239 protein-coding genes, 1 tRNA gene, 1 pseudogene, 1 riboswitch and 1 other annotated feature (1 of these 243 cut by a window edge) are annotated in these 222,009 nt (G+C 40.6%); of the genes and pseudogenes, 73 read left to right on the top strand and 168 right to left on the bottom strand.

The window, feature by feature from the left end:
• Nucleotides 1–135: 135 nt before the first annotated feature.
• The 32 genes from PBF_RS26395 to PBF_RS04310 form a co-directional block, all read right to left on the bottom strand.
• The gene (locus PBF_RS26395) at nucleotides 136–309 is read right to left on the bottom strand and encodes a hypothetical protein (RefSeq protein WP_035327572.1); all 174 of its coding nucleotides are present in this window, start codon (nucleotides 307–309) and stop codon (nucleotides 136–138) included.
• A gap of 142 nt (nucleotides 310–451) precedes the next feature.
• A complete protein-coding gene (locus PBF_RS04460) occupies nucleotides 452–631 on the bottom strand; it encodes a hypothetical protein (RefSeq protein WP_035327570.1) in 180 nt (59 codons plus the stop codon).
• A 179-nt stretch (nucleotides 632–810) separates the two neighbouring features.
• Entirely contained in the window at nucleotides 811–1,005 is a 195-nt protein-coding gene (locus PBF_RS04455) for a hypothetical protein (protein ID WP_035327568.1), read from the bottom strand.
• Entirely contained in the window at nucleotides 1,002–1,649 is a 648-nt protein-coding gene (locus tag PBF_RS04450; protein WP_035327566.1) for a hypothetical protein, read from the bottom strand. The genes PBF_RS04455 and PBF_RS04450 overlap by 4 nt, the downstream gene beginning before the upstream one ends.
• Nucleotides 1,649–1,984, bottom strand: a complete 336-nt coding sequence (locus PBF_RS04445) for a hypothetical protein (RefSeq protein WP_035327561.1) — start codon at nucleotides 1,982–1,984, stop codon at nucleotides 1,649–1,651. Before PBF_RS04445 ends, PBF_RS04450 begins: the two co-directional genes overlap by 1 nt.
• 11 nt (nucleotides 1,985–1,995) lie before the next feature.
• The gene (locus PBF_RS04440; protein WP_035327560.1) at nucleotides 1,996–2,637 is read right to left on the bottom strand and encodes a hypothetical protein; all 642 of its coding nucleotides are present in this window, start codon (nucleotides 2,635–2,637) and stop codon (nucleotides 1,996–1,998) included.
• Complete coding sequence (locus tag PBF_RS04435; RefSeq protein WP_035327558.1) at nucleotides 2,630–3,811, bottom strand: baseplate J/gp47 family protein; 1,182 nt, start codon at nucleotides 3,809–3,811, stop codon at nucleotides 2,630–2,632. Before PBF_RS04435 ends, PBF_RS04440 begins: the two co-directional genes overlap by 8 nt.
• Nucleotides 3,804–4,157, bottom strand: a complete 354-nt coding sequence (locus PBF_RS04430) for a hypothetical protein (RefSeq protein ID WP_035327556.1) — start codon at nucleotides 4,155–4,157, stop codon at nucleotides 3,804–3,806. The genes PBF_RS04435 and PBF_RS04430 overlap by 8 nt, the downstream gene beginning before the upstream one ends.
• Nucleotides 4,154–4,534, bottom strand: a complete 381-nt coding sequence (locus tag PBF_RS04425; protein WP_035327554.1) for a Gp138 family membrane-puncturing spike protein — start codon at nucleotides 4,532–4,534, stop codon at nucleotides 4,154–4,156. The genes PBF_RS04430 and PBF_RS04425 overlap by 4 nt, the downstream gene beginning before the upstream one ends.
• Entirely contained in the window at nucleotides 4,531–5,331 is an 801-nt protein-coding gene (locus PBF_RS04420) for a phage protein (protein WP_035327552.1), read from the bottom strand. The genes PBF_RS04425 and PBF_RS04420 overlap by 4 nt, the downstream gene beginning before the upstream one ends.
• Nucleotides 5,328–5,642: a phage baseplate plug family protein gene (locus PBF_RS04415; protein WP_035327550.1), complete on the bottom strand. Its 315-nt coding sequence runs from the start codon at nucleotides 5,640–5,642 to the stop codon at nucleotides 5,328–5,330. The genes PBF_RS04420 and PBF_RS04415 overlap by 4 nt, the downstream gene beginning before the upstream one ends.
• Nucleotides 5,643–5,646: 4 nt before the next feature.
• Nucleotides 5,647–6,240 (bottom strand): LysM peptidoglycan-binding domain-containing protein, encoded by a 594-nt coding sequence (locus tag PBF_RS04410; protein ID WP_051488801.1) that lies wholly within the window; start codon nucleotides 6,238–6,240, stop codon nucleotides 5,647–5,649.
• A gap of 2 nt (nucleotides 6,241–6,242) precedes the next feature.
• Nucleotides 6,243–8,285 (bottom strand): phage tail protein, encoded by a 2,043-nt coding sequence (locus PBF_RS04405; RefSeq protein ID WP_051488800.1) that lies wholly within the window; start codon nucleotides 8,283–8,285, stop codon nucleotides 6,243–6,245.
• 178 nt (nucleotides 8,286–8,463) lie between these two features.
• Nucleotides 8,464–8,736 carry a hypothetical protein gene (locus tag PBF_RS04400; protein ID WP_035327548.1) on the bottom strand — a complete coding sequence of 91 codons (273 nt, stop codon included), beginning with the start codon at nucleotides 8,734–8,736 and terminating at the stop codon, nucleotides 8,464–8,466.
• Nucleotides 8,737–8,832: 96 nt separating this feature from the next.
• Nucleotides 8,833–9,234, bottom strand: coding sequence for a phage structural protein (locus tag PBF_RS04395; RefSeq protein WP_035327546.1), 402 nt, complete (start codon nucleotides 9,232–9,234; stop codon nucleotides 8,833–8,835).
• Between the two features lie 16 nt (nucleotides 9,235–9,250).
• Nucleotides 9,251–10,261: a DUF3383 family protein gene (locus PBF_RS04390; RefSeq protein ID WP_035327544.1), complete on the bottom strand. Its 1,011-nt coding sequence runs from the start codon at nucleotides 10,259–10,261 to the stop codon at nucleotides 9,251–9,253.
• Between the two features lie 11 nt (nucleotides 10,262–10,272).
• Nucleotides 10,273–10,743 carry a phage neck terminator protein gene (locus PBF_RS24845; RefSeq protein WP_051488799.1) on the bottom strand — a complete coding sequence of 157 codons (471 nt, stop codon included), beginning with the start codon at nucleotides 10,741–10,743 and terminating at the stop codon, nucleotides 10,273–10,275.
• On the bottom strand, nucleotides 10,736–11,083 hold the full coding sequence (locus PBF_RS04380; RefSeq protein ID WP_035327542.1) for a hypothetical protein: 348 nt from the start codon (nucleotides 11,081–11,083) through the stop codon (nucleotides 10,736–10,738). Before PBF_RS04380 ends, PBF_RS24845 begins: the two co-directional genes overlap by 8 nt.
• On the bottom strand, nucleotides 11,080–11,583 hold the full coding sequence (locus PBF_RS04375) for a hypothetical protein (protein WP_035327541.1): 504 nt from the start codon (nucleotides 11,581–11,583) through the stop codon (nucleotides 11,080–11,082). The genes PBF_RS04380 and PBF_RS04375 overlap by 4 nt, the downstream gene beginning before the upstream one ends.
• A gap of 4 nt (nucleotides 11,584–11,587) precedes the next feature.
• Nucleotides 11,588–11,923, bottom strand: coding sequence for a phage head-tail connector protein (locus PBF_RS04370; protein WP_051488798.1), 336 nt, complete (start codon nucleotides 11,921–11,923; stop codon nucleotides 11,588–11,590).
• A complete protein-coding gene (locus tag PBF_RS26070; protein WP_160169242.1) occupies nucleotides 11,913–12,050 on the bottom strand; it encodes a hypothetical protein in 138 nt (45 codons plus the stop codon). The genes PBF_RS04370 and PBF_RS26070 overlap by 11 nt, the downstream gene beginning before the upstream one ends.
• A 56-nt stretch (nucleotides 12,051–12,106) precedes the next feature.
• Nucleotides 12,107–13,060, bottom strand: coding sequence for a phage major capsid protein (locus tag PBF_RS04365; protein WP_051488797.1), 954 nt, complete (start codon nucleotides 13,058–13,060; stop codon nucleotides 12,107–12,109).
• A 13-nt stretch (nucleotides 13,061–13,073) separates the two neighbouring features.
• Nucleotides 13,074–13,706: a DUF4355 domain-containing protein gene (locus PBF_RS04360; protein WP_081757224.1), complete on the bottom strand. Its 633-nt coding sequence runs from the start codon at nucleotides 13,704–13,706 to the stop codon at nucleotides 13,074–13,076.
• A 73-nt stretch (nucleotides 13,707–13,779) separates the two neighbouring features.
• Nucleotides 13,780–13,968, bottom strand: coding sequence for a ribosomal-processing cysteine protease Prp (locus PBF_RS04355; RefSeq protein WP_035327539.1), 189 nt, complete (start codon nucleotides 13,966–13,968; stop codon nucleotides 13,780–13,782).
• Nucleotides 13,969–14,080: 112 nt separating this feature from the next.
• The gene (locus PBF_RS24840; protein ID WP_051488796.1) at nucleotides 14,081–14,992 is read right to left on the bottom strand and encodes a phage minor head protein; all 912 of its coding nucleotides are present in this window, start codon (nucleotides 14,990–14,992) and stop codon (nucleotides 14,081–14,083) included.
• Nucleotides 14,982–16,352 carry a phage portal protein gene (locus PBF_RS04340; protein ID WP_035327536.1) on the bottom strand — a complete coding sequence of 457 codons (1,371 nt, stop codon included), beginning with the start codon at nucleotides 16,350–16,352 and terminating at the stop codon, nucleotides 14,982–14,984. Before PBF_RS04340 ends, PBF_RS24840 begins: the two co-directional genes overlap by 11 nt.
• Before the next feature lie 4 nt (nucleotides 16,353–16,356).
• Nucleotides 16,357–17,559 carry a PBSX family phage terminase large subunit gene (locus PBF_RS04335; protein WP_035327534.1) on the bottom strand — a complete coding sequence of 401 codons (1,203 nt, stop codon included), beginning with the start codon at nucleotides 17,557–17,559 and terminating at the stop codon, nucleotides 16,357–16,359.
• Nucleotides 17,559–18,368, bottom strand: coding sequence for a terminase small subunit (locus tag PBF_RS04330; RefSeq protein WP_035327532.1), 810 nt, complete (start codon nucleotides 18,366–18,368; stop codon nucleotides 17,559–17,561). The genes PBF_RS04335 and PBF_RS04330 overlap by 1 nt, the downstream gene beginning before the upstream one ends.
• A 62-nt stretch (nucleotides 18,369–18,430) precedes the next feature.
• The gene (locus tag PBF_RS04325) at nucleotides 18,431–18,667 is read right to left on the bottom strand and encodes a hypothetical protein (protein WP_035327530.1); all 237 of its coding nucleotides are present in this window, start codon (nucleotides 18,665–18,667) and stop codon (nucleotides 18,431–18,433) included.
• A 33-nt stretch (nucleotides 18,668–18,700) separates the two neighbouring features.
• The gene (locus PBF_RS04320; protein ID WP_035327528.1) at nucleotides 18,701–19,165 is read right to left on the bottom strand and encodes a helix-turn-helix transcriptional regulator; all 465 of its coding nucleotides are present in this window, start codon (nucleotides 19,163–19,165) and stop codon (nucleotides 18,701–18,703) included.
• Nucleotides 19,166–19,247: 82 nt separating this feature from the next.
• Entirely contained in the window at nucleotides 19,248–20,000 is a 753-nt protein-coding gene (locus PBF_RS04315; protein WP_035327526.1) for a hypothetical protein, read from the bottom strand.
• A 2-nt stretch (nucleotides 20,001–20,002) separates the two neighbouring features.
• Nucleotides 20,003–20,215 (bottom strand): XtrA/YqaO family protein, encoded by a 213-nt coding sequence (locus PBF_RS04310; RefSeq protein WP_035327524.1) that lies wholly within the window; start codon nucleotides 20,213–20,215, stop codon nucleotides 20,003–20,005.
• A 137-nt stretch (nucleotides 20,216–20,352) separates the two neighbouring features.
• Here PBF_RS04310 and PBF_RS04305 point away from each other — a divergent pair, with 137 nt between their 5' ends.
• On the top strand, nucleotides 20,353–21,000 hold the full coding sequence (locus PBF_RS04305) for a hypothetical protein (protein WP_035327522.1): 648 nt from the start codon (nucleotides 20,353–20,355) through the stop codon (nucleotides 20,998–21,000).
• A gap of 95 nt (nucleotides 21,001–21,095) precedes the next feature.
• Here the strand turns inward: PBF_RS04305 and PBF_RS04300 are convergent, their stop codons facing one another.
• The 17 genes from PBF_RS04300 to PBF_RS04240 all read right to left on the bottom strand — a co-directional run bounded on the left by PBF_RS04300 (nucleotide 21,096) and on the right by PBF_RS04240 (nucleotide 29,246).
• Nucleotides 21,096–21,365 (bottom strand): hypothetical protein, encoded by a 270-nt coding sequence (locus PBF_RS04300; RefSeq protein WP_035327520.1) that lies wholly within the window; start codon nucleotides 21,363–21,365, stop codon nucleotides 21,096–21,098.
• 3 nt (nucleotides 21,366–21,368) lie between these two features.
• Complete coding sequence (locus PBF_RS04295; protein WP_035327518.1) at nucleotides 21,369–21,560, bottom strand: hypothetical protein; 192 nt, start codon at nucleotides 21,558–21,560, stop codon at nucleotides 21,369–21,371.
• A 17-nt stretch (nucleotides 21,561–21,577) separates the two neighbouring features.
• Complete coding sequence (locus PBF_RS04290; protein ID WP_035327516.1) at nucleotides 21,578–21,886, bottom strand: IDEAL domain-containing protein; 309 nt, start codon at nucleotides 21,884–21,886, stop codon at nucleotides 21,578–21,580.
• A gap of 12 nt (nucleotides 21,887–21,898) precedes the next feature.
• Nucleotides 21,899–22,405 carry a hypothetical protein gene (locus tag PBF_RS04285; protein ID WP_051488795.1) on the bottom strand — a complete coding sequence of 169 codons (507 nt, stop codon included), beginning with the start codon at nucleotides 22,403–22,405 and terminating at the stop codon, nucleotides 21,899–21,901.
• 120 nt (nucleotides 22,406–22,525) lie between these two features.
• Entirely contained in the window at nucleotides 22,526–22,978 is a 453-nt protein-coding gene (locus PBF_RS04280; RefSeq protein WP_035327514.1) for a DUF1064 domain-containing protein, read from the bottom strand.
• Nucleotides 22,975–23,139 carry a DUF6011 domain-containing protein gene (locus PBF_RS26065; RefSeq protein ID WP_235192198.1) on the bottom strand — a complete coding sequence of 55 codons (165 nt, stop codon included), beginning with the start codon at nucleotides 23,137–23,139 and terminating at the stop codon, nucleotides 22,975–22,977. The genes PBF_RS04280 and PBF_RS26065 overlap by 4 nt, the downstream gene beginning before the upstream one ends.
• Nucleotides 23,140–23,477: 338 nt before the next feature.
• Nucleotides 23,478–23,672, bottom strand: a complete 195-nt coding sequence (locus tag PBF_RS04275; RefSeq protein WP_035327512.1) for a hypothetical protein — start codon at nucleotides 23,670–23,672, stop codon at nucleotides 23,478–23,480.
• Nucleotides 23,673–23,676: 4 nt separating this feature from the next.
• Nucleotides 23,677–24,669, bottom strand: a complete 993-nt coding sequence (locus tag PBF_RS04270; protein ID WP_035327510.1) for a DnaD domain protein — start codon at nucleotides 24,667–24,669, stop codon at nucleotides 23,677–23,679.
• A gap of 175 nt (nucleotides 24,670–24,844) precedes the next feature.
• Entirely contained in the window at nucleotides 24,845–25,768 is a 924-nt protein-coding gene (locus tag PBF_RS04265; protein ID WP_035327507.1) for a recombinase RecT, read from the bottom strand.
• Complete coding sequence (locus PBF_RS04260) at nucleotides 25,768–26,679, bottom strand: lambda-exonuclease family protein (RefSeq protein WP_200870015.1); 912 nt, start codon at nucleotides 26,677–26,679, stop codon at nucleotides 25,768–25,770. The genes PBF_RS04265 and PBF_RS04260 overlap by 1 nt, the downstream gene beginning before the upstream one ends.
• 127 nt (nucleotides 26,680–26,806) lie before the next feature.
• Nucleotides 26,807–26,950, bottom strand: a complete 144-nt coding sequence (locus tag PBF_RS26060) for a hypothetical protein (RefSeq protein ID WP_160169240.1) — start codon at nucleotides 26,948–26,950, stop codon at nucleotides 26,807–26,809.
• Between the two features lie 190 nt (nucleotides 26,951–27,140).
• On the bottom strand, nucleotides 27,141–27,308 hold the full coding sequence (locus PBF_RS26055) for a hypothetical protein (protein WP_160169239.1): 168 nt from the start codon (nucleotides 27,306–27,308) through the stop codon (nucleotides 27,141–27,143).
• Between the two features lie 204 nt (nucleotides 27,309–27,512).
• Nucleotides 27,513–27,776 (bottom strand): helix-turn-helix domain-containing protein, encoded by a 264-nt coding sequence (locus tag PBF_RS04255; RefSeq protein WP_035327504.1) that lies wholly within the window; start codon nucleotides 27,774–27,776, stop codon nucleotides 27,513–27,515.
• 142 nt (nucleotides 27,777–27,918) lie between these two features.
• A complete protein-coding gene (locus PBF_RS04250; protein ID WP_035327502.1) occupies nucleotides 27,919–28,620 on the bottom strand; it encodes an ORF6N domain-containing protein in 702 nt (233 codons plus the stop codon).
• Nucleotides 28,620–28,808 (bottom strand): helix-turn-helix domain-containing protein, encoded by a 189-nt coding sequence (locus PBF_RS04245; protein ID WP_035327598.1) that lies wholly within the window; start codon nucleotides 28,806–28,808, stop codon nucleotides 28,620–28,622. The genes PBF_RS04250 and PBF_RS04245 overlap by 1 nt, the downstream gene beginning before the upstream one ends.
• Before the next feature lie 51 nt (nucleotides 28,809–28,859).
• The gene (locus tag PBF_RS26050; protein ID WP_160169238.1) at nucleotides 28,860–29,006 is read right to left on the bottom strand and encodes a hypothetical protein; all 147 of its coding nucleotides are present in this window, start codon (nucleotides 29,004–29,006) and stop codon (nucleotides 28,860–28,862) included.
• A 12-nt stretch (nucleotides 29,007–29,018) separates the two neighbouring features.
• Complete coding sequence (locus tag PBF_RS04240; RefSeq protein ID WP_035327500.1) at nucleotides 29,019–29,246, bottom strand: helix-turn-helix domain-containing protein; 228 nt, start codon at nucleotides 29,244–29,246, stop codon at nucleotides 29,019–29,021.
• A gap of 193 nt (nucleotides 29,247–29,439) precedes the next feature.
• Between PBF_RS04240 and PBF_RS04235 the strand changes: the two genes are divergently transcribed.
• The 8 genes from PBF_RS04235 (at nucleotide 29,440) to PBF_RS04200 (ending at nucleotide 34,457) form a co-directional block, all read left to right on the top strand.
• Nucleotides 29,440–29,865, top strand: a complete 426-nt coding sequence (locus PBF_RS04235) for a helix-turn-helix domain-containing protein (protein WP_035327498.1) — start codon at nucleotides 29,440–29,442, stop codon at nucleotides 29,863–29,865.
• An 18-nt stretch (nucleotides 29,866–29,883) separates the two neighbouring features.
• The gene (locus tag PBF_RS04230) at nucleotides 29,884–30,312 is read left to right on the top strand and encodes an ImmA/IrrE family metallo-endopeptidase (RefSeq protein WP_035327496.1); all 429 of its coding nucleotides are present in this window, start codon (nucleotides 29,884–29,886) and stop codon (nucleotides 30,310–30,312) included.
• Between the two features lie 124 nt (nucleotides 30,313–30,436).
• Nucleotides 30,437–30,784 carry a DUF898 family protein gene (locus PBF_RS04225; RefSeq protein WP_035327493.1) on the top strand — a complete coding sequence of 116 codons (348 nt, stop codon included), beginning with the start codon at nucleotides 30,437–30,439 and terminating at the stop codon, nucleotides 30,782–30,784.
• A gap of 14 nt (nucleotides 30,785–30,798) precedes the next feature.
• Nucleotides 30,799–31,035 carry a hypothetical protein gene (locus tag PBF_RS04220; RefSeq protein WP_035327492.1) on the top strand — a complete coding sequence of 79 codons (237 nt, stop codon included), beginning with the start codon at nucleotides 30,799–30,801 and terminating at the stop codon, nucleotides 31,033–31,035.
• 70 nt (nucleotides 31,036–31,105) lie between these two features.
• Nucleotides 31,106–32,272, top strand: a complete 1,167-nt coding sequence (locus PBF_RS04215) for a site-specific integrase (protein ID WP_035327490.1) — start codon at nucleotides 31,106–31,108, stop codon at nucleotides 32,270–32,272.
• A gap of 386 nt (nucleotides 32,273–32,658) precedes the next feature.
• Complete coding sequence (locus PBF_RS04210) at nucleotides 32,659–33,630, top strand: hypothetical protein (protein WP_035327487.1); 972 nt, start codon at nucleotides 32,659–32,661, stop codon at nucleotides 33,628–33,630.
• An 18-nt stretch (nucleotides 33,631–33,648) separates the two neighbouring features.
• Nucleotides 33,649–34,047 (top strand): hypothetical protein, encoded by a 399-nt coding sequence (locus PBF_RS04205; RefSeq protein ID WP_035327484.1) that lies wholly within the window; start codon nucleotides 33,649–33,651, stop codon nucleotides 34,045–34,047.
• 86 nt (nucleotides 34,048–34,133) lie between these two features.
• Nucleotides 34,134–34,457: a hypothetical protein gene (locus PBF_RS04200; protein ID WP_035327482.1), complete on the top strand. Its 324-nt coding sequence runs from the start codon at nucleotides 34,134–34,136 to the stop codon at nucleotides 34,455–34,457.
• A gap of 476 nt (nucleotides 34,458–34,933) precedes the next feature.
• On the opposite strand, the gene PBF_RS04195 is transcribed toward PBF_RS04200, so the two are convergent.
• The 3 genes from PBF_RS04195 to PBF_RS04185 form a co-directional block, all read right to left on the bottom strand.
• Nucleotides 34,934–35,653 (bottom strand): LutC/YkgG family protein, encoded by a 720-nt coding sequence (locus PBF_RS04195; RefSeq protein WP_035327479.1) that lies wholly within the window; start codon nucleotides 35,651–35,653, stop codon nucleotides 34,934–34,936.
• Complete coding sequence (locus PBF_RS04190; protein ID WP_035327477.1) at nucleotides 35,650–37,080, bottom strand: LutB/LldF family L-lactate oxidation iron-sulfur protein; 1,431 nt, start codon at nucleotides 37,078–37,080, stop codon at nucleotides 35,650–35,652. Before PBF_RS04190 ends, PBF_RS04195 begins: the two co-directional genes overlap by 4 nt.
• 139 nt (nucleotides 37,081–37,219) lie before the next feature.
• Entirely contained in the window at nucleotides 37,220–37,936 is a 717-nt protein-coding gene (locus tag PBF_RS04185) for a (Fe-S)-binding protein (protein ID WP_035327474.1), read from the bottom strand.
• Nucleotides 37,937–38,140: 204 nt separating this feature from the next.
• Between PBF_RS04185 and PBF_RS04180 the strand changes: the two genes are divergently transcribed.
• Nucleotides 38,141–39,886, top strand: coding sequence for a B12-binding domain-containing radical SAM protein (locus PBF_RS04180; protein WP_035327471.1), 1,746 nt, complete (start codon nucleotides 38,141–38,143; stop codon nucleotides 39,884–39,886).
• Nucleotides 39,887–39,916: 30 nt separating this feature from the next.
• Here PBF_RS04180 and PBF_RS26390 read toward each other — a convergent pair whose 3' ends face one another.
• Together PBF_RS26390 and PBF_RS26385 are read right to left on the bottom strand one after the other, a co-directional pair.
• Nucleotides 39,917–40,072: a hypothetical protein gene (locus PBF_RS26390; protein ID WP_200870010.1), complete on the bottom strand. Its 156-nt coding sequence runs from the start codon at nucleotides 40,070–40,072 to the stop codon at nucleotides 39,917–39,919.
• Nucleotides 40,072–40,233 carry a hypothetical protein gene (locus PBF_RS26385; RefSeq protein WP_200870009.1) on the bottom strand — a complete coding sequence of 54 codons (162 nt, stop codon included), beginning with the start codon at nucleotides 40,231–40,233 and terminating at the stop codon, nucleotides 40,072–40,074. The genes PBF_RS26390 and PBF_RS26385 overlap by 1 nt, the downstream gene beginning before the upstream one ends.
• A 168-nt stretch (nucleotides 40,234–40,401) precedes the next feature.
• Here PBF_RS26385 and PBF_RS04175 point away from each other — a divergent pair, with 168 nt between their 5' ends.
• Nucleotides 40,402–40,752 carry a DUF3905 domain-containing protein gene (locus PBF_RS04175; protein WP_035327596.1) on the top strand — a complete coding sequence of 117 codons (351 nt, stop codon included), beginning with the start codon at nucleotides 40,402–40,404 and terminating at the stop codon, nucleotides 40,750–40,752.
• A 103-nt stretch (nucleotides 40,753–40,855) separates the two neighbouring features.
• On the opposite strand, the gene PBF_RS04170 is transcribed toward PBF_RS04175, so the two are convergent.
• The gene (locus PBF_RS04170; protein ID WP_035327469.1) at nucleotides 40,856–42,220 is read right to left on the bottom strand and encodes a TrkH family potassium uptake protein; all 1,365 of its coding nucleotides are present in this window, start codon (nucleotides 42,218–42,220) and stop codon (nucleotides 40,856–40,858) included.
• Between the two features lie 137 nt (nucleotides 42,221–42,357).
• Between PBF_RS04170 and PBF_RS04165 the strand changes: the two genes are divergently transcribed.
• The 4 genes from PBF_RS04165 (at nucleotide 42,358) to PBF_RS04150 (ending at nucleotide 46,628) form a co-directional block, all read left to right on the top strand.
• Nucleotides 42,358–43,476 carry a CdaR family transcriptional regulator gene (locus tag PBF_RS04165; RefSeq protein ID WP_035327467.1) on the top strand — a complete coding sequence of 373 codons (1,119 nt, stop codon included), beginning with the start codon at nucleotides 42,358–42,360 and terminating at the stop codon, nucleotides 43,474–43,476.
• A gap of 105 nt (nucleotides 43,477–43,581) precedes the next feature.
• Entirely contained in the window at nucleotides 43,582–44,994 is a 1,413-nt protein-coding gene (glcD, locus tag PBF_RS04160; RefSeq protein WP_035327465.1) for a glycolate oxidase subunit GlcD, read from the top strand.
• Nucleotides 44,991–46,316, top strand: a complete 1,326-nt coding sequence (locus PBF_RS04155) for a (Fe-S)-binding protein (protein ID WP_035327463.1) — start codon at nucleotides 44,991–44,993, stop codon at nucleotides 46,314–46,316. Before glcD ends, PBF_RS04155 begins: the two co-directional genes overlap by 4 nt.
• A gap of 111 nt (nucleotides 46,317–46,427) precedes the next feature.
• The gene (locus tag PBF_RS04150; protein WP_009331086.1) at nucleotides 46,428–46,628 is read left to right on the top strand and encodes an alpha/beta-type small acid-soluble spore protein; all 201 of its coding nucleotides are present in this window, start codon (nucleotides 46,428–46,430) and stop codon (nucleotides 46,626–46,628) included.
• Nucleotides 46,629–46,677: 49 nt separating this feature from the next.
• Here PBF_RS04150 and PBF_RS04145 read toward each other — a convergent pair whose 3' ends face one another.
• The 7 genes from PBF_RS04145 to PBF_RS04115 all read right to left on the bottom strand — a co-directional run bounded on the left by PBF_RS04145 (nucleotide 46,678) and on the right by PBF_RS04115 (nucleotide 57,648).
• Nucleotides 46,678–47,823, bottom strand: coding sequence for an anti-sigma factor domain-containing protein (locus PBF_RS04145; RefSeq protein ID WP_035327461.1), 1,146 nt, complete (start codon nucleotides 47,821–47,823; stop codon nucleotides 46,678–46,680).
• Nucleotides 47,820–48,566, bottom strand: coding sequence for an RNA polymerase sigma factor SigI (gene sigI / locus PBF_RS04140; RefSeq protein ID WP_035327459.1), 747 nt, complete (start codon nucleotides 48,564–48,566; stop codon nucleotides 47,820–47,822). Before sigI ends, PBF_RS04145 begins: the two co-directional genes overlap by 4 nt.
• Before the next feature lie 117 nt (nucleotides 48,567–48,683).
• Nucleotides 48,684–49,976 (bottom strand): DUF5667 domain-containing protein, encoded by a 1,293-nt coding sequence (locus tag PBF_RS04135; RefSeq protein WP_235192193.1) that lies wholly within the window; start codon nucleotides 49,974–49,976, stop codon nucleotides 48,684–48,686.
• Between the two features lie 197 nt (nucleotides 49,977–50,173).
• The gene (locus PBF_RS04130) at nucleotides 50,174–50,650 is read right to left on the bottom strand and encodes a hypothetical protein (protein ID WP_035327452.1); all 477 of its coding nucleotides are present in this window, start codon (nucleotides 50,648–50,650) and stop codon (nucleotides 50,174–50,176) included.
• A gap of 164 nt (nucleotides 50,651–50,814) precedes the next feature.
• A complete protein-coding gene (locus tag PBF_RS04125; RefSeq protein ID WP_035327450.1) occupies nucleotides 50,815–54,099 on the bottom strand; it encodes an efflux RND transporter permease subunit in 3,285 nt (1,094 codons plus the stop codon).
• Between the two features lie 195 nt (nucleotides 54,100–54,294).
• A complete protein-coding gene (gene nhaC, locus PBF_RS04120) occupies nucleotides 54,295–55,674 on the bottom strand; it encodes a Na+/H+ antiporter NhaC (protein ID WP_035327448.1) in 1,380 nt (459 codons plus the stop codon).
• Between the two features lie 396 nt (nucleotides 55,675–56,070).
• A complete protein-coding gene (locus tag PBF_RS04115; protein ID WP_035327446.1) occupies nucleotides 56,071–57,648 on the bottom strand; it encodes a peptide chain release factor 3 in 1,578 nt (525 codons plus the stop codon).
• 189 nt (nucleotides 57,649–57,837) lie between these two features.
• Here PBF_RS04115 and PBF_RS04110 point away from each other — a divergent pair, with 189 nt between their 5' ends.
• Nucleotides 57,838–58,713 (top strand): metal-dependent hydrolase, encoded by an 876-nt coding sequence (locus PBF_RS04110; protein WP_035327444.1) that lies wholly within the window; start codon nucleotides 57,838–57,840, stop codon nucleotides 58,711–58,713.
• A 195-nt stretch (nucleotides 58,714–58,908) separates the two neighbouring features.
• Entirely contained in the window at nucleotides 58,909–60,126 is a 1,218-nt protein-coding gene (locus PBF_RS04105) for a NupC/NupG family nucleoside CNT transporter (protein ID WP_035327442.1), read from the top strand.
• A 51-nt stretch (nucleotides 60,127–60,177) separates the two neighbouring features.
• Here PBF_RS04105 and treC read toward each other — a convergent pair whose 3' ends face one another.
• The 5 genes from treC to PBF_RS04080 form a co-directional block, all read right to left on the bottom strand.
• Nucleotides 60,178–61,863: an alpha,alpha-phosphotrehalase gene (gene treC / locus PBF_RS04100; RefSeq protein WP_035327440.1), complete on the bottom strand. Its 1,686-nt coding sequence runs from the start codon at nucleotides 61,861–61,863 to the stop codon at nucleotides 60,178–60,180.
• 43 nt (nucleotides 61,864–61,906) lie between these two features.
• Nucleotides 61,907–63,583: a glycoside hydrolase family 13 protein gene (locus PBF_RS04095; protein ID WP_035327438.1), complete on the bottom strand. Its 1,677-nt coding sequence runs from the start codon at nucleotides 63,581–63,583 to the stop codon at nucleotides 61,907–61,909.
• 90 nt (nucleotides 63,584–63,673) lie between these two features.
• Complete coding sequence (gene treP / locus PBF_RS04090) at nucleotides 63,674–65,077, bottom strand: PTS system trehalose-specific EIIBC component (protein ID WP_035327436.1); 1,404 nt, start codon at nucleotides 65,075–65,077, stop codon at nucleotides 63,674–63,676.
• 433 nt (nucleotides 65,078–65,510) lie between these two features.
• The gene (gene tatA / locus PBF_RS04085) at nucleotides 65,511–65,684 is read right to left on the bottom strand and encodes a twin-arginine translocase TatA/TatE family subunit (RefSeq protein WP_035327434.1); all 174 of its coding nucleotides are present in this window, start codon (nucleotides 65,682–65,684) and stop codon (nucleotides 65,511–65,513) included.
• Between the two features lie 102 nt (nucleotides 65,685–65,786).
• Nucleotides 65,787–66,521, bottom strand: a complete 735-nt coding sequence (locus tag PBF_RS04080; RefSeq protein ID WP_035327431.1) for an NAD-dependent deacylase — start codon at nucleotides 66,519–66,521, stop codon at nucleotides 65,787–65,789.
• 147 nt (nucleotides 66,522–66,668) lie between these two features.
• On the opposite strand from PBF_RS04080, the gene PBF_RS04075 reads away from it, so the two are divergent.
• From PBF_RS04075 to PBF_RS04045, 7 genes are all read left to right on the top strand, one after another.
• The gene (locus PBF_RS04075) at nucleotides 66,669–67,082 is read left to right on the top strand and encodes a YkvA family protein (protein WP_035327428.1); all 414 of its coding nucleotides are present in this window, start codon (nucleotides 66,669–66,671) and stop codon (nucleotides 67,080–67,082) included.
• A 78-nt stretch (nucleotides 67,083–67,160) separates the two neighbouring features.
• A riboswitch (TPP riboswitch) is annotated at nucleotides 67,161–67,269 on the top strand.
• Nucleotides 67,270–67,380: 111 nt separating this feature from the next.
• Nucleotides 67,381–68,385 carry an ABC transporter substrate-binding protein gene (locus PBF_RS04070; RefSeq protein WP_035327426.1) on the top strand — a complete coding sequence of 335 codons (1,005 nt, stop codon included), beginning with the start codon at nucleotides 67,381–67,383 and terminating at the stop codon, nucleotides 68,383–68,385.
• Between the two features lie 14 nt (nucleotides 68,386–68,399).
• Complete coding sequence (locus tag PBF_RS04065; RefSeq protein ID WP_035327424.1) at nucleotides 68,400–68,693, top strand: thiamine-binding protein; 294 nt, start codon at nucleotides 68,400–68,402, stop codon at nucleotides 68,691–68,693.
• Complete coding sequence (locus PBF_RS04060) at nucleotides 68,690–69,457, top strand: ABC transporter permease (protein WP_035327422.1); 768 nt, start codon at nucleotides 68,690–68,692, stop codon at nucleotides 69,455–69,457. The genes PBF_RS04065 and PBF_RS04060 overlap by 4 nt, the downstream gene beginning before the upstream one ends.
• Nucleotides 69,454–70,188, top strand: coding sequence for an ABC transporter ATP-binding protein (locus PBF_RS04055; RefSeq protein WP_035327420.1), 735 nt, complete (start codon nucleotides 69,454–69,456; stop codon nucleotides 70,186–70,188). Before PBF_RS04060 ends, PBF_RS04055 begins: the two co-directional genes overlap by 4 nt.
• Nucleotides 70,189–70,200: 12 nt before the next feature.
• Nucleotides 70,201–70,968, top strand: coding sequence for a TatD family hydrolase (locus tag PBF_RS04050; RefSeq protein WP_035327418.1), 768 nt, complete (start codon nucleotides 70,201–70,203; stop codon nucleotides 70,966–70,968).
• A gap of 147 nt (nucleotides 70,969–71,115) precedes the next feature.
• Nucleotides 71,116–71,856 (top strand): hypothetical protein, encoded by a 741-nt coding sequence (locus PBF_RS04045; protein WP_035327416.1) that lies wholly within the window; start codon nucleotides 71,116–71,118, stop codon nucleotides 71,854–71,856.
• A gap of 35 nt (nucleotides 71,857–71,891) precedes the next feature.
• On the opposite strand, the gene PBF_RS04040 is transcribed toward PBF_RS04045, so the two are convergent.
• From PBF_RS04040 to PBF_RS04020, 5 genes are all read right to left on the bottom strand, one after another.
• A complete protein-coding gene (locus PBF_RS04040) occupies nucleotides 71,892–72,761 on the bottom strand; it encodes a carbohydrate ABC transporter permease (protein ID WP_035327414.1) in 870 nt (289 codons plus the stop codon).
• Nucleotides 72,758–73,735: a carbohydrate ABC transporter permease gene (locus tag PBF_RS04035; protein ID WP_035327412.1), complete on the bottom strand. Its 978-nt coding sequence runs from the start codon at nucleotides 73,733–73,735 to the stop codon at nucleotides 72,758–72,760. Before PBF_RS04035 ends, PBF_RS04040 begins: the two co-directional genes overlap by 4 nt.
• Before the next feature lie 61 nt (nucleotides 73,736–73,796).
• Entirely contained in the window at nucleotides 73,797–75,089 is a 1,293-nt protein-coding gene (locus tag PBF_RS04030; protein ID WP_035327410.1) for an ABC transporter substrate-binding protein, read from the bottom strand.
• 206 nt (nucleotides 75,090–75,295) lie between these two features.
• Nucleotides 75,296–75,904, bottom strand: coding sequence for a hypothetical protein (locus PBF_RS04025; protein ID WP_035327408.1), 609 nt, complete (start codon nucleotides 75,902–75,904; stop codon nucleotides 75,296–75,298).
• Entirely contained in the window at nucleotides 75,879–76,415 is a 537-nt protein-coding gene (locus PBF_RS04020) for an RNA polymerase sigma factor (protein WP_035327406.1), read from the bottom strand. Before PBF_RS04020 ends, PBF_RS04025 begins: the two co-directional genes overlap by 26 nt.
• A gap of 689 nt (nucleotides 76,416–77,104) precedes the next feature.
• Here PBF_RS04020 and PBF_RS04015 point away from each other — a divergent pair.
• Nucleotides 77,105–81,403, top strand: coding sequence for a S8 family peptidase (locus tag PBF_RS04015; protein ID WP_200870013.1), 4,299 nt, complete (start codon nucleotides 77,105–77,107; stop codon nucleotides 81,401–81,403).
• Between the two features lie 50 nt (nucleotides 81,404–81,453).
• Here PBF_RS04015 and abc-f read toward each other — a convergent pair whose 3' ends face one another.
• The 6 genes from abc-f to PBF_RS03995 form a co-directional block, all read right to left on the bottom strand.
• Entirely contained in the window at nucleotides 81,454–83,226 is a 1,773-nt protein-coding gene (abc-f, locus tag PBF_RS04010) for a ribosomal protection-like ABC-F family protein (RefSeq protein ID WP_035327402.1), read from the bottom strand.
• A gap of 336 nt (nucleotides 83,227–83,562) precedes the next feature.
• Nucleotides 83,563–83,763 carry a hypothetical protein gene (locus tag PBF_RS04005; protein ID WP_035327400.1) on the bottom strand — a complete coding sequence of 67 codons (201 nt, stop codon included), beginning with the start codon at nucleotides 83,761–83,763 and terminating at the stop codon, nucleotides 83,563–83,565.
• Between the two features lie 271 nt (nucleotides 83,764–84,034).
• Nucleotides 84,035–84,157, bottom strand: coding sequence for a YjcZ family sporulation protein (locus PBF_RS25320; protein ID WP_076256871.1), 123 nt, complete (start codon nucleotides 84,155–84,157; stop codon nucleotides 84,035–84,037).
• Nucleotides 84,158–84,202: 45 nt separating this feature from the next.
• The gene (locus PBF_RS25315) at nucleotides 84,203–84,307 is read right to left on the bottom strand and encodes a YjcZ family sporulation protein (RefSeq protein ID WP_076256869.1); all 105 of its coding nucleotides are present in this window, start codon (nucleotides 84,305–84,307) and stop codon (nucleotides 84,203–84,205) included.
• Nucleotides 84,308–84,483: 176 nt separating this feature from the next.
• On the bottom strand, nucleotides 84,484–86,040 hold the full coding sequence (locus PBF_RS04000; protein WP_035327398.1) for a flotillin family protein: 1,557 nt from the start codon (nucleotides 86,038–86,040) through the stop codon (nucleotides 84,484–84,486).
• Nucleotides 86,041–86,055: 15 nt separating this feature from the next.
• Nucleotides 86,056–86,577, bottom strand: a complete 522-nt coding sequence (locus PBF_RS03995; RefSeq protein ID WP_035327594.1) for an NfeD family protein — start codon at nucleotides 86,575–86,577, stop codon at nucleotides 86,056–86,058.
• A gap of 292 nt (nucleotides 86,578–86,869) precedes the next feature.
• On the opposite strand from PBF_RS03995, the gene PBF_RS03990 reads away from it, so the two are divergent.
• Both PBF_RS03990 and PBF_RS03985 read left to right on the top strand, forming a co-directional pair.
• Nucleotides 86,870–87,172 (top strand): hypothetical protein, encoded by a 303-nt coding sequence (locus PBF_RS03990; protein WP_035327396.1) that lies wholly within the window; start codon nucleotides 86,870–86,872, stop codon nucleotides 87,170–87,172.
• A gap of 90 nt (nucleotides 87,173–87,262) precedes the next feature.
• On the top strand, nucleotides 87,263–88,069 hold the full coding sequence (locus PBF_RS03985) for a glycerophosphodiester phosphodiesterase (RefSeq protein ID WP_035327394.1): 807 nt from the start codon (nucleotides 87,263–87,265) through the stop codon (nucleotides 88,067–88,069).
• Nucleotides 88,070–88,110: 41 nt separating this feature from the next.
• On the opposite strand, the gene PBF_RS03980 is transcribed toward PBF_RS03985, so the two are convergent.
• Together PBF_RS03980 and PBF_RS03975 are read right to left on the bottom strand one after the other, a co-directional pair.
• Complete coding sequence (locus PBF_RS03980) at nucleotides 88,111–89,571, bottom strand: UDP-N-acetylmuramoyl-L-alanyl-D-glutamate--2,6-diaminopimelate ligase (protein ID WP_035327392.1); 1,461 nt, start codon at nucleotides 89,569–89,571, stop codon at nucleotides 88,111–88,113.
• Between the two features lie 224 nt (nucleotides 89,572–89,795).
• Entirely contained in the window at nucleotides 89,796–90,536 is a 741-nt protein-coding gene (locus tag PBF_RS03975) for a hypothetical protein (protein WP_035327390.1), read from the bottom strand.
• Between the two features lie 230 nt (nucleotides 90,537–90,766).
• Here PBF_RS03975 and PBF_RS03970 point away from each other — a divergent pair, with 230 nt between their 5' ends.
• The 3 genes from PBF_RS03970 (at nucleotide 90,767) to PBF_RS03960 (ending at nucleotide 92,793) form a co-directional block, all read left to right on the top strand.
• Nucleotides 90,767–92,203: a carbon starvation CstA family protein gene (locus tag PBF_RS03970; protein WP_035327592.1), complete on the top strand. Its 1,437-nt coding sequence runs from the start codon at nucleotides 90,767–90,769 to the stop codon at nucleotides 92,201–92,203.
• A gap of 186 nt (nucleotides 92,204–92,389) precedes the next feature.
• On the top strand, nucleotides 92,390–92,512 hold the full coding sequence (locus PBF_RS03965; protein WP_035327388.1) for a hypothetical protein: 123 nt from the start codon (nucleotides 92,390–92,392) through the stop codon (nucleotides 92,510–92,512).
• Nucleotides 92,513–92,526: 14 nt separating this feature from the next.
• Entirely contained in the window at nucleotides 92,527–92,793 is a 267-nt protein-coding gene (locus tag PBF_RS03960) for a hypothetical protein (protein ID WP_035327386.1), read from the top strand.
• A gap of 89 nt (nucleotides 92,794–92,882) precedes the next feature.
• Here PBF_RS03960 and PBF_RS03955 read toward each other — a convergent pair whose 3' ends face one another.
• A complete protein-coding gene (locus PBF_RS03955) occupies nucleotides 92,883–93,452 on the bottom strand; it encodes an HAD-IA family hydrolase (protein WP_035327383.1) in 570 nt (189 codons plus the stop codon).
• Between the two features lie 192 nt (nucleotides 93,453–93,644).
• Here PBF_RS03955 and PBF_RS03950 point away from each other — a divergent pair, with 192 nt between their 5' ends.
• Both PBF_RS03950 and PBF_RS03945 read left to right on the top strand, forming a co-directional pair.
• Nucleotides 93,645–93,878, top strand: a complete 234-nt coding sequence (locus PBF_RS03950; RefSeq protein WP_035327381.1) for a helix-turn-helix domain-containing protein — start codon at nucleotides 93,645–93,647, stop codon at nucleotides 93,876–93,878.
• Nucleotides 93,879–94,032: 154 nt separating this feature from the next.
• Nucleotides 94,033–94,365, top strand: coding sequence for a hypothetical protein (locus tag PBF_RS03945; RefSeq protein WP_035327376.1), 333 nt, complete (start codon nucleotides 94,033–94,035; stop codon nucleotides 94,363–94,365).
• A 233-nt stretch (nucleotides 94,366–94,598) separates the two neighbouring features.
• Here the strand turns inward: PBF_RS03945 and PBF_RS03940 are convergent, their stop codons facing one another.
• The 3 genes from PBF_RS03940 to PBF_RS03930 are packed head-to-tail and all read right to left on the bottom strand — an operon-like array spanning nucleotide 94,599 to nucleotide 97,613.
• The gene (locus PBF_RS03940; RefSeq protein ID WP_035327374.1) at nucleotides 94,599–95,327 is read right to left on the bottom strand and encodes an exonuclease domain-containing protein; all 729 of its coding nucleotides are present in this window, start codon (nucleotides 95,325–95,327) and stop codon (nucleotides 94,599–94,601) included.
• On the bottom strand, nucleotides 95,327–96,310 hold the full coding sequence (locus PBF_RS03935; protein WP_035327371.1) for a DUF294 nucleotidyltransferase-like domain-containing protein: 984 nt from the start codon (nucleotides 96,308–96,310) through the stop codon (nucleotides 95,327–95,329). Before PBF_RS03935 ends, PBF_RS03940 begins: the two co-directional genes overlap by 1 nt.
• Nucleotides 96,311–96,344: 34 nt before the next feature.
• The gene (locus tag PBF_RS03930) at nucleotides 96,345–97,613 is read right to left on the bottom strand and encodes an ammonium transporter (RefSeq protein ID WP_035327368.1); all 1,269 of its coding nucleotides are present in this window, start codon (nucleotides 97,611–97,613) and stop codon (nucleotides 96,345–96,347) included.
• A gap of 267 nt (nucleotides 97,614–97,880) precedes the next feature.
• On the opposite strand from PBF_RS03930, the gene PBF_RS03925 reads away from it, so the two are divergent.
• Both PBF_RS03925 and PBF_RS26985 read left to right on the top strand, forming a co-directional pair.
• A complete protein-coding gene (locus PBF_RS03925; RefSeq protein ID WP_035327365.1) occupies nucleotides 97,881–98,075 on the top strand; it encodes an alpha/beta-type small acid-soluble spore protein in 195 nt (64 codons plus the stop codon).
• Between the two features lie 81 nt (nucleotides 98,076–98,156).
• Complete coding sequence (locus tag PBF_RS26985) at nucleotides 98,157–98,282, top strand: hypothetical protein (RefSeq protein ID WP_268745095.1); 126 nt, start codon at nucleotides 98,157–98,159, stop codon at nucleotides 98,280–98,282.
• Nucleotides 98,283–98,329: 47 nt separating this feature from the next.
• On the opposite strand, the gene PBF_RS03920 is transcribed toward PBF_RS26985, so the two are convergent.
• From PBF_RS03920 to PBF_RS03900, 5 genes are all read right to left on the bottom strand, one after another.
• The gene (locus PBF_RS03920) at nucleotides 98,330–99,247 is read right to left on the bottom strand and encodes a COX15/CtaA family protein (RefSeq protein ID WP_430515278.1); all 918 of its coding nucleotides are present in this window, start codon (nucleotides 99,245–99,247) and stop codon (nucleotides 98,330–98,332) included.
• 305 nt (nucleotides 99,248–99,552) lie between these two features.
• On the bottom strand, nucleotides 99,553–100,662 hold the full coding sequence (menC, locus tag PBF_RS03915; RefSeq protein WP_035327361.1) for an o-succinylbenzoate synthase: 1,110 nt from the start codon (nucleotides 100,660–100,662) through the stop codon (nucleotides 99,553–99,555).
• Nucleotides 100,663–100,968: 306 nt separating this feature from the next.
• Nucleotides 100,969–101,781, bottom strand: coding sequence for a GNAT family N-acetyltransferase (locus PBF_RS03910; protein ID WP_035327359.1), 813 nt, complete (start codon nucleotides 101,779–101,781; stop codon nucleotides 100,969–100,971).
• 74 nt (nucleotides 101,782–101,855) lie between these two features.
• Nucleotides 101,856–103,238 (bottom strand): YjiH family protein, encoded by a 1,383-nt coding sequence (locus tag PBF_RS03905; protein ID WP_035327357.1) that lies wholly within the window; start codon nucleotides 103,236–103,238, stop codon nucleotides 101,856–101,858.
• 51 nt (nucleotides 103,239–103,289) lie between these two features.
• Nucleotides 103,290–104,144 carry a MurR/RpiR family transcriptional regulator gene (locus PBF_RS03900; RefSeq protein ID WP_035327355.1) on the bottom strand — a complete coding sequence of 285 codons (855 nt, stop codon included), beginning with the start codon at nucleotides 104,142–104,144 and terminating at the stop codon, nucleotides 103,290–103,292.
• 503 nt (nucleotides 104,145–104,647) lie between these two features.
• On the opposite strand from PBF_RS03900, the pseudogene PBF_RS03895 reads away from it, so the two are divergent.
• A pseudogene (locus PBF_RS03895) lies at nucleotides 104,648–104,955 on the top strand (PTS transporter subunit EIIC); the annotation flags it as partial.
• A gap of 577 nt (nucleotides 104,956–105,532) precedes the next feature.
• Here the strand turns inward: PBF_RS03895 and PBF_RS03885 are convergent.
• The 3 genes from PBF_RS03885 to PBF_RS03875 form a co-directional block, all read right to left on the bottom strand.
• Nucleotides 105,533–105,997, bottom strand: coding sequence for a GNAT family N-acetyltransferase (locus tag PBF_RS03885; RefSeq protein ID WP_035327346.1), 465 nt, complete (start codon nucleotides 105,995–105,997; stop codon nucleotides 105,533–105,535).
• A gap of 123 nt (nucleotides 105,998–106,120) precedes the next feature.
• Nucleotides 106,121–107,095 carry a proline dehydrogenase family protein gene (locus PBF_RS03880; protein WP_035327344.1) on the bottom strand — a complete coding sequence of 325 codons (975 nt, stop codon included), beginning with the start codon at nucleotides 107,093–107,095 and terminating at the stop codon, nucleotides 106,121–106,123.
• Between the two features lie 198 nt (nucleotides 107,096–107,293).
• A tRNA-Val gene (locus PBF_RS03875) sits at nucleotides 107,294–107,366 on the bottom strand.
• Nucleotides 107,367–107,613: 247 nt separating this feature from the next.
• Here PBF_RS03875 and PBF_RS03870 point away from each other — a divergent pair.
• The 4 genes from PBF_RS03870 (at nucleotide 107,614) to PBF_RS03855 (ending at nucleotide 110,196) form a co-directional block, all read left to right on the top strand.
• Nucleotides 107,614–108,378 carry a SurA N-terminal domain-containing protein gene (locus PBF_RS03870; protein ID WP_035327341.1) on the top strand — a complete coding sequence of 255 codons (765 nt, stop codon included), beginning with the start codon at nucleotides 107,614–107,616 and terminating at the stop codon, nucleotides 108,376–108,378.
• Nucleotides 108,379–108,511: 133 nt separating this feature from the next.
• On the top strand, nucleotides 108,512–109,126 hold the full coding sequence (locus PBF_RS03865) for a YczE/YyaS/YitT family protein (RefSeq protein WP_035327339.1): 615 nt from the start codon (nucleotides 108,512–108,514) through the stop codon (nucleotides 109,124–109,126).
• A gap of 109 nt (nucleotides 109,127–109,235) precedes the next feature.
• Nucleotides 109,236–109,454, top strand: a complete 219-nt coding sequence (locus tag PBF_RS03860; protein WP_035327332.1) for a hypothetical protein — start codon at nucleotides 109,236–109,238, stop codon at nucleotides 109,452–109,454.
• Between the two features lie 157 nt (nucleotides 109,455–109,611).
• Complete coding sequence (locus tag PBF_RS03855; protein WP_035327330.1) at nucleotides 109,612–110,196, top strand: hypothetical protein; 585 nt, start codon at nucleotides 109,612–109,614, stop codon at nucleotides 110,194–110,196.
• 124 nt (nucleotides 110,197–110,320) lie between these two features.
• Here the strand turns inward: PBF_RS03855 and PBF_RS03850 are convergent, their stop codons facing one another.
• The 3 genes from PBF_RS03850 to PBF_RS03840 form a co-directional block, all read right to left on the bottom strand.
• Nucleotides 110,321–112,279: a TRAP transporter permease gene (locus PBF_RS03850; protein WP_035327327.1), complete on the bottom strand. Its 1,959-nt coding sequence runs from the start codon at nucleotides 112,277–112,279 to the stop codon at nucleotides 110,321–110,323.
• Entirely contained in the window at nucleotides 112,269–112,799 is a 531-nt protein-coding gene (locus PBF_RS03845) for a DUF1850 domain-containing protein (protein ID WP_035327325.1), read from the bottom strand. Before PBF_RS03845 ends, PBF_RS03850 begins: the two co-directional genes overlap by 11 nt.
• 136 nt (nucleotides 112,800–112,935) lie before the next feature.
• Nucleotides 112,936–113,928, bottom strand: coding sequence for a TAXI family TRAP transporter solute-binding subunit (locus tag PBF_RS03840; RefSeq protein ID WP_035327323.1), 993 nt, complete (start codon nucleotides 113,926–113,928; stop codon nucleotides 112,936–112,938).
• A 228-nt stretch (nucleotides 113,929–114,156) separates the two neighbouring features.
• Here PBF_RS03840 and PBF_RS03835 point away from each other — a divergent pair, with 228 nt between their 5' ends.
• From PBF_RS03835 to PBF_RS03820, 4 genes are all read left to right on the top strand, one after another.
• A complete protein-coding gene (locus tag PBF_RS03835; RefSeq protein ID WP_200870007.1) occupies nucleotides 114,157–114,879 on the top strand; it encodes an alpha/beta hydrolase in 723 nt (240 codons plus the stop codon).
• A gap of 188 nt (nucleotides 114,880–115,067) precedes the next feature.
• Complete coding sequence (locus tag PBF_RS03830) at nucleotides 115,068–115,586, top strand: YjcG family protein (RefSeq protein WP_035327319.1); 519 nt, start codon at nucleotides 115,068–115,070, stop codon at nucleotides 115,584–115,586.
• Between the two features lie 4 nt (nucleotides 115,587–115,590).
• Complete coding sequence (locus tag PBF_RS03825) at nucleotides 115,591–116,013, top strand: GNAT family N-acetyltransferase (RefSeq protein ID WP_035327312.1); 423 nt, start codon at nucleotides 115,591–115,593, stop codon at nucleotides 116,011–116,013.
• 149 nt (nucleotides 116,014–116,162) lie between these two features.
• Nucleotides 116,163–116,837 carry a DUF421 domain-containing protein gene (locus PBF_RS03820; RefSeq protein ID WP_035327310.1) on the top strand — a complete coding sequence of 225 codons (675 nt, stop codon included), beginning with the start codon at nucleotides 116,163–116,165 and terminating at the stop codon, nucleotides 116,835–116,837.
• A 31-nt stretch (nucleotides 116,838–116,868) separates the two neighbouring features.
• Here the strand turns inward: PBF_RS03820 and PBF_RS03815 are convergent, their stop codons facing one another.
• Nucleotides 116,869–117,153, bottom strand: a complete 285-nt coding sequence (locus tag PBF_RS03815; protein WP_035327307.1) for a hypothetical protein — start codon at nucleotides 117,151–117,153, stop codon at nucleotides 116,869–116,871.
• Nucleotides 117,154–117,644: 491 nt separating this feature from the next.
• On the opposite strand from PBF_RS03815, the gene PBF_RS03810 reads away from it, so the two are divergent.
• Nucleotides 117,645–119,963, top strand: coding sequence for a competence protein CoiA family protein (locus PBF_RS03810; protein ID WP_035327305.1), 2,319 nt, complete (start codon nucleotides 117,645–117,647; stop codon nucleotides 119,961–119,963).
• 36 nt (nucleotides 119,964–119,999) lie between these two features.
• Here the strand turns inward: PBF_RS03810 and PBF_RS03805 are convergent, their stop codons facing one another.
• The 7 genes from PBF_RS03805 to PBF_RS03775 form a co-directional block, all read right to left on the bottom strand.
• Entirely contained in the window at nucleotides 120,000–120,254 is a 255-nt protein-coding gene (locus tag PBF_RS03805) for a stage VI sporulation protein F (RefSeq protein ID WP_035327590.1), read from the bottom strand.
• Nucleotides 120,255–120,550: 296 nt separating this feature from the next.
• Complete coding sequence (locus tag PBF_RS25125; RefSeq protein ID WP_019381501.1) at nucleotides 120,551–120,664, bottom strand: YjcZ family sporulation protein; 114 nt, start codon at nucleotides 120,662–120,664, stop codon at nucleotides 120,551–120,553.
• A gap of 160 nt (nucleotides 120,665–120,824) precedes the next feature.
• Nucleotides 120,825–121,181 carry a stage V sporulation protein AE gene (gene spoVAE / locus PBF_RS03795; RefSeq protein WP_035327302.1) on the bottom strand — a complete coding sequence of 119 codons (357 nt, stop codon included), beginning with the start codon at nucleotides 121,179–121,181 and terminating at the stop codon, nucleotides 120,825–120,827.
• Between the two features lie 13 nt (nucleotides 121,182–121,194).
• A complete protein-coding gene (gene spoVAD, locus PBF_RS03790; protein WP_035327300.1) occupies nucleotides 121,195–122,208 on the bottom strand; it encodes a stage V sporulation protein AD in 1,014 nt (337 codons plus the stop codon).
• The gene (gene spoVAC / locus PBF_RS03785) at nucleotides 122,208–122,681 is read right to left on the bottom strand and encodes a stage V sporulation protein AC (protein ID WP_035327298.1); all 474 of its coding nucleotides are present in this window, start codon (nucleotides 122,679–122,681) and stop codon (nucleotides 122,208–122,210) included. The genes spoVAD and spoVAC overlap by 1 nt, the downstream gene beginning before the upstream one ends.
• A 15-nt stretch (nucleotides 122,682–122,696) precedes the next feature.
• Nucleotides 122,697–123,170: a YhcN/YlaJ family sporulation lipoprotein gene (locus PBF_RS03780; RefSeq protein WP_035327295.1), complete on the bottom strand. Its 474-nt coding sequence runs from the start codon at nucleotides 123,168–123,170 to the stop codon at nucleotides 122,697–122,699.
• 336 nt (nucleotides 123,171–123,506) lie between these two features.
• Complete coding sequence (locus tag PBF_RS03775; RefSeq protein ID WP_035327291.1) at nucleotides 123,507–123,860, bottom strand: DUF1360 domain-containing protein; 354 nt, start codon at nucleotides 123,858–123,860, stop codon at nucleotides 123,507–123,509.
• A 131-nt stretch (nucleotides 123,861–123,991) separates the two neighbouring features.
• On the opposite strand from PBF_RS03775, the gene PBF_RS03770 reads away from it, so the two are divergent.
• Entirely contained in the window at nucleotides 123,992–124,495 is a 504-nt protein-coding gene (locus PBF_RS03770) for a CotY/CotZ family spore coat protein (RefSeq protein WP_035327288.1), read from the top strand.
• A 64-nt stretch (nucleotides 124,496–124,559) separates the two neighbouring features.
• Here PBF_RS03770 and PBF_RS03765 read toward each other — a convergent pair whose 3' ends face one another.
• The 4 genes from PBF_RS03765 to mgtE form a co-directional block, all read right to left on the bottom strand.
• A complete protein-coding gene (locus tag PBF_RS03765) occupies nucleotides 124,560–125,102 on the bottom strand; it encodes a CotO family spore coat protein (protein ID WP_035327286.1) in 543 nt (180 codons plus the stop codon).
• A gap of 112 nt (nucleotides 125,103–125,214) precedes the next feature.
• Complete coding sequence (gene fabI, locus PBF_RS03760) at nucleotides 125,215–125,985, bottom strand: enoyl-ACP reductase FabI (RefSeq protein ID WP_035327284.1); 771 nt, start codon at nucleotides 125,983–125,985, stop codon at nucleotides 125,215–125,217.
• A gap of 140 nt (nucleotides 125,986–126,125) precedes the next feature.
• Entirely contained in the window at nucleotides 126,126–127,985 is a 1,860-nt protein-coding gene (locus PBF_RS03755; protein WP_035327282.1) for a monovalent cation:proton antiporter family protein, read from the bottom strand.
• A gap of 12 nt (nucleotides 127,986–127,997) precedes the next feature.
• Nucleotides 127,998–129,377, bottom strand: coding sequence for a magnesium transporter (gene mgtE, locus PBF_RS03750; RefSeq protein ID WP_035327280.1), 1,380 nt, complete (start codon nucleotides 129,375–129,377; stop codon nucleotides 127,998–128,000).
• 611 nt (nucleotides 129,378–129,988) lie between these two features.
• On the opposite strand from mgtE, the gene prpE reads away from it, so the two are divergent.
• The gene (prpE, locus tag PBF_RS03745) at nucleotides 129,989–130,723 is read left to right on the top strand and encodes a bis(5'-nucleosyl)-tetraphosphatase PrpE (RefSeq protein ID WP_035327278.1); all 735 of its coding nucleotides are present in this window, start codon (nucleotides 129,989–129,991) and stop codon (nucleotides 130,721–130,723) included.
• Nucleotides 130,724–130,884: 161 nt separating this feature from the next.
• On the opposite strand, the gene PBF_RS03740 is transcribed toward prpE, so the two are convergent.
• The 4 genes from PBF_RS03740 to PBF_RS03725 form a co-directional block, all read right to left on the bottom strand.
• Nucleotides 130,885–131,796, bottom strand: a complete 912-nt coding sequence (locus PBF_RS03740) for an RluA family pseudouridine synthase (RefSeq protein WP_035327276.1) — start codon at nucleotides 131,794–131,796, stop codon at nucleotides 130,885–130,887.
• Nucleotides 131,797–131,835: 39 nt separating this feature from the next.
• Complete coding sequence (locus PBF_RS03735) at nucleotides 131,836–132,630, bottom strand: NAD kinase (protein WP_009331194.1); 795 nt, start codon at nucleotides 132,628–132,630, stop codon at nucleotides 131,836–131,838.
• Nucleotides 132,631–132,656: 26 nt separating this feature from the next.
• Nucleotides 132,657–133,295 carry a GTP pyrophosphokinase gene (locus PBF_RS03730; RefSeq protein ID WP_035327274.1) on the bottom strand — a complete coding sequence of 213 codons (639 nt, stop codon included), beginning with the start codon at nucleotides 133,293–133,295 and terminating at the stop codon, nucleotides 132,657–132,659.
• A 119-nt stretch (nucleotides 133,296–133,414) separates the two neighbouring features.
• The gene (locus tag PBF_RS03725; protein WP_035327271.1) at nucleotides 133,415–133,780 is read right to left on the bottom strand and encodes a hypothetical protein; all 366 of its coding nucleotides are present in this window, start codon (nucleotides 133,778–133,780) and stop codon (nucleotides 133,415–133,417) included.
• A 196-nt stretch (nucleotides 133,781–133,976) separates the two neighbouring features.
• Here PBF_RS03725 and PBF_RS03720 point away from each other — a divergent pair, with 196 nt between their 5' ends.
• The 4 genes from PBF_RS03720 (at nucleotide 133,977) to PBF_RS03705 (ending at nucleotide 136,766) form a co-directional block, all read left to right on the top strand.
• A complete protein-coding gene (locus PBF_RS03720) occupies nucleotides 133,977–134,567 on the top strand; it encodes a CYTH domain-containing protein (RefSeq protein ID WP_035327268.1) in 591 nt (196 codons plus the stop codon).
• 32 nt (nucleotides 134,568–134,599) lie between these two features.
• A complete protein-coding gene (locus tag PBF_RS03715) occupies nucleotides 134,600–135,241 on the top strand; it encodes a lytic transglycosylase domain-containing protein (protein ID WP_035327265.1) in 642 nt (213 codons plus the stop codon).
• Between the two features lie 248 nt (nucleotides 135,242–135,489).
• Nucleotides 135,490–135,894, top strand: a complete 405-nt coding sequence (locus PBF_RS03710; protein ID WP_035327263.1) for a globin — start codon at nucleotides 135,490–135,492, stop codon at nucleotides 135,892–135,894.
• A gap of 2 nt (nucleotides 135,895–135,896) precedes the next feature.
• A complete protein-coding gene (locus PBF_RS03705; protein WP_035327588.1) occupies nucleotides 135,897–136,766 on the top strand; it encodes a ClpXP adapter SpxH family protein in 870 nt (289 codons plus the stop codon).
• A gap of 515 nt (nucleotides 136,767–137,281) precedes the next feature.
• Here the strand turns inward: PBF_RS03705 and pepF are convergent.
• The 5 genes from pepF to PBF_RS03675 form a co-directional block, all read right to left on the bottom strand.
• Nucleotides 137,282–139,099, bottom strand: a complete 1,818-nt coding sequence (gene pepF, locus PBF_RS03695; protein WP_035327257.1) for an oligoendopeptidase F — start codon at nucleotides 139,097–139,099, stop codon at nucleotides 137,282–137,284.
• 122 nt (nucleotides 139,100–139,221) lie between these two features.
• Nucleotides 139,222–140,412, bottom strand: coding sequence for a competence protein CoiA (locus PBF_RS03690; RefSeq protein ID WP_035327254.1), 1,191 nt, complete (start codon nucleotides 140,410–140,412; stop codon nucleotides 139,222–139,224).
• A 161-nt stretch (nucleotides 140,413–140,573) separates the two neighbouring features.
• Nucleotides 140,574–141,236: an adaptor protein MecA gene (gene mecA, locus PBF_RS03685; protein ID WP_035327251.1), complete on the bottom strand. Its 663-nt coding sequence runs from the start codon at nucleotides 141,234–141,236 to the stop codon at nucleotides 140,574–140,576.
• A 352-nt stretch (nucleotides 141,237–141,588) separates the two neighbouring features.
• Nucleotides 141,589–141,984 carry a transcriptional regulator SpxA gene (gene spxA, locus PBF_RS03680; protein ID WP_009331204.1) on the bottom strand — a complete coding sequence of 132 codons (396 nt, stop codon included), beginning with the start codon at nucleotides 141,982–141,984 and terminating at the stop codon, nucleotides 141,589–141,591.
• A 473-nt stretch (nucleotides 141,985–142,457) separates the two neighbouring features.
• Nucleotides 142,458–143,033: a GNAT family N-acetyltransferase gene (locus PBF_RS03675; protein WP_035327248.1), complete on the bottom strand. Its 576-nt coding sequence runs from the start codon at nucleotides 143,031–143,033 to the stop codon at nucleotides 142,458–142,460.
• 243 nt (nucleotides 143,034–143,276) lie between these two features.
• Between PBF_RS03675 and PBF_RS03670 the strand changes: the two genes are divergently transcribed.
• Nucleotides 143,277–143,465 (top strand): hypothetical protein, encoded by a 189-nt coding sequence (locus tag PBF_RS03670; protein WP_035327246.1) that lies wholly within the window; start codon nucleotides 143,277–143,279, stop codon nucleotides 143,463–143,465.
• Between the two features lie 115 nt (nucleotides 143,466–143,580).
• On the opposite strand, the gene PBF_RS03665 is transcribed toward PBF_RS03670, so the two are convergent.
• From PBF_RS03665 to PBF_RS03640, 6 genes are all read right to left on the bottom strand, one after another.
• Nucleotides 143,581–144,753: a putative glycoside hydrolase gene (locus PBF_RS03665; protein WP_430515279.1), complete on the bottom strand. Its 1,173-nt coding sequence runs from the start codon at nucleotides 144,751–144,753 to the stop codon at nucleotides 143,581–143,583.
• A gap of 404 nt (nucleotides 144,754–145,157) precedes the next feature.
• On the bottom strand, nucleotides 145,158–146,093 hold the full coding sequence (locus PBF_RS03660) for an ABC transporter ATP-binding protein (RefSeq protein WP_035327241.1): 936 nt from the start codon (nucleotides 146,091–146,093) through the stop codon (nucleotides 145,158–145,160).
• Nucleotides 146,094–146,095: 2 nt separating this feature from the next.
• Nucleotides 146,096–147,163: an ABC transporter ATP-binding protein gene (locus tag PBF_RS03655; RefSeq protein WP_035327232.1), complete on the bottom strand. Its 1,068-nt coding sequence runs from the start codon at nucleotides 147,161–147,163 to the stop codon at nucleotides 146,096–146,098.
• Between the two features lie 11 nt (nucleotides 147,164–147,174).
• A complete protein-coding gene (locus PBF_RS03650) occupies nucleotides 147,175–148,092 on the bottom strand; it encodes an ABC transporter permease (RefSeq protein ID WP_035327230.1) in 918 nt (305 codons plus the stop codon).
• Nucleotides 148,092–149,027: an ABC transporter permease gene (locus PBF_RS03645; RefSeq protein WP_035327227.1), complete on the bottom strand. Its 936-nt coding sequence runs from the start codon at nucleotides 149,025–149,027 to the stop codon at nucleotides 148,092–148,094. Before PBF_RS03645 ends, PBF_RS03650 begins: the two co-directional genes overlap by 1 nt.
• A gap of 95 nt (nucleotides 149,028–149,122) precedes the next feature.
• A complete protein-coding gene (locus tag PBF_RS03640; RefSeq protein WP_035327225.1) occupies nucleotides 149,123–150,769 on the bottom strand; it encodes a peptide ABC transporter substrate-binding protein in 1,647 nt (548 codons plus the stop codon).
• A gap of 614 nt (nucleotides 150,770–151,383) precedes the next feature.
• Nucleotides 151,384–151,604: a binding site (T-box leader), on the top strand.
• A 111-nt stretch (nucleotides 151,605–151,715) separates the two neighbouring features.
• On the opposite strand from PBF_RS03640, the gene trpS reads away from it, so the two are divergent.
• Complete coding sequence (trpS, locus tag PBF_RS03635) at nucleotides 151,716–152,705, top strand: tryptophan--tRNA ligase (protein ID WP_035327223.1); 990 nt, start codon at nucleotides 151,716–151,718, stop codon at nucleotides 152,703–152,705.
• 27 nt (nucleotides 152,706–152,732) lie between these two features.
• Here trpS and PBF_RS03630 read toward each other — a convergent pair whose 3' ends face one another.
• The 9 genes from PBF_RS03630 to PBF_RS03590 form a co-directional block, all read right to left on the bottom strand.
• Complete coding sequence (locus tag PBF_RS03630) at nucleotides 152,733–153,479, bottom strand: YjbA family protein (RefSeq protein WP_035327221.1); 747 nt, start codon at nucleotides 153,477–153,479, stop codon at nucleotides 152,733–152,735.
• A 500-nt stretch (nucleotides 153,480–153,979) separates the two neighbouring features.
• The gene (gene opp4C / locus PBF_RS03625; RefSeq protein ID WP_035327219.1) at nucleotides 153,980–154,900 is read right to left on the bottom strand and encodes an oligopeptide ABC transporter permease; all 921 of its coding nucleotides are present in this window, start codon (nucleotides 154,898–154,900) and stop codon (nucleotides 153,980–153,982) included.
• A gap of 12 nt (nucleotides 154,901–154,912) precedes the next feature.
• Nucleotides 154,913–155,878, bottom strand: a complete 966-nt coding sequence (opp4B, locus tag PBF_RS03620; protein ID WP_035327217.1) for an oligopeptide ABC transporter permease — start codon at nucleotides 155,876–155,878, stop codon at nucleotides 154,913–154,915.
• A gap of 97 nt (nucleotides 155,879–155,975) precedes the next feature.
• Entirely contained in the window at nucleotides 155,976–157,706 is a 1,731-nt protein-coding gene (opp4A, locus tag PBF_RS03615) for an oligopeptide ABC transporter substrate-binding protein (RefSeq protein WP_035327216.1), read from the bottom strand.
• Between the two features lie 35 nt (nucleotides 157,707–157,741).
• The gene (locus PBF_RS03610) at nucleotides 157,742–158,758 is read right to left on the bottom strand and encodes an ABC transporter ATP-binding protein (RefSeq protein WP_048010965.1); all 1,017 of its coding nucleotides are present in this window, start codon (nucleotides 158,756–158,758) and stop codon (nucleotides 157,742–157,744) included.
• A complete protein-coding gene (locus PBF_RS03605; protein WP_035327212.1) occupies nucleotides 158,758–159,783 on the bottom strand; it encodes an ABC transporter ATP-binding protein in 1,026 nt (341 codons plus the stop codon). Before PBF_RS03605 ends, PBF_RS03610 begins: the two co-directional genes overlap by 1 nt.
• A 146-nt stretch (nucleotides 159,784–159,929) precedes the next feature.
• Nucleotides 159,930–160,595: a DUF2268 domain-containing putative Zn-dependent protease gene (locus tag PBF_RS03600; RefSeq protein WP_051488794.1), complete on the bottom strand. Its 666-nt coding sequence runs from the start codon at nucleotides 160,593–160,595 to the stop codon at nucleotides 159,930–159,932.
• A gap of 238 nt (nucleotides 160,596–160,833) precedes the next feature.
• Complete coding sequence (fabF, locus tag PBF_RS03595; protein ID WP_035327210.1) at nucleotides 160,834–162,072, bottom strand: beta-ketoacyl-ACP synthase II; 1,239 nt, start codon at nucleotides 162,070–162,072, stop codon at nucleotides 160,834–160,836.
• A gap of 169 nt (nucleotides 162,073–162,241) precedes the next feature.
• Nucleotides 162,242–163,174 (bottom strand): beta-ketoacyl-ACP synthase III, encoded by a 933-nt coding sequence (locus PBF_RS03590; protein ID WP_035327205.1) that lies wholly within the window; start codon nucleotides 163,172–163,174, stop codon nucleotides 162,242–162,244.
• Nucleotides 163,175–163,389: 215 nt separating this feature from the next.
• On the opposite strand from PBF_RS03590, the gene PBF_RS03585 reads away from it, so the two are divergent.
• On the top strand, nucleotides 163,390–163,776 hold the full coding sequence (locus tag PBF_RS03585) for a hypothetical protein (RefSeq protein ID WP_035327200.1): 387 nt from the start codon (nucleotides 163,390–163,392) through the stop codon (nucleotides 163,774–163,776).
• Nucleotides 163,777–163,831: 55 nt separating this feature from the next.
• Here PBF_RS03585 and PBF_RS03580 read toward each other — a convergent pair whose 3' ends face one another.
• From PBF_RS03580 to PBF_RS03565, 4 genes are all read right to left on the bottom strand, one after another.
• Nucleotides 163,832–164,020 carry a ComZ family protein gene (locus PBF_RS03580; protein ID WP_035327195.1) on the bottom strand — a complete coding sequence of 63 codons (189 nt, stop codon included), beginning with the start codon at nucleotides 164,018–164,020 and terminating at the stop codon, nucleotides 163,832–163,834.
• A gap of 29 nt (nucleotides 164,021–164,049) precedes the next feature.
• Nucleotides 164,050–165,006: a BMP family ABC transporter substrate-binding protein gene (locus PBF_RS03575; RefSeq protein WP_035327191.1), complete on the bottom strand. Its 957-nt coding sequence runs from the start codon at nucleotides 165,004–165,006 to the stop codon at nucleotides 164,050–164,052.
• Between the two features lie 109 nt (nucleotides 165,007–165,115).
• Nucleotides 165,116–165,943: a hypothetical protein gene (locus PBF_RS03570; protein WP_035327187.1), complete on the bottom strand. Its 828-nt coding sequence runs from the start codon at nucleotides 165,941–165,943 to the stop codon at nucleotides 165,116–165,118.
• An 80-nt stretch (nucleotides 165,944–166,023) separates the two neighbouring features.
• Nucleotides 166,024–166,761, bottom strand: a complete 738-nt coding sequence (locus tag PBF_RS03565) for a serine aminopeptidase domain-containing protein (protein WP_035327184.1) — start codon at nucleotides 166,759–166,761, stop codon at nucleotides 166,024–166,026.
• 181 nt (nucleotides 166,762–166,942) lie between these two features.
• Here PBF_RS03565 and PBF_RS03560 point away from each other — a divergent pair, with 181 nt between their 5' ends.
• The gene (locus PBF_RS03560) at nucleotides 166,943–167,134 is read left to right on the top strand and encodes a DUF2929 family protein (RefSeq protein WP_035327181.1); all 192 of its coding nucleotides are present in this window, start codon (nucleotides 166,943–166,945) and stop codon (nucleotides 167,132–167,134) included.
• Nucleotides 167,135–167,203: 69 nt separating this feature from the next.
• On the opposite strand, the gene clpB is transcribed toward PBF_RS03560, so the two are convergent.
• Complete coding sequence (gene clpB / locus PBF_RS03555; RefSeq protein ID WP_035327179.1) at nucleotides 167,204–169,801, bottom strand: ATP-dependent chaperone ClpB; 2,598 nt, start codon at nucleotides 169,799–169,801, stop codon at nucleotides 167,204–167,206.
• Nucleotides 169,802–169,957: 156 nt separating this feature from the next.
• A complete protein-coding gene (locus PBF_RS03550; protein ID WP_009331234.1) occupies nucleotides 169,958–170,137 on the bottom strand; it encodes a YjzC family protein in 180 nt (59 codons plus the stop codon).
• A 170-nt stretch (nucleotides 170,138–170,307) separates the two neighbouring features.
• Here PBF_RS03550 and PBF_RS03545 point away from each other — a divergent pair, with 170 nt between their 5' ends.
• A complete protein-coding gene (locus PBF_RS03545) occupies nucleotides 170,308–171,120 on the top strand; it encodes an undecaprenyl-diphosphate phosphatase (protein WP_430515277.1) in 813 nt (270 codons plus the stop codon).
• 38 nt (nucleotides 171,121–171,158) lie between these two features.
• Here PBF_RS03545 and argF read toward each other — a convergent pair whose 3' ends face one another.
• From argF to PBF_RS03495, 10 genes are all read right to left on the bottom strand, one after another.
• Nucleotides 171,159–172,112, bottom strand: a complete 954-nt coding sequence (gene argF, locus PBF_RS03540) for an ornithine carbamoyltransferase (protein ID WP_035327172.1) — start codon at nucleotides 172,110–172,112, stop codon at nucleotides 171,159–171,161.
• Nucleotides 172,109–175,234, bottom strand: a complete 3,126-nt coding sequence (locus PBF_RS03535; RefSeq protein WP_035327170.1) for a carbamoyl phosphate synthase large subunit — start codon at nucleotides 175,232–175,234, stop codon at nucleotides 172,109–172,111. The genes argF and PBF_RS03535 overlap by 4 nt, the downstream gene beginning before the upstream one ends.
• Nucleotides 175,227–176,306, bottom strand: a complete 1,080-nt coding sequence (locus PBF_RS03530) for a carbamoyl phosphate synthase small subunit (RefSeq protein WP_035327168.1) — start codon at nucleotides 176,304–176,306, stop codon at nucleotides 175,227–175,229. Before PBF_RS03530 ends, PBF_RS03535 begins: the two co-directional genes overlap by 8 nt.
• A 77-nt stretch (nucleotides 176,307–176,383) precedes the next feature.
• A complete protein-coding gene (locus PBF_RS03525; protein ID WP_035327165.1) occupies nucleotides 176,384–177,541 on the bottom strand; it encodes an acetylornithine transaminase in 1,158 nt (385 codons plus the stop codon).
• Nucleotides 177,538–178,311 (bottom strand): acetylglutamate kinase, encoded by a 774-nt coding sequence (gene argB / locus PBF_RS03520; RefSeq protein WP_035327163.1) that lies wholly within the window; start codon nucleotides 178,309–178,311, stop codon nucleotides 177,538–177,540. The genes PBF_RS03525 and argB overlap by 4 nt, the downstream gene beginning before the upstream one ends.
• Nucleotides 178,312–178,323: 12 nt before the next feature.
• Nucleotides 178,324–179,553, bottom strand: a complete 1,230-nt coding sequence (gene argJ, locus PBF_RS03515; protein ID WP_035327161.1) for a bifunctional ornithine acetyltransferase/N-acetylglutamate synthase — start codon at nucleotides 179,551–179,553, stop codon at nucleotides 178,324–178,326.
• Nucleotides 179,554–179,566: 13 nt separating this feature from the next.
• On the bottom strand, nucleotides 179,567–180,598 hold the full coding sequence (argC, locus tag PBF_RS03510; protein ID WP_035327158.1) for an N-acetyl-gamma-glutamyl-phosphate reductase: 1,032 nt from the start codon (nucleotides 180,596–180,598) through the stop codon (nucleotides 179,567–179,569).
• Between the two features lie 187 nt (nucleotides 180,599–180,785).
• Nucleotides 180,786–181,505, bottom strand: coding sequence for a YwiC-like family protein (locus PBF_RS03505; protein WP_035327155.1), 720 nt, complete (start codon nucleotides 181,503–181,505; stop codon nucleotides 180,786–180,788).
• Nucleotides 181,506–181,658: 153 nt separating this feature from the next.
• Nucleotides 181,659–182,201, bottom strand: a complete 543-nt coding sequence (gene mobB, locus PBF_RS03500) for a molybdopterin-guanine dinucleotide biosynthesis protein B (protein ID WP_035327152.1) — start codon at nucleotides 182,199–182,201, stop codon at nucleotides 181,659–181,661.
• Complete coding sequence (locus PBF_RS03495; RefSeq protein WP_035327149.1) at nucleotides 182,189–183,454, bottom strand: molybdopterin molybdotransferase MoeA; 1,266 nt, start codon at nucleotides 183,452–183,454, stop codon at nucleotides 182,189–182,191. The genes mobB and PBF_RS03495 overlap by 13 nt, the downstream gene beginning before the upstream one ends.
• 227 nt (nucleotides 183,455–183,681) lie before the next feature.
• Here PBF_RS03495 and ric point away from each other — a divergent pair, with 227 nt between their 5' ends.
• Nucleotides 183,682–184,374, top strand: coding sequence for an iron-sulfur cluster repair di-iron protein (gene ric, locus PBF_RS03490; protein WP_035327146.1), 693 nt, complete (start codon nucleotides 183,682–183,684; stop codon nucleotides 184,372–184,374).
• A gap of 112 nt (nucleotides 184,375–184,486) precedes the next feature.
• Here the strand turns inward: ric and moaA are convergent, their stop codons facing one another.
• Nucleotides 184,487–185,503 carry a GTP 3',8-cyclase MoaA gene (gene moaA, locus PBF_RS03485; protein WP_035327143.1) on the bottom strand — a complete coding sequence of 339 codons (1,017 nt, stop codon included), beginning with the start codon at nucleotides 185,501–185,503 and terminating at the stop codon, nucleotides 184,487–184,489.
• Between the two features lie 287 nt (nucleotides 185,504–185,790).
• On the opposite strand from moaA, the gene PBF_RS03480 reads away from it, so the two are divergent.
• A complete protein-coding gene (locus PBF_RS03480; protein ID WP_035327140.1) occupies nucleotides 185,791–186,492 on the top strand; it encodes a Crp/Fnr family transcriptional regulator in 702 nt (233 codons plus the stop codon).
• 32 nt (nucleotides 186,493–186,524) lie between these two features.
• Here PBF_RS03480 and PBF_RS03475 read toward each other — a convergent pair whose 3' ends face one another.
• The 3 genes from PBF_RS03475 to PBF_RS03465 all read right to left on the bottom strand — a co-directional run bounded on the left by PBF_RS03475 (nucleotide 186,525) and on the right by PBF_RS03465 (nucleotide 188,970).
• Nucleotides 186,525–187,652: a TIGR04053 family radical SAM/SPASM domain-containing protein gene (locus PBF_RS03475; RefSeq protein ID WP_035327137.1), complete on the bottom strand. Its 1,128-nt coding sequence runs from the start codon at nucleotides 187,650–187,652 to the stop codon at nucleotides 186,525–186,527.
• A gap of 170 nt (nucleotides 187,653–187,822) precedes the next feature.
• The gene (locus PBF_RS03470) at nucleotides 187,823–188,131 is read right to left on the bottom strand and encodes a metal-sulfur cluster assembly factor (RefSeq protein WP_035327135.1); all 309 of its coding nucleotides are present in this window, start codon (nucleotides 188,129–188,131) and stop codon (nucleotides 187,823–187,825) included.
• Between the two features lie 71 nt (nucleotides 188,132–188,202).
• Nucleotides 188,203–188,970 (bottom strand): alpha/beta fold hydrolase, encoded by a 768-nt coding sequence (locus PBF_RS03465; RefSeq protein ID WP_035327132.1) that lies wholly within the window; start codon nucleotides 188,968–188,970, stop codon nucleotides 188,203–188,205.
• 279 nt (nucleotides 188,971–189,249) lie between these two features.
• On the opposite strand from PBF_RS03465, the gene PBF_RS03460 reads away from it, so the two are divergent.
• The 3 genes from PBF_RS03460 (at nucleotide 189,250) to PBF_RS03455 (ending at nucleotide 190,532) form a co-directional block, all read left to right on the top strand.
• Entirely contained in the window at nucleotides 189,250–190,068 is an 819-nt protein-coding gene (locus PBF_RS03460; protein WP_035327129.1) for a Cof-type HAD-IIB family hydrolase, read from the top strand.
• Between the two features lie 123 nt (nucleotides 190,069–190,191).
• Nucleotides 190,192–190,344: a hypothetical protein gene (locus PBF_RS26380; RefSeq protein WP_174750431.1), complete on the top strand. Its 153-nt coding sequence runs from the start codon at nucleotides 190,192–190,194 to the stop codon at nucleotides 190,342–190,344.
• 2 nt (nucleotides 190,345–190,346) lie between these two features.
• Nucleotides 190,347–190,532, top strand: coding sequence for a DUF3813 domain-containing protein (locus PBF_RS03455; protein WP_035327127.1), 186 nt, complete (start codon nucleotides 190,347–190,349; stop codon nucleotides 190,530–190,532).
• 35 nt (nucleotides 190,533–190,567) lie between these two features.
• On the opposite strand, the gene PBF_RS03450 is transcribed toward PBF_RS03455, so the two are convergent.
• Together PBF_RS03450 and PBF_RS03445 are read right to left on the bottom strand one after the other, a co-directional pair.
• Nucleotides 190,568–191,317: a BsuPI-related putative proteinase inhibitor gene (locus PBF_RS03450; RefSeq protein WP_035327124.1), complete on the bottom strand. Its 750-nt coding sequence runs from the start codon at nucleotides 191,315–191,317 to the stop codon at nucleotides 190,568–190,570.
• Between the two features lie 19 nt (nucleotides 191,318–191,336).
• Complete coding sequence (locus PBF_RS03445; RefSeq protein WP_035327122.1) at nucleotides 191,337–192,167, bottom strand: YitT family protein; 831 nt, start codon at nucleotides 192,165–192,167, stop codon at nucleotides 191,337–191,339.
• Nucleotides 192,168–192,292: 125 nt separating this feature from the next.
• Here PBF_RS03445 and PBF_RS03440 point away from each other — a divergent pair, with 125 nt between their 5' ends.
• Together PBF_RS03440 and PBF_RS25305 are read left to right on the top strand one after the other, a co-directional pair.
• Nucleotides 192,293–193,147, top strand: a complete 855-nt coding sequence (locus PBF_RS03440) for a DegV family protein (protein ID WP_035327120.1) — start codon at nucleotides 192,293–192,295, stop codon at nucleotides 193,145–193,147.
• 108 nt (nucleotides 193,148–193,255) lie between these two features.
• Nucleotides 193,256–193,387, top strand: a complete 132-nt coding sequence (locus PBF_RS25305; protein ID WP_009331260.1) for a DUF3941 domain-containing protein — start codon at nucleotides 193,256–193,258, stop codon at nucleotides 193,385–193,387.
• Nucleotides 193,388–193,728: 341 nt separating this feature from the next.
• Here the strand turns inward: PBF_RS25305 and PBF_RS03435 are convergent, their stop codons facing one another.
• On the bottom strand, nucleotides 193,729–194,592 hold the full coding sequence (locus PBF_RS03435) for a CvfB family protein (RefSeq protein ID WP_035327118.1): 864 nt from the start codon (nucleotides 194,590–194,592) through the stop codon (nucleotides 193,729–193,731).
• A 157-nt stretch (nucleotides 194,593–194,749) separates the two neighbouring features.
• Between PBF_RS03435 and PBF_RS03430 the strand changes: the two genes are divergently transcribed.
• On the top strand, nucleotides 194,750–195,241 hold the full coding sequence (locus tag PBF_RS03430) for a YajQ family cyclic di-GMP-binding protein (protein ID WP_035327116.1): 492 nt from the start codon (nucleotides 194,750–194,752) through the stop codon (nucleotides 195,239–195,241).
• 62 nt (nucleotides 195,242–195,303) lie between these two features.
• Here PBF_RS03430 and PBF_RS03425 read toward each other — a convergent pair whose 3' ends face one another.
• A complete protein-coding gene (locus tag PBF_RS03425; RefSeq protein WP_035327114.1) occupies nucleotides 195,304–195,807 on the bottom strand; it encodes a GNAT family N-acetyltransferase in 504 nt (167 codons plus the stop codon).
• A gap of 119 nt (nucleotides 195,808–195,926) precedes the next feature.
• Between PBF_RS03425 and PBF_RS03420 the strand changes: the two genes are divergently transcribed.
• Nucleotides 195,927–196,796, top strand: a complete 870-nt coding sequence (locus PBF_RS03420; RefSeq protein ID WP_035327113.1) for an SDR family oxidoreductase — start codon at nucleotides 195,927–195,929, stop codon at nucleotides 196,794–196,796.
• Between the two features lie 41 nt (nucleotides 196,797–196,837).
• Here the strand turns inward: PBF_RS03420 and PBF_RS03415 are convergent, their stop codons facing one another.
• The 5 genes from PBF_RS03415 to PBF_RS03395 all read right to left on the bottom strand — a co-directional run bounded on the left by PBF_RS03415 (nucleotide 196,838) and on the right by PBF_RS03395 (nucleotide 203,317).
• Complete coding sequence (locus PBF_RS03415; protein ID WP_035327111.1) at nucleotides 196,838–197,884, bottom strand: LacI family DNA-binding transcriptional regulator; 1,047 nt, start codon at nucleotides 197,882–197,884, stop codon at nucleotides 196,838–196,840.
• A 120-nt stretch (nucleotides 197,885–198,004) separates the two neighbouring features.
• A complete protein-coding gene (locus PBF_RS03410) occupies nucleotides 198,005–199,543 on the bottom strand; it encodes an alpha-amylase family glycosyl hydrolase (protein WP_035327109.1) in 1,539 nt (512 codons plus the stop codon).
• Between the two features lie 89 nt (nucleotides 199,544–199,632).
• Nucleotides 199,633–200,475, bottom strand: coding sequence for a sugar ABC transporter permease (locus PBF_RS03405; protein WP_035327107.1), 843 nt, complete (start codon nucleotides 200,473–200,475; stop codon nucleotides 199,633–199,635).
• Between the two features lie 2 nt (nucleotides 200,476–200,477).
• Nucleotides 200,478–201,761: a carbohydrate ABC transporter permease gene (locus PBF_RS03400; protein WP_035327105.1), complete on the bottom strand. Its 1,284-nt coding sequence runs from the start codon at nucleotides 201,759–201,761 to the stop codon at nucleotides 200,478–200,480.
• A gap of 263 nt (nucleotides 201,762–202,024) precedes the next feature.
• Nucleotides 202,025–203,317 (bottom strand): extracellular solute-binding protein, encoded by a 1,293-nt coding sequence (locus tag PBF_RS03395; protein WP_035327103.1) that lies wholly within the window; start codon nucleotides 203,315–203,317, stop codon nucleotides 202,025–202,027.
• Nucleotides 203,318–203,631: 314 nt separating this feature from the next.
• Here PBF_RS03395 and PBF_RS03390 point away from each other — a divergent pair, with 314 nt between their 5' ends.
• Nucleotides 203,632–205,398 (top strand): alpha-glycosidase, encoded by a 1,767-nt coding sequence (locus tag PBF_RS03390; protein WP_035327101.1) that lies wholly within the window; start codon nucleotides 203,632–203,634, stop codon nucleotides 205,396–205,398.
• A 126-nt stretch (nucleotides 205,399–205,524) separates the two neighbouring features.
• Nucleotides 205,525–206,874 carry an MATE family efflux transporter gene (locus tag PBF_RS03385; RefSeq protein ID WP_035327095.1) on the top strand — a complete coding sequence of 450 codons (1,350 nt, stop codon included), beginning with the start codon at nucleotides 205,525–205,527 and terminating at the stop codon, nucleotides 206,872–206,874.
• A gap of 36 nt (nucleotides 206,875–206,910) precedes the next feature.
• On the opposite strand, the gene asnB is transcribed toward PBF_RS03385, so the two are convergent.
• Nucleotides 206,911–208,758, bottom strand: coding sequence for an asparagine synthase (glutamine-hydrolyzing) (gene asnB, locus PBF_RS03380; RefSeq protein ID WP_035327092.1), 1,848 nt, complete (start codon nucleotides 208,756–208,758; stop codon nucleotides 206,911–206,913).
• Between the two features lie 157 nt (nucleotides 208,759–208,915).
• On the opposite strand from asnB, the gene PBF_RS03375 reads away from it, so the two are divergent.
• Complete coding sequence (locus PBF_RS03375) at nucleotides 208,916–209,479, top strand: DUF2777 domain-containing protein (protein ID WP_035327090.1); 564 nt, start codon at nucleotides 208,916–208,918, stop codon at nucleotides 209,477–209,479.
• A gap of 113 nt (nucleotides 209,480–209,592) precedes the next feature.
• On the opposite strand, the gene PBF_RS03370 is transcribed toward PBF_RS03375, so the two are convergent.
• From PBF_RS03370 to PBF_RS03350, 5 genes are all read right to left on the bottom strand, one after another.
• Nucleotides 209,593–212,514, bottom strand: a complete 2,922-nt coding sequence (locus PBF_RS03370; protein WP_035327088.1) for an EAL domain-containing protein — start codon at nucleotides 212,512–212,514, stop codon at nucleotides 209,593–209,595.
• 330 nt (nucleotides 212,515–212,844) lie between these two features.
• Entirely contained in the window at nucleotides 212,845–213,204 is a 360-nt protein-coding gene (locus tag PBF_RS03365) for a YisL family protein (RefSeq protein ID WP_035327086.1), read from the bottom strand.
• Between the two features lie 185 nt (nucleotides 213,205–213,389).
• Nucleotides 213,390–214,307, bottom strand: coding sequence for a fumarylacetoacetate hydrolase family protein (locus PBF_RS03360; protein WP_035327084.1), 918 nt, complete (start codon nucleotides 214,305–214,307; stop codon nucleotides 213,390–213,392).
• 65 nt (nucleotides 214,308–214,372) lie between these two features.
• The gene (locus PBF_RS03355) at nucleotides 214,373–215,560 is read right to left on the bottom strand and encodes a DUF418 domain-containing protein (RefSeq protein WP_035327082.1); all 1,188 of its coding nucleotides are present in this window, start codon (nucleotides 215,558–215,560) and stop codon (nucleotides 214,373–214,375) included.
• A gap of 142 nt (nucleotides 215,561–215,702) precedes the next feature.
• The gene (locus PBF_RS03350; protein WP_035327080.1) at nucleotides 215,703–217,295 is read right to left on the bottom strand and encodes a long-chain-fatty-acid--CoA ligase; all 1,593 of its coding nucleotides are present in this window, start codon (nucleotides 217,293–217,295) and stop codon (nucleotides 215,703–215,705) included.
• Nucleotides 217,296–217,505: 210 nt separating this feature from the next.
• On the opposite strand from PBF_RS03350, the gene PBF_RS25300 reads away from it, so the two are divergent.
• Genes PBF_RS25300 through PBF_RS03325 form a run of 6 tightly spaced genes read left to right on the top strand, consistent with a single transcriptional unit; the run spans nucleotide 217,506 to nucleotide 219,425 of the window.
• A complete protein-coding gene (locus tag PBF_RS25300) occupies nucleotides 217,506–217,727 on the top strand; it encodes a spore germination protein (protein WP_009331280.1) in 222 nt (73 codons plus the stop codon).
• Nucleotides 217,728–217,740: 13 nt separating this feature from the next.
• The gene (locus PBF_RS03345) at nucleotides 217,741–217,980 is read left to right on the top strand and encodes a spore germination protein GerPB (RefSeq protein ID WP_035327584.1); all 240 of its coding nucleotides are present in this window, start codon (nucleotides 217,741–217,743) and stop codon (nucleotides 217,978–217,980) included.
• A 29-nt stretch (nucleotides 217,981–218,009) separates the two neighbouring features.
• Nucleotides 218,010–218,615: a spore germination protein GerPC gene (gene gerPC / locus PBF_RS03340; RefSeq protein WP_035327078.1), complete on the top strand. Its 606-nt coding sequence runs from the start codon at nucleotides 218,010–218,012 to the stop codon at nucleotides 218,613–218,615.
• The gene (locus tag PBF_RS03335) at nucleotides 218,612–218,788 is read left to right on the top strand and encodes a germination protein GerPD (RefSeq protein WP_009331284.1); all 177 of its coding nucleotides are present in this window, start codon (nucleotides 218,612–218,614) and stop codon (nucleotides 218,786–218,788) included. The genes gerPC and PBF_RS03335 overlap by 4 nt, the downstream gene beginning before the upstream one ends.
• Nucleotides 218,789–218,794: 6 nt before the next feature.
• Nucleotides 218,795–219,175 (top strand): spore germination protein GerPE, encoded by a 381-nt coding sequence (locus PBF_RS03330; RefSeq protein ID WP_035327076.1) that lies wholly within the window; start codon nucleotides 218,795–218,797, stop codon nucleotides 219,173–219,175.
• A gap of 31 nt (nucleotides 219,176–219,206) precedes the next feature.
• Nucleotides 219,207–219,425: a spore germination protein gene (locus PBF_RS03325; protein ID WP_035327074.1), complete on the top strand. Its 219-nt coding sequence runs from the start codon at nucleotides 219,207–219,209 to the stop codon at nucleotides 219,423–219,425.
• A 35-nt stretch (nucleotides 219,426–219,460) separates the two neighbouring features.
• Here PBF_RS03325 and PBF_RS03320 read toward each other — a convergent pair whose 3' ends face one another.
• Both PBF_RS03320 and addA read right to left on the bottom strand, forming a co-directional pair.
• Nucleotides 219,461–219,772 (bottom strand): HNH endonuclease, encoded by a 312-nt coding sequence (locus PBF_RS03320; RefSeq protein WP_035327072.1) that lies wholly within the window; start codon nucleotides 219,770–219,772, stop codon nucleotides 219,461–219,463.
• A 194-nt stretch (nucleotides 219,773–219,966) separates the two neighbouring features.
• Nucleotides 219,967–222,009 carry the 3' portion of a helicase-exonuclease AddAB subunit AddA gene (gene addA / locus PBF_RS03315; protein ID WP_035327070.1) on the bottom strand. Its footprint extends 1,716 nt past the window's final position, so only the last 2,043 of its 3,759 coding nucleotides appear in the window; the start codon falls outside the window, past its right edge — the gene reads right to left on this strand; the stop codon is at nucleotides 219,967–219,969.

Raw genomic sequence — 222,009 nt, 5'->3', positions numbered from 1 at the left:
TTTTATGATTAAAACTTTAAACCTTGCTGCGTATAATCTTCCTAACCCTTGGCATTGACACAAGTACTGGTATATAGACATTTGTTGGCACTTATTTATACTTGTAAATAATAATGCGCAATAAAAAAGCACTCATTAAGAGCGCCTTTTCTGCTGCCGATATTCTTCGATCATTTTCTCTTCCTCGATGAATTCTTCCATTTTGACCTGAACCCATGTAGAAAATTTGATTCCTTTTTTAGAAGCCAGACGATAAAATTCATCAAGCGTATCTGGATCAACTGTGATATTTACTCTTTTTACAACCAACCATATCCCCTCCAAGAAACTTGTCACTTTGGAAATAATTGTCGGTTAATCATTCATAAATATCAATACACATTAATGTACACTAATGCGTATAATCTTCCTGATAAGACATAAAAAGCACCCATTAAGGATGCTTTCTTAATTAATATTCAAATTTACGACCCACCATTTCCGCGAAATCTTTAGCTTCATCAACTGATGTTTGGCAAACTTCACAATTCGAAATATGTTCTCGTAATGGAGCCTTGTCTTCCTCTCCATATTTATGAGGGTTTGCTAATAAAGCTTCTCTCACATAAATGTTTTTCTCACAGTAGTTCATTTCTTCACCTCCATGTCTTTAGTAATTCGACAATAGGTAAGAAAAACTCCTTCGAACATTCGTTCAATTTTAATTTTTGTTTAGTTCGTATTCGACTTGCTGGCGGATAGATTCATCTTTTATACTTTCCAAAGAAATAACCCCTAATCGTACCAATCTGGCTAAATCGTTCACCATGTTTAAATCACTCCCATATTTTTATAGTAGATAAAGTTAATTTTGTCCTCTAAAGTTGGTTCTGGTTCGGATGGTTCGGGTGTTATAGGCGGGGAATTAAAAATTATTCTATCAGTATGGGAAATAGTTATCCCATCAGACGTATATTCAATTACTTCATAGTCCCCATCCTTATATTTTTGTAAAACTTTAATCATATCCCAATCCCTCCAAAGAAATAAACTGACGATCTAGCATTATTGCCATTAGGCCTGCTGGAATGCAGCTTAGCTTCAATTTTTAAAGATTCGTTGTAAAAAATAGGTTGTGACAAAAGGCTAAAGAATTCAGTGTCTAAATCTTGAATTGGTAGGTTTAATAAAGCTGTAGACATCATAATGGATGTTTTATTAGAAGGCTGATCCCCAATCAACCAAGCTCTATCACCATCATAGTTATTACCTCCTACACTAATGAAGTCTTTTGTTGCCATACCTGATGCGATATTACCGTTTACTGAACGGTACGTCATTAATACCACACCGTCAACAGTCACTCTTATGTTAAAGCTATATCCTATGCAACTAGAATATAAGGCTTTAACATAACCCTTTCCAGTTCGATTCATAAGAGTAACCCAGTTTGTATTATTATTTACGTCATATGAAATAGTTGAGAGTGTATTCATGTATTTACTCCAATCAGTCCCCCCACCCCCTGCATCAATCTTTTCTTCAAGCCGCTTCAAATAATTCATTAAGGTTGTTGTATCGGCAGTTGTAGGATTAGAAGAACCGATTAAATCGGTTTTTTCTTTTATAAAATCTTGTGTTGCCTTAGTAGGCAAATTAATCTCTGGCATTATAAGACCTCCTCATAAACAAACACCAAACCATCTTTAGCAGCGTTTGTTTTAAATCCGTACCGATATGTTTTTAAATCGGTAGCATCCGTAAATTCATGCGGCATTTCATCCGCCTGATGTTCAGCAACTAGTGCCTGTAGGGCAGCTAACTCTTGCTGGATTTCCTCTGTGCCACCATTTGTTTGAATTTCCTCAAGACATTTATAAATTCGATTAAAGAGCCAATTCATGTGCTGGGCCGAAGGCTTCATACCTGGTTGCCAGCCATCGGTTTTTAATACGGCAGGTGGCTCAACTCCAACCGAATCCCACTTTGGCAATTGTTCTTCCATTCAAATCCCTCCTAAATTGGCAATTCATTATCGGTGCCTGGTGTATAAACTGCCCCCAGATAGCCTCCGATGTTTTCGTCGTTAACATCACCAAATCCTTTGGTGTAATTAATAGAGTTTGATAAATCACCAAACTCGAATGTGCCAGATAATTCAATAGCCCCGACTTTGACACCCGCAGCTACAGTTTTTTGAACTATACGAACAAAATTCAAGGGATCCAGACCGGCCTCATTAATCTTATTTAAAGGCAATTCGATCAGTTTAATTGCAGCAGGTTCCGGTTCCAGTGGATCATCCCACTTTTCTTGAATTTTTATTTCTTTTTGAGGAACGGAAAGAGCCACCGAGAGGACACGGATAATTGTATTTATGCTCCCGTCAGACAAATTTCTGGCGATTTTAGATTTAAGCAAAATTCTATACACTTCATCAGTGGCAACACCACGAGGCTGATTAAAATTTGTCCCGATATCATCGAGCGCTGAGCCTTCTGCGTTATCGATATCTCGCCAGTCTCCAACTCTATTAACTGTCTGATGAAGAGACTGCAGCTCATCGCTAAAGATGCGCATGAGCTTGCTTATATTGCTGTCTGACTGCTTATTGAAGTAGTCGGAAAATCTATTAACAATGGACTTTAAATCAAACATTAATAACCACCTCAATATTTTCAGCGCTAATCTGGGCCACTTCAAATAAATCAATCAGCACGTTTTCTTCAAGAAAGACTTGCCCGCCATCTGTACTGAAGGATAGTTCAACATCTGTGACTCCTTCTACTGACATAATGTGTGCGATGGCTTTTGCTAAAACCACTTTCTCCCCCATATTCAAACCAGTAAATAATTGTGATGTAGTATCCGAGCCGCCAACATATCTAACAACTGCATTCTTTACTTTATCCTCTCCGTCATTAGTAAATCTGGAATCCTTAGAAATTACGACCCTCGCATGCAAATTTACTTCCGATGCTCTTGTGAAACCAACAGATTGAAGGTTTCCACTTAGGTCGGGCACTTCAATATAGGTAGTTCCATACGGTTGGATGCCTCCGGCCTTTGATTCTAAGATGGCCAGTGCAATTTCTCCGTCATCTCCACCCAGCACAAAAGCCTGCAGGGCTCTTGAAGGAGTACCATAAGAATCTGTGACATCTGAATAGTTATCAATTACATGCACGGCCCTTACATTTGGTAAATTCATTAATGCCCGTCGTATAGCCGCAGGGGTGCCGGACCCCATGCCTTCGACAGTGATTTCAGCCCGGGCACGTGCCTCAGCATCAGTTTCCTTTTCTCTGCCGCCGCTTGTCCTTTCCGGATTATTAACACTAATTACATTTGCATCTGGGTTAACGATCTGGGTAATGCTATTTGCTTCAACATTTCCAATCGAACCAATTTCGGTACATACTATTTCCACAATGCCAACACCGTTTGCATCCAAGGTGATGTCAGCAATAGTTTCGAAGGTGATATCACTTTCTGTAGAAACTAAAAAACCACTTTCAACGGTATGGTTTGCTGTACCATTGATAGTGATTTCTCCATAGGCGTATTCTTCTAGAATTCTAGTTATCCCAGCGTAAGGAAGTAATTTATCGAGTTGCACTCCTTCAGCCGACTTTCGGTATGCAGCATGGTAAACTTGTTCAATTGCCATCCAGGCAAGGGATAAAAACCACGCCATAATACGAATCAAGATGCCTAAAAATGCTTTTTCTGAGACATTAGCATCCGCGCCGAACAATTCTTTGGTTTTTGAAGACATATCATTTAGAAGTTCATCGTAAGTTTTCCTTTTAAATCCATTAGCATCAAGCACCTAATATCACCTCATCATTAAGAGTGCTGCCGTCTATTAAGGTAACAGAATATCGAATTGTTCTTATCCTGTTGGTGAAATCATTAGAGATGATAAGACTATCAATAGATGCCACTCGTTCTTCTTGAGACAAAACTCTCATAACTTCAGCCCTTGCCTCTTCATCATTGGATTTCCCCAAGATGAGTGTAAAATCAATTCCATAACGTTCATCCAAGAACCATTCTTTCAGGTTGGTTCCTAGTGTGATGCTCAAGCACTGAGCTATTTCATTTTCTCCCTCAATCATCTTGAAATCACCATTTTCAAAAACTAAATCACCATTGGCCAGCTCTAGCGCTTTCAATTTAACACCCCCACAATGACAGCATCCTGAATGCTGAACATTCGAGATGTACCCGGGAACACATTATGCCCGCTTTGGGCATCGTCAATTGCTCTTTGGCAGAACACCACTAAAACCGTATCGCCAGGACTATAAACAGGCAAATACGTCTGAACCGCACCGCCATTTACACGATATTTCTGCTTTAGTGTAGGGACATTCTCTATAGGTGGTAGTGACTGAGGCGACTGGCCGACTTCTTTGACCTTAAATAGTGGCTGAATCTTGGCTTTCCCAGATGATTCATCAAATGAAAGGATCTTTGCCGGCATAGAAGTATTGATACTCGTAAATATAGTTCTTTTTAAGTTGTCGAAAAAGACACCGGCATTGCTCAAAGAATCGCCTCCACTTCCGTATAGTAGCTGTCACCTTTAAAAATATGTTTTCCTTTTCTAATACGCACCTTGGCTTTAACCCCTACTGCCTGAAGTTCAATAATAGATCCTGTGTTCATTCGGTACTGGAGCAAAGACTTTATTTTATACCCTTTAACTGTTACACCATCCTTTTCTTCCTCAAAATACTCAGGCGAACCAATTAATCCAGTCTTGCTACTTAGAACAAAACGATGGTCATCTCCTTGCTTCAAAGAACGAATATACAGTTTAGAACGGGAGATATAACAAGCAGCACCGCAGTCCTTGGAGATATCTTGCATGGTTTTTACAATCTCTCCATCAACTGCATAACCCTTTGAATACACCTTGTTCTTTGGTAATTTCAAGACAGCTATTGATAATCCAAGAGATTTAGCTAAATCACTTAAAATTTGCTGAGCTTTTATTCCTGGCTTAAATGATTTTTGGAGGGTCTTCTTCTTGTCGAGTGGCTGGCTATCCAAGACTTTGATTACTGTTTCCCTGTCAGCTCCCGATAATTTTGAAGTAGTGTTGTCAATGTATCCGGATAAAATCAATCCTTTGTCTTCGATGTATCCTGCGTTTATTGTCAACATCTTTCCTCTTTTCAGCTGGTTACGGGTGTTTGCTGAGAGATTATAGACAGAAACAACACTTAGATTTGGATCTAAATCATCGTCAAACGGTATTTCAAATTCGATGTCCAGGTCTGTATTGTTCATTTTCACATTGGTGGTAATGACCTCAACAACTCTCTTAAAAAGCTTACTCATTCATTCATCACCACCAGGAAGACGGTAACATTTAGATTTTCATATCCAACCCGGGTTTCTTGTCCGGATTCATCAATTGAAATGATGAGTGGTCCAGGGAAACGTGTATCGAATATCTCACTAAAAAGAGGTTCACCGTACACGATTTTTTCACCGTATACAAGAACCTCTCCATCCTTTATTAAATCGATAGTAAAATAATCTCCTATCTCGTTGTACCTTATTTCCAGCTCGAAAATCTCAGCCCCCAATTCAATTTCAAAGCGATAAGGGATGAGAGGCTTTTCGATATTAATATATTCTTTATCCATTGCCTCACCCCACTCTCAACTTTACGCCGATTGGAATTTTACGAGGGTCATATTTGTTCCACGTCTGTAGTTGCTGCCATCTTAAGTTGTATTTCTTACCTAAGGCATAATAGGTATCACCTTTTTTCACAACATGGTATATCGGCGATTGCTTCTTGTTTTCAGTTTGTTTACGTCCTGCTTGAGCAACTGGAGCAGTAACTGCCTTTCTTTTAGGGGGAATATAAGAGGTTTCAGCAATGCGAACCTCTGTAAGTGTGCAGCTGAACCGATAACCATTAATCGTCTTAGAATCGGCCTGAATTGTCAGGCCGCTCATTAGCATGTTTTTGTAAATACGTCTGCCTTCATACGTGATAAGCTGTCCTTCGATTTCCATTTTCTCCAGATTAGCAACCATGATTTCCACCCGCTCAGGGGTTGGCCTTATTATTAAGCCTGAAATTTTTACAATCACAGGCTTTCTTTCCACATGATCTGAAAGATTAATGCCCTTCTCCACTTTATGTGTAGGGATATCAACATCAATATCAACATCTTCTTTTTCAACATGAACTAAATAGCCATTGATTTTTGTTGTGCCGACTAATTCCGCCAATGCTATCCCTCCCTAATCTGAGGAATGATTACATTTAAATCACTGAAAAACTCCTCCATTGCTTCCTTGATGTTAAATACAGTCTCATCCTTGGTATTGCCGCCTTGTACAAATATTTGTACAGGTGCATGTATTTTGGAAGTTGTCGTGCTTGTTGTAACTGTAGCAGCAGTGTTATATTTACCCGCATTTCCAAAGTCTAAGGATGGGTTTGTGCCATCTCCCTTTAAAATACCTGCAGATCTTAATGCGTCAGCTTCTTCTGCTGGTAGGACGGCTTCATCTTTATGCAACAACGCAGGCATGTCATCGTAAGGAACACGCCCAAGACCAACTTCAAATCCCGGCAACAAGTTTGAGACCTTTGAAACCACACCGCCAATCTTACTTCCAATATCCAAGTTTTTTAGAGCCTTTCCAACAGCTCCAAGCTTGTCTATTACCCACTCTACAGCATCAGCTATGGCATCAAAGGCAATTTTCATGCCATCTAAAATAGGCTTCATGGCAATCCAGGCAATTTTTATCGTGGTCGTTGCCAGAGGCAGCAAAGGAACTATAATTTCCTCTACTAAAAATCGGACAACAGATGAAATTCCAGAGAATAAACTGCCTACTATTCTTAGAATTGGCGATATAAAATTCATTGATGTCTCAATCACAGAACGGGCCACCGGAAATAAAGGAACAATAACTCCCTCTATTACACCCTGGACAATACTTTTTAAAGTACTGAAAATATTTATTCCAGTGGAGACGACATTTGCAATTACTCCCATTGAATTGCCTATAAATTCTTGTGCTACCGGCATAAGTGGAATAACGACATCATTCACAAATTGCATAATGACATCTTTACCATAGTTGAAACCATCAGCGACCTTTTGAGCAAAACTAGCAATTCCATCTGCAACCTCAGGAGGCACGCCTAAGTTCTGCCATATATCCGATACCTCTCCTGTATTGTAAACAAGAGACATAATCGTGTTATAAACTGCATCGATGATATCCTTAACTTTTGACAACTGATCAAACCCTGCGGAAACAAACTCCATAAATGGTCCAGGATCAACATTCGAAATAACATCACTAAGCTTGGATAATACTCCAACGGCCTGTTCTAATATTGGCGCCCCAGCTTTCGCTAAGAAATCCTGCCACGCTTGCTTAAGGTTGCCAAGTTGGTTTTCATAGGATTCCGATTCCCGAAGAGCTTGTCCAGTGGCACCGGCCGACTCCATCATCTTTTCTGCGAAGGTTAGACGGGCCAGCTGCTTATCAGCTTCACCAAGGTTCTTCCAGTCCAATCCGAGTTCTTGTGATGCAAATCCGGCCAATTGTGTTTCGTTTGCGAATAGACCAATTGCCTCCCCGCCCTCATAGTTACCTTTGATAAATGAGTTTAGGGCACTGTTTGCATCTTCAAAGGATTTATCATAGAAGGCAGCTGCATCTGCTACAGCTGACACAGCACGCTGTGAAGCATCCATCGCATCGCCCGTTTCCAAGCCCAGCCCTTTAAATAAACTTGTCATTTGGGTATAGGCAGGTTTAATCCGATTTGGGAGCATCCCGAAAGACTCTCCTAGATTCTCGACAACTCCCTGCGCTTCCCCTGCATCTGCTCCAAAAACCTGGTCAAACTGTGCCTGTAAGGCTTGGGCACCAGCTGCCGCTTCAATTGCACCCTGGGTGAAGTCTTTTACGGCAGCACCAATGCCTAATGCCATAATGGCTGCACCGAGTCCCAATACTGTCTTCTTGAATATATTCATACTGCCATCAGTATTTTGAATTTCGCGGTCAAGATTGCTCAAGTTACTGTTATCTAGATCCTCAACCTGATCAGCCGCATCTTCTATTGAGTTTTCTAAATCCTCGAATTCATCATTCAAGTCCTCAACTTCATCAACAGCATTATCTATTGAATTAAAGTTCAAGCCATTAATGGAACTGATCACATCATCAATTCGTCTATCTAATTCAGCGAGAGGGCCGTCATCGATGTCCATTCCAATTGCTACAAACACATCACGCAAGGACATTTAATTACCTCCTCTCGCATTTTTAACTCGCTCAATTTGGCTGTCTAATGCCGCATTAATGTACATAATTTCATCCAGTGTCATTGTGCAAGCCTCGGTGTAGGAAATCTTCCCTTCCATGATTGGTCTCCAAAAATACCATTCAGAATCAACCTTCTCACGATATTGATGAAGTGGCTTAGCCTTCCTGAAAGGTAAACTTCACTGCAGCCGACATGACTTCAGTGAATCCACCAACTTCTTCAAAATGTTCGAATGTTACCTTGCTGCCATCTTCCTGGAAAATTACGTGCTCCATTAGGGATTCATATAATTTCTCCCCCTGCTGAACACCGTGCTCGTTTTTTGCAGTGTCTCGCATGCGAATAGCTTCACGAAGCCCAGGGTGTTGGAAAATGTACTTGTTACCGTTTTTAGTTTCGAATTTTTGTTGTTCACCTTTTTTAGCCATTTGTTTTCGCTCCCATTCTCTTCTTTTTAATTGATTGGTAATATGTCGTTTGTTCATAGCAAATAAAAAGAGTGAGCCGAAGCCCACTCATCCTTTCTATTTCACTGTGTAATCAAAGACTTTTATAGTATAGACACGGCTCGCTACTGCTTTTCCATGTTCAATATCCGGAACCTTCGTAACCATTGCTTTTGTTCCGCCTGTAACCTCTTTAATTTCATTATTTGAGTTCACCCAAATCGGGAACATATTCCGATCATTCGCTAATGTATTTAAATAAGGAATGGACGGAGATGTTTGGCTCAATGTGATCTCAATCGTGCCAAGAGAATCACCGTTAATGGAAACAACAGCATCTCCTTGGGCTGATGAACTTGCTTCGAAATTTTCGTTATCTTTCGAGCATTTAACCATGGTACCGTCAGCATATCCAGTGACGAATACACCATTTACTGTTGTTGTAACTTTTCGAGCATCATATGTTCCAACATGACCCATGCTCAAGACCTCCTTTTTACACTAAAATTTCACCTTTAATCTTCGCTTCATGAATGGCCCCAGCAAGTTCAAAGTCAAAATAGAGTCCGCTATACCTACGTTCTGCACGATCTGATGCAGGGGATTCATTTCGTCCCTGGCTGGAAATGGTATATAAATACTTTCCAGAATCATCAACAGCGATAATGCCATTCTGGCCTGCCACTTCTAAGACTGTACGGACAGCTCCCTCGATTTGAGCGATACCACTATCGGTATAAGGGATTTTGGGATTTGATGCAAACAGAAGTTGCACTTGCTGTTCAATGTTAAGCTTCACCCAGTCCTTGCCGTGAATAACATCAATATATTCTCCACTAACAAGTTTACCTTCGCTTGTCTGATCGATCCCAGCTTTCCTCACATACGCAATACCTCCTATTAAGTGGATATCACTTAATTTAAGAGGAGTAAGGTCTTGAGGGGTAACGGACTTTAATGTTTTGAACTTCCATGTCACCGAACCAACTGGAAGGGAACCGATCCGCCCAATTAAAGCAGCATGTGGCATTTCTTCAATCTGATCATGCTGAATTGCAAATGTGCGGTCATAGTCTTCAACTTTTAACAAGGCCAAATCTTCTACACTATCAACAACATGAGCCGCCATCTTCAGCCCGTGACCTTCAACTACATCACTAATAGCTTTGTAATCATCCACAGTTCCTGAATCCAGCATGACAAAATACCAATCATTGTAGAAATATTCTTCAAGCACAGAAGCTGCTGTAACAGGATCAACTGCAGTTGTATCATAAGTGGCAATAGCTATTTTTTCAGGACGCGTATCGCCTTGATCAAATACCTTCTTTGCTATTTCATAACCTTCAGACTGTTCACCAAAGGCTACTTTGATAGCCTCTAAGTCTCTGTATTCTTTATAAGGACTTCCTCCAGCTTTATTAACCAGGATTAACGGAGTTCCTAAGCCAATGAGCGCCGATGGGTTCTTTATGTCAATCGTGACAGTAACATCTTGTAATGGCATTTCACTCACTCCTACATCTCAATATTTTCAATAACTCCAGCATCAAAAGACTCTTGGCCGCGCATCCGCAACCGGACATCAAAGCCATATCTGCGTTCATATTCAATGTTTAAAAAAACATCACGATTCGTGATTGCTAATGCATCCACTACCGTGATGTTCTGATCGGATAACTCTATATGGCCTTTTCCTAGAAAGTATGAACGGGCCTTATAAGCCAAATCATGTGCTTCTTCGATATCTGCAGCATGGCAAGTAATTGATAGAATCATTTCAGTGTCTTGTTCGATACTGGAAAGGCCAATTTCTACATCCATCGCCTCTGCGACTTGTCCGATTCCTTGCCCAGCTAGAGTAACCTTAAGCGTATAAAACGGATAGGCAGGCTGATTACCTGTTGTATCTGCCATAATGACAGGATGGGTAGTATAACTTCTCAGACCTGCTATAACTGGGCGACGAACGTTAGCAAGATTAATCAAAAGAGCTCACCCCTTTAGCAACATAGCGATAGAAATCAGCGAACGGGGTGAAATTAATCGATGTATCGATCTTGTACTTCATACCCTGATGCTCAATCTCATCTCCGTGTTTAAAAGGTGTAAGGGAATATATTTGACGGTCAGATTGAGTAACAGCTCCTCCTAATTGAGCAACCGTCTTCATATCAAACGGGATAACAGCACATTCCCTAACCTCCGGGACCACATCACCTGGTACGTATTCTCCATCTTCATTCCAGCTGCCGTCACCTTTGCTGACAATTACGTTTACATTTGAACTGTACTTGCTTATTAAGCGACGGAAGGAGTATAAATTCATTCCACTTCAACCTCTATCGATCCAATAAGGCCGCCGCTGTCCACCAAAGGATTTGAAGATCCTTTCATTTCAACCGTGAATGGATGGTTGACCGGGTTATTTAGATCAATTGCAAATTCTTGAATTTTCCCTTTCAATTCAAGTCCCAGCATTTGAAAGAATAACTCAGGCGATACATTTCCCTCAATAACTTCAGTAATAAGCTCCTGGGCTTTATTTTCGATGGCCGCTATGTTCTCATCGGTCCCAGTTCTAAGAAAAGAACGTTCAGGAATGACGATATGTGTAGTTGATTTCTTCAGGTGAAGCCCCTGTGATGCCAAGTATCTGCGCATTTTTTCAGTAACCTGGATTCTTGCTCCAAACTCATGGACGCCTGCAATCATAGCCATTTGACTGTTTTGGATATAACCCACTTTAGCCTTTTTGGACTTAGCCCTTGATAGATCTGCTAAAACCTCAGGAATTCGGTTATTATCTGTGACTCTTATCCTTGCCATCTCATCACCCGCCAAATGATTTGAATCGGATTCTCCTTAGTCCAGCGCTAGTCAATTGGGCCAGCAATGCACTATCTCTTTCTTCACCAGATTCGAAGGTTTGTGACATACCTGCAATGGATTCACTCTTAATACCCGGATTGGCAACCATTTCGTATGAGACATACAATGCAGCTATGCTTTTTGCCGCGGGTGGCAATTTCAGCTCTCCGTCAATCAAAAAGTCACGGTTGCAGGTGCGCTGAACGAAATCAATAGCATCATCCAACGCTACCTTCAAAAACTCATCCTGGGTAGTATCCGATATTCTCAATCTTGCCTTAAGTTCATCAAGATTCATCTGGAGAAGCCTTCTTATTTGTCCTTTTCACTTTTTTATATCCGATTGCCTCATAAACCACTTTAAATGCTTTTTCGGTAACTTCAATTTCTTCTCCGTTTTTTTCAACTAGGATTCTTTTATTCATTTCGGTTCCCTCCAATAATATAAAAATGGAAAAAGCGACCCTATTTGGCCGCCGAATTACGGTGTAACAACTTCTGGTGTTAATGCTGCAAAAGCATCTTCAGCAAGTGTCATAAACCCAACTTGTTGAGTAACGCGAAGAGCAAACATATCACGTTCGAAAAGATTGATAGGATCTCCGCTTGCATCCACCATAGTGGTTAAAGTTGCATCTTCTGAGATCTTATATTCCATACCTTGTGGAATGCCATATCGAGTGTAATCCCAATCAGCAGCCATAAGAAGCGCCTTGGTGTAATCAAAAGACTTGGAATCTACATATCCAATCGGTAGACCAAGAACTTGCTGTGTAGCTCCGCCTGTAGCATCATTGAAGATTGGCAGGCCGTTCTGGTCTTTTGCTCCACGTAACTTTTGACGGAACCGGCGAGTAGTAGTAAATCCATCTACATCTTTATCCGCTTCCTCAACAAGAGCCATAAGGCCATTTAATTCATCATAAAGGTTCCCAATGGAGTTAAGAGCCAAAGTATTTCCTGCAGTCTGCGCTTTTTCAAATACAGATACACCAGCGCCGAATGGAGAATCGACACCAAAAAGTGCTGCCTGGTCAAATTTAATTGCGAAAGCTTCAGAAATGGCAGGACGCATTTGAGTGAAAAAGTCAGATACAGAGTACTTTAAGAACTCCTTAGAAACAGGGATGATAACACCCATCTTTTTGGACACCATCTTAGCTTTTAACCAAGTAGCTTTAGATGTTTGGATTTTTTCACCTTCACCTACCCAGTAAGCTCCTGGACCAGATGCTAGATACGTAAATTCCTTCTCAGGCTTAGTCATCTCTTCAAACTTAGCAAGCTTGGTAACGGCAGATTGTGTCATAAACTCTTTTAATACCAGCGTCCCTTGTTCCTTTGGCACAGCACCGGTTACCGCATCCTGCAGCAACACATTTGCAGGATTAAAATCGAATTGCTTAATGTTTACTTTTAATAGATTTGTTGTCATGTAGAATTCCTCCCTAATTTCGGATACTTACTTCTGATGCTAACGATCCAATGTCAATGGAACCGCCACCTGAATTTCCTTGCCCGTGATCAATATTGCGTCCGTTTTCTTTGAACTTTGTTTCTACTGCCGCCTGAACAGCTTTAGAGTACTCCTCTTCTAACTTGGAAAGGTTAGTTAGGGTATTCTCCTCATCCTCGGCAATAAAAAAGTCAATAATCCCATCAGGCAGGCTTTTCTCTTTTGCTACCTTTAGAGCTTTATTGACTAAAGATTCCCGGTTCCGGGCTTTTTTCTCATCTTCAATTTCCTTCCGGAGCTTTTCGAGTTCCAATTGTTCCGGAGTTTTAGATGGGTTTCGCTTATTAACCTCTTCCTCGATAAGCTTTTCGAGATTGTTCTGCTTCCATGTTTCAAGCCCTTTGGTAAAGTGACTATCTAACCTTGGCTGCATCAGTTTCTTCCCCTCTTCGCTTTCCAAGAATCCTTTCACCTTATCAGCCGATACGGCAGAAAGTTCTCCTAGATAAGCTTTAACGCCTTCATCATCCTTGTTATCTGCAAGAAACTTTTTTACAGCCTCTAAATTAATGGTCCCTTTATCAAACTGCTTAATATTTACCTTTAGGAAATCATACTTTTTCATTTGAATACCTCCTACGCCCTTATAGTGCGAGCCTACAAGTGCAAAATAAATAAGCCTTTTTAACGTCTATTGCTTAAAGACAAGGTTTATCCTTAACGATTACTTGCAAGGCTTCTGGATATTGTTCTGATAATTCTTGAAGGTAGCGAACAGACGATTGCAGAAGAGTTGAAACCGAGGCACATACAACACTTTCTGTGTGCCCTTCTGCTTTAATGCTCATATATCCGTCTTCCCCTACAACAACCTCAATTTTTGTCATTGCCATCATCTCCCTTATGACCTAAGAAGGACTCTTCCCAATCGTCAATCTCATCTTCCTCTACATCAGTTCTTACCCGATCACTGAAAGGCTTTCGGATTCGCAATTAGAATCATCCTCCTATAGCTTTTTGGAAATCCTTAAAGGTTTGTTGTGAGAGGTCCTCATTTGATTTTCCCTCGATGCGATCAATTTCATAAACAAGTATGCAGCGACAATTTATATCGTGATGAGCGTAACCGGTATTACCTGGAGCAATGGCCTTTTCACCTCTTCCAAGGTCAAACATATCGTCAACTGGTATTTTCACATGCCCCATCTTTTCATGATTTGCTTTTGATGTTCGGCGGACTCGGCTATCTTTCATGTTCCGCCACTTTTTCATCATAATGACACCCTTAGAATTTGCATACCTTGCACTATCCAATGTGCCAGCTTCACGAACACGATGGGTTTCAGTCCTTGCTACGCGAATAGATTTGACGTAATCGCCTTCGAATGTGGTTGTCAGGGTACTTGCCATGTCTTTGTAGGTAGAACCCCGAACGAGGCCTTGTGTGACCTCTCGTTGGATTGTGTAAATTATCTCTTTCCGATTTTTTTCAAGAGTTTCTGATAATGTTAAGCCAGTAATGGGATTATTTAGAGCACGCTGGATCTGCTCGGCTTTCAAAGATGTATACTTCAGGCTTTTTCTTGCCTCGTTTTCTATGGCCCATCCCATCCAGGCATAAGAATAGACATAAGCTTCAGCTAAGTGAGTAGAAATGCTTTTCTGAGTCTCCAGAGATAATGTATCAACATGCTCATTCAACGAATCTATGAATTTCTTCAGTCGATTGTACTTAATCATATTTTGATAAGTTAATTGACCATCTTCTTCAAAGTCAGAATAGATTTTCCCCAGTTCACCTAAAGCCAAGGTGACTAATTGACGGTAAAACCCACGGATGGAGCGCTCGATTTTATCCAGCTGCTTATCTGACCACTCTTCAAGCTTCCTTGAGTATTCCTCAAGATCCACTATCGTCACCATCCTTTAAAGGAGGAATTTTATCCATCTCTCTTTCCCTCTGCTCGATTTCATAATCCACATCATCAACAATAGAAAGAGAAGCAAGCGCAGTCTTTTCAGAGGTGACGGCCTTTAAAGTTACTGCTGTTTGTGCTTCTTCCAGTAAGTTAACCGGGATGTTCCTCTTAAAGGATGTGAATATTTTTAAGAAGTCCTCTTTACTGCAGATCCCCTTTTTATCCCATGCACTGCAAAGGACCTTGTATTGATAACGCAACGCAGCAGTCATCTTTCTTTCCATGGTGATGCATTTGTTTTCAAGGGCCATAAGCTTATATTTCATGGCGACACCAGAAACATTGTTTCCGAACGCCTCATCGCTGAAGTTCACACTCTTTGCAAAGCGCAAGATATTTTGTTCTAGGCGATTCAAATGATTTTCAATCATCGTGTCATTGATATCTTTTGTGAGATAGCTGACACTGTCGTCTTTACCCATCAGCTCGAATACACCTGTTTTCTTCAAGGTATTAATATCTTCATCATCAAGTCCTAAGCCACGCAACACCAGATATGCCAGACGATATTGCTCGATTTCATTATTGGCATCAGATAGAGTCCGATCATAGGCATCGATTAGCTTGAAGACCTTCTCTGCATCTGCCATCAATTCTTCGTTGTTAGGTAATCCGAATAGAGGGCAATAATCAAAGGTGTGTGGCTTCTTATCAATCAACCTCAACCCAGTTGCTCCCGTTTCCAGCACATAAAAATGACTGCCGTCATAAAATTCAACGTGCATCTTATTATCTTCCAGATCAAAGAACCTGATTGAAAACTCTGGTTCAGTGAAATCTGTGCCGGATATGATGATTGTTTCCCAAGGATCCACATTTAAAATTCTTTCCTTGCCGTCTTTATCGATGTAGCATAGTCTTGCTGCATATCCACAAATTGCGGCCTTTTTACCCCATTCGGAATCTTTGTCCTCTACATTATTCCGGATGATAAAGTTTTCAAGTTCAGTTTTCAACTGCATATTTTCGTTTTCCTGCTTGCTGTCAACATCATAAGAAATGGGATGACCAAACATATAACCCACTTTGGTATCAACGATTTCAGCATCAAAGGCGTTATTAAGATGATTATTCACCTTGCTGTCGATTCGCATTACTTTCCCTGTCTCAAAGTCTTCATAATCAACAGGCTGCCGGCTCAATATGGGCACACCTTGAACAGATGCTTTATAACGCTCATAAAAGATTCTTCGCTTCTGCAAATCGCCTTTAAACTCTTCTATAACTTCCTGGATAGTCTTTGGATCAGCACCCTTTTCGCGGAAAAGACGCATAAATTTGTATGTGTTCATTGCTTCACCTCTTTCCTTTTAAGATTTGTTTTTGATAATGGGTATAAATCGCATATCGAATTGCATCCAGTACATCGTCCCACTGCTTCACGGGCTCCCCAGTATTGGCATTCCATACATACTGGAAGATTTCTTTCTTAAAGCGATCAACGTTCTCCTGGACTATAAAGAATTTATCTAACTTAAACAGCCGGGCAACTTCCTCTATGCCAGCCACAACTTTCTTCACTGCTTCAATAGCTCTTAACCCTTCTCTTCTAAAACGCTGCACATGTTCAGGGCGGGCACTGTCACAGTAGAAATTAATGTTTCCATAACGGTCTTTAATTTCTTTAGCAACACCGACCCAGTAATCGATTTCCATATGCTGCTTGGCATGCTCTTCAATTAAGAAAAGATCACCCGCGTCATCTTCTGCCAGAACACAAATGGAGCCATGATGTTCATAGCCCCAGTCCACTCCAGCAAAATATTTAACTATGTTTTTCTTTTCAAATTTCACACGAGAAATATAGTGTTTATCCCGGTTAAAGTCCTTATAGATGACTCCTTCAGCAGCTACCCACAAACCATTAATATCACGATCTGTAAACATTCCGGTTGGTGTGGCCGCAACAATAGATTGCACATACTCTTCATCCAAAAAGATGTTGTCAAACAAAGTGAAGTGAAATGCAACGATATTTAATCGGCCGTTATCCAGCCTCTGACCATCTTTATCAATGATATCTGTTTTAACTGGATGGGCTGGGTTTTCTGGGTTCGTATCAAGCAATATCTGCGCACCTGGATAGGAGCAACGGGAAATGACTTCCTTAACGAACATGTCATGTAAGGCTGTGCCTTCATTCAAAAGAGCTCCTGCAGCTGTAAAGCCCCTGGCCTTTTTCCAGGCATCTGCATTTGCTCCATCAAAGCAATATACTTTATTCCCAAAAACACTAATAGCATTTGTCTTATCAAGCTTAAGTTCTTTGCCCAGAATCGCTTCCATGTCATTTAAGATATTTCTTCGAATCGATGCTTGAGTTGAACCGCCAACAATGAACGACAGCCCCTTGCCTTCAAATCGAGCGATAAGCATTAAAAAAAGCAGTATGAGGACAAACGTCTTTCCAGCACGTTTTGCTCCACTAGCTGCTAAGATTTTAGGCTTCTCTTTTATAAAACAATCCCATACTTCGCGCTGCTTTGGCGTTAAATCCATCACTCATCACCTACCAACTTACGAAGCATTTTAGCCACCTGGCTTTCCTGGGACGTTTCATCATTGTTTTGAAGTTTGCTGATTTCCATGCGCAGCTTCTCTTCCTGCAGGCGCTTCTTATCATTCACAGAAAGGAGATCAGTGTACTTCGATAGGAACTCCAGGGCCTTCATCTTGTCAGCAAGCTTAACGGATACACCGTCTTTGCCTTTCTTGACCTCAGTGATCAGGGTGCCGTCTACCTCATCGTTATTCTTAAGATTAACGAAACTGTATGAGTAAGTGATCTCATCTCCATTTTCATCAAGCATCGGCTCACCATTATGATCAAGCTCCGGCATTTCCCTTTGACCGAAATCAACAAAGTCTGTAATGTCAGCAAAAGCAATATCGATGTACTTCTGGAGAACTGCTTGAGCATCTAACAAGACTCCATTAAACCGTTCTTGCTTGAGGCGCTCAATTTCCCTTCTGACACCATCATTCCCCATCAATCTATACGCAATTGATTCAGCTGTATTTCTATCAACTCCATAAGCTTTCTGATATGCCTTGGTAGCATTGAAATACTTGATGTAATAAAGACAGAACATCTTTTGCTTATCATTCAATTCATCGGATTCAATCACCGGTTCTAGGGTTGCAACCTTTTTCTTTTTGGTTGCATCCTTTTTGGTTGGATCCCTTGACCATCCTTCACGGCTCTTTCTGCTTTTTAAAGTCCCGATTTTGACATCATGTTTTTCAGCAAGTGCCTTTAATGTGATCTCGGAGGTCTCAAACTCTTTTCTTATTTCATCCCAGTTCATTACATGGCACCTACCTCCTGACTAATTTTTTTGAAAAAGAAAAAGCACCCCGGAAGGCGCTTCTAATGAACGGTATAAAAACTTGTTTGTTTAGTCAAAATATTTAAGAAGGGAGGAATATGATGAGGATAAGGTTTTTTCAGATCAAGATATTTTTCTTCTCTTTCACCATCATCAAGAGAGACGGTTAGGGCCGTCTTTCTCCCTTCATTGATTTTAGTATTTCTAAAATAAATTAATTTAATACTAACAAACACCCACCGATAGGTGGATTCCTCAGGATATGGCTTACCAACCATGTAAGCTATTTCCGCTCCGTCCTGCCTCCCATTCTAACAAGCCGATTTGTGTTTTAACAATTTTGTTTCTTCTGTGCCATTTGTGCCATTTGTTTCCTGTGATAATTGGTCAACGATTGAATCACGAATACGTTTAATATGAGAAAAGGATAATCCCATGTGAGCTCCAATCCATCGATAGCTCTTTCCTTCCAGTAACCAATGTAGCACTTCTATTTCTCTATTATCAGTTATGAGATGCAACCGATCCTGAATAACTGAAATTTTAGCCTCGTACTTATGAATAACAGAATATCTTTTTTCTCTGCGGAGATTTTCTCTATAAACAGGGTCGCTCGTGGTGCCTTGGGCCTTTGGCATCCCAGCTTCATCTCCATATTGTGCTGTGAGCCCTTCACCTGCATCTTTCATTGAGTCCCTGAGTATCTTTATGGAGTTCATCATCCAATGATAATCCTTAAGAATGGATTCTATTTGTTTGCTGGCAGCTTCTTTCATTAAAAACACCCCTTTGAAAATAAAAAAGAACACTCAACAACGCTAAAAGCGTCATTTAGTGTCCTCCAGTTGGCTGGTAGAACTATTTATTCTTAACTAATTTTAGTGGCTCGATAATGTTGCTATAAATTTCTTCTTTATCGATATTTTTTAATGTACTAATGTGTTTAAGAAGATGGTTAGCCATATTATTTCTATCCAAGGAAATTAAATCTCTTCCGAGATTTCTATACTTGATTTTTTTTACACCGTAAAAATTTTCAAGTGATAGGATTTGTTCAGTAGTCACCATGTCAAAGAAGTTTAAAGCCATGGCACATACTCCATAATAATATTTCAATTTTTTCAACCTATTCCTATCAGATCTACTAAATACACCAGTACATCTACTTGTCCTTATCATATCATCCAGCAGAAAATACACGAGTGAATGCTTATCAGAATCCTCGTTAATTCCCCATCCATCTTCATAATAACCATATCCAAAATACCTTTCATAAATTTGCAAACACACAGGGGAAGCATATTTAATATTTTCCTTTAAGTTATTTATTGTGATTTCCAATAAATCTTCCTCAACTACATTATGATGTACGTCATGTAACTTTCTAGGATTTGTTTTTATAGCCATGTAATTTGAAATCGGGGCAACTGTATTAGAATATAGGTCTTGATACTTTTGCATAAAATCTTTTTTTCTATCTCGCCTACCACTTAGGTAATGTGATAAAAATTGAGCAATTATAGCCGCAATCAAAGTACCTAGTATTGTATAAACTATATATATAGGTATTTCATAAGTAATTGTCGGATTCGTAACAGTTGCTAATACCATCTTTAAAACTCTTCCCCCTCATCAAACTTAACCCGCTTTACTATTCCTTGATGAGTAATAATCTTCGTCTCTCCATGTGGAGGCAAGTCCGTTAGCCGTGCCTTTCCATTACACACCACAATAGCAAAGCTTCCTTTTTGTTCCATTATATCGATTTCTAGTCTGTTTGTCCTAGGGTTAATTTCAATTGTTTTTAATCTGGCAGGCTCTTTCATCTAGGACCCCTCCCTTGACTATTTATTGTCTTTTTCATTCTCATGTCTGATAATCATTCTTTATTACTAATTTTTTCTTTTAAATATATTCTGAGTATGACATATTAAATTTATATTAATTGAAAGAAGTGAAAACCTTGGGTATTAGTGAAGCAGAATGGAAAGATAGAATTGAAAATAGATCTGATATTACAAGAATTCTTACACACCTGACTAGACCGGATAAAAGCATAGACATCTCTAAATTAGATTTCGCAGAGATAAACCTTAAGGCTGTTGATAATTTAATAAAAATATTAAAAGATGAAGTTATAAACGGAAGTGATAATACTGGGTTTATTAACGGTAAAACCAAAGCTGTTTGTTTTCAAGATGCTCCATTATATGGATTAATACAAAATATTGAATATGAACTCTCAAGACGTATTACTAATCCTCAGGAACCATTAAGATACTGTGGAGTTGGTCTTAGCTTTATGAAACAATTTATATATAAAAAGCAAGGAAGACCAGTAATTTACGATAATAGAGACACTGCAAAGCATTACCTAAAACCCAGCGAATATTGGAGAATAGTAAGTTATGACTTATCAGCGAAGGATAATTATATTGATTGGACACATGAACGAGAATGGAGAGTACCAGGCTCATTGAAATTCAAATCCACAAATGCACATGTAATCCTATACAATGCTCAATGCTACAAATATTTTCTAAATCACTGCCCTAAAAATATATTAGAAAATATCGGGGGGATTACTACATTAAGAACTCTCACCTTTTGAAAACTAAGGAGAATATCAAAATTCTCCTTATCCAAATTCTCCAGACTACTTTTTAATAAATCTCTAGTTTCATTTATTATTTATTTATTTATTTTTTACTCTTTTGTCTCATTCCAACCCCGGCCATCCAGCCACCGATCAATATTTGCTACAAAGATATCTAATCCACCGCACATACCTTCTTTATCAATGTGAAGGGCATATCCTGAGAAGCCTGGCCCCTGATAAAAGCAAACTTCCTGGTACTTCTCATGCTTCCGGATCAGCAGCCGTTCCTTACCTCTGATGAACTCTATCTCCTCGCCCTGCCTTAAATCGATGATTTGATCTTCCAGGGCGAAGGAGAATAAGTCTAATTGCTTCACTGATTAATCTTCAGACTCCTGATAGACATCGATTTCCAAATCCATGCTTGGGTTTTCAACTTCCAGCTGGTCCGCAATGATTTCTTCCACTTCGCTTTCTGGTCTTAGCTTGCCATCATAGTACAGCTCACTTTCTTCACAGCCAGCCAAACAGAATACTGCAATGACCATTAATAACACCAATACTTTTTTCATCGATTCAACCTCCCAATTTAAAATGGTAGCTCTTCAGGCAACTGCTCCGTAAGCTCTAAAAACCACTGTTTATCATTTGTTGCTAATGCCAGATCAATAAGAGTCAACAGATCGTCTTCCTCAACCCCTTCGTCAAAAGAAGCAATATCCTCTACTCCTATCCAAATGGTTGCCTCTATGCTTTTCCCGTCAGGATCACGAGTAATTTTCACTTTATATCCATCTTCCAACAGCCGATTAACAATGTATCCGGTATAACCCTTTAGGCGAGTATTCACTACCTTGATCCATTCGCCTTTTGAGAAGGTTTTTGCGTCCGTTTCCAACCTTCACACCCCCTAAAACAGAGATAATTGCTCATATCCGTTAAACTCCTGTACATCTTCTGTATAAATGTGATCGTTTTCCTCAAATTCGAGATCAATTTCCTTGCTTATCTGCTCATCCTCCATTGTGATTTCAACAAACCCTGTAAACCAATGGAGTGGGAAGCAGCCGCCGCACCGTTTAAGTTCCCGGTCATGAAAGAAATAAGCGTGTGTTTCTTTCGGCATTATGTAGTATTCTTTCAGCTCGGTAGACTGATAGCCTTTCCTCCTCCAGATGAGGGATGCCCGATATACCTTTTCCGGGTCCAGCTCGATCTTCCTTGCGGCTGGTTCCTCAGGCCAAAGCTCTTCCTCGTAGATGGCGAACATATTCGCTTGGTAGCAACCTGTATGAGCATGTTTGTTAGGGAATTTCGACACATAATAGTGATTTGAGCCGTTTGGAAAGAGAAAATAACGTTTTCCTTTAGCCAGGACTGCTGATTGGCTATCATCAACGCAAACACCCTGCAACAATTTACTCCCTCCTATCTTCTAATTTTCGGTATTTCAGCCCCGCCGAACTTCTTGCAATCCTTACCCATGCGGGAGGAGCATTTCCTGTATTGTTTACAGCGAGTAAAGCAAACCATCAATTTATCTTCTTGCCGCACCCAGGCTGGCCGATCGTCTGCGATTAGTACGCTTTGCACCCTTCTTCACAGCCTTTCTTTTCAGCTTTTTCAATTTATCCAGCTCTATGAATCCAAGATTCTCGTCATAAGCCAGGACAGACAGCCGGTATAGATAAAGCCTGTCGAACCACTTTCGCTTTAACTTGAAAGCCTCTGTCTCCACACCCTTCACATCGATAACCTCAATGGATCCATCCAAGTGCTTTACTTCAAAATCCGCAATGTACTCCACTTTCCGGTTGGTCTTTCCGTTCTTCTTGAATCCTTCCTGGAGCAAGTACCGGGGCTGGAGTTTAAAGGATTTTATTTGCTTGGCCTGCTTCAGCCATTTCAGCTGCTCGTAATATTTCGCCTCAGCCTGGCTGTCAAATTGATGGCCGTCACACATTGTTTTCTTGTTGCCATACTTGCTCATTCCTTATCCTTCAACTCCATTTTCATCTGGTCCTCATCCGGCTCATTTTTGAGATTCTCGAGCTTTCTTTCACAAACGGGACCTATCCCCTTCGCAATGCTCTTCTTGCTCCTCAGTGGCCGATTGCAACCCGGACATATAATTGTTTTCGGTTTGGTCATAGCTTTCAAATGCTATCCTCCTTTTCAGTTCTCTGTGAGCCGCTTCCTGGTCCACGTATCTTGCTACATAGAGTAATTGCCCTAAGGTTGCGGCTCTAAGATTCATATGGCGTTGTGTCTTATCGAATAGCATTTAACACATGGTCCCTCCACATAGTAATAATTTGGCTTCCCGCAATCCCGGCATGTTTTTGAGTAAGTATTCCAGCGCTGATTGCATGGCCTGCATTCCAGAACCAATATGCCTCCGCGGTGATTAATCACCGTACCTTTTGCTTGGCATCTAGGGCACCGGGTAGCCGGCTTTACATTCGTGATGCTCATTTTCATTTCTCCTTTCAGTACCAGATATTTTCTGCAGCTTCCGAATCGATTTCTCGAAAGGATGCCAGAACCAATTCATATTTCAGCTCTTCATAATCACATTCATGGATGCTTTTTCCCGACTGAGCTTTAGAAATTTTCAACTCTGCTAATCTCTTGATAAGGATATTCCTTTTTTGCTGGATAACGGACTCGTAAAGGATCCCCATGGTTTCAGCTCCCTGATTTTAATTTTCTAAGTTTCTCCTGCAATTCGGCTTTTTTCCGGACCAAGTCTTCTTGATTGTTCGGTGCCTCTTGCTCTCCCATTCGTCTTAACATTTCATCAAGTTCAGCTTTATCAGCAGCAAGTTCTGCAGATGTTTTTTTCTTCTTTAGTTGCTTAGGTTGCTCATTTTCATAAAACCACTCTGGCAGCATTTCTGTTCTAACTGGCCCTTTACGTGGGTAAGGTTTGATTTTGGCTTTATTAAACTTCTCCTGTTCATATGCCCTAACCCTGTCCAGTGAATCAAGGTTGTTATTAGCCCATTCCTTCAAGAGAAACTCAACAAAGCCGAAATAACGTTTGTTTTTGTTATCCGCTATTGTGATTGCCTCGTTAATGATCTCCATTTTCCCTCCGAAATCATCCACCCACTGATACAAGGAGTGCGACTGATTATGAGACAAACGGCAGAGCAATTTTTCAAAAAGCAGAATGGGATTCTCGACTGCTGCGGTAGTAGTAGTAGTATCTTCTTTACATTCTTTAATTCTTAAATTCTTTAATTCTTGTTCTTGTTTCGATAACGTTTCGATAACGTTTCGATTTCGTTCCGATAAAGGTTCATTAACCGTTTCGATTAGCGTTTCGTTATCATCGTCAAAGCCTTGGTATTCATGGTATTTGAGGATAGTGAACACCGTTCCGTAATCCGTTTCGCAAACGGACACCATACCTTCCTCAACTAATTTCTTAACCGAACGTAAAACTGTGCTTTTTGAGACCTTTTTATAGCCTCTTTTTTCCTTGTATTCGAGATCTTCAGCAAGCTTTGAATAGGAACGGAGGTACTGACCTCTCTTTAGTTCAATGCCCTTTACTTTTACTCCATCCTTATGGACGGCCTGCAGAAGCAGCAGTGTAAAAAGTCGAAAAGTGGTGACATCATGCCATATTTCGTTATCTAGAATCTTTCTGTGAAGCTTTATCCAGCCTTGCACCTGTGTACCTCCTTTCCTATCAAATTAGTTTCTCTCGCAGACGGCGAATCCGTTTTTAATGCCTTTTATCGTATAATCCGGATACCGTTGCATATACTGTAGAACAAGCTTTTTCAAATGTTCTTTATCTTTTGCCTCCTCCCAGATCCAAGCTGGAAGGAGGACGTTGGTTTTGTTATGCATCTTCAAAATCTATGTCCATGGATTCCTGGGCGGACATCTTTTTGTTGGTCTTTTTCTTCTTAGGATCTGGATCGATGATTTCTGGTTCCTCGTTAGCAGGCTCATCCTGCCCTTGTGAATCGAATGGGATAGGCTCCTCATATTCATTCGCCTCATCCGTAATATCCTTCAATTCGCGCTCCTGCTCGTCCTCTGTGAAGGCTTTTTGCATATCGATAGATAAGATGCCCCATTTACCTAACATGTTCCTCAGAACCGTTTTCATAGCCATAGCATCGTAATCAGAACGCCAGACATTATTGAGAGACTTCTTATCCTTTGCCTTGTTGTGCTTAATCCTATGTGCCTCTACTTCATCCCGGGTCCAATACACTGTCTTTTCAAAGCCGTTGACCAGTTTGAAGTAGCCGCAATAACCGATGACCTTATCGCTCTTCTTAGCATCCAAATCAAGATCAATTTCCTCTGTAAGGCGATTCCATTTTAGAAGCTCCCCTTCATATACCGGAATTACATTTATGGCCTTGTATTGACCGCTTCTTAATGCCAGCTGAATGTAACCTTTATATCCGAGCTGGAACTGCGCCGCCTTATATCCTTTCTTTGAATCGTAAAAGGCAACAATCCAGGCGTAACCTAAATTTTTATCAACCGGCAGGTCGAGAGACGCAGCAACCATTGCGCTTGAGACAATAGACATCGGCTCAGCCTCTCGCAGGCCGACATCACCGTTATATAAGTTAAGGACAGACGCCATGAATTGTGGCGCCTTCTTTGCTAATACCTGTTCAAATTTCTTTTGCATGGTAGGTGTATTTAGCAAGCCCTTAAGGCCAAGAGACTGGGCAGAAACTTGCTTGGCTGCCGTCTCCTGTTTATTGGCTAATTGGTTTTTCAATCCAGAGTTTGTGGCCATTATTTAATCTCCTTTACAGCAAATTTTCGGAAAGAGGATTCTTTAAGAACTTCCTTGTAGATGTCCGGAAACTTCTCTTTTAAAGCTTTGGAATCCACTCTGTTTTGAATTTGATTCTTCCAGGTGACAACATATTGATCTGTAAGGCCCGTTTCTGCATCCTTCAGCTCTGCTTTTATTTTGTTTTCAATTTCCGTCTTGGCTGTTTTAATCAGCTTTTCATCCGTTTTCACTTTCTCGTATTGAACCAGCAAGTCTTTATAATCAGACGGAAGAACAATTTCCTTATCTTTTTCAGCACGATCATATTTTTCTTTCAGATATTGTTCAGCAGCACTGGATCCATCCAGCTCCGGGGCATGTCCTTGCTGAACGTGATATTCCCAGAAGTGCTTTTCGGCGTTGAAAATCATATCGATAAGCTCCTGGTCCCGCTCTACTTCTTTCCAGATGAACTTGTTTCCACCGACAAGGACAGCGATATAACCCTTTTCCTTATCCGTTACACCAAGATAGTGTTGAACCTGCACAAGATAGCTGGCGGGAATCTCTTCGCCTTCCCATTCTTTTGCAAGGTATGCGCTGGCTGTTTTGCATTCGAGAATGGCAGATTCTCCAACAATTAATCGGTCCACATTCGCTTTTATAAATGGATGATCAGGGTGGCTGTACATGAAATTTGTCCTGCGAACCTTCTTGCCTGTACGCTTTTCAAATTCCTTGGCAACCACGTTTTCCATTTCGTTGCCCCAGTATATGGCTTCGTTATCGATTTCCTGGGGTTCAACCCGGCCTGTCTTTTCTAACCAAAGTTCAAAGGCAGTGCGATATTTATTAACTCCAAGGATGACTCCTGCATCACTTCCTCCGATTCCCTTAGCACGTTCTTGCAGCCATTCATACCGGCTCATTTCTTTTGTAGAAACTGCATTAATTGCCACTATTAAGTCCTCCCTTTACCGTCAAGAGTCCATATGCTACAATGACGGTACTATAATGTTTTATAAACCTGACTCCTGCTCCCAACAGGGGTCTTTTTCATTGCTCTTCATCCTCACAAGACGGACAAACATCTGATTCTTCAATTAGTTCTCTTCCGCAAACTTCACATTCATAGATTTCTTCACAAAACTCATATGGATAGCCTGTCCGCTGAATCCGTTCGATCATTGGATGATCCACTCTGCGTCCTCCTCTCTATGTATTTGGTGCTTTGTTCACACCGCGATAAGCCGAAACGAATGGTAGGTGGGGGATGGTAGATGTCCGCTCCGACTTATCGCGACAGGAACAAAGGTTCTTGCCGCCCTATACTATTGGTGGTAGAATAGGTTTATATCCTGGTGTTGAGTGGCAGTGAGCTGTGCGAAGCTTACTGCTTTTCTTTTTGGTCTAAATCAAATTGAAGTTCTTCATACCGATTAAATAAGCGATCAACAATTAGCTTTGGGTTGAATGTTTGCGGAGCTTCTAAGCTCAAATCCAGCAAGGCTTTAGCATGAACACCCAGCTCATATAATTTTCTTTCACTCTCAGTCACTGTTTTCTCTCCTTTCAGTAGCCGTAAAATCACCAATCATAATTCCAAGGATGAAAACAAGCCAAGTAGCTCCAATCATCGCGAATACATATCCTAAATCCACTGGTTATCCCTCCTTAGGAGCACTGAACCTTACAGCCCAACCGATTTTAATCCCCTGAGCTCTAAGTGTTTCAATTAACTTTTCCAGTCTTTCTCTCCTGGTTAAATCCATATAATCAACCCTCCTATTAATGGCATGAACTGCTGTAATATCATGACCGGATCAACACCTGTTACGATGGCACAGGCAACATCTTTAGCTGCTGTTACATCTGTCCATCTGATTAACGTGGTGACATCCAGTGTTTTTTTGTCTGATTCAAATTTTGAAATACAACTCCGTGAACGATGTAGCTTTTCTGCGATTTCCTCTTGTGTAAGGCCTGCTCGCTCCCGGCATGCTTTCAATACCGCGCCGAAAGTCACTTCACTTCCCCTCCCTCCGTGTTCCAATTTGGAACAGTTCCAGTATGGAACCGACAAATTGCTAGATTGGTAATAAAATATATTTATGAAGGAAGTGCACCGAATCTTTTGAGCCTGGCAGCTTCGTTCGGTGCCTTCGCTCTCATGAAACTTTTCTCGGTATCCAATTCTCTATGTAGCGCAGGGCTGATTGCAGCTCCTTACGCTTGACGTCTTTGTAGCTGGCGACACCGAAGCGATCTTTAATTTCACGGTGGAGTTCCCTAAAGAGCCTTGGCCGGACTTTGGGATCACTCTCAACCTCGTAAACTTTCTGAGCAATCCCTTTTTGCAATCGGCGCTGTTCGCCGCTGGTAAGGGTGATTTGCTCTTCTACCTTGTGATCAATTTCATGCATCAACTTTCTGATTTCATGCTGTTCAGCTTTTAATGTTTGGGTATCTTCTACAAGGTCGGCTGTTGTTCTTAGGACAGTGACAAGGGCCTGATCTTTAGATAAAGGAACAACATTTTCTTTAATGGTGTAATATTCATCGACAAGCATTTCGTAAGCATCCCATGCCTGGTCTGTGTTTAAAGACTTGGCATGCAGCCAAGCTCCCTTTTCTGTCCAGAGGTACAGGATTGATGTGAATTTTAGGCTGTCGTCAAATTGACGTGACCCTTTGAATTCTCTTAAGTCTTCACCAGATAAAGCAAAATAGTGCTTGCCTTGTTCGTACCTGTCAGCATTTCGTTGAAAATTGCGATTAATAATTTTTGCATCTGTACCGAAGGATTCCGCCAGCTGGATAGTGGTTAACACTCTCTGTCCTTCCTGGCTAATTGGTTGTAGTTGAATCATCACATCGCCTCCAGACTTTTTTGTTCTTGGTCGCGCATCCAGGCATTTATTGTTTCCATTGAAAAGAAAATGCGACGCCTAACCCGAAAATGAGGGATTTGTTTTTCACGAACCATGGTATAAATCGTGTCAGGATGAACGCCGATATATTCTGCGACTTCCTGGGCAGTCAAAGTTTTTCTTTGCATTTTTAAATGTTCCTTTGCAATTAACTTTTTAAGATCCAAAATGAGCACCTCCTATGGTTGTGTGTTATCCAAAATTTCAACAGCTTCCAAAAGATGAGTCACGACTTCTTCATTTGAGTAACCGTCGTTGATCATCATGGCTGATTGCAGGATTTTGAGTTTGATCTCAGCCCAAACAACTTTGTCGGTGAGATTCATTTTGCCAACTCCTTATGCAGTTGTTTTATTCAACTTTATGTTGAATTCAACCTCAAAAAAATTTGAAGGTGAAACTCCTAAAGTATTGGATATAATTTCCAATTCATTTGTGGTAATTGGTCTTTTTCCAGTTTCTTTCATGCTGTAAGACTGAACAGTAATATTTAACTTATTCGAAATTACTATTTGACTGATATTTTTAGCTTTCCTTACGGCTCTTATTTTTTCATGTAATTGCATTTCCTCACCTCCAACATTCAACGTAAGGTTTAATTTGTTGTTTTTATTATATCAACGATACGTTTAAAGTCAACACTAAAACATAAAAAAATCAACTTATTGTTTAATTTATTTAACGAAGCGTTTATTTAATATAAAATAATTTAATATAAAGGTTTGTAAATAATATGGAATTAGGAACTGGTGATTGTTCATGAGCTTAGGTAGTCGTCTAAAGAAAGAAAGAGAAAAAAGAAAATGGTCACAAAAAGAAGTTGCTGAAAAAATCGGGATTACTAACGCAGTATTGTCTAACTATGAACGAGATTACCGAGATCCAGATACTGAAACACTTAAGAGGCTGGCAGACCTATATGAAGTAGAAACCGATTACTTATTAGGAAGACCAGACAGGAAGAAAGATATTCTTAGAGATAAAGACGAAAAAGACATCGCAAAACGCATGGAGCAAATACGCGAAGACTTAACAAAAGTAGACGGCCTTAGCTTCCAGGGCGAGCCATTAAGCGAAGAAGCTGTTGAATCCTTAATGGAGGCAATGGAACATATTGTCCGTCAAACTCAAAGGATTAATAAAAAGTACATTCCTAAGAAGTATAGAGAAGATAAAGACGAGTAGGAATGTGAGGCGATATCATTGAACTGGATAAAAAGGGCTGTACAAGACATTATTTATAAATATAAAACCAACGATCCTTATGAATTAGCAACATTTAAAAATATTCATGTAGTTGAATGGGATTTACATCATGAGATCCAGGGCTTTTATAAGTATGACAAAAGAAATAAATACATAGTCATTAACAGCAACCTGGAAAGATTTCAGCAAAATTTTGTTTGTGCTCATGAATTGGGACATTCAGAATTACACCCCAGAGTAAATACTCCCTTTTTAAGGGAAAACACTCTTTACTCAACAAGCCGCATAGAGATGGAGGCAAATACTTTTGCTGTTGAGTTGCTTATCCCGGATTTCTCGTTACATGAAAACTCTCAAACTACTATATATGAAGCAGCTGCCTATTACGGTGTACCCCAAGAAATTGCGCACCTTAAAAAAATTTAGCGTTAAACTAGGCAATATTACACAAGACCGAAGAATCACGAATTTGTTTTCGTGTTTTTATTTTAGCGTCACTGGGTTCTTTGCCCATTTATACATAAATTTAACAGTTAAAGGAGGAAGCTAGATGTCTGAAACCAATGTTGTTGTAAATGTTGGTGCAGGTGAAGAAAGAAGTTCCTATTTTGATGGAGGTTTATTTGAATTCATTGGATGGTCCATTCTTGGATTTTTAGTTACCGTGTGTACATTAGGAATTTGCTACCCTTGGGCAGTTAATATTGTTTATAGATGGAAAGTTGAGCACACGGTTATTAATGGAAGAAGGTTAAAGTTTAATGGTACTGCAGTGGGGCTTTTTGGTAACTGGATTAAGTGGTGGATCCTGACTATTATCACTCTAGGAATCTATAGTTTCTGGTTGTTTATTTCTTTAGAAAAATGGAAGGCGAAACACACTTCATTTGCTAATTAAAAGGTGGAAGATAAATGAATTTTCAAGATAGGGTAAATAAGTTTTCTGATGAACTTGTCAAAGTGCAGAGTTCTCCAATGAAGATGTCATACAAGATTAGAAAAATGAACGATGAAAAAGTTTGCTCTTTATGTGCCAATCATGAAAAGAACTCAGGTGATGTATTAGAGGCTGTTATTGGAGTGAATCATCCGCCTTTTCATGAAGGGTGTAGATGTATAGCTACTTATAGCATAGAAGGCATTAGATAATTAGCCCCAACCTTGGGCTTTTCTTTTCAGCCAAATATAGAACATACATTCGAAAAAAGGAGTGAATATCGTGGCAAATGTCGAATCGCGTGGTAATGGAAGTTACCGTCTAACAGTAATACTTGGTTATGACGATAAAGGCGTCCCTATCAGGGAACGAAAAACAGTTAAAGCCAAAAATATGAAGGAGGCAAGGAAATTACTCACCCTTTTTGAAGCTGAAATTTTAACAGGTGAATTTTTCAAAGCTGAAGACAAAATGACATTAAGAGCTTTCTATCCGCAATGGCTTGAAAAACATGCCAAAGATACCCTTTCACCTGATACCCTACAAAACTACATCAGTATCTTACAAAATAGGATACTTCCGAAATATGGGCATTTTAAACTTGAAGACATCAAAACCATACACGTTGTTAATTTCATAAATGACCTTAAAAAGAATGGTCAGCGCCTTGACGGTAAAGAAGGAAAGCTATCAGCTTCTTCAGTTTTAAATTGTTACAAGGCTTTTAATAACGTCCTCTCTTGCGCTCATCGTTGGAAACTGATTAAAGAAAACCCAGCAATTGGGGCAAAACCACCAAATGGGAAATCGAAAAAATCAGAAGTCTACTCCAAGGAAGAGTTAGGCCAGTTAATGCAGCTGCTTGATGATAAACCCCTATTCTGGAAGACACTGGTCCTTCTAGCTGTTTCAACCGGGGCGCGTGAAGGTGAAATTGCTGGGCTTGAATGGAAACATGTTGATTTTGACAAAGGTACTATCCGAATTGAACAGGCTATTACAGAAATTAAGGGTGAAGGTGTAAAAATAAAAGGCACTAAAACGGGGAAAGACCGCACAGTTAGTGTTCCAGAAAAATTACTTGAGATGTTAATGAAATTAGAATTAACCAGCCGACAAGATAAGTGGAAAGTACGTGACCTTTGGGAATGGCCTGATCACTTCTTCATTTTTGGAAATGAATTCGGTAAGCCTATACGTCCAGACAGTATCGGACAGTGGTGGCGAAGATTTACCAAAAAACATGACTTTAAACATATCCGTTTTCACGATCTCCGGCATACCTCTGCTACCCTGCTAATAAATGAAGGGGTACACGCAAAAGTAATTAGCGAAAGATTAGGACATGCTGATATTTCTACCACCATGAACATTTATGGGCACGTATTGGAAGAGGCCGATAAAACAGCAGCAAGTCACTTTGACGAATTTTTCGAAAAGAAAACTTAGGATTGAAGATAAAGAGAAAGGATTATAAGCGTCAATAGAATATATATTGCCTCTTTTCTGCTTATTAAATAGCCATAAAAAATGTAGTGAGTCACTGATAAGGATTTTTTCATTTGAATCAAGTGATCAATGGATTCAGCTACGGAATGACTTACAACAAATATAAGATATGAAACTAAAAAAATAGAAAAAAACTCCCATCTGTGAAAACGGGAGTTTTCTGTAAAAATAATTTAAAAATGGAATTAATATGCTATAATAGGGCCAGAGAACTATGGGATTAGCGGCCTCCAGCCATATTATTTTATCTTTATTATACTATTAATTAGGGTAAAAAAGGAAGCACGAGGCCTGCTGAAAAATATTAACTAAAGGCAGGTTAATTCATGGAAGGATATTTGAACATTCCCTCGAAGTATATTAAGAAGCTTGCTAAAGCTAATAAAGTTCTACATTCAGGCAGGGAAATTAATGATGTTATTTCTGATTTGATAGAACAGGGACATAAGGAGAAACTGGAGTATCTTGAAAATCAATTTCGATTTACAAGTAGTAACTTATCAATATTTAAGCCTGACTCTAATTTCCCAACAAAATCTGCAACAGCAGAAAAGTTTATTGAGACGTTAATTAGTGAAAGGGTTGTTGAGCAGAATAAAATAAACACGGAATGGCAGCCGGCATTAAGTGAACATATTAAACTGTGTTCAGTTGCTGTTGATGGCTCAGATGTTTATTTGAAAATGGTAGAAAGAAAGTCATCAGTTAGAAAAACTGGGTGGAGAAAAGAGCCAGACTACTATGCATATGTGACATCAGCTGTAATTCACTTTTCAGACAAGGTAATTGAATTACGATGCGCATACTCAGATCGAAAAAAATATGCAGGTTTTATCATGAAATTAATGGGATTCCCAGAACCTTATAAGTGGACTTATACTACAATTGTCACAAAAGAAGAAGCAAAACAAATGTGTGATATATTATCCGCAGGATTGTCTTCAACACAGATTGCTATTCCTTCCACTGTAGGAAGTATGAGATTCAACGGCAAAAAGAACATAAATTTAAGAAATGATGATACATTTTCAAAGATAAAAAATGCTATTACTCAAGTGGTTGGTTTACCAACTGACGATACGATGGACGAAACATGTTTTTTTAAATTTGAAGACTCAGTCACGGAAATTGAAATTGATGTTGCTTTTGAAGTAAATTTAAAAAATGGCGGGTTTAAATTCACAAAAGAAGTAACTGAAAAGGTCTATGAGCATGTTTTAGAAGCATATATTTATGTATGTTATATTCTAAAACAACAAAACCAAGTTGCGCAGTCTGCAGCTGGGGAAGGTAACTAAAGATCAGGAGGGGTTTTAATGAAAGTTCCAACTCTATATATAAATGAGATTTTAACTGATTGGGCAAAAATGACCCCTCCAATTATGGATTTTACTGTTGAAAATGTTTTGTATGCTGCTAATCTTGGTGATGAATACTATGATATAGTTTTTAATTATCTAGTAGCTGTTGATGGGTTTATTGTTAGAGCAAAAAAGATTCTTCTATGTGAAAATAATCATAAATGTCAAGAGTTTTTGCTTGATGAGCCTATTGATGAAGAAGAAATTTATGAGTGTGATTGTTCAGAGGAAGAACTTGATCATTCTAACATTTTAATTGTGTTTGACTTTACACAGAGCTTTATTCAGGAGTCAAAAGATTCAAGTGTAAAAAAAAAAGCCAACTATCAGAACCGGCACCTACAACTAGCATAGAACAAAAATATGCTGGTGTGAGAGATGTATTTTCTTTAGTAAAAAGAGGCTTAATAAAACTTGGTCAACGAAAAGAGGTCTATATAATGATAGACAAGAGCATTAATGTTTTGGGGAATGTACAACAAAGTAATTTAAACACTGGAAAAAATGTTAAACAAACAATGATTATTAATCAAGATATTGATACAGCAGAAAAGGCTTTTTCAGAAGTAAATGAAGATATTACTAAAATCCATGATGAAGGCAAGCGTAAATTGGCTGAATACATGGCAGGACAACTAAGAGAAGCCTATAATAATAATGATTCAGAAAAGGCGAAAGAACCTTTTGGGTTTCTAAGAGGGATTCTTGGGGATGTTGGTTCCATTGCCTCCATAGCAAGCCTTTTTGGATTCAGTTTAATATAATTTATCCTATATTAATGGCAGACTTTTGACAGGATAATGGCAGAATATTTGGCTTAAGCCTGCTAATATGATATTAACCACAAAATCCTAAGTCGCCTTCAAATCTCGTTACAGAAACAACGAGAAGATGAAATGTAGGTTGGTTTGGCTTTCTGGTTTATAAAGTGAGCTTGTATAGATTTTACTTTTATCGTTAACAGGACCACATTTAATTTCGGGGCATTGGGGTCGATTTGGGGTCTAAACTCAACATTAAGCCCCAAATTCTAACCAACTTAATCAGTTTCATAGTTCAAAAAAGCCCATTTATCAAGGGTTTATCCAAGTTCTTCAAAGTTGTTCCTTATAGGTAAGACCGCCTCCTAAGCTGTAGGTCGTGAGTTCGAATCTCGCCTGGGACGCTTACAGAAAAAACGCCAACATATGTTGGCGTTTTTTTCCGTACTTACTAATACAGGATGCAAGGTGCTCACGCATTATAAATCATCAATAACAATATACGCAGCCTTTACAGGTCCATGAACTCCCACGACGAGGTTCATCTCAATATCTGCTGAATTGCTTGGTCCGGTTATGAAATTAATGCATGAAGGAGCCAGCCCCCCTCTGCTCACTCTTTCCCTGATGATTCTTGCAGCCTGTGTCATGCGCGGAACAAGAGTGCTCTTCGGAATAAGGATAATGGAAGCAGCAGGCAGAAAACTGACTGACCGCCCATGGTCTCTGCCACTGAACAGGACTGCTGTTCCGGATTCAGCCAGAGTAATTTCACTGATGGTGATGCCGATATTGGCCTTTTCTGCGTAATCAACATTAATTTCTCCAGCAGAATAATCCCATTCATGTACTTCCACATTCTCTTTTGGCCAAATTTCCTCAAAAAGCTGCGTAAGGCCAAACTGTCTATAACGGTCATCCTTCCAGGTCACAACTGGACCGCCTCCGTACTGGGCTGCAATCTCTTTAAGAGTTTCCGGCAAATTGGCGGCTTTTGTTACAAGAAGGTCAGTGTGAATTTTCGTGCACTGTGTTTTTAAAGCTTCCAGAAGCTCATCTGAATTTGCTTCTTTAAAGATGGAATCCTGTGGATTATAGCTCCACTTTGGCCTTTCAACTCCAGAAGTTCTCTTTTCCCTTCCCAGTCTGTCTGCAATTTTATTTAAAAATGCGTCCCGATTCTGAATAGTTCCGTTCACTGCTGTCCGCCTCCTTTTGGCCGGTTTTTGAACCAATCGCGAAATCTTTCTTTATTAGGAGCTGGAAAATCCCTGATTTCTGTCCATGCCTTTAAAGGTCCGGGCCCCTTTGTAATTTTGTCGCCTGCTGTAAATGGATTCATGGCTGCCGGTGCCAGCTTAGATCCCAATTTATAAAGGGAAGGTGAAGCTGCCCCCAGTCCAAAGGCCTTCATCGTCATCTTCTCCGATATTGGAGCCCTTCCTTCTTTTTCGACAATTACCTGCCGGTGTTTGTGAAGCAGCTCATGCAGAGGGATTTTGACTGGACATGCTTCTGTACAGGCCCCGCAAAGGGTTGATGCATAAGGCAATTCTTTATAATCATCATAGCCGCCTAAAAGCGGTGACAGTACCGCTCCGATCGGGCCTGAATAAATCGATCCGTAGGAATGGCCTCCAACATGCCTGTATACGGGACAAACATTCACACAAGCAGCGCAGCGGATACATTGCAGAATGGATTGAAACTCCCCTCCTAATATCGATGAGCGGCCATTGTCTACAATGACAAGGTGGAATTCCTCGGGTCCATCAACATCAAGTTCTTCTTTTGGACCAGTCAAAACAGTTATATAACTCGTTAGCTTTTGTCCAACTGCGCTCCTGGTCAGCATGCTGACTAGCACTTCCATTTCCTCGTAAGTCGGGACCAGCCTTTCCATGCCCATTACCGTAATTTGTGTCTTAGGCAAGGCAGTGACAAGATCTGCATTCCCTTCATTAGTCACTAATGTAATTGAACCTGTTTCAGCCACAGCGAAGTTGCAGCCCGTAATGCCAACATCAGCGGTTAAGTATTCGTGGCGAAGCATTTCTCTCGCATGCCATGCAAGCTCTTCCGGCTTTTCGGTGTTCTGATAGCTTAGTTTTTCTGCAAATACATCCCTAATCTGCTCTTTATTCTTATGAAGGGCAGGCGCCACTATATGTGATGGCGGGTCATGGTCGTCCACCTGAAGAATGTATTCCCCCAAATCTGTTTCAATTACCTGGCACCCCGCCTCTTCCAATGAAGCATTTAAATGAATCTCTTCGGTTACCATCGATTTTGATTTAACCACTTTTCTTGCGTTCTTCTTTTCAATTACCTCCCGTATATAAGCAGAGGCTTCTTCAGCAGTTTCAGCAAAGTAAACGTGCCCTCCCCTTTTAGCTACATTTTCGCTGAGCTGATATAAGTAGAAATCAAGATTTTCAAGTACATGCTGACGGATTTCTTCTGATAGCGAACGCCATTCTTCCCAATTTCCAAGTTCTGCTGCAGCATCAAGTCTTCTGGTCTGAAGCCTTTCCTGTGCACCTGAAACTGCCCCTCTCATAAAGGAATTGTTTATTCCGGAATCTACACGATCCTTAAAGTCGTTTTTTCCTATTTTCATAGCCATTTTTTTATTCCCCCTTAAGAAAAACGCAAGCCCCTCATCCACTCCTGACACACGAGGAGGCAGGCATCTTACACTAGACAATCGTAAACGTTCAAATCTGTCTTGCCTTGCCCTTTAGGAAAGCGTGTCCATTTAATACTCAGCGGCAATTTAATACTTCAGCAATATGCATAACCCTTATTGGCTTTCCCTGCCTGCCGATCCTGCCTCCAATATTCATCAGGCAACCTGCGTCAGCTCCAATGAGAATTTCTGCTTCAGTCTCCTCTATATGCCCAACCTTTTCATCTACCATTTGTTCCGATATTTGAGCCATTTTTACAGAGAATGTTCCGCCAAAACCGCAGCATTGCTCTTTGCCTGGAAGCTCTTGGAATTCAAGGCCCTTCACATTCTTCAATAATCTCATGGGAGCTTCTTTTACTCCAAGGAGTCTGGTCATATGGCAGGATGTATGATAAGTGGCCTTTCCTTTTAACTTTGCCCCGACATCGTCCACGTTTAGAACTTCAACGATAAATTGAGTAAGTTCGTATGTTTTTTCTGCAAGCTTTTTTGCCCTGGGCTCCCAAACAGAGTCTCCTTTAAAAACATGAGGATACTCATGAAACATATAGGCGCAGGATCCTGAAGGGGAAACAACATATTCTGCATGCTCAAATGCCGTGATCATCCTTTTCATGGCTTCCTTCGATTCATTCACATAGCCGCTGTTATAGGCTGGCTGGCCGCAGCAGACCTGTGATTCCGGAAAATCTATTTCACACCCCAGCCGCTCGAGCAGTTCAACAGCTGCTTTTCCCGCATTTCCCTGAAACATATCTACCAGACATGTTGCAAAAAGACTTACCTTCATTCATTCCCTCTCCCAGCTAAATATTTTATTTTCTACTATCTTACTATAGTTATAATGTGAATTGTTGTATTTTTATAAATATTACAATAATTAGTATAGTTCATTTGCCCAAACATATGTTAATGTTTTACTTCCTTTTTTTCAGTCAAAAATATGATACAATTATATGATGTTTAAGTTGCTAAAAAGGGAGTTCAGAAATAAATGAAAGTTATCGCCAGTACGCTTAATGCCAAATATATTCATACAAATATAGCGATCCGCTATCTAAAGGCTTACGCTCAGCCGGATTTCGATGTGGAACTAGCCGAATATACAATTAAAGATCCAGTAATGAATATCGTTACAGATCTGATCCGCAAAAAGCCTGATGTGATCGGATTCAGCTGTTATATATGGAATATCGAGGAAACCATTAAGGTCATTAAGATGATAAAAAAGATTGATCCCTCCATTCATATTGTAGTCGGAGGACCAGAAGTAACTTATGATGTTGCAGATTGGATGAACAATATACAAGAATTTGATTACATTGTGATCGGAGAAGGTGAGGAAACCTTCAAACAGCTGCTGACGGAGCTGAACAGCACCATGAATATGGAAAATGTGCATGGTCTTGCTTTCAGGGAAAACGGCCAGGTTCGCATTAATCCACAGCGGAATAAGCTGGACTTGCGCGATCTGCCTTCACCGTTCCGCTTTGAAGAAGATATTCCCCACCTTTCTAAACGTGTCACTTATATAGAAACCAGCCGGGGATGTCCATTCAGCTGCCAGTTTTGCCTTTCCTCTATTGAAGTAGGTGTGCGGTACTTTGACAGGGAAAAAATCAAGGACGATATCCGATATTTAATGAAGAATGGTGCAAAAACGCTAAAATTTGTGGACCGCACATTCAACATTAGCCGCAGTTATGCCTTGGAAATGTTCCAATTTTTGATTGATGAGCATCTGCCGGGAACTGTCTTTCAATTTGAGATCACTGCAGATATTATGAGACCTGAGGTAATTGAATTTCTGAATAAGGAAGCACCACGAGGATTGTTCCGATTCGAAATTGGCGTACAGTCGACAAATGACTATACAAATGAATTGGTCATGAGGAAGCAGAATTTTGACAAGCTTTGCCGAACAGTCACAATGGTAAAGGATGGAGGAAAAATCGATCAGCATCTCGACTTAATTGCCGGACTGCCTGAGGAAGATTATGATTCATTCAAAAAAACATTTAACGATGTATTTGCCATGCGGCCCGAAGAGCTCCAGCTCGGCTTCTTAAAAATGCTGAGAGGCACGGGGCTTCGCTTAAGAGCAGAAGATCATCAATATATTTATATGGACCATTCACCATATGAAATATTAGGAAATAATGTTTTGTCCTTTGATGATATCATTCGCATTAAACAGGTTGAAGATGTATTAGAGAAATACTGGAATGACCATAGAATGGATGCGACTGTTGAATATTTAGTTACAAAAGTTTTTCCGACTCCTTTCGATTTCTTCCAGGAATTCGGCAGTTATTGGGAGCAAAAAGGATGGTCCAGAATAGGGCATCAGCTTGAGGATCTTTTCAAACGCCTTTTTGAATTTCTGCAATCAAAAGAAATTGCTGATTTGGATATAGCAGAAGGACTAATGAAGTTCGATTATATTTCAAAACAAAAATATAAGCCCAGAAAACCATGGTGGCAGCCAAGCTTTGAAAAATCCGAAAGATCAAAGCTTTACCAGTCTCTGCTCGAAAACCCAAACCAGCTGGGAGAAAGCTTCTTAAACCTTCAGCTGAATGAAAAAGAAATATACAAACATACCTTAAGTGAAAGATTATCCTTTGATATCGAAAGGTATATTAACGAGGGATTAATTGAAAAGCAAGACTCTGTTCTTCTTGCCTATTTCGATTCAAGTTCTGAAACAGTCTCTATCTTTTCGGGTCCTTTACAATAACGAAGAAACCGGCAGAAAACTGCCGGTTTTTTAGCATTTATCCCGATCTTTCTTTTTATCTTTATCACGGTTCATAAAGGGCAGCTCATAAAATTTTCCGGCATTTATATCACCAAACTCCATGCCGAATTCTACATTGGCAGAGGCGTTTTGCCGGCCTTGTTTTCGTGATTTATTTTGATCCACTAGGCTCTTCCCTCTCTACCATGCTTGGAGTTGCGGTTAGCCATTTTCATGGGATCCTCTCCCTGGCTAAATTCTGCTGAAAACTCCGATTCCTGAAGGTTCCTCTTAGGCGTCTTGCTGTACTTTTCAACGGCATTATACTCAGCTTTTCGTTTAGCCATCCAAATCTCCTCCTGAAATATATTCCATAGTGCTAAATCCATTTTTCAGGTTTAACACAGCTTTATTTTTAGTAAAAAACACGGTTTCATTCCTAACTGAGTCTTCCTTATTTTACAATCATAAATTTTACTGCAGTGCAAAAAATAGAGTAAAAAGGAATGAGCGCTGTGACTAATAATAAGAATAAAGATAAGAAAAGCATTGGCATTGACGAGACACTTCCACATCAAATTGAAGCTCCGAGCTTTAAGGACACAGGCATGAAGCTTCAGCCGCCTTTCAAGAATTCTTTTGGCGTAACCATTGGGGATAGTCATTATTCTTCAAAGAGTTCACCGCTGGAAAACTGGAGTGATGAAACAGATCCCGCAGTTATGGCTGGAGACGAATGGATTCATCCTACAAATGATATAGGCTGGAATACAACGGAAAACAAAGAACTCCTTGAAAGCAAAAAGCCGCCCCAAGCCTACCCTTTCATGCATCCGACTAAGGATGTCAGCCGCGGAACAGATTGAAAATAGGAATCGCCTTTGGCTTCAAAAGATCGGAGCGTACTCATCTAACTGCAGGAAATTCTAAAAAAAAGCAGGCCGGAAAAAAATATTCCGGGCTGCTTTTTTAGCCAATGATAACTCGCTCTTTTGGATAATGGTAATTTGGCTGTTTTTCTTTTCCGCCTATAATAAATAAGAAAGAGGTTAATCCAATTCTTCCAATAAACATTAAGGCCATTATGATACATTTCCCAATCATTGATAAATCAGGTGTGATTCCTAACGAAAGGCCCGTAGTTCCAAAAGCTGAACAGACCTCGAAAATAATTTCAATAAGCTCCATCTGCTTTTCTGTAATGCTTAGAATGACTACAGAGAAAAAACACATTCCAATAGCAAGCAGTGTGATGGCAAGAGACTTTAGAATATCATCTTCATGAATTTCTCTTTTAAATATTTTTATATCCCTGTTTCCTTTTGCAAAGTGATAGATAAAAAGGATATTTACAGCAAAGGTAGTCGTCCTGATGCCCCCGCCGACAGAACTGGGTGACGCCCCGATGAACATTAAAATGCTCATTATGACGAGTGTAGGCATTGTAAACTCGTTAACATCCATAGTTGAAAGACCGCCGCTCCGGGTGGTAGCGGATTGGAAGAATGCATAAAAGAAGCTCTCATGCCAGTTCATGCCTTTGAAATATTGATTAAATTCCATGATGAGCAGAATAACCGTTCCAAACACAAGAAGAGCTGCATACGTAACAGTCGTCAATTTTGAAAATAAGGAGAATCGAAAAGATGGCTCCTGCTCCCATTTATTCCGAAATAAAAATTGCTTTAATTCGATAAGGACAGGAAAACCTATAGCTCCTAACGTAATCAGAATAATATTGATCAGCTGCACGAAATAATCGCCGGCATAAGGTTTAAGAGAGGCTCCCGTTATATCCATGCCACCGTTAGTTGTTGCACTGACAGATGCGAACAGCGCGTGCAGGAATGCATCATCCCATGCCGGATAATATTTAAGAAAATGAAAACCCAATATGAGGGCACCCAGCGTTTCAATCACCAATATTATTTTAATGATTTCTTTGACTAAATTGACTAGTCCTGACAAGGCATATTGATTATGATCGACCATTATGAGGCGGCGCCCTCTTAATCCAATCCTGCGGCCCAGCAGGAGCCAAAAGAAGGTGCCCAGCGCCATGATCCCTATTCCGCCAAACTGAAGGATGAACATGATGACAAAATAACCAAAAACACTGTATGTCTCTGATATATCCACCACTGTCAGACCGGTAACACTGACTGCACTTACAGCAGTGAAAACCGTATCAATAAATGCAACCTCCACTCCCGGCTTATGTACAGCCGGTATTCTTAATAAAAGTACCGATACAGATACTGCCAATAAATAATATCCGGATATTACTTGGGCAGGTGTTAGTTTATCAAGCCAGCTTCTTACGTCCTTCCACATATCATACCTGTCCCCTTCAAAATTTTTCTAACCCTTATCATAATGAATATACCCGGTTTTTAAAAGGGATATTAGAAAATTCGCAGGAAGTTTTTTATTTATATATAATAAAATCAAAAACCAAAGGGAGATTTGATATGCTGCTGCCTGATCTGGCTGAAAAAATCATAGCTGAAGTGCGTCAGTTTCTACAGGAAGATATCATAGTTGCCAATACCTGCGGAGTAATCATTGCAAGCACAGACGCCGGCAGAATAGGCAATTTTCATGAAGGAGCATTGCTTACTATAAAACATAAAGAAAAGCTGATTATTACCAGGAAAGATCAATCACGCCTTCAGGGTGTAAAAGCGGGCATTAACCTGCCTATCTTTTTTAAAGGGGAGACAGTTGGTGTTATTGGCATTACCGGAAATCCAGATGAAATTTCCCCATTCGCAGAAATCATCCGCAAACTGACAGAGTTGTTTATCAGCGAAAGTTACTTTGCAGAGCAGCTCGATTGGCAGGCCCGTGCAATGGAAGGCTTTATGTTTGACTGGCTGCAGACTAAAGAGTGGGATCCAGCATTCAAAGAACGTGCTCACCTGCTGAAAATAAATCTTTCAGTGGATAGACAGGCAACTATCGCAGAATTCAGGCAACATAGCCAATTGCTTCATCGTGATCTTTGGAACAGAATTTTATCCTGGAAAGAAGCAGGTTCCAATGATATTCTGATTCGCTGGGGCAATGATCGAATTGTCCTTTTAGCCGGGGTTTCTTCAGCAGAAAAAGATCGCAGCATAAGGGAAAAGATCACACGATTCCATCGTTTTCTGGAAAACCTGCTCGCTGCCAAAGTAAGTATCGGCACCGGAAAACCATTGCCTCCCTTCAGTTTGTCCGAATCATTTATGCAGGCAGAACGAGCTTTGAAAATCGCAAAAGACCGGGGCACCATCATATTTGATCAGGATTTGACCATTGAAATGATATTTGATGACCTTTCTCCGGAAACTAAGAAGGACTTTATAGAAAGAACCATCGGAACTTTTATGTTTGAAGAGGATCTTATGGTTACTCTTAAGGAACTATTCAGGCAAAATCACTCTTTGAAAAATACTGCTGAGGCCCTGCATATACATATAAACACCCTTCATTACAGGCTAAAGAAAATATCAGAGCTTTCAGGACTGTATCCTTCAAATTTGAATGATTTAATGAAATTATTCATAGCTGTAAAGCTTTTGGAGGAAGGCACAAAAAATAATTAAAACACATCTTAATATTTGTATATTTATCTATAGCAGGGTGCTCCCTGCTTTTTTTATACTTAAAGAATAGATATTGCCAGCCTGCTAGTAAAGGAGAGGATTTATTTGGTTGACGTTCAAATAAAAGAAAAATTTGTCGCGATTGTTGGCGCAGAAAATTATGATGACTCAAAAGCCGGGTGCCTCGTTTATTCTTATGATGCAACTCCTAATTTCCAATCCATGCCCGATGCGGTGATCAGTCCGCGAAACGCTCAGGAAATTTCCCAAATCCTCAAAATTTGCAGCAGCAGAGGAATTCCAATCGTACCAAGAGGATCAGGCACCAATTTATGTGCAGGCACCTGTCCTACAGAAGGCGGAATTGTTCTCCTGTTTAAGCATATGAATAAAATTATTGAAATCGATGAAGAAAACCTGACAGCTACAGTACAGCCGGGTGTTATCACGCTTGATATGATTAATCAGGTTGAAGCAAGAGGGCTATTTTATCCCCCTGATCCCAGTTCAATGAAGATAAGCACAATCGGCGGAAACATCAATGAAAATTCTGGCGGATTGCGCGGATTAAAATATGGTGTTACAAGGGACTATGTGATGGGGCTGGAAGCTGTACTTGCGAACGGAGACATTATCAGAACGGGAGGCAAGCTTGCTAAGGATGTGGCTGGATATGATTTTACCAGGCTGCTGGTTGGATCTGAAGGAACTTTAGGAATTATTACGGAAGCCACATTAAAGTTAATCCCGCTTCCAGAAGCAAAACAGACAATGCTTGCTCTCTTTCAGGATCTGGAACAAGCTGCGAAATCCGTCTCAAAGATCATCGCTGAAAAAATCATTCCGGCCACGCTTGAATTTTTAGATCAGCCAACACTAAAAGCAGTAGAAGATTTCGCACAAATCGGTTTGCCGACTGATGTTAAAGCTGTACTTCTTATCGAACAGGATGGGCCGGTTGACGTTGTGGAAAAGGATATGCAAAAAATGGCTGAAATCTGTCAAAAGCAAGGAGCTGTATCGGTACAGCTTGCAAAATCTGAACAAGAAGCCGAAGCCCTAAGGACAGCAAGACGTGCCGCCTTATCGGCTCTTGCACGCTTAAAGCCGACAACCATTCTTGAAGATGCTACAGTGCCAAGATCTGAAATTGCCAATATGGTAAATGCCATAAATGAAATTTCCCAAAAATACGGGCTCTCCATCTGTACCTTTGGCCATGCCGGTGATGGAAACCTTCATCCGACATGCCCTGCAGATGCCCGGGATAAAAATGAAATGGAACGGGTTGAAAAAGCTTTTGAAGAGATTTTTATCAAGGCGATAGAGCTCGGAGGAACTATAACAGGAGAACATGGAGTAGGAGTCATGAAAGCTCCTTATCTGGAGCTGAAACTCGGCCAGGCAGGAATTGATGCCATGAAGGCTGTAAAGACTGGCTTAGACCCCAATAATATTCTTAATCCCGGCAAAATTTTTGCCAAGGACAATAGAAAACGTGTGGTGGTTACACAATGACAACATTAAAAGAACAGAGTGTCATTCAGGAAGAATTTGAGAAGCGAATGGATGAAGACGAGCTCCTGAATTGCATGCGCTGTGGCTTTTGTCTCCCTTCATGCCCAACTTATGTCGAGTCAGGCTTTAAAGAAGCGCACTCTCCAAGGGGACGGATTGCATTAATGAAAGCTGTTGCTGACGGATTGATTGAACCGGATGAAGATGTTGAGAGATCTCTTGATCTTTGCCTGGGCTGCCGGGCATGCGAACCTGTATGTCCTTCTGGGGTAAAATATGGACACTTGCTGGAAGAAGCGAGGGATATTATTAACCAGAATAAGAAACACTCACTTCCGGTCAGAGCGGTTCGCAATTTGGTCTTTAACGGGCTTTTCCCCCATCAGAACAGAATGAGGGCAGCTGCAGGGCTATTGGGCTTTTATCAGCGTTCAGGCCTGCAATCGGCCGCCAGAAAAACAGGGATGCTGAATTGGCTTCCAAAAAATTTCAGTGCAATGGAAAAGGTACTTCCTCAAGTACCAAAATTAAAAGAAATGAAAAATAGACCATCCTATTTCCCAGCAGAAAAGCCAGTAAAGAAAGCCGCTTTTTTTACCGGGTGTTTAATGGACACGATGTTCCTTGAAACCAATAATGCAACAATAAAGCTTCTCCAGCTTGCCGGATGTGAAATTCATATACCTCAAAATCAGGCTTGCTGTGGTGCTCTTCACGGTCATAGCGGTGAAAAGCAGACAGCTAAAGATCTGGCAAAGCGGAACATAGAAGCTTTTGAAAAACTGAGCGCAGACTATATCATCACAAATGCAGGAGGATGCGGTGCATTCCTTATTGACTATGACCACCTGCTTAAAGATGACCGGGAATGGCATGAAAGAGCTGTAAAGTTTTCGGAAAAACTCAAAGATATCAGCCAAATTCTATTTGAACTTGAATTTCATAAAAAAGTTCACCTTGAGCTTCCGGGCCAGGTCGTAACCTATCAGGATTCCTGCCATTTGCGCAATGTCATGAAAACCTCCATAGCACCTCGTACCCTTCTGAATTCAATCAGGGGCATTGAATTCAGGGAAATGAAAGATGCGGACAGATGCTGCGGTTCTGCCGGTATTTATAATATTGTTGAATCTGAAATGTCTATGCAAATACTTGATCATAAAATGATTCAGGCCAAGTCAGCAAATGCTGCAGTGATCGTGACCTCTAATCCAGGCTGCCTTCTGCAGATGAAGCTGGGGATCGAACGGGAAGGTTTGCAGCATAAAATTAAAGCAATTCACATCGCAGACATCCTCTTAGAGGCTGCCTGTGCAAAATAACCATGCTGCTTATGCCGAAATATTACCACTTATGAAAACTTCTTTTTAATTCATACTACAAATACAGAGGCATGGTAACTCTGTAAGACCAATAAAAAGGAGTTGAATACAATGGCAAGAAGCAGCAATAAGCTTTTAGTTCCTGGTATTGAACAATACATGGACCAGGTTAAATATGAAATTGCCCAGGAATTTGGTGTTCAATTAGGCTCTGATACTGTATCCCGGGCTAACGGATCTGTAGGCGGAGAAATTACTAAGCGGCTTGTCCAGCAAGCCCAGGCCCAAATGTCCGGCCAGAACAATCAATAATAACTTAATATAAATGGAAAAAGTCCGGAGCATGCTCCGGACTTTGCTTTTATCGATTTCCTTTATCATTATGCTTCCCTTGATTGTTTCCTCTGCCTTTATTGGGAATGTCACTATTTTTCTGATTTTTCTCATGACCATTCCCGCCACTGTTTTTCCCATTATCTTTTTCTTTGGGATTTCTCTCAGGGTTATTTCTTTTTTCATTAGCTTTATTATTTTTTTTTTCGCTTGGATGATTTTGATGTTTTTGGGCTTTTATGTTATTTCCTTGATCTTTCTTTTCTTTATTATCGTGCCTTTTTCCAGGATTATTTCCTTTGTTATTACCGATGTTATTTTGCTGGTTCTCAGATTTCCTTATTTGCCCTGGAACAGCAGGTTTTTCTTTATTATCTTCTGCTTTCTCCTGCTTTTTTAATTGGCTTTGCGTATTATCTGCCGGCTTTTGCGGAGGATGGATTTCTTTATCTGTCTGTTTAACCGGATTTACAGGTTCAGGTTTTTCTTTTTTGTCAGTGTCAGCTTTTAATTTATTTTCTTTATATAATCCAGGTGAAAGCCCTTTTTCAATAGCAGCTTCTCTTTCCTCTTCACTTGCTTCGAGTAAAGTTACTTCAAGCAGCTCTTTCTGTGCAGCTTGTTTTATATCTGCTAACTCTTTCTGAATGCGCTCATCCGCTTCTTTATTCTGTTCTGTATAAACGGCAGCAATGACTACCTCTTTATTTTCCTTAAAATAGCCCTGCTTTTTTATCTGAAGGAGAATTTTGTCAGCCACTTCATGAATACTGTTCTTTTTCCAGTTTTTGATGTTCTGGATAATAAGTTTTCCTTCTTCATTATAAGGAATGAGTTCTACTACCTGATATTCCTGATTGACTCCTAATTCAATACTCGGATTAACATCTATTGACATATAAGCGTACACTTCGTCATTTTGAAGGAACGGCAGAAAAGACACGATTGCGAGCATCATCGCGAATGCTGCTGCCATTAATCCTTTTCCTCTGGACAAACTAAAAATAGATAGTGGACGCGGCAACTTTCCGTTTTTCAGTTCTATTGGGAAGAATGCAATTTCCTGGCCTATTGCATATGCCCGATCTTGTTTTCGGGCACGCAGAAATTCTCCTTCCGGGGTTAATAGTGTTAAAAAACGTTCGTTTATCTCCATGATTATACCTGTTTTCACGTTTCCAACACCCCTTTGATATAATCCTTTAAAAAGACATAATCGCCAGTTAATATGAGTGATATGGCAATTATATATTTTCTATTTCTCTCTATTGTTTTTCTGCTTAAAGATACATAATCCTCCAGCTGCTTTATCGGCAGCTTTTTCTTGTCAAAAAGAATACTTTTGAGTTCTTCATTTTCAACCAGAATTTTGGCTATAGTCATCGCATTTTTTCGTGCATCCGCATGTTTTGGGGATTGTTCGATCAAATCACTGAAGGTAAGTCCGAATTCCTGAAGGATTAGCGTAAACTGGATAATTTCTTCTTTCCTCAGCTCTTCATCCGTTTTTTTCCTGTAGTCTTCAATGGACAATTCGTCTTCTATTGCCGAGCCGGCAGTATCATCATCTTCCAGTTTAGAGACTCCATTAAAACTGAGATTCTGAAATTTGGATTGCTTGCGGATATAATCAATAACCCGCCTTTTTATCAGCACTTCAGAAAAACTGATCAATGAACTTCCCTTATCAGGACTGTACTTTTGAATTGCTTCATTAAAGGCTATGAGGCCAATGCTAAATTCATCATCAGATTCATGAATATATCTCTTGCATACTGATGATACTGTTTTAGCAATAAACGGCTTATATGACTCTATTAGCTCATTATTTAATGCTGTATCTCCCTGCTGTATTAACTCTACCGTTTTTTCGAGCGATCTTTTCCGCTTCTTAGCCATAAACAATAAGCTTAGCAATAGCCCCACCTCTTTTCAAAACACATTATACCATACGGTGTCCAGATTAATTTTTTTAGGGTGGTTTTATCGGCTATGGAAAAGAAAGCCTTGCAGTGCTTTCTTTTCCAGCTAAAATTAGTTGCCTTTATTCTCTTTCCCTTGACCTCTTGCTTGTTCAGCTCTCTTTTGTCCCTTGCTTGCCTGGCTCTTTGCCTCAGCCTGTTTTTCCTGAACTTTCTTTTCCTGCTGTTCTTTTGCTGCTTTCCCAGCTGCCTCACGGGCTTCTTTTTCAGCTTGTTTAGCTGCTTCGCGTGCTTCCTTTTCTGCTTTTCTTGCTTCTTGACGTGCAGCCTTTGCTTCGGCTCTCTTTTTGGCTTCTAATACTTTTGCTTCTTCATGAGCCTTTTTCTTTTCAGCCTTGGCTGCATCTTTTGATTCTTTAGACACCTTCACTGGAACTGCAGGTGTCACAGCTTCTTCTTCAGAAGCTGATTCATCAATCTCTTTCGCTGAGTCGTCTGCTGACTCCATGTCTGAAGAAGATTCTTCAGATTTAACTGATGCAGGCTCTCCTGCAGCTTGCCCATCCTGATCATTTCCAGCATATTCTTTTTCCAGGCCGATCAATTGGTCAGACCATTTTTCAGTGAACTTATCAATGTTCTTTTGCATCGCTAAAATAGCAGGATGGTTTTCGTCAAACCGTTCTGAAAACTTTGTCAGATTTGCCTTCAGGGCAATGATATTTTGTGCTAGTATTTCTTTCACTTCTTCTTCGGTTTCCTTGTCCCCTGAGTTATTATCTGAAGAACTTTCGCCGGCGGCATCATCATCAGCCTGAACATCCTCTTCAGATGACTCATCCTCAGCAGGTTTGTCTTCACTGATTAGATCACTGGTGTTCTCATCATCTGATTTAGATTGTTCAGAGTCTTCATTAGCATCATCAACGATGGTTTCTGCATCTTCCATCTGTTCCAATGCCTTTTCTATTGCTGTTAATGCTTCTGCTTCCTTGCCTTCAGCAAAAAGCGCTTCCGCTTCAGCCATACGCTCTGCAGCGTATTCGGCAAGCAGTTTTGCCTCTTTAACATCATCAAAAGTTAGAGCAAGCTTTACTTTTTCCAAAGCAAGCTTTGCAAAGTAGAAAAAGCTTCCAGGCAATAAAGATGGTGTTTCTGATTCGATTCCATCAAGCTTTTCTTTAGCATCGTCAATGGATTCTGCTGCAGCTTTATCTGTTTCAGCTATCGCTTCGGCTGATTGATCATTTATTAGTTCAACTGTTTCAAAATCTGCTTCTTCGCTTATTTCACTTGCAAAGGCTCCTGTTCCTGAAAATGTGAATGCTCCTGCAATCACTAATGCCAGTGTACTCTTTGCCATTTTATTCATTTCTTTGCTGGATAAAAATTTCAATGATTTCACCTCATGATTTAATCACAAGCGGCCGCTTTGTTCATTACAACTGTACGGTATCATGAAAGTGATTTTTGGGGGTTATAAAAAAGAATTTATTTAAAAAAGAAAAAAAAGCTTTAACAAACACTAATTTGAGTAGTGTGCGAAAGCTTTTTTCATTAATGATTAAAATGATTAACGTTTCTATATAAGAATGTGACGCCTTAACCTTGCACCTGGTGCTTTCTCCATTTCAAAATGAGCCATCTGATCAAAAGACCGGTTAATACACCCGGAATAACAAAGATCATAGGAAGAAAGACCGGCCCCAAAAATATTCCAAACAATTTAAGTTTTGTTGAGTACATAAGTCCTACTGTGACAAAATAGGCACTGAATACAAATGGAAGGAATGATAATTCTTCATTTTCCGGCATAGCACTGCGGTATGCATCCCACATTGCAAACATGTAAAGACAAGGGTAAAACATGAGCCACTGATAATTAAGGACATGAACAGCTTTATCAATTTCGCCCATAAAACTGAACATGATAGCCGAATTAAAATGGCTGTATACATTAATGATAAATTCAAGGACGACAAACAATGTCCCCTTCCACAGCTGCCCCGCCAATAATTGGCTAAAACCTGGCAATGCAATACTCCAAAAAACCGCTTCTAGTTTACTGAGTTTTTTCATTTCATTACCACCAGCTATAAGTCGATACTTTTATTGTGCTCTGAATATTGGTCAATTATCAATAAATTTTCCAGATATTTTCCTGAAACACCGTTAGAAAGATTCATTTTTTTAGTCTTTAACGTAAAAAAAGACTCCTTTATTAGAAGGAGCCTTCATAAGATCTAGAAATTATCATCACGTTTCTGTTTTTTCTCTGCATCGTCATCACTTTTAACAATTTTTAACAATTCTTCCAGCATGGCTGCCATATCATCTCTGCTGTAAGGTTTAGCATCAGAGGATTGAAGCTGACCTTTGTCTTCGTCATTATTGTGATTCCGGTTTTTGTCCACTCTTTCTTCAAGCAGGTAAGCTGGCACTAAGTGGCCATCCGGTGTTGCATACATTTTATTTAATCGCCGTGTATCCTTGTCAAAAAAGCTATATACAACTGGTATGACAAATAATGTCAGGAATGTACTGCTGATCAGTCCGCCAATCAGAGTAATTCCCATAGGCTGATTAATTTCTGTTCCTTCTCCAATGCCAAGTGCTAAAGGCACTAATCCAAGTATAGTAGTTAAGGCAGTCATGAATATTGGCCTTGCACGGTCCTTAACTGAAATGATTATGGCATCGTAGCTCTTAAGACCCTGCTCTTTCTTTTGGTTAATATAATCGACAATGACTATTGCATTATTAACTACAATGCCTGCAAGTACAATGATCCCGATTATGGCTGTTAAACTAATAGGTGTCTGGGTTGCAGTAAGAGCAATTGCTACGCCTATCACCATGAGAGGCACAGTAAACATGATAACTAGCGGATACTTTAGCGACTCAAATTGAGCTGCCATGACAAGATAAATAAACACGATTGCCAGTACAAATGCCAGAATCAGGTCATCAATGGATGACTCCAGCAATTCTCTGTCACCGCTAAAAACGATTTCTGTTTCATCCGGCAATTTCAGATCGGCAATTTCTTTATCCACTTCTTTTGACATGGCACCCATGTTTGTAGAAGACTTGTACTTTAAAGTAAATTGGACAGCATCCTGCTGATTAATCCGCTGAATATTTACCGGTCCTTCTCCGCGCTCTATATTGACTACATCACTCAGAGCGGCGTAATTGCCATCTGGCTTTTTAATTAGCAATTTCTTCAAATTCTCTATATCCTGTGTGACTTCCCGATCGTACTCAACAAAAACGCCATATATATTGGATTCTTCATCTATCATTTGTGTTGCACGATTGCCCCGGGTTACATCATTTACTGTCATGGCTACCTGGGCGGGAGCCAGGCCCTGCTCAAGAGCCTTTTCACGGTCCACAGTAATTTGAATTTCCTCAACGGTATCCATGAGGTCAGTCGATAATTCGGTTACATCATCAAGGTCTTTCAATGCATTATAGATTTTATCTACATTTTCCGTTAAGCGGTTTGGATCTGTATCCCTCACACTGAAGGTCAGTGTATTCGGTGATGTACCTGCTGTTGATTGAGTATTAAATGAGAGTTCTGCAGTTTCATTAACCTTTGATGCAGCACTTTCCAAATCCTTTTTTACCTCATCGACAAATTCAAACGTTGACCTTTCCCGCTGATCCAGCTCTTTCATTTTGATATACAATTCAGCGATATTGGCATTTTTAGAGCCCCGGAAGGACCCTTCCTGTGTAGTTCCAATGAGACTGACAAATGTATCTACATCTTCTTCATCTTTCAATTCTTCCTCTATAGCTGATACAGCCTTTTCTGTTTCTGAAAGTGCAGTGCCGTTCTCAAGCTCCATACGCACCGTAAAAAAGCCCTCATCTGCATTTGGCAGAAATTGCGTGCCTACTGTGGTCAATCCAAAGCTGCCCGCTGCTAATAACAGCATGGTAATAGCTATTACCGCTGCACGATTCCGCAAAGACCATTTTATTGATTTTTCAAGTGAGCGCATTAAGCCTGTTTCCTGCCTTTTTGTCTCCATGTTTGATTTTGGCGCCTTCAGCAGCCTGCTCGCAAGCATCGGCACAACTGTCAGTGCAACAGCCAGAGATGCAAATAAACTAAAGGAAATGGTCAGGGCAAACTCCTTAAACAATTCTCCGATGATTCCAGTTATAAATACTACTGGGAGGAATACTGCAACTGTCGTCAGTGTGGAAGCAGTAATTGCACTTCCTACTTCTTTTGCCCCTTCACTTGCCGCCGTTTTAGGATCTTTCCCCATCGATAAGTGGCGGTAAATATTTTCAATAACCACGATGGAATTATCCACCAGCATGCCTATTCCAAGCGCCAATCCTCCAAGAGTCATAATATTTAAAGTGAAATCGGAAAAATACATTAAAACAAACGTGAAAATAACTGAATATGGAATAGAGATGCCAATGATGAGCGGACTTTTAACATTTTTCAAAAAGAAAAACAGCACGATCATCGCAAAAATACCGCCGAGTATCAGTGAATTGGAGATATTTCCTATTGCAAGACTTATGTAATCCCCCTGGTCGAAAAGAATTTCTGATTCAATATTTTCAAACTGTTCCTTTTCAAGAAGATTATCCAATTGCTGTATAAATTGGTCTGAAACTTCAGCGGTATTAGCATCCGACTGCTGCAGGACACTCAGTAAGACAGAGGGAGCCTGGTTTGTGCGCGTAATAGTGCGATCATCCTGGCTGGCAAGCTGAACATCTGAGATGTCGTCAAGACTTACTTTATTGCCTGTTGCGGGGTCAACTGTTATCGTAAGTTTTTTCAGTGTATCCAGAGAATCAATGGAGCTGATGATTCTGGTTGTCAGCTCTTTTCCCTCAGTCAAAACAGGATCACCCGGCATTGAAATATTATTGGATTCAATTACATCCACAACATCCGCCTGGCTAAGTCTGAAATCTTTCAGCTTGGCCTGGTCAAGTTCCACTCTTACTTCCTTAATGGCTGTTCCGGAGAGATTTACGCTTGCTACTCCTTCAACTTTAGTCAGTTCGAGGTTTAGTTCTTCAGCAAGCCTTCTTAGTGCTTCAGGCTCCTCATCTGCACTAAGAGATAATTGAATAATAGGAAACTGAGCGGGATCAAACTTCATAAATCGCGGTTTTTCCGCTTCATCAGGAAGTTGTGTCTGGTCCAGTCTTTGAATGACCTCACTTTGTATTTCATCAATATCTGTAGTCCAGGAAAATTGCATTAATATAAAGTTTGCGCTTTCCTGCGAGGTTGAAGTCAAGGTCTTTATCCCCGGCAATGTTGCCAGATTTTCCTCCAGCGGCTTTGTTACTTTTTCCACCACTTCATCGGGACTTGCTCCAGGATACGAAGTGACTACTACTCCTACAGGAGGATTAAGATCTGGTATGAGTTTTAATGGAATATTTAAGAGGGAGACAACCCCTAAAATAAGAACTAAGAACATTGTAACCAATGTAAAAATTGGCCTTTTGATTGAAAAATCGCTTATTCGCACACATTCTGCTCCTTTCAATGACTGTATGAGATAATCTGTGATCAATGCAAGTTGTAGAATTTAACATATTTTAACTATATTAAAGCAGCAATTGTGTTGCAAGCAATCAGTGTGCTGTATAATTAATCAAAATAACTTTATAAATTATAGGATCTCCTTACCAACAGAAAAAGCAGCCTAAGCAGCTGCTTTTCTCTATAATTTTTCGATTTTCAAACCTGTAAATCCATAGATTAAGGTGATTACAGGACTGAGCAGACAGAATAATGCAAAGGGCATATAAGTTGTTGTTTCTACACCTAAAACACCTGTTAGAAATACTCCGCAGACACTCCACGGAACTAATGGGTTTACTACCGTGCCTGCATCTTCAAGAATTCTGGAAAGATTCTTCGGATGCAGCCCGGCTTTTTCAAAAGGCTCCCTGAAAGCATTTCCTGTTAAGAGAATAGACAGGTACTGCTCGCCAAGCAGGAAATTAATCCCGATTGCTGTTCCTGCTGCTGCCGCCACAAGAGCTGACACCCGATTCAAAAACCCTTTGACTCCTTCCAGAAGTGCTGGAAGGATGCCAAGCTTAAAGAATAAACCGCCCATAGAAAGCGCGAGCAATACCAAAGAAATAGAAAACATCATGCTTTCCATGCCGCCTCTTGATAAAAGGGCGTCAACTTCCTCTGAACCGCTATTTGAAGAATATCCCGAAAACAGCAAGGTCATAACTTTTTCCAAGCCGAGGCTGCTTTGGACGATAACGGCTAAGATTAATGCAGACACGATGCCAGCAGATAGCGTAATAATTGCTGATACTCTTTTAATGGCCATTATAGTCAAAATGGCAAATGGGATGAGGGAGTACCAATGCACCAGTCCCTCATCCAGCAAAGTTTTTTTCAGCTGGGCAATCTTTGAGAAATCAGAAGCTGCCTCCGATGGTGACAGGAAAGCAAAGATTGCGAGTGAAATGATAAATGAAGGAATTGTTGTCCAGGCCATCGTCTTGATATGCTCAAACAAATCCACTTTTACTGTCGATGATGCCAGGTTGGTTGTATCGGATAGGGGTGACATCTTATCTCCAAAAAATGCGCCGGATATAACTGCACCTGCCGTAATTGCATCCGAGAGGCCCAAAGCAGAGCTGACTCCCATAAAGGCAATTCCCAGTGTAGCAGCTGTTGTAAGTGAGCTTCCTATGCTCATGCCGATGACAGATGCTACCACAAAGACAATGGCATAAAAGAATTTTCCATTAACAGCTTCCAATGCCATGTAAATAAATGTAGGGATCGTTCCGCTCGCCATCCAGCTGCTTATCAGCATTCCGATTAAAAAGAAGATGAAAATAGCCCCTAATCCGGACTGGGCACCTTCAATAAGCCCCTTTTCCAGCTGTGTTATGGATACTTTTCTTATTAAACCGTAAGCTATTAACCCCATTATCGCGAAAACAACCGGAATATGGGGAACTGCCCCGGCAAAAATAATCGAGTAGCTGATTCCGCCTAAAATGATGAAAGTGACAATGAGTGCCTCCAGGGGCTTTAAATTTAATGCTGACTGATCATGATGCATAATGTATTCCTCCTAAATTTGCCTGTAATTTTATACAAACAAAAAGAGCCCTCTCGCCTATAGGGACGAAGGAGCTCCGCGGTACCACCCTAATTGATAAGCTGATGCTGCTTACCCACTTAAAAAGTATTGTCCATATTGGATGCAGTTGTATTTCGACCATTGCTGCCTGGATTTTCATCAGCCATCCAGTTTCTTTTTGCTGCCGGCAATTACTCTACTTATGCTGCGGACAAGATCTTTAATTGAGATTACACTTTCTGCTTTTTAACTTAAACGCTTTTTAGCGTTAAAGTGTATGTGTTAATACTATATTATTTATTGATAGATAAGTCAATAGTATTAAGAAAAGAATATATCTAAAGCTAAAACGGCCCAATAAGGGGGCCGCCAGCTTTATTCCGAGTCCATCGGATTATATAATTTTACATCAGGATTTTTTTCCTGAAACCATCTGAGTGCAAAGTCATTTTCAAATAGAAAGACATTTTTGCCGTAACGGTCTTTAACCAGAAGACTTCTTCCGCTGGAAAGGTTTTCGTTGACCTCATCGCCTTCTACCCAGCGTGCGATCTTGGAGCCTTGTCTTTCCATATATACTTCTGTGTTATACTCATTTTTCATGCGGTGTTCAAAAACTTCAAACTGTAGCTGCCCCACTGCCCCCAGGAGGTATTCTTCCATTTTGACTGTCTTAAACAGCTGGATGGCACCTTCCTGAACAAGCTGCTGAATGCCCTTATGAAAATGTTTTTGCTTCATTACATTTTTTGCTGTTACTTTAACAAAAAGCTCAGGTGTAAATTGAGGAAGACGCTCATATTGGAAGTTATTTTTTCCTGCTGTTAATGTATCGCCTATTTGATAAGTTCCCGGATCATAAATTCCGATGATATCTCCGCTGACTGCAGAATCAACTGTACTTCTGTCATCAGCCATGAATTGAGTGGACTGCGCAAGCTTAATGGACTTGCCGATTCTTGGTATGTTCACGGCCATGCCCCGCTCAAATTGGCCTGAACAAATTCTTAAGAATGCTATCCGGTCGCGATGTGCAGGATTCATATTGGCCTGAATTTTAAATATGAATCCAGAAAATTCTTCTGAAAGCGGATCAATTTCCCCTGCAGTCGAATTCCTCGGCTGCGGCGGCGGTGCAAATTGCAGATAAGACTCAAGGAAAGTCTGAACACCAAAGTTGGTCAGCGCGCTTCCAAAAAACACAGGAGTCAGTTCTCCATTTGCAATTCTATCTCTTGAAAACTCATTACCAGCTTCATTTAACAGCATAATCTCTTCAAGTGTCTGATCATATAGCCCAGAATCCTTAATAGAATGGTGCCCCTCTATTTCACCTTCCTGATTTAAGGAAATAAAGCGGTCCTCTTCCTCTACTCTGAATTGCTCAATTCGATTATTAAACCGATCATAGATCCCAAGGAATTCTTTCCCCATACCAATTGGCCAGTTCATTGGGTAAGATTCAATTCCCATAACTTCTTCTAACTCAGCAAGAAGCTCAAGAGGTGCTTTCCCCTGGCGGTCAAGCTTATTCATAAAAGTAAATATCGGAATTCCTCTCATGCGGCAGACCTTGAATAATTTAAGTGTCTGCTCCTCAATACCTTTAGCTGAGTCGATGATCATTACAGCACTGTCAACTGCTGTCAGCGTGCGGTACGTGTCTTCACTGAAATCCTGGTGACCAGGCGTATCAAGAATATTAACGCGCGCACCATCATATTCAAACTGCATCACACTGGAGGTAACAGAGATTCCGCGCTGCTTCTCAATTTCCATCCAGTCACTTGTCGCATATTTGCCTGTCTTCTTCCCTTTAACTGTACCTGCATCACGAATGGCACCACCGAATAATAAGAGTTTTTCGGTCAGCGTCGTTTTACCGGCATCCGGATGGGAAATGATCGCAAATGTGCGGCGGGATAAAACTTCTTCTTTTAAATTTTTGGGCATAGTCGTTCCTCACTTACTTATATGAAAATTTGTTGATCAAGCAATTAATGTGTCACTTAATTATTGCAATACCTTCAATTTTATCGCTCTCAAGAAAAGTTTGCAATGCATTTAAGATTGCATATTTCTTTTTATTAATCTTTTTGAGGCTTATAATAGGGAAACTAATTGTAAAAAAGGAGGTTAAAAATGGACACAATTACACATACCTTATTCGGCTTGAGCCTTTATGGTACGGTTGATAAACGGAGGATGGATAAAAACTCCAGGAGAGCGTATTTGCTTACCGCTGTAGGGGCAAGTCAAATTCCGGATATTGATGTCATCTCGCGCTTATGGGATACAGAAGGACTTTATCAGATGTGGCACAGGGGGATTACCCATTCTGTTTTTCTGACTCCGGTGTGGGCTCTGCTGTTTTTGCTGCTGTCCTTCCTGCTTTTCAGAGTCAGGGATAAGAAGCTTTTTCTGCTGGGATGGCTGGCAGTTTTCATACATAATACCAGCGATTTATTCAATGCATGGGGCACAGGTTATTTGGAGCCGTTTTCAACTATGAGGGTTACTTTTGGTACGATTCCAATTGTTGATTTAGTATTTTGGATCATAATGGGAGCAGCCTTTTTCTTTACAAAAAGGAATAAATCAAAATCCCCCTACTATTTTAAAATCGCATGGGCTTTTATGCTTCTTCACGTGGTAATCCAGAGCACACAGGGATACCTCATTTTTAAGCAGTATGATGATCACTATGAACAAGTTGCCCTATCGGCAGAGTTTATACCATGGACTTATTCCGTTATTACAAAGAAAGATGACGAAGTGAGCATATTCAATGATACTCTTTTCACCAAAAAGGAAACCCAATATGTCCTTCAATCAAAAGAAACTGCAGATTTAAACAAATTGTTTTCGCAAGTTCCTGAAGCTAAAACCCTTTATGAATGGTCTCCATTTGTCGTTCTTGTTGATGATGATGAAAGGCTTGGACTATACGATCCCCGTTTTTACAGAAACGGCCAGTCATTTTTATTCGAATATATTGAAAAAAACACTGAAAGATGAGCCCTGTGCTCATCTTTTTCCGTTCATCCTTATTATATTTTCTTCATGCATAGTATTTTCATGAATTTATTCCTTTTGCACATAATACAACTATTGAGCTTTACAAGCAGTTTCATAAGGGAATAGGATTACTGCCCAGAACTCTCCCAGCTGATTTTTGCAGGGAAAACTACTACATATTGATGAGGTGTAAACATGAATTTTATTTGGGGGATATTCGGTATTATTGTCGTTTTAGGGATAGCCTTCCTGCTTTCAAGCAATAGAAGGGCTATAAGTTTAAGAACAGTTGCTGGAGGTCTTGCCATTCAGCTGATTTTCGCCTTTCTTGTTCTAAAGTGGGAAGGCGGAAGAAAGGGATTGGAATGGCTCACAATGAAGGTAAACGATATAATCAATTACGCTAATCAGGGGATAAATTTCCTATTTGGCGGCTTTTTTACAGATGAATCGGGCATTACCTTCGTTTTCGCACTTCAGGTTTTGCCAGTTGTAATCTTTTTTTCATCACTGATTTCGGTCCTCTATTACTTAAGGATTATGCAGTTTTTCATTAAGATCCTCGGCGGAGGGCTGGCTAAGCTTCTCGGGACCAGGAAAGCTGAATCCATGTCGGCAGCGGCCAATATATTCGTGGGCCAAACGGAGGCTCCGCTGGTGGTCCGTCCATTTATCGCCAATATGACAAAATCCGAGTTATTTGCGGTCATGACCGGAGGCCTTGCTTCTGTAGCAGGATCTGTTTTGATTGGATATTCCCTTTTGGGGGTGCCTCTCGAATACCTTCTGGCAGCAAGCTTTATGGCTGCACCCGCTGGGCTGGTGCTGGCCAAAGTAATGCTTCCTGAAACGGAGGATAAAGAAGAGCCTAAAGAATTTGATATGGAAGTGGATAGCGATTCTGCCAATGTCATTGATGCTGCTGCAAAAGGAGCAAGTGTCGGACTGGAGCTCGCTTTAAATATCGGCGCGATGCTGCTGGCCTTTATTGCTTTGGTTGCTTTAATTAACGGGCTTCTTGGATGGGTTGGAGGGTTATTTGGATTAGAAGGCTTAACGCTCGAAATCATACTTGGATATGTGTTCTCTCCGCTCGCGTTTGCTATAGGAGTACCATGGTCAGAAGCCGTACAGGCAGGAAATTATATTGGCCAGAAACTAATTTTGAATGAGTTTGTTGCTTATTCTGCATTTGCCCCGGACATCCCAACTTTATCTGATAAAACGGTGGCGATCGTAAGCTTCGCCCTTTGCGGATTTGCCAATATTTCTTCATTGGGCATTCTGCTGGGAGGACTTGGCGCATTGGCCCCAAACCGCAGGCAGGACATTGCACGGCTTGGCTTGAAGGCAGTTGCTGCGGGTGCCCTGGCATCTATGCTAAGTGCTGCCATAGCTGGAATGCTGTTTTAAAAAAATCACTTGAAAAATCCTCCCGTTAACAGCGGGAGGATTTTTTCACTTTTATTTCTTTAAATAGTAGATAACGGATTCATATGGCCTTAAATTAATGGTCTGTGCTGCCGAAGGTGACTGATTGTAATTGGATAGTAAGATCTCATCTTTATATTCATCTGCTTGAATGTGTTCAGGAAGGATAAATGAAGTTTCTTTCCCATAAAAATTGTTTACAACCAAAAGCTTTTCATTATCACCATTTCGAACATAAGCAAATACTTCAGGATGATCTTCAGAAATCAGTTCATAGTCACCATATGTGATAATATCGTACTGCTTTCGAAGCTGGATCAGCTTTTTATAATGATAAAAAATAGAATTCTCGTCCTTCAATGCGTTTTCGGCGTTGATTTCCCTGTAATTGGATGCGACATGAATCCATGGGGTTCCATCAGAGAATCCTGCATTCTCAGTACTATTCCACTGAACAGGTGTCCGGGAATTATCGCGCGATTTGCTTTTGAGAATGCTAATTATTTCTTTTTCTGCCATTCCCTTTTCCTTAAGGATAGAATAAACATTCAGTGATTCTACATCTCTGTAGTCTTCAATCCTCTCAAAGCCGGGGTTTGTCATGCCAAACTCTTCACCCTGATATATATAAGGAGTTCCCTGCATCATATGAATGGCTGTCGCCAGCATTTTAGCAGATTCACGATGATAGTATTTGTCATCACCATACCTTGATACAACCCGGGGCTGGTCATGATTACACCAGAATAAAGCATTCCAGCCTCCCCCATTGTGCATTTCAGTTTGCCATTTTGATAAAATCTGCTTTAATGCCGTAAAATCAAAATCAGCGAGAGCCCATTTCTCTCCATTAGGGTAGTCCACTTTTAAATGATGAAAGTTGAAAGTCATGCTTAATTCTTCCCGCTCGGGGTTGGAATACTTTATACAATGATCAATTGTAGTGGATGACATTTCCCCGACTGTTAAACTATCGTATTTCGAGAATACTTTATCATTCATTTCATGCATAAATTCGTGTACACGGGGGCCGTCGGTATAGAATTTCCTGCCGTCGCCCGGAGGTACAGAACCGTCATCATCCGGAAAATCCTTATCTTTTGAGATCAGATTGATTACATCAAGTCTAAAGCCATCTACTCCTTTTTTAAACCAGAATTCCATCATGTCATACAATTTGCGGCGAAGGTCTTCATTTTCCCAATTTAGATCTGCCTGTGTAACATCAAAAAGATGAAGATAGTATTGGCCGGTTGCTTCATCATATTGCCATGCATTTCCGCCGAATTTGGATTCCCAGTTTGTCGGCTCGCTTCCATCTTCCTTAGGATCTTTCCAGATATAAAAATCGCGGTATGGATTGTTTTTTGCTTTTTTTGCTTCCTGGAACCAGTGATGTTCAGTGGAAGTATGGTTAACAACAATATCCATAATGAGTTTTATGTCCCGGTTATGGGCTTCTTCAAGAAGCTTATCAAAATCTTCCATTGTTCCATATTCTTCATGGATGCTGAAATAGTCGCTGATGTCATATCCGTTATCACGCTGCGGAGATTTATAAATGGGTGTCAGCCAGACGACGTCCACGCCTAATTCTTTTAAGTAATCAAGCTTGGCAATAATTCCAGGAATGTCTCCAACTCCATTTCCTGTCGTGTCGTTAAAGCTTTTCGGATAAATTTGATATACTACTGCTTTTTTCCACCACGGTTGTTTCATTTAGAATCACCCTGTTTTAGTTTTTTTAGATAATGCTTTTCTTTTAGCTGTTAAAGAGAAGCACCTGAGTTTCGTATGGACGAAGTTTAATTGTTCTGCTGATTTGTATATCTTTATAATTCCCAATCAGCGGTTCGAAATTTTTCTCCAGAATGTCTGCAGGGAGTTCTGCTTCAGTGTTATCACCATAGAAGTTGCACATGACTAAAAGAATCTGATTCCCCAGTGTTCTTGTATAGGCATACACTTCGGGATGGTGATCAAGTATAAGGTTATATTTTCCGTAAATAATAATTTCATTTTTCTTCCTGAGTTCAATAAGCTTTTTATAATAATAAAAAACAGAGTCAGGGTTTTTCATGGCCATTTCGACATTAATATCTTTATAGTTAGGATTTACTTTTATCCACGGGGTTCCTTTCGTAAATCCTCCGTGCCTGGAAGAATCCCATTGCATTGGTGTCCTTGCATTATCACGCCCTTTTGCATAGATGGCCTCCAGTGCCTTTTCCTCTGTCCAGCCATCGTTAAGAGCTTCTTTATAAAAGTTAAGTGTTTCTATATCTCTGTATTCATCAATGCTTGAGTACCGTACATTCGTCATTCCTATTTCTTCGCCCTGATAAATATATGGAGTTCCCTTCATCATATGCAGCAATGTTGCCAGCATCTTTGCTGACTTATCCCAATACTCTCCATCATTCCCGAATCTTGAAACAGAGCGCGGCTGATCATGATTATTAAAGTAAAGACTGTTCCAGCCAACCTCGTCCAGCTCATTTTGCCATTTGGTCAGATTTGTTTTTAAGTCAAATAGATCGAGGGGTTTAAGGTCCCATTTGCCATTTGGCCCGTTATCCAGGCTAACATGTTCAAACTGGAAGACCATATTCAACTCATTGCGTGATTCCCCCGTATACTGCCGAGCCCACTCAGGGTTAACACCAGGCATTTCGCCGACAGTCATCACATCATACTTTGATATGGCCTTTTCATTCATCTCCTGCAGGTATGCGTGAATTTTTGGGCCGTTTCGATAATACTTGCTTCCAGAAGCATATTTCTTCCCGGGCTTAGGTTCATCATCAGGAAGTCCCTCCACTTTGGAGATAAAGTTGACCACATCCATTCTGAATCCATCAATCCCTTTTTCGAGCCACCAGGTCATCATGTCGTATATTTCTTTTCTCAATTTAGGATTCTCCCAGTTTAGATCAGGCTGTTTTTTTGAAAACAGGTGCAAATAGTATTCTCCTGTAAGTTCGTCAAGTTCCCAGGCAGATCCGCCGAAATTGCTGCCCCAGTTATTCGGCTCTTTACCATCCTTTCCTTCACGCCAAATATAGTAGTCCCTATATGGATTATCTTTCGATTTCCTTGCTTCTGAAAACCAGATATGCTCGTCAGAACTATGGTTCACCACCAGGTCCATAATGAGTTTGATTCCTCTTTTATGCAGCTCTAAAAGAAGCTGTTCCCAATCCTTCATTGTTCCAAACTCACGCATAATATCCTGATAATCACTGATATCATAGCCATTATCATCATTTGGAGATTTATAAACCGGAGAAAGCCAGACCACATCAATTCCAAGCTCTTTCAAGTAATCAAGCCTTGAGATAATTCCCTGTAAATCTCCTATTCCATCTCCATTGCTATCCATGAAGCTCCGAGGATAGATTTGATAAACCACACTTTCTTTCCACCATTGCTTCTTCATAATGCGACCTCCGGTACAATAAAATTTTGAGTATGTCTAAAAATGGCGATACCATGGAATCATAGAATCCCATGGCATCAATCATTTTATTTAAGCTTTTTTAAATTTCGAGAAAGCTAAAGTTAATACAAACGGCACAACAAGTGCGATTCCCATTCCGATAAAGAAAGCACCCCAATTTTCCGCAAAGATGGAGAAAAATGCCGGCAAGCCTCCTACACCGATCGAAGGTGCCTTAACTCCATTAATCGTAATGAAGATTCCGGCAATTGCTGACCCAATAATCGCAGCAAAGAACGGGTACTTAAAGCGAAGGTTTACCCCAAACATAGCGGGTTCGGTTACCCCCAGCCATGCCGATACCGAAGACGTAAGCGCAAGCCCCTTCAGCTTTTCGTTCCCTTTGCTTAACAGCATCATGGCAAAAGCGGCTGAACCCTGTGCAATATTGGATAGTGCCACCATCGGCCACAAAAACGTGCCGCCAATGCTGCCGATTAGCTGAAGATCGACTGCCAGGAATGTATGATGCATGCCAGTGATAACAAGAGGTGCATATAATCCTCCGTAAATCAAACCTCCAAGGGCCGGAACAGCATCAAAGATTCCGACAACTCCATTTGTAATCCAGCTGCCGATCGTGAATGTAATTGGTCCGATGGCAATAAAAGAAAGAAATCCAGTAATAAGCAAAGCGATTGGCGCGACAGTCAGAAGCTGAAACGCATCAGGAATTCTTTTTCGCAGAAATACTTCTATCTTGGCCAATACATATGAAGCAAATAATACAGGCAACACCTGGCCCTGGTAACCTACTTTTTCAATTTCAAAACCAAATAAATTCCACTTCGGAACTTCCTCTGCTGCACCATAGCCCCATGCATTTAAAAGATCCGGATGCACTAGCATCAAACCAAGCACCATACCAAGAAGTGGACTTCCGCCAAACCTGTTCACAGCACTCCATCCAATCAAACCTGGAAGGAATACGAAAGCGGTATTGGCAATCAGGTTAATAATGCTCGCCAGATCAGCCCAGTTTGTATAAACTTCAACAAACGACTTATCATCGAAGAAAATATCCGGCGCTGTCATAATGTTGTTGATTCCCATCAGCAAACCAGCTGTTACGATAGCCGGGAGGATTGGAATAAAAATATCCGCCAGTGTTTTAATTCCGCGCTGCAAAGGATTTAAGTTTTCGGCAGCAGCACTTTTGGTTTCTTCTTTGGACGATTCACCGATTCCGGTTGCATCTGTCATTTCTTTATATACTTTATCAACGAGGCCTTGTCCGATCACAACCTGGAATTGTCCATTGGTGGAAAAGGAACCTTTCACAATATCAATATCTTCGAGTTTTTCTTTATTGACTTTTCCTTCATCTTTTAACGCAAAGCGCAGGCGTGTTACACAATGAGTGGCCGCAGCGATATTATCCCTGCCCCCGATAGCTTCTACGATTTGCTCTGCTGACTCTTTATTTGTAGCCATTCTTCGCTCTCCTCCTGTTACCGTTTTCATATTTAAGAAAAAAAACAGTTATAAGGTTCTTATTTATCGTTCTCGATTTTTATAAATCTATCCATTATACACAAACCAACTTGTATATACATGAACTGTTCACGCTTTCATTTTATCTTGTATATACATGTTAGTCAACTATTTTTTCTTTTCCTTCTTTTTTATACCCATTCACTCGGTTCGAAAGCCACAAAGTGAAACTTCAATCAGTGGGGGTTTTCCTTATCCCCCACTGATTGTTAGTTGAACCAATCGGGCCTTTACGGGCAGTTTGACCCCCACTTATCCTCCTTTGGTTCCTCTGAGTCTTGAAGTGGGAGTCTTACTGCCCGTTAGACTGCGATAAAATAGAAAAACCGGCTTCGAGACTAATCGTCTGCAAAGCCGGTTCTAAACCAGTAGACTATTTTCTTTTATCATCGTCATCGTCCTTAGTGAGATCACGGGTAGACTTCTTAAATTCCTTTAAGGTCTCCCCGAATGCCCTCCCTATTTCAGGAAGTTTCTTAGGACCAAAAATAATAAGAGCCAGAACCAGGATGAGAATTAAACCTGGAATACCGATGTTTGATAACATGCTGAACACTCCTTATATATCATATCGCTTGAAGCAGCAGTAATCATGTTCATTGTCCATTATAGGGGATTGGCTCAAAAAATCATAGTATGAGAGCTATTTTTATGATTTCTCATTTTCCCGCTGCTGGAAGGCATGATCAAGTTCTTCGAGTACTTCACCAATTTTGCGGTCATGGATCACTTCATCAGCATAAAAATCAAATTCAGTGGGTTCCATATTAATAATCACCAGTTTAGCTCCGTTTTGTTTCGCTATCAGCGGAAACTGATTTGCCGGTGTCACAGTCAAGGATGATCCCAGAACAATAAATAGTTCTGCCTTTTCAGATTCTTCTGCTGCAAAATCTAAAGGCTGCTCAGGGAGCATTTCCCCAAACAGAACTACTGAAGGACGAAGCATCCCCCCGCAATAACATTGAATGTGTCCATGCAAATACCCCTCGCTTGGGAATTCTTCTTTACATTCCTGGCAATGGAGTGTCTGCAGATTCCCATGAAGCTCTGATAAATTTTCACTCCCAGCCAGCCGATGAAATCCATCAACATTCTGGGTGATAATACTCTTTAAAATGCCTCTCTTTTCCCAATCTGCAAGAATATAGTAACCTTTATGGGGACTGCACTCCTTGAGCCCAATTACCCGATGCCGATAAAAATCTATAAACTCTTTCACATTATCATTCAATGCGTCGGTACTGGCAATTCTCCCAGGGTCTTTCGCGTTCCATAAGCCATTATTAGCTGACCGGAAATCAGGCAGCCCGCTTTCCGTTGACATTCCCGCTCCAGATAGTATTACTGTATAATTTGATTCCTTCAGCCATTTTTCAAGCATAAATACCAGCTCCCACTAAATTATTGTCACAGGTTTGAAGATGATTTCCATTTTTTTCTCCTGGTTAAATGTTTATGTCATGTCAGGTATGCGGTAAATAATAGATTATAACTGTTTATACGAATTATCAATATAGGAGTGATGGCTATGCCTGAAATAGAAACGAAAGATTATAAGGATGGCTATAAAAAATTTTCTTCCAGGGCAAAACGCTATGCGGATGATCCCGAAAAAACAAAAGGCCTGCTAAAAAAGGCCACACTTAAAGCAGATAAAAACAAATCATCACTAAGTGATATATGGGAAAAGTTTCAGCTGCTGATTGATTTGGTTAAGGCATGGTCAAAAGGCGATTACCGGCATATCTCCAAAAAATCAATTATCTTTATTATTGCTTCCATCCTATACTTTGTTTCCCCTATCGATCTGGTTCCAGACTTTTTAATTGGAATGGGGATCCTGGATGATGCAGCCGTCTTAGGCTTTGCCGTCAGCCAAATTACAGGTGAACTTGAGAAATTCAAAGCCTGGAAAGAGAGCCGGACTATTGAAATGAAATAATGATCAAATGCTGTCCATTTTAATATTGTCTGCTATAATAATGATGGAAAGTATTTATGGCCTGTTAAAATTAAATAGCAAGAAATGTAGGGGAACCGGTGTGCCGGTTGAGACTTCATCCTTAAGATGCTGACCCTTTGAACCTGATCTGGCTAATACCGGCGTAGGGAACATATTCTTAAACATAATAAAATGTTTTTTATATGCGTCCCGGTATTATGCCGTGGCGTTTTTTATTTTTCAGGGCAGACTAATATCAACTTTCCTTATTACATAAAAGCTTTTGGGAGGTTTCTCTATGAAAAAATGTATTGCAGCTATTACTGCGCTTCTGCTGCTATCCGGCTGTGCCGGCAGCGGCCAGGATGCTAAGACTGGAAAAGAAGATGCAGGCAGCAAACACGAATTGAAGGAAGTTACTGTCGTACTGGATTGGACACCCAATACCAATCATACCGGCTTATATGCCGCAAAGGAAAAAGGCTATTTTAAAGAAGAAGGACTCGATGTTGAAATCATCATGCCGGGTGAGGCAGGCGCCGATCAATTGACTGCATCAGGCAAGGCTGATTTCGGTGTCAGCTACCAGGAAAGCATCACGGAAGCCCGTGTACAGGGAGTTCCCCTTGTATCGATAGCAGCTGTAATACAGCATAATACTTCCGGTTTTGCATCCCCTGCTGAAAAAAACATTAAATCGCCAAAAGACTTTGAAGGAAAAACTTATGGCGGCTGGGGAGCTCCTGTAGAAAAATCTGTAATAGATTCCCTAATGAAGAAGGAAAACGCCAATGTTGATAATGTCTCAATTGTTAACATGGGAGATGCTGACTTTTTCACAGCTGTTAAAAGAGATATAGACTTCGCATGGATTTATTACGGATGGACAGGTGTAGAAGCTGAGCTTCGGGGGGAAAAGATTAATATGGTCTACCTTACCGACTACTCAGAAAAACTGGATTACTACACGCCTGTTCTGGCAACGAGTGAAAAAATGATTGCAGATGATCCGGATACTGTTAAAGCATTTGTAAAAGCAGCCGCCAAAGGATATGAATTTGCAATCGACCAGCCTGGCGAAGCAGCTGAAATTTTATTAAAAAATGCTCCTGACCTTGACAGCGAACTGGTCAAAAAGAGCCAGGAGTGGCTATCTCCGCGCTATCAGGATGATGCTGCCAGATGGGGAGAACAAAAGCTTGAGGTCTGGGAAAACTATGCAGACTGGATGCATGAAAATGGTCTTTTAGATAAAGAATTAGATGCCGGCAAAGCATTTACAAATGACTTCCTGCCGGAATAAGGAGAGTTTATAAAATGGCAAATACACTTGTAAGCATTCAGATCATACCGAAAACAAAAGATGGGGAAAATGTTATACCTTATGTGGATGAAGCAATTAGTGTCATTCAGCAATCCGGTGTTAAGTACGAAGTGCATCCCCTCGAAACAACGATGGAAGGCGATTTAGAACATTTATTGAAAATCATAGCTGATATGAACAGAAAAATGATTGAAAAAGGAAGCAGCAATGTTATCTCACAAGTTAAGATTCTATATCAGCCGGACGGAATTGAAATGAGTGATTTAACGGAGAAATACCGTCCATGACAAATGTGTTCAGAAAAGGATGGAGGCCGGCTGCGGTTCTCCTCCTTTTATTCATTCTTTGGGAGCTGGCGGTAAATTTTGCAGAAGTCCCTGCTTGGCTCCTGCCTCCCCCGACAGATATCATTCAGGAGGCTGTTATGGGCTGGGAGGGCTTCCGTATGCATCTTCAATCGACAGTCCTCCTTTCACTATGGGGATTTGCCATTGGCACTGCCATCGGATTGCTCACAGCTGTAATACTGCACTTATTGCCTTTTATTAGGGAGTCTATATACCCGCTTCTCATCCTTTCACAGAATGTGCCAATAATTGTTTTGGCTCCTTTACTGGTTGTATGGTTTGGATTTGGCGTACTTCCAAAGCTAATTGTTATTACGCTGGTATGCTTCTTTCCCATTACTGTTGCAGCATTGGATGGTTTTCGGCAAACTCCGGGAGAACTCAGGCATTATATGCTGATGGCAGGAGCCGGCAGAGGACAGTTGTTTTGGAAGCTGGAGCTTCCATATTCCCTTCCCTCTTTATTTTCAGGGCTAAAAATTTCCGCAACCTATAGTGTGATGGGTGCTGTAATATCCGAATGGCTCGGTGCTAAAGCAGGAATAGGTGTTTATATGACTTTGGCCTCTTCTTCATTTCGGACAGACCGTGTTTTTGTTGCCATTTTTGCGATTATGCTGTTAAGCTTGCTGTTTTTTGGGGGAATATTACTGGCTGAACGTTTGCTGATTAAATGGAAGTCCAGGGAGAGTGGCAGGAAATGATACAATTATCGGTTAATTCTCTAACGAAAAGTTTTGATTCAAATCGAGTTTTAAGCAATTTGAGTTTTCAAGTAAATGAAGGAGAGTTTGTTTCCATTTTAGGTCCATCAGGCAGCGGAAAGAGCACTATCTTCAACCTGATTGGCGGAATGCTCCTGCCTGATGAAGGGTCCATTACACTGGGGAATGTCGAGATCAGCGGCAAACGCGGTTCAATCAGCTATATGCCTCAGACACCTTCCCTGATGCCCTGGAGAACCACCCTCCAGAACGTTCTGCTTGGCCAGGAAATTATGGGGAAAGCCGATCCGGAAACAGCCAGAAAAATGCTTCAAAAAGCGGGACTCGGTGACTATGAAAATGCATATCCGCATGAATTATCAGGAGGCATGAAGCAAAGGACCGCCTTCATCCGCGCACTATTAAGCCCGCAGCCAATCATACTTCTGGATGAACCCTTTTCAGCTTTGGATGAGCTTACCCGTCTTGATATGCAAAAATGGCTTCTTGATATTTGGAATGAGCATAAGCCGACAATTCTGTTTGTAACACACAATATCGAAGAAGCCATTTACCTCTCTGATCGAATATTAATACTCGGCAGCAAGCCTGCTAAAGTAGTTCAAGAATTTAAAGTGACTTTTGGGAGGCCGCGAATGGAGGAAATTTTCCTGGATGAAAATTTCCTTGAATGCAAAAGAAGCATCCATTATGCGCTGAAAACTCATTAGGAGGCAACAGCAGTGGATAAGTATATTGATGCCCATATTCATCTTGATAAGTACAGCGATATTGATTTAGAGAAAATGTTTCATGAGCTGCCGTTTAAGCTTTCACTTGTTACAGTTTCAAGTGATTTAGCCTCCTGCAAAAGAAATCTTGCTCTTGCAGAAATCTATCCCTTTGTAAAACCTGCCTTTGGTTTTCACCCTGAACAGATTCTGCCCAGTGATCATGACATTTCAGAACTTTTCAGCTGGATAGAGATTCACACAGAGGAGATGGCTGCTGTTGGCGAGGTTGGCCTTCCATACTATTTGAGGTCTGAGGGGACCAAGCTGCATGGAGGATATATTGAACTTCTCGAAAAATTCATTAAGCTTGCTAAAAAATGGGATAAGCCCATCGCCCTCCATGCTATTTATGATGACGCACCGATTGTGTGCAATTTATTGGAAAAGCATTCGATTAAAAAAGCTCATTTTCACTGGTTTAAAGGTGACACCTCAACTGTTAGCAGGCTGATTGCCAATGATTATTACATCTCCTTTACTCCAGATATAGTGTACGAAAAAGAAATACAGGCCCTTGTACGGGATTACCCGCTGGATAAATTGATGGCAGAAACAGACGGTCCGTGGGAATTCGAAGGCCCTTTTAAAAACAAGCCTACCCATCCAGCCATGATGGCCCATTCCATCAGCACCCTTGCTGAACTAAAAGAAATATCTTTCAGCATCGCCATTAAGAAGCTATATGATAATACAAAAAGCTTCTATAATATTGATTAATCGGCCTTAAAGAATCTTTTACCATAAGGCAGTTTTTTTATTAAGATTAGATAAAATTTACTAGATAAATATAATCACTTCGCACCATTCCTAATTTTGGAAATATGAGTTAATCTTATATTGGACAATACTTTTAGGAGGTATGTGATGAAAAGGTATATTTTCTTGTTATTGACTATTTTACTAGTCTTCTCAGGTAATGTTTCTGCAGAGCCCAAAAGCCGTTCAGCTGATTTGACTGAGAAAGATTTCATGAAAGCCGTATTGAAGGCTGATGAGTTTAAAGAATTTAAATCCTCCATTTTAAAAGATGCAGCCGCTAAGCCAAGAGCGCTTGTTGATGAAAAAGGTAAACAATATGGCTGGACAGTCCAATATGAAATTGAATACAACGAAAAAAATACTATCTTGGATAAAAAGGCTCTCGTAAATTTCTCATCTCTTCTATCATTCTCATTTGAGTCCGGGAAGGAATTAAAAGTGCGGCTGGTTGATTACAGCAGGCTTATTGAGGATCAGGCTTTTTATGTAAAAGATCTGAAATCTGAGGAAGAGATCAAAATAGATATCTCAAAAGACAGCACCTTTACTGATTATTTAACAGAAGTAGAATTGAAAAAAACACAGCTGATTAAAGAAGCGGCCAAAAGCAATACAGTCTCTTCTGATAAAGCCACAGCATCTGGCCAGCTATGCTACTACTGCACAAAGTATGAATGGCGAGGCGGGTATCCCTGCTCATCCGCTAACATTGAGTCTGAAGCTTCAGTATCATCCCAGCTTGAAGAAAACGGGCTGAATCCGGATTCTGTAGTCATTGAATGCTATGTTCCCCGCCATAAGGTTTGTGTTGACGGAGAATGGAGAACCTATTGCCCTATACAATGAAAAGAACGGCTAAGCGAATGGCTTAGCCGTTTTAGTTATCCTTTCGTGCCTGTTGCGATATTCGAACCTTCTATAAAGTGCTTCTGGAAGAAGAAAAATAACAGCACTACTGGCAATAATACCATGACTGACATGGCCATCAGGTAATGCCATTGTGTCTGTACAGTTCCCTTGAAGGTTTGAAGACCGATTTGAAGGGTGTAGAGACTTTCATCATTTAAATATAATAACGGGCCAAGAAGATCATTCCATGCGCCATTAAATGAGAAAATGGCTACAGTAATAAGCGCCGGCTTCGTTAATGGCAGCATGATATGCCACCATATCTGAATATGATTAGCACCGTCCAGTACAGCTGCTTCAATAAGTTCATTCGGAATGGTCATCATAAACTGGCGAAGCAGGAAGATGAAAAAGGCACTCCCCAAAAAGGCCGGAACAATCAGCGGCAGATACGTATTTACCCAGCCAAGCTTGGAGAATAAAATGTACTGAGGCACCATGGTGACAAACCCCGGGATCAGCATGGTTGATAACACAACTATAAACAAAGCATTTCTTCCTTTAAAACGAATCTTCGCAAATGCGTAAGCAACCAGCGAGTTGACAATAACGCTTCCCGCCATTCCGCAAAAGGCAATAAAGAATGTATTCATAGCCCAGCGGGTAAACGGTGCTGTTTTCCATGCGTCAACATAATTGGAAAAATGAAATTCTTTTGGCATAAAGGTCGGCGGATATTGAGCTATCTCTGCAGGGGATTTCAGAGAAGTCGAAATCATCCACCAAAGCGGAGATATTACCAGAACACTTCCTGCTAATAAAACGATGAAAACAATCGCCTGCTTTACTTTATCTTTGAATTTTTTCGTCTCATAAAACTTCGGTGCTGCAGCAGATCTCATTTATCATCTCCTCCCTCATAATGAACCCATTTTTTACCGATTTTCATATTAATGATTGTCAGTATCATAACGACAATAAACAACAGCCAGGCCATTGCAGAGGCATAGCCCATGTCAAACACCTCAAACGCATTATTCCACATATGAAGATTATAGAACAGAAGTGAATTTCCAGGTCCGCCGCTTCCATTCTCCGTCATGACATAAGCCTCCTGGAAAATTTGAAATGAACCGATCGTACTTGTCAGCACATCAAAGAAAATGATCGGTGAAATCATCGGCAATGTAATATAAATAAATTTCTGCATTACACCTGCCCCATCCAGATCCGCTGCTTCATAAAGGGAATTTGATACCCCCTGCAGACTTGCCAGATATAGAAGCATCCCTCCGCCGACACTCCACATTTTCATCAAAAGCAAAGCTGGTTTCGTCCATTCAGGGTCAAACAGCCATGCTGGACCTTCAATCCCAAACCATGCCAGGAACGTATTAACCAGACCTGTTGACGGACTCAGCAGCTGCATCCATAAAAAGTAAACTGCTACTCCTGAGAGGATAGCAGGCAGATAATAAAGTGTGCGGAAAAATTTCATGCCTTTTACTTTCTGATTTAGAAGTACCGACAGAAAAATCGCCCCTGCAGTGGTCAGCGGGACAGAGAATAAAACGTAATACAGAGTGTTCCAAAGTGACGTTTTAAAAAGGTCATCAATTGTAAACATGCGTTTAAAATTATCAAGGCCGATAAAATTCATTCTTGAAGTGATATTATAATCTGTAAAACTGGCAAATAAGGAAAATAAAAGCGGGCCAAGTGTCAGACCCAGAAATCCGATTATCCATGGGCTGATAAAGAGATAGCCAAAGATATTTTCTCTTGTTTGGCGTGACAGCCGTCTGTGTAATGTCTTCTCTTTTTTTCCTGCAAGATCTGCTCCCCGGCGCTCAATCGGTGTCTCAAATGATTTCAACCCTTACACCTTCTTTTTATAGTATTTATAAAGAGAGAAGGATTTCCCTTCTCTCTTTGTTCTAATTTTTCTTTAATTTTTTAACATCTTCTTCCGCTTTTTCCAGCGCTTTTTCAGGCTTGGTTTTACCTAGCAGAACATTGTCTATATGAGGATTAATGCGATTCTGGTAATCAGGATACTGTGTCGGGACAGGGAATAATTGCGTCTGATCCAAGTTTTTCACAGTCGCTTCATATACATATTGATCATCGCCTTTAAGTTCCTTTACCACGGCCTCTGCAGCTTCTTTATTTGCGACATTATCATAATTTTTCATAGCCCAATATTTTTGAGCTTCTGGACCTGTAAGATACTCGATAAACTTCATAGCTTCCTCAGGGTGTTTGGCTCCTTTCGGGATTTCAGCTACGAACCCACCTCCATCACTCCAGTTACCGGAACCTTCTTCATATGCAGGAATCGGGGCAACCCCAAAATTCATATCATTGCCATAATCACGAATTTGTGTGTAAAATGTACCGATATCCACCCACATTGCCACTTTGCCGGCAATGAACGGATTTGACTGTTCACTTCCAAATTCAGCTTCAAAAGACTGAACTGTTTTCTCGCCGAGACGCTCCTTCCATCCCAGCAGCCATTGAAGCGCTTCCTGCTTCTTAGGAGTATTGATATAAAGTTTGCCATCTTGAATGAATCCTTTTCCGCCATCAGCGCTTGTCATCCAGCTTGCTGCACCGATACTGCCCCAAAGCGGGTAAAAGCCGACCCGCTCATAGCGATCTCCATTTTTCACATCCAGCTTCTCGGCATACTCCTCCAGTTCAGTCCATGTAGCAGGGGGCTTTTCCGGGTCGATGCCCGCTTCTTTGAAAGCATCTTTATTGTAAAATAGCAATCTGGTATCTGTATTAAATGGAACTGCATAAGCCTTGTCCTCGTACATTACCGTTTCCCATAAATGCGGGTAAAACTGGTCTTTAAACGAATCATCGATATACTTGCTCAAATCTTCAGATTGTCCATTTTCTGCCCGCTGGCCGACCGAATTAATATCGTTAATAATAACATCAGCAGGATTACCGGCAGCAACGGATGCCAGATTCTTTGTCCAAATATCTCCCCAGGGCAAATATGTATGCTTAACAAAAACCTCATCCTGTGATCTATTAAAATCATCTATGATTTTTTCAATAATTGGCCTTCTTGTTTCTGAACCCCAAAAACTCCAAAAATCAACAACGACCTTTCCATCCTTCGTCTTTTCTGCCTGAGCACTTTCCCCGGAACAGCCTGCTAATGTGCCCATAAGCAGGAATGCGGAAATAATAAAAAGAAGTCCTTTTTTCATGATGCTCCCCCTAATATTTATAATTTTCAGCTTTAATCTTCTGCCTATTCCCTGCCTGCAGGAATAAAAATCGCCAGCAAAAAAAGGTTTTATTAACTAAGTAAGTACTACCCTTTTAATCTGGACTAAAACATTTTTTTGAAAAAACTCTCGATATTTGTCAATTTTCAGCCCTTTCTGCCTAAAAAAAAGACCCCTTACAGGAGTCAAGGAGTGTTCTGAATGCTTTGTGCAATTGCCTCTAAATAATCAATAAATATGGCACCTTCAGCGGCAGGAACAGAATAAATTTCTTCACTGTCCATTATCTTGAAATAAACTTTGCCTTCCGCATCCCAGACTTTCATCTTTACAGGGTCTTTTCCCTTTAAAATAAATTGGATATCATAGGATGGTTTGGCATCAATGACTGTCTCTGATAGGGTGGCCGAATTTATGGCATTTCTTGCCGTGTTTTCCCACTTTGGATCTTGTACAGTCGCGGTTTCAGCCGAATACTTTCCATCGGCAGAGAAGGATTCCTCGGTCTCTGATATAGCAATAGTTGTTTGGCTTATAAAGCTGTTCCCAAGCATCTCTGAACTGCTGCTGCCTGTGGTCATGGAATCCTCAGAAAAAATAATGAAAGCGAACATGACACAAGCAGCCATTACAGCGGCAGCAGATAAAAATCCCGGGAAAATAGCTTTCCTTCTTTTAGGTTTTTCCTCAATGCCGCTCAATATTTTTTGCAGGCTCTCCTGTTTTTGCTTTTGCGACCGCGGAATGCGTCCCAATTCTCGAAAGGAATTATCGGATCCGAATGAGCTCTTCATGGATTTCCCCCCTTTTTTGCAATTCTTTTTTTAGCGCTGCGAGTGCCCTGGAAGTGGTGATTTTCACTTTATTTTCAGACCAATTCAAGATTTCGGCCGTTTCCTTGATGGAAAACTCCTTTATTTTTCTCAGTATCAGCACTTCTTGGTAGCTTAATTTCAAATGGCGGATTGCTTCATATAAGAGTGTAACTTTTTCACCCTTAATCATTATCTCTGTAGGAGTATCTTCATCTGATTGGAGCTGGAATTTTTCTATTGAGAAAAATTTGAATCTGCTTTTTTTGCGCAAATAATCAATGGCTACATTTCTGGATATCCGGACAAGCCACGTAAAGATCTGGGACTCCCCATTAAATTGATTCATATATTTGTAGGCTTTGATAAAGGTGTCTTGTGTCAGATCCTCCGCCACTTCCTTATCATTTACGAGAAGAAATATGTATCCATAAATTCGATCGCTGTACTCGCTGTATATATCTTCAAACGCTTCTGCCGTTATTCTCTCCATTGTGGCGCCCCCTCGCATATTATTAGACGAATAAAAATCAGAAAAGAAACACTTTTCCATTGTTTATGTAAAACATTTGGTAAAACCATAATCCGGAACCTGTTCATTTATCCTATATTTTAAAACATTCTGATTCCTTAGCATTAAATTTGATAAAAATTCGAGAAAGCGCCTTTTTAACCGTAACTTTTTTCAATCTCTCTTCACCTTTACAAAGATGAATAAAGTTACACCCCAGACTACCCATCTTCGATTTCATTTTTTGCAATTTCAAGTAATGGATTCCTTTAAGTTCTCAATCCTTTTTATTTATTTTATCATTCTGTGAAAATACTGCCTCCCTCCTTTTCCTTATTTTTTCCAAGATTCATTTGATTATATAGAAAAATAATACTTTTACTCTATAAATAACCGTAAAAAGTTCATTCTTTAAGCCTGTAACCCTTAATGACCTATGAAGCCTTATAGCCATTTTCATAAAAGCACTGCAAAAAACTTTATTTTTCGACAATCTCCAGCCTTTAATTTAGCTAAAGTACAGGGTAACGGAAGGGTTTTCCATTTTTGGAAGTACCCATAGGAGGTGGTTGAGTTCTACATTGCAAACTAGCAATTTAAATGAATTAACAAAACAAGGAGGGAATTTTTTGAAAAGAAAAAGAAAATCATTGAATCGCATTCTTTATGTGATGCTGACAGCTTTTCTGATTTTGCCGCTTATGTTCCCAGGAATGAGCTCGGCAGAAAGCAAGAGCTCTCCGCATATTTCAGTTAAGAAAGCTGCTCCTCAGACAGCAAAAAGTAAAATTAACAGCTCACTGCTGAAACAATTTGATAAAGAAGATAAAGTAACATTCCTGATAAAATTCAAAGAACAGGCTGATGCATCAGCAGCAGCCAAGAAGGCTGAAAAAGCGGCTGCATCACAAAAACTGACACCCTCTAAATCAAAATACATGAAACGCTCTGCAGTCCTATCCTCCCTAAGATCTACAGCTATTGAAACTCAAGGCCATGTCGCCGATTTCCTTCAAAAACAAGAAAAAGACGGCAAGGCAAAAGATGTTCAATCCTTCTACATCGTCAATGCAATTGCAGTAACAGCTACAAAAGAAGTTATGGAGCAAATCGCAGTATTCCCTGAAGTAGAAAAGATTCTTCCAAATGAAACAAGACAGCTTCATAAACCTGTTAAAGAGGCTGAAAAATCTCTTAAAACACAAGCAGAAACCAGCTCGATCGAATGGAACATTGACCGCGTCGGAGCTCCTGCTGTATGGGAAATGGGAATTGACGGATCCGGTACAGTCGTTGCATCCATTGATACAGGTGTTCAGTGGAATCACCCGGCATTAAAAGAAAAGTACCGGGGCTATAACCCTGAACAGCCTGATTCTCCAGTACATGAATTCAGCTGGTTTGATGCCACTGCAGGCCAGACAGTTCCTTACGATGATCAGGGTCACGGAACCCACGTAACTGGAACTATGGTTGGTGCAGAGCCGAATGGAGGCAATCAGATCGGTGTTGCACCTGGTGCGAAATGGATCGCAGTAAAAGCCTTTACTGCAAACGGCGGAACTGATGTAGACCTTCTTGAAGCCGGTGAATGGATCCTCGCTCCAAAGGATGCTGAAGGAAACCCTCACCCTGAGAAAGCGCCTGATGTTGTCAATAATTCATGGGGCGGCGGACCTGGCCTGGACGAATGGTATCGTCCAATGGTGCAGGCATGGCGTGCCGCTGAAATATTCCCGGAATTCTCTGCAGGAAACACTACTTTGTTTAATCCGGGCGGACCTGGTTCAGTTGCTACTCCAGCAAACTACCCGGAATCATTTGCTACTGGTGCGACTGATATTAACAATGGCTTAGCCAGCTTTTCATTGCAAGGGCCATCTCCATATCAGGAAGTTAAGCCTGATGTATCTGCACCGGGAGTCAACATACGTTCCTCAGTTCCAGGAAGCGGATATGAAGGCGGCTGGAACGGAACCTCCATGGCTGGGCCGCATGTTTCTGCGGTTGCCGCGCTGCTCCGCCAGGTTGACTCAAGTCTGACCGTTGAAGAGATGGAGGAAATTCTGCTGACTACCTCTACTCCTTTGACAAATGGTACTTATCCTGAGACACCAAATAATGGTTTTGGATACGGACTTGTAAATGCCTTCGATGCGGTTTCTTCCGTACTGACCGGTCTTGGAAAGATTAAAGGCCAGGTTGCAAAAGAAGGAGATGACTCCGAAGCTCCTGAAGCCAATCATGAAGCACCTCAGGAAACATATGCAGGAATGGATCTCGCACTTGAATTGACTGCATCAGATAATGTAAGCGTCACAAGAGTGGATCTTAAATACTTAAAAGCTGACGGCAGCTGGTCCGCCATTGAGGCCGAACGAACAGCAGGAAACTATAAAGATGGCACTTACCAGGCTGTTATTCCTGGAGAAGACATCGCAGAACCTTCTGTAACTTATAAATGGAAAGTCAATGATTTTGGTGGAAACTTAACTGAAACAGAATCCTATGAAGTGGGAGTAAGACCTGGAATCAGCATTGGCTATTCTCAGGACTTTGAATCACAGCCGGCCGGCTGGACTTCGTACGGAGCGGAAAACAGCTGGGAGTGGGGAGTCCCATCTTCAGGTCCTGGCAATGCAGCGTCCGGGGAAAAAGTATATGCAACTAAACTTGACGGCAATTATGCAAATAGAGCAAACATGAATCTGCAGATGCCTCCTATCGACCTGCCTGAAGGAAATGCCTACCTTCAGTTCAAGCAATGGCACGAGCTTGAAAACCGTTATGATTACGGCCATGTATTCGTTTCAACTGACATGGAAAACTGGGAACAGGCTCTTCGCGTAAACGGCAATACAACAGACTGGGTTAATGCAGAAGTGGATTTAAGTGCGTATGCAGGACAGAGAATTTATGTAGCCTTCAATGTGACTACAGATGGTTCAGTTCAGAAGCAAGGCTGGTATATCGATGATGTCCAGTTATCTGATACTCCAGTTGAACCTGCAGGCAAAGCACAGCTTGGCGTTACAAAGGATAAACCTTTTGCAGAATTAAAGAAGGAAAAGGTAAATCCTGATAAAATTGTTCCTAAAAAGGATACTCCTGCAAAAGATGATGAGAAACAGCAGCAGCCGGCCCCTGTTATTCTTCCGCTTACTGCCGAAGTAAGTGTGCTGGAATCAGGCAGGTCCGTATTTACTAATCCTCAAAACGGATCATTTGAAATGACGCATGCTTCAGGTGATTTTACTGTAAAAGCGGAAGCTTACGGATATCGTTCACAAACGCAAAATGTAAATATTCCGCAGGATGGAGAAGCGACTGCAAACTTTGTCCTTGAAGAAATTCCAAAAGGCACAGTTACTGGTGCTGTGACAAATGAAGCAACCGGCGAGCCTGTTGCAAATACTACTCTTCTTTTAATAGAAGATGCAGCAGTACAGCCGGTAACAACTGATGAAAACGGTGAATATACACTTACAGCCTACGAAGGCACATACACTTTAAAAGCAATGGCACCTTCCTACTACAGCAAAGAGCAGAGCATCACGATCGAAGGCGGCTCTTCTTTAGAGCAAAATATAGAGCTAAAGCCATTTATCGGATACCCGGGTGAAATCGGATATGATGATGGTACAGCTGAAAATGCACGTGCATTCTATGATGCCGGCAACGGATGGGCAGTTAAGATGTCCCTTGCATCCGGCCATGACAGCGCGATGGTTACTGGCGGTTTATTCCGCTTCTGGGATACCAGCTGGCCGACCCCGGGCGGAACAGACTTCAAAGTGGAAGTATATGATGCAAGCGGACCAGATGGAGCACCTGGCAAAAAGCTGGCAGGTCCATTTGAAGCAACAGCCTTAAGAAACGGTGAATGGACACATGTAGATCTTAGTGACGAAGGAATCGTTACAAATGGCGACTTCTATCTGGTATATATTCAATCAGCACCAAATCCTAATGCTCCTGGTCTTGGCACAGATGAGGATGGAGAGAATGCAGGACGCAGCTGGCAGCTTGTAGGCGGAGCATGGTCTCCTGCTCCTGAGGATGAAGGAAACTATATGATCCGTGCCACAGTGAACTATGAAGTTACTGCACCAGTCATCACTTCTCCAGCTGACGGAGCTTTCACAAACCAAGGGCAGGTTACAGTTGAAGGTACTTCAGCTCCTACAACTACTGTAAAAGTATTTAATAATGGAGAGGAAGTCGCATCAGCTGAAACAACTGAAGAAGGTACATTCTCTAGTGAAGTTTCACTGTCTGAAGGGGAAAATATTCTTACAGCGAAGGCAGCAACAGAGTCAGGATCTACTGATGCCTCTGAACCTGTAAAAGTAATATATGACAAAACAAAACCCGAACTGTCCATTACAAGCCCTGCAGATAAATCCAAAACAAACAAAGAAACAGTCACTGTTAAAGGAACCGTTTCTGACGATAACCTTGATTGGGTAAAAGTAAACGGCCAGGCAGCAAAAGTTGCGGATGGTGAATACTCTCTTCGCATCCTGCTGGATGAAGGTGAAAACACCATTACGGTAACAGCACAGGATAAAGCGAAAAACAGCGAAGAAAAAACCATTACAGTCGATGCTAAATATAACGCTCCAGCCATAGAAAATCTTCTTCCTGCAGAAGACATGGAACTTAAAAAGGGCGAATCGGTAAAAATCGAATTTGTAAGTGAACCAGGGTTAAAAGCGACGTTTGCCATCAGAATGCCTTTAACAAATGCTGGCAGCCAGCTGAATAACGCTACTGAGCTTCCAATGATGGAAACTTCCCCGGGCCATTATGTCGGCTACTATACTGCCACTTCAAACGTAATAGGACCTGGTGCCGAAATTGAAGTGAAAGTGACGGATGACTACGGCAATGAAACTCGCAAGACAGCAGAAGGCAAACTGTGGATTAATGCAAAAAAGAAGAACAATAACAGCACTAAAAAGAAGTAAGATCAGATGAAAAGGCAGGCCCATTATTATTGGGGCCTGCCTTTTTGCAATTATTGTTTTAATAATGTTCTTTTTTCATTTAATAAATCATTGAACTCCTTATCCAATTGGTCATATTTTCTGTCACCGGGAACAAGCTGACTGAGTTCTCCAAGTATTGCATTAATACGGTTATCAATCACCATGATCTGCTCTTTTGTGGAATCATGAACTTTTTCCTGCTTGGACCTTCCGGGTTTCATTCGAAATTCCTTTAAATTCATTTCATATCTGGTAATTTTATTTTCTTCAAATACAAGCAATCTTGTGCTTAACTTCTCCAAAAAGTATAAGTCATGCGAAATAATGATGAGTGTACCTGAAAACTCTTTGAGCGTTTTTTCAAATTTCTCCCTGCTCGGCAAATCCAGGTGATTAGTCGGTTCATCTAATATTAGGACGTCATATTCCTTTAAAAGCATGTCAGTGAGCTTAACCCTGATTCGCTCCCCCATGCTCAGCTGTCCAATCGGCTGCTTTAACTTCGCTTCCTTCATACCCAGATTTGCTAATAGAGTCCTTGCCTTGTAAATCTGCTCCCGCTCACTGAGATCAAGTGCTTCAATGGCGTTTTTGGCTAACGGTAAATCATTAATATCCTGGTTTAAATAAGCAATCTTTAAAGTGCTGCTAATCCAGAGTTCCCCATCAGAAGGTGATATCTCTTCCAGCAGCATACGGATAAAGGTGGTCTTGCCAGCCCCGTTTGATCCAAGAATTCCTATTTTTTCACCATGCTTTATATAAAACTGGCTATCCTTAAAAAGAGTCCGGTCTCCAAAGCTTTTTGAGAGGTTTTTAGCTTGGATGATCCTCTTCCCCCGTTTGCCGGAGGAATCAAATTGAAAATGCACTTTCGCCTCTTCTGCCGGCTTCTCAATTTTATTTTTATCCAGTTCCTGCTGAAGCCTTTTCATTTTTGACTTAACCTGCTGATCCATCTTTTTGGCTTTCACTCTGTGATATTCTTTAAAGCCCATCTGCCTATTCTCAGAAGGACTTCCGCCTTTAGTTGATTCCCTGTGAGCTTTTTCCGACCAATTTTTTAAATTGGCCATCTGATTTTCGATCCGATCGATCTCTCTTTGCTGAACATTAAATTGATGAAGCTGATCATCATAATTTTTCTGTTTTTGCTCCCGGTAGGCTGTGTAATTCCCGTCATACATGGTTAATATGCCTTCCTGAAGCTCAAAGATCCTGCGGACAGCCTGATCAAGGAAATGACGGTCATGGGAAATGATCATGACAGGACCGCTGAATTGGCCAATTTCCCCAACAAGCCACTCTATTCCATGTAAATCCAAATGATTGGTGGGTTCATCCAAAATCAGCATATCCGGTTTTGATGACCAAACCTTAGCTAAAGAGAGCTTCAATCTTTCTCCCCCGCTTAAAGAATCAAGCCTTTCCGGTTTCCATTCATGGAGTTTTGAGAGTCCTAATCTGCTTGCCTGATGAAGAATTTCTTCCACAGGGCTCTGGTCAGGGTCATGAATATCACTCACAGAATAGTCTGCTGACTGGTGCAGAAAGCCGATTCTATATGGCTCCTTCATCCGCTCGATTGTACCTTTATCCGCCTGAATACTGCCGAATAAAATATTGGCCAATGTAGTTTTACCTGTGCCATTTAAGCCAACAAGACCAATGCGATCCTGCTGATAAATATCAAATTCCAAATTAGAAAAAACCGATTTATCCCCAAATGACTTTTGAAGATCCCTGGCCATGATAACCGGTATACTGTTACTGTTGTGATTGCTGAATTTATTTGCACACATAAAAAAACCTCCCCATACCCGGAGAGGACAGTGCACCCATCATTAGAAATGGTGCATATACATAAAAAACGTGCGCCTAAATAAAATCTACATCTGCTTAAAGACAAATAAGCAGACATCATTTCCGATAAGGGATGATTAAAAAAGGGCACACTAATCCTATGTTCTCCGGGTTAAACTTTTTAAATATAAAAAGATACCAGAAAAAATAAGATTATAACTTCATGCCCCTAAATCATCCTTTCAACCTGTTTGATTGTAGTATATAAGTTTCTGGCTTTTATTGTCAATAGGCTTATGTTCAGCAATTGAATACATGCATCTGTCAGTAAATCATTAATCAATTCGGATATGCTTATTGGTAAGCTCCTTGAGCATATTTAATATCGCAGCTCTTTCCTCCAGATTAAAACCGCTTACCCATTCCGAAACAAGCTTGTACTCGCTTTGATGCATCTCCCGCTGAAGTCCGCCCTCCAATATGGAATAAATTTCATTCATTGTGTTTTCCCGATCCTGTGTTTTAAGTTCATCCATTTTGCAAACCTCCCTATTTCTTTTATGCTGCTTCTTTTCCCCATTTGGCAACTTTGGAAACACATGATGGAAGTTTAGTGCGCGGAAGGTTCCCTTTTGTGGGCGGTGAGAATCTCCTTTTGCCCAGTTATATATCTCTTGTCCGCGAATTTTCTTCCGGTTTGCGCGAAAGCATTCCTTTTGCGAGCAAGAATTCCTTCTGTCAGGCACACTTTAAATTATGTATGCATACAAAAGAAAAGCAGGTCCCCCTGCTTTTCTTTTTAATCTATTACCACTTAAAGCAAGAAGCACCTACAATGATCAACAGGATGAATAGAACCACAATTAGCGCAAAGCCGCCGCCATATCCAGCACCACCGTATCCACAGCCGCCATATCCGTAGCCATACATTATAAAATCCCCTCCCTTGCGAATTAAATCTGTTTGCATACTTTATTAGTAGAATCCACCGTAACCCCAAGAAGCACCGATAATAATCAGTAAAATAAACAATACAACTAAAAGGGCGAAACCGCCGCCGTATCCGCAACCGTCTGACATAGTCAATTACCTCCTTTGTTTGATTCAATATATCCTATTCAATTCACCCAGATTGTGCGATAGACGAATACACAGTTTTCTGTGCAAAAAAGAAGCCTTCCAGGTGAAGGCTTCAGGTTTTTGTTGATATAACGGCATTTTCAGGTTATCTCCCCAGATAAAAATAGGCAATTTCATTATTTCTTATGAGCGAGAGTGGCCTGGATACCTTTAGCGGGCTGGACGGGTTCTTTTTCTTTAATTTCCTCAGTCAGCTGCTCCAAACTTTGCCGGACGTTTCCTTTCCCTGAAAAGTTTTGAAGAAGCTCCTTCACGTCAATGCCGGATGAAGCTTTCAGACTTTCCTGCATCGTGGACATCAGGTTGGTGGCATAGCCGGTTACTTTATTGGCACCGCCATTATTGCTGTCACTTCCTGTATCAACCACTGTAATCTTATCAATATTCGATAACGGGCTTGCAAGCTGTTTCGCATATTCCGGTAGCATGTTAATGACCATATCCATCATAGCCGCCTGGCCATACTGTTCAAATGCCTCAGCGATTTTTCTCTTTGCCTCTGCTTCCGCCAGACCTTTGAGGCGAATAATTTCGGCTTCAGATTCACCTTGGGCGCGCTGTGAATCTGCCTTGGCCATCCCATCAGCTCTAACCCTTTCAGCTTCTGCACGGGCCTGTGATTCAATCCGATATTGGTTTGCATCCGCTTCGGCAATTTGCTTTTTCTTTTCTGCCTCTGCTGCCTGCTCAACTGCATACCTGTCTGCGTCTGCTTTTTTCTTCACTTCGGAATCATATTGGCGTTCTCTTCTTAAGATTTCTTTTTCTTCAAGCTCGATTTGCTTTTGGCGTTCTATAATCCTGATTTGCATTTCATGCTCCGTAACTTCCTGCTTTGCTCTGGCTGTCTCTAGGTCATATGCCTGGTCAGCCCGTGCTTTGGCAATATCCTGTTCCCTTCGGTAGTCAGCCATTTTCATTTGATTTTCTTTCTCGGCTTCAGCTATTTCAGTTGCCCTTTCAAGTTCTGCTTTTTGGGCATCCTTTGCTGCTTCTGCCCGTTTAATCCGGGTTTCCTTTTCAGCTTCAGCCGTGGCAATATCCGCATCCCTTTTAACCTGGGCTATTCTTGGCCTGCCCAGTGAATCAAGATATCCATTTTTGTCACGGACATCTTTGATTGTAAAAGAAACAATGATCAAACCCATTTTGGCCAGATCCTGTGACGCTACCCTTTGAACCTCCTGGGAAAATTTATCCCTGTTTTTATATATTTCTTCGACCGTCATAGATCCCAGAATTGACCGCAAATGTCCTTCAAGAACTTCTTTGGCTTCATTTTCCCGATCTTCCTTAGATTTACCAAGAAACTGTTCTGCAGCAGTAGCAATTTCCCCAATACTCCCGCCGATTTTAATAATTGCAGTTCCATCTGCCATGACAGGAACTCCCTGTTCGGTATATACTTCCGGAGTGGTAACCTCCAGTTTGCTTGACAGGAGGCTCAATGGCTCTGCCTGTTGAAAGACAGGAAGTACAAATGTTCCTCCGCCTCTGATTATTTTTATCTTATTTCCTGATTCGTCAACATGGACATTTTTACTTCCCAAGTAACTGCCAGTTACAATTAACGCTTCATCCGGCCCTGCAGTCCGATATTTTGTAATGAACACACCAAGCAAAGCAATCAGCAGAAATGCTGCGATTCCAATTACAACCCAAACCATTAACATATTGCTTCCCCCTGTCTATAATTCTTTATAATCAATCACTTTAATAACTCCATTTGCAACTTCAACAATCAGCACTTTGCTGCCTTCTGCTATGATCGTATTTTCATAGCTTACAGCAGGCTTGGAAATTCTCCCGCTTATATTTTCAATCAAAACCTCACCGAAACCATTCTCGGGTATAGGAATTAATACAGTACCTACTCTTCCTCTTAAGGACTCATCTGTGTAAACGAGAGATTCTTCAGCAGAAGATAATGGTATAAGAACAAAGATATTCAGCAATATATCCAGCAATACCGCAATAACAGCTGCTATCAAGAGAATGACCACGCTATTAAGAGAGGTTGTCATTTCAAAGATATAGCCTGCAGCTGAAAGAAAAGTGATAAATGCCAGAATCAGCACTGGATTCAGTAAGCTGCCCTCCCCAATACCGTCTGCCATATCTCCAAAAAACACATACAAAATAATTAAGATACCAGAAAAAATAAGTGTGCTGAGGTAAATTGTCTGAATAGGAAAACCAAATAGTTCCATAACATGCACCCTATCCATTTTTTATTGTCCGGCTTTTAATCCAATGCCTCCTTCCCTTTTACTATTACACCTTAATTTATATACGGACAAAGACCTTAAATTGTTTCACTTTTCTAAACATTCCCCGAATTAATACTGCTGCCTGTTCAGCTTGTCTAACTTTCACCCTGTTTTAGTCATTTTCATAACTATTCCTGCATACCATATTTAGGATTTAAAATCCCCATTTAGGATTGAATGGGGAAAAATTGTGGAATAAACAATATATCTGGTTTGCGGAGGGATAGGAATCATGACAAGATCTGAATTGCATATGGAGAAGCCTAAGAGCAAATTTATGCTGATGTCAATTGTCCTATTGGGATGTTTAGCTGCTGCCTTTACAGCATTATATTTTTATTCTCAAAGCCTCATTACTATAGAAGCCCCCAAAAAAGAACTGGGTGAGAAAATCATCATTCAGCTTCCTTCCGGAAAGAGTGTATTTACATATGAAAACCTTATTGTTGAAGAAGAAGGAAGACTTTTTTATAAAGGAGAAAGAAATACCCTGGATTTAACTGGCGGTACAATTGTTTATGAGGAATGGGAATGAACAGGTATTTAACTCGGTTTTCGAAGGAATCCTCTGCAGTTGACAAAATGTTTTCACATCCTTTAAGATGAGCAAAAATGGCGAGGAGAAATGACTTTGAAGGTAATGAAAAATGTTTTTTTTACAGCTTTGGCTACAGTTATTTCATTTTTCGGCATTAAAAAAATGGAAAATAATGCACATAAGATAAAAAGAATAGGTCATCGGGGAGTTGCGGGCTACTGTCCGGAAAATACTTTTCCTTCATATGACCGAGCTATCGAAATGGGAGCAGATTATCTGGAAATTGATGTTCAATTAAGCAAAGATGGAAGGCTTGTCGTGATTCACGATTCCCTTGTAGACCGCACAACTGACCATAAAGGAAAAGTCTCTGACTTTACCTTTGAAGAGCTCAGAAAAATGGACGCCGGCAGCTGGTTTTCCACAAAATTCAGCGGTGCCTGTATCCCTTCATTTGAAGAAGTCCTGGACAAATATGCGGATCGCGTCGGGCTTTTGATTGAATTAAAAAAACCGTCCCTATATCCAGGCATTGAAAAGATGATCGCCGAGGAATTAAAAAAAAGAAAACTTGATTCAAAAGGTAAGGACCATATTATTGTGCAATCATTTGAAACAGCTTCAATGAAATTATTTCATGAACTGATGCCGGAAATCCCTGTCGCCATCTTAATCAACTATCCTCCTGACAAAATGGAGATAAAAAATATAGCCGAATATGCAAGCTACCTGAATCCTAAGTGGACTGTGGTTAATAAGCGCGTGATCGATCTTATTCATTCTAATGGCATGAAAGCAATCTCCTGGACTGTGCGTTCAAAGAAAGAAGCAGAAAAATTAAAGCATTATCCACTGGATGGCATTGTAGCTGATTATTTAGATCTTATTGAATAGACAAAAAGGGTGCAGTCCGAGTAATGGTCTGCACCCTTTTCTTATAAAACTGCCTGTCTTCTTCCGGTTTTCAGCAGCTTTAAGGTTTCTAAATCATTTTCAGCCGGTAGTTTAAATGGCTTTTGATAAGCTTCAGGCCCCTTCCCGGTGATAAAGATCCAATCATTCTCTTTTGCTTCAGCCCAAGCTTTCTGGATAGCCAATGTCCGGTCGGGGATCACTTCACCCTTTCCATCTCCATATTTTTTATTCAGAGAATTTAATTGGCTTAACATTTCATTTTCACACTCATTGTTCAGGTCATCAGCAGTCAAATAAAATTTATGGCAGTATTTTGCTGAAATTTTAATCATATCCACACGCTTTGATTGATCTCTCCCGCCCCGGAATCCATAGATTTGAAAAATTCTTTCAGCCCCCTGCTGTCTCGCAGTGTCCAGACAATATTCGAACGCATCTACTGTATGGGCATAATCCACGACAAATTTAGCTCCTGATGGATGGATAATCATTTCAAAACGGCCCGGTATGCCAGGGAATGAAGCCAGAGCCTTAATCATATCTTCCGGGTCCAACCCCAGATCAATGCCTGTCAGAAAAGCCATTGCTGCATTATAAACATTATGATGACCCGGAAGAGGAAATTCAATTTCAAAAGACTTCCCTCTCACCTCCAGAATAAAAACTGTTTTCCCATTAATAGCAGTGTCTTTTATTGAACAGCACTTCTCATCACCCAGCATAATCAAAGGAATCTCTTCATTTTGCAGATGCTCTGCCATTTTTTCTCCCCATGAATTATAAAGATTGACGACTCCTTTACCGCCTTCTTTTAACAAGGTAAAGATTTTCTTTTTATCATAAAAATACTGATTCATATTATCATGATAATCAAGATGGTCATGAGCCAGATTAGTAAATAGCCCGTAGTCTAATTCCAGACCTTCTGTTCTTGACTGTTCCAGTGCATGAGAAGAAATCTCCATAACGACAAACTCATCATGGCTTTTACTCAGCATTTTTTGAATCTGCAGGGCATCGGGAGTCGTGTTGCTGGTCTTATATTCCTTATTATTTATAATGTTGGAGACAGTTCCCAAGAGGGAGCAGGTCCTGCCTGCAGTCTCCAAAATGTGCTTTAAAATATAGGCGGTGGTCGTTTTCCCATTAGTTCCTGTTATGCCTATTATTTTATGTTTTCTAGATGGGCGATCATAGAAGGAGCTCGCCAGTTTCCCAAGACTGGTTCTGCTATCCTTTACTGTAATGCAGGGCACATTTAATTCAATGGCTTCCTCACCCACTACGGCAGCCGCCCCATTTTCAACAGCTTGTCCAATAAAGTCATGTCCATCTGCCTGAAAGCCTTTAATTGCAACAAAAAGGCTTCCTTTCCCCACTTTGCGTGAATCCATTTCGATCCCTGTGATATCAGGATCGTTTGTAAGTACACCCATCTCCCCGCTATCCTTTAGGCAATTAATAACCTGGGATAATTTCATATTTCTGTCTCCTTTAATGTTTAAACATCAAGTAATTTGGTGTATATATCTATAATCATTATCTTTTGTTTTCCCACATTCGCAGGAAATATGCCTACTAAAGGATACAAATATCCGGGTATGAGAAAAATCGTCTTAATATACTAGAATTGAGGATAATTTTGGGTGAACGGCTTCTGAAAAATAAGCGATTCACCCTATTGAAATGTCAGCTTAATTTCATTTCACATTATAGATAATGGCCGCTTGGCAAACTGTGATAAATACTTCACGTTCAAACGGCTATGCTGTGAAATGAGATAAGCATCCCTTGTAGCACCTGGCTTTCTGAGCGTGTTAAGAGCTGTTATCATCCCTGCTTCGCTTTCCATGCCTACCCCATGCCCAAAGAACATGCCTCCGCCCAAATAAACTGAATTCTCACCTGTCCAAACTGGATGATCAAAATCAGGATTGTAAAAATAAACCACATCACCAGGTATGAAATTCCGGCCTCTTTTTGTAACAATCGACAGGTCATGATCATAATTCCAGTCCCATACAAGAAGTCCCTGAAATAGTGTATTGAAGCGGCTGACAGAGATGGAATCCAATACAGCTTTATAAAAAATCAGCACAATGGCTGTTGTACATTCAAAAGCATATTCCCAGCTGTTCGTGAACACATCCATGATCGCATCTGACGGTAAAACAGATGGATCAAGCAGGTATCCATATTTTGTCCTTCTCCATATGCGCGGATTGAAGCGTGATGTGTTAAAGGGTGCAAACTCCACACGGCTCCCATAAAGCTGCCTGGCTGCTTTAATAATATTTTCCCTTAAAAGGAGATCAAATAGCAGTTCATGCATTGAATCGTATTGATGAGTCTCGGGACTGCTCTCCAGCGCCAGGTAAATTTCACGCTGGACTCCAAAAAAACTGGAAGTTCCCGGTTTATTCTGATTATTCGAAAGGATAATCATTGTCTTCCCCCCTTCAAATGAACTTATAGTAGCTTATGGTTTCATTTGCAGGAGGGTTCCTTCATTATTTGACTTCCTTCACAGTATCCAACCCCAGTTATTTATTATCGGAAAATATCTTTTTTTCTGAAATAAGCTTGCTTTTTATTCCAGATTCCTTGTACAATATTCAACATATTCTTAAGTTTCAGATTATACTTATAATGATTTTACAACAGGGGGATTTTTTCATGGTGACTTTTTTAGGTTCGATTGTTTTGCTGATTGCAGGTTATGCCATTTATTCCAAGGTAGTAGAGCGTATATTTGGTATAAATGACAGCAGCCCTACACCCGCTTATACGAAAAAAGACGGAATGGACTTTGTTCCGATGAGCTGGTGGAAAGGCAGCTTGATTCAGCTTTTGAATATTGCAGGGTTAGGTCCTATTTTCGGTGCAATTATGGGCGCATTATACGGACCCGCAGCTTTTATCTGGATTGTGGCCGGTTCCATTTTTGCCGGGGCAGTTCATGATTATTTTTCAGGAATGCTATCTCTAAGGCATAATGGGGAACAATTTCCAAGCATTGTAGGAAGATATTTAGGAAAACCGGCTAAAACGTTCATTAATATATTTTCAATTCTCTTAATGGTTTTAGTTGCCGCTGCATTTACTGCCGGTCCGGCACAGCTGATATCAAGCATAACTCCATTAAGTTTTATGGCATCTTTGCTCATTATATTTGCTTACTTTATCCTGGCAGCTGTTTTGCCTGTAAACCGGATTATCGGAAAAATTTATCCTTTTCTTGGAGCTATTTTAATTTTTATGGCTGTATCCATCGCAGCCGCTTTGCTTTTCAGTGATAAATCCATTCCGAATGTAACACTGTCTAATCTTCATCCAGGTGAACTTCCAATCTGGCCTTTACTGATGGTTACCATTTCCTGCGGAGCGATCTCAGGTTTTCATTCAACACAAAGTCCGATTGTCTCACGCACATTAAAAAAGGAAAGCGATGGAAGAAAAGTTTTCTATGGAGCAATGATTGGAGAAGGGATAATTGCTTTAATCTGGGCTGCAGCGGGCATGACCTTTTTCGGCGGAACAGGAGGACTTCAGGAAGCATTAGCGGCTGGTGGCCCAGCGGGAGTGGTTAATGAAATTTCCGGCAGCCTCCTTGGTACGCTGGGAGGAATCCTTGCTATCCTGGGTGTAATCATCCTGCCGATTACAACCGGAGATACCGCCCTTCGTTCCTCAAGAATGATGCTTTCAGAATCACTTTCTTCTTTAATAAAAATGGATGGGAAATGGAAGGTTGTCATCACCACTTTACCTGTGGCTCTTCCTACTTTATATCTGGCAACAATCGATTACTCATTCCTTTGGAGATATGTAGGATGGACAAATCAGGTTACAGCGGCGGTCATGCTTTGGACAGCCACTATGTATCTTTTGAAAAATAACAAATTCCATTGGATTAGCGGTGTTCCTGCATTGTTTATGACCGGTGTAGTATCCACCTATATCTTCTATGCCCCTGAAGGCTTTCAAATGGATTACCAACTATCAATGATGATCGGATCAGTCATTACACTTTTTATTACAGGCTGGTATGTTTATCAAATTGTAAAACAAAGACAGCTGAGCAAGAATAATCCCAACCTAAAAGCTGCTTAAAACGTTAAAAAACGCACCTCACACAAGAGTGAAGGTGCGTTTTTTTTATGGCTGATCCTTATAGAGCATTTTTTCTTATTTCGGATTAAGCCATTGAACTCTTGCATGTCTTTGCTAATCCGTCATTTAGGTTTTGCTCTGCCTACAGCGGGTAAGGAATACTAACAGTTAAAGGAGGGTTTAACTATGGCGGATAAAACCAATTCAAAAAAAAATAATTCTATAGAACAAGAGAAAAAGAAAGAGAACGATAGAGATATCGAACCCCAAAGAGAACCTGAAAAACCTCAGGAAGAAAACCGGAACTAAGGAGGATGATAAATATGGCCGACAAAAACATTCAGGATGGAAAGATGGATAACCCCGAGCAATATAAAACCGAAAAAGAAAGTTTATTTGACAAGTTTGAAAGCGAAAAGAATGTTGATCCTATTCCAATGGAAGACTTAAAACAAGAGAAAGAAGAAGAAAAAAACGGATCAATAATAAAGAGCAGTTCATCTACAGAGGAAAAGTACAAAGCAGACTATGAAACAATAAAAAAGAAAAAGCTGTTTGGCGATAAATATGACGATGGAACAAGAACATAAGAAATGCATGATACTATTAAGGAAAAAATCAGAGTTAATAGAAATATGTAAATTAAACTCCTGGCACCCAAAAGTGCCAGGCTTTTTTTCTAATATGGCTTTATTGTCTTTTTAAAATCCCTATAGTGGTTCAGATAGTAATCTGCTCCAGGGGTTTCATTCTGAAAAAGGCAGGTCCTGATTCCAAGTTTCTTAGCCGGCAGAATGTCTATTTCCCTGTCCCCTATTGCTAAATCAACCTTATGCTTTTTATGCAGAAATTCATAAGAAGCTGTGTGAGGCTTGCGCGGATAACCATCGTCTCCTGCTACCATATCGGTAAAGTATCCATCTAATTTATGGAAGGTTAATATAGAAAGAACATCATCTCTTTCCTTGTGAGTCATGATCACATTCTTATCAGCCTGCTTTAATACATGCTCCACATCAGGAAAAGGCTTTAAATCATTTGGACGCAACTGTCTCGCTCTCATCCTGATTGTTTTTATTTGTTCTTCATTTAATTTGAAATGTTGAAAAGCATCGCTGAAAGAAACCTTTAACTGACAAAAAATTTGTTCATCGGAAACCTTTTTATCACTCATAACCTCTCTGACGATCGCTGTATAAGCTGGATATGTATCAAATAAAGTGCCATCAAAATCCCAAAGTATGTTCAACAGGCAAAGCTCCCTTCTATTATCTTTTTATCCCCTTATATTAGTTATTATACCTCCAGCCAATCTATTAAACTGCTTTTCCATTGTCATTAAATTACTTTGACAAACCTATAGCACAATGCTAATTTAATAGCTATAAGACAAAAAACATAACCCTGAGAAAATGGGTGAATTGTTAAAGGATGAATAAGAATGAACAAAGAAATTATTAAGTTAATCAGAAAGAGCTACAACATGACACAGCGAGATTTCGCAAGAGTTGTCAGCTGCAGCTTCTCTTTAATAGCTCTGGTTGAAGTGGGCAAGAGAAGAGTAACAGCTGATCTGGAAAACAAGATCAAAATGGCTTTTGACCTCGATGATCAGCAGATGCAGTCACTTGCTTCTCTTGTGTCGGAAATCAGCAAAGTCCCCCCTTTCATGTAAACAGAGGCAGCCGCTTTAAAATCTTCCCTTCTAATATAATATCGGCCACAAAGCAGCAGCCCGCCATTAAAATAGGCATTTGCCGTGTCTCTCCGCCCATTTATGCATAAATTATATGGAGTTATAGGATTTTTGCATAAAAGGAGAGTGCCCAATGTATCCATATGGCTATTATCAAGGTTATCTTCCTCAGCCAGCAGCCCACTTCACCCCTGAATATGAAATTCAGCAGTTCGAACAATATGATACTGACAGACAGCCCCAGCAGCTCGAAAGAAGGGTTACTGCTTTGGAAAGGCAAAATCAGGAACAATCCAGAGAGATTACCCGCCTTAACAGGCAACTGGTCAATTTGACTGACCAGGTTAGAATGCTAAACCAGACCGTTGACCGCCATACACGAAGGCTGAATCGGCTAAACCAAAGACTAAGAGCAGTTGAGAATAGACTTAACATCCCTTTTACTCCATTTGACGGGGAATTCTAAGGGAGAATTTGTAATGTTTGCCCCTAGCCTCAGGAATACCAAATTTGCCCCAATCTCATAGTGATTGGGGCTTAGATGTATTTAAATAGGATTGAGAATTTGGACATTATTTGGACCATCAGGGGATTGAACACCAAAGATGCTTCAGGTTCAGACTCAAACTGGCTTATTTCCTGTTTTTCTGTCCGGTCTCGGCTTGAGACTCAAACTGGCTTGAACCTAAAGTTTCTTTTTCACCTTAACCTGGCAATGCACTCGTATACTTCTTTTAAATTTGAGCACCCTATTTTATGAACTTCTTCGATTAAGCAGCACCATAGGATAGCTGTCAGCTTTGCATCTCCCAGCGCATGATGGCGGTCCTTAACAGGGATGTTATAAAATTCACAGATATCTTCTAATTTCCATAATTCTTTATTAGGATCAGTTATCCTATATAGGAAGGAAGTATCTAATACCCTGTGCTTGAATGGCGTGCGAAAAAGCTTCCAGCTGCTGTACTGCATAAAGGTTTTCTCGTGGTTTGAATGATGGGCAACCAGCGGCATTTCCTTTACAAATTCAAGGAAGCCAATCAATACCTCCGAAAGGGGAGGAGCTTTTTCTAAATCAGCCTCAGATAGACCTGTCAGCTCCTTTATTTCACTTGAAAGAGGCTTATCAAAATGAACAAGAGAATAAAAACTGTCTTCACTGACTTTACCGCTAATAATTTTAACCGCACCAATCGAAATAATTTGATCCCCTTTATCCGGATAAAATCCTGTTGTCTCAATATCAAAGACAGCCACATTCAGTTTTTTGACTGGAATAGCCATTACATCAGTATTCTCCAGTTCCCTCTGCATTTGCCTTATAAATGCGATATGCTGCGGATTTTGACCATTCATCCCACCGAACATATTAGTTTGAAGTTTTCCTTGAATACTTCTGACAAATTGGACAAAAGGATGGAATCCCATTAAACTTCACTCTTTTCAATGGCCCGAATCACAAACCGTTGAAGCTTTTTGCCATCCTTTAAGATATTCTTCAATTCATTTCTTTCTGATTTAAGTAAGGATTTCAGCTGAAGGTAATGGGTATCATCATAAATATCGCTTTGCCTGTATGACTGGAGCCTCCATTCTAACAAAGCTGCAAAATTACATTTATATTTACCCATTTCCTCCTCATAACATTTCATTTTTTGGAGCTTGCCCATTCGGTCAATCGTGGATGTTTCTGATAACCCTTCCTTGGCTGCAAGGATCCTAATCGCATTTACATAAGGAATAAATGCGGCATGTTTTAAATCCAGCTCTCCTTGATGCTCCCCCTTTTCCTCTGTCAGAAGCTGGCCAAATGGACCAACCGATTTCTTTATATGCATACTGGTCTCCAACATCCTGGTCAACAAATGAGGGCATTTTTGGATGTTCTTGTGGATACAGGTCTTCAATTCAGCAATATACTCCTCTTTCCCAACAAGCACTCTGCTGTCATAAAAAATGTGAAGATTTCTTATCGTCTCTAGACTCTCCTCCTTCATCCACGCCTGAATCTGCCTTTTCCATTTAGAAAGCGGCTTGCACCACAACGGATTTGAACTCATCACTTTCCCTTCGCAATAGGGATATCCAGCTTCATGAAGACCTCTTGAAATTTCCTCGCCCAGCTGTAGAAAATACGCTTCTGCTTCTTCCTTTCCCGGTTCAAAAACCAATCCATGATCCTGGTCACTCAGGAAGCCTTGTTCCTTTCTCCCGCTGCTTCCCATCGTAAACCAGGCAAACCTCCATGAAGGTGATCTTTCTATTTTCAATTGCTCCGAAGCAATGGTAAAAACAGCTTTCATGGTGAAGTCGTGGAATTCATTCATGGCATTGGTATCATAGCGATATTTTATTATCTGCTCCTCTTTCCACTTTTTCAGGGATTGGTAAGAATTAAATGATGATTCCATCCAGGCACTTCCTTTAAGAAAGCTCGATTCTTGCTTATGAGCTTAATCTTTTATTTTCCTCAGCCATAAAGACTTCCGGATATCCGTAGCTTCCATGTTCACTTAAATCTAATCCCATAATTTCTTCTTCTTCGGATACCCGAAGTCCTCCCAATACTTTCTTGGCTGCGGCCAAAATAATGAATGATACAGCAAAAGCATAAAGACCGGATACAGCTACACCCATGAACTGGACTCCCAGCTGTTCAAAACCTCCGCCATAAAACAATCCGGGCTTTCCGACTGTTGCCAATTCAGGTGTTGCAAAGAAACCAGTGGATAATGTTCCCCAAACCCCAGCTGCACCGTGAACAGAAAGTGCAAAGATGGGATCATCGATTTTTCTCTTTTCAAAGAAACGCACACTGTAGAATACAAGGATTCCTGCTACAAACCCTATGACAACAGCTGCCCATGTATCCACAAATGCGCAGGAAGCTGTAATAGCGACCAGGCCCGCCAGCGCACCATTAAGCATTGTCGGCACATCGGATTTCCCCATAACCACCCAGGAAATGATCAGAGCTGATACTGCACCTGCTCCGGCAGCAAGATTTGTGTTAAGAGCTACAAATCCAAAGAACCCATCTTCCACAGTCAATGTACTCCCGGCGTTAAACCCGAACCAGCCTACCCACAGGATCAGCACACCCAGAGCTGTATATACTTGGTTATGCCCATAGATATTGTTAGCCGAACCATCTTTATTAAATTTTCCAATTCGGGGCTTAAGTAATATAGTAGCAGCCAAGGCTGCCATTGCACCTGTTAAGTGAACAACTGTTGATCCGGCAAAGTCCTGCTTGCCGTGTTCTGCAAGCCAGCCTCCTCCCCAAATCCAATGAGCAACGACAGGATAAACTATTGCGGAAAATAATACGGTAAAAATGAGGTAAACGGATAGTTTTGCACGTTCAGCAAATCCGCCAAGTGCAATCGTGATGGCAATACCGGCAAATGCCAGTTGAAATACGAAGAATACCGAAGAAGATAAGCCCATCTCTTCAAGTTCAGCACCTGAGTAAAAGAAATTTGTAAGCCCAACGAGGATATTTGCATTATCACCAAATATGAAACCAAAGCCCACAGCCCAAAACACTAATGATGATAAACCAAAGGTAAAGATCGTTTTTCCTGCAATATGACCCGCATTTTTCATCCTGGTAGAACCGGCTTCCAGCATAATAAATCCGCCAAGCATAAAAATGACTAAAATTGCTCCCAGCATTACCCACAGACTGTTCATTAAAAATGTGGCATCCAATTGTAATTCCTCCCTATTTTTATTGATGTAAGCACTAATATAAAATTTATGTTATATTTCCTTACATCATTTAAATTTAATCCTTATTTTACTCTTTTTTACACTGTTGTCAATAAGTATTTTGAAGATTTATAATTTTTATGTTATAAAATCTTACATGTTAAATTATTTGAATTGGCAATTTTATAGTTGCATCTGCTGTTCTTTAATCGGTTAAGTTAAAAACGAGCATTTTTTTGCTCAATTTATCGTCGGGAGTGATGTATCATGGCAAGAAACAAACTTTTGGTACCCGGTGCAGGAAATGTATTGGATCAAATGAAACAGGAAATTGCCAATGAGTTTGGAGTTCAGCTTGGTGCTGATACAACCGCACGAGCAAACGGTTCTGTCGGCGGGGAAATGACAAAGCGTCTTGTCGCAATGGCAGAGCAGCAGCTTAAAAACCGGCAAAGTCAATAAAATGTCTGCTGGGCTACCGGCCCTTCCCTGGGGCCGGTTTTTCTAACACCTAACAAGACACTTACCAATGGAGGCAGACCTATGACCAATAGAAATGACAACCGCGAAAGAAAAAACAAATATCCAAATAATAAAAAGCAGGATGCAGAGTTCTCCATAGAGACAAATATCCGAAGCGAAATTACTAAAAAAGATCTGCAGAAATAACAAAACAAAAAAGGCATGTCACTTGACTGCCTTTTTTGGTATTACTATCATCCATAATAATGATTACTTCTCTTTTCCCCAAGCCTTTTGATCCTGCTGGAAGAGGAGGCAAATACTCCCGCCTCACAGATAATTGCAAATAATGCTGTCCCAAAAGCAAGATGGAGAACAGCCCAGGATATTTCAATGTAACTTATAATTGTCAGTATACCGATAATGATTTGACCTAAAACCAGCAGGGAGGCAGCGATAAGCCGATTCTGCAATCGAACCTCCCATCTATTCTTTAATGAAAGATATGTAAGAATAAATATGTAAAAGGCCAAAACCCCGGCCAGAAGCCTGTGTCCGGTCTGGATCATTTCCGGAAAAGATACTGGCATAAAGCCATTTGTACATTCAAACCAGCTGCAGGCCAATCCAAATGATCGGTGTTTAATATAAGCACCAAGAAATAAAGTAAGAAGCAACAATATCAACACTACTTTAAATTGGTTTTGAATACTCTGATCTATTTTTATTTTAGCCCGGGATGGCTGTTCATCAGCACGCCGCCAGATCAAGATTAGTAAAGCAAGGAAAACCATCGCTACCATAAGATGAACAGACACAATTATAGCAGGCAAGTCCAGCCAAACCACAGCCGCCCCCAGTAAAATTTGAATTATTAAAAGCAGCATCAGTACCTTAGAAGCTTTATCAAGATCCCGCACCTGATTTGATTTTTGAATATTAAAGTACAATACAGCTGTCATTATCCCAAGTATTGCACCGATAATTCTGTGCGCAAATTCAATTAAGGTATCTCCTTCCAATACCGGAATCATCAGCCCATTGCATAATGGCCACTCCGGCCCGCACCCCATGCCAGACTCCGAAGATGCCACATACCCGCCAAATACAATTAAAATATAGGTTAGGATAATGGTTAAGAACGCCAGCCGTTTTATCTTCAAACTATACACTCCTTATATTGCAAAATTCTAAATTTTAAATCAGTTTATCAAAACCTGGACAAACTTTCGGTGATATGTGTCACAATATAAGAAAAATATAGGGAGTCAGATGCAATCCACACAGTAAAACGCCAGAGTTCCCTCTGGCGCTGCATGGCTTTTTATCGCAGTCTAACGGGCAGTAAGCCCCCTACCTCATAACTCAGCGGAATCAAAGGAGAATAAGCGGGGTCAAACTGCCCATGAAGGCCCGATTGGTTCAACTAACAATCAGCGGGGATAAGGTACCCCCCACTGATTGAAGTTTCACTTTTTTAACTTGAAAAAGTCCGGCTGTAAAGAGTTACATCCTCTATTTTAGAACGATTAGGCTCAAAGCCTATTCCTGGGCCCTGTGGCACGAATATAAACCCACCTTCCATAGTGACTTCAGGTTCGATGATATCTTCTCTCCAATAATGAGAAGACGGGGCTGTATCACCAGGAAGCTTAAAATTGGACAGTGAAGTAATGGCAATATTGTGCGCACGGCCTATTCCAGCTTCAAGCATTCCGCCACACCACATCGGAATGTTATGATCTCTGCAAAGGTCGTGAATTTTTTTGGACTCTGTCAGTCCGCCAACCCGGCCGATTTTAAGATTTATGATTCTGCAGCTTCCAAGCTCAATCGCTTTTCTGGCATCCTCAAAGGTATGTATACTTTCATCAAGGCAAATTGGCGTTTTCAGATGACTTTGAAGTTTGGCATGGTCGATAATATCATCATGATCTAAAGGCTGTTCAATCATCATTAAATTAAACTCCTCCAGCCTTTGAAGGTGATCAATATCATTAAGAGTATAGGCACAATTGGCATCAGCCATAAGCTGTATTTCAGGAAATTGGGCACGGATGGATTTTAAGATATGCACATCCCAGCCAGGCTTAATTTTTACTTTGATCCGCTGATAGCCTTCATTTACATATCCTTCAATTTGCTTAAGCATTTTTATTTCTGACTCCTGAATGCCGACACTAACGCCCACTTCTATTTTTTCCTTTTCTCCGCCCAGAGCTTTTGAGAGCGGAATCCCTTTCTCCCTGGCATAAAGGTCCCAGATAGCACACTCCAGCGCTGCTTTGGCATTAAAATTTCCCCTGATTGGCCTGAAAGCCTCTGAAACATCATCAGGGTGCCGAATATCTGATGCAAAAAGGATCGGTATTAAATGATCACTCATAATATGCCAATTTGTTTTAACTGTTTCTTCATTATAGATTGGCTCCATAATGGATACCGATTCCGCCCACCCTGACTGTCCGCTTTTTGATTTAACTTCTACCAGAATAAAGTCCTTATCCACTTCTGTTCCGACACTTGTAGTAAATGGATTCAGCAGCTCCATTTTTACGTGCCTTAAAACGATGTTTTTAATTTCCATTTTCTCATTCTCCCGGCATTATCTCTTTTCCGAAGGCTCTTTTCGTATAAATTGTTGTTTTCGCCTATCAATGTTGTCCGTTGTTTTCCGCTCCAGGCTGCTCCCTTTCCGCGGGGCGGGCGGTGAGCCTCCACAACGCTCCGCGTCTGCGGGGTCTCACCTGTCCCACTACTCCCGCAGGAGATTGAATAAGCTCCCTTGAGTAAACACCGCATGAAGAAAATGCGAATGCATTATCGGGGATCTCGCACCTTCCGCTCCAATCAACTCAGCAAATTAATCTAAGTTATAAAAAAGCAACAAAATTTACGAATACAGCTTTTCCAAAAGATAAAAGTATTGATTTTCCTCAGCCTCGTCCTTAATAAGATCTGTTACAATCCAGCCTTTGCTGAGATAATGAGCAAACGCTTCTTTCGTGTTCTTTCTCCATTTAAGAGCCAATTCAAAATCCCGCTTTTTTATGTCCTGAAAATTCCCTGGGACTGGTATAAGAATTTTTTCATTTTCATAGTCTAAATTTACGTTTTCAGGGACAACCAAACCATCAGCGGTCCCTGTTTCTATTGCCCTTGGCAGAACTTCAGCAGACCATCGGCGTTCAGGACAAACATCCTGAATTCGCCACTCCACTAAAAATCGATCAGATGGTATACCGGCATTCATATGGTCTGCCATTTCACCATAAGCATTTTCTATATATTGAGTGCATACAGCCCCGAGCTTATGAAGATTGAGATTGGCATTTACAGTTTCAAGAGGGTCGTATGTCCATGAAACGAGATCATAGCCTTTCTTAAGTGCAGTCTGTTTTTGCGCATTTTTCAGCTTTTCACCAATCCCGAATGCCCGATACTTCGGGTGAATCCCAAGGCTGTGAGAACAAAGATATACCTTTGTGCCGTCAAAGCCGGGAAAGCTGTATTGAAAACCGATCAGTTTCTTTCCCAGGAACGCGCCTAACACAAACCCTCCATTTTTAACCGCAGCCACTGTATGATTAACCGGCACAGCTTCTTCCACACTCCATATTCGAGTTTCAAGTTCGTATACAGCTTCTAGATCCTTAACTGTATGAAGGTTTTTAATTTCCACTGATGTTAACGCTTCTTTCTGCATAACCTTCCCCTTTCCTGCATATCCAAAAATACGCGGCCTTTATGCTGCCCTTATTACGAAATGCTATAAAGTCCCTAAAAAATAATGTGAGCCACAGCTGCAACAATTGGCAGCGTTATAATAGTACGCAGAAGGAAAATAAGAATTAAATCCTTTATGCTGACAGGAAGATTTGATCCTAAAAGCAGGCCTCCCATTTCAGACATGTAAACGAGCTGCGTTACAGAGACACAAGCAATGACAAATCTTGTCATTTCACTTTCAATGCCGCTGCCGATGACAGCGGGAAGGAACATGTCTGCAAATCCAACCACCATTGTCTGGGCTGCTTCTGCCGCTTCAGGAATTTGCATAAGAGCCAGGATCGGTTCAAACGGCTTGCCAAGAATTGTAAAAGCAGGGGTGAATTCAGCAATCACCAGCGCAACCGTTCCAATTGCCATAACGATTGGCAAAACTCCCATCCACATGTCTAAAACATTCTCAAAACCTTCTTTTACAACTGCTGCAGCACTATTATTGGTACGCGCCTTTTTAATAGCATTATTTAATCCCCATTTTACAGATGTAGTATGAGAAGGAATGGAAGTTTCTTCCTTCATCTCTGTCCCTTCATAAGCAGTATCAGCTTTTCTGGATAATGGCGGAATCCGCGGCATTACTACAGCTGCCACCAGACCAGCAAGGACAATTGTTAAATAGTAATGTATAAAATATTGCTCTAAATTTAAATATTGAATAATAACAATCGTAAACGTAATGGAAACAACCGAGAAGGTAGTTGCTACAACTGCCGCCTCCCGCTTTGTATAATATCCTTCTTCATATTGTTTTGTCGTCAACAGGACTCCAATTGTCCCATCACCTACCCATGATGCCAGACAATCTAGAGAAGAACGTCCCGGCAGCTTAAAAACAGGTCTCATAACTTTAATCAGCAAAGCACCAAAAAATTCCAGAAGACCAAAATTCAAAAGAAGAGGAAGCAACAAACCCGCCAGAAGGAACGTAGTAAATAGGATAGGAATTAAATCATAAATTAAGAGAGCACCCGTATTCTCTGAATACACTGGCTGCAAACCAATTTCAAATAAAGTAATAATAGCAAAAATTGTTCCAAGCAAACGGGCTGCCACCCAAAATTTACTGACATTCAATAATTTGTTCAAATATAGACTATTTAAGATAAAGCCCGGTTTAAAAATTACTGCTATCAGTGAACCAATAACTGATAGAGCCATTATAGTAACAGTAATCCCAGGTATGGAAGCACCCAGCAACCCGTTAATTTGATTTGCTAAATATGCAACCGGGATGGTAATCCCATCATCTCCTTGAATCGGCACCATAAAAAGTAAAACCCCGACAAGTGAAGGTATTAAAAATTTTAAATAGTCCCCGGCTGTGTAGGATGCCGTTTCCTCCTGCTGAATCACCTTCTTTGAAAGACTGCTCATTCATTTTGCCCCCTTTTATTTTTCTTGTTTTAACTCCCCTGCTGTCCAGACTTACTCAAAAAACAGCTCTTGTTCAGCATACAAAACTTCCAGTTCCTGCTGTCTTTTTGCAATTTTTTCATAATCCCGTTCTTCGATGCCTGCAATCATTACCTCCAGTAAACTAATTACGGAAGCTATTGAATGATGTCCAGAATCCATAAGCTCATCCGTTGTAAGTGTAACTGCTGACATCTGCCCGATTGGCGACAGCTGGCGGTCTGTTATGGCAACAATCCTGGAACCTTGCCTTTCAGCAATAGAAGCAAGCTTTAACGCTTCCTTCCGGTATCGAGGAAAAGAAAAAATGATAACGGCCGATTGCTCTGTTAAATCACACACATCCTCAGGAAGAAAACCTTGAGGGTCTGAGATATAAACATTTCCCCTCATTTGTTTAAGTGTGTAATAGAACCAGTATGCAGCCGCAAATGAGCTGCCAAAACCCCCAATATAAACCCTGTCTGCCTGTATTAATGCATCAATCGCTTCCCAAACTTCCCTTTCATCAACCTGATCAAGCAATTGCCGAAGTAATTTCCTCTCTTGATCAATGACTCTCTTAAACAGGTTCTCTTTCTCAACATTTTCAATGACTGAGTCATTTTCAATGTAATCCCGCTGTTTCCCGGCAAGCCATTCTTTTCTGATTCTTTCCTGCATTTGGGAATAACCGCTGAAACCAAGTGCATACGCAAGACGAATGACTGTTGTCTCACTGACTCCTGCATTTCTCCCGACTTGAAATGCTGTTAATAAAACTGCTTCATCAGCATGCTCCATAATAAATTCAGCAGCTTTCCTCTGTCCTGGTGAGAGTGAGGAATAGATTTCTTTAATCATCTGGCTCATTGTTTTCTTATCCATGCCGGCTCCTCATGAATAGTGAAGGAAAAACTTCTTATGCAAAGTATAAAGCATGAAATGCTTCTCGAACAAGAAGAATTTTCACTATTCTAAATTATTTTTATCTATTTCCATCTAGGAATCTTTCTTCTACATGAAGGGAATCCTTCTTTAAGAGAATTTTAAAGGATGAAATACTTCTTTAGCAAGAGAAAAAATGTATTTTTAAAAATAAATATTAATTTTTATGCAGAACAACCATAGAATACACTAAGTTACTTTCTTATAGATGGATGATTTAATAACTATTTAACATTGGTAAGTACTTCGATATACTTAAACGTCTCTCAAACAATATTACGCAAACGATTGCTTCATTTTCCTGCCCATTTTAAGAAAATAATAAAACTAAATAGTATTTTCATATAAGAAATCCATGCATTCATCGAATCTTTTTTCGTCGAATATAGGGATGGTTTGTTAGCACTTTTATGAAAGACCATACAATAAGGGATAGAAGAACAATGAAAAAATTATTTTCTTTTGATTTCTGGCAAAAGTTTAGGAAGGCATTACTTGTAGCAGTGCCCGTAATGCCAGCTGCCGGTATAATGATTTCACTTGGCAAGCTTGTTGGCATGACGGATACTGACATGCATTTGCGCAATCGATCTCAAGAGTTCTGGAGGATATCGGATGGGCCATTATTACAAACCTTCATATTTTATTTGCAGTTGCAATTGGCGGTTCCTGGGCAAAGGAACATGCAGGCGGAGCGCTCGCAGCTCTTATTGCATTCATTCTAATTAATAGAATTACAGGCGGCATATTTTGACTAAAGTCTGGCATGTTAGGTAATTACGAGGCCACGGTAGTATGAAATAAAAGAGGAATTTCCCTTCTTTATTACCGAAAATAAAGACCAGGCACACTGGAAGACACAGAAAATTGTTGGTGTTAAATTAGTTTACAAAAACATTCCAATTAACTTTTATTCTTATCACCTTGGCTGGTGGGAAGATGAAGAAGAATCCTTTAAATTTCAGGCTGAATCTCTTCTTGCACATGCACCAAAAGACGAACCCGCCATCTTTATCGGTGATTTCAACAGTTCGGCGTATGTCCGCAATTAAGGTTATGACTTTCTCATAAACAAAGGGCTTATGACACTTTGGAATTAGCAGACTAGAAGGATTCAGGAAGTAACGGTTAAAGGCAAAATTGCCGGCTGGCACGAAAATAAACATGAGATGCACATCGACTTGATTTTTAACATCGTATCCGGTCCATCCCAAATATTCCCGAGTTATTTTTAATTGCACAAACAAACCTATCATTTCCGTTTATTATGGAGTGGAAATTAAAATGTAGCCATAAGAATTCCCTGACAATGGAGTCAGGGATTTTCTTTAGACCGTCAGCCTGTATACCGGTTCTGGATGAAAGGCCTGAAAAATCTCACCTGTCGGTTCAAAACCAACTTTCTCATAAACACGAATGGCCGGCTCATTCTCCTTGATGACAGATAGGTAGATTTCATTACACCTATACTTCTCTTTCATTTCCTCAATTACAAGTTTAATAGCCGGTATACCATAGCCTTTCCCCTGAAATTGATGTCCAAGCATAAGGCTGACAAGTTCATAGCGGTCATGCTCTTTATCCAGACCATGAGTCGCAAACCCAATTAATGATTCGCTATCGTATATAGCTTTACATGTCCAGCCGTTGACTGAAGCCAGAGCAATGAAAAAAGCATTGGAACCGACAAACCTTTCGAAAATTTGAAACTTCTTTTCCTGCTCTTCCTCAGATTTTAAATTAATAATCTCAAAAAAATTTTTCTCTGTAACAGGTTTCAGCTGCAAGTCCATTTCCGTTCCCTATCCTCTCATTCTAAAATATTTATTAAAATAAGATTCGCAATTCCAATCAAAAATTCCTTTTGAAATAGAAAAAGCCTCCCTGCTTACTTAACTTAGGGAGGCTCTTGCTCATTATTTTTTTCGCTTTTTTGTCAATCTGCCTAATAGGAAAGCTCCTGCTGCTACACCAATCACAGTATTCGTTTTCTTAGTAAATACCTGCTTGGCAACAAGGTTTAAGTTCTGCGGCCGTTCTGCCAGGCGCCTCATGAAGTAGCCGTACCAGTCATGTCCAAAAGGAACATATGTGCAGAAATTATAGCCTTCACCAGCAAGCTTCAGCTGCATATCCTTGCGGAAGCCATAGAGCATTTGGAATTCAAATTTATCTTTAGGGATATTGTTAGCCCTTACAAAATCTTTTACATGATTAATTACATTATGGTCATGTGTTGCAATTGACGTAAATTTGCCATTCAGCAGATGCCATTCTATTAATTTAATAAAGTTAGCGTCAATGTCATTTTTGTCCTGATAAGCAATTTCTTCAGGCTCCTTGTAAGCACCTTTTACAATCCGCAGCCGGAAATTCTGATATTTCTTCAGGTCTTCTTCAGCATCCAGGAAATAGGCCTGAATAACTGTACCGAAGTTATTGTATTCTTTGGATAATTCATCCAAAATGTCAAAGGAAGGCTGCAAACGCTTAGAGTCTTCCATATCCATATTCACAAAAATACCATAATGGCTTGCTTTCTCTACTATCTCCCTAACATTTTCAAGGCAGAAAGAGTAGTCAATATCAAGGCCTAATTGAGAAGGCTTTAAAGAGATATGTGCATCCACCTGATTTTCATGAATGGCCTCTATCACTTCTATTATTTGTTTTTTCGCTTCTGCCGCCTCTTCTTTTTTATATACAAATTCCCCGAGGTTATCAACAGTACAAGAGATGCCATGAGCATTAAGCTCTTTTATGCTCTGAATTGCTTCATCTAAATTTGTTCCCGCAACTACATTCTGCGCTCCCAATTTCAAACCATATTTCTTTGCAGCGCTATTCAGAAATTCGTTTTGGGAAAGGCCTATAAACAGATCTTTCAACATAGAAATATCCCCTAACTCTTGTAATTTCACAATAAAATTATAGCATAGATTTTCAAAAAAAATTATTTTGTGAATTTTTATATTTTAACGATTCCCTATCACTGTTTCGTTAAAACATCGCAGGAGTTCTCAGTTCAAAAGACAAATTCCCTGTGAACAAAAAAATGCCCGGCTATCGGCAGCCAGACAATTTAAGTATGATTCCGACTGGGTTCGAACCAGCGACCTCTACCCTGTCAAGGTAGCGCTCTCCCAGCTGAGCTACGGAATCGTTATGTATATTTCCCTGTATCGGGGACAATATAAAATATACTTCTTTTTAACTTAAAAGTCAATACCTATATTTTATCAATAAACTATCAGGTTAGGAACTTTATAACAAGATTACAGTCCCTTTACAAATTCGGCTTTTGTACCTTAAAGGTATCTTTTTAAGATTATATGCTTTATAATGCCCTCTATATGATTCCTTTGTTAGTTTAATCAAACTATACAGGGTTACGGAAGGAGAAATACAAATGAAGAAACTAATGTATCCCTTTTTACTAGTATTACTATCTGCCGTTTTAGCTGCTTGTGGAGCCGATGATGAAAGCAAGAGTGCAGATAAGAAAGAAGAACCGAAAACAGGGGAAACTGATCAGCAGGACCAGCAGAAGCAAATGGAAGAAATGCAAAAGAAAATGGACAAACAAAAGCTTGATGAAGAAAAGACTGTTGCAATTGTCAATGACCAGAAAATTCTTGGACGCGAGTATAACAGTGTGCTTACTTCATCACAAATGATGTATCAGCAAATGGGACAAGACCCTACTTCCAAGGATGCTGCAGAAAAAATTAAGAAACAGACACTTGACAGTTTAGTGGGCCAGACACTTCTTCTCCAGGAGGCTGATAAAAAAGGCTATAAAGCTTCGGATGATGAAGTCAAAAAGCAGCTCGAAGAAACAAAAGGACAATTCAAGGATGATAAGGAATTCGAAACAGCAATGAAACAGGCTGGCCTTAACCCCGATTCATTAGAGACGGAAATTGCCAACAATATTAAATATACGAAATACATCGATGGCGAGATTAAACCTGAGAAAGTTACAGATGCTGAAATTCAGAAATTCTATGAAGAATATGCCAGCCAGGGTGGTGCTGAAGGACAGGAGCCCCCTAAATTGGAAGAAGTAAAACCGCAGATCAAACAGCAGCTCGAACAGCAAAAACAGCAGGAAATGCTCGTTAAGCATGTAGAAGAATTGAAGAAAAATGCAAAAATTGATATTAAGGTATAAGTATCATTGAACAGCTCCCTGTATCGGGAGCTGTTTTTTAAAGATTTATTTAATCTTAATGGCACTTAATGGATGTTTTCTTCCCCTTGAGTAATTATTTAAATGCTGTAATATGTATTGGGGAGGATTCTACATGATTAAACACACTACATTCATTCAAATAATTGCAGGTTATTTAATTCTCACTCTAGGTGTTTCATTAATCATCTTATCCAATCTTGGTGCAGGTGCCTGGGACACTATTTATGTTGGGCTTTTCAATCAATTCGGTCTCACCATTGGAACATGGTCATTCCTGGTCACGGCATCCCTTATATTTTTCAATGCCCTGCTCACCTGGGAAAAACCGCAGTTTAAATCTTTCATTGGGACCATCTTAGCGAGTCTGGGGATCGATTTTTGGATGGAGCTTGTTTTTAGCGGCTTCACCGTTGCACACTTTCCCTATCAGATACTTTCCTTCTTTACTGGTATTATACTTCTGGGGTTCGGAGTATCTATCTATATCCGTCCGCAGCTATTCAGCGGTCCTATTGATGGATTAATGATCGCAACTTCCAAAAGGTTCAAGATCAGCATGAAGTCCGCTCGTATCCTTAATGAGTTTTTAGCATTGGCTATTGGCCTACTCTTAGGCGGCCCTGTCGGATTGGGCACATTATTCGTAGCCATCTTTTTAGGCTATGCCATACAATATGGGACTGTCCTTCTAAATCACTTAAAAGATAAGGGATTAAAGATTATTTAAAAGACTTCATTTGTGGAGTCTTTTTTTATACGAACAAATTCTCGCATTTCACTTGATTAAGAACACACGTTCGTTTATAATGTAAATAAAAGTAAGGGGGGATTTCTCTATGAAAGGAATTCTTTATCGAGCTATGGAAGAGAGAAAGCCTGTGGAAATTATTTATCTCTCCAAACGCAATTCATTTACACAAAGAAAAATATTAATCAAAGAACTTCGAGGCAGCACGATTTTAGCCTATTGTTTATATAGAAAACAAATGCGTATCTTTAATTTGAATCACATTATGTCCATTTTACCCGAAAAGAAGGCTCGCCAGATCAGCTAAAAGACAAGTTCACTTCATGCATTAAGGCTGTATTTCACAGAAGAAGTACGGCTTTTTATTATGCCTCCTTCCCGATTATCCTGCTCCCTTTGGGGTATATATTCTCTAACTGGGATTAGACCCTAAAATTCCACATGATTAAGAAAGGAAGGATTTTATGAGATATAACTCAATAATTACTGCATTGTTTGCAGGCAGCCTTTTACTGGCAGGCTGTAATCAGACTGAAGAGCAAATTGTAGAAGAAGAAGACAAAAATAACCCTTCTACCGAAGAACAGCGGGCAGAAACGGAGGAAGCACCCGAAGACAACAAAAGAATAACTGAAGAAGTTGGCTTAGGAGACACTCGAGACCTTTTCAGAGAGGCTTATGGTGAAAATAAAAACAACGAGGAGATTGCCCGCTTTAACGGAGACAGTATGCTGGTAGAGTTTCAAACCCATCGCGCTGTTAATGTTGAGCTGCAATTTGAGGATATGGAAAAAAAGATGAGTAATGAAGAGGTTCTTGCATTTATCGAAAAAAGGATTCCAAAAGATGCTGAGGAAGTTAACAGAGTTAGAGATGATAATAACCAGCGTGAAATCATAGAGTATAAAAGCAAACTATTAAAAGAAACCCTCAGTGAAGAAGTATATGAAGGCGATGAACCCGGTACATTCACTGTTCTATTAACCAGCAGCGAAGAAGATTACGTCAGTGCCTCTCTTTCTATCGGCCATAGCGACCAAGGTGCCTGACAGACCCACAGCAGAAGCAAAAAGGAAGGATCTCATTGAGCATCCTTCCTCTCTTATATATATTTATTTATTTTTTGTACTTCGGGAATCCCCCGGCTCCAGCGCGCAAGCTTTTTTTATCAAGTTAAGCTGTTTGCTGCTTGGGCTGATCGTCTTTTTTTATGAAAACCTGCAATGCAATTAACAGGATAAAGATAACTAATCCTACAATATCAGTAACCCCTTCAGGATAAATAAGCAGCAGGCCACCTGCAATTCCAAGCAGTCTTTCAAGAATATTCAACTTACGCAGCCAGTAGCCAATTACACCAGCGCCAATTGCCATCATACCTGCTAAAGCGGTGAATACTACCCAGATTAAGTAATACCAGGTTGTATCGATCATCAATAGCTCCGGTGACAGAACAAACATGTATGGAATAATAAAAGCACCGATGGCAAGCTTGGAAGCTGTTACTCCTGTCTTTATCGGATCTCCTCCGGATACACCAGCCGCTGCAAATGCTGCAAGAGCAACTGGAGGTGTGACATCTGCCACAATACCGAAGTAGAATACAAATAAGTGAGCAGATAAATCAGGTACGCCCAGAAGAATGATTGCTGGGGCAGCTATAGTTGATGTAATAACATAGTTTGCAGTTGTTGGTGATCCCATTCCAAGGATAATCGCTGCAACCATTGTCAGCATCAAAGTCGGGATCAACAGTCCGCCTGAAAGATCAAGGAGGCCATTCGCCATCTTTAATCCAAGACCTGTCTTTACAACTACCCCAACAATAATACCTGCCGCAGCAGTTGCTGCAGCAACGCCCAAAGCTGTTCGTGCACCATCAACTAAAGCATCGATAGCATCTCTGAATCCAATGCGCGTTTCCTTGCTAATCATACTTACTGCAATCGTTATTACAATTGACCAAAGAGCTGCACGTATTACACTCATTCCGCTCATTAGCAGGATGATAACTGCCAAAATCGGCAGCAGCAGATAAATCTTCTTCAATACTTCCTTACGGTTAGGCATCTCTTCATCTTTCAGCCCTCTAAGTCCTACACGTTTTGCTTCAAAGTGAGTCATTATCCAGACCCCGGCAAAATATAGAAGGGCTGGAATAGCAGCTGCCTTGGCAATATCCCAGTATGTAATGCCGCCGCCAATAAACTCAACCATCAGGAATGCAGCAGCACCCATGATTGGAGGCATAATCTGGCCGCCGGTTGATGCAGTCGCTTCAACTGCGCCGGCGAATTCTTTCTTGTAACCCAGCTTTTTCATCATTGGGATGGTAAAAGAGCCTGAAGTTACTACGTTAGCTACAGAACTACCGCTGATTGTTCCCTGTAGAGCACTTGAGAAAATTGCAACCTTCGCCGGTCCGCCAGTTCTCTTTCCGGCGATGGATACAGCCAAATCATTAAAATACTGCCCTACACCCGTTTTTACAAGGAATGAACCAAATAACAAGAATAGGAATATAAACGTAGCAGATACGCCTAATGGGGTACCCAGGATTCCCTCGGTCGTAAAGAACATGGTCTGCACCAATCTTTCTAAATCAAGACCGCGGTGCGCCAAAAATGCAGGCATATATGGCCCGAACATAGCATAGGCAAGAAAAATGACGGCAATAATGGTTATTGGAAGTCCAACCGCTCGCCTGGTCGCTTCCAGTACCAGAAGAACCGCAATTAGTCCTACATAAAAATCTATCTCGGTCAGACGGCCAGCCCTCATGACAATTTCATCAATAAAAAGCGGCCAATAAGCTCCTACCGCAATACCCAATATAGCTAAAATGATATCGTACCATTCAACTTTATGCTTTCGTCCCCTGTCTTTCTTCCTTGCAGGGAATAATAGAAATATTAGGGCTAATGCAAAGCCTAAATGAATCGAACGCTGCAGCTGGGCTGTAAGCATCCCGAAAACCCCTGTATATAAATGGAACAGTGAAAATGCTAAAAGCCCAAAAAAGACGATCCAGCCTAATACTCCTCCTAATTTCCTTGTACCAGCCTCTGGATCGTATTTTTCCAGCAATTTCTGCTGCTCCTCAAGAGATAAAGTTTCCCCTCTATTTTCCAAGGATATTCACTCCTTTCAACACCTCGATTAAGTTTATTTTTTTTGCCTTTATCCTTACCCATGTACCAGGCTCGATATAATCTGAAAGGACATATTTTTCGCCTTTCAGGATCAATCTGTGATTCGCTCTCACCTTACCCAGTCTTAAGTCAAATGAAGGAAAAACCCTTTTCATATTCTTAATATAATATTTGCCGTCCTTTTGTTCAAATGTTTCTCCATTTGAAGCATTCTCTGGCATGCCGATGGCAAAGTCCTCATACATGAGTTCGAACAATTTAATATTGCCATCCCCGGTTATAGTATAGCTTTCTACAACGTCAGTAAGGTGGATGGAGTGCGTATACTGCAATTTAAAAGTTCTGTCCTCTTTAATCGGGAAATAAGCAATCACCTTTCCTTTGTTTTGATACTCAAAAACCACTGCCTGCTTAATGGGTATGAAGAACATGATTGCGATGGTTAAGATTACGAGGAGTGCCAGGACCGCTTTTTTATTCCCTGGCTTATTAAAGTTCATGGAACCTCCACCTAAAAAATATTGTCATCTTTTACAATTGATTGCCATTTCTTTTAAAAATTAATTGACCGGCGCAATCACCTTAAAAGGTTTTACAGCCGGCCAAATTTCATCATTGGATTATGTTTTTGTAAAATTATTCAGCTTTAAAGCCTTTTTCGTCAAAGTACTTTTTAGCACCTGGATGCAGTTCAATGCCAGTACCTTTGACAGCATTTTCAGCCTTAATCATTTTTCCTTTGGCATGTGTAACTTTATCAAGGTTCTCAAAAATTGCTTTTGTAACATCGTAAACTACATCCTCTGAAAGGTCATTTGAAACAACAAGCATTGCCTGTACTGCTACTGTCGGTACAGCTTCTGCAAGCTTATATGTTCCAGATGGCACTTCATCCTGTACATAGTAAGGGTATTTCTCAATTAATGCATCGATTTTATCCTGCTCAATCGGAACAATCACAACATCTTCAGTTGCAGAAAGTCCTTCTACAGCACCTGTAGGAGTTCCTGCTGTAACGAATGCCGCATCAATCGTTCCATCCTGAATTCCGGCAGTTGACTCATCAAAAGAAAGGTCCTGTTTTTGAATGTCATCAAATTTGATTCCATGCACTTCAAGGATCTGTTCTGCATTCGCAGCAGTTCCTGAACCAGGAGCTCCAATTGAAACTTTCTTGCCTTTCAAGTCTTCAATAGACTTAATTCCAGATTTTGCAGTAGTAACGACCTGGATCGTTTCAGGATAGAGTGTGCCGATCGCACTTACATTGTCAACTGCTGCACCTTCAAACATTAATTTACCTTCTTGCGCATATGAAGCAATGTCAGTTTGAGAGAATGCAATCTCTGCATTGCCATCTTTCAATGTGTTCATGTTCTCTGCAGATGCACCTGAAACTTCAGCATTTGTATCAATGCCTGTAGCATCAGAAATAATCTCAGCGAATGATCCGCCAAGCGGATAGTATGTACCGCCTGTTCCACCAGTCACGATGCTCATGAACTTAGGCTTGTCTGTGCCGCCTTCTCCATCGCCGCCGCCTTCATCTTTTCCGCCGCCGCAGGCTGCAAGAACCATAGAAAGTGCTAAAAGCAGTGCTGTGGCCAGGAATATACTTCTCTTTTTCATCCTATTTCCCCCTTTTAAAGATTAGATTTTATCAATTATATACTAACATAAACCTTATTAGAATTGTCAAATGATTCCTAGCTCCATTAAGTTACGGAAATTTACTTGCTCCAATAAATTGCATGGCGGTATATGAATGAGAATGCATGTAAAAAGCAATTCCTATATATATATGGTAAAATCATTATGTAAACTCTTACATAAAGACTAAACGGAGGAACAGACATTATGAATTACCCTAGAGGATCAATACAGGATATCAGTATTCAAAGCAAAGAACTGGGTGAAGAAGTTGAACTGCTCATTTATTTGCCCGCTTCCTTTTCGCCTTTATATAAATACACTGTTGTTATAGCCCAGGACGGGAAAGATTACTTCCAGCTGGGAAGAGTCGGACGCATCGCTGATGAATTGTTAGATGGAAAAGAAATCGAAAACATCATTATTGTTGGTGTTCCTTATAAAAACGTCAAGGATAGATGGAAGAAATATCATCCGGATGGTGAACAGCATAATGCATATATCCGTTTCCTTGCACATGAACTGGTTCCATACCTTGACCGGGAATTCCCTACTTATCAAATGGGAATGGGACGAGCCCTTATGGGAGACTCCCTTGCTGCAACTGTTTCCTTAATGGCGGCCCTTCAATACCCTAATACTTTCGGGAGGTTAATACTTCAATCACCTTTTGTTAATAACTCCGTAGCTAAAGCAGTAGAGGAATTTACGCAGCCTCACCTTCTTAATATTTATCATGTTATCGGGAAAGGCGAGACATCTGTAAAAACCACAGGAGGGGAAGAGAAAGATTTTCTTACTCCAAATCAGGAGCTTTCCAATTTGTTTAAGCAAAGACAATTCCCCTACTTCTATGATGAATTCGATGGAGATCATACATGGACATACTGGCAGCCTGATTTAAAAAGAGCATTAAAGTTTATGTTTTAACTGGAATTTGAGTGAAAAGAACTATTCTTCCACTATAAAAAGGTTACCAAAGCTCACTGCTTTTTATTGGGAAAAAAGGTATAATTATATAATGAATTTAGAAAATTTGCTATAATGGTTCAACAAAGTGTTGTTAATTCAGTTTAGCCTGCTAATTATAAAAATTATTAATACATGGAGGTTGTTGTATGGAGACTAATTACGGCATCGTTATTTTCCCGTCAAAAAAGCTGCAGGATTTGGCTAATTCTTATAGAAAGCGGTATGATCCGCATTATGCTCTAATTTCTCCGCATATAACTTTACGATCGCGCTTTGAAGCAACTGAAGAAGAAATTAAGCGGCTGACAGAAACACTTTATGGAATAGCTAAGAAACACGATCCATTTCAAATAAACGCATCAAAAATCAGCTCTTTCCAGCCTGTCAACAATGTTATTTATTTCAAAATTGAGCCCTCAGCCCAGCTCGAAGAATTACACGTTGAACTGAATGATCATATTAGCGGAGAAGCACCAGAATATAATTTTGTACCCCATATTACCATCGGGCAAAAACTCTCCAACGACGAACATTCTGATGTTTATGGGAGCTTAAGAATGCAGCCTGTAAACCATGAAGAGGTTGTCGACCGTTTTCATCTTCTGTATCAGCTGGAAAATGGTTCATGGACCGTATATGAAACATTCAGGCTAGGAAAGGAATAGTGAAATGGAAGTAAAAGTTGTAACATCTGAGCAAGAACTGCAAGATGCTTTCTTAGTAAGGAAACACGTTTTTGTCAGCGAGCAAAATGTTCCTGAAGAAGAGGAAATCGATCAGTTCGAGGACGAAGCAGTCCATTTTGTACTTTATAATAATGGCATGCCAGCAGGTGCCGGAAGGTTTCGCACAGTTGACGGCAATGGCAAAGTGGAAAGAATTTGCGTATTGAAGGAGCACCGCAAGAGCGGATCCGGAAAAGCAATAATGGATAAAATTGAGGAACATGCTTTAAAACAAGGATTGTCTGCCTTAAAATTAAATGCCCAGACTCAGGCCATCCCTTTTTATGAAAAACTGGGCTATAAGGTGATCTCTGAAGAATTTATGGATGCCGGAATCCCGCACCGTACAATGAAGAAAACGATATAACGGACAAGCTCCAGCCATGATGGCGGGAGCTTTTTTGATGCCTCATTGCAGACAAAACGCGTTAGAAGCTGCTTTGAAACTTATATGCAATAATTTTCGGGCTTTCTGCAAACACTATTTGCGATACAGCATTCTAAGGAGTGGTTTGAATGGAATATTTACATATCTTAAGTGTACTTGTGGTAGGATATATTTTCTTGTTTATTATGGCGAAACTCCTGGGAAAAACACAAATTACACAAATTACTCCTTTTGATTTTATCTCAGCCATCGTGCTAGGCGAGCTGGTTGGCAATGCTTTATACGACCAGGAGACCGGAATACCCGAAATTTTCTTTGCTGTTACAGTATGGGGAACTTTAATTTACGCTACGGAAATCATTACTCAGAAATATAAACGGGCTCGCAAGCTTCTTGAAGGTGAGCCCTCGATAGTTATAAAAAAGGGGAAAATTATTTTTGAAGAACTGAAGAAAAATCACCTCGATCTCAATCAGCTGCAGCACCTCCTCCGATCAAAGGATGTTTTTTCAATCAGGGAATGTGAATATGCCATTCTGGAAACAGATGGAACGGTCAGCGCATTAAAAAAACCGCTATACGCGACACCAACCATTCAGGATTTGAATCTCCCAATTTATAATGCAGAACTGCCTGTAACATTAATTTTAGACGGAGAGGTGGTTTGGGATAATCTTAAAAGCATTAATTGGGACGAAACAATACTAAAGAATGAAATAAAAAAATACGGAGCGAGCAGTGTCAAAGATGTTCTGTATGCTGAATGGAAAAAAGGAGAGGCATTGCACGTGCAAACGTACTAAGCCTCTCCTTTTTCTGCCTGATGCCTCTTTCTTATATGCACTCACTAATAAAACGCCCTTTTCCTGTCAGCTCTCCATATGTTTCTTCTGCTTTCTTCCTTGAGTTGCGTGTTTGGGTGTCTTCCCGCTCTTTAGTAATTGATTTAGTCGACCTTCCTTGAATATCAAGGGGAAGTTCGTGACGGAAAGCTTTTTCATTGGATTGTGCTGATATCCTGGCAACTGGCACGAAGCGGAAAGGATCATACTTTGTGCCAATTTCTCTTTCTGCATACTGATTATATTGATATGAAGTTACAGGCAGAATGTAGCCCATGAATAATCCCCTTTCGACTATGTTTTATCTTATTATTAAGACAATACGTAACTGTATATAATTTTATGTACCCGTTTCCATGAAATTTTAAACAGAAAAGCACTTTAGAATCCTTTACGGGTTTGTTATGATTAATTTTGTCTTGTTGTTAAAAAGAACGGCTGTTTTCAAAAGGTTGTTGCTTTTTGTATCTTATTTACTGAGTTGATTGTAGCGGAAGGTGCGAGATCCTCGAAAATGCTATCGCATTTTCTTCGAGCGATGGTTTATCCGAGGAAGCATATTCAACGTCCTGCGGGAGTAACGGGAAAGGTGAGATCCCGCAGCCGCGCAGCGTCGAGGAGGCTCACCGCCCGCCCCGCGGAAAGCGAGCATCATGGAGCGGAAATCAACGGACAATGATAGGCCAAAAACAACAATATATACGAATAGAGCCAAAAGAAAAATAGTATGGTTAAACTCGGCAATTTATTTATAATGGGGTATTTTTTATGAAAACAGCAAAGTTACATAATAAGACTGTGAATCTGGAACAGCTGAACAGAGAAAGTTTTCAGCATATTTACGAAGAAGGCAAAAAAGGAAAGCTGTACTGCCCTGATTGCGGAGCTTCCGTCCGTTTGTATTTGGGAATTCTGGATGAACCTCATTTTTATCATATTCAGCAAAGCAGCAGAACGTGCAAAGATGTAATTTTCAACCCCGAATCAAGCCAGACTGAGACTGAAGAATATATAGAAAGAAATGGATTTAAAATCCCTGTTTCAAGGTCAATTGCTTCAGCTGCAGTAAAAGAAATCGAATCTGCCTTTAAAAAAGCTCAGCCGGCAAAAAATATCCCTCCCTATATCCAAGAAGGCACTGTCAGTCCCAATTTCCCAGATGAATACCTAAAGTCTCTTTCACAAGCAGGTGTCTTCTTGGATAAACAGCAGGCAGCGGCTGTGTCTCATCTAGATGGGCCACTCCTCGTTCTGGCAGGTGCAGGCAGCGGAAAAACCCGTGTTTTAACAACACGGACTGCTTTTATGCTTCGCGAGAAAAATATCGACCCTAAATCAATCATGCTCGTTACATTTACAGCTAAGGCTGCAGCTGAAATGAAGGATCGCCTTACCCAATACCCCGGAATGGATGCCCGAAAGGTCAGGCAAATCGTTTCCGGCACTTTTCACAGCTTATTTTATCGGATCCTTTCTTTCCACAATCCGGAAAAATGGGGCTCAGGCCATCTCCTTAATAAAGAATGGCAGCGTGAACAGATTATTAAAGAATCCAGCAAAGACTTTAAGCTCGATGAAAAGGAATTTGCCTTTGACCTTGCCCTCCAGCAGATCAGCTATTGGAAAAATTCTCTTATTATGCCTGGAAAGGTTAACCCAAAAAATGATTGGGAGGAACAAACCGCGATTCTTTATCAAAGATATGAACTAACAAAAACAAAAAGGGAATTATTTGATTTTGATGATATGCTCACAGGCTGCCATGCCCTTTTTCTGGAAGAACCTGAGATTCTTGATCAATATCAAAATCGCTTTCAGTATTTCCTGATTGATGAGTTCCAGGATATTAATAGTGTTCAATATGAGCTAATGAAAATGCTGTCTGATAAAACAAAAAATGTCTGTGCAGTGGGAGACGATGATCAATCTATATATGCCTTCAGAGGAAGTGATCCCCAATATCTTTTGGATTTCGAGAAAGATTTCCCTGGTGCTAAAGTAATAACCTTGAATCAGAATTACCGCTCTGCTCATGAGATTGTCTCAGCTGCAAATCAAATCATTTCTCCGAATAAGTATAGACGTCCCAAGAGCATGAGTGCTCAGTTTTCCGGCGGACAGCACCCCTTCCTCTTTTTTCCTTATGATGAGGAAGAAGAAGCTACGATGATCCTGACTGATATCCAGGGAAAAATTGAAGATGGTTATGAACCGCGGGATTTTGCAGTATTATTCCGTACCCATACCGGGAGCAGAGCCATTTTTGAGCGGCTGGCCAATTCCAGCCTTCCCTTTAAATTGGATCAGGATGCCGAATCATTTTATGATCGGTTTATTGTTCGAAGCATGCTTGCTTTTCTAAAGCTGGCGGTAAATGAGGATGACCAGAATGCTTTGAAAGATATGCTGCCGTCTCTGTTTGTTAAACAATCCGTTCTTCAGGATATTAAGGCAGAAAGCATCCTGCAGGATTGCTCATTGCTCGAAAGCCTGAAGTTTATAAAAACAGGCTTTGCTTTTCAGGAAAGCAAATTAAAAAAAGTGATCCCTGTTACCAGATCAATATCAGGGCTTACTCCCATCACCGCTATTGAAACGGTTGAAAAAGAATTGGGATTCCAGGACTTTATAAAAAAACGGGGCAATGAGGGCAATAAAATGGATAAAGGCTCTGATGATATAAAGGACTTAAAGGTCGCTGCGCGTAATTTCCAGTCGCTTAAAGAGTTTCTGGAACATACTGAACATATGAGAGCGATGAACAAAGAAATCAAGCGCCTCAGCAGGAATAATGATAATGCCATTACATTAAGCACTATCCACCGTGCAAAAGGGCTTGAATATAATGTAGTATATGTGGCTGGTGCAGTAGAAGGAAACCTCCCGCATGAACATGCACTGGAAGCTTACCGTTCAGGTGAGTCTGCCCCATTAGAGGAAGAACGAAGGTTAATGTATGTTGCCGTAACAAGGGCCAGGAATGACCTGTATATATCTGTGCCGGAAAAAAGGCGCGGACGGAAGGCATATTCATCAAGGTTCCTTGCCCCCATCACAAGAAGCGGCAGGAACAAAGGCGAAAAATAACAGAAGACCTGGCTGCAACATGGCCAGGCCCTTCTGTTATTTTTTATTAATCATCTGGGAAATTGTATTAAAGTCAAGCTGTTTTCCATCCGCAACGACCGATTTGACAATCTTATCTTCCATTTCCTTAGAGACTGGTTTGTTTGCAATTTGCGATACCCTTTTGATTACATTTCTCACTGTTTTTTCATCTTTAAAATTTGCATTCTGCAAAGAGCCGGCCAGTTCAAATACATCCTTCATATTTACCCCTGTTTTCTTTTCAAGGTTTTTAAAAAAGTTGTTATCCATCCTGTTCAATCACGCTCCTCCATTTACTCTTTTATATCTTATGAAGGTGGGCGGAAAACGTGAAATGAATTAATCATTTATCGCAGTCTAACGGGCAGTAAGTCCCCCACTTCAAGACTAAGAGGAATCAAAGGAGGATAAGTGAGGGTCAAACTGCCCATAAGGCCCGATTGGTTCAACTAACAATCAGTGGGGATAAAGAACACCCCCACTGATTGAAGTTTCACTTTATGTACATTATATGCAAAAAAGCCGACACAAAACCTGCTGCCGGTTCTGAGTCAGCTCTTTACAATCTAGTTATAGAAACTTGCTCCGACGATAATGAGTAAAATGAATAGGACGACGATTAAAACAAACGTATTTCCATAGCCCCCGCCATATCCGCAGCCTCCATAGCCATAGCCCATGCCTCTCACCTCACTTGGATTTCTCCCTACACATTATGTGATAAATAAGCAGGGTGTATGGGCAAGCTCCCAAGACAGGCTTGGTTTATTCATTCAGATAGAAATAAGGGCTTGTTTTAAATAAATTAAAAGTGCATTCCTGTGTACTTTCCTATGTCTTTTAGCCTTTAGGCTTGAAAATTAGTGCACCGATAAAACCAAAGATGATTGCTGCTGAAATACCGGAGCTGGTTACTTCGAACATTCCTGTCAATACGCCGACAAGTCCATGCTGATCTGCTTCCTGAAGGGCTCCATGGACAAGGGAATTGCCAAAACTGGTTATCGGGATTGTCGCTCCTGCCCCGGCAAAATCTGCAAGTGGTTCATAGAGTCCCACACCATCCAGAACAGCTCCGATTACAACTAAAAGACTTAATGTATGGCCTGGTGTCAGCTTAAAAACATCAAACATTATTTGGCCAAATACACAAAATAAGCCTCCAATAACAAAAGCCCAGAAAAACATAGGCAGCATACAAATTCCTCCTCTAAGTCATTTCTATAGAAACAGCATGGGCAATACAGGGAATACTTTCACTCTGCTGGAATGTCAATGGCGATAATAAGGCGCCTGTTGCGACAACAAGGATTCTTCTGTAAGCCCCTCGCTTCATTTGATTCAAAAGATGTCCGTACAGGACAGATGCCGAGCACCCTGCACCGCTCCCTCCGGACTGGACTGGCTGATCCTCTTTATAAATCATTAATCCGCAATCTTTAAATTTCTCCCTGTCTATTTTCAATCCATTATTTGTGAGCAGTTCATAAGCAGTTTCCTGGCCAATTTTTCCAAGATCCCCTGTGACAATCAAATCGTAATGGGATGGATCGAGCTGCATGTCCTTAAAATGTGCAGTAATGGTATCTGCTGCTGCAGGCGCCATGGCTCCTCCCATATTAAAAGGGTCTGTCAGACCCATATCGATTACTTTGCCGATTGTGGCTGAAGTGGTAACCGGCAAATTGGGTCCAGCTGCTTTCGCGGATATCAGAGCCGCACCTGCACCAGTTACTGTCCATTGGGCTGTTGGAGGCTTTTGGCCACCGTACTCTGTCGGGTATCTAAATTGCTTTTCAACAGCGGCATTATGACTGGAGGCACCTGTCAAAACGTAATCAGCACCCCGGTAATTAACAATGAAGGATGCCAGCGCAAGTCCTTCCATTGAAGTTGAACAAGCTCCAAAAATTCCGAAATAAGGGATTTGAATCGTTCTTGCACTTAAACTTGAAGGTGTTATCTGATTAATTAAATCCCCTGCAATATAAAACTGGACATCCTCCTTTTGAACATTTGCTTTATTTAAGGCCGTTTGCCCCGCCTCTTCCAAAAGGATCCGGTGTGCTTTCTCATAAGAGTCTTCACCCATCCATAAATCATCATGAAGAACATCAAAATCCTCTGACAGATTGCCATTTGCCTCAAAAGGCCCGCCTGAAACACCGGCTGCTGCAATGACCGGGAGGTTTTGAAAGACCCAGGATTGTTTTCCCTTTAGCATTAAATAACCCCCCAAATAATTAATAGCGTTTTTATCAGGGCTACTACAAAAGCCGAAAATACACCAAAAAGAATTACTGATCCAGCGAGCTTGAACATATTCCCGCCTACCCCCAGCACAAAACCTTCCGTTCGATGCTCAATAGCAGCAGAAATCACAGCATTCCCAAAGCCTGTTACAGGAACGGCGCTGCCAGCTCCGGCGAACTGGCCTAAACGGTCATACACGCCAAAGCCTGTCAGCAGCATGGATATAAAAATCATTGTAGCAACAGTTGGATTTCCGGCTGTCTGTTCGGTGAAATTAAAGAAATAGATATAAAAATACGTTATTGCCTGCCCAACAGTACAGATGAGACCTCCCACCCAGAAAGCACGAATACAATTTTTCAGGACCGGGCGTTTAAGCTCATGTTTCTGCTCAAGCTTCTCATATTGCTGCTGTTCCGGAGTTTTATTCCCTTTTTTGCTCATGACTCCCGCTCCCTCCTATGTCATTTCATTTTTTAGCTTTATGATTTTATCAAGCTTTTTTTTAGCCTTTTTGTCTGTAAAATCGGGATTTTTCATTTTTTCCTGGAGTTCTACTGCCTCAATAAATATTTTATAATCGCTTGAGACAATGAAGTTCTCGTCAGGATATTTCTCCTCAAGCATTTTTGTCATGTTTTTTTCAATTTTCTTCATGTGAAAACGCTGCAGGTGCTTCACTTTATAAGCAACTAGTGTATCTCCATTGCTCTTAACCACTGCAACATCATAAAGTTCTTTCATTTTTTCAACGTCATGCTCAATGTTTTGGACTAAATCCAAATTTTCCTTTGTATTCTTATCAATTAATACTGCAGGGGGATGTGTCGTTTTAAGGAGTGCAAGGTCGCTGTCCGTCACCTTACCATCATCGCTGCATCCTGATAATAAGATCAGTGAAAATGCATTCATTAATAAAAGTCTCTTTTTCATATTAGTCCCTTCCTATGTAAAATCTTTAATTATATTGTCCTCGAAATGTTTTGGATTTATGAACATTACAATCCATCCTATTTTTACCAGAAAAAAAACAAAAAAAATAGCCGGTAATACCGGCTCCTGATTTTTCATTGTTTTTTTCCACAGCCGCATCCCTTTTTCTTTTTCTTTTTCTTACTGACCGGCTGTGATTTTTCCAATTGCTGATTATTATCCTTATTTAACATCGATGAGGCCCTCCATTAACAATAATTTTCCTCTAATTAAATTATGCGGGCCTCAGGAGCTTGTGTAAAACAAATGCCTAAATAAAATATAAATAGACTTAAGCTAGTCAATCAGCTTTTGTACAAGAGTTTCTATAATGGCAGCAAGTCCCGCAACTGCTAAAATAACCAGCACCGGAGCTGCAAAAGATGCATACAAGTAATAGGAAGCATATAAAAATATGGCACTCCACACACCAGTACACCAATAACAGCTTAAAAGCTCCCCGAAAAAACTCCGAACTCTCCCTTCTTTCACTACCCAATAAACTTCTATTTCCCCGTTTTCATCTTTTTCTTCCACTTCTTCCAGAAAAGGCTTGCGCAAAAATTCGGTAATTTTATCAAATACAATCAGTCTGGTCAGCCTGAAGGCAGCAAGAGCCAAAATCAGCAGCTCCATAGGTGTTATGTCCATTTTTTTCACCTCAATTATAAAAAAATCGCCTATTTTTTGAAAAAACAAGGCGTTTGTCCGTAACCCATAGGGCACTTCGGCAATATGTTAGTAGTGTAGACCACAAGAAACAAACAAGGAGGAAAACAAAAATGGGTTGTGGAAAAAAAGACGACTTCAAAGGCAAAAGCTGTGTATGTGAAGTACTTCGTGCTATAAAAGATATTCAAGATAACGCAGATGATTCGTGCGAATGCCCTTCAAACTGTTTCCTGGAGCCGCTTGGAGCAATATCACCTTCCGGCAGAAAGCGCCATAAGCGTCCAGATACACGCGTATTCACATTAAAAACTGCGGACGGGTCACCATTCCATGCATTCTTTACAGGAAATGACTGTGCTTGTGTATCGATCTTCTTTAGAGTAGAAGAAGTATTTGATAACTGTTGTGCAGTGCTTCGCGTTCTGGAGCCAGTAAACAGAAAATCTGGCCCGGACAAAACAGTAAACCTTGTTGATGACTGCTGCATCGACTTGAAAAAGGTTTGCGAAGTTGACTACTTCCGCAGTACAAATGATTGCGTAACAGTTGATTTAACATGCTTCTGCGCAGTTCAATGTATTGCAGATGTTGACCTGGATATTTGCGAAGACTAATTAAAAGAGGCCAGCCGAAATTTCGGCTGGCTATTTTTTTGCCTGCCTTCTTAACAATTTAGATCTACCTTCTAAGACCGATCATTTTGACTGTATTTAATGATTGAAGATTTAATTTTTCTATACTTTCATCAAACAACTTGACCTCGATCCATTCTTCATTTTTTGAAACCAGAAAGCCCCTTATGGCCTTTTCCCCGGTTTCAAATATGCATGGAATTGGCGGAAGCTGTTTGGGGAAATCAATTAAGTAATCCAGGCGCTCAAGTGTATCCATTTCCTTAAAACTTTTAACCCGATTGAAAGCTGGTTTTCTTTTTTCAGTAGTAAAAGCAATGGATGCACCTTTTTTCTCTTCTCTTCCTGTTTCAAACTCTTCAATAGCTTCCTGCACTTTCATTTGCTCTGCAGCACTTTCAATTTTTTCTTTTGGCACGCTTTTTTCCTCTTTAGTGCCAGCCAAATCCAGTAAACTGCCATTTTGTTTCTGTTTGCGTTCCTCCTCTGCTTTTCTGCTGGAATAGATTGTCTGCATCCTGTTTTCAGGAATTTGAAAATTTGGCTGATGTATATAGAATAACGGCTCCTTCTCTCTTTTCTCAGTCACTTTGCCCACCTCCGCAATGGTTATGGTTCGTCGTATTATATGTATGCAGAAAATGGGCTTTCGTTTCTGAGGAAATAAAAAAGCCCGCTCAAATCTGAGCGGACAAATTTTATTAAAGGATATGATAACCGGAATCTACATGAATATTTTCACCCGTTATTCCTCTGGACAGGCTGCTGAATAAGAATAGAGCAGTATCTCCCACTTCTTCAGGAGTTGTAGTTTTGCGGAGTGGAGCTTTATCTTCAATTTCTTTGAGGATCGAATTAAATTCGCTTATTCCTTTAGCAGAAAGAGTCCTGATTGGTCCTGCTGAAATGGAATTAACCCGGATTCCATCCTTTCCAAGATCATTAGCCAAATATTTAACGCTTGCATCCAGGGAGGCTTTTGCAACACCCATAACATTATAATTTTTCACAACCTTTTCACCGCCAAGGTATGTGAGAGTCACAATGCTTCCGCCTTCTGTCATTACCCCCCTAGCTTCCTTTGCAACAGCAGTCAGGGAATAAGAGCTGATATTATGAGCCAGCAGGAATCCGTCTCTTGTTGTGTTCATATATTCTCCCTGAAGTTCTTCCTTATGGGCAAAGGCGATGCAATGGGCAATCCCATGAATTACACCAGCTTCCTCCTTAATTGTACTGAAACATTTCGCTATGTCTTCATCACTTGTTACATCACATGGAAGCACTAATGATTGGGCATCCTCCAATGATTCAGCCAATTCGCGTACACTTTTCTCCAGTCTTTCTCCCGCATATGTAAAGATTAAACGGGCACCCGCATAATGAAGGGATTTGGCAATTCCCCATGCAATGCTTCTTTTATTAGCTACACCCATTACGACGAATGTTTTTCCATTTAAAGAAAGAGTCATTATAAATCCTCCTGAGTTTATTATTACATGTTATTAGTACCTAGTGCTAATTGTACATCAATTCTGCGCAAAAGAAAAGCCGAAAAAAATCCTGCTGTTGCTGGAGGATTTTTTTCGGCAAGAAAGAAGTCAATCAGATTCTAACACCATTCACAAAATTCAAGTTCCCTTTTTAATTCATCAACATATTCCTTAGATCCAGTAACAATCAAGCGGTCATTGACATGCAGTTCAGTATCTCCGTGCGGAACAATGGAATCCTTTCCTCTAAATATCCGGACGAATATTACGTCCCCTGTAAACGGGAATCTCCGAAGCATCATACCTTCAAACTGCTCATTCTTTAATCGGATTTCATATAAAGCCGTCTCCTGGTTCGTTAATATGTTCACCACACTTGGTGACTCGATTAATGCACGAAGCAGCGCCTTAGAGGAAAGAATAGTTGAAAACAGTTCAATATCATGCTCCCGAAGCGTTTCTTCCATATCGGGGCTTTCCATCCGGCAGATGACACGATCCACTCCCTTATCTTTAAAAGCAATGGATAATGTAGCATTGGTTTCTTCATCCCCTGTGGAGATTACAACTATATCCGACTCAAATGCCTCTGTGCCATCGAAATTTTCAATATCAAACTCATCAACTTCAATGATATCAAACAAAGAGTCCGCTATCTGCTTATCCGCCTTTTCCTGCTTCTTATGATATAGAGCCGGCTGGTAAAGGGATGACTTAAGCTCATTATAGATCGGCATAGTCATTTGGTTAGCACCAATAAAGGACACTTTAAGCTTCTTCTCCTCGGCAGCTTCCTGAGGAAATAGCTTTTTAAAGACAACAGGTGTGAATATACTTGTTATGACAGCGACTAATATCAATGTGCCGCTCATTTCTGCAGTAATAACACCCATTCTTTCACCTATCGTTGCTGCTGCAATAACAAGGGAAAGAGTGGACGTTAACAAGAAACCAGAGGCGATAACCGTTTTAATGTCATACCATCTTTTTAAAATATAAATCGGAATAAGCTTTGACAGCAGCAGAGCAATCAGCAGTAATGGTATAAGCATAAGCATCTTGGGATCTCCAAACAAAGTCCATACGTCCAGCTCTACCCCTACCATTACAAAGAAAATCGGTATAAGGAACCCGTATCCAAAAGAATCCAGTTTATGGATCATTTCCTGATTTGGCGCCAGCAGCGACACAAGAACCCCTGCAAGGAATGCACCTAAAATATTCTCTGCCCCGACTGTTTCTGATAATGCCACAAGGAAAATAATTAGTGCAAATACTGCTCTTGTTCCAATCTGAACTGTCCCTGTCGACATCGCCTCAAGAAAATTAAGGTTCTTAAACCTTCTGCCCAGGAAATACAGCAATACACCTACACCAAATAAAATAAGAAGCAGCCATGTATTTCCTCCGCCCTTATCATTTAGAGAAACAAATACAGCCAGCAGAATCATTGTAGCCAAATCTGCAATAACTGCGATTAAAAGAATAATTTGACCAATGCCTGTTTTCATTAAATGGGCTTCCTTGAGAGTCGGAACTACAACTCCCAGAGAAATGGTTGAAATAATTAAAGTCATTAAAAAGGCATTATTAATGAATCCTGCCCAGACAAATAAATAAGAAAGTCCTAATGAAACAAAAAATATCCCTATAAAAACAATTGAAGACACTGCAAATGAATTTGGCTCAAGTTTTCCGCTGGGAAGCTTTTCTCTTTTCTTTGCCGAAGAAAAAGCTGTAAAGTCAATCTCCAGTCCGCTCAGGAACATTAAAAATATAAATCCAAGTGTCGAAAGAGTTTCCAGCCACATATCCTCATGGACAATATCAAAGCCGCTTTTACCAATAATTAAACCAATAAGAATCTCTGCCACCACTACCGGAATAAAATTAATCTTCAGCCGATGCAGTATAATCGGTGTAATAAAAGCGGCGAGAATAACAATGACAAGCGATGCTACCGATGCCCCATGTTCCATAATATAACCCCCTTAACCTGTTAAATAACTCATAAATAATGTCGCCATTCCAAAATAAATTAAAATACTGATCAAATCATTGATGGTTGTAATAAATGGACCTGACGCTACAGCCGGATCAATTTTAATCCTGTGCATTAGTAAAGGGATAAGTGCACCGGCAAGGGTAGCTACAATCAATGTAAACAAAATTGAAACGCCAACTAAAATACCCAGAAAGAAATTTCCTTTCCAGAAGTAAACAATGAAAGTAACAAGGATACCGCAAATACTTCCATTAATTAATCCTGTCCCTGCTTCCCTTATAACCAATTTCCATTTATTTTCTTTCTCCAGGTCTCCTGTTGCAATACCCCGTACAGCAACGGCCAATGCCTGAGTCCCGGTATTTCCAGCCATCCCTGCAATAAGAGGAATGAAGACAGCCAGAATAGCCACCTTATCCAATGTGTCCTCAAACCTGCCGATAAGGCTTGCAGTTAACATACCCAAAAACAGCAGGATGATAAGCCAGGGAAGCCGTTTACGCGCAGCAGCAACTGGATTACGGTCAATATGATCCATATCGGATACAGCAGCTAATTTGGAGTAATCATCAGATGCTTCTTCTTCCATGACGTCCATGATATCATCAACTGTGATAATGCCCAGCAAATGGTTTTGAAAATCCACAACCGGAACAGCCAGGAAGTTATAGTCCTTAATTTTTCTTGCAACTTCTTCCTGGTCCTCTCCCACCGATACCGAAACTACTCTGTCATTGGTTATTTCAGAAATCATGGTATCATCGTCACTTACTATTAAATCCCTTAATGAAATGACGCCAATAAGCTTTTTTTCGTCATTAACAACGTACACATAATAAATGGTTTCAGCCCTAGGCGCCTCATTCTTTAAGATATACATAGCAGAACGTACCGTCTGATTGGCTGAGAGAGACACAAATTCGGTTGTCATAATACTTCCTGCTGTATATTCTTCGTAATGAAGCAAATCCTTAATTTCTTTCGCCGATTCATCATCCATAATTGTTAAATAGCTGACAACCTGGTCTTTATCAAGTTCATTTAAAACATCAACCGCATCATCGGCATACATTTCAGAAAGCATATCTGCTGCATAATGGGGATTCATCTCAGCAAGAACGTCTTTATAATCTTCTTCCTCAATCTCCAGATTTTCAAAAAGAGCTGCCATTTCTTCAGGAGATAAATAAAGATAAATTTTTGCGCGGATGTCCTCATCCAGATCTTTAAAAAATGAAGCCTGATCATATGGGTGCATATCAAGAAATTCATTTCTGAAGATATCAATTTCATCATTTTGTAAAGATTGGATTAAAAGACTGGCATTGATTTGAGATCCTGATCTTTCCTCTGCATGATCTTCCATACAAAATTAACCTCCTCTCATAAAGCATCCATACTCTGTTGGTTAACAGGAAAATGTACTTAACTATACTAGCAAATCTTTGTTTTTTTGTCGTCTCTGAGCAATCCATAAAGTGAAATTTCAATCAGTAGGGAGTGATTTTCTCCCCGCTGATTGTTAGTTGAGGCCCACAGGACAAGGATGGCTTCGTCAGCATAAGCATCGCACGACCGAAAGCGGCAGCATTTTGGGAGGACGTGGCGTTTTTAGTCTTCGTCCTTTTTTCGGGCCTTTACATTATAAAGCGAGGTGACTTGCCCAGGGGTGACAAGCATTAGACGAGCAGATGGTGGGAAGTGCTTTTCTTCCCATCAGCTGATTGGCTAATGACCTCGAGCCCCTAGGAGCCGCAGCTAGATTGGGCAGTTTGACACCCACTTATCCTCCATTGGTTCCTTGGTCCTTTGAAGCGGGGGTCTTACACTGTTCCGTTGGACTGCGATAAATTTAATTTTCCCATTCTTTGAACATAAAATCGTTAAAGCTTTTTCTGCTGCTTGAAAAATAAAGTGTCATGATAAAGATTATGAAAATTGATATGATAACAGTAGAACTTTAAAGGAGCCTAAAAAATGAGACTTGATATTATTGGTGATATCCACGGCTGCTTTGCTGAATTTAAAGAGCTGACTTTAGAACTGGACTATAGCTGGGAAAAGGGATTTCCTGTCCATCCAAGCGGCAGAAAACTGGCCTTTGTCGGAGACTTAACTGACAGAGGCCCAGGTTCACTTGCAGTCATTGATACAGTATATAACCTTGCAGCAAACAACTTGGGATACTATGTCCCTGGCAACCATTGCAATAAACTCTACCGCTTCTTTTTAGGGAATAAAGTGCAAATTACACATGGACTTGAAACAACAGTCGCTGAATTTGAGCAGCTTGTCCTCCAAGCACAGGAGGAGGTCAGACAGAAATTTATGGAGTTATATGAAAACGCACCTCTATACCAGGTACTCGATAACAACAAGCTGGTTATCGCCCATGCTGGAATTAAGGAAAGCTATATTGGCAAACATTCCTCAAAAGTAAAAACCTTTGTTTTGTATGGTGATATTACAGGAGAAAAAAATCCAGACGGCACACCTGTTAGACGGGATTGGGCAAAAGCGTATGAGGGTGAGGCTGTAATCGTCTATGGCCATACTCCAGTAAAGGAAGTGAGGAGAATTAATAACACGTTTAATATAGATACAGGTGCTGTTTTTGGTAATAAATTAACCGCGCTTAGATATCCGGAAATGCAATTTATATCTGTCCAATCCCGCATGCCTTATGTTGAAGATAAATTCAGAAAGATGTAACCAAAAAGCCGGCAAATGCCGGCTTTTTTAAAGTGAAACTAATCAGTGGGAGCTCTTTATCCCCCACTGATTGTTAGTTGAAGCTCACAGGACAAGGAAGGCTTCGTCAGCATGAGCCTCGCACGACCAAATGCGCAAGCTTTTGGGAGGAAGTGGCGTTCTTAATCTTTGTCCTTCTTTCGGACCTGCGACAAAAGACTATTCATGTCTTCTGGAAGCGGTTGTTCAAATTCAAGGGTTTTGTGCAGGAAGGGGTGTTCGAAGGAAAGGCTGCAGCAGTGAAGCGCCTGCCGCCTGATGAACAGTCTTGTGCCCCCATATAATTCGTCACCTGCAAGAGGATAACCAAGCCATGCCAAATGAACTCTGATCTGATGAGTCCGGCCAGTATCAAGCTTCAGCTTTACATGTGTAAATTCTTTATGCCGGCTGATGACCTGATAATGAGTACATGCGTATTGGCCTTCCTCATTGACTTCCCGCTCAATAATACTGTCTTTTTTTCGCGCAATCGGCTGTTCTATTGTTCCTGCATCCGGACAGATTGAGCCTTCCGCAAAGGCTTCATAAATGCGCTGGATTCTTCGTGAGCGCTGCTGCTCGCTAAACAAATGATGTACATGTCTGTGTTTAGCAATCAGAACCAGTCCGGATGTATCTCTATCCAATCTTGTCACAATATGGGCCGCAGACTTTAAGCCGATTCGCTGATAATATCCAATCAGCCGATTAGCCAGACTTCCGGATGGATGTTCTCTGGAAGGAATGGAACTCATACCTGCCGGTTTATTTACTACAAGAAGATGATCATCTTCATAAAGAATATCAAGGGGCAAGTCTTCCCCCTTCATTCCTTCGCTCGGAACTTCTTCAGGGAAACCAACCTGAAGGACATCACCTTCCTTTAACACATAGCGGACATTGACTTCCTGACTATTTACTTGAATGAAGCCGCCTGCAAATTTTATATCTGTCAGTGCAGTTTTGGAAATATGATTGTCTTTTAAAAACTCCCTGATTATCAAGCCCGCCTGCCGGGCTGAAATTTTCCATTGTAATTCAAAACGTGCCATGAGCTGTAGGCTCCTGTTCTGTCAGATGGTGACCTTTCTTCAATCAGCAACAAAAGAATCGTGGACCCTTTTCCAGAATGGAAATGGCCTGAACCTGGCAAAACGGATCTTCTCATCTGCCACTCTGAATTGAATTGATTTTACATCTTTATGTAGAAGTGTCAAATGATCAATAGTAATTTGAAAATCCGGTTCATTCACTGGCTTCAGCATGCATGTATGGTGGGCCGGCAGTACGAGCGGCGAGCCTACTGTACGGAATACCTTATTATTAATGGAAGCCATCTCAGCAAGCTGGATGGCTGGCAGGGATGGATGCAGAATGGCACCACCCAGCGCCTTATTATAAGCTGTACTTCCTGATGGTGTAGACACACAAAGGCCATCTCCGCGGAACCTTTCAAAATGCTGGCCGCGTATTTCCACATCCATTACTAAGGTACCTTCCACCGCCTTGACCGTAGATTCATTTAATGCAAGATAACGGGTTTCTTTGCCGCCATGCTGGTAGCGGATAATCACTTCAAGGAGCGGATATTCAATCACCTGATAAGGGGTTTTGGCAATTGCAATGACAAGCTTTTCGATTTCCTCCGGCACCCAATCTGCATAAAACCCAAGATGACCTGTGTGTATACCTACAAACGCGGTCTTGTCCAGGCGGCTGCTGTATCGGTGAAAGGCATAGAGTAAAGTGCCATCCCCGCCTACCGATATGACTATATCAGGCTCTTCTTCATCATATGTAAGCTCGAAGTCCAATAAATAGGTCCTCATTTTGTGCATGAGTGTATTAGATTTTGAATCTCCTTTTGAGGTAATGGCAAATTTCATATTATCCAAGCTCCTCTTTTATACTGTTAGTTTTCTCCCTTTTGCTGCTTTTCCTTTTTTCTTGTAAAGAATGCCTGGGCATCCTGTATTTCACCGCGAATGAGTGACATTTCTTCATCAAGCCTGAAAGCAGCCTCTGCCGCCCGCTGAAGCCTCATCTGAATATCTTCAGGGAATTGGCCCTTATATTTGTAATTCAGGGAATGTTCAACCGTTGCCCAGAAGTTCATGGCAAGCGTTCGGATCTGAATCTCTGCAAGAATTTTCTTCTCTCCCTTGATTGTCTGAACAGGATAGCGGATCACGACATGGTATGAGCGGTAACCGCTAGCTTTTTTATGAGATATATAGTCTCTTTCTTCAACAATTTCAAAGTCATTTCTTTGTCTTAATAGTTCAACCACTCTCTTAATATCATCAACAAATTGGCACATCATTCTTACACCGGCAATATCCTGCATTTCCGATTCCAATCTGTCAAGTGGAATGCCTTTTTGATTTGCCTTATCTAAAATGCTGGCAATAGGCTTTACCCTCCCGGTAACAAATTCAATCGGAGAATGGGAAGAATCCATTTCAAATTGGCTTCTCATGCCTTTTAGCTTTACTTTCAACTCTTCAACCGCCTGCTTATATGGCGCCAAAAATAAGTCCCAATGCTTCACCTGCAACACCACCAAATATCCGAAGTTAGAAAAGCGCAAGTGCCTCGATTACCCCCGACTTCGAGAGGAGGTAACACAGCCTATCTCTTTATCCAAGTTTTTCTTAATTTAAACATTAATTAAAATATGTTCTCTACTTTTTCTACCATTTCATTACCATAATTGCTGTTCCCGCGGATATTTTCTATTAAATCTCCTAATTCCTCATGAAAGCCTGCCAGTTCAATACGATCATGATTACGATCAGAAGCAAAAACACGCATCTGGCCATCAAGTGCCTTTTTAAGTTCCGTCCAGACTGTTTCCGGAAGGGAAATATATGTATAATCATCATTTTGTTCTGCTATATAAATAAATGAAAGGTTGTCGGAATCAGCCAATATTTGCCGTATGGCAGTTAAGCCTGAGACTGTTCCAGCTTCTATTTCCAAAATTAATTCATTTTCAATCCATTCTGCATTTACAACTGTAAGTTTCTGTTTCATTTTTCTACCTCCATTGTCATTACCTATTCTATCGCAGATTTTATGGACAGTAAAACCCCTGCTGCAATTTTTATACCTCAGGATGCAAACTCCCTGATTGAATTTATCACAAGCTTAAAAAGATCTTCAAAGGATTGAAGTCCATGCTGAATAAGGAGATAATACAGGTAATTACTTATAGCTGAGGTGTACAGGCTTGTCTAATAAAAATATTGAAATTGAATTTAAAAACATGATCACCAGAGGAGAATTTACCGATTTAATGAATTTTCTGAATATAGGAAGTGAAGATTTTTCCGAACAGGAGAATCATTATTTCGATACACCTGATTTTCTTTTGAAGGCAAAAGGAAGTGCATTAAGGATCAGGCAGAAAAACGACTCATTTGAATTGACTCTTAAACAGCCCCACCCTGAAGGGCTTCTGGAGACCAATGAAAATCTTACTGAGTCCGAAGCAGCAGCGATGATTCAGACCGGGAAAATTCCCAGGGAAGAGATAATACAATCTATAGAAGAGCTCGGAATAAAGACAGATAACCTTCAATACTTTGGTACTCTCACAACAAAACGTGCAGAAAAGGAATACAATAAAGGATTGGCTGTACTTGATCATAGCCGCTATTTAAATAAGGAAGATTTTGAGATAGAATTTGAAGTGGATAATCGGATTGAAGGTAAATCGGCTTTTCTTAATTTACTTCAGCAGCTTAACATTCCTGTCAGGAAGACCGAAAATAAAATTAAGAGGTTTTACAACGAAAAATACAGACAGCAAAAGGATTAATAGAAGCGGACCTTTTGCCAAGGAGCAATATAATGAACATAGAACAGCTAAAAATATTGATGGAGCTGCAGGCACTGCAAGGATTCAATATCTCTAAGCAAACAAATACTTCTAACCCTCTGTTTCAGGAGCTGCTTTCAGGATTAGTTTCAGAAAATAATGGTTCGCCACGCCAAATCACAGGCGGGCTTGGAGCAGTTGCGTCTTTAAAGCCTTATATTAGCGCTTTACAAACAGATTCCCTTGCAGCAGCCGCTCTTCCACCAGTTAAACTAACCAAGTTCGCCGAATCCTCAAAAAGTGATTTTGATGATCTGATTCAAAAAGCATCAGATATGTTTAATGTACCTGTTAATCTAATTAAGTCAGTCATTAAACAGGAATCAAACTTTAATCCGAATGCCGTCAGTCATGCAGGTGCTTCCGGCTTGATGCAGCTAATGCCGGATACAGCCAGGGGGCTTGGCGTTAAAAATATTTTCGACCCCGCAGAAAACATTTTTGCAGGAGTAAAATATTTACGTCAAATGATGGACAGGTATGGGGATAATGTAGAACTGGCACTGGCAGCCTATAATGCCGGACCTGGAAATGTAGATAAATACGGGGGTGTCCCCCCTTTTAAAGAAACCCTAAATTACATAAAGAAAGTTACCACTTCGTTTATGGCTTAAGCTTCAGAACTGCCGCCCGATTTACCGGGCGGCTTTTTTATGTTTTTTTCAGCAAATGTTCCGGATTGACAGCATGTGCTTAATCCATACTAAAAAAATAAGCTTGCCAAGGAGACGTTAAAAGGTTACAGTAAGCTATTTGTTTGAGATATAAATCCCTCATTGATAAAATATAAAGAGATCACAGCAATTGATATTAAATAGGAAGTTTTTTTACAAATGATTAACTCATAAAAGGAGTTTTAAATATGGCCGAGAAAATGCACACTCCCTTCGACGCTATTGGTGAGGAAAAGCTTCACCAGCTAATTGACGCTTTTTACCTGCGCGTAGGACAACATCCTGATCTCGTTCCTATTTTTCCAGATGACCTGACAGAGACAGCCAGAAAACAAAAACAATTTATGACTCAGTATTTAGGGGGGCCTCCTTTATATACTTCAGAACATGGACATCCTATGCTCCGCGCGCGGCACATGCCTTTTCCTATAACAGAAACCAGGGCTAGGGCATGGCTTTCATGCATGAATGAAGCGATGGACGAAATTGGGCTGGATGGACAAATGAGGGAAGACTTTTTTTCCAGACTTGTGCTCACTGCTCAGCATATGATCAATACACCTGAGGCCGGCGTGAAAGGTGATAGCCCGTGAATATGCCAGAATCCAATGAAATCAAGTTTACATCACCGCATTGCTACGGCAGTGAAAAAAAGCCCATAGAAGTCTATATGTTTGTTGACCCCCTTTGCCCTGAATGCTGGGCTCTGGAGCCAACCTTAAAAAAGTTACTGATTGAATACGGCCGCTATTTTTCCATAAAGCATGTATTAAGCGGCAGGCTGGCAACGTTAAATATGGGAAAAAAACAAAATTACGAAAACATTGCTGATTTGTGGGAAAAGACAGCAAGCCGCTCTGGAATGTCATGTGATGGAAACCTCTGGTTCGAGAATCCAATTTCTTCACCTCATCTGGCTTCAGTTGCAATAAAAGCGGCTGAATTACAAGGGAGAAAAGCTGGCATCAGATTTTTACGCAAGCTTCAGGAGGTTTTATTTCTTGAAAAGCAGAATGTGTCAAATTTTGACGTTTTAAAGGATTGTGCTAAAGAAGTCGGTCTTGATGTAGTAGAATTTGTTTCTGATATTCATTCAGATAGTGCAGCCAAAGCTTTTCAATGCGATTTAAAAATAACATCTGAAATGGATGTTCAAGAAATACCCACTCTTGTCTTTTTCAATGAAAACATAGAAGACGAAGGCATTAAAGTAACCGGATATTACCCTTATGAAATTTATGAACAGATTTTGGAAGAAATGCTGCCTGCTAAGCCTGAGCGTGCTCCTCTGCCGCCCCTGGAATATTTCTTAAAATATTTTAAGCTGGTGGCCAGTAAGGAGATCTCTGTAGTATACGATATGACAGACAGCGAAGTGAACAAGGAAATGAAAAAGCTCCAGCTAAAGCAAATTGCTGAATATGTACCTGCGAAATACGGTAATTTCTGGAGATATTCAGGGTAATCAAGCTGTGCAAAATGCACAGCTTGATTTTTTCCATGAAAAAACCATGCAGTCTCATGCACGGCTCTTTCATGTTTTTTTTATTTACGAACAAAGGGGATGGGAGAAATTTTTCACGTTCAAACAAAAGGGGTAAATGTTTGCATGTGATTAACTTCACATCTGTAATATATCATGACATAAAAGAACATGACAATAAGTTTGTGCTTTTTTTCACAATATTGTCAAAATCAAGTCATGACACTCTGGACAACCGCATAAAATAGTTTTAAATCTGCCCAAGGAGGAGACTGCAATATGATAAAAGTGCCTGTATTTCTGATGCTGATGCTCATTTTAGTCTCCTTTATTTTGAATATTTTTGGCCTGATGAAGCTTATCCCCCTTTTCATTACGTCACCTATTCTATTTATTTCACTCCTGATCTTATGTTTATATTTGAATGATCGAAGGAGATTTAAGGGGTTTTGAACCATCAAAAAAGGTGCCGGGCATTTAGCCTGGCACCTTCACTGTTAAGAAAGCAAGCTTTCCATTTCATTAAGCTTTTCTTCAAATACTTTGCAGGCATCTTCAATCGGCTTGCTGCTCGTCATATCCACACCCGCTTTCTTTAGCACTTCAATTGGGTAATCTGAGCTGCCGGACTTAAGGAATTCAATATATCTGTCAACTGCAGGCTGCCCTTCCTTAAGAATTTGCTTGCTTAAGGCAGTAGCCGCACTGAAGCCTGTTGCATATTGATAAACATAATAATTATAGTAGAAATGTGGGATTCTGGACCATTCCAGACCGATTTCCTCATCAATTATGATTTCTTCTTCCCCAAAATACTTCTTATTGAGTTCATAATATTCTTTAGTCAATGAATCAGCAGTCAATGCTTCATTGTTTTGCGCCTTTTGATGAATGAGATGTTCAAATTCGGCAAACATGGTCTGGCGGAAAACAGTGCCTCTAAACCCTTCAAGATAGTGATTCAGCAGATACAGCCGCTTCTTATCATCATCAATTGTTTTTAGCAGATAATCATTTAAGAGGGCTTCATTACAAGTAGAAGCAACCTCAGCAACAAAAATTGAGTAGTTTCCATAAGGGTAGGGCTGATATTTTCTTGTGTAATAGCTGTGAACAGAATGTCCAAATTCATGAGCCAGAGTAAATAAGTTGTTCACATTGTCCTGCCAGTTCATAAGTATATATGGGTTGGTGCCATATGTCCCCGAAGAATAAGCCCCGCTTCTTTTGCCCTTATTCTCATGAACATCTACCCACCTATTTTCAAAACCCTCTTTTAAAATATTTAAATAGTCTTCACCAAGAGGCTTCAATCCTTTTAAAATCAGATCTTTTGCCTCATTATAAGGAATCTTCATTTTTACCTCCTTCACCAAAGGAGTATAGAGATCATACATATGAAGCTCCTTAACACCAAGAACCCTCTTGCGGAGCTTGACATAGCGATGCAGCAAATGCAGGTTATCGTTAATGGTATTAACCAGGTTTTCATATACACTTTCAGGAATATTATTCGCAGAAAGGGCAGCATGGCGCGCGGAATCATAATTCCGGATCTTTGCATTGAAATTATCTTTTTTTACGTTTCCGCTTAGAGTGCTTGCAAATGTATTGCGAAACTTCCCATAAGTCTCATATACAGCTTTGAAAGCATCATGCCGGACACGCTGCTCATCACTTTCAAGAAAACGGATGAATCGTCCATGAGTAATTTCGACTTCTTCCCCATTTTCATCTTTAATGGATGGAAACTCCAAATCAGCATTATTCAGCATGCCAAATGTATTACTGGAAGCTCCAAGCACCTCGGAAGCCTGAGCAAGCAGGGATTCCTGCTCAGCAGATAACACATGTGGCCTTTGAAGGTTAATTTCCTCCAGGGAATGTTTATATAATTGCAGCTCGGTTTTTTCCTTTAAAAATCCGGCAATCTTCTCTTCATCTTCAGCAAGCAGCTCAGGAACAATAAAGGCAAGTGCACTTGCAGCTTCAGAATACAAATTTTTAATTTTGTCATCCATTCCTTGATAAAATGAATTTGTTGTATCCTGGTCATAACGCATATGGGCATATGTATAAAGCTTCCCAAGGCGCGAAAGTAAATGATCCTGGAACTGAAGCGCTGTATATAAGGTTGCAGCACTTTCCCCGAGCTTGCCCTGATACTTTCCTGCATCCGGAATCAGCTTCTGCACCTCATTGTATTCCCTGTTCCAGTCATCATCAGAAGGGAATATATCCTCCAAACGCCACGTATCTTCAGGTGAAATCTCATTCCTTGCCGGCAGTTTCTTTACAGTTGTTTCATTAGCCATACATTCATCCTCCATTCAAAAGTCCCATTACACTATCTTCTCTTTGAAGAAAAAAATTCCTGCTTTTTAAAGAGCAAAAGTGGAAGTCTTTGATTATTTTATGTTAAATAAGACTTTTTCATTTATTCGCCCTGCAAAATCTTTTGAGTGATGCCTCTATAAAAATCGTTCTCTATTTGGATTATACGGGAGTAATGATCAGGCTCACCGCTTAATGCAGTTTTTTTGTATAAACCTTTTCCTGCATGTCTAACAATGTTTAAGTTAATAAGGGCATCAAGATATTCTTTAATCGCATGGATTTCGGACCCGGTTTGCACAAGTGGGATTGATCTGACTTTTATATCGTTATTCTTTACCCTGTTGCAAAAGCCTGCAATCATCTGCGGAAGTGAGAAGGGCCTCTCTTTACCGACTATATCCATAAACAAATAACTCTGCCACTGTATAGGTGAGGTTTCAATATATGGAGAATGACGTACAGGAAGGCCAATTTCAGGCGGGAGGAACGAAGGAGCAATTGAGCGGGAGTATAAATCCTGAAGAAAGTTATTTCTAATAGCACCGCTATTATGTGAAAGGGAATCCTTTATTTTCCGAACTTCTCTTTTCCATTCATCTATATTTATATTATTTTTATAATATGGATTAAATAATATAGCTGGATCTGCTTGGAAAACAGGCTTCACATCATAATGCGCGCAGGCATTTCTGACGGTGAGGGGCTGGATATTGTGAATATTGATAAACGATTTTGTATTGGGGCAAAAAGAAGGGATTACCCAATGGCCTGAAGGTGTTTGCCGAAGGAATAGGTACTGGAAACCAGATAAAGAAATTTTTGATTTGCCAATACGCTTAATACTTTTTCCTGCCAGTATCCAAATTGGAACGATGCCTGCCTGAAAGTATGCTTCCGTACGCTTTATAAATAACTCCTCAGAAATGCTTGAGCATTGATATTCCAGAGCATAATGTACACCTTCATAATGGACACCGATATCCGGCCGCTGTGATATTTCCGGATAATATGGCTCCAGAGTTGGATTTAAACCTTTTTTCCTTAGCCATTGAAACAATAGCACCTTTCCGGAAATATGGTATTCTGATTCCCTTTCATACTTTTCCGGACATTCAGAACCCTTACTGTGGCTGAAATGCGGGATTCTCTTTTTTCCGATTTTCATTATTACTTTCTCTTTGCATTCCGGGCAGAAAAAGTTGTTTTTTTCCCTGTATTGCTGTAAAGCCGGGATACTGTGTGAACCTATCAGGTTTATTCGCACCCCATTCTCTGTTGAGGCAACTAACAAATGATCATCTCCTTTCTTCCTTATGGTTCTATTTTTAATGACTAAATTCCTTTTTATCCGACATATTCTCTTAAAATTCTTTCTTATGTTCATTAATTGCTGCTATGAAAAAGTCCGCATATAAAAAAGCCGATTTCTAATGTGAAATCGACTTTGCTTTACTATTTAAAATGTTTTCTCAAATTTTCAAAAACATCTTTTTCAATAATCAATTTACCATATTCCATTACACGGTGAATAGTTGTACTTGTTTCGTGCCCGTATTCAAGAAGAATACTCAGCATGTTATCTATGTCGTCCTCTTCAAAAAGCTCTTCAGGGAACTCTGCGAATAAATAATACTTCCCCTCAAAGGAATACAGCTTTGTGGTAATGGAATCAAGAATTGACCGCTTTGATAATGAAATAATGTCTTCAAAATCTTTAAACGATAATAGGAACTCAAGATCTCCTTCATATTCATTATCATTATCATCGGATTTACGGAAATGATGATCAAGCATTTCCTCTATATGTTCATCCACAGGCAAATCTTTCACTTTTTCATCCGGGACAGGAAGTTCAAACTTTTGACCATCCTTTGATAGCTGAGCTTTTGTTACAAGAACCTCCAAACCTTTATCCAATGCCTGAACCTGGATCCATAAAGGGCCTTCAACAAGAAATTCTTCCTCCTGATGGACTTCATCCATCATTTCCCAAAAGAGTTCCTCACTCCGCTCACGATTGTACCAAATCTCTTCACGGTCAAAGCCTCTTTCTTCTATATCAAGATAAGAAATATAAAATTTAACGGTATGATCATTAATACGTTCGATTTCCATGCAGCAACTCTCCCTTCTGGCTATGATTGAAGGGACTAAATACCCCCAGCAGTCATGTGTTATCCATTTACCCGTAAATCAATTGGTTAATCCCCGATTAAATTGAAGGTAAAATGTATTTTGTACCTTGTACTTTTATTTTATGACAAATTGATCATAAAGGGAATTAAAAAGTCATATGTTTAAAAAAACCGTTAAATGCCTATATTGTCCCAGGTGGTACACCTTTTCTCGTTTGACTTAATTAAATATTCTCTTATTATATCCATTTTCCTTTTTCTTTTTTCACATAATAGACAAAAAGACCTTCTTCTGTTAACAGAAAGAAGGCCTCTCAATTTTAAGTATTATGTTAATTAACCATACGCTGTGCTTCACGCAACTGGTAAGTACGGACTTTTCTTGGAAGGAAACGTCTTATTTCGTCCTCATTATATCCAACCTGCAAACGTTTTTCATCAAGAATGATCGGACGGCGAAGCAGCCCCGGGTTTTCCTTAATTAGCTCAAATAAATCTTGGAGAGGCATTGATTCAAGGTTTACATCAAGCTTTTGAAATGTCTTTGAGCGAGTTGAAATAATTTCATCTGTTCCATCTTCAGTCATTCGAAGAATTTCTTTAATTTCATCAATCGATAGCGGTTCTGAAAAGATATTTCGTTCTTTATAGGCAATTTCATGCTCTTCCAACCATGATTTAGCTTTCCTGCAGGATGTACAACTTGGTGAAGTGTATAATGTGACCATTTTACAAATTCACACTCCTTAAATTTAGACATATATGAAACTATCTGAGATTATATTTGTTTAATCAAATATTTCTAGAGTCTTCTAGATTAAAATAACTTTAATCAAGGAATTTATATTATTAATTATACACTAAACAATATTTATTTGGTATAACTTTTTATAAATATGATAAAAGTATTAAACATTCATTAAACAAATGGTTTAAGAATAAGAATCTACTTAATAAGACGAATGAACAAGCAAAAAGTTTCATTTTTTTAAATGTTTTTTGTTATAATTGCTTTCATAAAGTTACTTAAGCCTAAGCCTAAGGGAAATTTATGTATGAAGTTTTATTGTTTATACTAAATTATTCTATATATACCCTTGTTAATTTTAAATAAACCAAAATGCTTATTAATATTTTCTCAATTAATGAATGAAAATGAAAACACAGCCATTTACAAAAATGGCTGTGTTTTTCCAAATCCTTATAAATCCTCTAAGACATCCGTACCATTTTTATTTTCTTCATAAGTCAGAACCTCATCTACAGGCTGATATGACTTTCCATAAAAATGCGAATCCTTATAAGTATGAATCATTTCATAGGTTTTCTTCATGGCTTCATAAATCATTTCTTCACTTTCGTTCTCAGGGGACCAATATAGGATTTCCATTGTGTTGACTTCATTGGTCGCAAGAGACCGGCGGCTGTACCCGATTGATTGGGCGTGCTCAAACCCTTCTCTTTTATAGAATTTGAGCCGCTTTTCAGTATCCGTGTCTTCATAATCAACCGGCTCAACTTCCAATATGATCGGTTTGCCTTTGGCTTTAAGCGTTTGAAGTAGTTTATGGCCAAGTCCCTGTCCTCTGGATTCCTTCGAAACAAACAGATAATCAATAAAAACAAAGTTATCCAGTTCTACATACATAAGCACATGATGTGGACCTTCATCTTTATGATAGATGTCTGACCGTTCCTTTAATAAGGTTTCCATATGTTCTCTTGATTTCATTTCTTCAATCGGGAAATATTGATTCAGTTTTTCATACCAATGCATGGATCTTCTCCTTTTTTGCCCGCAAACAACGTATTGTTTATAGAGCATAAATATTTATTCCAGCATGATAAGCTCCCAGCTTTCTCTTCCACCTACTTACTTAGGCTTATATTATTTCCAATCAGATTAAGTATTTGTGGAATTTCCCCTTTTAATACTGGAAAATTTCGAATAAAATAAGATTAGGGATGTTATATACTAACTAATCACAGGAGACTGTGAAAAGAAAGATGGAGGTTTATCATGGTTGGTTACATAACTGATTTAACGATTGTTGCATTGCTTATAATTGGATTTACTGCCTTGTTAGGTGTACTAACTAATGGTATTGGAGAAAAGTTTTTTGGCGGTAAAAATAAATCCGAATTCGTGGATCAATCCGCAAAAGTGCAGACTGGATGGAAAAGCGTAGGCGGACAAAAAAAACAATAGCCTATGCCTCTATACTATGATACCGTATACAAAATCCGTGTCAAATAATATGTAACTTAATTAATTGATAAACAAAGCAAGAAAGAGACCGAAATACTCGGCCTCTTTCTTGCTTTTATGGTGTATAATCCACGTTTTGTGTATACGAATTACCTGCATTCCACAAAAGAAATTCATTAATCCCCTGTTCGTTCAGTGCCTTTATTTGCGCTTCAACTTCCGTTCTTCCATACTTCTTATAATTTCCGGCTCCTAAATAAGAGGCTGTAAAGTCCTGCAGCCATGGTCTGGATATAGGCGGACTATTCAACTCTCCCAACTTTCTATTCTCAAGTTTAGCATATTCAGAAACAAGCTTATAAGGTTCCAGGTCCGGTTTGGCTATGCCAAAATAAGATGTCCAATGGCTTGGATAAATCATAGAAGAAATTACATCCACATGTTCTGAGATCTTAGAAAAATTTTGGCCAATTCCCGGTGCCTCAGGAAGGGTCGCCGTGTAGCCAAAGATATCAACTGAGACCTTTACTCCATATGGCTCAAGCTGCTTACTGGCATACTCGACAAAGTCAGTAACCGCACTTACACGCTTTTGTACATTTTCAATTTTAAGATTTTCGTATTCACCCATACTGTATTTCAAGGAGCTATCACGGTGTTCAAACCCTTCAGGAAATCGGACATAATCAAATTGAATTTCCTGAAATCCCATTTTTGCAGCTTCGATTGCAATTCCAATATTGTAATCCCAAACTTCTTTTAAAAATGGATTTACAAAAGATTCACCTCTGCCATTCTTCCATACTGTATTTCCCTCTTTATACGACCATTCAGGCTTTTTATTCGCAAGAACAGAATCCTTGAAAACGACTACCCGTGCAATCGGATAAATTTGCTTTTCTTCCATGGTTTTCAAGACATTTTTGGGATCCTTTATGTAAGGCTTTCCGATATCAGTGTATGGTGATTTGTCTTCTGGAATATACGTAAGGTTACCCCAATCGTCCTTAATATCAATTACCATCGCATTCAAATCGGTATCATCCATCAATTTCACTAATTTATTTAATTTTTCACCCCCTGCTGAATGTCCCGTGACATATATACCCCTTACAGCATCTGGATACTGAAAATGATAGCCGGAATCAAATTGAAAACGGCTTACTTTTTCAGGAAGGGTCTTCACAAGTGAAATATGCTCTCTTTGAGGATTTTGTCCTGTTTCCTTATTTTCCTGTTCTTTTGCTTCACCTGGTTCGGCTGGTATGAATAAAGCTGATACTAACATTAAGGCTGCACCTAACTTTAATGTCTTGTTCACATGTTATGCCCCCCTTTTCTTAGTATTCTGCTTGATACCTTTATTATAAAATTTTCTCAAAGAATTAAGAACTATCTTTATACTAAATTATCTTTATAAGTGTTCTTTAAACCAATTTTATGAAAAAATATCAAAATCTTGTTTAAATAAACAAATTGACGGAAAAATATTAATAATTGAAAATTCTCATAGTAATATTCCGGAAAATGATGTATTATATAGAAAAGTATACATTAGCGATTAAAAGTGTTAAAGAGAATTTCCACTCTCTACATATTTGACTGGGTAATTTACATCTTGGTAATTCCTTTATAGCGAACATTTACTTTTCCAGGATGAAAAAAAACGATCTCAGTCGAGATCGTTTTTTGTTATTTGGCGTATTTAGCTTTTAATTCGTTATACTCTTTTTCAGAGCAATAAACAAAATGACCAGGTGTTATTTCGCGCATTTCCAGCTTTTCATTGTCACTGTAATTGTGAACTGCTGGATCATAAGATTTTCTTCTGCGGGAACGTTCCGTTTCTGGATCTGGAAGCGGAATAGCTGACAGCAGTGATTGAGTATAAGGATGCATAGGGTTATTATATAAATCTTCAGCTGGTGCAAGTTCAACCAGATTACCGAAGTACATAACACCGATGCGGTCACTGATGTATTTAACCATAGATAAATCATGTGCGATAAACAGGTATGTCAATCCTTTTTCACGCTGCAGTTTTTTCATAAGGTTTACTACCTGAGCCTGAATGGAAACGTCCAATGCTGAAATTGGCTCATCAGCAATAATGAAATCAGGGTCAACAGCAAGCGCGCGGGCAATCCCGATACGCTGTCTCTGTCCGCCAGAGAATTCATGAGGGTAACGGTTAGCATGTTCTTTGTTCAAGCCGACAGTGTCCAAAAGTTCGTAAACCCTCTCCATACGTTCCTTTTTGCTTTTTGCCAAGCCGTGAATATCGATTCCTTCAGCAATAATATCGGCAACCGTCATACGCGGGTTTAAGGAAGCATAAGGATCCTGGAAGATCATTTGCATTTTCCGGTTAAACTTTTTCAGTTCTTTTGCAGATTTTTTGCCGTGAACATCTTCACCTTCAAAAAGAACCTGACCATCTGTTGCATCGTATAATCTGATAATAGTCCGTCCCGTAGTTGATTTGCCGCAGCCAGACTCACCAACAAGTCCAAGGGTCTCGCCCTTATAAATATCAAAAGTAATCCCATCAACTGCTTTTACCATATTTGGACGGCCTACATTAAAATGCTGTTTTAAGTTTTTAATTTCGAGTAATTTTTCTGCCATTATTATTTTCCCTCCTTAACTACTACAGGTTTTTCAAAAGTGGAGGATAACTGGCGCATACGTTTTTTTACTGCTTCCGGCGGCTCAACCTTTGGAGCATCCGGGTGAAGAAGCCATGTTTTTGCAAAATGCGTTTCTGAGATTTGGAACATTGGCGGCTCCTCTTCAAAATCAATTGCAAGTGCATATTGATTTCTGGCTGCAAAGGCGTCTCCTTTTGGAGGATCCGTCAGATCCGGAGGTGTCCCTGGAATAGCAGCTAATTCAGCCTTCTCATCATTTTCTAAGCTTGGCATGGATGCAAGCAATCCCCAAGTATAAGGATGACGCGGGTCATAGAATATTTCATCTACAGTGCCCATTTCAACAATCTGGCCAGCATACATTACAGCTACCCGGTCCGCAACATTTGCCACTACACCGAGGTCATGTGTAATAAAGATAATGGATGTATCCATTTTATTTTGCAGATCTTTCATAAGCTCCAGGATTTGTGCCTGAATAGTAACGTCAAGTGCAGTTGTTGGCTCATCAGCGATAAGCAGCTTTGGATTCGCAGCAAGGGCTATCGCAATCATCGCACGCTGTCTCATACCGCCGGAGAATTCATGAGGATATTGATTAACCCTTTTCTCAGGCATCGGAATACCAACAAGTCTCAGCAATTCAATTGCTCTGTTTTTGGCATCAGTTTTAGACATATTCTGATGTTTAATCAGCACTTCCATTATCTGTGTTCCAACTCGCATCGTCGGATTTAATGATGTCATTGGGTCCTGAAAGATCATACTGATTTCTTTACCGCGGATCTTTTCCATTTGCTTTTCTGTTTTGGGTACGATGTCTTCACCGCTTAGCAGGATTTGCCCGCCTGAAATTCGGCCTGGCGGCATAGGTATTAACTTCATAATAGACTGGGAAGTAACACTTTTGCCTGATCCTGATTCACCAACAATCGCAAGCGTCTCTCCCTTATGAAGGTCAAAGCTGACTCCACGGACTGCTTTTACTGTACCTCCATATGTTTGGAATGAGACTTCTAAATTTTTTACTTCAAGTAATTTTTCCATGTTCTCACTCCTTATTTACGCATTCTTGGATCCAGAGCATCACGCAAGCCGTCGCCAACCACGTTAAATGCAAAGATCGTTAAGCAGATAAACACAGCAGGGAAGAATAAGCGCCATGGGTAGTAACGCATAGCCGCAAGTCCATCATTGGCCATTGTTCCCCAGCTCGCAATCGGCGGTGTTAATCCAAGACCAATGAAGCTTAGGAATGCTTCTGTAAAAATTGCAGAAGGGACAGTCAGCGTCATTGTGACTAGAATAGGTCCCATTGAATTTGGAATTAAGTGTTTGGCCATAATCCGGCTTGTATTCGCACCAAGCGTTTTGGCAGCCAGGACATATTCCTGATTTTTAAGGGATAACACCTGACCACGGACAATACGTGACATATTGATCCATCCAGTTATGGACATGGCTATAATCATAGTCGACAATCCCTGTCCAAGTACAACCATTAACAAGATTACTAATAAAAGATATGGTACACCATATAAAATATCGGCAAAGCGCATCATTCCTTCGTCTGTGCGTCCGCCTTTATAACCTGCTATACCGCCCCAAAGCACACCAATAATCAAATCAATTACAGCCGCTGCAACTCCGATGAAGATGGAAATTCGCGCACCTTCCCAAGTACGGGCAAACATGTCTCGACCAAGATCATCCGTTCCGAACCAATGTTCAGAAGAAGGAGCCTGATTTTTGTTGCTTAGATCATTTGATGCATAATCATATGGAGTCATATATGGTCCAAAGATTGCCATGAAGATCAGCAGACCTAATAACACTAATCCAAACAGGGCAAGCTTGTTTTTTCGAAATCTAATAAATACATCCTTCCAGAAAGAAAGACTTGGTTTTGAAATTTTCTCAGCTTCACCAAGCTGTGTTCCGACTAACTTAAACTTATCTTTCGAAATCTGCATAATTACTCTCCTTTCTTCCCGCCTGCAAGTTTGATGCGTGGGTCGATGATTCCGTATGCAATGTCAACAAGGAGAATAGATACAAGCAACAGAATACTGTAGAAAACGGTTACACCCATTATGACCGTATAGTCACGGTTGTTGATACTAGTTACAAAGTGCGCACCAAGTCCAGGAATACCGAAGATTCTTTCAATAACGAAACTTCCTGTTAAAATACCGGCTGTCAGTGGCCCCATATAAGTTACTACTGGTAAAAGGGCATTACGAATCGTGTGTTTTACTGTAATTACTCCCCTGCTTAAACCTTTTGATTTAGCAGTCTTAATATAATCATTCGCCAGAACTTCAAGCATGCTCGAACGAGTAAGCCTCGCAATGAAGGCCATTGGTGTTGATGCCAATGCCACGGCTGGCAGGACGCTGTGCATAAAAGATTCCCACCGTGCTACAGGGAAAATACCCATTTTTATTGCCAGGAAATATTGCAGGAATGATGCCATGATAAATGAAGGTACAGAGATACCTAATACAGCTACAATCATTGCTGTGTAATCCGGCCATCTATTGTGCTTTAATGCCGCAATAATTCCTAAAAGAACTCCTACTGCAACGGCGATAAAAATGGCTTCCATTCCAAGAAGAAATGAAACAGGGAAACCTTCATTAATCAAGTCGTTAACAGTTTGACTTTTGTATTTAAATGACGGGCCGAAATCCCAATTCACGATACGAACAAGATACTCCCAATATTGTGCATACCAAGGCTTGTCCAGGCCAAAGTGCGCATTCAGGTTAGCCTCAATTTCGGGAGGAAGTTTTTTCTCAGATGCAAAAGGGTTTCCGGGTGCAATGCGCATGAAGAAAAAAGTTGCCGTAACGATCATCCATAAGGACAGAATCATGTACAGCAAGCGTTTTCCAATATATTTCGCCATTGTAAAACACCTCCAATTTATTACTATGCCTTAATCAGAAACGAAGGTATATGGGACAATTAATCCCATATACCTTTCGTCTTAATCAATATTTTTTATTCAAAGTATGCCCACTTGTACTGAACATCACCAAGACCAGATACAACAACATCTTTTAAGTTATCAGCCTGTACCCAGTTATTAGTGTAGAAGTAAATTGGTGCTACCGGCATATCTTCCATGAAGATTGCTTCAGCATCTTTTAATAGCTGCTGACGAGCTTCAGGGTCTGTTTCAGTTGAAGACTTAGCAAGCAGATCCTGGAACTCTTTGCTTTCCCATCCGGTATTATTGTTTCCGCCATCGGCGTCACGATACATTTCAAGGAAGTTCATTGCGTCGTTAAAGTCACCTAGCCAGCCCATACGTGCCACTTGGTAATCCATTTGATTTACTTTATCAAGGAATACATTCCACTCAGCATTATCTAGAGTTACTTCAACACCAAGATTTTGCTTCCACATATCCTGGATTGCCTGAGCAATCTTTTGGTGAGCTTCGGAAGTGTTGTAAGAAAGCGTTACAGCTGGAAGCTCAGACGCATCTTTATATCCAAGTTCTTCTAAACCTTTTTGTAAATATTCTTTTGCTTTTTCTACATCATTGTCAGGGAAATATCCTTTTTCATTTTCTTCGAACATTGATGGAGGAACAATCGCCATAGCTGGCAGCTGCTCACCCTGAAGAATGTTGTCGATGATTTCCTGACGGTTTATAGCGTGTGCAAATGCCTTACGAATATTAACATTGTTGAAAGGTTCAACAGTTGTATTGAATTTGTAGTTGTAGATACCTGCAATTGGGTTTGTTACTAAACGGCCATCATCTTTAAGAGCCTGCATAGCATCAGTTGGAAGTGCACCAGTAGGAGCTCCAGCCCAATCCAGTTCGCCATTGTCAAACATTGATAATTCAGTGTTCGGATCATTAATCATAATCATTTCAATGCTGTCCAGCTTAACTGATTCAGCATCCCAATAAGTTTCGCTCTTTTCAAGAACGATCTTATCGCTGTGAGACCATTCTGTTAAATGGAAAGGTCCGTTAGTTGTATAGTTTTCACCAGCATCAGTTGCCCATTCTGGATTAGCTTCAGCAACTTTGCTGTTAACCGGCAAGTAAGTATAGAAAGCTGTCAATTCCAAGAAATATGGAGTTGGGTTAACAAGCTTAACTTCAAGAGTTTTGTCATCTACTGCTTTAACGCCTACAGCATCAAGTGATCCTTTGCCAGTATTAGCTGCTTCAGCACCTTCGATGTAGTAAAGCTGGTATGCATATGTTGAGTTGTTAGCTGGATCAAGCGCCCATTTCCAAGCATATACAAAGTCATTAGCAGTTACAGGGTCTCCATTAGACCACTCTGCATCACGGATTTTGAAAGTGTAAGTCTTTTGGTCTTCAGAAATCTGTACATCTTCTGCCATTGCATTTTCAGGCTTGCCTTCTTTTCCAATACGAGTCAAACCTTCAAGAATCTGACGAAGAACTGTACCAGATGTAGCATCTTCTGCTAAGCCTGGGTTTAATGATGGTGGTTCAGTGTTGATGTTTACTCTTAGCTCCTGCGGTACATCAGACTTTTCGCCGTCATCTCCGCCTTTTTCGCCGCCGTCAGCATTGTCTCCGCCGCCGCTGCACGCAGCAAGGAACATGCTTAGCACAAGCAGCATGCTAAAAAAGATCGATAATCTTTTGTTCACGGTATTAACCCCCTATTAATTTCCTCAAACAATCTCTTTACCATTTGCCTTTCGTAAAAAACACAACTGTGCGCCCCAGATATATTACTTAAATAGTCTGTTAATTCAATTTAAAAAATTTGCAGACTATTTAAAAGGCAACAAAAAAAGCAAGTTTATATTCTCTTAAAGATAGATTATCCTTATATTCTGATAATTCAGATTAAAAAGAGTAATCTATAATATGTAAGCTATAAACTTACTAAATATGCACCATATTCTCTCTATCTGGAGTGATATAGTTTTGTTTTAAATGTAACAAATTCGTAAAGATTATGTTTGTTACGTTTATTATAAATAGTTTAAAAACTTATTGCAAGTGGCTTTTTGTACATGCAATTCCTTGAAGGACGACATTTTTCGTCAAAAAGTCTTATAAATTAAGATTTTGAAGATAATAAAAAAATTTTTCTTTTTAAGATATTTTGCTATTTCACTAGGAATTTCCGCCTATATATTGGTAAAACACAGCATTGAATTGCAGGATAAGAAAGACCCTAAATTTCTTATTATGAGCTTGATTTTTGTATCAGGATAGTTTACCTTATAATATAATACAATAAAATTAAATTATCTTGTCGGCAATGAAAAAAGAGTAGTACATTTACCCAGGGTTTAGCAGAGAGTCTGTGGAAGGTGAAAACAGGCAGCCCGGTAAATCGAATGGACTTTTGAGCCTCTGAATTTTTCAGGCGCTTCCCTGCGTTATCAGGGACCTATGCGTTTTTCTGCATAGGGCAGAGTGACTCAGTTTTTTGAGTAATTAGGGTGGCAACGCGGACCATTCGTCCCTATTTTATAGGGATGAATGGTTCTTTTTTATGCCTTTTTTATGATTACATGACAAAAACTTCTCTTCAACGCCTGACAATTCATGATTTTTTAAGCCGATTAAAGGAGGAAAAACATGAAAACTATATTTTCCGGCATCCAGCCCAGCGGGACAATTACCCTTGGCAATTACATTGGTGCCATGAAACAATTTGTTGACCTGCAGCATGACTACAACTGCTATTTTTGCATTGTTGATCAGCACGCAATAACTGTTCCCCAGGACAGACTGGAATTGAGAAAAAACATCCGAAGTCTTGCTGCCCTATATTTGGCTGTTGGCATCGACCCTCAGAAATCCATCCTATTCATTCAATCGGAAGTCCCGGCCCATGCCCAGGCAGGTTGGATGATGCAATGTGTTTCTTACATCGGTGAGCTCGAGCGCATGACTCAATTCAAAGACAAATCAGAAGGTAAAGATGCAGTATCTGCAGGACTGCTGACCTATCCCCCTTTGATGGCTGCAGATATCCTTCTATACAATACTGACCTGGTTCCTGTTGGAGAGGATCAAAAACAGCACCTGGAATTAACCCGCGATCTTGCTGAGAGATTCAATAAGAAGTACAACGACATTTTCACTGTTCCAGATGTAAGAATCGCCAAAGAAGGCGCAAGGGTAATGTCACTTCAGGATCCATTAAAGAAAATGAGCAAATCTGATCCCAATAAAAAGTCATTTATTTCATTATTAGATGACCCAAAACAAATTGAAAAGAAAATAAAAAGTGCTGTTACAGATTCTGAAGGCATTGTTAAGTATGATAAGGAAAACAAACCAGGAGTATCCAATCTCCTTTCCATTTACTCAATCCTTTCAGGTAAAACTGTTGCAGAAATCGAAGGAGAATACGAAGGCAAAGGGTACGGGGATTTTAAAGCAGGCCTGTCTGATATTGTTATTGGGACACTTAAACCTATTCAGGATAAATATTATTCGTTAATGGAATCAGAAGAACTTGATCTTGTACTTGATCAAGGAGCTGAAAAAGCTAATAAAGTCGCATACAAAATGATTAAAAAAATGGAAAACGCTATGGGACTTGGCAGAAAGAGGAAATAAAAAAAAACAGCCATGGGCTGTTTTTTTTTAATTTACTTTTGGACCATGCTCCATTTCCCACAACTTCTCAAAAAACGGCTGTCCTTTTATTAAGTTTTCACAAAAATTTTCATGTTTACTTGACCAGCCGTATTTACTTTCATCAAATAATTCATACCAGGCCTCTTCAAAATTCATTGATTGTATTTTCGTATAGCGTTCAGGGCTCCACTCCGTATACCAATAACGGATTTCAGCATCATTTTTGGAGGAATGAAGCTGATCCAGCGCCATAAACAGAAGCTGTTTAAGCTGTCTTTCTTTTCTTGTCAGGCCTGCCATCAAATCCGGAGAAGGAGAAAGAATATGGAATTCCTTCAATGCGGTTTGATCATTAAAAGAGTAATTTGCTGTTTCCTGATTTTCCAGCATTTCATATGCCAGCTGCTCCTGCCTTGGTATTAATCTGCTTTTTCTGATTGGAATATTGTAGCCAATTGTATCTACAGCCAGTATGCCTGTCCCATCGGATACAACAAAGCAATACTCCAATTGGATGCGTTCATGATTTTTCCTTAAGTAAGCTTTTTGATAAATGTCATCTAGCAGTTGTTGTGGCAGCTCAGAAAGATCATTCTCAATATAATTAAAAAGGACCGGGTCAATCTTCAGCAGCGGAACCTGGTCAAGCAGTTCTACGCCATCATCTTTTCTCCATTCATGAAAATGGCATACATTGTATCCATTTTCTTCTCCTTCAAACCAATTCACCCAAACATCATGCAGATACAACATTTTTCAACCCCCACTTCAACAAACTATTTGTCACTCAGTATGGGCAGCAGGCAGTAAATTTATTCCTATATTGCACTCACAATCCATTTTTGTAATCAGCAGGCTTTAATTTGATGAGATCCTCTTTTAATCATCCTCATTTGAATAGGGAAGATATATGCTCAATGTAATTATAATTATTCCAATCGGAAGCAAATAGCATTCCGGGCGATAGGTTATAAAATGCAAATATTCTTTGAAAGTTTGTCCAGTTGTAAGCAAATTCAAGTACCCTATGACACTGACTCCTCCCGAAACAGAGACTCCAAACCCCGTTAAAAGCCAAAATGCCCTAAATAACATGTTCTTTAATAAATTTGTGAGTCATAAAAGGTTTTATTGCTGCCATAAACTCACTCCCACTATCTTTTTTACATGTATATGAAAGCATTTGTTTAGATATGTACAAGCTATAGGCCATTAGACAGCAAAAAAACGCCTTATTACAGGCGTTTTTTTTGCTATCTATTGGATTTAGGATTGAAGGCATCTTTCAAGCCTTCCCCTATGAAGTTGATTGATAGGATTGTAAACGTCAGAATCGCAGCAGGCGGAATCCAAATCCACCATTTACTTGTTAAAACATCAGGACTTCTTGCTTCCTGAAGCATGTTCCCCCAGGTTGGAATGTTGATTGGTACACCAAATCCGAGGAAGCTCAGGCCTGTCTCAGCTACAATCATCGCTGCAAGAGTAATGGTTGCCTGAACAATAATAGTTGACATGACGTTCGGCAGCAAGTGTTTAAAAATGGTTTTTGGTGCAGAGCATCCAATGGATACCGCACTCATTATATACTCATTTTCCTTCTCAGCCATGACCTTGCTTCGGACCAGACGTGCTGTTCCTGTCCAGCTTAGTACACTTATTACAAATATGAGCGTTCCTGTACTTGATTCGATAAAAATGGATTTCAATACGATAACAAATAGAAGGAATGGAAAGTTCATCATAAAGTCTGTAAATCTCATCAGGGCATTATCGACCCAGCCGCCAAAGTATCCGGCAGTAGCACCAACTAGAGTACCAATGGTAATAACAGCCAGAGTGATAGAGAATGCAAGCAAGAGTGATGTCTTGCCGCCGTGAAGAGTTCGGGCAAAAACGTCTCGGCCAGACTTGTCAGTGCCGAAGTAATGGTCAGCAGATGGTTCTTTGCTCATTTGTGTTAAATTAATCTTAGCTGTCTCCTCAACCGGCATAGTTAGCGGCTCAGCTAATATGGACATTACACAGACCAGCAGCAGGAAAACAAGACTGATCATTGCTGCTTTATTGCGCAAAAACTTGCGGCGGGCGAGAGCCCATGGTGATTGACTCTTCGGCGGTTTAACAGGCTCTGCTAAACCAGGCGAAGTTTGCTGTGAAATTGATGGTTCCATACTCTCACCTACCTAACTTAAACGAATACGCGGATCTACTAATCCATATAGTAAATCTGCAACTAAATTTCCAATTAGTGTTAAAATAGTCAGCATCATGGCAATAGCCATCATGACTGAATAATCACGTGAATTAACTGATTCTACGAATAAATAACCGATGCCGGGGTATGTGAAAATGGTTTCTGTGATAATTGCCCCTCCAAATAGGTTGGCAATATCGAATCCAAGTAAAGTAACAATAGGTATGATGGAGTTTCTTAGAATGTGCTTATTATAAATCGCAGATTCTTTCGTACCTTTAGCTCTTGCTGTACGAACATAATCTTTGCGAGAGCTTTCGATCATATCATTTCTCAAGAACTGTGTATAAGCGGCTGTAGCCATGGCTCCAAGTACTATAGCCGGCAAGACTGTATGTTTTGCTTTACTTAAGTAATATTCCAGTGTCCCTGCTTCTACCCCGCTGCCGATACTTCCACTGGCTGGGACCCATCCAAGATTGATGGCAAAAACATAAATGGCAACTAAAGCTGCGACAAAGCTTGGAATTGCAAGTGCCAGATAGTTAAACGCTGATATTAAATAATCTCCAATGCTATAGGCAAATCGCCCAGAGTATCTTCCCATTAAAAAGGCTAATAAATAAGTGATTAATAGAGCTGATATTCCTAAAATAATTGTGTTCGGCAAACGGTCACCAATTAATTCCATAACCGGGCGCTTATGAACAAATGAATCTCCAAAATCTCCTTGTACCACACCACTCATCCAGCGGACATACTGCACAGGAATAGGATCGTTCAATCCCATCTGCTCACGCATTTCTTCAATATATTCCGGATCTGAGTTTAATGGGTCAATTTTTCCAGATAGTGCATCACCAGGCATAAGCTTTGCCAGGGTGAAAACGACTACTGAGATAAGGAAAATTATGGGAATCATACCTATAAGTCGTCGAATTGTGTACTGTAGCATTTCCATTCCCCTTACCAAACAAAAATTTATTCGCTGGTTAAACTTGTATTCCTTGGAGGAGCCACTCCCCCAAGGAATACAGGTTCCTATTATTCTGTTACTCTACAATGTGCCACTTGTGGAACTCATCTGTTCCAAATGGAGTTACTTTAACTCCGCCAACGCGCTTGTTGATCGCCCATGGATCTACACGCTGTTCGAAGAAAATGATAGGCAATTCTTCATTAACTAGCTTTTGCCATTCATTATAGACTTCCTGACGGTGTTCAGTAACATCTTTACTTGCATCTTCAGGGAATGTAACACCCTTCTTAATTAGCTCATCAGACTTTTCATTGTACCATCTCCACATGTTCCACTTATCAGTAGATAACCAGATGCCGGCTGGATCTGGATCATTTGCAAGTCCCCATGCACCCATGAACGTCTCAACAGATGGATCATCTGCTTCGATAGTGTCATAGAAAAGGTTGAAATCTTTTAATGAACCGCCGTTAAGCTTTGCGTTTAAGCCAACTTCCTGCCAGGATTGCAGGATGAATTGAGCACGTGCCTCTGAAGTTTCAGCGCCTGCCATTGCATCAAAGTTAATTGTGAATGGCTTTCCTTCTGGATCTTCACGGAAGCCGTCGCCGTCTTTGTCCACATAACCTGCTTCGTCAAGTAATTTCTTTGCTTTTTCAGGATCATACTCATATGGATTGATTTCTGAATCATCAATCTTAGCCCATGATACTGAAGGGAAAGGAGTGTTTAATGGTTTTCCTAAGCCGTTTGCAAAACCATCGATAAATGCCTGACGGTCAATAGCATGTGCCATTGCATGGCGAAGGGATTTGTTCTGGAACTTCTTGTTATCAGATACTACTACACCTTTTTTAGTGTCATAGTGACCCCAGTCAAAAGCAATATAGCTGTATGACATAGCATCTGCTTCTACCGGATTTACGTTATCAAGGGCTTTAATAGCTTCCCACTGATCTTTTGGAGCTTCAATAACATCGATTTCTCCATTTTGCACTAAACCTTGCGCAAGAGAACCATCAATGATTTTGTAAACAACGCCATCCAATTTGGCTGGTCCCTGCCAGTAATCATCAAAACGCTCAAATTCGACCATTTCACCAGGTACAATGTTTTTCACTTTAAAAGGTCCTACACCGATTGGGGCTTTACGGATTTGATCGGCGTCCGGAAGTTCTTTAGAAGAAATATCTCCGTAATAGTGCTTTGGCTCAGGGTAGATCCAAATATTTTCCAATAAGTTAACAGAAGGTTCAGTTACTGTTACCTCAATTGTATAATCGTCTACTACCTTGATACCTTCAATTTTGTCAGCTTTTCCATCTTTATATTCTTGAGCACCTTTGATCATTGCTACGTTAGCAAAACGTGCGCCTTCATACGTTGGATCAGCAATTAAGTACCAAGCATATTCCATATCCTCAGCAGTCAGCTCTTCGCCGTCATGCCATTTCACACCTTGCTTAAGCTTAAAAGTTAATTTAGTCTTGTCTTCAGATAACTCATAATCTGCCAGGTTCGGTTCAGAAATAAGCTCATCATTTACTTTTAGCAATCCTTCATGCATAAATTGAAGGGCATTTACATCATCTTCACCTTCGTAATAAGCAAAAGATAAAACTCCTTTGAATGGCTGTGTATAACCGAAAGTTACTGTTCCGCCTTCTTTTACTTCTCCAGATGCTTTCCCATCATCTTTTGGTTCCTTTTCTGTGTTCGCTTTCTCTCCGCCGCCGGAACATGCTGCAAGGAATACAGACATGACAAGCAGAAGCGAAAGCAGCCAAAATGCTGATTTCTTCATTGTTTTCCCCCCGAAAAATATTTTTTGACAAAGCCTTATTTATATAAGTGACAAGCGACTCTATGCCCAGGCTTCACCTCCTTTAATTGCGGTTTTACACTCTGGCATTCCGGCATTGCATGTGCGCAGCGCGGATGGAATGTACATCCTTTAGGAGGATCAATCGGGCTCGGAACATCGCCCTCTAAAATGATTCTTTCTTTTTTCTTTCGCGGATCCGGTTCTGGAATCGCAGAGATCAGAGCCTGAGTATATGGATGCAAAGGCTCTGCATAGAGGCTGTCCTTTTCAGCGACTTCTACAAGGCCTCCCAAATACATAACCCCTATCCGGTCACTCATATGTTTAACTACACTCAAATCGTGGGCAATAAATAAGAAAGTAAGATCAAATTCATCCTGAAGCTCTTTCAGCAGGTTCAATACTTGAGATTGGACTGATACATCCAGGGCGGAAACAGGCTCATCCGCAATAATGAGCTTTGGCCTTAAAGCCAGTGCCCTCGCAATTCCGATACGCTGTCTTTGCCCGCCGGAAAACTCATGCGGATATTTATAGTAAGCATCTTCAGGCAGCCCAACTTTCGCAAGAAGATCCATTACTTCCGGCTTCAGTTCCTTTTCGGATTTGCTGTTATAATTTCTGATTGGCTCCGACACAAGGTGTCCGACCATCATCGTAGGATTTAATGAAGCATACGGGTCCTGGAAGACCATCTGGAAGTCCTGGCGGATTTTCCTCAGGCTGGTCCCTCTTACATTAGTGATATCCTGTCCATCAAAGATGATTTGCCCCTCTGTCGGTTCCAGAAGTCTGAGTATTGTTCTGCCTGCTGTTGATTTTCCACAGCCTGATTCTCCAACCAGCCCTAATGTCTCCCCTTTTTTAATTTCAAAGGAAACATCATCGACAGCCTTAACGACAGCCACAGTCCTTCTAAGGATTCCGCCTTTTATCGGGTAATATGTTTTTAGGTTTTTAACCTCTAATAGCACTTCATTGCTGCTTTTGTCCTTTTTTAGAACGGCTGTATTATTATGCTCTGTACTCATTATGCGTTCACCTCTTGTTTCTGCTGGCTTGTCTCGTAAAGCAGGCAGGCAACCTCATGTCCTTCTTCATTTTCCGCCAATTGAGGTGTAACTGTCAGGCATTCTTGCATTGCCTTAGGGCAGCGTGCCGCAAATTTGCAGCCTGTTTTAGGCATATTTTTTAATGAAGGCACAATTCCTTTTATTGTGCTTAGCTTTTCCACTTCTTCATCCATTTTCGGAATGGCTCCCATCAGGAGCTGAGTGTATGGATGCTTTGGATTGTGAAATAAAGAATCTACATCTGTCCGCTCTGCTATTTTCCCTGCATACATAACAATTACTTCATCGCACATCTCAGCCACTACACCAAGATCATGAGTAATCAGAATGACCGACATATCATTGACTTCCTGGATTTCTTTTAAAAGCTCTAGAATTTGGGCTTGTACAGTAACATCCAGGGCAGTTGTGGGCTCATCGGCGATCAGCAGCTTCGGCTGGCAGGCGATGGCAATGGCAATCATGACCCTTTGCCTCATACCTCCAGAAAGCTGATGCGGATATTCATCTACAATTTTTTCAGGTCTTGAAATTCCCACACTTTTCAGAAGTGCGATACTTTTAAGTCGCGCTTCTTTTTTGGAAATTTTCATATGATTGAATAATACTTCCTGCAGCTGGAACCCGATAGAGAAAACAGGATTTAAAGAGGTCATAGGTTCCTGGAATATCATCGCGATATCCTTTCCCCTGATCTTATTAATCTCTGAATCTGTCATATTCTCCAAATGAACACCGTCGAAGATAATCTCTCCGTTTCGGATTTTGCCAATGCCTTTAGGCAGGAGCTTCATGACAGAGAGGCTCATTACAGATTTCCCGCAGCCGGACTCTCCCACTATTCCAACTATTTGCCGGGGTTTTACTCTGAAAGAAACATTATCAACTGCGTTATAGTATGTACCATCTATGGAAAAAGCCGTTTCTAGATTCTTCACCTCTAGTAAAGGTGCGTCTTTATGCTGACGGGTATTTGCGCTCATAGGACACCTCTTACATTTTTAATTATTCTGTCAATTCATTCTATTTGTCTAAAATATTATTACAAACTTATTACAATTGCAAGATTTTTTTAAAATTTGTTAAAATTCATTTTTCTATATTAAAAAAAAGCCCACATTTTAGGACTTTAAAGCGAATGCGAATCCAGTTTATATAAAGTTTGATCTACAAAATATTCGGACGGCGCAATAAAAGAAATTTTTGTAGAAAAACTTTTTATCTCTTTGAATTCCTTTACAACTTCGTAGCCGGCAGCATAACCAAGCAATAGAGGATAGGGTCTCTCACCATATAATATCTTTTGATGGAGACTATCATTCTTTTTTAATTTCAGATTCGGTTTAATAAATTTATGCCAAAATTTCTTGATCTCCTCTTTCGAATACCGGGTGCACCAGGATCCTCTGAACTTCTTTCCACAGTGTATTTCTACTGAATGTTCGGCAAGCCCTTCCAGAATAATGGAATCAAGCAGCGTAAATTCTTCAAGCTTTTTTTTCTGCGAGTTAATTCTGCAGACATGGTGATATTCATGCACAAATAATGCCTCTAGTTCAGCTTCTTCTATTTCAAAAGGAAGAAACAGAAAGAGCATATTTGCAAAGGATACTCCTGATTTCCCAGGATGCCGCGAAAAAAGTCCGCCTCCAGCAGACGGGAAAATGTAAACATTGATGTCAGGTCCCGCCCACATCCTCCTATATTTTAAATGAATGTTTTTTGCCAGATCCCACACTTTCTTTTCTTTTAACTCCTTGAAAATATTCCTGCTGAACCGGTCAGGTGTATACATGCCGAAGCCCGTTAGATACTCATATATTTTTCGGGGATTATCATCATTGAAGGGACCGGTAAGCTTTTCACATATTTTAAGGGGTTCCTTAAAGCCTTCGTCGAGCCATAAATCCGTTCTAACTATCCCATTTCCGCACCTCCTTATACTCGATAATATGTAGGTATACGGATTTTGTTAATCAAAAAAGCTGATTCAAAGGAAGTTTGACTTCCCTTAAATCAGCTTTGTTTATTTCTTATTCATATCTTTTAAAAACAATGGTTGCATTGTGGCCGCCAAAGCCTAGTGAATTGCTCATTGCAGCTGTTATTTCTTTTTCCCTGGCCTTATTTGGAACATAATCCAAATCACATTCAGGATCCGGGCTTTCGAGATTAATGGTAGGCGGCATGATTCCTTCCTTCAGTGCCAGAACTGTGAAAATGGCTTCAATTCCGCCTGCAGCTCCCAGAAGATGTCCTGTCATTGATTTAGTTGAGCTTACTGCCAATTTATAGGCGTGCTCTCCGAACACCTCTTTGATTGCCAATGTTTCAAATTTATCATTATAATCGGTGCTTGTGCCATGAGCATTAATATAATCGATATCATCAGGCTTTAAGCCGCCGTCTTCAATTGCCATTTTCATGGCTCTTGCCCCGCCTTCTCCGCCTGGAGCAGGTGCAGTGATATGATAGGCATCCCCGGTAGCACCATAGCCTACTATTTCTGCATAAATTTTTGCGCCGCGGGCAAGTGCATGCTCCAATTCTTCAAGCACGACAATTCCCGCACCTTCTCCAATAACAAACCCGTCACGATTCTGATCAAATGGACGGCTGGCTGTTTTTGGATCTGGATTGGTTGAAAGCGCGGTATTGGCACAAAATCCAGCTACAGACATCTTTGTTATTGGCGCTTCTGCTCCACCTGAAATCATTGCATCGGCGTCGCCGCGCTGAATAACCTTAAAGGCATCGCCGATTGAGTTTGTACCAGTGGCACATGCAGTTACTGTACATGAGTTAAACCCTTTTGCCCCTAAATAAATCGAGACTTGACCAGTTGCCATGTCCGGAATCATCATTGGCACGAAGAATGGGCTCACCCTTCTGTACCCGCGTTTCATAAATGTTTCATATTGATTTTCAAAAGTTTCCATACCGCCAATGCCTGAACCAATCCAAACACCGATGCGATGTGCATTTTCATCTGTAATCTGAAGGTTTGCATCCTTTACGGCCATCATGGATGAAGCAACAGCGTAATGTGTGAAGCGGTCCATTTTTCTGGCATCTTTTTTATCAAAAAAATCTTCCGGATTAAAATCCTTTACTTCAGCAGCTACTTTAGCCGGGTACTCATCTGCATTTAATCTAGTGAGCGGCCCTACGCCTGAAATACCTGACTTAATATTATTCCATGTCGTTTCTGTATTATTTCCAAGCGGTGTTACAGCTCCAATGCCTGTAACAACAACCCTTCTTTTGTTCATAAGATTGCAGCTCCTTTTATATTATCATCATATTTAAAAGCTCTTTTCGCGTATATACTGTTATTTTGGTCCATCAATGTTGTCCGTTGATTTCCGCTCCAATCAACTCAGTAAATACTATATTAAATGCAGCAAACCTTGCGAAAAAAGCCTATTTAAAATGAGGTACTCACCTTCCCCATCTCATCGCAATGGCTCCCCAGGTTAGCCCTCCCCCGAAGCCGACCATCACAAGCAAATCATCATCCTTAATTTTACCAGCTTCCAGCTCTTCCACCAATGCAATCGGAATAGATGAAGCCGAAGTATTTCCGTATTTATCCACTGTTTTGGACATCTTTTCAACAGGAAGTTCCAATCTTTGCCGGGAAGCTTCCATGATGCGGATATTCGCCTGATGAGGGATTAAAAAATCCACGTCTTCTTTGGATAATCCAGCTTTATCAAGTACGTTGATGCAGCTTTCACCCATTTGACGAACCGCAAATTTGAACACTTCACGCCCGTTCATGATGATATATTCATCCTGGTATAGATGTTTTGCGCCTGTGCCATCTGCTCCTAATTCAAATGATAATATTCCCCGTCCATCCGAGACTGGCCCAATTACAGCTGCACCTGCTCCGTCTCCAAATAAAACGGCAGTATTACGGTCATTCCAGTCTGTAATTTTTGAAAGCTTTTCTACACCTACTACTAAAACATTTTTATATGTTCCAGTTTCAATGAATTGTTGTGCCGTTATGATGCCATACATGAAACCTGCACATGCAGCACTAATATCCATTGCCGCCGCCTTACTTGCTTTTAATCGCTCCTGAAGCATGCAGGCAACAGATGGAAAGGGATTATCCGGTGTAACCGTTGCAACTAAAATCAGGTCTAAATCCTCTGCTTCAATGCCTGCATTATCCAATGCTTTTAGTGCTGACTGAAAGGCCATATCTGATGTGTCTATACTGTCATCCGCAATTCTTCTCTCTTCAATTCCAGTCCTGGTCCGGATCCATTCGTCAGAAGTATCAACTATTTTCTCCAAATCAGCATTTGTTACCACTTTTTCAGGAAGATATCTTCCGATTCCTATAATTCCAGCATTCATGGAGTCCCACTCCCTTTTCAATTTTACTAACCTTATCCAGTCTCTATCTAAATTTTAATATCAATTATTATGACTTGGTACTAATTTTATCAAATGTTTATACACTTACGCAACACTTTTTACCTTACCTTACTTATTACTCCACAAATGTCTATACCCAGTCAATTTTTCTTCATATGCTGATATATAGGCATCTGAAAGGAGGTAATTGGCATATGCTTGATAAGGATGAAAAAGACAAGGGAAATACTGAGGACCCCTTAACCCATTTTTTGTTTGGAGAAAGAGGCAGAATCCATCAACCAGCTGATGGCAAAATTGAATTCGACAGAAGTGCTGAAGAAGATCAGGGGAAAGACGACTGGCTTTTCGGAGGCAGGAGCAGAAATGCTCATGAAGCTGACGACTGGCTCCTTGGGGGAAAAAGCAGAGAAACTAATGAAAGAGAAAGTGCCGGTAAAGAAAATGAAAACAATATTCTGAATAACATAAACTTAGAGGAACTCATGGGCAACATTGATACGCTCATGTCTTCAGCTCATCATTTAAAGCCGTTGCTGAAAAAAGCGGGTCCTTTGCTGGAGTTGTTTTGGAAGAAGTAGAGGCAGAGTTTCCCCCAAAACAACAAAAACCAGCCCAAAAGGCTGGTTTCCCAAATTATTCACTCTCATTCAAAGCATCCGCTTTGCCCATTTCGTAGGCTTCGTTCATGACTTTGGCGAATAGGTTCATGAATGGCTGGATCATTTCCATTGATAGTTCGATGCCTGCTTCGTCGAGCTGCTGTTTGGCTTCTGGCAGGTATTTCATGGCGATTTGCATGAATTCCATGTTTTTTTCGTTCATTTTGCAGTACCTCCTATGTATGGTAATTACTAGTCAGGCAGTTTGCCTGTTTTTTTGTAATTCTCGATGGCAGCGTTTAGTTCTTTTTTGAATTCTTCGTCGACGTCAGGGCTGAATTCTCCAAGTGAAATCACTTCATCCTCGAAATCGAAGGATAGATTTCCTGATTCGAGTTCGCCTTCGTTATATTTTTCTGCCACTAGTTCATATAAAACATCGACATGCTGAATTGTACTGGTCAGGACGACTGATTCTCCCAGATCAGACTGGTCGGAAATATAGCCGATAGCGTAGAGCCCTTCTTCTTTCAGCTTTTCGATGACAGGAACATTATACCCATCTCCGGCCGGATAGACAACATCTGTCTTATTGGCAATAAGTTTGTCCAAAAGAGCGATGGCTTTATTATCATTGTCCCAGTTGCCGACATATTGGATCTGCACGTTTACATTATCATTAATATAGTTTGCACCTTCATAAAAACCTTCTACTTCCGGCTGCCATTCAAAAGCCGCCAGTATTCCAACATTATTCGTTTTCGTCATATGACCTGCAACCATGCCTCCGAAGAAGCCCATGGCGTATGCTTCAAAGTTCAAACTGGTGGTGTTTTCATTTTGGGCATCACCATTAAAGCTGACAAAGTGAATATCAGGATATTTTTTTGAAATGTTATTAAAGTATGCAGCGTATTCATTGCCATGTCCAAAGATCAGGTTCACACCTTTTTGATCAAACTCTTTAACAGCTCTTTCAACAACCATCTCTGAATTCATGCCTTCTTTATAATAAACCTCAACATCATAATGGGATTGAATCTTTAGCATCCCTTTATAGCCTTTGGTCCCCCATACTTGGTCATTGACAGTATCGGGCACTAATAATCCAGCTTTCTCAAGTTTTCCTGCAGACATCGGCTGTCTGCAGGAGGCCAATAAAAGAAGGCACAAAAGAAGGATCCCTAATTTCTTTAATGTCTTATGCATCTTCTTTTTCTCCGCCTCTCTGTCTTTCACTTTCTTCTACCGGTTTAATTTACCAGACTAATTCAATTCTACCTTTTCTTTATCTTAAATGGAAAGATTTTTTTCCAATTTACAAGCCATACGGGCTTTCTAATGAAATAAAATGTCTTCTTTGCTTTTCGAGGCCATCGGAGAATTTCACTGAACACTGAATCGTTCTTTCAGCTACTTTCCCTATTGCCAAATCAGGACTGCTCCAATTTTCATTATAGTCCAAGGAAAGATAGTCAGCGCATTTTCGCCAGTGCCCGGTGATACTGCTTTTTAATAGAAAGGACTCATCTAAAGACCTATCTGAACAATTTGATAAGAAATTGATGAGATCATCAATAAAGATAGCATCATGTATCCATTCTCTTTCACTTATTATTACTCTTTCTTTCGCAATAGACTGATGGAAACTAAATTCCTTTGGCTGCCAGGGACCGTAAATAACAGGCATGTAAAAAGAGGAAACTGAAATATTGTTTTCTTGAAGTATTTCAATAGCATCTTCCAGCTGGCTGTGTGTTCTGCTGATGTCTTTAAGCCACTGAATAGGTAGAAGGAAAGCAATTTTCACCTGAAGGCTCTGGAATAAAGCCAGATGTTTCATAAGAAACCCTTCAATAAGCTCCTTCTCCCTTAAAGCGGGAAGATCATTCCTAATATACAAGTCGTATATATCTATAAAAATCATGTCATTTTTTAGTATTTCTCCAGATTTAATCCATGCAGAATAGTTTTTTTCATTGAAATTGGCATTTCGTCCGATTGTCAGTCGTTTTTCGTGAATTAAAGCGTCATCTTTTTCTTTGCCGAAATGAATTCCATCTATCTCACAGCCCTGTTCCAGAAGATGCTTGCAAAGGCTGAATCCTATAAATTCAAATGTCCCTAATATGACTGCCCTGTCCACCTTCACCCCTCCTTGTAAGCATATTAATGTATCCTATGCTCAAAGGATTGTCTTTATTTCTTTGAGGAATTGCAGCAGTTTTATAGGACTTTTTCATATTTTCTAAAGAAGCTTGTCATTTGGGAACTTATTCGCTGTTTTTTATCTGGGAGGATATAAAACACTGAGATAGGGCTATTTTCATTTTCCCATTGTATGGATCTTTTCTTTAAATAATCCGATTGCTTGTAAGCTCTTCCGCCGGCCAGAACCTGAATGATTCTGACTGGGACTTTAAGGCCGGATGTAAGGTTTTTTTCATGTTTGCTGAGCAGATCAGCTATGTTATCCGTTTCTATTTCATATGAAGCTGCCAGTTCTTTTAATAGTTTTTTATAAAAGAACTTATGCTCTTTTTCCTGGTCGAGATGGTGTTTTAGTGAAAGGATAGGATTTATTAATACGGCTGAACGGATTAAATCGCTCATTTCATGCAATAATCTAAGGGCAACCAATGCACCCATGCCCTCAGCAATAATATGAATCTTTTCGTTTATTATTTCTGTACGCAGAATATGTTCATACAAATACTTAGCCTTCTCAACAGCCCGATCGCTTCCCCAGTGCCTTCCGTATAAATTCGAATAAAAAATTGTATAACCATCTTGCCTGAGTTTCTTAATTAAGGAATATTTCCCTTCATTTTGAGTCCAAAAACTGCAGTTTCCGTCAACAAAGTGCCGATCATCCCCAATAATCAGAATACCGAAACCACTTGGTTTATCTGGGTAATGAATCATACACCATTCTGAATCCAGCTGGAAGTTCCGGCTTTCCATAGTAAAACTCCTTTGCAAGTTTGTTCATAATATAATGTATGTAAGTAAACTTAAAATGAAAGGGAGATTTGCCTAGTTTTAGACAAGTTCAACAAAGGGCTGAAAAGAGAAAAAATAAATTTATTTCTTTAATGGCTTATGCTAATATGAAAAGGGATTAATTATGTTAGAGGTGAAATAGATGAGATTCTTTTGGACATTCTTCTGGACTTTCCTTCTTGTTCAAATGTTAACGTACGTAGTTTCTTCAATGCTTGGAGCGCCTTACGATTTTGTAACCGGCACCATTCTGGCGGCTGGAACAACTGTTTTAATTTTTGTTGTCGCTTCCATCATTCCTGAAGGTCCTGTTGAGAAAGAAGGAATTCATTAATCTGCAGCTTCTGCAGGAAATGAAAAGAGTCATCCTGTTAATTCAGGATGATTCTTTTCATTTGTGGCCTTATTTTACAAGCAGTTCAATTCTGCCGTTATCTGCTGATATGACAACTTCACTGTGATCTTTAATTTCTCCTGCGATGATTTTGCGGGCGAGGGCTGTTTCTACGTTCCTTTGGATAAACCGTTTGAGCGGCCTGGCGCCGTAGACAGGATCAAATCCGTTTTCTGCAATATATTCTCTCGCATCATCATTTATACTTAACTTAATATGCTGATCTGATAATCTAGCTTGAAGCTGAGTAATTAATTTTAATACAATACCCTTTATTTCATTGAGAGCTAAAGGCTTAAACAAGATAATTTCGTCCACTCTGTTTAAAAACTCCGGGCGGAAATGGCTCCTCAGCTGTCCAAGTACATTGTCTCTGGTCTCTTCAGTTATATCTGCCCCATTGGCAGAGCGTTCCAAAAGAAAGTGGGAGCCAATATTGGAAGTCATAATGATAACCGTATTTTTAAAATCAACCGTGCGGCCCTGTGAGTCAGTGATCCTTCCATCATCAAGCATCTGCAGGAGGATATTGAATACTTCCTGATGGGCCTTTTCAATTTCATCAAGCAGGATTACTGAGTATGGCTTCCTTCTGACAGCTTCTGTCAGCTGACCCCCTTCCTCATAACCTACATACCCCGGAGGCGCACCAATCAATCTTGATACAGCATGTTTTTCCATATATTCGGACATATCAATTCTGATTATTTGTTCTTCACTATCGAACAATGACTGTGCAAGCGCCTTAGCCAATTCTGTTTTTCCAACTCCGGTTGGGCCCAGGAAGATGAAAGAGCCAATGGGGCGGTTCGGATCTTTAATGCCTGCCCTTGCTCTTAGGACAGCATCCGACACAAGCTGCACCGCTTCATCCTGGCCAATTACTCTTTCATGAAGTATATTTTCAAGGCGAAGCAGCTTCTCACGTTCTCCTTCAACAAGTTTAACTACGGGAATACCTGTCCACCTTGCCACAATGCCAGCAATCTCTTCTTCTGTGACTTCCTCTCTCAGCAGACGGTCCCCTTGATTCTCGTTAACTGCATTTTCAAGCTCTTTTAATTCCTTCTCCAATGCAGGGATTCTTCCATGGCGGAGTTCTGCAGCTTTATTCAAGTCATAGTTATTTTCGGCCTCCTCCAATTCACGGCGCATTATCTCAAGCTGCTCCCGCTTTTCCTGGACTTTTTGGATTCCTTCTTTTTCAAGCTGCCATTTTGCTTTCATGCTATTTGCCTGATCCTTTAGTTCAGCCAGTTCTTTTTGGAGGTCTCCGAGTCTCTGTTTGCTTGCTTCATCACTTTCTTTTCTTAGCGCGGCTTCTTCTATTTCCAGCTGCATGACCCTTCTTGTAACTTCGTCCAGCTCGGATGGCATTGAATCAATTTCCGTCCTGATCATGGCACAGGCTTCGTCAACCAAGTCAATCGCCTTATCAGGGAGGAAGCGGTCTGTAATATACCTGTCTGATAAGGTTGCGGCAGCCACTAAAGCACGATCGTGGATGTTGACTCCATGATGAATTTCAAAGCGCTCCTTCAGCCCTCTGAGAATGGAGATTGTATCCTCTGCATCCGGCTCCTGCACCAAAACCTGCTGAAAACGCCGTTCCAGGGCAGGATCTTTTTCGATATATTTGCGGTGCTCCTCAAGTGTGGTAGCTCCTATACAGTGCAATTCTCCCCTTGCAAGCATGGGCTTCAGCATATTCCCTGCATCCATGGCTCCTTCTGTTTTACCCGCACCTACAATAGTGTGAAGTTCGTCAATAAAAAGAAGAATTCTGCCTTCGCTTTTCTTAACCTCATTTAACACTGCTTTCAGTCTTTCTTCAAATTCACCCCTGAATTTGGCCCCGGCAATTAAAGCGCTCATATCAAGGGCAAAAATGGTTTTATCCTTAAGACCCTCAGGCACATCTTTACGTACAATTCTCTGTGCCAATCCTTCGACAATAGCTGTCTTGCCTACCCCGGGTTCGCCTATTAAAACTGGATTATTTTTGGTTTTCCTTGAAAGGATGCGAATGACATTCCTGATTTCGCTATCCCGGCCAATTACAGGATCGACTTTTCCTTTCTTTACCTCTGAGACTAGATCTCTTCCATACTTTTTTAAAGCCTCATATGTCGATTCAGGATTTTGCGATGTCACTTTCTGATTCCCCCTAATGTCCTTAATCGCCTGCTCCACTTGTTCTTTACTGATCCCGCATGACTTTAAAATTGCTGCCGTTTCGGTTTCAGCCGCTGCAGCAGCCATGAATACATGCTCCACTGACATGAAATCGTCCTGATAAGTCTTCATATAATTTTCTGCATCCGCCAGCATCCGCTGCAGTTTACCGGTTATATAAAGTTTCCCTTGTTCTGTTCCTGATCCGGATACTTGCGGTTTCTTTCTCAGCGCTTCCTGCATTTTATTGGAAAAAGACTCTGCAGAAATCTGCATTTTTGACAGTATTAATGAAACAAGACTGTTTTCCTGCTCCACTAAAGCCAGGAATAAATGGGCTTCATCCACTTCCTGATGCTGCTCGCTAATAGCTTTGGACTGCGCATTTAATAACCCTTCCTGGAGCCGCTCTGTCATCCGATTTACATCCATTATGCGACCTCCTTTTGACCTTTTTTGACCTTTTAATTTCATTATAATTCATTCTTTTCATATGTAAAGTTTTCAGCTTTTTCCATGTCTAAAAAGCCATCCGCTATTGGGATGGCTCTATTTCCTATTTCCCCATTTTCTTTTAATTAATCTCAATCAGGGCTTTCTTTTATATGTCCATAGCCGGTTATGATTGGATGTTTCCGGAAATTGGTCCCCTGCTCTCATTTTAAGCATTTGTGGATTATTGACGTTGCTTCCTGTTTCGCCAATTTCTATATAAATTCCATTATTAGGCGCTTTCTGGCCAGGCTTAAATTGTCTGTTTTGCCCCATGCTGAATACCTCCTTTAATCGTAAATCAATTATTATTATTTCCATTCTTGCATCTCTCATGAGGGAAACTATTGGCATCGCTTAAAAGCATGATAATGATATTACTTTACTCTGCCGTCCTTTTTATTGTTAAATGGGAGGTATGAGATTTCATAATGGAGGATTTACCTGTGACTGATTTTCTAACATTGCTTAAGTACTTGTTTTTGGGATTATTTCAGGGATTTACAGAGCCTATTCCCATTTCATCGAGCGGTCACCTGGAAATTGCCCAGTACTTTTTCGATCTGGACATTAAAGGCCTCAGCTTTGCCCTTCTTGTAAATACTGCCTCTTTATTAGCTGTTTTGCTTATATACAGAGAGGATATTATAAGACTGGTTCGAAATGGATTTGCATACGTTACAACCAAAGATAAACAATCGGAATCTGATTTTCGGTTTATCATTTACCTGTTTATTGGAACCATCCCCGCAGGTGTTATTGGCATTTTGTTTGAGGATTTTATTGATGATCATCTTGCCAATATTAAAACAGTAGGGATTACACTTATCGTAACTGGACTTGCCCTGTGGCTGATCCGGAATTTACGAGGACGGAAAAATGACGCTGAATTATCTTATAAGGACGCAATCATTGTTGGCCTTGCCCAGGCAGTTGCACTGATACCGGGAATCAGCCGTTCCGGTGCTACCATTGTAGCCTCTATGGGACTTGGGATGAAACAGGAAACAGCATTAAGGTTTTCTTTCCTTTTATATATCCCCGTAAGTGCCGGCGGAATGATATTGGGCTTCAACGACATTTTAACAGATCCCAATTTATCTGAATTGGCTTTGCCTTATACAATAGCCTTTATTGCCTCACTGATTGCATCTTACTTTTCCCTGAAATGGTTTATGAATATTATGGCTAAAGGGAACCTGAAGTATTTTGCGATTTACTGTTTTATTGTTGGGCCGCTTGTTTATTTCTTATCTTAATGAAAAAAGCCTTCTCTGCGCTGAGAAGGCTTTTTTCATTATAATATCTCTGAAAGAATGGCTTTTTGAACATGGAGCCTGTTCCCAGCCTGCTGAAAGACAGCGGAATTGTTTCCATCTATGACCTGCGCTGTAACTTCCTCACCGCGATGGGCAGGCAGGCAATGCAAAAAGACGTAATCATTTTTGGCATTTTGGACAAGATATTCATTAACCTGATAATCAGCAAAGTCTTTGAGCCTCTTGTCATTCTCTGCTTCCTGCCCCATACTCGTCCAGACATCTGTATAGATGGCATCGGCATTCGCAGCGGCTTCTTCAGGATTGTGTGTGACGGTTACCTTTGAACCGCTAAGTTCAGCGAACTCTTGTGATTGCTGGAGAACAGATTGATCTGGCTCATACCCTGCAGGACAGGCAATCGTAATATTTACCCCCATCTTGGCAGAAGCAATCATTAAAGAATGGGCCACATTATTGCCATCGCCTATATATGCCAGATTTTGGCCTTTTAACTCCCCATTTTTCTCTTCAATTGTAAGGAGATCGGCAAGAGCCTGGCATGGATGATAAAGATCGGTAAGGCCGTTAATAACCGGAATGTCCGCATGATAAGCGAGTTCCTGGATCTTCTCATGGGAGAAGGTGCGGATCATAATCGCATCAACATATTGTGAAAGGACTTTAGCTGTATCCGCAATGCTTTCTCCTCTTCCAAGCTGAAGATCCTGGCTATTTAAATATAAGGCATTGCCCCCAAGCTGCAGCATCCCTGCTTCAAAGGAAACTCTTGTACGTGTTGATGACTTTTCAAAAATCATGCCAAGAATTTTCCCTTTTAGGATAGATGTTTCTGCCCCCTGCAGATGAGCTTCTTTTAATTGCTTTGCTTTTTCCAAAAGCCCCTTTATTTCGTCTGATGAAAAGTCTGCAAGTGTTAGAAAGTCCTTCCCTTTTATATTTAAGCTCTTATCCGCCTGAATTGAAATCATATGACGCCCACTTCCTTTTCCCCTTCATTATTTTTAATGCCCTGCCAATCTTCAATGGATTTAACATCCCACTCGCCTGCCGTCATTGATTTTAATAAGGCAATAAGTGTCTCCTTTTCACTGAAAGTCAAAATTCTGTTTTTGGTTCCCATTTCTCTCATTTTTTTATCACTTTCACTCATTCCAGGATTGTATAAAGCAAAGGTTTCCTGGGCATTCCAGTCCATATTGTCTTGAGTCAGGAAAACTGGCAGAGCTTTAGCCTGATTAATATAATGTGTTAATTCTTCTGTTATTGGAGAGTTTGCTATTACGACACATTTGCCCTTTACACCACTTAAACCAGCATGGAAGGACTTTCTGACAGCTTCCTCATAATTTGGCGCCAGTGAAACGCCCTCACCTGTTGATTTCATTTCAGGACCCACTTTGCTGTCCAATCCCTTTAGTGCATAATTCGAGAAGACCGGGAATTTTACACAAACAAATGGGAGTTTTGCAGCAGCCGGAATTTCATCTTTCGACAAACTATATTTCCCAAGCAATATTTTTGTCGCAACCTCCACCAGCTGCACGCCTGTGACCTTGCTGATAATGGGTACCGTTCTGCTTGCACGAGGGTTAATTTCAAGTATAAATACCTCTTCACCATTCACGATATACTGAATATTCATAAGTCCTTTATAATGGAGCTTTTGCACAATCGCTTTTGCGTAAGCCAGCATTTTATTCTGGACATTTTCCGAAAGATTTTGCGGCGGGAGAACGGACATACTGTCTCCTGAGTGCACTCCGGTTTTTTCAATATGCTCCATAATTGCCGGTGCACAGATATAATTTCCGTCTGCTGCCAGATCAAGTTCAGCTTCTACAGCATGCACGAATTGATCAATTAAAATCGGGTAAGGAACATTACCTTTCATTAAATAACGTTCCAGCTCAGTTGAAGAAGAAATATGTTCCATTCCTCTGCCGCCTATAACATAGGATGGCCGGACCAGAATCGGGAATCCAATTTTTTCTGCCGCTTCTTTTAGCTCTGCTTCTGAGTAGACGACATCGCCTTTTATCCTCGGGATATTTAAATCATCCAATAGCTGATAAAAAAGCTTCCGGTCCTCTAATGCATCAATGGTCTTTGAGTCAGTTCCAAGCAGGGTAACTCCATAATCCTCCAGTTCAGATGCGAGATTGAGAGCTGTCTGTCCTCCAAGTTGCACTATGACTTCTGAAATCCCTTCTGCTTCAATCACATTTAAGATATCCTCAAGGATTAGCGGTTCAAAATACAGTCTGTCTGCAGTTGTATAATCCGTACTAACCGTTTCAGGATTATTATTGATCATGATTGTTTCAACGCCTTCATCCTTCAGAGCAAACACTCCCTGAACGGAGCAATAATCAAATTCAATGCCCTGGCCAATCCTGATGGGGCCGCTTCCGATAATAAGCACTTTCCTCTTATCACTCTTTACTTGTTCATTTTCGCCAAAGTAACTGGAGTAATAATAATTAGATTGTGCTTCAAATTCAGCAGCACATGTGTCAACCATTTTATATGCTGGAAGAATGCCAGCCTCTTTCCGTTTTTCCCTGACTGCTTTCTCCGTTACTTTCCATGCCAACGCAAGAAACTTATCACTGAAGCCCTTTTCCTTAAAAAACTGCAGCTCCTCTTTTGTTGCTTCATCAAGTGTTAAGGCAGAGATTTGTTTTTCCAGTTTTACCATTTCATTGAGTATATTGAGATAGAAATAATCTATTTGTGTGATAGAGTGTAACGCTTCTAAGGTGTAATTTCTCCGCAATAATTCAATTACGGTAAAAAATCTTTCGTCAGTCTGCTTTACTAGCAGTTCCTCAAGCGCATCTGCCGATTTAGCTGATAAGACAGGTGATATTAAATCCATTCCATTCACTTCAAGTGAATGGATTGCTTTTAAAAGAGCCCGTTCCAGATTCCGGTCAATACCCATTACCTCTCCGGTGGCTTTCATTTGTGTTCCGAGCTTGCGGTCTGCAGAAGGAAATTTATCAAAAGGCCATTTTGGAAATTTAACGATGACATAATCGAGAGCTGGTTCAAAGCTTGCGAATGTGTCTCCTGTTACAGGGTTGATGATCTCCGATAAGTTATACCCGACTGCAAGCTTTGCAGCCATTCTCGCAATTGGATAGCCTGTTGCTTTGGAAGCAAGGGCAGATGACCTGCTGACTCTTGGATTTACTTCAATCAAGTAATAATTCCTGCTATGCGGATCCAGGGCGAATTGAATGTTGCACCCTCCAATAATGCCCAGCTCTGAAATGATTTTAATGGATGCGGTTCGGAGCATCTGGTACTCATCATCCGTTAAGGTCTGGGAAGGCGCGACAACAATTGAATCACCGGTATGCACCCCTACAGGATCAATATTTTCCATATTGCATATCGTGATGCACGTATTCTGGGAATCCCGCATAACCTCATACTCTATTTCCTTAAACCCTGCTATGCTTTTTTCAACCAGACATTGGCTAATTGCACTTTCTTTTAAGCCGCCCTGCACCAGGGATGCCAGTTCACCGAAATCCCCTGCAATGCCCCCGCCAGTTCCGCCAAGGGTATAAGCTGGACGGACTATAATAGGGAATCCAATATCACGGGCAAATTGAATAGCTTCTTCCACTTCATGGACAATGATGCTTTCAGGAACAGGTTCGTTAAGCTCCTTCATCAGTTTACGAAAAGCTTCCCGGTCTTCACCTTTCTTAATGGATTCAATACTGCTGCCCAAAAGCTTCACTCCATAACGTTCAAGCACACCTGATTCACTCAGTTTAAAAGCAAGATTTAATCCTGTCTGGCCCCCCAGTGTGGCAAGCAGGCCATCTGGGCGTTCTTTCTTTATAATCTTCTCAAGGCTGTCAGCAGTCATCGGCTCGAAATAGACTTTATCAGCAAAAGCTTTGTCAGACATGATGGTAGCCGGATTGTTATTCACAAGGATAACCTTATAGCCTTCTTCCTTTAATGCTGCACAGGCCTGTGTTCCTGCATAATCAAATTCTGCTGCCTGCCCGATGACAATCGGGCCTGAGCCGATTACTAATATGGATTGGATACTGATGTCTTTAGGCATAAGCGAAAACTCTCCTATTCTCCTCTTGAATCATGTTCATAAACTCATCAAAAATATAATCACCATCCGCGGGTCCCGGATGGGCTTCCGGATGGAATTGCACTGTATGGATTGGCAGCACCTTATGCATCAGTCCCTCAATTGACTGATCATGAAGGTTTACATAGCGGGTTTTAAACCCTGTATCTAATATGCTTTCTTCATCAACCACATAGCTATGATTTTGTGATGACATAAAGACAGTGCCCTTCTTCATGTCCGCAATCGGGTGGTTGGCACCCCTATGTCCAAAGGACAGTTTCTTTGTGTTGCCTCCAAATGCTAAAGCTGCCAGCTGGTGGCCAAGGCATATTCCCAATGCCGGATACAGCTCCAGCACCTTTTTTAGTTCCGGAAGTATGCTTTTTAATTCTTTTGGATCTCCAGGCCCGTTAGATAGCACCACACCGTCTGGATTTAGTTTTTTTATCTGTTCAAAGCTTGTATTAAATGGAACTGAGGTAACCTTGCACGCTCTTTTCAGCAAAGAATCCACAATTGATTTTTTAGCGCCAAAATCCATGACAACTATATGAATGCCGCCCTCTCCAAAGCACTCCATAGTTTGTGAAGATACTTTACAAACTTTTTCATCCTTTGGAAGCAGCAATCCGTTAGCTGATGTTTCCGAAGAAGACATTTTTGCGGGCATGCTGCCTTCTGAACGGATTTTCTTTACAATGGATCGAGTATCCATATGCCCTAATAATGGAATATTCCATTTCTGAAGGTATTCCTGAAGCGAAGAAGCCGATTTGTAATGTGAAGGATTTCTGCTTCCTTCATATACAATAACCCCTGCCACATGAGGTTTCTTGCTCTCAAAATCATTCTCATTTATTCCGTAATTTCCGATTAAAGGATACGTAAACACAATAATTTGGTCCTTATAAGAAGGATCTGTCAATACTTCCTGGTAGCCTGTCATTCCTGTAAAAAAAACAATTTCCCCTTCTATATCCTTTTCAGGCTTATCTGTCAGCCATTGGCCCTTATAGGAATGGCCGCTATTTAAATGAAGGTATCCTTCCATTATCAACACCTCGAAGATATCTGTATATTTATATAACTTTATTAATTTTTATTCATTCATTTGAAAAATAATACAGCTTACACAGCTGATATTGAAAATTCCTTTAGTGTGGATTGCAGAATTTGTACCGCTTCATCTATTTCAGATTTGGATGCCGTCAAGGGAGGCAGCAGCCTCAAAACATTTATCCCTGCAGGCAATGCCAGCAAGCCCTTGCCTCTTAATTCCTTTAACAATGATGGAAGGGGAATATCTGATTCAATACCGACCATCAAACCAAGATAGCGAATCTCCTTAACAGCTGCAACCTGTTCAAGCGATTCTGTCAATTTGACAGCAAGATACTCACTCATTTCCTGAACGTCCTGCAAAAAATCATCATTAAATATTGTCTTCATTGTTGCAATAGCAGCAGCAATGCTGATCGGGTTCCCGCCAAATGTTGATCCATGGCTTCCTGGCCCAAACACTCCTTCTAATGCTTTTTTTCCAACCACAGCGCCGATTGGCAATCCGCTTCCCAGGCCTTTAGCTGCGGTTACGATATCGGGCGTGAGGTCAAAATGCTGAAATCCAAAGGCTTTACCCGTCCTGCCAATACCGGTCTGAATTTCATCTACAATCAGCAGCGCTCCATATTCTTTGCAAAGCTGCTCAGTTTTTGTTAGAAACTCCTGATTCCCAATGTGAATCCCGCCTTCACCCTGTACAATTTCCAGCATTACAGCCGCTGTTTCCTCATCAATCTCATCCTTCAATGCATTAATATCATTAAAAGGAATATACTTAAAAGTCTCAAGCATAGAACCATAGCCTTTTTTAATTTTTTCCTGGCCCGTTGCAGCCATAGTGGCGAAGGTTCTCCCGTGGAATGATTGCTGAAAAGTAATGATTTTTTCCCGTCCGGAAGCTTTCCTGGCAAGTTTAATCGCTGCTTCATTTGCTTCTGCTCCACTATTGGCAAAGAATACAAGATCCATACCCGCAGCTTCGGAGAGAGCCTTTGCTGCATTCTCCTGCTGATCCTGTATGAACAAATTGGAAACATGCCAGAATTTATTCAGCTGTTCGTTGATTGATTTTTGTACAGCTGCTGGACGGTGACCGAGATTGCAGACTCCAATTCCTGAGGTGAAGTCCAAATAGCGCTTACCGCTTTTATCAAAAAGATAACTTCCTTCTGCTTTTTCCGGCTCCACTTCCCACCGGGCATACGTTGGAAATAGATTACTCAAGTTAAGACCTCCCTCTTGGCAGATACGTTCGTCCCGATCCATATGCCATCCTCATAAAACTTTTCTTTACCTGATACAATCATTACGCTATTTAGTCCTTTACTGATTAGGTTCAAGGCAGAGGTAACTTTTGGAATCATTCCGCCTGTAATTTTTTTATCGTTAATATGCTGTTCAACTTCATCCGCGTCAAGCTGGTGAGTGAGGTTACCGTCAATGAATATTCCTTTTACATCCGTTACAAAGATGCAATGTTCAGCTTTAATGGCATTGGCAACGGCTGCCGCAGCATAGTCGGCATTGATATTCAGTTTCGTGCCATCTTCTGCAGCTGCAATAGGAGTAATGACAGGGACCAGGTCTTCGTTAAATAACATTTCAAGTACTGACTGATTAACAGCTTTTATTTCACCAACAAGTCCAAGCTCATCCTGATTGATACATTCTGCCTTTAGTAATCCCGCATCACTGCCATTTACACCAAAACCTCTCAAACCATGCAGTTCGATCATTGAGGTAAGTTTGCGATTGGATTGTCCTGACAAAACCATCTCTGCTACCTCCAGAACTTCCGGAGTCGTTTTTCTTAGCCCATTAACAAATTCATGAGGGATATTATAAAGTTCCAGCATGCTGTTAATTGCCGGGCCACCCCCATGAACAAAAACAATCTGGTATTCTTCCTTCTTCAACTCTAAAAGACTATCAAAGAAAGCTTCTCCCAGCTCTTCCATTACACTGCCTCCGCACTTAATGACTATACTTTTCAAATGGCATCCCCCTCAGGTTCGATAGCTTGCATTGATTTTGACATAATCATAGGATAAGTCACATCCCCAGGCCCTCCCTTTGCCTGCTCCCTGATGAAGATCTACAGTAATTTGAATGGCAGAATTGGATAAGTACTCTTTTGCTTCTTCTTCTGAAAATGCCAGTGGAACACTATTTTTCAGCATGACTATAGGTCCGATTGCAATATCCACCGAAGACGGATCAATTGCAGGCTGGCTCTGTCCAATTGCCCCGATAATTCTGCCCCAATTGGCATCTGCTCCATATATAGCAGTCTTAACAAGGTTAGAGCCGACAATCTGCTTAGCAATCATTCTTGCATCATCATCAGTTTTTGTTCCCGATACCACCACTTCTATCAGCTTTGTTGCTCCCTCACCATCTTTTGCAATCTGTTTGGCAAGACTTTCACTTGTTAGAGAAAGCATCTGTATAAATACATCCCAATCTGGATGTTCCTGGGAAAGTTTATTTATACCGCTGGTTCCATTGGCCATGACCATTACCATATCATTTGTTGAGGTATCTCCATCAACGGTTATCTGATTGAACGTTCGATCAGTAACCTGTTTTAAAGCAAATTGCAAATCACTGCAGTCTATATTTGCATCTGTTGTGATAAACGCAAGCATGGTTGCCATATTGGGATGAATCATTCCAGACCCCTTTGCGGAACCGCCCATTGTAACAGTTTTCCCATCGATTACTGCCGAATAGCAGCACTTCTTCATCACTAAATCCGTTGTTAATATGGCTGTTTGAAAATCGTCCGAGTGTAATGCCTCATTGCCTGGCTTCAGAATCTTAATGCCCTCTTCTATTTTATCCATCTGCATATACTCCCCTATGACACCAGTAGAAGCAACCGCCACATGCTGCTCCTTTAAATTGAATTTATCTGCAGCTGATTTTCTCATTTGATAAGCATCTTTTAGCCCCTGATCCCCTGTACAGGCATTGGCACATGCACTATTTACAATAACAGCCTGAATGAGGCCTTCTGCTGCAATGCTTTCCTGTGTAACTTTTAGAGGGGCCGCCTGAAAATGGCTTGTTGTATAGACAGCTGCACATTGTGCAGGAGTATCGCTTAATATAATTCCCAGGTCCTTTTTTGAATAGCGCAGCCCGGCATGGACGCCAGCTGCTGAAAAGCCTTTCGGTGTTATGATACTTCCGGTCGGCAGTTCGGTTACTTCAGTTTGAGATACTAAATGCATTAATCTTTCCTCCTTATGGATAGAGCGGAACAAATCCGAGACCCGCTGCTTCATCCAATCCGCTCATAATATTGGCATTTTGCACAGCCTGCCCGGCAGCACCCTTCATTAAATTATCAATCACTGAAACGATTGTCAGTCTGCCCGTTCTGGAATCCACATGGACACCTATATCGCAAAAATTAGAGCCTGCCACCTCTTTTACAGAAGGAAAGGTATTTTCCGGACGAATCCGGACAAATGGCTGTTTTTCATAGACTGATTGATAAAGTTCAAGAATTTGAGAAGAAGTGTATTCTTTGGTCATCTGAACATAGCTGGTTGTCATAATGCCCCTTGTTATCGGAAGAAGATGGGTTGTGAAGGTGATCGGCATCAATGCGGAATTCCATTTCATCAGCTGCTGTTCTATCTCGGGTGTATGCTGATGCTGGTTTACCTTATAAACCCGCAGGTTTTCATTTGCTTCCGCATAGCTTGTTGTTCGCGAAAGCGCCCGTCCTGCCCCGGACACCCCGGATTTTGCATCGATAACAACACTATCTGCTTTTATTAAATTTTCTTTTACAACCGGTGCAAGACTTAGGAGGGCAGCTGTTGGATAGCAACCAGGATTAGATATAATGTCTGCGGCAGCTATTTCGTCATGATGCCACTCAGGAAGCCCATATACTGCTTTTTCTACAAGAGATTCGTTTGCAGGAGCGTGTTTATACCACTCCAGATAGGCTTGAGCCGGAATTCGAAGGTCACCGGATAGGTCAATTACCTTAACGTCTTTACCTGAAAAATCTTCAGCAAGTTTTCCAGATATCCCAGATGGTGTAGCCAGAAAAACAATATCAGATTGGCCAGCTATTTGATCTGAATCTATTCCCTGCAAATTTTTGTCTAATATTCCATATAGATGCGGATATTCATTCCAAATGGGGATGTCTTCTTTGGTTGAATGAATTGATTTAATGTTAAATTCCGGATGTTGCTTAAGGATACGGAGCAATTCAGCACCCCCATATCCGGTTGTTCCGATTATTGAAACGTTCATAACTGCTCCTTTCACACTTTGTTGTATATTTAATCATTTATATACATATTTATGAATTTATGTTTCTCTTATTATAGAAACTGGTTTGAAAAATTGCAACCTATTTTACTGAAGTTTTAAAGATTTCTAATATTTATTATCCCTTTTTCTTGATAAATTGAAAAAACCGCCCTTTTCAGGCCGGTTCTCAAGTGTGTATGGCAAGTAATAACATGAAGAAGAATATTGAAGCATTAGCAATTTCATAAACGCCAATTTTTTTAGGTGTAAATGACTTCCCGTAAAATGCAATGGACCTGAAAAGGCTGGGAAGAAACGCAGCAGATACAATCCATCCGCCCGCCAGGAGCCAAAGTATCGGTACCGCAGTATGAAAGATCCAGGAAATCCATTTAAAGGAACTATTTTTCTTTTCCCTGATCATTGATTTTACATAGAAGGTGCTTCCTGCAAAAAATAAAATAGATGCTGCAAACACTGTCCAGGCCATCGGTGAAATTTCCCCCTGCGGCAAATAGCTGCTCGCAAGACCCGCTATTGAAAATGCACAAATGGCACTAAAGTCGTTGCCCAATGCTCTATCTCTGTTTTTGAAAGAATAGAACGCATTAATAATAAAGAAAGGAACCATAAGAAACCCGAAAATGATAATCGATGCCCTTTCCAGTAAAGGAATTATAAGGAGTAAAATAGCCGGAACCAGATAAATGGCCGTCCATTTTGCATATAAAGCCATTCTTTTTCTTTTAAATAGCAGAAGGCCAGGATAAGTAGCCAGATATAGTAATATCCATCCTAAAAAAAACGGGATATGAGACCAAATAATATCAGATGCAGCTGCTCCGAGCCAAAATGGCAGAATCAGCATTGCCCAGGCGCCATGCTGTTTCGGCATAAATAACTTCATCTATAATACCTCCCCGCTGCTTTCTGCCTATAATATATAATCTTTCCGGTAAATATTAAGTGAAGATTATCACTGATACACACAACGCCACAAAACGTTCAATTTTGAGAGGATATTAAAAACAGCCCAAAATAGAATTGGGCTGTTCTGCTTCTATCTTTTTTTCATTCTTTCGCTCACTAAATACTCAACAATCCAATCAGGGCCTTTGGGATCACCAATGCTGAAAAACGGCGTTTCAAAATTTACATCGTTTGATTTTATTACGTTATCATCCCAGCTGATCACTGCACAGACATTTGTCAATTCCTTCAAAAGATGCATATCTTCTTCACTTCTGAGCAAGAGTGCTTTAGAATATGATGCCTTTTTATGACCTTCAATAAGCACGACGTCCGGCTGCAGCTGCAGCACCATCCTTACCTGCTCCTCCAGGCTCCAGCTTTTCTTCTCAGCATGCATAAGAAGTCTGCCTCCCCCTTCTACAAGTGAAGCGGCAGCTCCTGATTCAATATGGCTGCTGGAATCCTTCCCTTCCGGGGTTTCCGGTTTGCCGCCATGACCATGATGTTTAATGGTAATGACGGAAAGCCCTTTTTCTTTTAATCCGGAAATCAATTTATTTATCAAAGTTGTTTTTCCGCTGTTTTGATAGCCGGATACCTGAAAGATAACAGGTCCCTTTACCATGGCCATTCGCTTCCTTCATGATCCTCAAGCAATAGTACTTCAACGGTGTCCCCCCTGCCATAGCCTCTCGTTCCGCCTGGCAGTATCATTAGCGAGTTCGCACCGGCGAGACTCATCACAATATTTGATTTATCCACACCGCTTGGTGCTGCCACAAGTCGTCCTTCCAAATAATTTACAGACGTCCTGACAAATCGTGTAAATGGGTTTGCTTTTGGAAATTCTGCAACCAGTTCAGCCGTTTCTTTCCTTAAGTGCGGTTTCTCAGAGAACAGCATTTTCCGGATAATTGGTCTTGTAAAAAGCTCAAACCCGACATAGCAGGCAGAAGGATTTCCCGAAAGTCCAAACAGAAGCTTTCCCTCATGCTGGGCAACAGTCGTTACACTGCCTGGCCTCATGGCAACTTTATTGAACAGCACCTCTGCCTCAAGTTTTTCATAAATGCCCGGCAGATAATCAAAATCGCCCACAGATACACCACCTGTAGTAATCAGCATATCCACGCTGTTCAACGCTTCTTTTACAGCATTAAAACATGTTTCAAATTCGTCAGGAAGCTTTCCATAATAAATAACTTCCCCGCCGGCCCGTTCAATTTGCGCTGTGATCATATGAGCATTGCTGTTTCTGATTTTCCCCGGTTCCAGCGGCTCATGGACTTCCAATAGTTCAGTGCCTGTTGCAAATAATCCAATAACAGGCCTTTTGGCAACAGGCACTTCAGCATAACCAAAGGTTGCGAGAATGGCCTGAATTCCGGGATTGATCTTTGTCCCCTTCTTAACTAAAGAATCCCCTTTTTTTGCATCTTCTCCTTTGAAGGAAACATTGTCTCCAGTTTTATAGGAGCGCTTTATGGACATATAATTCTTACCGTCTTCTTCGTATGCTTTTGCCAGTTCAAGCATTACAACAGCATCACATTCCTCAGGCATTTGCGCACCGGTCATGATCCTGACAGCCTGGAATGGACCAATGTTTTTAGAAGTCACATGCCCCGCCCCAATGTGGTCTACCACCTCAAATACTACGGGATTTTCCATTGAAGCTTCCTTTGTGTCTGCAGAACGGACAGCAAAACCATCATATGGTGAACGATCAAAATGAGGGACATCATGTGTCGCTTTTAAATCTTCTGCCAGAAAACGGCCGCTGCTTTCATTAATGGATACGTATTCTGCACATCCGTTTAATTGATATGCCATAATTTTTTTTACTGCTTCAGCAACAGGAATGGGAGTTCTTTTTTCCAGCATGATATCAGCTCCTATGCACTTTTCTTAATGTCTTTACTAATTAAATTATTATAAACGTACATGAAAATCCATAACATGACAATCATCACACTTTCAGTTTTCATATGTGCAGGGTTTTACCCAAAAAACTTTATTAAAAGCCTGCAAGTGTGATGCCCATCACCAAATTAAAAAGGAGATTCGGTTATTCTTTAGATAGTTCACAAGATAGAAGGAGGAAGAATTCAATGACTATACAAATTACAGAAGATCGTCTGGTCAAAGATATCGTAAATGAATTTCCAAAGACAAGCGATGTTTTTAAACGTCATCGCATTGATTTTTGCTGCGGCGGTAACATACCGCTGGCGCGTGCTGTTTCAGAGCAGTCAGCGGATATGGACGTTCTGATTAACGAATTAAACGATGTAATTCAAAAGGAAAACCAAACCGATGACTTAGAGGTTTGGACAGACAGTACATCAGAAGACATTATTGAACATGTCATCAATCGATATCATCGTCCTCTTGAAGAAGAACTATCACTATTAAGCCCATATGTAACAAAGGTATCAAGAGTTCATGGAGAAAGCCATGGGGAGCTTCTTAAAGTCCATCAATTATTCTTTGAATTGAAGCACGAGCTTCTTGAACATACTTCCAAAGAGGAAGAGTCTGTTTTTCCGATTCTGCTGAAGCTTGAAGACCCTAAAGTTGAAAATCGCGAAGAAATCATCAGCTATATCCGGGAGCTTGAGAAGGAGCATGATCATGCAGGTTCAATTTTAAAGGAATTGAGGGTAATTACAGCTGATTTTACTCCTCCAGCAGATGCATGCGGTTCTTACCGTCTTGTATATAAGCGGCTTGAAGATCTGGAAAGCCAAACGTTCATGCATGTTCATCTGGAAAATAATATTCTTTTCCCTCGATATATTTGAACAATGCTTTATCTGCAGCCAATATCGGCTGCAGATTTTTTGTGCATTCAAACGGCAAAAATAAAAGCCTGCCCGCTATGTCCATTCTCATGACACAGCAAAGCATGCTTTTTTATCCCCCAATATAGGACATTTCAATCTTTTTCCTGTTTGCAGCGGTTTCTTCTGTCCGTTCGTCTGAATACCTGTCTTTTCTGCCATTCCAAATCTTAATAATCCGATCGGTAATTTCTTCGTCCGTGGCGCCTTTTCTCATAAATCCCTTTAAATCGTGCCCCTCTCCATTAAATAGGCACGTGAAAATTTGGCCGTTTGCTGACAATCTTGAACGTGTGCAGCTTGAACAGAAAGATTCAGAAACAGATGTAATAAACCCAACATCCACTGTGCTGCCTTTATAGAGGTAGCGCTTGGCCACCTCTCCGAAATAATCCGGATCTACCGGCTCCAATAAATAGTGTTCCTTTAAGATGTCATAAATCTCTTTTTTAGTAACAACCTCGTCCATTTTCCAGCCGTTTGTGCTGCCGACATCCATGTATTCAATAAAGCGGAGCTGTAAGCCGTTATCTTTACAGAACTTAGCCATCGGGACAATTTCAGAATCATTCAGGCCTTTTTTGACGACCATATTAATCTTCACGCCAAGTCCTGCTTCTTTTGCTGCTTCGATCCCTTTAAGGACTGGTTTGACGCCCACATTGCGTCCGTTAATTTGTCCGAAAAGCTCATCATCCAGACTGTCAAGACTGATGTTAACCCTCAACAGTCCTGCTTCTTTTAAATCCTTCGCATGTTTGGGAAGCAATACACCATTGGTGGTCAGTCCAATATCTTTTAATCCCTCAATGTCTGAAAGCATTTTGACAAGTTTAGGCATGTCCTTTCTCATAAGGGGCTCCCCGCCTGTTAACCTGATCTTCTCCACTCCAAGACTTACAAAAATTTTAGCCAGCCGTTCAATTTCTTCATAGCTGAGAAGCTCCCTTTTTGGAAGAAAAGCAAAATCAGGACCGAAAATTTCTGCCGGCATGCAATATTGACAGCGGAAATTACAGCGGTCAATGACAGAAATACGCAGGTCTCTTAAAGGTCTATTCAATTTATCTTTAACGATTGTTTTAGCCATTCCGTTCAACTCCATTTAAAGAGTGACTTTATTAAGCTATCTATACAGATGTATATTTTAGCCTTTCCCTTAAAATAACAGAAATAACCCGGTATCTCAAATTAAGGGCTTTTACTATTAGAACATACAATCGATGCAATGTTAATAGGGAATTGTTTTTTATTAGCTAAGACTGGCCATTTCTATAGAAAATGCCACAATAAAGACACAAAAGCCGGAGATGTTTTCACTATACAAATGATATTATTGTGTGAGAAAAGACAGTTGTTTTATGAAGGAGGATTACCATGGCTCATACAGCCATTAAACAGACACATTCCATTGAAATTAAAGAGCTTCTTCATTTCGCTGACCGGCATATGAAAACCCAGAAAGGGGCTTATATTTTTCAGGAAGGAATGGATGCTGATGAGCTGTATATCATCCTTTCCGGCAAGATACAAATCAGCAAGATAACAGCAGATGGCAGGGAACTCACCTTCAGGTTATCCGGAGAAAATGAAATCATTGGTGAGCTGACCTTATTTACCAGCAATCCAAAATATTTATTGAATGCTTTAGTTCTTGAAGCTGGTGAAGTAGCTGTGATTAAAAAAGATGTCCTGGAAAGGGAAATTTTTAAAAATAGTACTCTGGCCTATGAATTTATGAAATGGATGAGCGACCATTTCCGCAATACACAGACCAAATTCAGAGACCTAGTGCTTAATGGAAAAAAAGGTGCCCTGTATTCAACTCTTATCAGAATGACTAACAGCTATGGCGTAAAGGTGAATGGCGGCATACTCATTGATCTGCCCCTTACGAACCAGGAGCTTGGGAATTTCTGCGGCACCTCCAGAGAGAGCACCAACCGGATACTGGGTGAACTGAAAAAGGACGGCATTATTACGATCATAAATGGAAAAATAACAGTTAAAGATCTTCAATATTTAAAAAATGAAATAGGCTGTGAAAATTGCCCTGCCGTATACTGCAGCATTGAATAGGAGTGCAGTCACGCTGCACTCCTCTATTCATTTTATGCTTTTGCCGCTTTCTTTCTAAGTGCCTTAGGAATATATACACAAAACGGCTCGCTTTCCATATAATCCCCAGTCATGGCAAATGCACGTGATCTTGATCCTCCGCAAACATATCGGAATTCGCATTGGCCGCATTTCCCTTTATATTTATCAGGATTTCTTAGGTCTTTAAAAATGGGTGATTCCCTGTATATTTCGGCGAGCGGCTGTTCCCTTATATTTCCTGCTTTAACAGGCAGCAGCCCGCTTGGATAAACGTCCCCAATGTGTGAAATGAAAACAAAGCCGTTTCCGTCATTTACTCCTTTTGGCGCCCTGCCTAAACCATCTATAGAACCCGTCAGCCCTTGCTGTGTAAGTGCATCGAGATATTGAATATCCTCATTTTGAGCCTTTGCTTCCTTCATTTTTTGCTGAATGACAACTCGGCGGTAATGCTGGGCAGCTGTTGTCTTAATATCGAAGGAAACCTTTTTGCTTAAGTTATACAGCCATGTAAATACCTTCTCATGCTCAACCGGCGAGATCATATCTTTTTCCTGCCCTCTCCCTGTTGGGACGAGGAAGAACACACTCCAAAGGACACATTTGAGTTCTTCTACAACCTTGGCCATCTCCTCAAGGTAATCGATATTATAACGAGAGATAACGGTATTAATCTGGACTGGTATTTCAAGCTCGTGTAAATATTTTATCCTTTCAATCGTTAAATCAAAGGAACCGGAAGTCCCCCTAAAGTGGTCGTGAATTTCTGCATTTGGCCCATCAAGGCTGAAGGCCCATCGAGCTAAGCCGACCTGTTTGGCTTTTTCAATAGCTTCTTTCGTTACATTGGGTGTCGCACTGGGTGTCATGGACACACGCACGCCCTTTTTCACGGCATATTCGGCAATGTCGAATACATCCTGCCTCATTAATGGATCTCCACCCGTAAACACAAGCATAGGGTTGTTCATTTCCCTGATCTGGTCAATAAGGGCCTTTCCTTCTTCAAAGGAAAGTTCTCTCGGATCTCTCCTGTACTGCGCTTCTGCACGGCAATGCAGACATTTTAGCTGGCATGCCCTTGTTAATTCCCATATCACAATAAAAGGGTCTTTATTAAAATCTCTATCAAATCCCATTAGAGATGCCTCCTTGATGGCCTCACTCCCGGCCATTTGTCAACGCAAATCAAACTATATTTTGTCTTTCCATTGTTATTATAGGATAATCGGCATGTGAATTAAGTGAACTACCTCACAAGGGCACAAAAAAACAGCAGGGAGTACTCCTGCTGTTTTAAGCTTCAATCTTATCGTACGCCAAGTGCAATTTTTGCATAGCGGGACATTTTGTCCTTGGACCAAGGCGGGTTCCAGACAATATTCACTTCAGTGTCTTTTACTTCAGGGATATCTGCCAGCGCTGACTTTACTTGATCAACAATTGTGCCTGCCAAAGGACAGCCCATGGAAGTAAGCGTCATATCAACTATAGCTTTCCCTTCCTCTTCCATTTTCACATCATATACCAAGCCTAAGTTTACAATGTCTATCCCCAGCTCAGGGTCTACTACAAGCTCCAGTGCACCCATAATGCTGTCTTTTAAATCCTGATCCATATCTGCAGCACTCCTTCATTATTTATTATCTTTATCTTAACAAAAATTTAAATGAATTGAAAAAATACAGGTTACAAATGTTCCTCAAACCATTTAACTGTTTCAAGCAGCCCCTCCCTGCTGACTTTATGCCCCGCCTGTTCATCTGATATAAACAGGAGGTTTTCAGGTGAGTCACTATACAGGGGCTGGATGGTCTCATAAAATTGGTATGTATAGGAATAAGGAACAACCGGGTCCTTTTTGCCATGCCAGAACATGAGCGGCCTTCCGCCAAGCTTTTCCGGCTGAAGGCTCAGATCCCGCTCCCTAAGGATTCTCAGAAGATCTGCTAGTTCTTCATTTGTGAGCGGAACCTTAATATTATTTTTCTTCAGTTCATCGAGCTGAAGCTGAGCAAACTTTTCATAATACGGCATACCCATAAGGCTAACTGCAGTTTTGACCCATTCATACTGGGTCAGGGCGCCCAAAGTGACTATTCCTCCCATGGAGGTGCCCACAAGCCCTATTCTTCCCTGATCAATCAGGTCCCAATCCTCATAGACATTCCTGATTATGTTCAATTCCGCAATGGTATTCAGAACAATATCCCAAAGCCTGAAATTTAAATCGCTCCCTGATAAGCCCTCGGATCTTTCCCCATGAAATAAGGTGTCCGGCAGCACTACCCTAAACCCTTTTTCTGCAAGGAGATAGGCATAATGCAGATTATGTTCTTTGGCACTCGTAAACCCATGAACAAAAATGATAAAAGGCAGGGGTTCCCCTTTTATTTCCTGTCTGGCAAGTTCAAGAACAGGAATTTCTCTGATAAGCTTATGTTCAATAACAACCACAATTTTTCCTCCTAAACCTGATGTGCCAAAAGTGAATTTTTTTACAAAATTATAATAATATTGATAACATAGATGTATAAACTGATTTTGTAAAAACTTAGGCTCTTGTCTTTATGTAAATTCTTTCTATATTTTCAGTTTAACATGTGGACTTTTCTTTTCCAAAACCTTTACACTTAATAGAAAAGCGGGGCATACTTCAATATAAGCAATGAGCTGCAGTCCGCTGACTGCAATTACATTTTTATTAAAAGTGCTGAGCGCTTAGAAGGAGATCTTATGGCAGAAAAACATTTAATTGCATTGGACCTTGATGGCACATTATTAAAAGATGACAAAACCATCTCGGCTAAAACTAAAATGATTATTCAAAAGGCACGTGAACAAGGTCATGAAGTTATGATTGCCACCGGAAGGCCATTTCGCTCCAGTGAAATTTACTATCGTGAAATGGAATTGACTACGCCGATTGTTAATTTCAATGGTGCTTACATACATCACCCTAAAGACCATAATTGGGGTGTTTATCACACACCACTGCAAATGAGCGTAGCAAAGGAAATTGTTGAAGCCGTTAATAGCTATACTATTCATAATATCGTGGCAGAAGTTATTGATGATGTTTATTTGCACTACCATGATGAAAAGCTTCTCGACATCTTCGGTTTTGGCGATCCGAATATTACGACCGGAGATTTGCGCAGTTACTTAAAAGATAATCCGACAAGCATGCTGATACATACTGATGAGGAGCATGTAAAATCCATCAGAAATCATCTTTCCGAGGTCCATGCCGAAGTAATTGACCACCGCAGATGGGCGGCTCCCTGGCACGTCATTGAAATCGTGAAAACGGGACTTAATAAAGCTGTTGGCCTCAAAAAAGCAGCTGATTACTTCCAAATACCGCCCGATCGCATCATTGCTTTTGGCGATGAGGACAATGACCTTGAAATGCTTGAATTTGCCGGCTACGGGATTGCCATGGGCAATGCGATCGACCAGGTGAAAAATATTGCCAAAGAGGTCACCTTAACCAATGAGGAAGATGGAATCGGCATTTATCTAAATGACTTATTAAATCTTAAAGCTCTTTAAGCAGCTGACCAGGAAGAATTAATTTGAAACCATTAAATCCCCTTTTTAAATTCATCCTTTAGAGCATACTAAAGATGAAGCAGCCCAATTGCGGCTTCAAACTCTTTCATGGAGGGGATTCGAATGGGTAAACGTAATAAATCAAAACGCTTCGTTCAACAGGGTGCTGATACTGTTAGTAAGCATGATGAGCGTATCCCGTACCACATGACCTATGCTGAGGCGGAAGCCCAAAAACTAGCTAATGTGAAAGAATCATCCCTCGGAGGAATATAGCGATGGGTAACAGAGTATTTCAGGAAGCCAGAAAATATGTGGAAATAGCTAAAAATTCTGCAGGCGAAGAAACTGTTGCCCGAGCGAAAAATGCTTTAAGTTCTGCATTTGCCAACTCCACTGCGGCTGAACAGGCACAGCTCCGGGAGATGCAGCAGGAACTTGAACAAAATTCGCAGTATCGCTAAAAAGAGCTGGCGGCCTCAATGGCTGCCAGCTCTTTTTAACTGCTTTCCAGGATAACAGGAAAGGAATCTATTATATCTCCGTTTACATTTTTTTCATATAAATGCAAAACCACTGTTCCGTTTTCAGGGATGTTTTCAGAAGGAAGGCTTATTTTTATCCTAAAGCTCTTCCAATCATTTGATGAAGCCACTAAGGACTTTTCAGACTGCAGCTCATTATGGCCGTCTTCAACTGTATACCACAGCTTTCCGCTTTTTGGACGGGCTTTAAATAATATGATATATTCGCCGTTCCCACCTGTAACCTTTGCCTGGCTAAAGGAAGGATTTTGGCCCGGGATATAAACAGATGCTTCAGATTCAGGTTTTGTCTCCAACTTTTTTCCATTTAAGTTTGATGCCAGAAGCCTGGCTTTTACTATGTACTCTCCCTCCTGAACTCTTTTCCCTTTATGCCTGTAATCCCACTGCTCTTCCCATACCTTGCTATCATCCGGGTTGACGGCAATGGTTTGAATAGCCTGTAAAAATGCTTTTCCTTCTGAGGAGGAATATACCTTTTCGCCTTTTTGAGTGAAAATCTCCACTTCATAAAACTGAGAGGATCCAAACTCAAAGCTCAGCGGATAATTGGCCTTATTCCTCAGAAGCAAATCGATCTTTAGTGTTTCCTGTCCTGCTTGAGGATTTACATTAAAATCAAAAGGCATTTCCTTTACAGAAGCTTCAAAACTTTGTATAGGCATAGTGAAGATAATTACAGCAGCAGCCAAAAGCCGAAGCATCCTTCATCCCTCCATTCATTTAATCCCTGCGGAAGAAACCATATACACCAGTTGTTTGAACAATATTTGTAAAGGCATTCGGATCCACTTCTTTTATGATTCTTTCAAGGTCAAATAACTCATAGCGGGTGATGACAATCATCATCATTTCCTTATTTTCATTTGTAAAAGCTCCCTTTGCAGGAAAGGTTGTTATTCCCCTGACAAGATGGTCATGGATCGCTTTTTTCATTTCTTCGGATTTCTTCGTGATGATCAGGGCTGTCAGCTTTTCATGTCTGGTGTGAATGGCATCAATAACCCTTGTAGAAGCATAAAGGGTTACAAGAGTGTATAGCGCTTTTTCCCAGCCATACAAAAAACCGGCTGTAATAATAATAATGGCATTAAGAGTGAAGAAATATGTACCGACTGGTTTGTCTTTCATCCGTGACAAGACCATCGCAATGATATCCATGCCTCCTGTGGATGCCCCCCATTTAAGTGTAATCCCTACACCTACAGCTGCTATGACACCTCCAAAAACGGCATTAAGCAAAATATCTTTTGATACGTGGATTACAGGTATCACTTCCAGGAAAAAAGACATCAGGAAGACACTTAAAAAACTATAAATCGTAAACGAACGGCCAACCTTTTTCCAGGCCAATATGGTAACAGGAATGTTCAGAATGAACAGCAATATCCCTGTTGATCCGAAATCACCCAGAATGCTTGATAAGAGCTGTGCCACCCCTGTAAAACCGCTTGCATATACATTAGCGGGTATCAGAAAAAAATTCATCGCGATAGCATTCAATATCGCGCCAATTAAAACAATAAAAACTTTCTTAATTTCTAGCCAAACCATGTTTTACCCCCTGAATTTTTATAGTTTCTTTACCCCAATAAGGTGCATTTTCAACACAATTCATTGTTTTTTCTCCTTGATTTCTATAAACTTAATTCATATAGTTTGAAAGCAGGTGAAAGATAATGTCAGTAAAAATTCTAGCTGACAGTGCGTGTGACTTGCCGCTTAGCTTTTATAAAGAACATGGTGTCACACTTTTCCCGTTACAGGTTCAACTTAATGATGGACAATATGAAGATTTAGTCACCATAGAGCCTAAGGATGTATATAGAGCTATACGTGAAGGCCAGATGCCTAAAACCTCTCAGGTATCCCCTCTTCTTTTTGAGGAGACGTTCAATAAAATGGCAGAAAACAATGAAGACGGCATTTATATTGCTTTTTCCTCCGAACTTTCGGGTACATACCAGACCGCTGTCATGATCCTGGACCAAGTAAAAGAGAAATACCCCGATTTCCAATTAACCATCATCGATTCCAAGGCTGCTTCATTGGGATATGGATTAATTGTGAAGGCTGCTGCAGCTGCAGCGCAATCAGGCGCATCCAAGGAAGACCTCCAGAAAATAATCGAATATCGCTGCCGGAACCTAGAGAGCTTATTTACGGTAAATGATCTTGAATACCTCGCAAAAGGCGGCCGCGTTTCTAAAGCCTCGGCATTTCTCGGCGGAATTTTAAATATTAAACCTCTTTTAACAGTAGAAGATGGCAAACTTGTGCCGATCGAGAAACTGCGCGGCAAGAAAAAGCTTCTTCGCCGCATTATTGAGCTGATGAAAGAAAATGGGACCTCCTTTGAGAAGCAGACTGTCGGCATCAGCCATGCTGATGATGAAGACACAGCTCTTGAAATGCAAAAGCTGGTACTGGACGAGCTTAATGCCAAAGAAGTCTATATTACATCCATTGGCTCTGCAATCGGGGCCCATACAGGCCCGGGATCTATCGCGATTTTCTACCAAAAGCAAATCTAAACCATAAGTGCAGGATACATACTCCATATCATTCTGACAGACAATATGACTGTACTTCAGTTATATTCTGAAGAATAAACCTATCAGTATGAAAGGAGTATTTTTATTATGCCGCATACTTCCGATAATGATAAGAAAGCAAAAGACAATAATGCGCTTCTCCACGAAAAAAATATGATGCGCGAGAAAAATCGCAAAGCCGGGAAAAACCAATATTCAAAAAAGACAGATCATCTTTAATAATAAAACGGGCAAGCAATGGCTTGTCCGTTTTATTAATTGGCTCTTTTTTCAAAGATTGTTGTTTTTTGTTTATGAATGCTGCCCGTTGATTTCCGCTCCAGGCACGCAGCGAACCCGCGGGGAGGAATGCGAGCCTCCTCGGCTTCGCCTGCGGGGTCTCACACTTCCCTCTCCTCCCGCAGGACATTGAAATAAGCTTCCTCGAATGAACACCGCACGAAGGAAATGCATCAGCATTTTCGAGGATCGAGTGCCCACAGCGAAGATCAACTCAGCAAATAAACTAAGCTACGAAAAAGTAACAAACTTTACGAAACAGCCTATTATTTTTATTGCAGTTAGTCTTTCTTAATATATGTCCAGCCCTCTTCCTGATAAATCCTGCCTTCCTTCATAAGCCGGCCCAAGGCCCTTTTAAAAGAAGCTTTGCTTAACTGAAAACGCTCCTGGATATCTTCCGGGGCACTTTTATCGCCATATGGCATCGCACCGCTTCGGCTTTCAAGATAAGCGATGATTTTTTCGGAATCAGCATCAAGTGCTTCATGCTTTCTTGGAATAAGAGAAACATTCACTGTGCCATCTTCTTTCACATCAACTATGCGGCCTTCCACTTTCTCTCCAAGACGGGGCTCTCTTTTTCGCTGGGATTCATGGATAAAGCCTTTAAAGCCCTCTGCTGTATAAATCCAGCTTCCAACCTTTGCGGTTCTATAAATATGTCCGTGAATATTCTTATTAAAGTCACTTTTGGATGCTTTAATTGAGATATCGGTAATGACAGGATCAGTAGCCATTTTCACATAAATTCTGTTATTCTTATTTACTCGGAGTGTAATGTATAATCTATCTCCTTCAATCGGCCACACAGCTTCGTGGACAGGAAGATCCTCTTCCCCCAGGAGCATGTCTTTCTGAATGCCAATATTGATAAAAACACCGATACCTGGCTTTACATCACTTACATGCGCCCATCCATATGTACCTGCCTGAACCTCTGGAATGACAGTTGTTGCTGCGATTCTTCCCTGTGAGTCCATGTAAAGGAAAGCCACAACCTCCTGCCCTTCTTCCAGTTTTTCATCCGTCTCATTCTGATGAAGAAGAACATCCTCCTCTCCATCCGTCAAAAAATAGCCAAATGCCGCTTCCCTTGAAACGATCAGTTTAACAGCACGGCCTAAATTCTCTTCTATAGCCATCTTTTTTCCTCCTTCTCAGCAGTAAACAGCAAATATTCATTATATTAAATCTTTCCCAAAAAAGATCACATAACTCCTAAAGTTGTTTGAACTGCTATATTTTACTATAATAAGGACAAGAAGTGAAACTTAAATTGTAATCGCCAAGGAGGCTGTCATGTCTAAAGAAAGCTCATTTGATATTGTATCTAAAGTAGACTTTTCTGAAGTAACTAATGCCATTAATATTGCCATGAAGGAAATTTCCACCCGCTATGACTTTAAAGGCAGCAAAAGTGATATAAAGCTTGATAAAGAGGAACTTGTTCTTCTATCTGATGATGAATTTAAGCTTGACCAGCTTAAGGATGTTTTATTAGGCAAATTAATTAAACGGGGTATTCCTGTAAAAAATCTTGATTACAGCAAGATTGAGGGAGCATCAGGCGGAACAGTCCGTCAAAGAGCAAAGCTTGTTCAGGGAATCGATAAAGAAAATGCCAAGAAGATTAATACCCTGATTAAAAACAGCGGGTTAAAGGTGAAGAGCCAGGTTCAAGATGATCAGGTCCGAGTAACCGGCAAAAACCGCGATGACCTGCAGAAGATTATTGCAGCTGTTAAAGAGGCAGATTTGACAGTTGATGTTCAATTCGTTAACTACCGCTAAATAAAGCAAACGGAAAACTCCGTTTGCTTTTTTGTTTGTTTAGTTTACCTTTGAAGCTGCAGCTATTTAACAAATTTATACATCATTATTTCATCTGCATAGGTCCCATCTTTTCTTTTTATATGCTTTATTTTACGGCCTTCCTCCCGAAATCCAAACCGCCTGTACAGATGAATCGCTCTTTCGTTATACGCAAAGACCTCCAGGCATACTTTTTCCAGACCCGGCTCAACTTGCGCCCACTCCAGAAATCGCTTCATCATTTTGCTCCCCAGCCCCTGGTTACAATGCTTCTCCTGTATTGTGATCCCGAAATAACCCAGGTGGTTCACTTTTTTGCTTTTAGATCGCCGAAAGTTCAGCATTCCAACCACTTCATTATCAACTTCCGCTAATAAAATAAGATCTCCGGTTCTAATGCTCCGCTCAATCCACGATTCCTCTTCTTCAATTGTTAAATTAAACTCATCTGCCTCGGTCATTAAAAAATCAGTTTCTCCAAAAGCCTTCAGGCAATGGGCCAGAATGGCTTCCGCATCACTTTTGGCAGCTAATCGAATCTGCAATTCCTGTTCCCCCACTCTTTTTAAATCAATTATATAAAAGCAATGCAAATAATTTCCATGTTTTTTTACCATAATAAAATGGAATTAGAAGAGTATTAATGATTTGGAGGGATTTCGTAATGTCTAATACTCAAAACAATCCAAAGGAATTTCCGCCCCAGCATCAGGATCATCAGCCCGGCACAGAGGCTCCTATGCAGCCTGAGCCTCAAACGGCTGATCCAAATTATAAAGGGTCTGATAAATTAAAAGGAAAAGTTGTGTTAATAACAGGAGGAGACAGCGGCATCGGAAAATCAGCCGCCATTTACTTTGCTAAAGAAGGAGCAAGCGTATCGATTGTCTATCTGGAAGAACATGAAGACGCAGAAAAGACTAAAGAGGCCATTGAGGCTGAGGGACAGGAATGCCTGCTGATATCCGGTGATATTGGAAGCGAAACATTCTGTAAGGATGCAGTCAGAAAGACACTTGATAAATTTGGTCAAATCGATGTACTGGTGAATAATGCAGCCGAGCAGCATCCTCAAAAAAGCCTGCTTGATATCACTGCTGAACAGCTTGAAAAAACATTCCGAACAAACATCTTTTCATTTTTCCATCTGACAAAGGCAGTACTGCCTCACCTGAAAAAAGGAAGCTCTATCATCAATACTGCATCAATAACCGCTTATGAAGGAAACGAACAGCTAATCGACTACTCTTCTACAAAAGGTGCGATAGTCTCCTTCACACGCTCATTGGCCAAATCGCTGGCTGGACAGGGAATTCGCGTAAATGGAGTGGCCCCGGGACCTATTTGGACACCGCTTATTCCATCTACATTCACAGCGGATAAGGTTTCAAAATTTGGATCAAATACCCCATTAGGCAGAGCAGGACAGCCTTATGAATTGGCTCCGGCCTATGTCTATCTTGCCAGTGATGATTCATCTTATGTGAGCGGGCAGATGATCCATGTGAACGGCGGTACAATTGTAAATGGATAAAAATCAAAATGAAAGGGAAGCCTGCCGCAGGCTTCCCTTTTTTATGTTACTATCTTTGGCTCTTCAGTTAGTGGACTGCTGCAAGAACAGCGTTTAACAATTTTATGCGGAATAATTATCCTCTTTACAGGCTCCCGCGGGTTTTCAATTCTGTATATGAGACTCCTGGCAGATTCAAATCCCAGATCGAATATATTAATATCGACAGAAGTCAGCGGCGGCCTGGACATTTCAGCTAACATCACATTATTAAAGCTGATGATAGACACATCTTCAGGAACCTTTATTCCCAATTCATCCAATGTATTCAGAACGCCCAATGCCATTAAGTCGTCAGCAACCACAAGGGCGGTTGGAGGTTTATTAAGGGAGATGAGACCTCTGACAGCCTCCTGTCCTCCTTCTTTAAGAAACTCCTCATGAACAATATATTCATTTACCAGTTCAATTCCAGCATCCCTTAATGCTTTTTCATAGCCAAGAAGGCGTTCAACTGTAACTGTTAAATTCAAATTTCCTCCGACAAATGCAATTTGCTTATGGCCAAGTTTAATCAAGTATTCCGTTACTTCCTTGGCTGCACGAAAATTATTATTATCCACGTAAGTGATTTCTTCTTCATCTGAAAAAGGCTTGCCTATAACCACAAATGGAAAATCTCTTTCCTTTAAGAAGGCAAGGACTTTGTCCTCTACTTTTGAATAAAGCAAAATTACTCCATCAACCCGGCCGCCCTGTACCATCTGGATCACGCCTTCATAGATTTCATCATCCGTTTTTCCGGTTGTCATATGAAGGGCATAATGCCTTTCATGGGCACCCTCACTCAGACCTCTAAGTACAGTAGGGAAGAATGGATTCTGGAACACAACATCTGTGGAGCTGGGCATTATCAGTCCAATTGCCCGGGTTGACTGGCTTGCAAGACTGCGGGCAATAAAATTTGGATGGTATCCTAATTGTTCCATTGCCTCTCTGACTTTTTGCTTGGTTTTCTCGCTGATGCGAGGATTGTTGGCAATAACCCTTGAAACAGTAGAAGGCGCAACTTTTGCCATCTTTGCAACATCTTTAATTGTGATTGCCAATTGAATCACCCTCTCCTTGAGGTCTCTGTTATTAATATTATAATCAAAACCGATTTGATTTTCTTTTTATTTTTAAACTGTTAACAGGATTAGGAAGAAGGGGAGGCAAATAAAATAAAATTACTCCGATTTCTTCTTTTTGGACCGCTTCCATAAAAGATATAGAAAAATCATAAAAGCTGAATAAACTGCCGCAAGTGCTCCAATTAGCGGAATATTCAATCCTGATTTTTCTTTAAGAACATATACTTCAGCTTCTTCCCGATCAATAATCAACTCATATTTATCGTCTTTACTGCGGATAAGATCATTAGAAATCATGCCGCGGAGCTCTCTTCCTTCTTCCAATTGTGAGGAATCAAGCACCGCTTTCTGTGTCTTTGTTGAATTATTGATTGCAATCACCGTTGTTTCATCATCGAATGTCCGTTTATAAACAGCAAAACCGTCCTTTTCCTCCAGCAATTCCATGTCGCCTCTCGTTAGAGATGGCAGTAATTTCCTTACTTCACCGAGTTTTGTAATATAATCTATTAACTCTTTGTCTGTACGGAAATCCATTTGCCTGCGGTTGTCAGGATCTTCACCGCCATCCATAGCTATTTCACTTCCATAATAAACGATCGGAATCCCAGGTGAGGTATACATGTATGTTAATGCAAGCTTCCATCTTGGTCCCGGATGATGATTTTTTGTGATAGCATCACGAGTGAACCTGACAGTATCGTGATTATCCATGAAGGTCCCCATTAGGTAGGGATTTTCATAAAATGCTTTATTTCGATCCCAGTTTGTAAAAAGCCAGCTTAACGGTTTATCAGGTTCTGCAAAGGCGGTTCTCAGATGATCGTTTAAAGGATAATCAACAAAGCCGTCTATCCCCGTTTTTTCATATTGGGCAATGTATTTGGGATCATCCGACCATACTTCCCCAAGCAAATAAAAGTCTTCTTTGACTGATTTGACATTTTTGGAGAAGTCGGTCCAGAAAGATTTTGGAACATGCTTAACGGTATCAAGTCGATAACCGTCAATATCCGTTTCTTCAATCCACCACTTAGCTGCATCCATTAAATAGTTTTTCATATCAGGGTTCTCCTGGTTTAAATCAGGGAGCCCATAAATCCAGCCATTTTCAATTTCAGTCTGATTCGACCAGTTCGCGATATCCTTTTTTTCATGGAACCAATCTTTTTTTTCAGGATCATTAACCCAATCGTGATTGTAGCCTACATGGTTCACTACGAAGTCCAATATCACTTTCATATCTCTTTTGTGGGCTTCCTGGACTAATTCTTTGAACTCATCCATTGTGCCAAAGTGTTCTTCCGTATTATAAAAATCCTTGATCCAGTAACCGTGATAGCCCTTCTCTTCATTATCAAAAACGGGAGTCAGCCAAATTGCTGTAAACCCCATATCCTTAATATAATCAAGGCGTTCTGTAATTCCCTTAAAATCTCCGCCATGATAAGCCTTTGGATCCTGAACATCAACTTTAAAATCATTGTTCGGATCTCCATTGCTAAATCGGTCTACCATTAAGAAATAAATTGTTTCATCTTGCCATTTACGCTCTTCTTTTTCAGCTGCTGCTGCCGGCAGGGCATAAAAAAGAAGAAACGGGATTAAGATGAAGGTTATGAATCCTTTTTTCATCGCCGCTCCTCCTTCATTTTTCAAGCCGCTCCGAGACTCCAATCAAGTTCGCAGCCTGCAGCGGCAAGTAAAGTTTCAGCCCTTTAAGATTAGCCTTTTGTTCCCCCTGCCGTCAAACCTGATACAAAGTATTTCTGGAACATGAGGAAAAGCGCAGCAATCGGAATCGCTATTAAAACCGAGCCAGCTGCAAACTTTGTAAATTCATTACCAAATTGCTTGGCAACCATTTCATACAATCCTACTGCCATTGTGAACTTTTCATCTGTTCTTAATAAAATTCTGGCAAGGATGAAATCACCAAAAGGAGCAATGAATGAAAATAGCGCAACTACCGCTACAATTGGTTTTGCTAGCGGCATAACAATTTGCCAGAAAACACGAAGATGGCTTGCACCATCCATTTTCGCAGATTCATCAAGTTCTTTCGGAATCGTATCGAGATAGCCTTTCATCAGCCATGTATTCATAGGGATCTGGCCACCTACATACACCAGGATCAATCCAAGATGTGTATCAATTAAACCAGTTCTTGTCGCTAATACAAAAATGGCGATCAGGGCTGCAAAGTTAGGTATCATTTGCAGTACCAGGAACGTTAATAAACCATTTTTCCGCCCGATAAAACGGTAACGTGAAAACGAATAGGCAGTCAATGATACTGTAATAACCGTTAGTATCATGGTCAGCGTACTTATTTTCAATGAATTCCAGTACCATTTAACATAATTGGACTTCTCTAAATCAAATAGGTATTTATAATGGGCCAAGGTCGGATTTTCAGGAAACATAGTTGATCCCGACAAACTCTGGCCAGGATTTAATGATGAGCCTATTACCCACAAAAGCGGATAAATGACAATAAAGCTCATTAAGGCAATGATTAAATATGAAAGTGTCAGCCGGATCATTTTATTTTTCTTCATGCTCATGTCTACATCAAATCCTCTTCTTGGAATGATTTTGTTCTTCTAAACTGCCATAGTGCTACAGTGATGACGATAAGCGAAAGAATCATGGTAACTGCAGCAGCTTTGCCATATTGGGCAGAAGTCATAGTCAGTTTATAAATCCAGGATATAAGAATATCCGAACCGCCGGCATTTTGGCCCGGAATAGCCGGTCCGCCGCCATTAAACAAGAAGATAACATTAAAGTTATTGAAGTTGAACGTATACTGAGTAATGATAATCGGTGCCGTTGCAAACAAAACCAACGGCAGAGTAATCTTTGTGAATTTCTGCAAAATCGATGCACCGTCAACTGTTGCAGCTTCATAAAGCTCATCCGGAATAGACTGCAGCACACCTGTTGTCATGGCAAAAATGAATGGGAATCCAAGCCAGGACTGGATGAAGATTAAAGCTAAACGTGTCCAATTCTCCTCAGTCATCCATGGAACGGCACCGATGCCAATTGCATCTAGAATTGTTTTATTAACCACACCGAATGTTTCATTGAACATTCCTGAAAAAATCAGGATCGAGATAAATGAAGGAACTGCCCAAGGGAGAATGAAAATTGTGCGGACAATCGCTTTCCCTTTGAGATCCTTCTGGTTAACGAGAATTGCCAGGAAAATACCCAGAGCTACCTGGAGAGTCGTAGCTACAAAAGTCCAGACTATTGTCCAGCCCATTACGCCAAAGAAGGTTTTTCTCCATAAATCCAGTTTAAAAATATCGATAAAGTTCTGAATGCCAACCCAATCTACCAGCTTTGCAGGTGGAGAATGGTATAGATCATAGTTAGTAAATGCAAGAAGAACTACGAATAAGATGGGAAAAATTACAACGAACACCAAAAGGAAAAAACCTGGTGAGATCATTAAGTATGGGAAACCATTATCAAGGAGATTGTGATACTGTTCTCTGACACTGTTTAATTCCAATCCCAAATCACGTTTTTTCCCGTTATTATAAGCATCATAAATATTAAAGGCATAAATGATCAGCCCCAATGCTGTTACGATCAGTGCAATAATTCCGTCGATCAGAAGGAAAATGGAATGGTCCAGAACTGGAATTTCCCCTAGTGTGAATAGTCCCCAGAAGCCCCAATTCAGCGTGTCATAGAATGCTGCAAAGAACGAAACGGTAAGAATTAAAAATATAGCACCTTTTACGAACTGTTTATTATAAAACTGTCCAAATCCAGGCAGGATGGATAATAGAGCAGCATTTCTTCCATGGTTGGATGTCATTTTTTTTGTGTCCATATAGCTATTGCCTCCCCTTTCTTATAGGAGAAAGTATTTTTCTATTATTATAATTCATTTAAAAGAATAGTAGCGATTGATTACGTGCAAACGGTTGCTCTTAAGAGGAACATGAAAGCGGCTTTCTGCCGCTTATGCTTAAAGGTACGAAAGTATTCATTTGCAGCAGAGACCTATCTGCTCAGGCACCTTCAGTTTTTTATCATTACATAAAAGTATGGGCAATACCTCCTCAGAGGTACCGCCCTTTTGTCTGTCAAGCTTTACTTGGCAGGGTGATTTGTTTCAATATTTGTTTTGATCGTTTTAACTGCATCATCAAGCGCTGCTTTTGGCTCCGCTTTACCGGTTGCAATGGTTTGAAGTGCAGAAGCCATTGGTCCCCAAACTTCAGCCATTTCAGGAATGTTTGGCATTGGAACAGCGTATTGAGATTGCTCAGCAACTGCTTTTGCAGCTTCATTGTCTGCGATTACCGGATCTTCAATAAGAGATTTTACAGGAGGGATTTCCTGAGTTGTCTCGAAACGGATTTTTGCGTTTTCTTCGTTTGTAATATGTTCAACTAACTTTGTTGCCCAATAAGGGTTTTTAGTGAATGCAGTTACATTCCATCCCTTAACACCCATGAATGTCTTAACAGGCTCACCGTTTGAAAGCTTAGGCATTACAGAAACACCGACATCAATCCCTGCATCCTTCATTCCTTGAAGTGCCCATGGACCATTCATTACAGAAGCAGCTTTTCCTTCATTGAATAGGCCATCCATTGCAGCTCCACCGCTTTCCCCGATAATTCCTTTAGGGAATAAGCCTTCGCTGTACCATTTTTGAATAAACTCAGCACCTTCAACAGCGCCTTCGTTATTTAAACCAACATCTTCACGGTCTAATGCTCCGTCCTTTTCATTGAAAACATATCCACCCATGCCAGCGATAGGACCGTGAGCGAAATAAAAGTTATCGAATAAAGCCAGGAATCCATACTGTCCGCCAGTTGTTAATTCTTTAGCTTGAGTATAAAGCTCATCCATTGTCTCAGGAGCTTTTTCCATTAATGCTTTATTATAGATGAAAACTGGTGTTTCGGTTGCTTTTGGAAGACCATATAGCTTTCCATCATACATTTGAGCACTGATGGATGATTCTGTGAAAGTATCAAGAACGCTGTCATCAACCTTGATTTCCTGAAGAAGACCTTCTGTTACAACCTGGCCAATTTGGTCATGAGGCAGTGTAACAACGTCAGGTGCATTTCCTGCAGGTCCATCAAGCCTTAATTGGTCACGGATTTTATCAGCCATGCCTAATTCTTTGAATTCAACTTTAATTCCATATTCTTTTTCAAAAGACTCAATGGCAGGCTTTAATGCTACGCCTTTATCTGTGTCTTCCCAAACTACTAATTTTTCCGGTTTTGGCTCTTCAGCCTGGTTTTCACCTGTACCGTTATCTTTATCTGTATTTTCCGGCTGTGCCTCACGCTGAGGACCGCAAGCTGCCAGCATTCCTATTACTAATACCAGCATCATAAAGAAAGATAGTGACTTTTTCATGATATTGCCCCCTTAAATAGATCTGTTGCTTAATGTAAATAGTACAACCGTTTGCACAAAATTGTAAACGCTTTAATGTATTTCTAAAAAAATCAGCGTTCACTTAAACTATAATTCAATGAAACCGCTCTATGAAAACGATTGCACAATTTCTAATTTTTATTATACAAGGTTTTTGGGCTTTTACAACTACTTTTTTCTAAATTATTTTTGTTTGAAAAAATTTAATTTCAAACACTCGAATTTATACTATACATTTCTGCTCCATTCATATGGTATAATGCAAGCGATTGCACTTTGAAAGGGGAATTATAATGGAAAAGGCAGCCATCATACACTACCCTGCTGATCATTTTGTTTATCCTATCAGCAGGGAAACCTTACATATTAGACTGCAAACAAAGAAAGATGATATTTCTGAAGTCACTTTATTGCATGGTGATCAATACTTATGGGCGGATGGTAAATGGCAGTATGAAAAAACAGATATGCAGAAATCAGGTTCTGATGGGATACATGATTATTGGCATGCTTATATTAAACCGCCATTTAGAAGATCCCGGTACGGATTTCACTTAAAGTCCGGTGAAGAAGAATTGATTTTGACTGAAAAAGGCTTTTATGAGGAGGCTCCTTTCGATTCAGGTTATTATTTCAACTTTCCCTACCTGCACCCTGAAGAAGTATTTCAAGCACCATCCTGGGTGAAGGATACAGTCTGGTATCAGATTTTCCCGGAAAGGTTTGCTAACGGAAATCCGGACAATGATCCGAAAGGTGTTCTTCCCTGGGGCAGTGATGAGCCTTCTAAGGATAATTTTTTTGGCGGAGATTTTGAAGGTGTTATTGAACATCTGGACTATCTGCAGGACCTCGGCATTTCCGGCATTTATTTTACCCCTGTTTTTAAGGCATTTTCCAACCATAAATATGATACAATAGATTATCTTGAAATTGATCCCCAGTTCGGTTCAAAGGATACTTTAAAAAGACTGGTTAAGGAATGCCATAATAGGGATATTAAAGTCATGCTAGATGCCGTTTTCAATCATAGCGGATACTACTTTCCCCCATTTCAGGATGTGCTTGAAAAGGGAGAAAAATCACCTTATAAAGATTGGTTCCATCCGCATAGTTTCCCTCTAAAAGGCGGGGATTACCCTAATTATGAGACCTTCGCTTTTGTAGAGCAGATGCCAAAACTGAATACAAAAAATCCAGAGGTAAAAGAATATTTGCTCAAAGTGGCCAGATACTGGATTGAAGAGTTTGATATCGACGGATGGCGGCTGGATGTGGCCAATGAAGTTGACCATCAGTTTTGGCGTGAATTCAGGCAGACTGTAAAAGACATTAAACCAGATCTCTATATACTGGGTGAAATCTGGCACAATTCAATGCCATGGCTGCGCGGAGACCAATTTGATGCTGTCATGAATTATCCTTTTACCACCAACCTGCTAAATTTAATTGCAAAGAAATCCATAACAGGCACTGAATTCGTCCATAATATGACCGCTGAAATCCACAGCTATCCGGCCAATGTCTATGATGCTGCATTCAATTTGGTTGGAAGCCATGATACACCGAGACTCTTAACGGAATGTGAAGATAATAAAGACAGGGTTAAGCTAATTTACACACTTTTATTCACCTTTATGGGTTCACCATGCCTATATTATGGGGATGAAATTGGACTAAATGGTACAATGGATCCCGGCTGCAGAAAATGCATGGAGTGGGATGAGGAAAAACAGGACCGTGAATTGTTTTCTCATATTCAAAAGCTTATTAAGCTGCGGAAAGAAGAAAAGCTGCTCGCAAATGAAGGTCAATTTGAATTTGTTCAGACAGATCCTAATATAGTTGCCTACCGAAAATACGATGATGAAAAAACAATTATAGTACTCGCCAACCCTGCGGATGAAAGCGCGGAATTTGTATTGCCTTATCCGCTTAAGGGTGTTAAGGTAACGAATATGCTTACAGACAAAGAATTTGCAGCTGAAGCGGAAAACCTTAAAGTTCAGCTTGATGGCTGGGGCTTTGAAATCCTGTCCTTCCCTGCAAAGCTTCACTAAATAGGAAACTGATTGAAATAAGGAAAGTTCTTAAGGGCAAAACCTTAAGGCTTTTCTTTTTTCGCTTTTACATTGTCACAGGTTCCTATTTACATGAGAATTTATTTACAAACAGGGAGAATAACCATGACTAAGAACCAGAAAAAAATGACATTATTTGCGTTAACCTGGCCCATTTTTATTGAAATACTGCTCCACATGCTCATGGGAAATGCCGACACACTTATGCTTTCGCAATATTCGGATGAATCTGTGGCTGCCGTCGGGGTGTCAAATCAGATCCTTTCGCTCGTAATCGTCATGTTTGGATTTGTAGCGACAGGGACATCCATCCTTATTGCCCAAAATCTTGGCGCAAAAAATAATAAAACGGCTGCTGAAATTTCGATTGTCTCCCTGGGGGCAAACCTGGTATTTGGGGTAATCCTTAGTATTCTTCTATTCGTATCAGGCAAACCGCTGCTCCGCATGATGGATTTGCCTGAAGAGCTCTTAAGCCAGGCAAACAGCTACTTAGTCATTGTTGGCGGCTTTTCCTTTGTCCAGGCATCAATTATGACAATTGGAGCGATCATCAGAAGTTACGGATTTACAAGAGATGTTATGTACATTACTATCGGCATGAACATTTTAAATGTTATTGGCAATTACTTTTTTATTTTCGGCCCATTCGGGTTTCCGGTATTGGGTGTAGAAGGAGTGGCCATCTCTACTGTCGTCAGCAGATTGATCGGATTGGCTGCTGCTGTCGCCGTCCTGCTTAAAAGAACGGAAAAAGCACTTCCATTCCGATTACTTTTTCGCTTTCCAAAGGAACATATCAAAAATCTTTTAAAAATCGGGATCCCTTCAGCAGGAGAACATTTATCCTATAATGGATCGCAAATGGTGATTACTATATTCATCGCTGCTCTCGGAACAGAAGCTTTAACTGCAAAGGTGTATACGCAGAATATCATGATGTTCATATTCCTTTTCAGTGTCGCCATCAGCCAGGGCACACAAATCCTGATAGGCCATATGGTAGGCGGAAAGGATTATGAGGCAGCCTATAAAAGATGCATGAAAAGCCTGCGCTTAGCCATCATTATTTCATTCGGGACTGCGGTTCTTTTCTCCCTGTTCTCAGAAAAATTGATGGGCATATTCACTTCTAATCCAGATATCATAAAGGTTGGCAGTGTTCTCATTCTTTTGACCATCCTCCTGGAGCCAGGCAGATCGTTTAATTTAGTCGTCATTAACTCCCTGCGTGCAGCCGGCGATGTAAAATTCCCAGTTTATATGGGGATCTTGTCCATGTGGGGCGTAAGTGTTACCCTTTCCTATGTTCTCGGAATTCATTTTGGACTGGGTCTTGCCGGCATTTGGATCGCTTTTATTGCCGATGAATGGCTTAGAGGATTGCTCATGTTATGGCGCTGGAGATCCAGAGTCTGGGTGAATAAGTCGTTCGTGTCTTCAAAAGCAGTATAAATAAGAATAGCGGCAGTTGTGACTGCCGCTTCTTTTTTATTCTGCAATATTAATATTATAATCCTTAAACCACACATGAATCTGTGCAAGGTGTGCTAACAGCTGTGGACCAGTCATGAGCTGCCCAAACCATGGTTCCCGGAATGAGTCACCTCCCGACTCAATAATATCCCTCAGCTGGCCGCTGTCAAAGAATTCATACAGTGCGGATGAGCGGTCCTCCAGGTATCCATTGAGCATCCTCTGGACTGTAGCCGTATATTCTGGATTATGTGTTTTGGGATAAGGGCTTTTCTTTCTGTATAACACTTCATTCGGCAGTATGCCCTCAAGAGCTTTGCGAAGAATTCCTTTTTCGCGGTTTCCATGCATTTTGATCTCCCACGGAATATTCCACACATATTCCACAAGCCGATGATCGGCAAAAGGCACCCGCACTTCAAGGCTTGCCCCCATACTCATTCTGTCTTTACGGTCCAATAAGGTCGTCATAAAGTAAATCATATTTATATAGAAAAGCTCTCTCCTGCTTGCGTCCTCCCTGCTCTCCCCGTCTAAAGCAGGAGTTTCGGAGATTGCCTGAAAATATTTTTCCATTGCATAGTCTTGAAGGTTCAGTTTTTTCCTCCAATTTTCTTTCAATAGGTCCTGCCTGGCTTCGAGTGACCTCATCCATGGGAATCCCTTCCTCTTTAAATCTTCCTCTCTATGGAACCATGGATAGCCGCCAAATATCTCATCTGCACATTCCCCTGATAGACTGACAACAAAATCCTTTTTTATTTCCCTGCAAAACCATAGCAGGGAGGAATCGACATCAGCCATACCCGGAAGATCCCTCATATGCACAGATTCGATTAAATCCTCTGCCAGCTGCTTCTGGGTGATTATACTGCTGTTATGTTTTGTATTAAAGGCCTGGGACATCATCTGTATAAATGTTCCATCTGAATTGGGCTGAAACTCATTAGCCTTGAAAAACTCATCATTTCCCTCATAATCTATCGAATAAGTGGTCAAACGGCCCTTACCGTCTTTTTCGTAAGCTTTTGCAGCAATAGCTGTAATCGCACTGGAATCCACTCCGCCGGAAAGGAACGTGCATAATGGAACATCCGAGACCAGCTGCCTTGTCACAGCATCCGTAAATAGTTCTCTGACCCGCTCAGCCGTCTCCTCCACATTTTCCTCATGAGGGGCACTTTTCACATTCCAATAACGCCATACCTTCAGTCCATTTCTCGAAAAGATCAGCGCATGAGCAGGCCTTAATTCATCAATGCCTCTGAAAACCCCTGAGCCAGGGGATCGTGATGGCCCCAGTCCAAAGACTTCAGCCAAACCTTCCCTGCCGACTTCTGCCTTAACATCAGGATGGGCTAAAATAGATTTCAATTCAGATCCAAATAAAATGCCCTGTTTCGTTTCTTTATAAAATAAAGGTTTTACCCCTAAACGATCCCTGCCAATAAATATTTGTTCTTTCTTCTCATCCCAAACTGCAAATGCATAGATGCCATTCAAATATTGAAGGCAATTTTCTCCCCATTCTATATAAGAAGTCAGCAAAACCTCAGTGTCAGAATGGCCATCAAACGAATATCCTTTTATAAGGAGTTCTTTACGGAGATCTTCCGTATTATAAAGCTCTCCATTATAGCAAATCGTAAAGCGGGTTTGATGTTTTTCCCTAGTCATTGGCTGTTTTCCGCCTGCAGGGTCTACAACGATTAACCTTTTATGGCCGAATCCAGCATGCACATCTGTCCATATGTTCGTTTCATCCGGACCCCGCTTTGCCAGCGTATCCGCCATTTTGCCAATTGCAGCTGTTTCTTTTCTCAAATCCTTTTGGAAATCAATCCAGCCGGTAATTCCACACACATTACATCATCCTTTCAAAGCGGAATCGCATGGGCACATTTATCATGATGCTATTGTATGCTGGGCCTTAAAAAAAGTTAATTGTCCACATTCATGCGGTTATAAAAATCGCCAAAACTGTCTAAAAAGAAGTTGAGGAAGTTAATGGAGGTTTTATATGAATAGACAGCAGCGAACAAAGCTTATCGAATATCAATCCCGTGCTTTTACAGAAGGCACTGTAGAGTATATCAATGATCAATGGGTATTTTTTGACCATGAGACAGATGAAGCATCCATACTGGACGAATTCCTCCATCAGGAAATGGAAGTGTTCCGCTTTAAACGCTGGAAAAAGGGCATTTTATTCGAAGATGGCAAGGTGGCATTAGATGATGAAACGTTTCACTTGAAGAACCAGGATTCGATTCGCATTCGAAAGCATCTGGTTTTCTCTCTCGAAAGGTTATTGGAGGAAATGAATGATGATGCCTTCTACCAGTTCGTAACCACTCTAAATTCCATGCAATTTTCGGTCTATGACTGCATTTATTGCTATAACCAGCTCGCATTTTTTAATGATAAAGACAGGAAAAGCGGTGTTAACTTCATCGTTTTTGATAACCAGGATCATATATGCAATGTGCAGCATCATTTTTGCTATTATGAAAAAATGAGTGACCGGTTTGAATTTACCTTAAACAGCGGAAAAAGAATGGTGATTGAGAAGATGTCTTCATAGGAAAGCGAAAGGCGCCTGGAGCTGGACATTTATCTAACTTCAGGATTTATTCGCTTATCTCATAAAGAAACAGCAGCCTGCCTTTAATGGCAGTGCTGCTGTTTCTTTATGCGCTAGCTGTGCGTTTGAACGTATTTAGACAGACCTTTCTCAAAATCCCCTGTCATAAGCGGCTTATGTATATAGAAGCCTTGTGCATAATGGCATTTCAATTCCTTTAAAAGCTCAATCTGCTCCAATGTTTCCACCCCTTCAGCCACCACCTTTACGGAAAGCCCATGTCCCATGGTGATGATGGCTTTTACAATGGCAACATCAGATGTATTTAATCGAAGGTTATTGATAAATGACCGATCGATTTTTAATGTATTGATTGGAAGGTCCTTTAAATAACTTAAAGAAGAATAGCCGGTTCCAAAATCATCAATGGATACCTTGACACCGATATCCTGCAGAGACTGCATAATTTGTATACTGTACTCAACATTTCTCAGCATCGTGCTTTCCGTCAGCTCCAATGTTAAATATTGCGGCTCCATACCGGAAAGCTCCAATGCCATCTTGACTTCCTGGAGAAATCCCGGCTGCTGGAATTGATAGGCAGACACATTCACAGAAATGGAAAGGGATTCATAGCCTAGCTTTTGCCAGCGCCTATTTTGCTGACAAGCTGACCTTAATACCCAGCCGCCAATATCCGCAATGAGACCAGTTTCTTCTGCGAGAGGAATAAATTCACCAGGTGAAACAAGGCCAAGTTTTGGATGATTCCAGCGGATCAGGGCTTCACTTCCGTATAGATTGCCTGTTTCAAGGTCGATTAATGGCTGATAGCATAAATAAAACTCATTTTTCTGCAAAGCTTTTCTTAAGTAGCTTTCAAGCTCAAGTCTGACCATTGCCTGTTCATTCATTTCCATCGAGAAAAAGGTGACCCTGTTTCCTCCCTGCAGCTTGGAGCGGTTCGTGGCAATATCCGCATTTTTCAGCAGTATGTGCTCATCCGGTCCATCATCCGGGTATAGGCTTACACCAATACTCGCAGTAACAATAAACTCCTGATCCGACTGAAATAAAGGATGGGATATTTCATCTAATATCTTTTTGGAGGCTTTCATAACTTTATCAATGGTTGCTTCCCTCGATAATACAAGAGTAAACTTATCTCCGCTGAACCTTCCCAAATAAGAGCCGGCAGGCAAAACCCTCTCAATTCTTTCGGATATTTCCTTTAACACCATATCCCCGGCAAAGTGCCCCAGACTGTCATTTATGATTTTAAAGCGGTCAATATCAATAGAAAGAACGGCAATTTTCTTCTGTTTCTTCCTGGCTCTCTTTAATTGCATTTCCAATTGTTCTGTAAACTTCATTCTGTTCGGCAGCCCTGTATCCCGGTCAAAAAAAGCCAGTTCTGTTATCTTCTCTTCAATCTTTTTCTGTTCTGTAATATTTCTGCCGATTCCATAAATGCCTACACATTCCCCGTTAACCGTAATCGGAATATTTTTCAGCTGAAATAGATTCGTCTCACCTGATTTTGAATCAATATAGACGTTATAATATTGCTCTTTTCCTCTTAACGCCCGATAAAAGTGCATCCGGACTCTTTGTACATCCATATCATTAACATAGGAAAGCGCTGTTTTTCCGATTATTTCCTCCTGGCTGTACCCGAAGGTTTTCTCAAATGCCGGGTTGACACTTGTGAAATTTCCCTTAAGATCAGTTGAATAAACGAAGTCTGCATTATTATCAAATAGAGATTTATAATATTGTTCTGACATTTTAAGACTGCTGTTTAATGCTTTAATATCATCCTGAGAAGCATGCATTAAATGAGTTAAAGAAGTAATCGTATTAAATTGGTCGGTTTTTTCATAAACAAATTCATTCTGCTGTTCCTTCCTTGATTGAACACTATTTTCTGATAGAGCAAGGTATGTAAGAGAATGTCCCACCATCTGCGGAAGCCCGCCTTTACAGCAGGAAATCTCTCCATAAGAGAAGAACCCGTTCGCGGGAGCTATCCTCTGGAACATTGCCAGTTCTTTTTCCGTAAAATCTCTTGCAAATTGTTTCCTGGCCATGCAATTGTATATAAATATGCTTTCAGGAGAAACCTGGTCGAGCTCTTTTAATTCCTGTAAAGACCGGTCAATAATGTCCTCCAGATTTGCATAAGCAAACGTAAGTGTGTCTCCTTCTTCAACCCTTCTATTTACTTTAATTGCACCATTTTCAAATAATTTTATAATAAAAACGGATACTTTTTCCCCGCGGTACTGTAACAGGAACGGGAATTCAGTACCTGATTTCGGCAGATCCTTAATAAAGGCCTCTCCCAAATAGCGTTTTAGAATAGTTAAAGGCCTCTTATGATCCAGCGAATAGATGATAGAACCTTCAGCCTTTGTTACGGTAAAGCTTTTTCCAATCTCCTGCCACTGATAATTCTCAAAATGACGCACCGAAAGATGACCGCTTTGAAGTGCAACTGCCGCAAGCCCATCGCTGGTGATTCCATCTTGAGTAAAAGAAAAACCTTCCTGGAATAAACCATTATCTCCGGCAAGGCCGCCGGAAATCACCATATCGGGCTGGATTTCATTTATTCCCTCCAAGATGTCAGTGGAATCGACATCAAATCCTGCAGGAAAGATAATTACAGCTTCTGTATTAAAGATAGCAAGTTCCCGTGCCAGGGTTTTTCCCATTTCATAACTGTTCTTAAAATCTCTCCTGTTTAACAGGAAAGATTTTAATTCCGTTTTTTCGAAAATAGTAAAGCAAATGATTGTTTGTTTTTCCCTAATGCACCCTTCATGAATTTCACCGGAAGTTGTACAGCCTGCTATATGTGCAAAGGGAAGCTTATCTGCCAGTTCCTTTTGAAGTTTCGCGATAAATAGGCTCTCAGGGGTTCCTGTAAAAACCTGCACAAGCAAATTCGGGTATTCAGTCAATTCATTCAAGTCTATAAATCTATTTAGCTCGCTATTATTTTTATATAAACATGTAATCGTCTGTGCCATAAAAACCCACCATCATAGTAAGAACATTAGACCCGCTGATAGGAATAGCTCCTTGTACAGCTGAGGCTTCAGTTTCTAATTTTTTTATCATAGTTTTAAATTACCATATTTAGTGAAGGCATGACATGACAAAATTAGAAAAAGCTGCCTTTTCGGCAGCCTTTTCTATAAAAATCCATATTTACGTCATAAAGTGAAACTTCAATAAGTGGCGAGTGCTTTTCTCCCCACTTATTGTTAGTTGAACCAATCGGGCCTTTACGGGCAGTTTGACTTCCACTTGTCCTCCTTTGATTTCTCGGAGTCTTGAAGTGGGGGTCTTACTGCCCGTTAGACTGCGATAAATGTTAATGGCAATTTAACAAAGCCTAAATATAGAACCAGGATTAACGCAACAATAAACTGTCCCCATAAAATAGAAGTCTTCTTCCCTTTGACAGTGCGGATGATAATCATTTCAAACATAGCAATTACCCAAATGCCTACTAATGACTTCAACACATAAAGAAGATCGATGCTGTTAAGGCTGCTTAAAATCCAAACCCCTGTTCCAATGATTAGCAGATAAAATAATCTCAAGATCATGTGAACAACTTTTAAACCTTTTTGTTTGCCGCTTTTATGCATCATAAGGGCAATAAAAAATAGAACAAGTGCTAAAAACCATGTTGTTATATGGGCATGTATCATTCCAGTGCCTCCTAATGTAAAATTCGATATCATCATACCATATTGACTTTGAAAATCCTAAAGTTAAGATGCAAAAAAGATTGTATAAGGGCAACTTTGTGAACTATTTATGGCAAAATGTGATATATCTCATTGACAAATTAATACTTAAATGCCTGTGCATGTGTACACAGGCCATCTTTCTTTTATTTCTCTATAAAATTTGTCAGAGTTCCTATTTTTTCTACTGTAATTTCCACTTTATCTCCCGGCTTAAGAAAACGCGGAGGCTTAAAGCCCTTGCCTACCCCTGCGGGAGTTCCAGTAGCGATTATGTCACCAGGCTCAAGTGTCATTCCCTTTGACAGGACCGAGATGACTTCCTCGATTGGGAAGATAAAGTTTTCAGTATTTGAACTTTGTCTCAGCTCTCCGTTTACCTTTGTTTGAATGTCAAGCTGATTCGGGTTTTCAACAGCAGATCTATGGACAATCCAGGGACCCATCGGACACGTGGCATCCAGGCTTTTACCGATAAAAAATTGCTTATGGCGGGACTGCAGATCCCTTGCTGTCACATCATTAATAATCGTGTAGCCAAAAATGTGCTCCAATGCTTTTTCCTTTGGAATCGCCATTCCTTTTTTTCCGATTACAACAGCAAGCTCTCCCTCATAATCAAGCTCTGCAGTGACATTATTGTGATTTAATACTGTTGCATCAGGTCCTATGACCGTTGTTGGCGATTTCGTAAAGACCATTATATGCTCGGGAATATCTTCCTTGCTTCCCATCTCAATGGCATGCTCGGCATAATTCTTGCCTACACAAAAGATGTTCTTATCCGGACGGGGAATAGGTGCTTCCAATGCAGCGGAAGCGAGCGGGCGAAATAGTTCTTCCCTTGCAGGATTGCTGCTAAGCCAATCTGTTAAACTATGTACTTTATCAATGAACTTATCGAACTTATCCCCTAAAGCGATACATTCCTTCAGAGTCGCCGGCAAGTCACTTTTGCCTTCCATTTTTTCTAAAGCTGCTTTTAGCGGAAGCACCTTTGTCCCGGTCTCGTCCAGTAAACCTGCGCTGCTTCCTGTGCTATCCTTAAAAGTAACAAATTTCAATCTTATCACCTCATTCTATTATTCACTTTTTAGTATAATATAAATTTTCAGATTTTTGGACAATTTTAACCCTTTCTCTTCTGATTAGGGATTTTCAAATAAGTGAAGCTCCTCCAGAGCCATTCGACCGGTCCATAATAATAGCGGGCAATCCAGAAGCGGCTGATGATGACCTGGAAAGCGAAGATGAACATAACTAAAAGTGTCCCCCAAAATGCAGAAACCTTCCCATAGAACCCTAGTCCATAACTGTAAAAAATAAAAGTCGAGATAATGGACTGGAAAAGGTAATTTGAGAGCGACAGTTTCCCAACATATGAGAGCGGCAGCAGGAATCCAGGTCTCTGACTATTTTTCATCATTACCACTATCCCTAAACCATAAGCAATAGCCAGCAGCGGACCTCCAAATATGTCTTGCATGTAATCCAGTCCCAGATTGCTTTCCGTAATGTAAGGCAGCAATTTGAAGAATAACCCTGCAGCGAAAGAAACCAGCATAATTTTCATGAGGAATGCCCGGTTTTTTTCAGGCTCCTCCAGCCATCGCAGCTTGGCTGCTCCTCCCCCTATTAAAAATAAAGGAAAAATGGATGCCAGCATGATAGGCAGTGAAGCAAGATTATTAACACCTGACCAATCCTGGATGCGCTGTGAGGTAATCTCGGAAAAGCTTCCATTTTGATAGGCCTGTAAAGAAGCTAATGCGGCTTCTTTGTCATAGATTGACAGCTCTTCAGGCGGAACAAACAAAACTGTTGCAAATAACAATAGAACAAATAGCAGATTTGGAATGATATAAAGCAATATTCCAGTTAAAAGCATATTTTTTCCGGACATTTTTACAAACAATAAAAAGACGAAGCCAAAGATTGCATAGTTTATTAAAATATCCCCATGCCAAATAAGAAAAGCGTGAATGATGCCTATCAGCAGCAAAAGGGAAAATCTCCTTGCAGCCATTCCTCCAAAACCAAGGCCCTTGGCCATTGCCCTCTCCCTTAGAATGACTAAACCATAACCGAACAGCATGGAAAACAAAGGATAGAAGCTTGCCTGCACAAAGATATCGATAAACGCAAAAGCCCCTTTATCTGCCGGACTGTCCCACCATTCAAAAGGATCAATATACAAATATGGTGAATGAAAGGAAAGCATATTAACCAAAAAAATCCCAAGAATGGCAAATCCCCTCATAATATCCAGCGAAATAATCCGATCCTTCTCCAGAACCGGGCTGACCTGCCTGTCCATAAAGCGCCTCCTTCTATGTAAAGAAAATCTAATCTTAATGATAGAGAGCTGGATTCTGCTTGTCCAGAAAAGAAATGCTCCAGCGCATGTAACTTGACGCTGGAGCTGGACGGAAACAACATTGAAAAATTCCCGCTTTCATTTAATTAACAAAACGGTCTGTTTTCCCTTTCGACTCCCAGTTGTTGTTCCGAAGGTGGATTTTTTGAATTTTCCCTGAAGCCGTTTTCGGCAACTCTTCGACAAAAGTCACTCCCGTTACTGCTTTAAAGTGTGCAAGCTTCTCCCTGGTAAAACTGATAATCTCCTGCTCTGTCAATGTTTTTCCAATTCGCAGGACTACAAAGGCATGCGGGGTTTCCCCCCATTTTTCGTGAGGCACAGCTATAACAGCAGCTTCCAGTATTGAAGGATGCTCATATAATGCCCCTTCTATTTCTATGGATGAGATGTTTTCTCCGCCGCTGATAATGATATCCTTTTTTCGGTCAACAATATCGATATTGCCATTTTCATCAACATTTGCCATATCACCGGTATGAAGCCAGCCGTCCCTAATAGCTTCCATCGTTGCCTCTTCATTTTTCCAATAGCCCTTCATAACTCCGTTGCTGCGGACAACTACCTCACCGATTTCATTGCCGTTTTGGACCACTTCTTCACCATGTTCATTGATTACCTTGACTTCACAGCCTATCATCTGGTACCCTGCTTTCGCTTTCATCCGGTACTGCTGGTTAAGCGGAAGTTCCTGAAGGTGAGAACGAATCGTCGAAACTGTGCTTAGCGGAGATGATTCAGTCATGCCATATACCTGTATGAACTCCCATCCAAGCTCCTTTTCCACTCTTGTTACAAAGGCTGGCGGAGGCGCCGAACCAGCAATAACCACTCTGACATCCTGATCAACTGATGGAACGAATTGTTCATAATGCTGCATCAGCGAATTCAGTACAGTAGGGGCCATATGCATGACTGATACTTTATGCTCCTGAAGGGCGTCAAATATCTTTTCCGGCGTGACTTTTCTCATACACACCTGAGAAGCGCCATTTGCCGTGTAATAAAAAGGCGACCCCCATCCATTCACATGAAACATCGGCAGGACATGCAGCAATACATCCTGATCGCTAACTCTCAAATGATGCATTGTTGACAATGCATGCAGGTAATTATTGCGGTGGGTCAGCATGACACCTTTAGGATTTCCAGTTGTACCGCTTGTATATAAAAGGCTGCATACGTCATTTTCATCGAGGACCTCTCTTTGATATGGACTGCTGTGCTGGCTGCTGAGCCATGAATCATAATCAATTTCTTCTGTATCATCCTCTTTATAATGCACGAAGACTTTTTCCACAGTTTTCAGCTGATCTTTTACAGGAAGTATAAGATGGTAAAGGTCCTGATCTACAAACAGGATTTTTGATTCGCTGTGATTCAATATAAACAGATAGTCTTCCGGCTTCAGCCTGATATTTAGCGGAACCATTATTCCGCCCAGCTGAAAAACTCCATAAAACCCCTCCAGCATTTCAACTGAATTCGGTGCCAGATAAGCAATCCTGTCCCCTTTTTGAATACCTGAAGCTTTTAAACCATGAGAGAGCTGATTAACCCTTGTGTTCAATTCCTCATATGTAAAAACCCTGTCATCTGCAAAGATTGCTTTTTTATTACCGTAAAGGGACACAGCACGATCTAAAAACTGCGAAAGTATCAATGGAACATTCATTAAATAGTCACCCCGCATAAAAATTCTGTTATTTATATATTTTCTATATTATCACAAAATTAAAACAGTTTCATGCCGAATTTGTCTGTTATATAACATTTTACCGGCCGCTTCAATTACCGAACAACTGAGATATTATTGGGCTTATTAATCACATTCAGCAATTAGGCACATACGATATACAAGAAATCATTTTAAAGGGTGTTATGTATGCCAGCTATTGTGGGAGTCGCACAGGTCATATCTATCGGAAGCAGCTCTGTCTTCAATATCGGGGACGTATATAAAATCATGCCAGTTTCTAACGCGAAGACCTTTTCAGGTGCGGGATCGTTTAACACTGGGGATGGCCTGAATGTTTACAATCACCGGAGCACAACAAACACTTATGATTGTGATGGTGTGGATCAGGGCAATTATTTCAATGCATAAAACGGGTGATAATATGAATTTTTATATACAGCAATCCATTCATATTCATTTCATAAAGATCGGCGGGATTACAAACTCTTCCGTCATGCAGATTGGAAGTGCAGGCATTATAAAGCCGGCGTCTTATTTGTATAACACTGGAGGATTTACCGAGCCTGCACCTGAAGCAGAATTGCCGACACCGGCGGGGCCGGCAGGGGGAAGTGTTTTACTTGCGCCTTCTGTACCTCTGACTGGTGCGCAGAAACGATAATATTATTTTTCATAAGCGAGGTGGTGCGCTTGAACCAGCAATTAAATACCTATCTTCAGCAATTGCACGCTTTTGTAGAGACACAGGAAAAACGAATACGAAGCCTGGAAGCCACGGTCAAAAAACTTCAGGAAGAGACTGAAGTTCTGAAAAACCGCCCGCCGATGCAGGTTGACCGGATTGAATATAAATTTGACCAGCTTAAGGTAGAGTCTCTTGAAGGCACTCTAAATATTGGCTTAAATCCTTCTGAGCTGCAAAACATTGAAGATTTTGCCGTAGATAACAAAAATGTTAAAGCACCTGTTTCGCCTAAAACCCAGATGAAGAGAACAATGGAAATTGAAGATGCCATTTATCAGTATTTAGAACGGGAACTTCCGGAGATTACAGCTTCCGCACAGAAGAAACTCAATGTAAATGCGGATGATTCGTATATTGCGTTTATCAAAGAAGATATCAAAAAGCAGCTGCCTAACCGGATTGACTTCTATATTCAGCAGCAGGCATCGAATCGCTCCGGACAGGAAAATAACGAAGAGATTATAGAGCTGATAAAGAAGGAAATCCAAAATGGGGTCCATGCCTTTATTTCGCATTTGCCGGAGAATATGAAAGGAATGAATAAAGAATGAATTATCAGGTTTATAACAGAGATCTGTGCGTAGGCAGCATAAGAGTACTGGGTGTATCCAGTTCATCAGTTTTAATGGTGGGGGATACGCAAACGATCCAGCTGGCAGCTACTTTTGATACACCACCTGAGTCACTTCTGATAGGGCCATTTGTGCCTCTGACACCGGAGTAAGCTGCTATGCTGCAAAGAACTTCATCTGTTGATAAAATCAATATTGACACCATTGCCTTTTCTTCTGTATTTGAAATTGGGGACTCATGCTTTATTAAAGGATTCTCAAGAGCGATTGCTGACCAGCGTGAAGCTGAGTATTTTAACGCGAAGGAAGGGAATTTTTCAGTCTATCCTGTATTCAGAGAACCCATTCCTTTAATCCCTATTGAAGAAGACATAACGATGCAGACAACACAGCTCAATCCGATCATTCGGGTTCAGAATATTGATATTATCGGGGTTTCCTCCTCATCTGTCATTCATATCGGGAACAGCGGAAACATTTCAATGGAAGCCCGGGTCAAGCATATTCGTCAGGTTTATCCCAAAAACAGCAGAACTTAAGGATGAAAATTTTTCATAAAGGATGTTTTACATGCCAGCTATAATCGGACCGGTACAAATCATTAATGTCAGCGGAGGAATTGTTCAATTCGGAGACTCTCTTTATATCTCTCCAAAAAACAATTCCAAATCAACAACCGGACAGGGTGCCGCTAACACAGGCGGCTTTGTCATCACAAACAATGGCCTTAGCGCCAGTAACGTACTGGATACCAGTCTGGTTGATCAGCCAAATGTCGGCAATAACTAATTTATTTTCAGTAAGTCAGGACGATAGCGCCTCCGTTATCGTCCTTTCGATTTCCGTTCATTCGACTTCCTTGCTTTTGTCAGCTTAGATGAAGGCTGTTTCCTGATCCATTTCAAATATTTCCGGATTTTATCATCCTGCTGCAATAACTCGATTGAATTCAGTCGTACAGCAAGCTCTGAATTCGTATATAAAGCATGAATCTGCTTATGACATGGTATGCATAATCGAGCGGTCGGCAGAAAGGTCCCTCCCATTTCTTTTGGCGTTAAATGGTGGACTGTTATATCAGTATCTTCCCTCAGACATAATTCGCAGATTCCGGTTTCTGTGCGCCTTTTTCCCATGGCAATCCTCCTTTATATTTACAGTACCCTTTATATCGGCGCGATAGTAATGCGCGGAATTCTCCTCTTTGTGTGTGGGGATGTTTCGTCTGCCCGCGGAAATTCTTGGGTGTGCGCACCTTTTCGGCTGGTGCTCAATAAATAACCCTCCTGCATATATACAAAAAGCCGGCAAGTCCCCTTGCCGGCTTTTCCTATAATTTAATTGTATGAGCTCCGTCAAAGAAAAACAGGTATCTTTCATTAATTTCCCTTTTTAAAATCTGTTCCAATGCTCTGGTATACATGTCAATTTGAATTTTGTACCTGTTTTCGAGAACAGGTCTGGCTTCAGCAAAGCCACCCTTAAACCGGCCGGTAATTCCATCCGTTTTATAATCCAGGAGCACCAGACCATGCTCATCTTCGAATACACAGTCCACAATCCCCTGAATGAGAACCGGTTCATCTTCTCCCTGCCAATCTGAGTAGATTTCCCCTGCTGGGAAAGATAAACTGAATGGGACTTCTCTTCGTACAGATTTAGCCTGAACAATTCTTTGTCCCAGTTCGGTTTCGAAAAACTGTACAATCAGCTGTGGCTCAATGCTGGCACGCTGCTCTTCCGTGAGTAATTCATTGTGAACCATCTCATCCATTTTGGAGGATATCGTTTCCACTGTTGCAGGCCGGCTGAAATCAATATGCTGCATCACAGCGTGCATGGCAGTACCCCTTTCAGCTGGAGAAAGGGATTTTTCCTGCATAAAGCGAGGCCGGCTGAGCGCCGGTTTACTGATTTTACGGATTAATTCAGTGCCGCTGTCTTCCTCAGAAAAAATCTCCCGTTGCCGCTTCACTTCCGAAACGGACTGTTTAGATCTGGATTGAGTTGCTTGCTTAAAGGAATATTTCCAGGAAAGCTGTTCATCAACTTTATCCTTATAAGCAGATTCAACCGGAACAGGTTTTCCTTTATAAACCAATTTCAGTAAATCCGTTTCGCCCTCATTGGCTTCTTCCGAAAGAACAACCGCTTCTTCTCTTTTGATTATCGTTATATTCCAGCACGATGGGTGCTCAAGTATATCACCCGGGACGAGAGGATGCACCGTCACTTCCCCTCTCAATGTCTCACAATCCCGATGCCGGACAAGAGCCTGGCCAATCCAGTCCAGATAACTGTTTGCAGAAGCCCTGTCATACTCATTCAGGAGCCAGTCCTTATGCTCGGATGCCTGCAGCCACTTATTTAATTTTTTATCTGCACTCTTGACAGACGAAACCAGGTACAGCTTTTCCTTCGCCCGCGTTAAAGCAACATATAGTACCCGCATTTCTTCAGCAAGCATTTCCATTTTCTTTTTTCGTTTAAAGGCAATCTGCGGCAAAGAGGGATACGATATTCTTTTCTCGGCATTTACATATTTTGCAGCGAATCCAAATTCCTTATCAAGCATATATGGTTTTTTCAAATCCATTGTATTAAAGCTGCGGGCAAGTCCTGCAATAAAAACAAAAGGAAATTCCAGTCCTTTGCTGCTGTGGATCGTCATAAGGCGGACCACATCTTCCTGCTCACCCAAAGCGCGGGCAGCACCAAGATCATCGCCTCTGTCCCGCATTCGTTCAATAAACCTTAAGAAACGGAATAATCCTCTGAATGATGTTGCTTCATACTGCCTGGCTCTGTCGTACAATGCGCGCAGGTTTGCCTGCCTCTGTTTTCCGCCCGGCATGCCGCCGACAAAATCATAAAAACGGGTTTCTCTATACAGATGCCAAATCAGCTCGGAAAGGGAACCCCGGCGCGCCATTACACGCCATTCTTCAAGAGTATCAAAAAATGGCCGGACTTTTTCATATAGTTCTCCCGTTTCAAGGGTTGGGTGATTCCGGCAAAAAGAAGTTAATGCTTCATAGAACGAACCCCTTTTATTATGGATTCTGATTTGTGCAAGCTCTTCTTCGGTCAGCCCCAAAATAGGAGATCTTAAAACCGATGCCAGCGGAATATCCTGATACGGATTATCTATCACTTTTAGAAGTGACATCATAATCGCAACTTCTGTTGCTTCGAAGTAACCGCTGGAAAGATTGGCATAGACAGGGATTCCCTGCTGTTTAAATTCCTCCATAATCTGCGGAGCCCATGTCATGGAACGAAGCAGGATGACAACATCCCTGTACTTGGCAGGCCGTCCAGAATGAGTCTTTGTGTTGTAAACTTCCTTCCGATTCCCAATGATTTCTTTAAT

Source organism: Cytobacillus firmus DS1 (assembly GCF_000565285.1).
Taxonomy (GTDB): domain Bacteria; phylum Bacillota; class Bacilli; order Bacillales; family Cytobacillaceae; genus Cytobacillus; species Cytobacillus firmus_A.
This window is presented reverse-complemented; position numbering and strand designations above follow the sequence as displayed.

Excerpts from the sequence above, each read along its gene's own strand:
- PBF_RS03590 (WP_035327205.1), bottom strand. The coding sequence starts at position 163,174 with ATGAATGCTGGAATTATAGGAATCGGAAGATATCTTCCTGAAAAAGTG.
- trpS (WP_035327223.1), top strand. The coding sequence starts at position 151,716 with ATGAAAACTATATTTTCCGGCATCCAGCCCAGCGGGACAATTACCCTT.
- PBF_RS04030 (WP_035327410.1), bottom strand. The coding sequence starts at position 75,089 with ATGAAAAAAGGACTTCTTTTTATTATTTCCGCATTCCTGCTTATGGGC.
- PBF_RS03330 (WP_035327076.1), top strand. The coding sequence starts at position 218,795 with ATGCTGCAAAGAACTTCATCTGTTGATAAAATCAATATTGACACCATT.
- PBF_RS04155 (WP_035327463.1), top strand. The coding sequence starts at position 44,991 with ATGACAACATTAAAAGAACAGAGTGTCATTCAGGAAGAATTTGAGAAG.
- PBF_RS03835 (WP_200870007.1), top strand. The coding sequence starts at position 114,157 with ATGAATTACCCTAGAGGATCAATACAGGATATCAGTATTCAAAGCAAA.
- PBF_RS04130 (WP_035327452.1), bottom strand. The coding sequence starts at position 50,650 with ATGAAAAAACTCAGTAAACTAGAAGCGGTTTTTTGGAGTATTGCATTG.
- PBF_RS04005 (WP_035327400.1), bottom strand. The coding sequence starts at position 83,763 with ATGGATGAACTTAAAACACAGGATCGGGAAAACACAATGAATGAAATT.
- PBF_RS03970 (WP_035327592.1), top strand. The coding sequence starts at position 90,767 with ATGGTGACTTTTTTAGGTTCGATTGTTTTGCTGATTGCAGGTTATGCC.
- PBF_RS04400 (WP_035327548.1), bottom strand. The coding sequence starts at position 8,736 with ATGGCTAAAAAAGGTGAACAACAAAAATTCGAAACTAAAAACGGTAAC.
- PBF_RS03810 (WP_035327305.1), top strand. The coding sequence starts at position 117,645 with ATGAAAACAGCAAAGTTACATAATAAGACTGTGAATCTGGAACAGCTG.
- argJ (WP_035327161.1), bottom strand. The coding sequence starts at position 179,553 with ATGCATTTAGTATCTCAAACTGAAGTAACCGAACTGCCGACCGGAAGT.
- PBF_RS04265 (WP_035327507.1), bottom strand. The coding sequence starts at position 25,768 with ATGGCCACAAACTCTGGATTGAAAAACCAATTAGCCAATAAACAGGAG.
- PBF_RS03505 (WP_035327155.1), bottom strand. The coding sequence starts at position 181,505 with ATGAAGTTATTTATGCCGAAACAGCATGGCGCCTGGGCAATGCTGATT.
- PBF_RS03830 (WP_035327319.1), top strand. The coding sequence starts at position 115,068 with ATGGAGACTAATTACGGCATCGTTATTTTCCCGTCAAAAAAGCTGCAG.
- PBF_RS03770 (WP_035327288.1), top strand. The coding sequence starts at position 123,992 with ATGGGTTGTGGAAAAAAAGACGACTTCAAAGGCAAAAGCTGTGTATGT.
- PBF_RS03585 (WP_035327200.1), top strand. The coding sequence starts at position 163,390 with ATGCTTGATAAGGATGAAAAAGACAAGGGAAATACTGAGGACCCCTTA.
- PBF_RS03950 (WP_035327381.1), top strand. The coding sequence starts at position 93,645 with ATGAACAAAGAAATTATTAAGTTAATCAGAAAGAGCTACAACATGACA.
- PBF_RS03565 (WP_035327184.1), bottom strand. The coding sequence starts at position 166,761 with ATGGAAAGCCGGAACTTCCAGCTGGATTCAGAATGGTGTATGATTCAT.
- PBF_RS26070 (WP_160169242.1), bottom strand. The coding sequence starts at position 12,050 with ATGAATAAAAGAATCCTAGTTGAAAAAAACGGAGAAGAAATTGAAGTT.
- opp4B (WP_035327217.1), bottom strand. The coding sequence starts at position 155,878 with ATGCTACAGTACACAATTCGACGACTTATAGGTATGATTCCCATAATT.
- PBF_RS03605 (WP_035327212.1), bottom strand. The coding sequence starts at position 159,783 with ATGAGCGCAAATACCCGTCAGCATAAAGACGCACCTTTACTAGAGGTG.
- PBF_RS04210 (WP_035327487.1), top strand. The coding sequence starts at position 32,659 with ATGGAAGGATATTTGAACATTCCCTCGAAGTATATTAAGAAGCTTGCT.
- PBF_RS03855 (WP_035327330.1), top strand. The coding sequence starts at position 109,612 with ATGAGATATAACTCAATAATTACTGCATTGTTTGCAGGCAGCCTTTTA.
- PBF_RS03395 (WP_035327103.1), bottom strand. The coding sequence starts at position 203,317 with ATGAAAAAGTCACTATCTTTCTTTATGATGCTGGTATTAGTAATAGGA.
- tatA (WP_035327434.1), bottom strand. The coding sequence starts at position 65,684 with ATGTTATCAAACATCGGTATTCCAGGTTTAATTCTCATCCTGGTTCTG.
- PBF_RS03385 (WP_035327095.1), top strand. The coding sequence starts at position 205,525 with ATGACTAAGAACCAGAAAAAAATGACATTATTTGCGTTAACCTGGCCC.
- menC (WP_035327361.1), bottom strand. The coding sequence starts at position 100,662 with ATGGAAATTAAAAACATCGTTTTAAGGCACGTAAAAATGGAGCTGCTG.
- PBF_RS03435 (WP_035327118.1), bottom strand. The coding sequence starts at position 194,592 with ATGGCTATAGAAGAGAATTTAGGCCGTGCTGTTAAACTGATCGTTTCA.
- PBF_RS04095 (WP_035327438.1), bottom strand. The coding sequence starts at position 63,583 with ATGAAGAAGCAATGGTGGAAAGAAAGTGTGGTTTATCAAATCTATCCT.
- PBF_RS03320 (WP_035327072.1), bottom strand. The coding sequence starts at position 219,772 with ATGGGAAAAAGGCGCACAGAAACCGGAATCTGCGAATTATGTCTGAGG.
- PBF_RS03355 (WP_035327082.1), bottom strand. The coding sequence starts at position 215,560 with ATGGACAGGCAGGTCAGCCCGGTTCTGGAGAAGGATCGGATTATTTCG.
- PBF_RS04245 (WP_035327598.1), bottom strand. The coding sequence starts at position 28,808 with ATGCAAAGAAAAACTTTGACTGCCCAGGAAGTCGCAGAATATATCGGC.
- PBF_RS04015 (WP_200870013.1), top strand. The coding sequence starts at position 77,105 with ATGCTGACAGCTTTTCTGATTTTGCCGCTTATGTTCCCAGGAATGAGC.
- PBF_RS03845 (WP_035327325.1), bottom strand. The coding sequence starts at position 112,799 with ATGAACTTTAATAAGCCAGGGAATAAAAAAGCGGTCCTGGCACTCCTC.
- spxA (WP_009331204.1), bottom strand. The coding sequence starts at position 141,984 with ATGGTCACATTATACACTTCACCAAGTTGTACATCCTGCAGGAAAGCT.
- PBF_RS03370 (WP_035327088.1), bottom strand. The coding sequence starts at position 212,514 with ATGGCACAGACGATTACATGTTTATATAAAAATAATAGCGAGCTAAAT.
- PBF_RS03580 (WP_035327195.1), bottom strand. The coding sequence starts at position 164,020 with ATGAACGAAAAAAACATGGAATTCATGCAAATCGCCATGAAATACCTG.
- PBF_RS03665 (WP_430515279.1), bottom strand. The coding sequence starts at position 144,753 with ATGTTAGTATCAGCTTTATTCATACCAGCCGAACCAGGTGAAGCAAAA.
- PBF_RS03610 (WP_048010965.1), bottom strand. The coding sequence starts at position 158,758 with ATGAGTACAGAGCATAATAATACAGCCGTTCTAAAAAAGGACAAAAGC.
- PBF_RS03780 (WP_035327295.1), bottom strand. The coding sequence starts at position 123,170 with ATGAAAAAGAGACTTTTATTAATGAATGCATTTTCACTGATCTTATTA.
- PBF_RS04445 (WP_035327561.1), bottom strand. The coding sequence starts at position 1,984 with ATGGAAGAACAATTGCCAAAGTGGGATTCGGTTGGAGTTGAGCCACCT.
- mobB (WP_035327152.1), bottom strand. The coding sequence starts at position 182,201 with ATGGCCATGGTAAAGGGACCTGTTATCTTTCAGGTATCCGGCTATCAA.
- PBF_RS03495 (WP_035327149.1), bottom strand. The coding sequence starts at position 183,454 with ATGCTGGAAAAAAGAACTCCCATTCCTGTTGCTGAAGCAGTAAAAAAA.
- PBF_RS03655 (WP_035327232.1), bottom strand. The coding sequence starts at position 147,163 with ATGGAAAAATTACTTGAAGTAAAAAATTTAGAAGTCTCATTCCAAACA.
- treC (WP_035327440.1), bottom strand. The coding sequence starts at position 61,863 with ATGAAACAACCGTGGTGGAAAAAAGCAGTAGTATATCAAATTTATCCG.
- PBF_RS03945 (WP_035327376.1), top strand. The coding sequence starts at position 94,033 with ATGTATCCATATGGCTATTATCAAGGTTATCTTCCTCAGCCAGCAGCC.
- PBF_RS03870 (WP_035327341.1), top strand. The coding sequence starts at position 107,614 with ATGAAGAAACTAATGTATCCCTTTTTACTAGTATTACTATCTGCCGTT.
- PBF_RS04110 (WP_035327444.1), top strand. The coding sequence starts at position 57,838 with ATGGACACAATTACACATACCTTATTCGGCTTGAGCCTTTATGGTACG.
- PBF_RS04065 (WP_035327424.1), top strand. The coding sequence starts at position 68,400 with ATGGCAAATACACTTGTAAGCATTCAGATCATACCGAAAACAAAAGAT.
- PBF_RS03535 (WP_035327170.1), bottom strand. The coding sequence starts at position 175,234 with ATGCCTAAAGACATCAGTATCCAATCCATATTAGTAATCGGCTCAGGC.
- ric (WP_035327146.1), top strand. The coding sequence starts at position 183,682 with ATGACTATACAAATTACAGAAGATCGTCTGGTCAAAGATATCGTAAAT.
- PBF_RS03460 (WP_035327129.1), top strand. The coding sequence starts at position 189,250 with ATGGCAGAAAAACATTTAATTGCATTGGACCTTGATGGCACATTATTA.
- PBF_RS03820 (WP_035327310.1), top strand. The coding sequence starts at position 116,163 with ATGGAATATTTACATATCTTAAGTGTACTTGTGGTAGGATATATTTTC.
- PBF_RS03905 (WP_035327357.1), bottom strand. The coding sequence starts at position 103,238 with ATGAGCAGTCTTTCAAAGAAGGTGATTCAGCAGGAGGAAACGGCATCC.
- PBF_RS03885 (WP_035327346.1), bottom strand. The coding sequence starts at position 105,997 with ATGGACTTGCAGCTGAAACCTGTTACAGAGAAAAATTTTTTTGAGATT.
- PBF_RS04000 (WP_035327398.1), bottom strand. The coding sequence starts at position 86,040 with ATGTTAATGGTTTGGGTTGTAATTGGAATCGCAGCATTTCTGCTGATT.
- PBF_RS04330 (WP_035327532.1), bottom strand. The coding sequence starts at position 18,368 with ATGAACTGGGATGAAATAAGAAAAGAGTTTGAGACCTCCGAGATCACA.
- PBF_RS03965 (WP_035327388.1), top strand. The coding sequence starts at position 92,390 with ATGGCGGATAAAACCAATTCAAAAAAAAATAATTCTATAGAACAAGAG.
- PBF_RS03670 (WP_035327246.1), top strand. The coding sequence starts at position 143,277 with ATGGTTGGTTACATAACTGATTTAACGATTGTTGCATTGCTTATAATT.
- opp4C (WP_035327219.1), bottom strand. The coding sequence starts at position 154,900 with ATGGAACCATCAATTTCACAGCAAACTTCGCCTGGTTTAGCAGAGCCT.
- PBF_RS03480 (WP_035327140.1), top strand. The coding sequence starts at position 185,791 with ATGGCTCATACAGCCATTAAACAGACACATTCCATTGAAATTAAAGAG.
- PBF_RS03445 (WP_035327122.1), bottom strand. The coding sequence starts at position 192,167 with ATGGTTTGGCTAGAAATTAAGAAAGTTTTTATTGTTTTAATTGGCGCG.
- PBF_RS26065 (WP_235192198.1), bottom strand. The coding sequence starts at position 23,139 with ATGACCAAACCGAAAACAATTATATGTCCGGGTTGCAATCGGCCACTG.
- PBF_RS03980 (WP_035327392.1), bottom strand. The coding sequence starts at position 89,571 with ATGAAATTATCCCAGGTTATTAATTGCCTAAAGGATAGCGGGGAGATG.
- PBF_RS03430 (WP_035327116.1), top strand. The coding sequence starts at position 194,750 with ATGTCTAAAGAAAGCTCATTTGATATTGTATCTAAAGTAGACTTTTCT.
- PBF_RS04180 (WP_035327471.1), top strand. The coding sequence starts at position 38,141 with ATGAAAGTTATCGCCAGTACGCTTAATGCCAAATATATTCATACAAAT.
- PBF_RS03910 (WP_035327359.1), bottom strand. The coding sequence starts at position 101,781 with ATGCAGAAAGAAGCGTTAACATCAGTGGAAATTAAAAACCTTCATACA.
- mgtE (WP_035327280.1), bottom strand. The coding sequence starts at position 129,377 with ATGGAAGATCATGCAGAGGAAAGATCAGGATCTCAAATCAATGCCAGT.
- prpE (WP_035327278.1), top strand. The coding sequence starts at position 129,989 with ATGAGACTTGATATTATTGGTGATATCCACGGCTGCTTTGCTGAATTT.
- PBF_RS04205 (WP_035327484.1), top strand. The coding sequence starts at position 33,649 with ATGAAAGTTCCAACTCTATATATAAATGAGATTTTAACTGATTGGGCA.
- PBF_RS04335 (WP_035327534.1), bottom strand. The coding sequence starts at position 17,559 with ATGGATTTAACGCCAAAGCAGCGCGAAGTATGGGATTGTTTTATAAAA.
- PBF_RS03840 (WP_035327323.1), bottom strand. The coding sequence starts at position 113,928 with ATGAAAAAGAGAAGTATATTCCTGGCCACAGCACTGCTTTTAGCACTT.
- PBF_RS26985 (WP_268745095.1), top strand. The coding sequence starts at position 98,157 with ATGACCAATAGAAATGACAACCGCGAAAGAAAAAACAAATATCCAAAT.
- PBF_RS03710 (WP_035327263.1), top strand. The coding sequence starts at position 135,490 with ATGGCCGAGAAAATGCACACTCCCTTCGACGCTATTGGTGAGGAAAAG.
- PBF_RS04420 (WP_035327552.1), bottom strand. The coding sequence starts at position 5,331 with ATGAGTAAGCTTTTTAAGAGAGTTGTTGAGGTCATTACCACCAATGTG.
- PBF_RS03475 (WP_035327137.1), bottom strand. The coding sequence starts at position 187,652 with ATGGGATTTGATAGAGATTTTAATAAAGACCCTTTTATTGTGATATGG.
- PBF_RS04460 (WP_035327570.1), bottom strand. The coding sequence starts at position 631 with ATGAACTACTGTGAGAAAAACATTTATGTGAGAGAAGCTTTATTAGCA.
- PBF_RS03975 (WP_035327390.1), bottom strand. The coding sequence starts at position 90,536 with ATGATTATCCTTTCGAATAATCAGAATAAACCGGGAACTTCCAGTTTT.
- PBF_RS04450 (WP_035327566.1), bottom strand. The coding sequence starts at position 1,649 with ATGCCAGAGATTAATTTGCCTACTAAGGCAACACAAGATTTTATAAAA.
- PBF_RS03440 (WP_035327120.1), top strand. The coding sequence starts at position 192,293 with ATGTCAGTAAAAATTCTAGCTGACAGTGCGTGTGACTTGCCGCTTAGC.
- PBF_RS04295 (WP_035327518.1), bottom strand. The coding sequence starts at position 21,560 with ATGAAAAAAGTATTGGTGTTATTAATGGTCATTGCAGTATTCTGTTTG.
- PBF_RS04275 (WP_035327512.1), bottom strand. The coding sequence starts at position 23,672 with ATGGGGATCCTTTACGAGTCCGTTATCCAGCAAAAAAGGAATATCCTT.
- spoVAD (WP_035327300.1), bottom strand. The coding sequence starts at position 122,208 with ATGCTAAAGGGAAAACAATCCTGGGTCTTTCAAAACCTCCCGGTCATT.
- PBF_RS04220 (WP_035327492.1), top strand. The coding sequence starts at position 30,799 with ATGAATTTTCAAGATAGGGTAAATAAGTTTTCTGATGAACTTGTCAAA.
- fabI (WP_035327284.1), bottom strand. The coding sequence starts at position 125,985 with ATGACTCTTTCTTTAAATGGAAAAACATTCGTCGTAATGGGTGTAGCT.
- PBF_RS03450 (WP_035327124.1), bottom strand. The coding sequence starts at position 191,317 with ATGCTTCGGCTTTTGGCTGCTGCTGTAATTATCTTCACTATGCCTATA.
- PBF_RS04060 (WP_035327422.1), top strand. The coding sequence starts at position 68,690 with ATGACAAATGTGTTCAGAAAAGGATGGAGGCCGGCTGCGGTTCTCCTC.
- opp4A (WP_035327216.1), bottom strand. The coding sequence starts at position 157,706 with ATGAAGAAATCAGCATTTTGGCTGCTTTCGCTTCTGCTTGTCATGTCT.
- PBF_RS04165 (WP_035327467.1), top strand. The coding sequence starts at position 42,358 with ATGCTGCTGCCTGATCTGGCTGAAAAAATCATAGCTGAAGTGCGTCAG.
- PBF_RS04365 (WP_051488797.1), bottom strand. The coding sequence starts at position 13,060 with ATGACAACAAATCTATTAAAAGTAAACATTAAGCAATTCGATTTTAAT.
- PBF_RS04355 (WP_035327539.1), bottom strand. The coding sequence starts at position 13,968 with ATGACAAAAATTGAGGTTGTTGTAGGGGAAGACGGATATATGAGCATT.
- PBF_RS03390 (WP_035327101.1), top strand. The coding sequence starts at position 203,632 with ATGGAAAAGGCAGCCATCATACACTACCCTGCTGATCATTTTGTTTAT.
- PBF_RS03410 (WP_035327109.1), bottom strand. The coding sequence starts at position 199,543 with ATGAAAAAAGGATTCATAACCTTCATCTTAATCCCGTTTCTTCTTTTT.
- argF (WP_035327172.1), bottom strand. The coding sequence starts at position 172,112 with ATGATTTCAATTCAGGCGGATAAGAGCTTAAATATAAAAGGGAAGGAC.
- moaA (WP_035327143.1), bottom strand. The coding sequence starts at position 185,503 with ATGGCTAAAACAATCGTTAAAGATAAATTGAATAGACCTTTAAGAGAC.
- PBF_RS03880 (WP_035327344.1), bottom strand. The coding sequence starts at position 107,095 with ATGTTGAAAGATCTGTTTATAGGCCTTTCCCAAAACGAATTTCTGAAT.
- PBF_RS04235 (WP_035327498.1), top strand. The coding sequence starts at position 29,440 with ATGAGCTTAGGTAGTCGTCTAAAGAAAGAAAGAGAAAAAAGAAAATGG.
- PBF_RS04260 (WP_200870015.1), bottom strand. The coding sequence starts at position 26,679 with ATGAGCCGGTATGAATGGCTGCAAGAACGTGCTAAGGGAATCGGAGGA.
- PBF_RS03960 (WP_035327386.1), top strand. The coding sequence starts at position 92,527 with ATGGCCGACAAAAACATTCAGGATGGAAAGATGGATAACCCCGAGCAA.
- PBF_RS03985 (WP_035327394.1), top strand. The coding sequence starts at position 87,263 with ATGACTTTGAAGGTAATGAAAAATGTTTTTTTTACAGCTTTGGCTACA.
- PBF_RS03815 (WP_035327307.1), bottom strand. The coding sequence starts at position 117,153 with ATGGGCTACATTCTGCCTGTAACTTCATATCAATATAATCAGTATGCA.
- PBF_RS03715 (WP_035327265.1), top strand. The coding sequence starts at position 134,600 with ATGAACATAGAACAGCTAAAAATATTGATGGAGCTGCAGGCACTGCAA.
- PBF_RS25315 (WP_076256869.1), bottom strand. The coding sequence starts at position 84,307 with ATGTCAGACGGTTGCGGATACGGCGGCGGTTTCGCCCTTTTAGTTGTA.
- PBF_RS04170 (WP_035327469.1), bottom strand. The coding sequence starts at position 42,220 with ATGTGGAAGGACGTAAGAAGCTGGCTTGATAAACTAACACCTGCCCAA.
- PBF_RS04075 (WP_035327428.1), top strand. The coding sequence starts at position 66,669 with ATGCCTGAAATAGAAACGAAAGATTATAAGGATGGCTATAAAAAATTT.
- PBF_RS03705 (WP_035327588.1), top strand. The coding sequence starts at position 135,897 with ATGCCAGAATCCAATGAAATCAAGTTTACATCACCGCATTGCTACGGC.
- PBF_RS03775 (WP_035327291.1), bottom strand. The coding sequence starts at position 123,860 with ATGGACATAACACCTATGGAGCTGCTGATTTTGGCTCTTGCTGCCTTC.
- PBF_RS04375 (WP_035327541.1), bottom strand. The coding sequence starts at position 11,583 with ATGGCAAGGATAAGAGTCACAGATAATAACCGAATTCCTGAGGTTTTA.
- nhaC (WP_035327448.1), bottom strand. The coding sequence starts at position 55,674 with ATGCATCATGATCAGTCAGCATTAAATTTAAAGCCCCTGGAGGCACTC.
- PBF_RS03925 (WP_035327365.1), top strand. The coding sequence starts at position 97,881 with ATGGCAAGAAACAAACTTTTGGTACCCGGTGCAGGAAATGTATTGGAT.
- PBF_RS26050 (WP_160169238.1), bottom strand. The coding sequence starts at position 29,006 with ATGAATCTCACCGACAAAGTTGTTTGGGCTGAGATCAAACTCAAAATC.
- PBF_RS03420 (WP_035327113.1), top strand. The coding sequence starts at position 195,927 with ATGTCTAATACTCAAAACAATCCAAAGGAATTTCCGCCCCAGCATCAG.
- PBF_RS04240 (WP_035327500.1), bottom strand. The coding sequence starts at position 29,246 with ATGCAATTACATGAAAAAATAAGAGCCGTAAGGAAAGCTAAAAATATC.
- PBF_RS04415 (WP_035327550.1), bottom strand. The coding sequence starts at position 5,642 with ATGGATAAAGAATATATTAATATCGAAAAGCCTCTCATCCCTTATCGC.
- PBF_RS04395 (WP_035327546.1), bottom strand. The coding sequence starts at position 9,234 with ATGGGTCATGTTGGAACATATGATGCTCGAAAAGTTACAACAACAGTA.
- PBF_RS25320 (WP_076256871.1), bottom strand. The coding sequence starts at position 84,157 with ATGTATGGCTACGGATATGGCGGCTGTGGATACGGTGGTGCTGGATAT.
- PBF_RS04370 (WP_051488798.1), bottom strand. The coding sequence starts at position 11,923 with ATGAATCTTGATGAACTTAAGGCAAGATTGAGAATATCGGATACTACC.
- PBF_RS26380 (WP_174750431.1), top strand. The coding sequence starts at position 190,192 with ATGGGTAAACGTAATAAATCAAAACGCTTCGTTCAACAGGGTGCTGAT.
- PBF_RS03755 (WP_035327282.1), bottom strand. The coding sequence starts at position 127,985 with ATGGAACATGGGGCATCGGTAGCATCGCTTGTCATTGTTATTCTCGCC.
- PBF_RS03350 (WP_035327080.1), bottom strand. The coding sequence starts at position 217,295 with ATGAATGTTCCATTGATACTTTCGCAGTTTTTAGATCGTGCTGTGTCC.
- PBF_RS25125 (WP_019381501.1), bottom strand. The coding sequence starts at position 120,664 with ATGGGCTATGGCTATGGAGGCTGCGGATATGGCGGGGGCTATGGAAAT.
- PBF_RS04225 (WP_035327493.1), top strand. The coding sequence starts at position 30,437 with ATGTCTGAAACCAATGTTGTTGTAAATGTTGGTGCAGGTGAAGAAAGA.
- spoVAE (WP_035327302.1), bottom strand. The coding sequence starts at position 121,181 with ATGCTGCCTATGTTTTTCTGGGCTTTTGTTATTGGAGGCTTATTTTGT.
- PBF_RS04185 (WP_035327474.1), bottom strand. The coding sequence starts at position 37,936 with ATGAAGGTAAGTCTTTTTGCAACATGTCTGGTAGATATGTTTCAGGGA.
- PBF_RS03405 (WP_035327107.1), bottom strand. The coding sequence starts at position 200,475 with ATGAGCATGAAGAAAAATAAAATGATCCGGCTGACACTTTCATATTTA.
- PBF_RS25305 (WP_009331260.1), top strand. The coding sequence starts at position 193,256 with ATGCCGCATACTTCCGATAATGATAAGAAAGCAAAAGACAATAATGCG.
- PBF_RS03645 (WP_035327227.1), bottom strand. The coding sequence starts at position 149,027 with ATGGCGAAATATATTGGAAAACGCTTGCTGTACATGATTCTGTCCTTA.
- clpB (WP_035327179.1), bottom strand. The coding sequence starts at position 169,801 with ATGGATGTAAATCGGATGACAGAGCGGCTCCAGGAAGGGTTATTAAAT.
- PBF_RS03735 (WP_009331194.1), bottom strand. The coding sequence starts at position 132,630 with ATGAAATTTGCCATTACCTCAAAAGGAGATTCAAAATCTAATACACTC.
- PBF_RS03575 (WP_035327191.1), bottom strand. The coding sequence starts at position 165,006 with ATGCATAAGACATTAAAGAAATTAGGGATCCTTCTTTTGTGCCTTCTT.
- PBF_RS03740 (WP_035327276.1), bottom strand. The coding sequence starts at position 131,796 with ATGGCACGTTTTGAATTACAATGGAAAATTTCAGCCCGGCAGGCGGGC.
- PBF_RS04045 (WP_035327416.1), top strand. The coding sequence starts at position 71,116 with ATGAAAAGGTATATTTTCTTGTTATTGACTATTTTACTAGTCTTCTCA.
- pepF (WP_035327257.1), bottom strand. The coding sequence starts at position 139,099 with ATGGCTAATGAAACAACTGTAAAGAAACTGCCGGCAAGGAATGAGATT.
- PBF_RS25300 (WP_009331280.1), top strand. The coding sequence starts at position 217,506 with ATGCCAGCTATTGTGGGAGTCGCACAGGTCATATCTATCGGAAGCAGC.
- PBF_RS04040 (WP_035327414.1), bottom strand. The coding sequence starts at position 72,761 with ATGAGATCTGCTGCAGCACCGAAGTTTTATGAGACGAAAAAATTCAAA.
- PBF_RS03365 (WP_035327086.1), bottom strand. The coding sequence starts at position 213,204 with ATGATACATGCCCATATAACAACATGGTTTTTAGCACTTGTTCTATTT.
- argC (WP_035327158.1), bottom strand. The coding sequence starts at position 180,598 with ATGAACGTTTCAATAATCGGAACAACCGGATATGGGGGTGCTGAATTG.
- fabF (WP_035327210.1), bottom strand. The coding sequence starts at position 162,072 with ATGAACAAAAGAAGGGTTGTTGTTACAGGCATTGGAGCTGTAACACCG.
- PBF_RS04340 (WP_035327536.1), bottom strand. The coding sequence starts at position 16,352 with ATGAACACATACAAATTTATGCGTCTTTTCCGCGAAAAGGGTGCTGAT.
- abc-f (WP_035327402.1), bottom strand. The coding sequence starts at position 83,226 with ATGTGTGCAAATAAATTCAGCAATCACAACAGTAACAGTATACCGGTT.
- PBF_RS04105 (WP_035327442.1), top strand. The coding sequence starts at position 58,909 with ATGAATTTTATTTGGGGGATATTCGGTATTATTGTCGTTTTAGGGATA.
- PBF_RS03865 (WP_035327339.1), top strand. The coding sequence starts at position 108,512 with ATGATTAAACACACTACATTCATTCAAATAATTGCAGGTTATTTAATT.
- PBF_RS04280 (WP_035327514.1), bottom strand. The coding sequence starts at position 22,978 with ATGAGCAAGTATGGCAACAAGAAAACAATGTGTGACGGCCATCAATTT.
- PBF_RS03675 (WP_035327248.1), bottom strand. The coding sequence starts at position 143,033 with ATGCATTGGTATGAAAAACTGAATCAATATTTCCCGATTGAAGAAATG.
- PBF_RS03600 (WP_051488794.1), bottom strand. The coding sequence starts at position 160,595 with ATGTATACACCTGACCGGTTCAGCAGGAATATTTTCAAGGAGTTAAAA.
- PBF_RS03995 (WP_035327594.1), bottom strand. The coding sequence starts at position 86,577 with ATGGAACTATTTGGTTTTCCTATTCAGACAATTTACCTCAGCACACTT.
- PBF_RS04315 (WP_035327526.1), bottom strand. The coding sequence starts at position 20,000 with ATGGTATTAGCAACTGTTACGAATCCGACAATTACTTATGAAATACCT.
- PBF_RS03660 (WP_035327241.1), bottom strand. The coding sequence starts at position 146,093 with ATGGCAGAAAAATTACTCGAAATTAAAAACTTAAAACAGCATTTTAAT.
- PBF_RS04055 (WP_035327420.1), top strand. The coding sequence starts at position 69,454 with ATGATACAATTATCGGTTAATTCTCTAACGAAAAGTTTTGATTCAAAT.
- spoVAC (WP_035327298.1), bottom strand. The coding sequence starts at position 122,681 with ATGAGCAAAAAAGGGAATAAAACTCCGGAACAGCAGCAATATGAGAAG.
- PBF_RS03630 (WP_035327221.1), bottom strand. The coding sequence starts at position 153,479 with ATGTTGTATCTGCATGATGTTTGGGTGAATTGGTTTGAAGGAGAAGAA.
- PBF_RS04320 (WP_035327528.1), bottom strand. The coding sequence starts at position 19,165 with ATGAAAGAAGCTGCCAGCAAACAAATAGAATCCATTCTTAAGGATTAT.
- PBF_RS03400 (WP_035327105.1), bottom strand. The coding sequence starts at position 201,761 with ATGGACACAAAAAAAATGACATCCAACCATGGAAGAAATGCTGCTCTA.
- PBF_RS04405 (WP_051488800.1), bottom strand. The coding sequence starts at position 8,285 with ATGTCCTTGCGTGATGTGTTTGTAGCAATTGGAATGGACATCGATGAC.
- PBF_RS03325 (WP_035327074.1), top strand. The coding sequence starts at position 219,207 with ATGCCAGCTATAATCGGACCGGTACAAATCATTAATGTCAGCGGAGGA.
- PBF_RS03860 (WP_035327332.1), top strand. The coding sequence starts at position 109,236 with ATGAAAGGAATTCTTTATCGAGCTATGGAAGAGAGAAAGCCTGTGGAA.
- PBF_RS03560 (WP_035327181.1), top strand. The coding sequence starts at position 166,943 with ATGAGATTCTTTTGGACATTCTTCTGGACTTTCCTTCTTGTTCAAATG.
- treP (WP_035327436.1), bottom strand. The coding sequence starts at position 65,077 with ATGGCTACAAATAAAGAGTCAGCAGAGCAAATCGTAGAAGCTATCGGG.
- PBF_RS03470 (WP_035327135.1), bottom strand. The coding sequence starts at position 188,131 with ATGGATCAGGATTTAAAAGACAGCATTATGGGTGCACTGGAGCTTGTA.
- PBF_RS03725 (WP_035327271.1), bottom strand. The coding sequence starts at position 133,780 with ATGAAACAGAAACTTACAGTTGTAAATGCAGAATGGATTGAAAATGAA.
- PBF_RS04250 (WP_035327502.1), bottom strand. The coding sequence starts at position 28,620 with ATGATTCAACTACAACCAATTAGCCAGGAAGGACAGAGAGTGTTAACC.
- PBF_RS03455 (WP_035327127.1), top strand. The coding sequence starts at position 190,347 with ATGGGTAACAGAGTATTTCAGGAAGCCAGAAAATATGTGGAAATAGCT.
- PBF_RS03940 (WP_035327374.1), bottom strand. The coding sequence starts at position 95,327 with ATGGGATTCCATCCTTTTGTCCAATTTGTCAGAAGTATTCAAGGAAAA.
- PBF_RS04325 (WP_035327530.1), bottom strand. The coding sequence starts at position 18,667 with ATGGTTGGTAAGCCATATCCTGAGGAATCCACCTATCGGTGGGTGTTT.
- PBF_RS26385 (WP_200870009.1), bottom strand. The coding sequence starts at position 40,233 with ATGGCTAAACGAAAAGCTGAGTATAATGCCGTTGAAAAGTACAGCAAG.
- PBF_RS03935 (WP_035327371.1), bottom strand. The coding sequence starts at position 96,310 with ATGGAATCATCATTTAATTCTTACCAATCCCTGAAAAAGTGGAAAGAG.
- PBF_RS04390 (WP_035327544.1), bottom strand. The coding sequence starts at position 10,261 with ATGCCATTACAAGATGTTACTGTCACGATTGACATAAAGAACCCATCG.
- PBF_RS04025 (WP_035327408.1), bottom strand. The coding sequence starts at position 75,904 with ATGAAGAGCTCATTCGGATCCGATAATTCCTTTCGAGAATTGGGACGC.
- PBF_RS04200 (WP_035327482.1), top strand. The coding sequence starts at position 34,134 with ATGATAGACAAGAGCATTAATGTTTTGGGGAATGTACAACAAAGTAAT.
- PBF_RS03805 (WP_035327590.1), bottom strand. The coding sequence starts at position 120,254 with ATGGATAACAACTTTTTTAAAAACCTTGAAAAGAAAACAGGGGTAAAT.
- PBF_RS04080 (WP_035327431.1), bottom strand. The coding sequence starts at position 66,521 with ATGCTTGAAAAATGGCTGAAGGAATCAAATTATACAGTAATACTATCT.
- PBF_RS04360 (WP_081757224.1), bottom strand. The coding sequence starts at position 13,706 with ATGAAAAAGTATGATTTCCTAAAGGTAAATATTAAGCAGTTTGATAAA.
- PBF_RS03900 (WP_035327355.1), bottom strand. The coding sequence starts at position 104,144 with ATGGATAAGAAAACAATGAGCCAGATGATTAAAGAAATCTATTCCTCA.
- PBF_RS04310 (WP_035327524.1), bottom strand. The coding sequence starts at position 20,215 with ATGAAAGAGCCTGCCAGATTAAAAACAATTGAAATTAACCCTAGGACA.
- PBF_RS04190 (WP_035327477.1), bottom strand. The coding sequence starts at position 37,080 with ATGGCTATGAAAATAGGAAAAAACGACTTTAAGGATCGTGTAGATTCC.
- PBF_RS03550 (WP_009331234.1), bottom strand. The coding sequence starts at position 170,137 with ATGGGGCAAAACAGACAATTTAAGCCTGGCCAGAAAGCGCCTAATAAT.
- PBF_RS03375 (WP_035327090.1), top strand. The coding sequence starts at position 208,916 with ATGAATAGACAGCAGCGAACAAAGCTTATCGAATATCAATCCCGTGCT.
- PBF_RS03990 (WP_035327396.1), top strand. The coding sequence starts at position 86,870 with ATGACAAGATCTGAATTGCATATGGAGAAGCCTAAGAGCAAATTTATG.
- PBF_RS03530 (WP_035327168.1), bottom strand. The coding sequence starts at position 176,306 with ATGGAAGGATACCTTCATTTAAATAGCGGCCATTCCTATAAGGGCCAA.
- PBF_RS04455 (WP_035327568.1), bottom strand. The coding sequence starts at position 1,005 with ATGATTAAAGTTTTACAAAAATATAAGGATGGGGACTATGAAGTAATT.
- PBF_RS03335 (WP_009331284.1), top strand. The coding sequence starts at position 218,612 with ATGAATTATCAGGTTTATAACAGAGATCTGTGCGTAGGCAGCATAAGA.
- PBF_RS04440 (WP_035327560.1), bottom strand. The coding sequence starts at position 2,637 with ATGTTTGATTTAAAGTCCATTGTTAATAGATTTTCCGACTACTTCAAT.
- PBF_RS04020 (WP_035327406.1), bottom strand. The coding sequence starts at position 76,415 with ATGGAGAGAATAACGGCAGAAGCGTTTGAAGATATATACAGCGAGTAC.
- PBF_RS03345 (WP_035327584.1), top strand. The coding sequence starts at position 217,741 with ATGAATTTTTATATACAGCAATCCATTCATATTCATTTCATAAAGATC.
- PBF_RS04150 (WP_009331086.1), top strand. The coding sequence starts at position 46,428 with ATGGCAAGAAGCAGCAATAAGCTTTTAGTTCCTGGTATTGAACAATAC.
- PBF_RS03825 (WP_035327312.1), top strand. The coding sequence starts at position 115,591 with ATGGAAGTAAAAGTTGTAACATCTGAGCAAGAACTGCAAGATGCTTTC.
- PBF_RS04070 (WP_035327426.1), top strand. The coding sequence starts at position 67,381 with ATGAAAAAATGTATTGCAGCTATTACTGCGCTTCTGCTGCTATCCGGC.
- PBF_RS04380 (WP_035327542.1), bottom strand. The coding sequence starts at position 11,083 with ATGAATTTATACTCCTTCCGTCGCTTAATAAGCAAGTACAGTTCAAAT.
- mecA (WP_035327251.1), bottom strand. The coding sequence starts at position 141,236 with ATGGAAATCGAACGTATTAATGATCATACCGTTAAATTTTATATTTCT.
- PBF_RS04115 (WP_035327446.1), bottom strand. The coding sequence starts at position 57,648 with ATGCCCAAAAATTTAAAAGAAGAAGTTTTATCCCGCCGCACATTTGCG.